The organism is Liberibacter crescens BT-1, assembly GCF_000325745.1.
In the GTDB taxonomy this organism is placed as follows: Bacteria; Pseudomonadota; Alphaproteobacteria; order Rhizobiales; family Rhizobiaceae; genus Liberibacter; species Liberibacter crescens.
In genome coordinates this window covers 1,245,515-1,462,500 of sequence record NC_019907.1, presented here as the reverse complement: position 1 = coordinate 1,462,500, position 216,986 = coordinate 1,245,515, and the positions used below count along the sequence as shown (strand labels likewise).

Sequence of the window (216,986 nt, the reverse complement as noted above, 5' to 3'; positions counted from 1 at the left end):
TCTATATCGCGGGGTGGAGCAGCCCGGTAGCTCGTCAGGCTCATAACCTGAAGGTCGCGGGCTCAAATCCCGCCCCCGCAACCAAGGTCCAAGTATAAAAAACAAAAATCACCCAACATATCAAAATATATAAAATCACTAAAAGCAATTGAATTGATATGAATGATATAAAAAAAGAAAAAATCCTCCAAGTTCTCGAAACTCTTTATATTCCCGAAAGTCAAAAAAATATTGTCGATATGAATCTCGTATCTGAAATTTTTATCGGTCAAAAAAAGGTGTATTTTTCAATAACGGTACCGATGCATCCTGCTAAAAATCTTGAACCTTTGCGTTTAAAGGCTCAAGAACTTGTCATTGCTTTACCAGAAATAAAAGATGCTATTGTTACTCATACATCAGACCAAAAAATAAATAAAAAAACAGTATATAACCCAAAACCTCTTCCAGGAGTTTGTTCAGTTATCGCTGAAGCATCTGGGAAAGGCGGCGTAGGAAAATCTACTACAGCAGCTAATTTGGCATTAGCATTACAAAACCTGGATTTAAAGCTTGCTATTCTTGATGCTGATATTTATGGACCATCTTTACCAAGACTCCTCAATATTCAGGGAAAACCAGAAATATTAGAAACAGCTTTTGATTGTATGAGCATGTGAAATGAAAGATTTAGAAAAATTAAAAAAGGGGATTATTAATTTTCTTTAATCAAAAGTATATAATAATCTTACGGGTGTGCAGATGGAAATCCGTGACGTTCTGAGATTGCATTAAGGATCTTTTCTTTATCTGCAATAAAAGAATGTCCCAAGTGAACATTGGTTGTCCAAGTCGACGATGATCCATCTGCTAACACTAGGATAGGAAGAGATTGATTTTCTTCGCCAACGAGTTCAATAATTGAAAGCCGTGGGTATGTCCATGGTATTCGCTCGACATCAATTTTTAATGCAGCTTCAGGAAAGGAAGCCAGTACTCCTTCTAGAAGTGCGCAATGCCAGCAATAAAAGATTTGGCCTGGATATTTAGGGTCTTCAAAACCTGGCTGAATTAGAAACAATTTATCTCTTTTCATCTTCATTATATTATCTCCGTTTGAAGTGAAATTGTATTCTGGTTTTCTTTGGACCAAGTAAACCTGAGTGAGCGGTTTCGCTAAGGGCAATAAAAAATGCAATTAAAGACGGAAATAAACAAATACTTACAATCATATTAAAGTCTAGAAATTTTGAAAATAATGAAAATAAAATTCCATTTAACGCAATACCGCCGTAGGTACAGCATTGAAAAATCCCTGAGAATTTTCCAGTCAGGTTCTCTCTTACAGATGAGGTCATGTATGCTTGCACAGAAACGGCAAAAACTTGCCCTGTTCCCAACATGAGGCTGCTGCTCGCAACCGCTAGTATAAACCCATAATCTAAGGACATAGCGAATAATGAGAATGTGATAAATCCAGCTGTTAATGTCATCAATTTCAAGGCACCTATACGTTGATAGGCCGGTTTTACGCATAATGCTCCGATCAAGCCAAAAATGCCGTTTATGATAACCATGGTTGAAAGAGTTGATTGATTAACAACATGGTCGGTTGTTGACCGCACAGCAGGATAAATATTAATAATACCTGCACCGAGATTCAAGAAAAAAACAGCAATAAAGGTTCTGTAAAGAGGTTTTAGATCAGAAAAATTTACGCCGGCTTTTGTGGCTTTTTTAGGAAGCTTAGTTCTGAAAGAGATTCTGTTTCGCACGAATATCAATACGGAAGCAGAAACGATAAAGGTAATCGAGTTTAAAACTAGAACGTTAGCGATACTAAGACTGGCCATCAGAAAAGATCCAGTTGCCATACCGATAATGTAAGTCGTCCAATCTATATTACTGATGTTGCGTAGCTCTGTCACCAGTTTTTCTGGCTGAGTGACACTTCTCAGAAAAGAAATTTGAGCTGACATAAAAATAGGTTGGCTCAGGCTCAGCATAGCAATAATTATATAGGTAAGAAGTGAATTGATCGCTCCTACAAAGAGTAGCGGCATCATAGCTATAGCCCGTATCAAATCAATGCTGATCATCAACAATAAGCGATCCGATCGATCAGCAAGAGGTGAAAGGAATAGGCTTCCAAGGATAATCGGTGCGAAGATTACCGCAACGCCAATACCAACGGCGCTGGTGCTATTTTGCAAAAGACTGACGATAATGCCGATGCGAAAGGCCCAATTACCGAGCTGGCTAATGAGGTAGGCAGTATACAGGAGTTTTTTTTCTAGACGATACTCTTTCATTTCAGGAGACATTTTTTTTCTGAATGAAGTTTCGTGTCGTTTCGTAGTCGGGATCTTCACCGATCTCCACTGCGATGTTTGCATGATTTAATGCCTCGGTGATCTGGCCTGTATTGAAGAGCTCAATAGCAAGATTGTTATGTGAAAGAGCATGTTTAGGCTGAAGCGCAATAGCTTGCTGATAATGAGCGATACTGTTAGAGGTCAAACCTAATTCCGAATACACAAACCCGAGATTGTTTTGTAGATCAGAGTTTTTCGGTTCGATCTCTGCTGCTTCTTGATAAACATCAAGAGCGCCTGAAAAATCACCTAGCGATATGAGAACATTTCCTGTTTCAAAAAGTGCACGCGACTCCTGTGGTTTTATTTCCAATGCACGTGTAAAATCTCCTAATGCCTTATCGTTTTCACCAAAGCGTGCCAAGAGAACACCTCGATTAATGTAAGCCTCATAGTAAGGGGGGCAAAGATCAATGGCGCGAGTATACTCCTCCAGGGCTTCTGCTTCACGGCCTTCTATTTTGGCAAGCAGGTTTCCCAGATCGTTGTAATACTCACCGTAATAAGGATCATATGAAATTGCTAGCCGAAGCTGCTTTTCTGCAAGATTATAATCTTTGACAATTTCGTAGACTTGACTGGTGTTATAGATTAAGATTGACTGATGTAATTTGAATCTGCTGTCTCCATAGATCTCAAGCATTTTCTGGTTACCCTCTGTGCAGAGATTTAGAGCTTGCGTATATTCCCCTTGTCTGGCCTTGATGTAGGCATAAGCATTTTCAGCAAAAACTTTGATGTAATGGTATTTTTCATATTCTTTAAAATCAGTTTCTATAGTTTTCAGATTTCTAAGCGCATATTGTTCTGCCCGCGGCAGATTGACTGGCATTTGATATCTGCCATAGGTCATTGACTGCGCGTAGAGAACAGTGGGTGTGTACCGGCTCTTGGGGAATTTTTGATAGAACTCGTCAAGATAAGGCACTGACACCTTTCCACATCCGAGCGAATAAAGTACAAATGCAGCGTTAATAAAAGCTGTATTTTCAGGGTCATTGCCTGTACCATGCTCCCGCAAATCGAGATCGGCAAAGATTGAAGAAAAATAGCTAAACCAGGTATCATACAATCCGATGTTTTTGAGAATTTCACCCGGTTCGGCCAACGCCTCAAGACGCTTGCGCTTGTTGCAGATATATTGGCCGTGGAGACTTATAAGCGGCGCCGTTCCAGAGTAATAATTAGCTAGGCATATCGCATGGAGACGCAGATGCTCTCTATCTTTTTCATCTGAGTTATACGTCTGATAATTCCGTATAGAAATTAAATTCTCGCTTTTACAGTTTCCGCCGATAAAATCGAGAAGCAGCGTTCGACGCTCATCTGCGGATTTTGTTGAAAGATAGAGGTCAATTAACGCTGTTGGATTAAAGTAGCCGACAACCGGGATGCCAGCCTTATCGCATTCGCTAATAGCTTGCGCACGTAAAAGATTACCTCGACTGGCAATGTAGATACGATGCCTTTTTTCAGGAGGATACGTGGTATCTAATGTTAACGCTGCGATAATCTCCTGCTCACTATATCGCCCAAAGTGTAATTCCTTTGCACCGTTGAAAAATAATGATTGCCTATAGTCCAACAACAGGAATTTAAAAGTTTCTGATCCACCGGAGAGTCGGTTTAGAACTCTAATCAAATTTTGTGCTGTAGGGGAAAGACCATCGGCACGATCAATAATTAAAATCGTACGCAAATGCCGTTCTTTGCTTACCTTAATCAAAAATTCTGACAAACCAACAAGTAGTTTGTTTTGATATTCATGATGATAAAAACGAGTTCGTTCTTCTTTGGTTGATGTGTTGGTCAGATCTTTCGGAACAGTGAATTGCGGAAGATCAATCAAAGGGTAGAGGCGCTTCAGTGTTTGCTGGTATTCTATGATAAGAGCAGGTAAGTTGTCGCTTGACCAAGCGATAGCTTGATCTATAACCTCTTGAAATCCTCCCAGATATCCTCCAGAAAACCAGTCTCCATCTGACTGAACGACTTGCCATCCAATGTTTGAGAGAGCGGAAACAGCCGTTTGTCTTTGACCTAGCCCTCGTTCTCCATAGATCACGGTGATTGTATTTTTTAATACAGCTTCATATATTTCGGGGATGATTTTTTTTTTTGAACTTGTATATCCATGGATAACTCCTCGCATGGAATAAAATTTAAGGAGGGTTATAATGTAACCCTCCTATATTTTTTAGACAGTACCACAGTAAGGTGTTGTGGTGCGAATTGAGTGTTTTAGAGATGCAATCTTCTTTTTCATAGTTCTGTCCTTTTTGAAACAATTAAACAATTTATGAAAGTTAACTTACAAGGTAAACATATACTATAAGTATAATATATATCAATATGTATTTGAAAATACATAGAAAATAATAATAAAAATTTAGGTAATACATGATATCTGAGCAAGTTATATTTAATAGATATTTATTTATTGGGTGCTTTTTATTTTCGCACGAAGGAAGTCTATAAATAAAGTGGCCTATAACTGTGCAAGGCTTCTGAATGATAATAATTCTCCTTAGGAGATCATTTGATCTAAGCTCTTGGATGAATATCTAGATTTTCTGGCTATAAATTATTATAATATTATTACTTGAAAGAGAACAAAACATGAATAAAAGGAAAGAAAAATGCCTATAAAATCTTTCGCATATGCAGTACAGAGTGCACAAGAGACGCTTATTTCGTATGATGTGTAACTTATGGCTGTGCATGCTGGTAGCTTCGATTTCATCTTGAACACTATTCCAGTTGCTCATGATGCCGATTCTTATATGAAGTTGCTAAAGCGTGATGGCACAATGGTGATTCTTGGTGCTATTGAAGCAATGAAAGCTGTTAATGGTATGACAATGATTTTGCTTCGTCGTAGTCTTGTAGGATTATTAATTGGAGGTATTCCTGAAACACAATAAATGCTTGATTTCTGCGGTAAGCATAATATCACTTGTGATATTGAAAAGATTGGTATAAAAGGTATTGATATGGCTTATGATCGTACAGTCAAAGGTCAGGTAAAATACCGATTTCTACACGCTATCAGACACAACTTAAACTAAGAATCATAAAGGGTTACTATCGCATAACTTAGATTTTTTATAATCCTCATGTCGTCAAAATCCTTCCTAATTGATCTTCTTAGAAACAATTTTAATAAAGAAGTTGTACTTGAATAAGCTGTTTTTAGCCCAGTATTTTTCGTTATAAGTGTTTCAATTGTTTGTTTTTCTAGCTTATTAAATGGGGGGTATATCTTTTTTCTTGTAATTAACATTTTTTAATGTTGTTGTCTTTTTAGAAAATTCTAATTTAAGTTATATAAAAAATATCAATAATTTATTATTATATGTTTGATTGATCAAAGTGAAACAATTTTTTTAATAAAGTGCGTACGAAGGAAGAACATGTTAAATCTTTCGCAATTTATTGATCATAAAAAAATATTGATAAAGCTATTGGTTTATATATTTATAGCTTCTTCTTTTGGTTGTGACAACAAAGAACAGAATATAAAAAAGGATGATTATTTAGTTTATGTGCAAAAGGTTAAAAGTGAATCGTATAGCCAGAAAATATCGTTAACCGGAGAAATTCGTGCACGCGTTCAAAGTCAACTGTCTTTTTCTGTTACTGGGAGGATTATTGAACGGTTAGTTGATATAGGTTCTCATGTTAACGTTGGAGATGTATTGGCAAGATTAAATTCTGTGCAACAGGTTTCTGAGGTAGCTTCTGCTGAAGCCGGTGTAAAAGCTTCTGAGGCTCAGCTTTTAAAAGAAAGTTTGCTGTTTAAACGACAACAGCAATTATTAGTTAATGGGTCAATCACGCGCAGTGAATATGATCAATCGGAAGCTCAATTTGAAAGTGCAAAAAGCAATAACAAGATAGCTATTGCTAACCTTGAGGAAGCAAGAAAAAATGTTTCTGATACTGTATTGCGCGCTATAAATAATGGATTAATTACTGCTCGAAATGCAGAAGTAGGGGAAGTCGTTCAACCTGCCCAATCAATTTTTACATTAGCTCATGATGGTCCTCGGGATGTTGTATTTCAATTGCAGGAATCACTGATTGGCACCTATAGATATAGAGTAAACGAAAAAGTCCAAATTTCTTTAATAGAAAATCCTCAATTAAAAGTAGATGGATATATCAGAGAAGTTTCACCAATAGTAGAAATAAAAACAGGTGGAGTCAGGATAAAAGTAGCTATAGATAAGTTTCCTTTTTATGTAAAGCTTGGTGATCCAGTAATTGTAACTGTAAATCTGTCTCCGATAAAAGTCATTAAGATACCTTGGAAAGCAATAGATTATGTTAATGAGAAACCAGCAGTATGGATTGTTGATCCTAAAACGAGAGCTATAAGTTTAATGCCTATAGTTGTATCATCGTATGATAATAATGATGTTCTTGTTTCAGGTAATCTAAAAGAGGGACAGCTCGTTGTTGTTGAAGGAGTGCAATTTCTGCAATCAGGACAGGTTGTATCTTTTACGGAGAAGAAATCGTGACTCGTTACACCTTTCTTATGATTTATTTTTTAATTGCTTTTATATCTTCGTGTTCTAATGAAGAAGGTAATGAAAAGCCTAAACCTAGAAAGGTTATGACTGTTGTTGCAGGAGCTTATTCTGAGAGAAGTATTGATTTTTCAGGTATTGTTGAACCTAATATAAAGTCACGTCTCAGTTTTCCTTTGGAAGGGCGATTGATTAGTCGTAAAGTTGATGTAGGAGACAGAGTAACATTAGGGGAAGAGTTAGCTTCTATTGAAGCCTTAGAGATGGAATTAAAGCTGAGATCAGCAAAAGAAAGTCTTATCAAAGCTAAAGCAAACGCTAATAATGCTTTTAATATGGCTCTTAGAATAGAGAAGTTATTCAAAATAGGAGTTGTATCCCAATCAGTTTTTGATAAATCTCAACAAGATAAAGTGACTATGCAATCTGAAGTTATGAAAGCTGAAGCAGCTTTAACTAACATCAGAGAACAACTTTCGTTTACTAAACTTTTTTCTCCTTTTGATGGAGTTGTTATTAATGTTTCTGCTGAAGTTGATCAAAATGTTATGCCTGGGCAAGAAATTGTAACTGTTGCAAAACAGCAATTTCGGGATGCTGTTGTTGATGTTCCCATAACGTTAAGTGATATAGCCATTGGTACCGAATTCAGTGTTAGTTTGCAAACCAATCCTTCTTTTTCCATTAAAGGTCAATTAAGAAAAATTGCACCAGAAGTTGATTCCCTTACAAGGAATATTCGTTTCTATATTGCAATTGATAACGCACCTTTGGATTTTAAGATTGGAACTTTAATTATAGCTAAGGTTTTTTCTGATTCTTCTTTGCAGGGCATTCAGCTTCCAATTTCTGCACTTTTAAAGAAGGATGATAAAAATTTTGTTTGGATTATTAAAGACTCGATTGTCAAAGCACTTCCTGTGGAAATCAGTTCATATCAAGGCAGCAGTTTTATTGTTAATTCTGGAATTTCATACGGAACTAAGGTGGTAGTTGCTGGTGTTAATTCCTTGATTGAAGGACAGAAAGTTAATGTAGATCAGGAGATACGAGAATGAAAAAATTTAATATTTCTTCTTGGGTGCTCGAACATCGTTCTCTCTTTATCTACTTTATGATTATTTTTTTTATTACAGGAGCTAAGTCTTATAATAATCTCGGACGTGAGGAAGATCCATCATTTACTATAAAAATAATGGCAATTTCTGCACAATGGCCAGGTGCATCTATTGAAGATACCTTGAAACAGGTTACAGAAAGGATTGAGCGTAAATTAGAAGAATTAGATGTTTTAAAAAATACCCGTTCTTTGACAAAAGCAGGAGGAACTGTTGTTTTTGTAGAACTTAAGCCTAATGTAAAACCATCTAATGTACAAAATTATTGGTTTAAAATACGTAATATGATAGGGGATATTCGACATGAATTTCCTCCAGGGGTTCTTGATCCTGTTTTTAATGATCAATATGGTGATGTTTTTGGCAATATTTATGCTTTTACAGGAGATGGGTTAAGTGAAAGGCAGTTGCGTGATTACGTTGAGGTTGTACGTAATGATATTTTGCGTATAAAAGATATTGGTAAGGTAGAAATAATAGGTGCACGTGACGAGGTAATCTTTCTAGAATTTTCTTCTCGTAAGCTTGCTTTACTTGGGCTTGATAAGCAAATATTGATATCAACGATTCAAAAACAGAATGCTGTAACTCCGTTATCTTTCATGGAAATAGGCCCAGAACGTATTGCAATACGTGTATCTGGGAAGTTTTCTTCTGAAGAAAGCTTACGTAATATTAATTTAAATATTAATAATCAATTTTTCCGATTAACGGATATTGCTCAAATTTCTCGTGGATATACGGATCCTCCTTCTTCTCTTTTTCGATTTGGTGGCCGTCCAGCTATTGCATTGGCTATTAGTGCAAAGGCAGGAGCTAACCAGATTGTTTTAGGTAAAATTATTAAAGACTCTATGAGAAAAATTGAAGAATCAAAGCTACCCATTGGGGTTAACTTCCATCTTATTGCTAATCAATCTCAAGTTATAGAAGATGCAGATGCTAAATTTACCAGATCATTATTTGAAGCGGTAATAATTGTGCTCATAATTTCTTTTTTTAGTCTTGGTTTAAGAGCCGGTTTGGTTGTAGCATTTTCTATACCCTTAACACTTTCTATTACATTTGTAATAATGGATTATTTTGGCATTACACTACAACGCATCTCATTAGGGGCATTAATTATTGCATTGGGTTTACTTGTAGATGATGCCATGATTGCAGTTGAAATGATGATAGCTCGAATGGAAGCAGGTGATAAATTACATAAAGCAGTTGCGCATATGTATAATTCTACAGCTTTTTCTATGTTAACTGGTACGTTGGTGACTGTAGCAGGTTTTATCCCTATCAGTTTTAATGACTCTGCGGCTGGAGAATTTACGTTTAGTCTCTTTTTTGTTTTAGCGGTGTCATTATTGTTGTCATGGGCGGTTGCGGTGGTATTTACTCCATTATTAGGAGTGATATTCCTTCCTGAAACCATAAAAAATCACCATCGCAATAAAACATTTTTTCATATAATTTTTTCCCGTATTGTTGAATTATCCATTCGTCATTGTTACCTGACTATAGGTGTTACGATAGTTATTTTTTTAGGGTCATTGTTTTGTTTTCAGTTTGTCCAGAATCAGTTTTTTCCTGCTACAGAAAGAAAGGAATTAATTATTGACTGGACTTTGCCACAAAATTCTTCAATATCTGAGACAGAAAAACAAATTTCTCGTCTAGAGCATGAAAAGCTTGAAGGAAATCCAGACATAGAGATCTATTATAGTTATATTGGTCGTGGTGGAGTACGGTTTGTATTGTCTTTCGATACAAAATTTAACAGTTCTTATGTTGGACAAACAATTATAATTCCTAAAACCTTAGAAGCGCGTGATCGTTTAAAACGAGAATTAGATAATTACTTGAAGAAAGATTTTTTTTCTAGTGATGTATTTGTGAAATTATTAGATGTAGGGCCTCCTTCTGGCCGGCCTATAGTGTATAGAATTTCTGGAGAAAATGTTGATTTATTGCGTAAATTAGCGAGAAACTTATCAAATATAATATCAAGGAATCCTCATATTGGTAAAGTGGTTTATGATTGGATGGAGCCTGAGCGTGTTGTCGAAGTAGATATCTTACAGGATAAGGCACGATTGTTAAATATTACTTCTTCGGATGTCTCTGATGCTATAAATAATATTACAACTGGTAAAATCATTACAAAAGTTAGTGATGATATTTATTTAATTGATGTCAATGTGCGTTCTGTAAAAAGTGAACGTATTACCCTTGATACTTTAAAAGACCTTCAATTATCTACTCCAACAGGTGAGCCTGTGGCATTAGGATCTATTGCTAATATTAAATATGGAGTTGAGCCAATATCTATATGGCGTCGTAACCGTATTCCCACTATATCCATTTCAGCCGGAGTTATAGATTCAACATTGCCAGATACTATCTTAAAGCAGATAGGAGAAGAAGTAAAAACTTTTCAGAACAAATTACCTTCAGGCTTTACCTTAGAGGTTGGTGGAGTAGGTGAATCTAGTAAAGAAAGCCAAGAACCTATAATAAGAGTTGTTCCATGGATGTTAATTATTATGGTAACGATTCTGATGATTCAATTAGAGAGCTTCTCACAGTTATTTTTAGTTTTTTCGGTAGCTCCTTTAGCTATTATAGGTGTTGTTATTGCATTGTTGCTTTTTGGAAAGCCTCTCGGTTTTGTAGCTATTTTAGGAATTTTGGCACTTATAGGTATTTTAATTCGTAATTCAGTCATTCTTGTAGTTCAGATTGAAAAACTTCGTTCTCAGGGAGTAAATCCCTGGGTAGCTGTACGTGAAGCTGTAGAACACCGTGTGAGGCCAATTTTTCTAACTGCTGCTGCTGCTAGTTTAGGTTTGCTACCTATTACGCGTGATATTTTTTGGATGCCTATGGCTTACGCTATGATAGGTGGAATAATATCAGGAACATTGTTAACATTAACATTTTTCCCTGCTTTGTATGTGGTGTTGTTTCGTATTAAACCGTTTGATCAGAATGATGAATTAACAAAATAAATATCTTTAATATTATTATATCCTCATTCGAAGGAGCTTAATGGATAAGGTTTAGAATGATCTTTGTGTCTATCTTTATTAAAGAGTAAGAATAATTTTACCGATATGGTTAGAAGTCTCAAGAATTCTGTGTGCATCAACAACTTGCTCTATAGGCAGAACAGTAGATATGATGGGTTTAATGTATTCATAATCTAAAAGAGGCCAAACATTTTTTAACAATTCATCACGGATATTTTTTTTCTCAAGAGCAGATCGACGACGCATAGTAGAACCTGTTATGGTAAGTTGTTTAAGCATAATAGGCATTAAATCTAAATTATTGATCATTCTACCCCCTAAAAAAGAGATAAATATAAGATATCCATTCTTAGAAAGCAAACTTACATGTCTGCTTAAATATTCAGCGCCTATCATATCAAGAATAATATTGACACCTCGCTGATTAGTTTCTTTGGATACAACATCATAGAAATCTTCGATACGATAGTTAATAGCACGTTTTGCACCAAGTTCTATACATGCAGAACATTTCTCTTCTGATCCTGCGGTAGCATAGATTTCAGCTCCAAAAGCTGAGGCTAATTGAATTGCAGATACTCCTATTCCACTTGTTCCTCCATGAATGAGAATATTTTGTCCTGGTTTCAATTTTGCAATTTGGAAAAGATTTGCCCACACAGTAAAAAAAGTTTCAGGTAAACTTGCTGCTTTAACTGAATCATGTCCAATCGGGAAACGTAGAATTTGGCTTTCTGGAACCGCACAATATTCAGCGTAACCACCACCATTGGTGAGAGCACATACTTTATCTCCGATTTTATAGTCATAGACGTCACTTCCTATACTTACAATTTCACCAGCCACTTCAAGTCCTAATATAGGACTAGAGTTTTTAGGAGCAGGATATTCTCCTTTTCGCTGGAAAATATCTGGTCTATTAATTCCTGCAGCATGAACTTTGATAAGGACTTCTTCTTGATTTGGTTGAGGTAAAGGACCGGTGGTAATAAACATGACTTCTGGTGGTCCAGATTCTGAAAGGTTAACGTAACGCATTTTTTTAGGAAGATGCATGTTTGAATCTCCTCAGAGATGATAGATTAAGGTTAATATTAAATAACATGATAGCAATCAGTATAGAGTTTTTTGTGAGAGTATTTACTCTATTATAATTAACGTAAGAAAAGGAGCTATATAGCTGAATTTTTTGATAAAAAAGCATCTTCTCTTTTAGAGAATAACTCTTGTTATATTAATAGGAATTCTTAGATATACTTTTAGACCGTGAGTATGTTTTTGAAAGTAAAACTTTTAAAGATTTATTGTTTGAGCTTGTTTTGTTTGAAATATTTTATTCAGGGTTTATTTTAGTGATTGTATCATGATAGTTGTGTAAGGTTTACATGAATATTGATTGAGATTGAGTTTTTAATAGCCTGAACCAACTTAGATCTTGAAAAAGTACCAAGGGAAATAGAAAAATCAATGGCAACAAATATAAAAGGTAATGAAGCAACTGAAATTGACAACGAAGTCGATACAGAGAATCCGATTCTTGATTTTTCTGATGATGCCGTAAAAAAAATGATTAAACTCGCAAAACAGCGTGGTTATGTAACAATAGATGAGTTAAATGCCGTTCTTCCTTCTGATGAAGTAAACTCTGAGCAAATTGAAGATACAATGGTGATATTATCTGAGATGGGTATCAGTGTTATTGAGGATGAAGATGCAGAAGAAACGTCAGGGGAAGATGCATTAGAAGTAAGTGGTAATGGTTCTGTTTTAGCAATTCAGAAGCGAAAGGATTCTTCTGATCGTATTGATGATCCTGTTCGGATGTATTTGCGAGAGATGGGAGCTGTAGAGCTATTATCACGTGAAGGCGAAATTGCAATAGCTAAGCGTATTGAAGCAGGTCGTGAAACAATGATCGCTGGTTTATGTGAAAGTCCTCTTACATTTCAGGCACTCATTATCTGGAGAGATGAATTAAACGAAGGTTCTACTTTATTAAGAGAAGTTATAGATCTTGAGGCAACTTATGCTGGCCCGGAAGCCAAAGTGGCTCCACAATTTCAAAACATAGATGATATTGAAAATGATCGCCGTGTTGTTGGAGAGAAAGAAAATATTCTTAAAAATCGTGCAAATGATGATGACGATATAACCAATGTCGGTGGTGAGGGAATAATCTTGGATGATGATGAGGAGGAGGAGGAAGATACCAATCTTTCTCTTTCTGCTATAGAAGCTGAATTGCGTCCACAGATTATGATTACTCTTGATCAAATTGCTGATACTTATAGGTATTTATGTGAACTTCAAGACGAGCAATCTAAGGATAAAAATAGTGAAGTTTCATTTTTACAAAAACATAAAGAATTGAAAAATGAATTAATAAGAGCAGTCAAATCACTTTCTCTTCATCAAAATCGTATTGATATATTAGTTGAACAACTTTACGATATCTCAAAAAGGCTTATGTATAATGAAGGTAATCTCTTAAGATTAGCTGAGTCTTATGGTATTGTCCGGGAAGTTTTTTTAAAAAATTATCAAGGTTTTGAACTCGATAAAGACTGGATAGATTACATAGAAAAATTTTCTGATAATAAATGGAAATATTTTGTTAATAGTGAAAGAGAATCTATAAAGAGAATAAGAAATGAAATTCAAGGATTGGCCTCTGAGACGGGTATATCAATATCTGAGTTTCGTTGTATCGTTTCTATGGTTAAGAAGGGTGAACGTGAGGCAAATATTGCCAAAAAAGAAATGGTTGAGGCCAATTTACGTCTTGTTATATGTGTTGCTAAAAAATATTCAAATCGAGGATTGCAATTTCTTGACCTCATTCAAGAAGGTAATATTGGTCTCATGAAGGCTGTTGATAAGTTTGAATATAAGCGTGGATATAAATTTTCAACTTATGCAATGTGGTGGATCAGGCAAGCTGTTACCCGTGCTATAGCAGATCATTCTCGTACAATCAGAATTCCTGTGCATATGATTGAAACCATAAATAAAATTGTTCGAACTTCTCGTCAAATGTTAAATGAAATTGGTCGTGAACCAACACCTGATGAATTGGCAGAAAAGCTTATAATGCCATTGGAAAAAGTTCGTAAGGTTCTTAAAATTGCCAAGGAGCCAATTTCTTTAGAAACACCTGTAGGTGATGAAGAGGATTCGCATCTTGGTGATTTTATAGAAGATAAAAATGCCATTTCTCCAATAGATGCAGCTATTCAATCTAATTTACGAGAAACCACTACTTTAGTTCTTGCTTCTTTGACACCAAGAGAAGAGAGGGTGTTGCGTATGCGTTTTGGTATTGGAATGAATACTGATCATACTCTTGAAGAGGTTGGACAGCAGTTTTCTGTTACGCGTGAACGGATTCGTCAAATTGAAGCAAAAGCACTTCGTAAGCTTAAGCATCCTAGTCGTTCAAAGAAGTTGAGGAGCTTTTTAGATAGTTAATATAATAAATATTAAGTCTTAATAGCTCAAGGTTTTTTATAGAAAATCTCTTTTAAAAAGAATAACTTGAGCTTGGCTAATAATAAGACTTCTAGTCAATATCAAAAGTGATTTGTATTGTTTTACTATAAGTAGATTGTCCAGAGCTAATTTTCATAGGTTCTCTGTCCTGAGAGGCACTGAGAGTTCTCAAGTTATAAATAGGGGGAATAGATTCATTGACCTCATGTATTTCTCGTACCTTGATAAGATGAGCTCCTGCTGCTTCTGTAAGAAGTTTTGCCTTGTTAACGGCAGCAGTTACTGCTTTTTTGTAGGTTTCATTTAAAATATCTGACATATTTTTATTGGTAAATTCTATGTCATAGGAAGAATTAAATCCAAGAGATATGCCAAGGTCAAGTATTTCGCCAATAGCATTCATATCATACACATTAACTTTTAGACTATGCTTTACATTATACCCCGTTATTATCCCCTTGTCATTATAAAGGGGATCAATAGAAAAATCCGTGCTTGTAATTTCTTTTTTATCAATACCTTTATTTTTTAACATTTCCAAAAATGAATTTGTGGTTTTTGTAACATGATTACTTGCTTTTATGACAGATTTTTCTTGACGGATTACTGTTAAATGTAAAATGGCAATATCAGGGCTCACGGAGCTTTCTCCTGTTCCTATAACAGTAATTGTTCGAATATTATCGGAAGTATTTTTTGAGAAAGCAGGTTCTATTTTTACAATAACAAGAAATATTAAAAGAGCTGTGATAAGTGATAATTTATTATTTAATCGCATATAAACTTGTCCTTATCAAAAAGTAAGTAGTATTAACTTCATAAATTAAAATATAAGCATTAAAAATCTTGAAACAAGTGACTTGCTCTCAAACAGGAATTAAGTTATTAATTAATGATAATGTTAGATCTAGATGTATTTATTTTAGAGCTTTTAGTGGGCCTGTAGCTCAAAGGTTAGAGCCGGCGGCTCATAACCGCTTGGTTGGGGGTTCGAGTCCCTCCGGGCCCACCATTTTACGATAACTTATAAGATAAACATGTGATGTCTATGTAAAAAATAAGGCATTTGTGACTTTGTATCGTAGAGAAATTATCTTCTCTAAGTGAGTATAGAGCCTTTAAAGAATTTTTATTAACTTAAGGGTTAGTATCTTTATGAGGTTGGTTATCTGTAGACAATTCTATTGATTCAATTTTTGAAGCACGTTTTATTAATTTTTCTGAAGAAGTTAATATCAGGCTGATATCTTTTTGAAGATGCACAAAATGTTCTTGTAGTTTATGTGTTTGCTTATCCATAAGCAAGATATCTTCAATAAGGTTGGTCACTTCGATTTGAATAAGACTTGCCTGTTCACGCATTCGATAGTCACGTAGAAGAATTTGGATCACTTGAATTGATAGCATCAATATCGAGGGTGATACGATAATAACTCTTGCGCGATAGGCTGTTTGAATTAGTTTTTCAAAATTTTCATGGATTTCAGCAAATATTGATTCTGACGGTACGAACATAAATGCTATGTCTTGGGTTTCTCCTGGTATTAAATATTTTTTAGAAATATCCCGGATATGGGTTTCAATATCTCGACGAAATTTTGTTTTTGATATATTTTCACCTGTTTCACGCATGGCATTCCATGCCTCTAATGGGAATTTTGCATCAATTACCAAAGTTGGTGCATTATTTGGCATTTTTACTGTACAATCTGGGCGTGATCCGTTAGAAAGAGTAGGCTGAAATGTGTAAGTTCCTATAGGTAAAGCATCAATGATGATGTTTTCCATGCGGGATTGTCCAAATGCACCTCTTGTTTGTTTGTTTGAGAGAATTGTTTGTAAGCTGACAATGTCTTTTGCTAAATTTTGAATATTATTTTGTGCTACATCAATGATTGCTAAACGCTCTTGAAGTCTACGAAGGTTTTCATTTGTTGTTTTTGTTTGTTCTACCAAAGTACTTCCCACTCGTTGTGAAAGTCCTTCGAGGTGTTGGCTGAAAGTTTGTGTAAACTCTGAATCTCTTTTTCCAAATACTTCTATTATTGTGGAAAGACGTCCTTGCATTTCGGCTTGGAATTGAGCGATGAGTTCTAATATTCTAGTTTCAGAGTCTTTTTCTTGTATGCTTTCTTTGTTCTGTTCCTTCCGAACGAAATGCATTACTTTAATAAAAGATAGAGATAAAATTAATAAAAATATTCCAATAAGTATAAATATTTCAAAGGATACTGTCACAAATTTAATTCCTAGATTTTTAAAATTTATAGAAGTTTTGGAGAGTTTGGGTTATTTAAGACATTGATTTTGTAAATTGATATATGCTCTTAATAAGAGTTGTTATTAATAGAGAGTAAATTATATTTTTTAACTTCGAGTGTACAGTAAATAGGAAACCATGACAATTAAACCACTTGTGATTTTTCCGGATTCCCTTTTGCGTCAGGTTTCTAAGCCAGTAGAAAAAATTGATGCTGAATTTAGGAAACTAGTTGATGATATGTTGGAAACCATGTATGCCGCTCCTGGTATTGGATTGGCGGCTGTTCAAGTAGGAGTTCTATATAGGTTTTTTGTTATGGATATAGAAAAAGGAAATAAATTAAAAAATCCGATGGTGTTTATAAATCCAGAGATAATCTCTTTGTCAGATAAACGTTCTGTTTATGAGGAAGGATGCCTTTCAATTCCTGAGTATTCTGCTAATGTAGAACGTCCTGCATATTTAACTATTAAATATTTTAATTATGCTGCTCAGCAGCAGATAATATATGCTGATGGATTGATGGCGACTTGCATACAACACGAAATGGATCATTTAAATGGTGTATTGTTTATAGATCATATATCTCGCTTAAAACGAGAAATGGTGATGCGAAGGTTTGCTAAATTGGCTAAACATAAAACTTGAATTTTTAAATTTAAGGGCAAGTGGCTATCATGTCTTTACGGGTTATTTTTATGGGAACGTCAGGCTTTTCTATTGCTACATTAAAGGCCTTTCTATCTTCTCGTCACGAAGTTGTGGCTATATATAGTCAACCACCGCGTCCAGGTGGTCGGCGTGGTCTTAATTTGGCTGCATCTGCGGTAAATCTTTTTGCGGATGGGATTGGCTTTAAAACATTGACACCTGCTCGTTTTGATCAGTTAGAGTGTCAACGTTTCTTGTCTTTTAACGCTGATGTTGCTATTGTCGTGTCATATGGATTGATACTACCTGAAATTGTTTTAACAGGAACTAAGTTTGGTTGTTATAATGGACATGCTTCAATATTACCGCGTTGGCGTGGTGCTGCACCTATACAACGTGCTATTATGGCTGGCGATAAAGAAACCGGAATAGCGATTATGAAGATGGATAAGAAATTGGATACTGGTCCAGTAGTATTAGTAAAAAAGATTCCTATAGGCATTGATACGACTTCTGGTATGTTAAAAGATTCATTGGGTCTTCTTTGTGCTGAGGCTATGTTAGAAGTAATGACGATGCTTGAAGAGAATAAATTGGATTTTGTTTCTCAAAAAAATGAAGGCGTTATTTATGCTCCTAAAATTTCTAAAGATGAAACGCGTGTAGATTTTTCAAAATCTGCTTATGATGTTCATAATCATATTAGAGGTCTTTCTCCTTCCCCTGGTGCATGGTTGGAAATGTTGATAGGAAATAAAATGTGTCGTATTAAAGTTCTTGCTTCTAGATTGGGGAAAGGTAAAGGTAGCCCTGGTCAAGTTATTAATTATCCTCTTGAAGTAGCATGTGGGCAAGGTTCATTATCCTTAATTCGTTTGCAGAGAGCAGGAGGCACTCCTCTTGAAGTTAATGATTTTCTTCGAGGGATATCTGTTGATATTGGTACAATAATTGGTTGATGTTTCGTTATTGTTTTACAATTGAATATGATGGTAGTTATTATGTCGGCTGGCAAAGGCAGAAAAACGGTATATCAGTTCAAGGTGTTATTGAAGATGCACTTTTTGCATTAACAAAAGAAACTGTGACGGTATATGGAGCAGGTCGTACAGATTCTGGAGTACATGCTCTAGGACAAGTCGCTCATGTTGATTTGATTCGAGAATGGTGTTCAGAGCGACTGTGTAGTGCTATGAATGCTCATTTAAGATTTATGAATGCAGCAGTTTCTATTATTGATGTTAAATCTGTAAATAGAAATTTTGATGCACGATTTTCAGCATTACGTCGTCATTATCTTTATCGTATTATTATACGTCGTTCTCCTCTATGTCTTGAAAAAGGTCGGGCATGGTGGGTTCCAAAGAATTTAGATTATGAAGCTATGCATGAAGCTGCGCAGTTATTAGTAGGACAACATGATTTCACAACTTTTAGATCTGTTCATTGTCAGGCTATTACTCCTGTTCGTACACTTGATAGCCTTACTATAACAAGTATTGGAAATATTGTTGAGATTAAAGCTGTTGCACGAAGTTTCCTTCATCATCAAATACGTTCTTTTGTTGGTAGTTTGAAATTGGTAGGAGAAGGTAAGTGGACATCTGATAATTTGAAGAGAGCTTTAGATGCTTGTGATCGGAAAGCGTGCGGACCTGTAGCTCCTGCAGAAGGACTGTATTTTCTTCATGTTGAATATCCTGGATCAGGATAATAATTTTTCCGAGAACAATATGTAAATTTTTTGAAAGTATTAACATTTTTTAAAGATGTAAAATAGTAATAAACACTATTTTGCCAAATATTCCAGATATAAATGTGAGTAGCACAAGGAGAATAAAATGAAAGTTGAGAAAATTATTTATAAAACTTCTGCTGTTGTTACCGGTGGTCGTGATGGTCGAGGTATAAGCGATGATGGTCATTTAGATGTGTATCTTTCTACTCCTAAGGAATTAGGAGGAGAAGGTGGTTCAGGGACGAATCCAGAGCAACTTTTTGCTGTAGGGTATAGCGCTTGTTTTTTGGGAGCAATGAAATTTGTTTCTAAACGTGACAAGCTTCCACTTCCTACTGATGTGAGTGTAAGAGGTAGTGTTGGTATAGGTGAAATTCCCAATGGTTTTGGGATCGAAGTAGAGCTGCAAATTAGTTTACCTGGACTTGATCGCAATATCGCTCATAAAATAGTAGATCGTGCTCATATTGTTTGTCCGTACTCAAATGCAACGCGTGGAAATATTAACGTTCATCTGGTAATTCTTTAAACCGATGCTAATTTCAAAAAATACTTCTATAATCAATTTGTGAATGGTTATTTTAAGAACTCAAACCTCGTTTAAAAGGATAATAAGTCGTAATATCATGATTTCTGGTAATGAACATACGATTTAATTCAGTTAATAACAAAAATGACAGCTCCACTTATCATTCCTGCTCCTGATGCAGCCAAGAGTAAGCGTTCTCCTGGAATAAATGGACGTTGTTTGTTAGATAATGAAAGAGAAAGAGGAATTGTTGCCGCTGAAGAATTTCCAAACTCTCGGATTGTCTGTACAGTCTTATCATTTGGAATATCCAGATGTTTACAGACTGTATTAATAATACGGGCATTAGCTTGATGTGGAATAAAACGGTCAATGTTATTTGAGTTGAGACCAGCTTGTTGCATAGCTTTTTTAGATGATTCAACCATCATTTCTACAGCTTTGGAAAATATCATTTGTCCATTATGTACAGTCATAAGTGATTCGTAAGGTTGCATATCCTTGCTAAATGGTCGGGTACTTCCGCCTGCAGGAATTTTTATTAAGTCATACTGACTACCATCTGAAGATAATTCGATACCAAGAACTCCAACCTTTGGTTTAGATGATGGTGCTAGAATAATGGCACCGGCGGCATCTCCAAAAATAATTGCAGTATCTTTGTCGTTCATATTAATGCGTCGACTTAAGATATTCGCGGCAACTACAAGAGCTGCTGAGTTATGTGTTTTTACATAACTATCAGCTAGTACTAGCCCATATAGAAATCCTGAGCAAGCTCCTGATAAATCAATAGCTCCTGATTTTACAAGTCCAAGTTTGTGTGCAAGAAAAGGAGCTGATGGTGGTAAAAGTTGATCAGGGGTTGAGGTCGCAAGGATTGTCAGCGTAATCTCATCACTATGAATATTCGCCTCATTAAGAGCTTCTTCTGCAGCTCTTGCTGCAAGATCAGTGAGTGTATCATTGGGGGATGCCCACCATCGTGTCTGAATGCCAGTTCTGCGTTCTATCCAACCAGAATTTAGTCCTAATTGTAATTCGATATCGGAATTGTTAATACATTTTTCAGGGACAGAATGACCAAATCCGAGAATACGACTAGAAGGTTTCATCATTTAATAGTCTCTACGATATCAGCTGCTTCATTAATTGCTTCATAAGTTTGAATAAGCTCGGCTAATGTAGTACAATAAGGAGGCATTAAATAGATTATGTTCCCAAGAGGACGAATAAGAAGATTTTTTTTTCGAAAGAAAGTGCGGAGTTTTAATCCGACATCTGAAAAATAACCTTTTTTTTCGGTATTAAGATCAAGTGCAGCGATTGTTCCCATTTGTCGAACATTAATAAAACGTTGATCTGACTGGAATCGCGGCAATATTTTAGAATGCATTTTCTCTAATTCTGCAATACGCTGTATGACAGGTTCATTTTCCCAAATATTAAGATTAGCTACAGCTGCTGCACAAGCAATTGGATTGGCTGTATAGGAGCTAGAATGAAAAAACATCCGGCTCTGGTCAGGAGATACATGCGCATCGAAAATTTCAGTAGAACATAAAGTTGCAGCTAAAGGAAGCGCTCCGCCTGTAATACCTTTAGAGATACATAAGATATCTGGTGTTACATTAACATGATTACAAGCAAATATGGTTCCAGTTCTTCCCCAACCAGTCATTACTTCATCAGCAATCAAAAGCGTTCCATAATGTTGTGTAATTTTTCTAAACTCTTTTAATAAGTAAGGTGGATACATTTTCATACCACCAGCACCAAGCACTAATGGTTCAATTAAAAAAGCTGCAGCTGTGCCATTACAACAAAACTTCTCAAGCGCATCAAGAGAATCTTGTTCGTGTCCTGCAGAGGGAAAGGGTATAGTATTAACATTGAAGAGTAAAGGTTCGTAGGGTGTATTAAAAACTCCATGTGCTCCAGCTGACATTGTGCCAATTGTATCACCATGATAACCATGTTCCATAACTATAATCTGTGTACGTTTTGTACCATTATTATAAAAAAAGCCCAGGGCCATTTTTAGAGCTACCTCTACTGAAGTTGAGCCGCTATCAGAAAAGAAGACATATGAAAGGCCTGGGGGAGCAATTCTAATCAGCCCTTGAGCAAGATTTTCTGCTGGTTCGTGTGTATATTCAGAAAAGATGATCTGATCGAAGTATGTAGAAGCATTTTGAATGGCATTCATAATAGTTGGATGACGATGTCCATGTGTAATAACCCACCACGAGGAGATTGCATCGAAAATTAAAAAACCATCTTCGTCAATAAGATAGGCATCTTTTGTACTGATAATTCTCTTCCATGTTGGATGTAGGAAGTGTTGTGTAAATGGATGCCATATTGGTGACCGCTGTGGATGAAAGGATATCATGTGCTATCTTTTGTAAAAGAGGAAACATCAAAATGTTTGTGAAAGTTCTTATGAAGTGTATCAGGTGTTAGAGGAGAAATTTTTGGCAATCTTCCAAGATGGTGTACAGAGCCTATTTCAGAGATCGTTTTTTCTGTTTCTGGCTGTTCATCTCCAATAAATACAACTCCAAGTATTTTAATCTTGCGGGTACGCATCGCTTCTATTGACAATAAAGTATGATTAATAGTTCCAAGGCTTGTACGTGTACATAAAATAACAGGACATTGCCATTGAGAAAAAACATCAATAAAAAGCTTATGTCGTGTGATAGGTACAAGAAGACCGCCTGCACCCTCAATAATGAGAGGAAACTTTCCTTCAGGTGGTTGGAGAGTTTGAGGATTAATCGTTAATCCATCAATTATTGCAGATATATAAGGTGCGGCAGGGGTTTTTAGTCGCCAGGCTTCAGGTAGGATTCGTTTTAATGGGATTTTACCAAGACGATGAACAGTTTCGCTGTCAGTTTCGCTATCAAGGCCTGCCTGGATTGGTTTCCAATAGTAAGAATCCAATGCATTAGCGAGAGCAGCTGAGAAAACTGTTTTTCCGACATCTGTATCTGTTCCGGTAATAACAAGGCGTAAACTCATGAGATTATTTCTGACATTATCTGCTTCAGCTGATCAACAAAAAATTGAATTATTTCGGTATTGACGTTTAAGGTGATAGATATACGCAAGCGTGAAGTTCCAATTGGTACTGTAGGTGGACGAATAGCACGAACATCGAAACCCTCTTTTTGCATACGTTGAGCAATCTGTATTGTATAATCATTTTTACCAATAATGATAGGCTGAATTTGAGAACCACTTGAGAATCCGAAAATATTGTTAAAAAGCCTATCTGTGAAAGAAATGAGATCATGAAGTTTTTCTCGTCTCTCTGGTTCTTCTTTTACAATTTTTAATGCTTCACGAACAATTCTTGCTTCTAGTGGAGAAGGAGCTGTTGTGTAAATAAAAGGTTTGGCATAATTAATGATATAGTTACATAGTAATTTGTTGGCGCCTAGAAGAGCGCCTGATACACCAAGGGCTTTTCCACAAGTGTGAAGTACAAGAACATTCTCATGTCTGTGAAGATCTTCTGTAAAGCCATAACCATTCGCACCATAAATACCAGTAGCGTGAGCTTCATCAATGAAAAGGAAGCCATTATACTGATTGGCCAGTTTTAACAGATCATGCAAAGGCGCCTTGTCACCATCCATGGAATAGAGACTTTCTACAACAATCCAAGGAGTTCCTTTACCTCCGCGTTTGCGCCATTGGCTAATGGCGTCTTCAAAAGCATTGACGTTATTATGAGGTATAGGAATAGTTTTTGCTTTTCCTGATTGCATTCCTGCATATGCACTTGCATGGACTAAAATATCATGGAAAATAATGTCTTGTGGTTGTGGAAGTGTTGAAAGAACTGCTATATTTGCTACATATCCGCTACTGAAGTACAGTACTTTTTCTGATCCGAAAAATACAGAAGCTTCATGTTCTAACGTTTCATGTTCATGATGATTACCACGTAAGAGGCGAGAACCTCCAGCACCAATAGGAACATCTCTGTTGAGTGCATCTATTATACAGTCATTTAACCGTTTTGAGCTTGCAAGAGAAAGATAGTCATTTGAAGTAAAATCAATCCCTTTTGTTTTGGTTAATATACGTAGACGTTCTTTCTTCTCGAGCTGTTGCAGTTTTTTGTTATAAAGAACAAGTTGATTGAGTGTCATTTATGGATTCTGGAGTTATTCCAAGACGATGAAGAAGATTCATGTCTTTGTCTTCATCAGGATTTTCGGTGGTCAAAAGTTTATCTCCAACAAAAATTGAATTAGTTCCTGCAAAAAAACATAATGCTTGCATTTCATCTGACATTGCAATACGTCCTGCCGCTAAGCGTACATAGGATTTTGGCATTAAAATGCGAGTAAGAGCTATCATTCGAACGAACTCAAGATTATCAATGGGTATCGCGTTCTCTAGTTTTGAGCCTGGAATTGGAATAAGCATGTTAATAGGTACGCTTTCAGGTGGACTTTTTAAGTTAGAAAGGGTTACTAACATATCAACGCGGTCATCAACAGTTTCTCCCAGTCCAAAGATACCGCCGCAACAGATTTTAATACCTGCCTTGTTGACATTTTCAAGGGTTTCTAGCCGATCTTGAAAAGTATGTGTTGTTACAATTTCTGAATAAAATCGTTCAGAGGTATCAATATTATGATTATAGTAATCAAGCCCAGCTTCAGCTAAAATTTGCGCTTGTTCTAATGATAACATACCAAGAGTCATACATGTTTCAAGACCAAGAGCTTTTACCCCTCGTATCATAGAAACAAGTTCATCCATATCTCTTTGTTTAGGACTACGCCAAGCAGCGCCCATACAATAACGGGTAGCACCACTTTTTTTAGATAATCGTGCTTTTTCGACAGCCTGTTCAGTTTTAATGAGTTTTGAGGCTTTTATGTTCGTATTATGATATGCAGACTGGCTACAGTAGCCACAATCTTCAGGACATCCTCCATTTTTAATATTAAGTAATGTGCTAAGTTGTACGCGGTTTGAATCAAAGTTGGCCCGATAGATAGTATGAGATTGAAATAACAGATCATTAAATGGTCTTTTATAAAGAGCCCGTGCTTCTTCAGTCGTCCAAGATTTTTTTTGAGGAATATCTATAGATTGTGTTGTACTCATTGGTATTGACATTAAAGCTCCCTGTCTTAGAAAGAGATAACATGTAGAAGGTTATTTCATATAGTAAATTAAAAAATAAATAAAAAGATGTTCTTTTAATCATTTAACTTTAAGACTTTTATAAATTTAATTATCATGAATACATTTTAAATATCTCAGATATAAGGCTCTTTTTTCTGAGATTACATCAATAAGTAATAAATTGTAAACGTTTCTTAAATTTTTTCAATAATATTTTAAGCTTGATAGAAGAAAATCTTATTTAAGATAAAAAATATAAGAATGAGATCAAAACTCATTCTGTTTATTGGATTTTCGTATAAAAAAGAAATCATAAAAACGTGAAAAATAATTCAAGGTACCAAGAGGGTTCCTGCTCCGTTTTCAGTAAAAATTTCTAAGAGTATGGAGTGAGCTGTTTTGCCATTTAAAATAACGACTCCTTCTACACCAGCCTTAATAGCTTTAATAGATGTTTCAACTTTTGGAATCATTCCTTCAGAAATAGTTCCATCTTCTATAAGCAAACGAGCCTTGGATATTGATAATTTCTTGATAAGGTTTCCATCTTTATCAAGAACACCCGGAACATTAGTTAAGAATAAAAGGCGTGAAGCATTAAGTGCTCCAGCAATAGCGCCGGCAAATGTGTCAGCATTTATATTGTAAGTGTTACCATCACGTCCAGGAGCGATAGGCGCTATTACAGGAATCATTTCTGATTTCGCAAGTAAATCTAGAAGAGTTCTATCAACTTCAACAACTTCACCTACGAAACCTAAATCAACGACTTTTTGATGATTTGAAGAAGAATCTATAATATTTTTTTTAACTTTTTCTGCAAAAACCATATTACCATCTTTGCCACATAAACCGATCGCCCACTCACCAGTTCTATTAATAAGAGCTACTATTTCTTTGTTGATTGAACCAGCGAGTACCATTTCAACAATTTCTACAGTTTTTTGATCTGTAACACGTAGTCCAGATTCAAATTTTGATTCAATTCCCATTTTCTGAAGAACTGCACCTATTTGTGGTCCGCCTCCGTGGACAACAATAGGATTAACTCCTGATTGTTTTAAAAGAGCTATATCGCTGGCAAAAGCTTTTCTAAGTTCTCCTTGCTCCATGGCATGTCCGCCATATTTTACAATAATAGTTTTGTTTTCATAAAGTTGCATAAAAGGCAGCGCTTGTGCTAGCAAACGTGCTTGAATCTGACTTTCATGTTCTTCCATTTGAAACCACACTTCTCAAAACGAGTTCATTTTATCTAATAATGGTTGGATTATCATCAAAAAATGAGGAATAATAATTCCAACGGATTTTTATGTATTTACAGTTTCAATAATGGCATTTCGTAATATTTCAAGGCCTTTTCCAGTTCCAGAAGACGTGGCTAATACAAAAGGATATGAAGCTGGATGTTTAAGTATAGCTTTTTGAGTTTTTTCTAATATATCTTGAATGGAAACTTTATCAATTTTATCAATCTTTGTAAGGATAACTTGATAGGATATTGCTGCCTTGTCGAGTAAAAGGAACGTATCTTTATCATTTTTTTTAATTCCATGACGACTGTCAATTAGAAGATAAACACGTTTCAATGTTGATCGAATATAAAAATATTGAAAAATTAATTTTTTCCAAACATTAGCTTTTTCTTTTGGAGCTTCCATATAACCATACCCTGGCATGTCAACAATGGCTAATGGCGGGAATTCATTATTGTTTTCCAAGTATCCGCTTGGTATAAAGTAATTTAATTCTTGGGTACGACCTGGCACGTTTGAAGTTCTTGCTAATCCTTTTTGGTTAATCAATGCATTAATAAGAGAAGATTTTCCAACATTTGAACGACCAATAAAAGCTATCTCAGGAGGTCCTGATTGAGGGAGAAGACTTATTTCAGGAACACCTTTTAAAAAAATCCAATGTTTCTTTAAAAATATATCAGAATCTATAAACATTTTTGTAATTATGTCTTCTTTTATAAGAGAGCAAATAAAACTATTTTTTCTTTAAATATTGAACTAAAGAACTTATGTTTTTAAAAATCTCAACTTTAACGCCATGTTTTTTCATAATTATAGCTTGTTGAATAATTGATAGAGTGTTGTTCCAAGCCCAATAAATTACCAATCCAGCTGGAAAACTTGCTAAAGTAAATATAAATACTACTGGCATCCAATTAAAAATAATTGCTTGAGTCTTGTCAGGAGGAGGAGGATTCATTCGCATTTGTAAGAACATGGAAAGGCCCATTATTAATGGCCAAGCACCAATATGAACTATAGCTGGTGCTTCAAAAGGTAAAAGGCCAAATATATTAATAATATTCGTTGGATCAGGAGCAGAAAGATCATGAATCCATCCTATAAATGGAGCATGTCGCATTTCTATAGTAATATAAATGACTTTATAAATCGCAAAAAATACAGGAATTTGAAGTATCATTGGCCAACATCCTGCTAATGGATTTATATTTTCTTTCTTATATAACTCAATAACTGCTTTTTGCAAACCTAAGCGATCATCTTTAAAAATTTCGCGCAATTCATCTATTTTGGGCTGTATATTTTTCATATTTGCCATAGATGCATATTGTTTATTAGCAAGAGGGAAGAAAATAAGTTTAACAATAATAGTTGTTAGCATGATAGCTAAGCCAAAATTCCCTACCAAACGATAGAGATAATCCATCATCATAAACATGGGTTTGGTAATAAAATAGAACCATCCCCAGTCTATCAATCTATCAAAACGCGGGATAAAAAATTCTTTTTCGTATTGATCAATGACAGGAACTTCTTTAGCACCAGCAAACAAGAGATTTTTAATCTGTTCTGACTTTCCAGATTCTATAGTGATTTCAGGACTTTTAAGATCAGCTTGATAGCGAGGTTGTCCATCAGAAAAGAAGGAGAAATGACTTTCAAAGTTTATATCTTTAGATGGAATAAGAATAGATGCCCAATATTTATCTGTAATTCCTAACCAGCCATTTAAAATATGGTGAGTTTCAATAGTATTAGATTTTTTAATATCAGTATATTTCTTTTCTATAAGTGACATATCATCAAGAACACCTATAAATCCTTCATGTAAGACATAAACAGGATTTTCTGTTTTTCCTTCATAACGTGTTATTCTACCATACAAAGATAATTTTATAGGTTCCGCACTGTTATTTGTTATAGTATCAACTATTGTAAACATGTAGTTTTTATCTATAGATATGATACGCTTAAAGGTAGTTCCTTTAGAATTTTTGAAAACAAGTGTTATAGGGGTTGAGGGTGTCAATTTTTTACCGGAAACAAGCTGCCAAACACTATCTGGTCCTGGAACCAGATCTGGGCTTGTTCTTGATAAGTAGCCTATTTCAGAAAAATAACCATTTACATCGTTAGAAGGATTTAAGAGAGTTATAATTGGACTATCTTTGTTTATTCCTACATGATATTCTTTTAGTCCAATGTCATCAAATCGTGCTCCTTTTAAATTAATTGATCCTTTAATAGCAGATGTATCAATATCAACTCGTTGTGAAGTTGCAATAGCCTGTTCACGGCTTGTTGCAAAAACAGCTGGAGACATTTGAGCATGAGACTCTATATCATTTTTTTTGGAATCTTGATCTACTTTTTGAAAAGATTTTTTGGCCTCTTTCATTGCTTCAATACGAGGGTTAACATATAGAAATTGCCATGCGGATACAATCAATACTGATAACATAATCGCTAAAAAATAATTTCCATTTCTTTCCATTAAAACTTCCTTAGGATAGATTTTATTCTGCTGATTGTTAATTAACACGTTCAATAAAATGAGTACAAAGATCTTCAAAAGAAGCAAAAAGGACATCACGCTTAGCAATTATTACATAATCATGTCCAGGTTTCAGTATTTTCTTTGCACTAAGTCGAACCGCTTCTTTCAATCTACGACGAATACGATTACGTCTAACAGCATCACCTTGTTTCTTTGTTACAGTAAAACCTATACGTGGTATTAAAGTAACATCATTGCGATTTAAGACTTCTAAAAGAAAGAGAGGTCCTTTCCTTCTTTCTCCATTTCTTACAACGAGAAATTGTGATCGACTTTTAAGACGACCAACAGGCTTTTTATTATCTTCTTCGCTCATTGTATAAGAGTAAAATCTAAAGCAAACAAAAATTGATTTGAAAACATATTTAGATAAAATCTTCTAAATAACAAATAATGTCTTTAAGCGGATAAACGCTTGCGTCCACGTGCTCTACGAGCAGAAATTACTTTTCGTCCTCCAACTGTAGCCATTCGAGTGCGGAAGCCGTGACGTCTTTTACGTATAACATTTGAGGGATTAAATGTACGTTTCATTATGCTTTATATACCGCAAAAGCGGCCCTTCTTAAAGGTTTTAAATTTTAAAAATGGTCATTTACATTGAATACCACTAAAATGTAGAAATTCAATGAAGATTCAGTGTAAATAAGAAAATTGTTTTAGTCAATTGATTGTCGGCTATTTAAGATTACAAAGAAACAAAAATCAAGGATTTAATTGCATTTCTTTTAACAAATAGAAGGTTTTTATCTTTTAGCTTTCTAAATAAAGATTGTTTTGATCAAATTGAAGCCAGGATTACTTACTTTCAATATTTATAAGATATTTTAGCTTTAATTGCTTCTCTATTATTGTTATAGTTAGTGAAGAGAAAGCTTTCTGTGTCAATAACGAAATTGGTTTCAATAATTCATTATTCTTGAAAAAAATTAAAGGGCGTTTTCTTTCAAGAAGACATAAAGCTGTGATACACAAATATGTCATGTGGTCTACCATTAAAGATGCTACTGCTCATTAAATTGATCATTGTAATCTCTATTACTTTAGGTAATAATTATTTATTATTTGAATGCTGATTTTAAGAATATTTCATCATTCTATAAATAAAAAATTGAATTACTTATAACAGTTTGTATATATCTGTCTAAATTCTTTAAATATATCTTGTAATGATACTGAAACATTGAGCCATTTTAAAAGATGGTATTAAAAATTTTTGTTTTGTGAACTGAAGTAATAAGAATACAAGAGAGAAGGTGATGATAAAGAAACGAGGAATGTTACCAGATAAGGCTATTTGGGGGTTATTAGAGTCAGGAAAAATATTAACTGAAATACCACTGGAGCCTAATCAGGTACAACCAGCTAGCCTTGATTTGAGACTCTCTTCAAAAGCTTATAGAATACGTGCGAGTTTTTTACCGGGCTCTCATACAGTATATGAAAAATTAGATTTGTTTAAGTTGCATGAAATAGATCTTTCGTATGGCGCTGTATTGGAAACAAATTGTATATATATTATACCTTTAATAGAAAGTTTGAGGCTTGGCAGTGAAATTTCAGCGTCTATAAATCCTAAAAGTTCTACAGGTCGACTCGATATATTTACTCGTGTAATAAGTGATAGAAGTCAAGAATTTGATAGAATTCCTGCAGGGTATCATGGGCCTCTTTATTTGGAAATTTCTCCTAGAACATTTCCAGTAATTGTAAGGTTTGGATCACGGTTATCTCAAATTAGATTTCATCAAGATCATAGAATTCTTGATAAAGATGAGTTATTGAAGCTGCAGGCTGATGAAGTTTTGGTTGAAAGCACAAATGTTAATATATCAGAAGGAGGTATTGCTCTTTCTATCGATCTTGAGGGACACAACAAAGAAAGGCATGTAGGATATCGAGGTAAACATCATACAGAAGTTATTGATGTTGATCTCAAGGAAAGCTATAGAATTCAGGATTTTTGGGATCCTCTTTATGTTCATCCAAGGGGTGAGCTGATACTCGATCCAGATGAGTTTTATATTTTAGTTTCAAGAGAAGCAGTACGCATTCCTCCTTTTTATGCTGCTGAGATGAAACCTTATGATCCTCTGATGGGAGAGTTCAGGATACATTATGCTGGTTTTCTAGATCCTGGTTTTGGGTACTCTTTAACAGAAAGAGTCAGCTCTAGGGTTGTGTTGGAAATGCGCTCACATCAAGTTCCTTTTATCCTCGAACATGGTCAAATTGTAGGGCGGCTTATTTATGAAGCCATGTTGGAATCTCCGCAGCATCTTTACGGTGTAAGTTCAGGTTCTTATTACCAGTCACAAAAATTAAAATTGTCAAAGCATTTCAAAGATTAAGGAAATACTTTAGAGTTTTTAAAGCGATCACAATTATTTAAACATATAAAGAAAAAAGTGTAGCTCAATGGTAAATTAGCAACTTTGCGGAAATTATCTTTTCATTAGATTTAAAGCCTTAATTTAATTCCCCCTGCAATAAGAGCTTTTTTCATCACCATTGGTAATGCTTCTTCATTGAGATTTTCTATCGGGCACCACCAGCTTCCTGAAAGAATAATTTTTTGAGGTATATGGGTTTTCCAGACAGATAATGTGAGCTTAAAGTGAGTAAAAATATGCGTTATATTATTACATAAATGCCATTCTGCAAAGAAAGGTGCAGCTTCAGAACTCGTTTCTCCATCATTTTTAGATGTCCAGTTACTTGTTGGAAGTTCAGTCATTCCAGCCAGAAGAGTTCCTGTTGTTCGTTTTCTAAGAAGGATATCATTGTTAGATGTTACTGCTAAAAAAATGGCGCCGACACGTAAAGGTTTCTTTTTCTTTTCAGATTTTACAGGGAAGAATTCAGGTTTTCCTTGAGAGAAAGCTACACAATCTCTTTTGATAGGACATATTGTACATAATGTTTTCTTTGGCATACAAATGAGGGATCCTATATCCATCAGAGCTTGAGAAAAGTCACCTGGTCTAGATTTTGGGAGTATTGTTTGAAGGTGCTTTTTTACTGATCCCTTAGAAGTAGGAGAAGGCTCATTTATTGCAAAAAATCTTGATATGACGCGCTCAATATTGCCATCTATTACAAGTGCTGGATGACCAAAAGCAATAGCTGCAATAGCTGCAGCAGTATACTCTCCTATACCAGGCAGGCATTTTAAAGATACTTCTGTGTCGGGAAATTTTCCTCTGTACTTATCTATTATGATTTCAGCGCATTTTTTTAAATTTCGTGCCCGTGTGTAATAACCAAGTCCTGCCCAAGCAACTAATATTTCTTCATTTGTTGCAGAAGCAAGGTCATTTATTGTGGGCCATTTTTCAATGAATTTTATGAAATAAGGTTTCGCCGTTGTAACGGTTGTTTGCTGTAGCATTATTTCAGAAAGCCATATTTTATAAGGATCAGGAGTTTTTTCTAAGTTAGTATTGCTAGGAGATATCCTCCATGGTAGCTTACGATGATAAATGTCATACCAATTGAGGATATAATTTTGTATTTCTGTACAATTTGATTGTAGCATATACTTTGAGCCTATTTTTTTATTATATAAAAGATTTTAACTTTGAATATTAAAAGCTGTTTTCCTGCCATAAAAAATACCTTAAAAGGGATATCGTGAATATAGTAGCTTATTATATTAACCTAGAAGATTCAAAGGTACGTCGATGTAATATTGAAGAGAATTCGAAGTTGATATCTCTCGAGATTATAAGGATCCCTGCTTTAAATGGATATAGAGTTTCCAGTGAAGAGCGTTATAATTTCAGTTATTGGATATTCTCTCTTATAAATGGTCGCAAATTAATGCCTGGAGAGTATGGTTGTTATTATAGTCATGTTGCAGCCTTAGAGAAATTTGTTTCTGATGGACATGAAGCCGCTCTTATTCTTGAAGATGATGTATTGCTTCCTAAAGATTTGTTGCAACGTTGCAAGTCTATCTTAAAAGCTGTTCCGTACGCTGATGTTATAAAAATACGCAATCACAGAAAGGTAGGCTTTATCCCGGCAACTAAGACTGATATGGGAGATTATTTGGGCTATTGTCTCCATGGACCACATGGTTCTTCTGCTGCATATTTAGTCACTCGAAATAGTGCCATTAAATTGCTGCGGCGTCTTAAGCCAATGTGTTTGCCCTATGATATGATGCTGGAATTAACTTGGTTTTATAGGACAATAGTTTATGTTGTGTATTCTGATTTTATTTTTCCTAGTGAACAGGCAATACATAGCAGGATTTTTGATATTAGTTCTAAACAGAAGTTTTATCCTTTGAAAAGGATTCCAGCATATATTTTTCGAAGTGTTGATGCATTGGCCCGGGTAATATATGCTCTTTTTTTGCCTATAATCCACATAGTTTTAAAAACTTTTACACGAGATCGTTCGGTATAGCAGATAAGAAATTCCATACATGAAACATCTTTCTGAGGTTGCTAACAGTTTAATTGATCCTTTGTTGACTCGTAAAGGAGGAATAGATACATCGTTTATTAGATCATGGGATAATATTATTGGTTCTGATCTTTCGAACTATTGTAGGCCAGAAAAAATAATTTGGTTACATCGAAATCGTGGCAATGAAAGAGTTAGCTTGAATAAGAAATTGAGTGGTGGTATCCTGACCATTTATTGTGAGAGGTCTCGTGTTCTATTTTTGATGCATTCAAAAAAACAAATTATTGAACGTGTTAATGGTTTTTTTGGTTTTCGTGCTATTGACCAGATACGTGTTATACAAAGATCTATATCATCTAATATGTGTAATGTTAATTTTAATTCTTTAGAACCAGAAGTTCTTAAAAATGTTGATAAAAAAACGCAATGTATTAAAGATATAGCTTTAAGAAAGGCATTAATGCGCCTTGGGTATGGTGTTTTTAGAAGTTAAAACTGTTATTTATAAAGGTCGGTTTTCATTCTTGTTATTGAGGTAAATAGCTATATTAATTCTAAGGCTGTTTGAAACTTCAGCATGATTAAAAAGATTTTGATTTGGGGAAGCAATGTTTATTATTCGTATTTTGAGTAAAAAATATCAATTTTTTGCTGGTATAGCTGTTCTTATGATGCTTTTTGGTTGTGGTGATGAAGGAAAAAAAGATAATTCAACTAAGAAAGCTGTTTCAATAACAGTGCCAGAAGCTGATGGTGAAGTATATATTAAGAAATTGCTTGTACCTGGTCCTATGAAAGAAATTTCTATAGGTAATCAAGATTCTCCGGTTAAGATAGTTGAATATGTGTCAATGACATGTGTGCACTGTGCAGATTTTCATAATAGAACTTTGGATTTAATTAAAAAGAAATATATAGATACGGGCAAAGTACTTTTAATTGTAAGAGAATTTCCTTTAGATGTAGTAGCAACAGCTGCATTTATGTTAGCTAGGTGCTTAGAGGATCAAGGGGAAGGGAAATATTTAGCTTTTATTTCTATGCTTTTTAAACAACAAAAAGTTTGGTTAGCATCTGATAATAATCGGGAAGCTTTGTTTAATGTATCTAAAGTAGCTGGTTTTTCTCAGGAAAGTTTTAAGGTTTGTTTAACGAATCAGAAACTTCTTGATAATTTAAATGCTGTTAAAGAGAATGCTGCTAAAAATTTTGGAGTTAATTCTACGCCTACTTTTTTCATTAATGGAAAAAGATACCTTGGAGATATGTCAGAAGGAACATTCTCAGCTATCATTGATAAAATACTTTGATTTCTTACTTTTTAATGGGTTATAACGCATTATATGAATTTTAAGACATATTTACTCATATGATGGGAGTTTTGTGTTTACAATAAAAGCTTTCTAAAGAAGTTAGCTTTAAAAGTTCATTGTTATAATATAATTTATGTAAGTATGCTATGTAAACTTAAATTATTTTAATGAAGTTTTTATTTTGTATAGCATTTCTAAGGCATCTCGAGGTGTCATTTCATCAAGGTTAAGCTGTTGAATGATCTTAAGAATTTTAGAAGATTCGTCTTCTTTTTGATTTAATTTTTTATATTTAAAGAGATGTATATCATCAATAAAATCAGTTCCAGAATATATTTTAGAATATGTTTCTTTAAGTTTTTCTAAGATATGATATGCTCGATCGATTGTTGAAAGTGGTAATCCTGCTAATTTTGCTACCTGTATTCCATAGGAATGGTTAGCGATACCTGGTCCTATCTCATGAAGAAAGATGATATCTCCATTCGATACTTGAACTTTCAATGTAACATTTTTAATTCTTGAGAGCTGTTCTGATATTGTTGTCAGTTCATGGAAATGAGTGGCTAATAGGCCTCGACAAAAGTTAATTTCATGTAAATGTTCTATGGCTGCCCATGCTATAGAAAGGCCATCAAAAGTAGAGGTACCTCGCCCAATTTCATCAAGGATAACAAAGGATCTATCAGTAGCTTGATTAAGAATAGTTGCGGTTTCAATCATTTCTACCATGAAAGTAGATCGTCCACGTGCTAAATCATCAGCTGCACCAACACGAGAGAACAATCTATCAACAATACCAATATGAGCAGAGGTTGCAGGAACATAAGACCCCATCTGTGCCATTATTATGATAAGAGCATTTTGACGAAGAAAAGTAGACTTTCCTCCCATATTAGGTCCTGTAAGCAACCAAATATTGCTGCTATCTTCTCCTAAAGAAGAAGATAGATCGCAGTCATTAGCAATAAATGGCCTCGAGAGTTGGCAATGTAATTTCTGTTCAATAACTGGGTGACGTCCATCTTTGATAATAAATTTTTTCGAATTATCAATCATAGGACGACAATAGTTTTGTTCTTTTGATAATTGAGCGAGTGCTATTGATACATCAATTACAGAAAGCGCATATGCTGCTTCTGTTAAAATATCTGCATTATCAACTATAGATTGAGACAATGTTTCAAATGTTTCTAGTTCAATTGATAAAGCTCTGTCAGCAGCATTTGCGATTTGGCTTTCTAGGTCAGCAAGTTCAAGAGTAGTAAACCGCATGACATTAGCCATTGTTTGACGGTGGATGAATCTGGCTTTAGCTTCTTTTGTAGCTGTTAATGTTTCAGAATGATTTGATGTTATTTCTATAAAATAACCCAATACATTGTTGTATTTAATTTTAAGAGATTTGATAGCTGTTTCTTCTATATATTGTAATTGTAAAGAAGCAATTATACGGCGAGAGGTATCACGCAATAAACGTGCTTGGTCAAGATCAGGATCTGCGCCATCCCGTATAAATCCTCCATCTCGTTTGAGCAGAGGCAAATCATCTGCCATCATTGTAGATAAGGACATCTCAAGAGAGGAAGGCAGCATTTCAAGTGTATGTATTGCATTTTGCAATTCATTAGGAATTTTTATTCCATTAAGAAGATGAGCCGTTGCTTTTCCAGAGTGTATTCCTGTGCGGATAGTTCCAATATCACGAGGGCCTCCTCGTCCAAGTGCTAAACGAGATAATGCGCGTGCTATATCGGAAGAAGAGCTTAAAATTTCTTGTAATTTTGGAATTATTAATGGGTTGTTTAAAAAAAACTCTATAGAATCAAGGCGAATATCAATTTCTTTTGGATCAGTTAATGGAGATGCAAGTCGTTCAGCTAATAGTCGTGATCCGCTTCCTGTTATACAGAAATTAATGGTTTTAAGAAGAGAACCATCCCGAGAGCCGGACAATGTTCTTGTTAATTCTAGATTTGTACGAGTAGCAGGATCAATAAAGAGTGTTGATGAACTTTTTTGATGTTCAGGCTTTTTGAGTACGGGCCGTCTTGAAATTTGTGTTTTTTCAATATAAGCAATAGCAGCTGCAGCTGCAGTGATTTCAGCAATTGAGAAAACCCCGAAGCTATCTAAAGTTTTTACTCCATAATAACTTGCGATACGATCTTGCGCTAAAGCACTATCAAAAAACACAGCTGGTTGTGGCACTACTATACGTCCTAGCGTATCAAAGATAGGTTTAAGTTCGGCGATAGAAAATAAAGTATCAGAAACAATTATTTCATGTGGATCATTTCTTGAAATATCTGCAAGTAAATTTTCTCTGCTTGTCTCAGAAAGTCTAAAAATTCCAGTAGAAATATCAATCCAAGAAATTGCCCAATTACCTCGCACACGTGCTAAGGCCATTAGATAATTAGAATCTGCAGGAGAAAGAAGTTTTTCTTCTGTTAATGTACCGGGGGTTACAAGACGGACTACATCACGACGTACAACTGATTTTGCACCACGTTTTTTGGCTTCTGCAGGATCTTCTGTTTGTTCGCATACAGCAACACGATAACCCAATGTAATAAGTTTTTGTAGATAATCATCAGCAGTATGTACCGGGACACCGCACATGGGAATATCTTGACCCAGATGTTGACCACGTTTTGTTAAAGCAATTCCAAGAGAACGAGAAGCTTCTAAGGCATCATCAAAAAATAGTTCATAAAACTCACCCATCCGATAAAAGAGAAGGCTATCTGGATTAGCAGATTTTATTTCAATGTATTGTTGTATCATCGGAGTAGCTGATACCCGACTTTCCTCTGAATACAAAGACTTGGTTTTAGAACTGTTTTCTAATAAGGGATGTGTTTCATACAATGTTCTATGTCCTTCTTTTTTATCAGTCAAATATTGATATAAAAAAGTTTTTTATAAAATCTTGCAACCCCATGATTTTAATAATAGATTTTTAATTTAATGATTTTATTATATTTATGTGGTAGGTATGGGCGGTGTAGAGCATTTGGCAGGATCTCTCGTTAGTGACTTGTCTGAGCTTTTTCCCCATATGAACAAGAGTTTGCGAGAGAAGCTGGCTATTATGATCGCAACTCTTATCGACACACGCAGTTGCAACACGATGGAATTGGCTTCTCGCTTGTTGGCCGCCGTGTGTAGGCACGGGCAGACCATCGTTGTTAGCCTTGATCAAACGTCACCGGGAGATGATCGTACTATCGGAATGGTCGCTCTAAGACGGTGGCGAATTACGACGTCTCATCCGATGTGCTCAGTGCGGCCTGAAACCAGCACCTCTAAAAATCGTTGGGTGGTAAGCCGCGACAGATATTTTTAAAGACATTGGCTACGTTGGTGGCCACGCCAATGGACGCGCACCACCAGTTTTCCCGCGGCGAGAGCAGGCCATCGGAAGCGGTGGTATGGCTATGCAGGTCATAAATAACGCGTAAGGCTGTCGTCATCGATTGTGCCGTCAAGGGCATGATAACGGTGAGCTGAATTCAACTAGTGGATTTATTTTCATGAGTTCATTCATTATGGTTGACTTTTTATCTCTTAAGTAGTACTAGAACGATGTTCAACAACGACCTTTGAGACGCGCAAAATGATGACCTTTCCAACCGTAATGCTTCGCCGGTGGCGCACCTCCCTTTAGCAGTTTTTTTATAGGCGACAATCAGGAAAACAGATAATGCCAACCAGTCAGTACCAGATAGAATTGCTGCACGCGCAGGCCCCTTACCGCCCCGACTCGACGGTCATGTTCAATCAGTTATGCGGCCCGCGGCCCGCGACGCTATTGCTGGAATTGGCCGAGATCGATAAGAAGCATGATCTGGAAAGCATGATGGTGGTGGATAGCGCGCTGCGTATCACCGCCCTTGGCCAGACTGTCACGCTACAGGCGCTGAGCGCCAACGGCGCTGCGCTGTTGCTGCTATTGGATGCCGCCTTACCCGAAGAGGTCACGATCGTCGCCCATCCCTACGGCCGTGAATTAACCTTTCCGCCGTCGGTACAAGACGTGGATGAGGATGCCCGCCTGCGCTCGCTGTCGGTATTCGATTGTCTGCGCCTGCTTTTGACACTGGTCGGTCAGCCGCCGGACGCGCCGAAAGCGATGTTTGTCGGCGGACTGTTCGCCTATGATCTTGTTGCAGGCTTTGAATCTCTGCCGCCGCTGCGTCCAGGACAGCACTGCCCCGATTACTGCTTCTATCTGGCGGAAACGCTGTTGATCCTTGATCATCAGCAACAAACCTGCGAACTGCAATGCAGCTTGTTCAGCCACAGTCCGTCGGAGAAGCAGCGGTTGCAGCACCGCCTTGAGCAGTTGCAATATCAGCTCACCCAAGCGCCGGAGCCCATTCCGCATCAGGTTATCGACACCATGACATTGACCTGCAGCCAGAGCGACGAAGAGTACGGCCAGGTCGTGCGCCGGATGCAGCAGGCGATCCGCGAAGGGGAAAGTTTCCAGGTCGTGCCTTCCCGGCGCTTCTCACTCCCCTGTCCTTCGGTGCTCGCCGCCTACCATACGTTGAAGAAAAGCAATCCCAGCCCGTATATGTTTTTTATGCAGGATAATGAGTTCACCCTGTTTGGCGCTTCGCCGGAAAGCTCGCTGAAATACGCCCCTGATACCAGACAGATTGAAATCTACCCCATCGCCGGCACTCGGCCGCGCGGACGGCGCGCCGACGGCACATTGGATGCCGATCTCGACAGCCGCATTGAACTGGAAATGCGCGCCGATCATAAAGAACTGGCCGAACACTTAATGCTGGTGGATTTGGCGCGCAACGATCTAGCGCGTATTTGCGAGCCGGGCACCCGTTATGTAGCCGATCTGACCAAAGTTGATCGTTACTCCTTCGTGATGCATTTAGTATCGCGGGTTGTTGGCCAGCTGCGCGCCGATCTTGACGTACTGCACGCCTACCGCGCTTGTATGAATATGGGCACCTTGAGTGGGGTTCCGAAAGTCCGCGCCATGCAGCTTATCGCCGAGGCAGAAGGCGAACGCCGCGGCAGCTACGGCGGTGCGATTGGCTATTTTACCGCCGCCGGCGCGCTTGATACCTGCATTGTTATCCGTTCCGCCTACGTCGAAGATGGCATCGCCACGGTGCAGGCCGGCGGAGGTGTGGTACTGGATTCCGTTCCACAGGAAGAAGCCGACGAAAGCCGCAACAAAGCGCGTGCCGTTTTGCGCGCCATTGCTACCGCCCACGAAGCAAAGGAGCTGTTCTGATGGCCGACATCCTGTTACTCGATAATATCGACTCGTTTACCTATAACCTGGTGGATCAGCTGCGTGCCAATGGTCACCGGGTAGTGATTTACCGCAACCGGCTACCGGCTGCGCTCATCACGCGGGTGCTGTCCGAAATGGAAAACCCGATCCTGATGCTCTCGCCAGGTCCCGGTGTGCCGGCCCAGGCAGGCTGCATGCCGGCATTGCTCACGACGCTGCGCGGCCGGTTACCCATCATCGGCATTTGCCTGGGCCATCAGGCGATTGTGGAAGCTTACGGCGGCCACGTCGGTCAGGCGGGTGAGATTTTGCACGGTAAGGCCTCGCCCATCCGCCACGATAACCAGGGCATGTTCGCCGGCCTGCCGAACCCGCTGCCGGTGGCGCGCTATCATTCTCTGGTCGGGAGTCAAGTGCCGGCAACGCTCACGGTCAACGCCCACTTTAACGACATGGTGATGGCGGTACGCAATGATGCCGATCGGATCTGCGGCTTTCAGTTCCACCCTGAATCCATTTTAACCACTAAGGGAGCACATTTGTTAAACCAGACGCTCGCCTGGGCACTGGCGTAATCAGAAGGACTTTTTCATGCAAGCGATGCTGGAACATCTCTATCAGGGCGGGCGTATCAGCCGTGAACAAAGCCAGCAGCTGTTCGGGGCCATCATTCAGGGGCAACTGGCTCCAGAACAGCTGGCGGCCGTGCTTATCAGCATGAAGGTGCGCGGCGAATACCCCGAGGAAATCGCCGGTGCTGCCAGCGCGCTATTGGCCGACGCCAGACCGTTTCCGCGTCCTGATTATGCTTTTGCTGATATCGTCGGTATCGGCGGCGACGGCAGCAATAGCATCAACATTTCTACTGCCAACGCTATCGTCGCCGCCGGCTGCAGCGCCCGGGTGGCCAAACACGTCAACCACAACGTTTCAAGCCGCTCAGGCTCTTCGGACCTGCTGTCGGCGTTCGGTGTCCGGCTGGATATGCCGGCTGAACTGTCGCGCCAGGCGTTGGATGAACTGGGCATCTGCTTCCTGTTCGCCCCGCATTACCATTCCGGCTTTCGCCACGCGATGCTGGTGCGGAAACTGTTGAAAACCCGTACCCTGTTTAATGTACTGGGTCCGCTAATCAATCCTGCCCGACCGCCGTTGGCGCTGATTGGCGTCTACAGCCCGAAACTCGTGCTGCCAATTGCCGAGACGATGTGCGTGTTGGGCTATCAACGCGTCGCGGTGGTACACAGCGGCGGCATGGATGAAGTCGCCTTGCATGCGCCGACGCACGTGGCAGAGCTGCGCGAGGGGAAGATTGAGAACTATACCCTGAACGCGGCGGATTTCGGCCTGTCGGCTCAGCCAGCAGAGGCGCTTCGGGGGGGATCGCCGGAAGAAAACCGTGACATTTTGGCGCGTTTGTTACAAGGTAAAGGTGAACACGCGCATAAATCCGTTGTCGCTGCCAACGTGGCTCTGCTGCTCAAATTGTTCGGACAGGAAAATCTCCGTGACAACACCCATCGGGCGCTGGAGGAAATTCACAGCGGTGCTCCCTATGAGCGCGTGATGGCACTGGTAACAAGAGGATAAGAAAGTCATGCAGGACACTGTACTTGCGAAAATCGTCGCAGATAAATATGAATGGGTTTCCGAGTACCAACGGCTGAAGCCGTTGGACAGTTTCCGCCATCAGCTGCAGCCCAGCACACGAAGTTTTTATCATGCGGTGTCCGGTACCCGCACGGCATTTATACTGGAATGCAAAAAGGCATCGCCGTACCAAGGATTTATTCGCGACGATTTCGACCCGGTCGCCATCGCGGGCGTTTACAGGCATTATGCTTCCGCGATTGCGGTACTGACCGACGAGAAATATTTTCAAGGCAGCTTTGATTATCTGCCCGAAGTGAGCCGCTCGGTGAGCCAGCCGGTATTATGCAAAGATTTTATTTTCAACCCCTGGCAGATTTACTTCGCGCGCCTACACCAGGCAGACGCTGTTCTACTGATGTTGTCCATCCTCGACGACGATACCTACCGCGCGTTGGCGGCGGTGGCCCACAGCCTGAATATGGGCGTGTTGACCGAAATCATCAGCGATGAAGAGCGCGAGCGCGCCATTGCGCTGGGCGCGAAAATCGTGGGCATCAACAACCGCGACCTGTGCGATTTGTCGATTGATTTGAACCGCACCCGCACGCTCGGTCCGCGGCTGCCGGCGGACGTGACGGTCATCAGCGAATCCGGTATTAAAAGCTATCGCCAACTGCGCGAGCTCAACCACTACGCCAACGGCTTCCTGATTGGCAGCGCGCTAATGTCTGAACCCGATCTGACGATAGCGGTGCGTCGGGTCCTGCTGGGTGAAAACAAAGTGTGCGGACTTACCCGCGCCGTCGATGCGCGCGCTGCTCTGGAAGCGGGCGCGATTTACGGTGGGCTGATTTTTGTCCCCGGCTCCCCGCGGTGTGTGGATATCGACACCGCCCGCACCGTGATGGCCGGCGCTGCGCTGCTCTATGTTGGCGTGTTTTGCGATGCGCCGGTAGAAGACGTCGCTGCGGCCGCCAGCGTGCTATCGCTGGCGGCAGTCCAACTGCACGGTGACGAAGATCAGAGCTATATCGATGCGCTGCGCCATGCCCTGCCGCTCGAGTGCCGCATCTGGAAGGCGCTGGATATGTGCCAGGCCCTTCTTCCGCGCGATCTGACCCAGGTCGATCGCTACGTTCTGGACAACGGCAGCGGCAGCGGCAAACCTTTCAACTGGTCGCTGTTAAACGGAGCCACGTTGGATAACGTCATACTGGCGGGCGGCCTGGCGGCGGACAACTGCTTAGCGGCAGCCCATATTGGTTGTTCTGGACTGGACTTCAACTCCGGTGTGGAAAGCGCGCCGGGTATTAAAGATCATCATAAACTGGCTACGGTATTTCAGACGCTACGCGCCTATTAACCTTCAGCCTGACACCGTGAGAGATAATCAAGCATGACACGACTTAATCCCTATTTTGGCGAGTTTGGCGGCATGTATGTGCCGCAAATCCTGATGCCTGCGCTGATTCAGCTGGAAGACGCGTTCGTCAGCACCCAGAGCGATCCGGTGTTTCAGGCCGAATTCATAGATTTGCTGACAAACTACGCCGGCCGGCCGACCCCGCTCACGCTGTGCCGCAACCTGACCGCGGGCACTCAGACCAAACTTTATCTCAAACGTGAAGACCTGCTGCACGGCGGTGCCCATAAAACTAATCAAGTGCTGGGGCAGGTGCTGCTGGCCAAACGGATGGGCAAAACTGAAATCATCGCCGAAACCGGTGCCGGTCAGCACGGCGTGGCTTCCGCCCTGTCCTCCACATTGCTGGGGCTGAAATGCCGTATTTATATGGGCGCTAAAGACATCGAACGCCAGTCGCTCAATGTTTTTCGCATGCGGTTGATGGGCGCCGAGGTCATTCCGGTGCACAGTGGCTCCTCAACCTTAAAAGACGCCTGCAACTAAGTGTTACGCGACTGGTCCGATAGTTATGAACACGCTCACTACATGCTCGGCACCGCTGCCGGCCCGCATCCGTTCCCGACCATCGTGCGCGAATTCCAGCGTATGATCGGCGAGGAAACGCGCGCGCAGTTGTACGAGCACGAGCAGCGCCTGCCGGATGCGGTTATCGCCTGCGTCGGCGGCGGCTCCAACGCCATCGGCATGTTCGCCGATTTCATTGATGAACAGGCAGTTCGACTGATAGGCGTAGAGCCGGGCGGCTTGGGTATCGAAACCGGAAAGCATGGGGCGTCGTTGAAACATGGCCGCACCGGCATCTATTTCGGCATGAAGTCGCCGATGATGCAATCCGCCGAAGGGCAAATTGAGGAATCCTACTCCATATCGGCCTGCCTGGATTTCCCCTCGGTGGGTCCGCAGCACGCCTACCTTGATAGCATAGGCCGGGCGGAGTACGTATCGGTTACCGACGAAGAAGCCCTGGATGCCTTCCGTCGCCTTTCCCGTCATGAGGGAATTATTCCGGCGCTGGAATCGTCCCACGCGCTGGCCCACGCGCTGAGAATGATACAAGCGGAACCGGAGAAGGAGCAGATCCTGGTAGTCAACCTGTCCGGCCGCGGCGATAAAGATATTTTCACCGTTCATGATATTCTGAAGGCGCGAGGAGACATTTAATGGAACGCTATCAGCAATTATTCAGCCAGCTGGCGGCGCGCCATGAAGGCGCATTTGTACCTTTTGTGACGCTTGGCGATCCCAAGCCCACCCTCTCGCTACGCATTATCGATACGCTCATTGACGCCGGCGCCGATGCACTGGAGCTGGGCATCCCTTTCTCCGACCCGCTGGCCGACGGCCCCACCATCCAGAACGCCAATCTGCGTGCGTTTTCCTCCGGCGTTACGCCGGCGCACTGTTTTGAAATGCTGGCAACGATTCGCCAAAAGTATCCCGCCATACCGATTGGTCTGTTGATGTATGCCAATCTGGTCTACAACGAGGGGATAGATGCCTTTTATGCCCACTGCGCCGAGGTTGGCGTCGACTCGGTGCTGGTGGCGGATGTGCCGCTGCAAGAAAGTCTGCCGTTTCGCCAGGCCGCCCTGCGCCATAACGTGGCTCCTATTTTCATCTGCCCGCCCAACGCTGATGATGCTTTGCTGCGCGAAATCGCCTCACACGGCCGGGGATATACCTATCTGCTCGCGCGCGCCGGCGTTACTGGTAGCGAGAAACGCGCAAACACCCCGCTCAAGCATCTGATCGATACCCTGAAGGAGTACCATGCCGCACCAACATTACAGGGATTTGGCATCTCCGAACCCGGTCAGGTCCGTACCGCGCTCCAGGCCGGCACGGCCGGCGCTATTTCCGGATCGGCTATTGTGCGTATTATCGAAAAGAATGAGGATAATCCGGCCGTGATGTTGGAACAGCTGGCGCAATTTGTGCGCGAACTCAAGTCCGCGACCCGCAGCTGATTGGCGCAAACGCAATTTATCATTAACACTTTCAATGCCGGTTATCCGCAAGGAGCTTGCAAAGAAAACAGCACTTCTAAAAATCGTGGGGGTGGTAAGTTATAAAATAAAGCGAAATTGATGTGTTTCATACAATTTTCTATTCTAAAGGATAGAGTTCTTCAAAGAAAAATATCTTCTTCTCTAAAATTACAGGCATTTCGTCTAGTATTTTTCTAAGAAGAATTCATTTTATTGTAGATTGCAAGAAACTCATCGAATGCTATGCTGCATGCACCAAGAGTAATATATGCATCGGCAAGGTTGAAAACAGCAAAAGACCATGTTTGAGTATGGATCATTATGTAATCTATAACATGACCGTATAAAAATTGATCTGCTAAATTGCTTATAGCTCCAGTAGATATCAACATATAGCCCACGTTTATTAGTAAGCGATTGCTTTTTGTCTGTTCCCATATCAAAAAAACACCAGAAATAATAATAATACGCATACTTATAATAAACCAAGGTTTCATATCCATAAGCATTGAGAACGCAATGCCAGTATTATATGTACGGTATAGAGAAAAGAACGGCAGAACATAAATAGGTTGATGTAATGGTATAGATGAATCAACTATAATTTTAATAGTTTGATCAATAATAATAAATATCACGCAGAATGTAAGAAATTTTATGTGACGATAATGTGAAATAATCATACGGGAAACTTATTAATGCGTTTCTAAAAAAAGAAGATGACGGCGAATCTCAAATAACATAATTCCTGTAGCAATAGATACATTTAGGGAATCAGCTGTTCCAGCTTGTGGAATACGAACAAGTTTATCAACTATGGATAAAAATGTGTTTGATAATCCAGATTTTTCATTTCCCATGAGTAATATAATGGATTTTCCAGGATATTCTACTGTGCGATAATCAATAGAGGCTTGTAAATGTGTTGCTATTATAAAAGCTTGAGATTTTTTTACCCAAGAAATAAATTCATCAATATTAGAGTATACAATTGGTACTTTAAAAATTGATCCCATCGTAGCACGTACTGTTTCTATTCCGTAAGGGTCAGTTGTCTCACCGATAAGAATAACTCCAGAAGCCCCAGAAGCATCAATAGTACGGATAATAGTCCCAAGATTACCAGGATCACGTATACGATCAAGTGCAACCCAAGTTTCGTCTCCTTTGATTGTAATATTTTGTAAAGGAATCAAGCGTTGAGTAAAAATTCCTAAAACATTTTGAGGGTTATCTCTTCTGCTTAAAGATGACATAATTTTTTCACTAACTTCTATAATTAGCAATTCTGATGTTATTGCTTGTATAGTCGTTTGGAGTAGTTCAGAGTTTTCTTTCATTGATTTTGTGTAGACTAGCATAGTAGCTGACCAACCAAGGTTGATTGCATCAATGATAAGTTTCAATCCTTCAGCTATAAAAACTCCTGCTTTTTTGCGTTCTTTCTTTCGTGTTAACGCTCTTATGTTCTTTATAAGAGGATTAGACACACTATTAATATTTTTAATTTTTACTTTTTTTAGATAAAATTTATTCAAAACATTTCTCAATAGTATTATCTGGTTTAAAAAGATATATAAACTTATAACAAATTAATTGTTTTTATATTCTCTTAAAAGCAATTTTCTTGTTTCAAAAGTGTTTTTATTATAGATCATTCTTGAAGGTATGGGGAGGGGACTCATCACTAAAGAGATAGTGTTTTATCAAGGACTTAAAAATATTAAGTGATGCCATCATTTAAAGTACTTTAATTTCTCTTTAAATAGATTTTTCTTATTTTGTAATATCATTCAACAATTATAGTATTTATTTTATATTAGAATCACTTTGTAGATTAAGTCTTTTACATAACTCTTTACCAACTTTAAAAACAGGCATCCATTTTTCTTCTATAAAGAGTTTTTCACCAGTACGGGGATTTCGAGCTATTCTTGAATGGCAATTTTTAACTGAAAATATACCAAATCCTCTTAATTCGATGCGCTGTCCTAAAGCAAGAGCGCCTGATATTTCGTCTAATACTACATTTACTATATTTTCGATATCAATTTGACGAATATGAGGATTTTTTTCTGCAATTATTTTTACTAATTCAGATTTTATCAAGCTGTCTCCTGTTAAAAAATATAGGCTTATTAAATCATTTATTATTAGGCCAAATAGATAAAACCCCATTCAGAGACAAAGGTGAGTATTGATATGTTTTTAATGTAGATAAAATGATATCATGTGACAGAACAATTAATGAACTCATTACACTTGACATAAATTTTTTATAAATAAGATCAGAATAAGAAGTTGATGGCGACCATTCTACGATTTTCAAATTCTTTTCAACACCTAAAGAATGTAAGGCTTCCAATACTTGCTCTTCTCCTCCTAATCTGTCTACGAGGCCAAGAGCTTTTGCTTGCCGACCAGTAAACACTGCTCCATTGGCTAGATCTAATACTTTATCACGCGGCAAATGTCGCTGTTCACTCACTAGACTTACAAACCATTGGTAGGTATCCTTGACCAAGGATCCAAGCATATCTTTTGATTGTTGACTCGTATTATAGAAAGGAGATGGTTCCCCTTTTATAGGAGAGGATTTTATTGTTTCAAAAGATATTCCAAGCTTATCCAAAAAGGGTTTAATTTGTGGGTATTCAATTATTACACCAATAGAGCCAACAATTGACGTTTCAGCTGAAACAATACTATTTCCAGAACAAGCAATCATATAAGCAGCAGAAGTTGCTAAAGTGCGTATATCAGAAACCACAGGTTTCTTTTTTTTGATTTCCTGGATTGAACGAAATATACTTTCACCTCCGTAGGCTGTTCCTCCTGGTGAAGATATAGATACAACTAATGCTTTGACGTTATTATCTTCAGCAACTTTTTTAAGAACTCTCAATAATTCAGGGTTATCTTCTATGGTTCCAGAGATTGTAACACGTGCTATATGTGGCGGTGTTTTGGCGAAGAATAAAACCCAAGCAATATAACCTACAATTATTAATATTATAGAAATTATAACATGTCGAGTTTTCAACTTTTTACAGCATTTTTTTTCACTCATTGAAGCCATTAGAAATATTACTTTTTGATGTTTATTGTGATAATGTGATATAAAGAAGTTAATATATTACAAATAATTGAACAAGTATAAGCTTAATAATACAGTTAATATATGTATCTATCATGGATAAAATTGTATGTTGAATATACCTAAACTATTTACAAGGGATAACTTTAATTATTGCTATATGCAAGGAAAAAATCATTCAAAACGTGTCAAAAGATTAAGAATTATTTTACCTGTTATGTCTGTAGTATTTTCTATCGGCATATTGTTGCTTTCTATTGAGAATACTCGTTTTTCATTGAGTATACCGTTGGATTTAACAAATATTGATAATAATAAAATTATGATGAAAGGGCCTAAAATATCAGGTTATAATAATGATGGAAGTCATTATACAATGCATGCAGGAAAGGCTTTTTATGATATCAGCAATCCAAATTATGTCATCATGAAGGATATAGAGGCTTCATTGCCAATAAAAAATACTAACAGAGCTCATTTAATCGCAGCTTCAGCAAATTTTGATCGTGTCCAGGATGTTCTTAATATTACAGTTCCATTCACATTAAATCTTGAGAATAACATTCGTATAAATTTTAATTCAGCTACATTTTACATAAAAAAAACTGCTCTAGAAACAAAGAGCCCTCTTTCAGTTTTTTCTTCATATGGTTCAATTTTTGCACAATCTTTTAATACAAAAGATAAAGGGCATGTTATGATTTTTTCTGGTAATGTGAAAATGTTAATTGAACCTCGAGTACTTCAAAAAGAAAAGAATGAAAAAAGGATTCTTAAATGAAAACGAATCGTATATTTTTATGTATGACTATCATAAGTGCAGGGCTCATCATTTTTTCTGAAACTTTTTTTGCTTTAGCAGCACAATCAATGCCTCAGCATATGAAATTCTTAAAACTTGCTGACAATGAAATCATCCAGATTGAAAGTGGCACTTTAGAAGTGCATGATCAAGAAAATAAAGCCTACTTTACTAAAGATGTAAAGGTTGTCCAAGGAACTACTACCTTGCAAGCCGATGAAATGGTTGTTTTATATAGAGATAAAAATTATTTATCAGGGAATGGTATCCGTCGTATAAATATAGCCAGAAACATCTTGATGAAATCAGGTATGCAGCAAGTTACTGCAGAAAAAGGTTTTTTTGACTTCGATACAAAAATATTTGTTCTGACTGGAAAACAAGTAGTTTTAACTCAAGGATCCAATGTATTTATTGGTTGTAAATTTGTTGTGCATACGGACACAGGTGATGCAAAGCTTGACAGTTGCAATAATCGGGTCAAAATTCAGCTTGATCCTAAAAGTTCAAATATGATGTAAATATTTTATAGATTTTAGATAAAGATGTTGTTCCCGTTTTTTAATTCTCCCAAGAGTAATGTTGATTCAAAAACTTATTCTTACAATGTACAACAACCCGAGAACATTTTGGTTGCTGAGTCTCTAAAAAAAACTTACCGCTCTAGGTGTATAGTGAACAATGTTTCTATATCTGTTCGCAAAGGTGAAGTTGTTGGGTTGCTTGGACCTAATGGAGCGGGTAAAACGACTTGTTTTTATATGATAACAGGATTGGTTTCTGTAGATAGTGGTAGAATCACAATTTATGGCAATGATATAACATCAATGCCAATGTATCGGCGGGCGCGTCTTGGTATAGGATATTTACCACAAGAAACTTCGATTTTTCGTGGATTAACTGTAGAGCAAAATATCCTTGCAGTTTTGGAGGTGTATGAAAAAGATAAGAAAAAAAGAGCAGCGAAACTCAATTTACTTTTAGAAGAATTTCATATTATACACCTTCGGTTTTTGCCAGCAATAGCATTATCTGGTGGTGAGCGGCGGCGGTTAGAGATAGCTCGTGCTCTTGCAAATGATCCAACTTTTGTATTGCTTGATGAGCCTTTTGCTGGAGTGGACCCTATTTCTGTTACGGATATACAGAATCTTGTCCATCATCTAACACGACGGGATATAGGTGTGCTTATAACCGATCATAATGTACGTGAGACGTTGAATCTTATTGACAGGGCCTATATTATTTATGAAGGAGCTATATTAGCGCATGGCGCTGTAGATGAGATTATTAATAATAAAGATGTACAGCGTCTTTATCTTGGTCAGGGATTTAACTTCTAAGGATAGAAGTATTATCGTTTTAAAATTGCAAAAAGCGAATATAATCATTTTATTTTTAGTATAAACCATCAGAAATGACTTTAATTCCTTGTATTAAATATTAAAGCAATATATCGTTAAAGTAGTAATAGATATTCAATAACTATATGGATGGTGTTAATAGAGCTTATTGATACAAAGGAGTATAATTTATATAAATAGATATAACAGGATATTATATGTTAAGTTCATTTTTCCCTCAGCCTAAAATTTTTTTTTGGTCTTTATTTTTTTGGAGTGCTTTTTGTGTATTTATTTGGTTTTTATGTTTTAAAGGTATAGAACCAACAGTTATAAATCATATTTTTGGAACACATTTCAATAGCTTAGAGAAAACACCTATTATCGGTGTAAAAGCTTTGTTTACTTTCCCTTTAATATGTTTTTATATTTATTTTTTTGTTGTTGTTGGGATTTTTTATATTTTTTGGGGTATCTATTCTCCGCATTCTTTTCAAGTATGGTCAATATTTGGTTCCTCTTGTATAATATTTAGTACTTTTATTCAGGTTGAGCTTAGTGTTGTTATAAATGCTTGGTATGGGCCATTTTGGGATTTGATACAGAGTGCTGTAAGTAAGCCTGGTTCTGTGAAGTTATCTGAATTTTATTCATCAATGTGGACAATTGTTGAAGTTCTTCTTTTAATGGTTCTTCTTAATACGATTACTTCCTTTTTAGTAAGCCATTATATTTTTCGTTGGCGTAATGCTATGAGTGATTATTACTTGAAAAATTGGTCATTTCTCCGGGAGATTGAAGGGGCTTCTCAACGGATACAAGAAGATACAATGCGTTTTTCTATGATCGTTGAAGGATTGGCTATTGATTTCGTTGAGAATATAATGACATTGATTGCTTTTACGCCTATATTTATCATGTTGTCAAAGCATGTAATGGAGTTACCTATTATTGGTATAATTCCATATCCTCTTTTATTTGTTGCTGTTTTTTGGTCTCTTTTTGGTACTGTCATTTTATTTTTAGTTGGATGGAAATTGCCAGGACTTGGGTTTAAGAACCAAAAGGTTGAGGCAGCATTCCGGAAAGAACTGGTATATGGTGAAGATGATTCAATGCGTGCATCACCAGAAATCACAAGAAAATTATTTAATGATATAAGAAAAAATTATTTAATGATGTATTTTCATTATCTTTATTTTAATGTCGTTAAGTATTTATATCTGCAGTTAGATGTAATAATTCCTTATGTGGTTCTTGGTCCAACAATTATTTCAGGAAAGGTATCCTTGGGAATTATAACACAAATAATGAGTGCGTTTTCTAAAGTTCGATCATCCTTTCAATATCTTGTGTCGTCTTGGTCTACAATTATAGAGCTTATTTCTATCTATAAAAGATTGAGTAGTTTTGAAAAAACATTAGAAAACAAAACAAGTCATTAAACAAGTTTTTGAGAGAAAAAAGCTTTTTATGATGTTTTATATTTCTTACGTTTGTAAGATTATATAAAAATTTCTTTGAATAAAGAAGGTTTTTAGAGAAAAAAAGGGACACACAAAAAGGTGTCCCACGCGTTATAAAAATTTATTTTTAAAATTTATTTTTAAAATTTAGACCTGTTTAGAAATACTAATAAAGTGTATTCCTTACGTTATAAAAATTTATTTTTAAAATTTATTTTTAAAAAATGTACCTTAAGTTAGTGTTCCTAATGAACAAATGATTATTCTTAATATCTATAAAAGAAACTAAAGCCTTCAGAAAACTCTAAAACTGTATGCTTTTAAAGAACAAAAATAACTGAAAGAATATATTAAACATCTAATAAAAATAAACTTAAAATATAAAAATTGCTCCTAGCTTACTTTGTAAATTTAAAAATAAACTACAAGCTTTATATAAAAACCTCCACAATATTAAAAAACAATTTTTAAAATTTAAAACAAACACTAAAATATAAAGAAACGCACATGTAATCCTTTAATGGCAGGAGTATGCCTCAATTTTGGTAAAACAGGAAGACTTTAAACGAAAATCAGCTATGCGAAATTGCATTCCTGGAAATATTATCCATATTCAAGTATTATCAAATGCAGTTTTTAAAATGATGAGATCATGCCAAGCAAGTTTTTTACTGAGAGGAGAGATGAAGAGTTCTTGAGGATGCAATGTAGATAATGTTGGAATTTTTTTTCCTGCTATATAAATTTCAGACCATTTATTGCGATTGGCGTGGAGAAGACAATCTTTTCCAAAAAAGAATTGAGAAGAAGAATTCCCGAGCAAGAGAATAAAGCGTGGAGATACTAGCTCAATTTGACGTTCTATGAATGGACGGCATGCTTCTATTTCTATATTTTCTAGTTTTCTGTTTCCTGTTGGACACCAAGGAATAATCATTGAAACACATATTTTTTGCCGTACAAGCCCAATAGACTTAAGCATTTGATCTAACATATGTCCGGCTTTACCAGAAAAAGCTTTTCCACGTTTTTCATCCTCTCTGCTAGGTGTATAGCCTATGACCATAAGGCCACTTTCTTCTCCTGTTTGATGCGCGCAGATAGTAGAAAGAGTATTATTTTTTAGCACAAGACTATTAAAAGAAGAGATACCCGATTTCAGTTGAATTAACGTCAAAGATTTTTTGGCCACTGATTGTGCTTTTTCGATGATACCAGAATCTAAAAAGGGTAAAGTTGTTGTTTTTGATTCAATATATTTTGGAAGTGAAACATTCTTTGTTGGCATGTAAGCTTCGTGAAGCTTTATAGATTTTTTTAATTTTTCCGGTTCGAATACCCAATTTACACCTGCTTCAGCATAAAAAAGTGCAATAGTTATAAGTTGTTTTTGAGATAGCTTATGTGTAGATAACATGTCTTTAGACTTATCTAGTTAAGAAGAATTTAAACGAATTCTATAACTGTAACAGTTTTCTTTATTTATTTAAATGTTTGCTGTAAAATAGTCGTTTATTGTATAGGAGTATCACTGTTTTTTTCTCGGATAAAACTTTCAAAACCAATTTTATTAAGAGTCTTAAGAAAAGGCTCTGAAGGAAGTTCTTCTATATTTGCCATATGTCCGATATCCCATACTCCTTTAGCTATTAAAATCGCAGCAGCTGTTGCAGGAACTCCAGCAGTGTAAGATATACCTTGACTTCCTACTTCTACATAGGCTGTTTTATGATCAGATATATTATAGAGAAATATTTCTCGCTCAGCATCATTTTTTTTGCCTTTTATAAAAGTGCCTATACATATTTTACCTTCATAGTTTTCTGCCAGGGAAGAAGGGTCAGGCAAAACAGCCTTAACTAGTTTAAGAGGTACAATTTCTAATCCTTCGGCAGTTGTAATTTTTTGTTCAGAAAGCAGACCAAGGTTTTTTAGGACCTGAAAAACATTGATGTAATGCTCACTAAATCCCATCCAGAAACGTACATTAGCTCCATCCATATTCTTAAATAAAGAATGAATCTCATCATGACCGCTTAAATAGACTTTTCGTTTACCAATAACAGGGAGCTCATATTCTTTACTGACTTCAAACATCTTATTGGTGCACCATTGATTATTTTGCCAGCTATAAACTACGCCTGTAAATTCACGAAAATTTATCTCTGGATCAAAATTGGTTGCAAAATACCTATCGTGTTTCCCAGCATTAACATCTACAATATCAATATCTGTTATCGTGTCAAAATATTTGTCTTTTGCAAAACGGGCATATGCATTGACAACACCAGGATCAGCGCCGGCACCAAGAAGAGCTGTAATTTTCTTGGTGCGACATTCATCTGAAAGTTTCCATTCATAGTTATTGTACCAAGGAGGAGTTTCACAAATCTTATAAGGTTCTTCATGAATAGCAGTATCAATATATGCTACGTTCGTATCAATACAAGCACGCAATACTGACATGTTAAGAAAGGCTGAACCGACATTTATAACAATTTGGGATTTTGTTTTCTTGATGAGCTCTTTAGTAGCTTCTATGTTTAAGGCATCTAATGTATGGGTTTTGATTACGTTGTCAATTTTTATAGATTTTTTCTGATAAATGCTTTCAACAATTTTAGAACACTTTTCTAAGGTACGTGAAGCAATATTTATATTCCCGAGAATATCATTATTCTGTGCGCATTTATGTGCTACTACATGTGCTATTCCTCCAGCACCAATAATCAAAACATTTTTTTTCATGTATGTGTAAGCCTTTTTTCCACTATGCGTATGTAAATTAAGAACGGTATACTTCAAGAAATGCTATAAAGATAATCATTGTAAGTAAAATCACGCAATATATGCAAATTACCATCTATTTCCTTGAGAACAATTGCGGGCATCTTTACGCCATTAAACCAATTTTTTTTAACGATGCTATAACCTGCAGCATCTTGAATAGAAAGTCTGTCTCCTATTTGTAAGGGATTTTCAAAGTTGAATGTACCAAAAATATCGCCAGCAAGACATGATTTTCCGCATATCATAGTACGATAAGGTCCAGTGTTTGGTAATACCTTGGCGCTTTGGTTATATATCAGAAGATCCAGCATATGTGCCTCTACAGACGAATTGACAATCGCAAGATTTTGTCCATTAAAAAATGTATCAAGAACTGTAACCTCTAAAGTGGTGGTTTCAGTTATAACTGCTTCTCCAGGTTCAAGATATATTTGTATATCATATTTTTGTGAAAATTCTTTCAAACGATTACAGAAGAGTTCTATTGGGTAATTACTATCTGTGAAATGGATTCCTCCACCTAAACTAACCCAGTCGACACAAGAAATAAAATTCCCAAATGTCTTTTCAATATTATTGAGCATTTTATTGAATATAGGGAAGGATCGATTTTCGCAGTTATTATGAAACATTAAACCATTGACACCATCTATAGCAGTTTTTATTCGCTCAATATCCCATTCCCCTAAACGGCTAAATGGACGATTGGGGTCAGATAGAGTGAAATCGGAATAAGACATAGAAGGATTTATTCGTAAACCAATACTTTTCCCTGAAAGTTGAGCCTTTTCTTTAAATTGATTCAGTTGAGAGATGGTATTGAATATAATCTTGTCGCAATATAGAAGAACTTCGTCAATTTCGGTATTACTATAGGCCACACTATATGCATGGGTTTCTCCTCCAAATTTTTCATACCCTAGTCGTACTTCATATAAAGATGAAGATGTTGTACCGTCTAGATATTTTTTCATAACGTCAAACACGCCCCATGAAGCAAAGCACTTTAACGCAAGAAGTACCTTAACACCGGATTGCTCACGTATATGTAAAATTTTTTCTAAGTTTTTAAGAAGACTTAGTTTATCAATTAGATAATAAGGTGTTGGAATCATGTCATATATTTGTATAATTGTTTTGAAAACATATCTGAAATTTTAGAATTTCAGAGAAAAAGGTCTTAAACCATATTTATATTTTAAACCGTAAACAAGTGTATTTCTAATCATTATTATAATTTCTTTTCATTAAGAGCTACTTTTTTCTGAATTGAGATCTTTATATCCTATAATACATTATAATTAGGTTTTTATTTTTGGGAAGAAAAATTTAAATATGTTGCTTTTATAAGCTATAAGCAAAATTCTCAGGATTTTTTAGGTTTTGGGCTTGTGTTTTGGAGTATGAATACCAAGATCTATTTACAAGAAGTAAGATTTATCCTCCTTTTTTGTGGATAAGGTGGATAAAGAGTAATTTTATGCAGTTTACTAATGTGATATATAAAACCCGTGAGGATCTTCCTAGCGTGATACCGGTGTTTCCTGTTCTAGGCATGTTATTGTTGCCAGGAGGTACTTTGTCGATTAATATCTTCGAAACTTTTTGTGTAACGATGGTTGATTCTGTTCTTGCAGGTAATCGTTTGGTGGGGTTGATACAGCCGGAAATTTGCAATCTTCATGTAAAAGCTCAAGAGCAGTATTTGTCTCAGATTGGTTGTATAGGGCGTATTACTGCTTTTGCTGAAACAGGAGATGGTGGCTATATCATTACTCTCACAGGTATTTGTCGCTTTCGATTATTGGAAGAGGCATATCAATTAAATCCTTGGCGTTGTTTTTATATTGCTCCGTTTGTTGCGGATCTTGAAGCCGAAGAAGATAGCGGTGTAGACCGTGTGGCTTTATTAAAAGTTTTTCGTAACTATCTTTTGGCAAATAATTTAGATGCTGATTGGGAAAGTGTTGAGAAAGCAAGTAATGTAGGTTTAGTAAACTCGCTTTCTATGATGTCAGTATTCAGCGCTGCTGAGAAACAGGCACTGCTGGAAGCCCCTGATTTTAGAACACGTGCACGAATACTAATTGCTATTATGCAGATAACTCTTGCACATAATTCTTATGGTTATAAGAAGTATTTACAATAGAGGTGATGAAGATGGATAACGATATTAGTACAATTGATCCAAAGCTATTAGAGCTTTTAGTATGTCCTGTGACAAGGGCTAATCTTATGTTATCAGCTGACGGTAAAGAGCTTATTTCAGAGAACGCATCCCTTGCATATCCAATTCGCAAAGGTATTCCTATTCTGCTTGCATCAGAAGCTCGTAAAAATTGAAAAATAAAATAGCCTGTTTGAAGAGAAGTTAGTCTATTACGTATTCTTTGCTGTGAAGGCTATGTTTTTATATCTTTTTTATAGAATTGAAATTCCTCTCTTCAAATTTAAGGAGGTAAAGTTATTAAACAAGATGCAATCATAGGGATTTTAAATACAGTTCTCGTAATTAGAGTGCACTAAAAACACGTTAATTTAAGTCATTTTTTGATTACTTAAATTAAGTATTATTATCAATTTAAAGGAAATTTTATTTTACAGTGTTTGGTATTATTTCATTGCTTTCGCAGTTTGGATTGCAGGAAAATACTTCACGTTTTGTTTGGCGGTAAATTCGTACAGTGTTATTCTCGGATACCGTTACAATAACAGTTTTATCTATTACAATATTTCCCTCTTTATCAAGTATTACGAGGTTAGTGCTCCCATAATTTTTAGTTGTGAGTACTATCGTTTGCGGGTCTGTTTCTATGGCATCTAAAACTCTTACATCACCGATAATTACTTTTGAAATAGGCATATCGAATTTAATTATTTTAGATTCACCCATTGGTATATGAATTTGATTTTTGTTTTCAGCTAGAGCAGGGTTTATATAAAAAATAATATACGTAGCAAAAATTATAATGGTCATTATAAATTTCATTGAATTGGACCTCAAAATTTTAGAGTAAATATTTTTATTTATTATAGTATTTGATATATTAAATACTCATTAATAAATTAAAATTTTAAAAAATTACTTGATTATGATAAAAAAAATTTTTGTATGTGTATTGCAAAAAAACACTACCTGCATTGCTTATCTGAAAATTGACAGCAATCCATGTTGACATATACGCTACGTTTATCTAAATTTTTATTTATTATTTTTTTTAAAAGTAAAGGATTTTATATATGTTAGATTTTTTAAAGGTTTTTATAAAGATGAATCTGGAGCCACAGCTATAGAATATGGTTTGATTGCTGCTCTTGTTTCAGTCGCCTTAATTGCTGGTGCAACAGCTCTAGGGAATTCTATAAGCAACACAATCAAGAAACTTGCTAAAAAAATGAATGTTTCAAGTGCTATTAAACCATAAGTCAAAAATATCCATCATAGAACCGCATAAGGGTCTTTAGTGGCGATAATTCAGCAATTTTTTCTTGATATATTGTGACATTAGAGCTGTAGATTTAGGAATAAATCTACAGCTTATTTTTTTGTGTATCTTTGTTGGTATTTGATTATTTTGAAAATTTTTATTGTTTTTGTTCATTAGATTTGAAGTTTTTCATAGTATTATTTTTTATATTGATAGAACAAGTTTATATATCTTCTAATGAATATTCTTTGTTTTATAAAAAACAACTTTTTTTAAAATTTTTTTCTTTAAGAAATACAATATAGGAATTATTTTATGAGTTTTAATCTTTTACAGGTTTTTTTCAGAGATGAATCTGGAGCCACGGCTATAGAATATGGTTTGATTGCTGCTCTTGTTTCAGTTGCCTTAATTGCTGGTGCAACAGCTCTAGGTGGGGCTATAAACAATAACTTTAATCTTCTTGCTGCAAAGATGAATAATGCAAGTTCAAAATATCCATCATAGAACCGCATAAGGGTCTTTAGTTGCGATAATTCAGCAATTTTTTCTTGATATATTGTGACATTAGAGCTGTAGATTTAGGAATAAATCTACAGCTTATTTTTTTGTGTATCTTTGTTGGGATTTGATTATTTTGAAAATTTTTATTGTTTCTGTTCATTAGATTTGAAGTTTTTCATAGTATTATTTTTTATGTTGATAGAACAAGTTTATATATCTTCTAATGAAGATTCTTTGTTTTATAAAAAACAACTTTTTTCTTTAAGAAATACAATGTAGGAAGAATTTTATGAGTTTTAATATTTTACAGGTTTTTTTTAAAGATGAATCTGGAGCCACGGCCATAGAATATGTTTTTCTAACCAGTTTGGTTGCTATGGCAATGATTCTTGTATTAACTAAGACTACACAATCTATCAACAATAATTTTAATGTGATTATTTCAGCTATGAATACTGTAAATTAAACTGGAATAGGGTAAAGTTTTATTGAATGTATGTATATTATGAGAAGTTATAATTTTCTTCTCAAGAGTTATTTTAATTAAAGTATTATATCTTTATTGTATCTTTAATGTTAAGATAATAAATATGTTGGGTAATAGATCAGGAGAACAAGTTGTTATAACTTTAATGTTTAGTGCACAATAAAGGCAACAATTTTGTTGCTCCTGATATAATATATTAGTTCCTTTCTAAGTGTAATATTGGTTGAACTGGATTTTATTTAGCTGGTGATAGGGGTAGCGTTGTTAACTTATTACCGATATTGTTAAACAGTGTACCAATGCTTTGTGCTAGGGTACTTGCTGCAGCAATTAAAGCTAATGAAATAAGGGCAATAAGCATGGCATATTCTATAGCAACAGCTCCAGATTGATCGTGTATAAAACGGTGTATGATATTTTTCATTTCTTGTTTCCTTTAATTTGAACATAACTAATCTATCCTTTTGGCCATAAGAGGATAATTTGGCTGTGTTATCTAAATTGAGATAATTAATTATTCTAGTTACTAGGCAAGAGATGCAAAGATATCTACCAAAGATAGTAGCTTTCTATTACAAAAGCAATTTTTTGTTTTAAAAACTTTTACTTGATAGAAGTAATACTAATACAACCTTGTAATTATCCTATATAAACGTATTAATTTAAATATAATTAATTTACACATTAAAATTGCAATAAGTAAAAAACTATTAAAAGTATTATTAATAATTTGTAAAAAGCTTCTTATTGAGAAGTTTGCTCTTTGAATTTTTTTGAAATGTTATTTTAAAATTTTAATAAATGAAAAACTGCAGACCTATAATTATAGGCCTACAGTTTGTAAAATTATACAATAATCAATATATTTATGGTTTTACTTTAAAAAGTTGATCCTGTGTATTTAGCTTTTTTGGGGAATCAAAGCTTTGATAATTTTGAGAATTTGCTGTATTTACAACTTTCGCAATGGTATTAAAGTTATTGCTGATTGCTACTCCCATTGATTGTGCTGCAGCAATAACTGCAATAGAAATAACAGCTGCAAGTATAGCATATTCTATAGCAGTAGCTCCACAATTGGCAATTTTACAGCGTATAAACATATCAACCATTTTATCCTCCGCATTGATAATGATAGACTATTTATTATTAAAAAAATTAAACTACTAATAATTTGTATTTTTTAGAAAAACATAATAAACAAGCTATAAAAAGCAATTTAAAATAAAAAGTTTTTAAACAATCATTATATTTATAAAAATGGTTTTAGATATTTTTTGTATTTAAAGGAGCTTTCTAATTATTTAGAATTAATTATTAATTCTATAGCAATTTTGTATATCATGCAATACATGCAATATATGAAGCTTATTTTAAATCTGTATAAATTTTAAGGAATATTTTAATCAGATTGTCTGAATTTTGAGGTTAATAATAATTATAATTTAGTATGAATATACAAGTAAAATTATACATAATTTTTTATTTAAAGTGATCAGGACTTTCCTGAATTTTAGAAAATAATTAATTATTAATGTATAAAATATTTTTGAAAATAAATTTTCATTTGTATTATTTAATATTACTAAGTATAAGAGAAAGTATATTTTATTTTATTTTTTTTTGAAATTATTAAGTATTATATATTTATTTTTATATAGATATAATGTCGATTTCTTTATGTTTTAAAATTTTTTAAAGAAAGGTAGAAGAGTGATTCCTGCTATCGTTTTTCTTGTAGTGCCTTTTTGTTTGGCAGTTGCAGCATTTTCTGATCTTTTTTCTACGACGATCCCTAATCGTGTTTCAGTTGTTTTGTTGGGTTCATTTGTTTTGGTTCTCCCATTTATGAATTTTGAGATTTCGTTAATTGGATTGCATTTTTTGGCAGGCTTTATTTTGTTTTCTTTTTGTTTCTTTTTGTTTGCAATGAATATAATGGGCGGTGGAGATGTAAAGCTTTTAACATCTATGGCTGTATGGTTCGGATGGGATTCATCTCTTGTGGAATTTTTAATTTATGTTTCTATTCTTGGAGGAATTTTGTCCTTGATTGTTGTGTTTCTTAGGTCTCAGCGTTTCTGGATTTCAGTAACAGGTATGCCAATTCCTTCAAGCCTTCTGATCTCTGATAAAATACCTTATGGCTTAGCTATTGCTGTTGCCGGTTTTATATCCTATCCGGACAGCGTTATATTTAAAATAGCACTTAATGGATTAATTAATTAGTATTTAATCAAAAAATGTTAACCATAATTATACTAATGAAGAGCATTGTATATATTTATATTTATTAGCCCGCAGGAAATAAAATGAAACTCGTTCGAATTACAATACTTGCCGTATCTGCCGTTGCGGCCGGATTTGCTGGAATTTTGGCAATGCATCTTGCAAGAAATCGCCCTGTTCAAAAAGTTGAGATAGAAAAAAGCTCAACTATAAAGTTTGCTAATGTTTTAGTGTCTAATGAAAATATACCTATAGGCGCAAGAATCAATAAAAATATTTTATCTTGGATTGCATGGCCTGCAGATAATGTTTTTGACGGTTTTATTACTGAAGATAAACGTCCTAAAGCAATTGAAGAATTGGATGGCGCTGTAATACGTTTGCCTATTTTAAAGGGTGAGCCAGTGCGTACTGAAAAGTTGGTAGATTCTTCTAATAGGATCATGTCGTCTATTCTTCCCTCTGGAAAGCGTGCCATTGCCATGGATATTTCTGTTTCAACAGGCGCAGGAGGTTTTATATTGCCCAATGATCGTGTTGATGTGATGATGGTACGTATGCTTGAAGAAGGGAAATCTTCTGCTGAAACTATACTGAGTAACATAAGGGTTCTTGCTATAGATCAAAATATAGAAGATGGAAAAGATGGACAAAAATCATCAATTGGATCAACAGCAACTTTAGAGCTTACTCCTGAGCAAGTAAAAGTTATACTTTCGGCACAGCAAATGGCGAGTAGATTAGCTCTTGTATTGCGTTCTACAGCTGATTCCAAGGAGCCTGATACAGACTATCCACATGGATTTTTGGGTGGTGGTGGCGTAGAAATTATAAAATCAGGAGTTGTTTCTCATCATAATAATATAGAAGGACTGTCGAAATGAATAGCTTACTACGACAAATCTTCAATAGTATTCGCATATTTTTTATAAGTGCTTTCTATATTTTGGGGATATTTTTTGCCCAAGCTGATAATTTTTATAATAATAATTCTGTGATAAGGGTGCGTTTGTCAGAAATAGGAAGAGATAAAAATATTTCTGTTGGGTTGTATAAGGCTTTAGTTATCACTTTTCCTGATGATATTGTCGATGTTCTTGTTTCTGATCCCAAAAAAGCAGATGTAGTAACGCGCTCTTCTAGAATGATATACCTTTTTGGGAAAGAAGTAGGTCAGGCTAGCGTGTTTGTATTTGGAGCTAATGGAAAAGAGCTTCTCAATATGAATGTTAAAATTGAACGTGATATTGGAAATCTTGAGGCTAATTTAAGGCGCTTTATTCCTGACTCGAATATAAGTACTGAAATTGTTTCTGATAATATTGTATTACATGGAACTGTTCGCACTATTCAGGATTCTCAAAAAGCAGTTGATTTGGCTAATGCTTTTATTAAAGGAGGAGAAGCAACTACTCAAACAGCATCAGCGGGTCAATCTTTATCTTTACAAGAAGACAGACGGGTATCAACGGTTGTTAATTTGTTGGATATTGAGGGTGAGGATCAGGTTACTCTTAAGATTACTGTTGCAGAAGTTCGGCGTGAAATACTGAAGCAAATAGGATTTACTAATTCACTTACTCGTTCAGCGAGTTCTCTTGGGCACAAACTCAGCTCCTTCAGTGCTCTAGGATTAACAGAAGGAAGTAGCGGTCAACAAGAAACCCTTATTAATATAGGCGGGGTTGCCGGTCACTATTCATTGGAAAGTGCTTTACGTGCTCTTGAGCAAGCTCGTGTAATTCGTACTCTAGCTGAGCCAACTTTGACTGCTGTTTCAGGTCAAAGTGCTAGTTTTAGGTCTGGTGGTGAGCGTTTATACCCTACTGTAGATAAAAATGGTACAACTAATTTTCAAACTCGTGAATTTGGTGTCCTGTTGAATTTTACTCCAACAGTTTTGGCTCCAGGGCGTATTAGTCTGCGTATTCAAACAGAAGTTTCTGAACCTGTGACACCTAATGCTATTGCCACCGCAAGTACTCCTCCAGAGTTTCGCACACGTAGAACTGAAACTACTGTTGAATTGCCTTCAGGAGGGTCGATTGCGTTAGCAGGGTTGATAAAATCTGAGACTCAGCATGGTACTTTAGGTGTACCGGTTTTGTCTCAGATTCCTATTTTGGGAGCCTTGTTTAGAAATAAAAGTTTGGATAGGAATGAAACGGAAACTGTTATTATTGCGACACCTTACCTTGTGAAACCAGTATCGCGTAATTCTTTGTCTCGCCCAGATGATAATTTTACTCTTGAAAGTGATCCTACTTCTTTTTTCTTAAATCGTGTTCATAAAGTTTATAGAAGTGGTATGGATATTCCAAAGGCACAGCGACCTTATCAAGGTACAATTGGCTTCATATACAAATAAGATAGGACATGTAATGAACAATATACTTAGAAAACTGCATTTTTTAAATCATGTTTTCAGTAAGTACCTTTTCCGAATTGCAATTTTATTGTCAAAAAATTCTTTGGTAATATTATGCTTAATCCAATCTGTAATTTTAATGTCTTCTTGTACCACAACAAGGCAAAGTTCAATTGAAGATGATAGCAGTGATTATCGTAAGAGACATAAAATTGTTCTGAAAGAGACAGAGCATACTCTTGATTTGCCAGTTTATCACAGAAAAAATACATTACCTATAGATATGGTTGATACAATAAGAGGTTTTGCAGAGGATTATAAATCTGATAATGGTTGGGTTGTTGCTATTATGAGGCCAAGCAAAGATCAGAATGTTTCTGATACAATATTTTTTGTTAATCAGATTCGCTCAGTATTAGTATCAAAAGGTATTAATTCTGCAAATATTAGTGAAAGAGTCTATAATTCTGATGGCGATGAGAATGTTAAAGTGGTACGCATGAGCTATTTTTCAATTAGACCTTCTCTACTCCACGAGTGTGGGCAATGGACGGACAACATATTAGATAGTATGTCTAATCGCGATTGGAAAAATTTTGGTTGTGCTTATCAGAAAAATCTAGCAGCGCAGATGGTTAATCCAAGTGATTTGTTAGGTCCACGTATGATGACACCTGCTGATGCTGCTCAGCGTAATAATACTATGCAAACTTATCGTCAGAATACTTCTTCTGGTACGGGAAGTACATCCGGGTCATCAACTTCATCCGGGTCATCAACTTCATCTCAGTAGCTAATGAGATTAGAAGACCAACGAAGAGAGGGTAGGTATGAGTTCTATTGAATATGAAATTCGAAATAAAACTTCTTCTAATTTGAGAGAAAATGCTCAAGTCGAAAATATTGAAAATATGCGTCCATTACCACGGATATCTATTCATGCATTTTGTGAGACTGAGACATTATATAATGTTATAGAAAAATCTAAAGTAGATCGTCGTATGGCTCGGGTTAATGTTAAAGTGACCAGAGGATCTACTGAAGCTGCTATTAATACTTTTGTATCGTCAGCAACACCTAATTTAATTATTCTGCAAACAAATCTACATAGTGAAAAACTTTTGTCTGATTTGGAACGATTGGCAGAAGTTTGTGATTCGTCTACTAAGGTAATCGTTATTGGTAATAGTAATGATGTTTCTCTTTATCGAACTTTAATACGTAACGGTATTTCTGAATATTTAGTAGAGCCTTTATCTGTCCTAGATATAATGAAGGCTATAACGAATATTTTCATGGATTCAGACAAAAAATCATTCGGTCGCTCTTTGGCTTTTATAGGAGCGAAAGGTGGTGTTGGTTCTTCAACTATAGCACATAATTGCGCTTTTGGTATAGCAACTTTATTTTCAATGGAAACAATTCTTGCTGACCTTGATCTTCCATATGGGACTGCTAATATTGATTTTGATCAGGATCCAGCACAAGGAATATCAGATGCTATTTATTCTCCTGATCGACTTGATGAGGTTTTCGTTGATCGTTTGCTTGTTCGTTGTGCCGAAAATCTTTCACTTTTAGCTGCTCCATCAGTTTTAGATCGATCTTATGATTTTGAAGTTGATGCGATTCTCTCTGTGATTGAAATACTTCAAAAGTCTTGTCCAATGGTAATTCTTGATATTCCTCATGCTTGGAATGATTGGATTCGTAAGGTGCTTGTTGCGTCTGATAAGATTATCATTACGACCTCTCTTGACCTTGCTAACTTGCGTAATACTAAAAATCTAATTGATGTGTTACGAAAACTTAGGCCTAATGATAACCCTCCTTATTTAGTGATTAATCAAGAAAATATGCCAAAACGGCCTGAGATTTCTATAGAAGATTTTTGTGAACCACTAGGAGTGAGGCCTTCTGCGGTAATTCCCTTTGATATTGCCCTTTTTGGAGCGGCAGCTAATTCAGGTAAAATGATTAATGAGATAAACGCTGATTCTCTTATTGCGGAAAAATTTTTACAGCTTGTACACATACTTACCGATCGTGTAACGATAGAGAAACCAAAGTCTGGTATTCTAGAAAAAATGATGGGGGTTTTAAAGCGCAAATAATTTTGATTGTTGAGAGTAGGAATAAATATATGTTTGGAAAACGTGAAAAGGGAATTATACAGCAAAAAGATATTACTAATGTTGTAAATGAAGAGTTTGAAGCTAATAATAAATTATCTGATTCTTTCGTGACAGAAACACCATCTTCTAGAGCTTTTAAGGTGGTTTCAGATCGATCAAATGTTCGTGATCCTAATTATCATTTAGTTAAAGCAGAAATATTTGAAACTCTCATTGACATGATTGATGTTTCACAGCTTTCTCAATATGATTTAGAAGAATCGCGTGGAGAAATTAGTAGCATTGTAAGCGACATAATTAACGCTAAAAATATTCTCATGTCGACTGCTGAACAAGCTACTATACTTGAAGACATTTGTAATGATGTCTTAGGGTATGGTCCTCTTCAGCCACTCCTTGCACGTGATGATATTGCTGATATCATGGTTAATGGATCTAATAAAATATTTATTGAAGTTCATGGTAAAACAATTGCAACAGACATCTCATTTCGTGATAATAGCCAACTTCTTTCTGTATGTCAACGAATTGTAAATCAGGTTGGTCGTCGGGTTGATGAATCTAGTCCTATTTGTGATGCGCGTTTACCTGATGGTTCGCGTGTAAATGTTATTGCACCTCCATTATCTCTTGATGGTCCATCCCTTACAATTCGTAAATTCAAGAAAGAAAGCTTAACGCTTGATCAACTTGTACAATTTGGTGCAATCACACCTGAAGGCGCTATGGTATTGAAAATAATAGGTCGTATTAGGTGTAATGTTCTTATTTCTGGTGGTACTGGTTCTGGTAAAACAACCCTTCTTAATTGTTTGACTCGTTATATAGACGCTGATGAGCGTGTTATTACCTGTGAAGATACCGCAGAATTACAACTTCAGCAACCGCATGTGGTGCGGTTAGAAACGCGGCCTCCAAATATTGAGGGTGAGGGTGAGGTTACTATGCGTGATCTCGTTAAAAATTGTTTGCGTATGCGTCCTGAGAGGATTATTTTGGGAGAAGTTAGAGGCCCAGAAGTTTTTGATCTTTTACAGGCAATGAATACAGGTCATGATGGTTCTATGGGTACTATACACGCTAATACTCCGAGAGAGTGTTTGAGTAGGATTGAGGCAATGATCTCTATGGGAGGATTTAGTCTACCTAGTAGAATTTTAAGAGAGATAATATCAACTTCTTTGAATGTTATTGTGCAAACACAACGTTTACGAGATGGTTCTCGACGTATTATAAATATCACTGAGATTATTGGTATGGAAGGTGACGTTATTATTACTCAAGATTTAATACGGTATGAAATTGAGGGTGAAAATTCTTCAGGAAAACTTATAGGACGTCATGTGTCTACAGGAATTTCTCGTCCACGTTTTTGGGATCGGGCTCGTTATTATGGTGAAGAGGTGCGTTTAGCATTGGCACTTGATGCAATGGAAAAATCATTAGACACTTAGGAGATTTGATATGTTCTTTGATGCTAGAATTCTTTTGTTGATAGTTTTGGTTTTTATTGCCATTGGGTCTCTTTGTTATGGACTTTTATATACAAAAATAGAACAGCAAGAAAAATCTTCTGTTCGGTTTAATCGTATAAAGTCAGAAAAAGGATTAAAAACTTCACGAAGTGCTGATTCAGTAAATCGAGAAAAACGTCGTAAAGTTCTTCAAGAAACAATAGAGAAATTAGAAGCAGAAAAAAATAACAAATTTGTTAAAAGTAATAACTTTAAAAGTTTGCTTTTATCTGCTGGCCTTTCAATTGATATTAACTATTTTTACGGTATTATTTTTGGATTAGCTTTTATTATTTTTCTATTCTTATTTATTGCTCAGTTTAACATGCTAGCTTGTCTAAGTGCATCTTTTTTAACTGCTCTTGTTGTGCCGCGGTTTTTATTGAATTACTTAATAAAAAACGTCAAGCTAAATTTTTGGATGAATTGCCAAATGCACTGGATGTTGTTGTTCGTTCAGTCCGTTCAGGTTTGCCATTAATAGATGCGATCAGATTGATTGCCACGCAATCGAAACAGCCTCTCAGAAATGAATTCCGTCGTATTGTTGATTCTCAACAGATTGGTTTAAGCATACCAGAGAGTATTTCTCGTATGGTACGTTATATGCCTATTCAGGAGGTGTCTTTTTTTGCAACAGTTATTAACATTCAAGCTCAATCAGGGGGTAATCTTTCTGAAGCGTTATCCAATTTGTCAAAAGTTTTACGAGATCGTAAAAAAATGAAAGCAAAAGTTAAGGCTCTTGCAATGGAAGCAAAGGCTTCAGCTTGGATTATAGGATCATTGCCTTTTGTTGTGTCCACGCTTGTTTATATTACATCTCCACAATATATTGGTGTTCTTTTCGTTGATCCTAGAGGGCATATGATATTGGGAATTGCTGGTGTATTAATGTTGATTGGTATATTTATAATGCGTATAATGATAAACTTTGATATCTAGGGCAAAAGAAATGTTCAGCAATATGTTTTCTTTTTTTCTGATCCTAGTACGATGATTGCTTTATGTGTTATGGTTTCTGTTTTTTCTGCAATTTATTCGGTTGTTATTCCTTACTTGGACCGTAATCAATTAGAAAGTAGAATGAAGTCTGTAGCTCTTGAAAGAGAGTTTTTGCGTAATCGTCAACGCGCGCAAATGAAAGATGGATCTCCTGGATTAAGAGATCAGGGTAATACCTCTATCAGGAAAATCGTTGAAACCTTTAATTTGCGTGAAGTGCTTGTAGACGAAAATACTGTCAATAAGTTACGTGCGGCTGGTTTTCGATCTGAGTATGCTCTTAATCTTTTGCTTGTTACTCGTTTTCTTCTTCCTTTTTTATTCCTGATATTTGGGTTTTTTTTGATATTTATTTTAGGATTTTTTGCACAAAAGCCTCTAATGGTTCGTGTTTTCATTGTATGTTTTATAGGGTATATAGGTTTTTATGCACCTAATATATTTATTTCAAATCTTACCTCTAAACGTCAAGCTGCTATAAAACGTGTTTGGCCTGATGCTCTTGATTTGATGTTGATATGTGTTGAATCTGGTCTCGCACTAGATCATAGTTTACGCCGTGTTGCAGAAGAGATCGCATCACAATCTGCTCCTCTTGCAGAGGAGATTCTTATTACTACAGCTGAGTTATCATTTTTACCTGAAAGACAAACGGCTTTTGAAAATTTTGCTAATCGCACACAGCTTGATTGTGTAAGAACTCTTGTGCAATCACTGATACAGGCTGATCGCTATGGTACGTCAATAGGTCAATCATTAAGGGTTTTAGCTGAGGAAGGTCGGACTGAACGTATGACTGAAGCAGAAAAAAAAGCAGCAGCTTTACCTCCAAAATTAACTGTACCAATGATAATTTTCTTTCTTCCTGTACTTATGATGATTATCCTTGGGCCAGCAATTTTAAACGTTATGGATTACTATAAAAAACAGTAAAAATTCAATAATGTAGATTTTTATTATGGTTTTTATATAGTTCAATAACCTGAAATGAGCTTCTGAGATTTATATGTTTATAAGAATGCGTCATTTTTCTGTGATACGAAAGAAGATAAAATAAGTTGTAGGCATTGATGTATAAGACTGTCGAAAAACTAAAGAAAACAGTAGTTCAAACCAATTCTTGTGATATTCGGGCATCTTTTGCTGCAGATAAGAAGCGGTTTTTGAAATTTAAAGCTTCTTATGAAGATTTAACAATGGATTATTCAAAGTGTGCTTTGAATGAAGAAATATTAATTTTGCTTGAAACGCTTATGAACGAAGCTCATGTAGTTGAGAAACGTGAGGAAATGTTTTCAGGAAAGCTCATTAATTGGACAGAAAGACGTCCTGCTCTTCACTTTGCTTTGCGAAATAGAATTAATTCTCCAATCATTATTAATGAAAAAGATATAATGCCTGAAATTAATGCCGCACTTATGGCAATGGAAGAATTTTCTGAAAGTTTGCGTAGTGGTAATTTAAAAGGTGCAAAAGGGCATACAATTACAGATGTTGTAAATATAGGTATAGGTGGTTCAGATCTTGGTCCTGCAATGGCAGTTCTTGCATTAAAGCCGTATCATTGTGGATTAAATTTGCATTTCGTTTCAAATGTTGATGGATCTCATATAACAGATGCTTTGAAAAATCTTGTACCAGAAACGACTTTTTTTATTGTTGCATCAAAAACTTTTACAACAACTGAAACTATAATGAATGCACATGTGGCGCGTAGCTTTATTTCAGAAAAATTAGGGGAGAATTCAATAAAACTTCATTTTGCAGCAATCTCGACAGATATTGAGAAAGTAGCTGAATTTGGTATTTCAAATAAATATACATTTAAGTTTTGGGATTGGGTTGGTGGGAGATATTCTATTTGGTCATCTATTGGTTTGCCATTAATGATTGCTATAGGTGCAAATAACTTTTTTGATTTCTTAAAAGGTGCTTATGAAATAGATGTAAATTTTCGAACAGCTTCCTTTAGAGATAATCTGCCTATGTTGTTAGGTTTGATAGGCTATTTCCATCGTGTTGTACTTGAATATCCAACACGAGCTATTCTTCCGTATGATCAGAGACTTTCAAGATTTCCAGCATATATTCAACAACTTGATATGGAATCAAATGGAAAGTCTATAACTATAGAAGGGAAATCTGTTGACAGTTTTTCTGGTCCAGTTATTTGGGGGGAACCTGGAACAAATGGTCAACATGCATTTTATCAACTTCTTCATCAAGGAACAGATATTGTTCCAGTAGAATTTATGATTGCAGCTAATAATCATGAAGATACACTTCGTCATCATCATGATTTTTTAATTGCGAATTGTCTTGCTCAATCAGAGTCTTTAATCCAGGGTCGTACTTTGGAGGCTGCAAAAAATAAATTGGCAGTTAAAGGTTTAGATATTCAGTTTATTGAGAAAATTGCTCCACATCATGTATTTTTAGGAAATAGGCCATCAATTACTTTTGCATATAGTAAGCTAACGCCACGTACTTTAGGTCGTTTAATTGCTCTTTATGAACATCGTGTGTTTGTTGAGGGAATTTTATTTCGTATAAATTCTTTTGATCAATGGGGAGTTGAGTTAGGAAAGGAAGTTGCTAATGAACTTCTTCCGATTGTACAAGGTGAAAAAAATAGCTCACATAAATACACTTCTTCAACGGTTGGTTTGGCAAGTATTCTATATAAATTGTCCAATAAATAAACTCATGATAGTTCGATATTAGATAGCATCATTATATCTTACTTCCATAAAGTTTTTACTATAATATAAGTTGTACATAGTAAATAAATTTACTAATGAGTATTTTTTTATAGATCATTGGAGATTAATTATTATGAATACGATTTTCTGCTCTCCTAAAGCAGTAACTTTGCCAATTATGGATAACGATTCTGTATTTCCTGTCCGTCGAGTTTATTGTGTTGGGCATAATTATGCTGATCATATTATCGAAATGAATACCCCTCAGCATGATAAAAATATAATTTTTTTTCAAAAGAATCCGGACAATCTTCTCTTGGCAGGACATAATTTTCCTTATCCTTCTTTATCTCAAGAAGTCCATTTTGAAGTAGAACTTCTTGTAGCTTTACAAGATGGTACTTCTAACATTCATATTCATGATGCGCTGGATTATGTCTATGGTTATGGTGTTGCAATTGATTTTACAAGAAGAGATTTGCAGAAAACAGCTAAGAGATTAGGTCATCCTTGGGAGGCTGCAAAAGCATTTGAGAAATCTGCTCCAGTATCAGAACTTGTCCCCGCTAGTTGTATTGGTTATGTAGAAAAAGGATCAATATGGTTAGATGTTAATGGTGAGAGGAAGCAAGATAGCGATATTGAGCGCATGATTGTAAAAACTCCAGAAATTATTGCACGCTTATCCGAGCTATTTATCTTAGCCCCCGGAGATGTTATATTAACCGGAACCCCGTCAGGAGTAGGGTCAGTCAAAAGGGGTGATCATATCACTTGTGGTATAGAAGGGGTTGCTACTCTTTCAGTTGAGGTCGTTTGAAATAATAGATACTAGAGTCTTTTTTACAGATAATTGCTGACGACTTCCTCTTTTTAGGAAATCGCCAGCTTCTAATGGTATTATAAGAATATAATTATTCTATTTTTTAGCTTTTTTTCACATCTGCCATTTTCCCAATTGCCTGGTCTATAAGATATCGGGAGTTGGGTCCTTCACCGATAAGATCTATTTCTGCTAATATAGAGCGAAAGAGGCTATTTTCCTCATGTTGTTCATTTATAAACCACTGTAAAAAAGAGAAGGTGGCATTATCTTTTTCAGATAACGTTTGTTCTAAGGCTTTATCATAAGCTTGTGTTACAGAAAATTCCCGCTCAGCTATTAATTGAAATAAGCTTTTAATGTCTTTAACTGGAATTTTTTGTTCTTGTAATGCTGAGAAAGTTACTTTATTACCTTGTTCATTTAGGTAATTAAATACTTTATGCATATGCGAAAGTTCTTCATTTGCCTGTTTGATAAGAAAATTATAACATCCTTGAAGATTATGTGACACTGCCCAAGCTGCTGCTTGAAGGTAAAAGAGATGTGCTTCTAATTCAGTATTTATTAAGTTAATAAGTGTTTTATGAATTTTCTCATTATTCATGATAATGATCTCCTTAATTAAGATATAATTTTAATGGGCTATAAATCAATTTATATTTATTAGGAGTAAATATATAGTAGACATTTATTATTTATTATAGGTATTTTATGGAAAAGGAATATTAATTTTTAGATTAGAAAAACTACCCTATAAGGGAGAGGTTTATTCCAATTCAGTAGATTTTATACTCAAGAGAAGAAGAACTCATTTAATTTATATTTTTAAAACATTTTGAACAATTCCCTAATATCTCAATAGTTGCTTTAGAGAAATAAAAGTTTTTTTCTTGAACCTTAGCAATTAAAAGCTTATCAAGCTCATAATCTTGCAATTCATCGACATGGTTACATGTTTCACAGATAGTAAAAACAATAATTTTATTGTTGTTATGTTTTATCTTTTCATGAGCACATGCTATAAAGGCATTGATAGTTTCTAGCCTATGAATGAAACCATATTCAGTCAGTTTGTCTAAGGCTCGATATACTTGCAAGGGTGCTCTAAAACCGTAGTCACGCAGAATATCTAGAATATTATAAGCAGTCAGAGGTTTCTCAGAACTTCTAAGCGTTTTATAAACAAGTGATTGATTACGTGTTAGAGAGTTTTTCATAGATTATAATATCAACTTTCTTAAGTGGCATCAATCATAAAATTTCAGGTGTTAAATTTGTACATTATAAGGTTCATTAATTAAAAATGAATAGAAGTGTTTCACTGTATAATCTTGCCTAGTCTACTCATTTTCTTTTAAAAAAAGAAGTTTTATTTTTGTTCAACTTATAATTTAATTTAGCTTTTTAGATAAACGCTGCGGAAAAAATTTTGTATCTAAGTTATTAAGCTAATAGATCTTTTAAGAGTAGCAGGAATCAATAACTTTTCATGAAAGGTGAGGGCCAACGTTGGCGACTAGTATGGTGATATAGATGATACTATTAATATGAAAATTGTTAAAACAGCTAAAAATAGTTATAATCAATTTGATCAACTTAACTGATAAAGAAAGATTCAGATAATCTAGAGATTATATGACTGCTTTTACACGCTTAGACTTAAATTGTTTCTAGGATAACACAAAAATAAACCCATATGAACTATCTGACATATCAAGTCTATCTTCCAGCTTCTTCTAATTTTTCTTATAAATCATTCAGAGGTGTGCTTGATCCTGAAGTATCTTTAATAGAGAGTGGTCTAAAGATTTATTCTGAAATGATGAAAAACTTCACCGCTTATTTTATAAATTCTTTTCTTTCTAAAGTAAGGGAATAAACTTAAAATTTTTATTGTCTCCATGGTCCATGTCTCTCCAGAGATCCATCTGTTCTTTCAAATCCATGGTTGCCAAAAAAATCACGCTGGGCTTGAATAAGATTAGCAGTTCCTCGACTTTGCTTATATGAATCAAAGTAAGAGAGAGCAGCTGAAAGAGATGGAATCGGATAGCCAGATTTAACACAAGATGTTACAATACGACGTAATGAAGGTATTGCTTCTTTTATTTTTTTGAAAAGATTGGAGTTTGAAGAAGATTTTTATGATATGAGTCAATATTCATGAAAGCTTCTGATATATCATCAAGAAGTTGCGAACGAATAATACAGCCTGCACGCCAAATGCAAGCTATGCTTTCCATTTTTAATTTCCAGGAGTATGTATCTGATGCTTTTGCAAGCATTGAAAATCCCTGCGTGTAAGCAATAATTTTACTAGCATAAAGAGCTAGTTCTAAATCTTTTATTAAGTCACTAGATTCTTCAAAAGAATCACTGTTTTTTTGACCAAAAAGTGCTTCCATTTGCTCACGGTCAATTTTATAACATGAAATATTACGAGCAGTAACTGCAGCTTCAATAGTTGTTACAGGGACAGCTAATTCCTGACTTTCTATAATGAACCATTTTCCTGTTCCTTTTTGGTTTGCTTTATCAACAATGATGTCAACTATAGGATTACCAGTTAATTGATCTTTAGTTGAAAGTATTTCCGCTGTAACCTCAATTAAGTATGAATTGAGTCGTCCAGATTTCCAACGATAAAATATATCGCTTATTTCAGAGGTGCTTTTTCCAACTTTGTCTCGTAGAATCCCATAAATTTCAGCTATCATCTGCATATCTGCATATTCAATTCCATTGTGGATTGTCTTTACAAAATGTCCTGCTCCATCAGGTCCAAGTAGGGCGCAACAAGGTTCACCATTATAATTTGCAGATATTGATGTCAAAATTTTCTTAATGCAATCGTATGCTTCAGGAGTTGCTCCAACCATAAGTGATGGACCATGTCTGGCACCTTCCTTTCCGCCTGAAACGCCCATACCAATAAAAGAGATACATTTATGAGTGAGTCTTGTACAACGTACTTGTGTATCACGAAAATTAGTATTTCCACCATCTATCAGGATATCTCCTTTAGACAACAACGGTGTCAACTCGTCTATTATCATATCGACAGGTGATCCAGCTGTTATCATGATTAATATTGGACGAGGTGGGCGAATAGATGACACTAAATCTTCTAAAGTTTTTGTTGCAATAATTCTTTCAGAAAGGTTACCTGCTTTTTGCATGAAAGAATCGACCCATTCAGGCTCACGGTTATAAACCGATACGAGATAACCTTTTTCGGCGATATTAAGGGCAATATTTGAGCCCATAACTCCAAGGCCTATTACTCCAATTTCTGCCTGTTTCATCTCAAGCCCTCCAATAAGAGTCTTTAATATGATTTCAAAGATCAAAAACTTCCAGTTATTTTTTGGCGTAACTGGGAAATCTCCTGGATACTAAAAAAATTAATTTCCTTAAGCCTCTTTTCCCTTATGATATTTTTCAAATCCAAAGCTTCATTGAGTAAAAAATAGTATGATTATCTTCATAAGATTAATTCGTCTCTAATTTTTAGCCTTAGAGCTATTTTTAGCAGCATTTTCTTTTCTAACTGCTTCATTCAGACTACGGGCGCGTTTTCCAACATTCTCTACTATTCGTGCAGCTTTTCCACTTAATTTTCTAAGATAATAAAGTTTGGCACGACGAACCTTACCTCGACGTATAACTTCAACATCTTGTATCAATGGAGAATAAAATGGAAAAACACGTTCAACACCTACACCGCCATAGCTAATTTTTCGAACGGTAAAATTTTCATTAAGACCACTGCCAGAACGTCCTATACATATACCTTCATAGGCTTGGAAACGACTTCGGCTTCCTTCTGTAACAAGAACTTTTACAGAGATCGTGTCTCCAGATGAGAATACCGGTAATACTCGCTCAGATTCTATTTTGGCGATTTGTTCAGATTCTAACTGCTTGATAATATTCATCGCTAGCTCCTAATTTTAGAATGATATAACGTTAATGCTCTTCAACCATATAGTATATTATGGGATTTTTTTTCTAATAATGAACAACTTCAATTTTTATCTAAATATATAAATTTTATCTAGGTATTTGAGTTTTTCAAAAAAATTGTGTGATAAAAGTATATAATTTTAAATGTTTCTCATGAGATTTCTCTTTTTTTAACGAGGAGGTCAGGCCGACGCTTTCTTGTTAGGGTTAGTGATTTTTCTTGGCGCCATTTTTCTATTCCTCTATGATGACCAGAACTCAGAATATCAGGTATCTTTAACCCTTCCCATACTCTTGGTTTTGTGTATTGTGGATACTCTAAAAGTCCATTCTCGAAGCTTTCATGAAGAATAGAATTTTTATTCCCTATAACACTAGGGAGCAAACGAACTATAGCATCCAGTAAAACGAGTGCAGCTGCCTCGCCTCCTGATAAAATATAATCACCTATTGAAATTTCTTCAAGAGAACGTGCTTCGATAACACGTTCGTCAACACCTTCAAAACGTCCACATATTATAATAACCCCAGGGCACATAGCAATGTTTTTTATACGTTCTTGTGTTAGAGGTTGTCCACGAGGACTCATTAGCAATTGAGGTATATTAACAAGACCTTTTATGGAATAAGATTCTGATGCATAATCAATAGCACGTGCCAACACATCTGGTTTTAAAATCATACCTGAACCACCGCCAGCGGGTGTGTCATCTACACTGCGGTGAGTATCTAGTGCAAAATCACGTACTTGGATTGGATTTATAGACCATATACCGCTTTTAAGTGCTCTTCCTGCTATTGATAATCCAAGATGACCAGGGAACATTTCTGGGTATAGCGTTATAACAGTAGCATGGAAAGACATAGCGAGACCTTTTAAGTGCTTTTTATGCTAGAAAAGTTCTTTCTAAAGAATCAATTAAACCAGCAGCTATAGGCTCAACTTGTAAACGGTTTTTTTTAATATCAATATTTGGTATAGCTGCTTTAGAAAAGGGTATCAGAACACATTGTTTTTTAGTTTGATCAAGTAATTCAAGAATAGTTCCTGCTCCGAAGTCATACACATGAGTAACCATCCCCCAATAAATTCCTGTAGAATCAAAAGCCTGTAATCCTTCTAAATCTACAGAAAAAAATTCATCTTCTTCTAAAAGATTATTATCCATACTATTACGTTTGATATAGAGATCAAGTTTATTCAATTTTTCTGCATCAACTCGATTTCTTATTCCATCGAACAAGACAATAATTTTATTTTTTTTCTGAAATAGAGTAACAATTTTAAATTTGCGGCCATCCAATGCATATAGAATTCCATAATGACCTAATGCTAAGGGGACATTGGCATAAGAACGTACATGCAACTCACCCTTTAAGCCATGTGGTGTGCCAATAGTACATATTAGCACAAACTTTTCGAGGTTTACCATGATATTAAAATTGCCTTTTTAGAGCTTTCAGAGTTTTTCTTATAAAACATATATTTTCTATGAGTAAAATATATATCTTCAAAAGATCTAGGCTTGTTGAGTTGCATTTGCAACCATTTCATCTCTTTTCTGCTTGGAAGCAAGCCGTTCAAGGGCTTTTTTACCTGGCTTTGCTTTGTTGGGATTATTTTTTGGAGAGCTTTTTATTAATTCAGCTTTACCTAAAAAGAATAATACACGATCTGTTGGTTGCGCTCCTTGTTTCATCCAATGCTGGATACGCTCAAAATTAAGGACGACTCTTGACGCGTTGTCTTTAGGCAGCATTGGGTTCCAAGATCCAACTCGTTCAATGAAAGCTCCATCACGTGGGCTGCGAGCATTTGCGACAACAATATGATAGTATGGGCGTTTTTTAGAACCACAACAGGCCAGGCGAATTTTTACTGCCATTAATTTGTTCCTTAAATATTAGAGTTGTTATTATAATCTTTGATTTATTTAAACTATACTCAGCATTCATGCTATATAAAAACCAAAAATAAATCCTTATGAAATCGATAATTTCATAGGATATATAATTTTTACAATGCTTGAACTATCAATCTTATATGAAAAGACTTGATATTAATAGTGAAAATGTGTTTCTTAGTTGCAAAAACGTTTCATTTATTTTTTACTTTTAAGGCTTTTAATATAATTTTTGTTTTAAAGGATCAGTTAATTTTTTTGTTTAATTTAGAATTCCTATTGAATATGCTTAAAATATCACTTGATTTGAACTGGGTACCTTCTGCTTTGTTACCTAAAAGTTGATCTAAGGTTAAAGAATCAGCTTTTGAGGGAGTTGGTAACTTTTCTATTTTGTCGTCTATTCCACTGCCTATCAGTTTCTGAATAAGCCCACTTTTGTTTTTCCCTCCCATAATTTTCATCATATCTGACATTTGACGATATGTTTTTAAAAGCCTATTGATTTGCGATGAGTCAGAACCTGAGCCTTTAGCGATACGTTTTTTTCGAGAGTTTTTAATAATATCAGGATTAAGACGTTCTTCTTTGGTCATAGAAGATATAATTGCAAGGTTGCGTTTGCAAAAATTATCGTCTATTCCTGCGGAGATTACCTTATCTTTGATATTACTCATACCAGGTATCATGCTTAATATTGAATTCATGCTACCAAGGTTTTGGATTTGACGTAACTGCTCTGCAAAATCATCAAGACCAAACCTTCCTTTAGCTATTTTTTTTGCTATTTCTGCTGTTTTTTCTGCATTAATAGTACTTGCCGCTTTCTCTACTAAAGAAACAATATCACCCATACCGAGAATTCGATCTGCAATTCGTTTTGGATGAAATTCAGCGATATCATCTATTTTTTCGCCTACACCTATCATTTTTATAGGTTTACCTGTAACAGCCCGCATTGAGAGAGCTGCTCCACCGCGGCCATCTCCATCCATACGTGTTAATATAAGACCTGTTATGTTAACATGCTGATCAAAGCTACGGGCAAGATTTACTGCATCCTGTCCTGTTAGTGCATCAGCTACCAATAAAACTTCATGAGGATTATTTTGGTGTTTTATTGTAACAATCTCGTTCATCAGGGTTTCGTCAAGATGGTTGCGTCCAGCAGTATCTAAAATAACAACATCGTAGCCTCCGAGCAATGCAGTATGTGTAGCTCGATTGGCTATTTCTAGAGGGGACTGGTCTTTTATAATAGGAAGAGTATCAACTTGAATTTGTTGTCCAAGCTGCTCTAATTGTTGCTGTGCAGCTGGACGATATGTGTCAAGAGATGCAATAAGGGATTTTTTCTTCTTAAGAGTTTTCAAACGATTTGCAATCTTGGCAGTTGTTGTTGTTTTACCAGATCCTTGAAGACCGATTATCATAATAACAACTGGGGCTGGAGCGTTAAGATCCAATTCTATGTTTTCTTTCCCGAGAATTTCCACAAGCTCATCATGGACAATCTTGATGACCATTTGACCTGGTTTTATGCTTTTCAGCACTTCTTTTCCAAGGGCTTTTTCTTGGACTCTTTCAATAAAAGATCGAACAACTTCAAGGGCTACGTCTGCTTCTAGGAGTGCACGGCGCACTTCACGTAAGGCTTTTGATATATCAGCTTCTGATAAAACACCTCTACCAGTCAGGTCATTAAAAATGAGGCCGATACGTTCTTGAAGATTTTTAAACATCGCTTAGTATCCTTAGCCATAGGAGTTGAATTATTTTCATGTTGCAGTATTTGTTCAAAAGTGAGTGCATGTAGAATATAGTCATGGCCTTTTGATAAAAGATATCGTGGTATGTCTCCAATATCAAGTCGAATGTTCTTGATACTATATTGTGCATAAATTATTTTAAAATCTGATTGAGCTATTGAACTTTTTTGTTTGATGACTGAAGTCAAATTACCATAGCATAACGAATAATTTTGCATTCTTATTGTAATTTGAGAAATAGCAGAAGGTAATCTTCAATGGGTATGGTAAATTTTGTAAAAATGAATGGTATAGGAAACAAAATACTTGTTGTTGATATGCGAGATTGCAATACAACAATAGCTCCTGACGTTGTTTCTTCTTTGTCTTCTGATGAAAGAACGCAGTTTGATCAAATGATGGTTGTTTATCGCTCAAATACACTATCAGCAGATGCTAAAATTTTTATTTTGAATCGTGATGGGTCAGAAGTAGGAGCTTGTGGTAATGGTACTCGTTGTGTTGTTGACTTTCTTGCAAAAGAAACAGGACAAAAAACTTTTACTTTTGAAACTTTGCGTGGCTTATTAAATGCTGAACAGCATATGGATGGATTAATATCTGTTGATATGTGTGTACCTCTTTTAGATTGGAAAGATGTTCCCCTTGCCAGAAAATTTGATGATACCAGTTGTATTGACTTTCAGGTGGGTTCTATTGATTCTGGATTTATATTGGATTCACCGTCGGTTCTTTCTATGGGGAATCCTCATATAATATTCTGGATTGAAAAGAATTTTTCTGATTATGATTTATCAAATATAGGAAAGCATGTTGAAAACGATCCTATGTTTACTGAAGGTATTAATGTTTCTTTGGCAAAAATTACGTCTAAATCTTCTCTTCAATTGTGTACTTGGGAGCGTGGCGTAGGTTTAACACTTGCTTGTGGCTCAGCAGCCTGTGCTGCTGCTGTTTCATCTATTCGTATTGGTCGTACAGATCGCACTGTTCTTGTTGAGATGCCCGGTGGAAAATTAATGATTCATTGGCGCGATGATGGCCATGTTATCATGACCGGACCAGCAGAAAAAGAGTGGGCTGGAAAGCTTGATTCTAAAACAGGAGCATGGATAAAAACTCATTCTTTTATATGAGTAAAACTTTCAGTACGACTAATTATACTAGGAAAGAGCTTTTATTTTTAAAGCTTCGCATGGCTTATTAAATAATCTGAGATCTTTTTATAAAGAAATTTGATTGACTTTAGCTATTTCATAGGCATTTATTTATGTATTTAAAAATAAATTATTTTGAGGTGGCAATGGATTTTTTCACGAAGTTTCTCTCGTTCAAGAAAAATTCAGATTTTTTATCTTCTCAAAAAACATCAGATTGTTCTTCTGAAGTTTGTAATACAACGCAAGAAGATTCTTCATCAAGAGCTGAAGAGATAAAGATTGAAGAATCTTTTCCTGATAAAGTGTCACAAGATGATCACTTTAGCTGGTTTCAAAAACTAACAACCAGTTTGTTTCAGACGTCGTCACAGTTAAAAAAAGATATTGGTAATCTTTTAACTAAAAGTAAACTTGATGAAAGTATTCTTGAAGAACTTGAATCCTTATTAATTCGTTCTGATTTGGGAGTCGATTTAGCAACGCGGATTACAAACGTTTTGTCTACTGAACGTTATAAAAAGGATGTGTCCTCTGCAGAGGTAATACATATTCTGAGTACAGAGATAGAAAAAATATTAGTACCAGTTTCTCAGCCTTTTGAATTGAATGTTTCTAACAAGCCAAATGTTATTCTTGTTGTTGGTGTTAATGGTGTTGGAAAAACGACTACTATTGGGAAATTAGCTGCAAAACTTTCTGATTCGGGGTTAAAGGTTATGCTCGCTGCAGGTGATACATTCCGCGCAGCAGCTGTTGAACAGCTTAAGGTGTGGGCAGATCGGACTTCCTCTGATTTTATAAGTGCTAAAGTTGGAGGTGATGCAGCAGCTCTTGCTTATGAGGCTTTTAAACAAGCAAAGGAAAAGAAAAAGGATGTTCTTATTATTGATACAGCCGGTCGTCTTCAGAACAAGATTGGCTTGATGGAGGAACTGAAAAAAATAGCACGGGTGTTGCGAAAGTTTGATTCAAATGCTCCTCATGCAGTTCTTCAGGTTCTTGATGCTACTGTTGGACAAAATGCCTTGAATCAAGTAGAAATGTTTCGGGATGTTGTTGGGGTTACAGGTCTTGTTATGACAAAACTTGATGGGACAGCGCGTGGTGGTATTCTTGTTGCTATTTCAATGAAATATCAATTGCCTGTTTATTTTATTGGTATTGGTGAAAAGGAAAGTGATCTTGAGCCTTTTGTTGCAAGGGATTTTGCAAAAGCTATTACTGGATTATCTGAGTATGAGAGAGTTGGTGCACATGACAACACAATTTAAAGAACAATCAAAAAAAATAGCATCAAATAGTCAACTGATTAAGTTTTTTTTGGAGATTGGTCCTCTTTTAGTGTTTTTTTTGTCTAATTTTTATGACTACGATGAAAAATGGATAAGCAAATTTGGAATAGTTCATTCTTTTGGAGGAAAGGTTTTTATCGCTACTGGTTTATTTATGATTGCAACGATTATATCATTAATATTATCGTGGTTTATTTTGCGTTCTTTTCCGGTTGTTTTGTTCGTTTCTGGGGGATTCGTGTTATTTTTCGGAGCGCTGACTCTTTGGTTTCACGATGAATCTTTTATAAAGCTCAAACCAACAGTTATTTATATGCTCTTTGCAAGCGTTCTTCTCGGGGGTCTTGTATTAGGTAAGTCATTATTAAGTTTATTCTTTGGTGAGGTTTTTTGCTTAACTGCAGAAGGCTGGCGTAAGCTTACTCTGCGGTGGGGAATATTTTTCATATTTCTGGCAATACTTAATGAAATAATAAGACGGAATTTCTCTACAGAATTTTGGGCTCTATTTAAAATATCCGCAATTATTCCGCTTACTATGTTATTTAGTTTGCTACAATTTAAATTTATTAAAAAGTATTCTGTTGTTCCTTCTGATGAAAGCTAATATGTCTTCTTTATGTATTGTGCAGATTTAATGTAGAATAACAATTATGAGGGGATAAAATCTAAAAGCTATTAATTTCGCATGTTAAATAAAGCATATCAAGGATACTTGAAGTCAAACAATTAATTTTGGTGCCGCTTACGTGATTCGAACACGTGGCCCCATCATTACGAATGATGTGCTCTACCAACTGAGCTAAAGCGGCTTACTTTTTCTTAAGATAACATCTTGTCCATGTATATAAAAGAAGTTACTTTTTAGTGACTAAATTTCTTTAGGATATTTACACATTATTTTTTAAGAAAAACAATAATAGAGCCTGTATGGGTTGTTGCTACGGATTAGATCCTTTAATTACAAGAGATATTTTAAATCCCAAGTACTGATTTTATTTTATAATGGTAATTTTATACATTGACATTCTATATTGATTAGAGTTTATCAGGAAATTAAGTAGGAAACCTATATTAGGTTTTTTTAAACAAATGGGTGGAGTGATTATGGGTGCTTTAAAACCAATCATTATAACTTTGTGTACTGTTTTAATTTCAAGTAAAACTCTATTTGCACGGGATCAAATTAGAGTGTCTGGTTCTTCAACTGTTTTACCTTATGCCAGGATTGTTGCTGAAAATTTTAGTGAATTTTTTACTGATTTCAAAACTCCTCTTATTGAATCTGGTGGTTCTGGGCCTGGAATAAAAGAATTTTGTAGAGGTGTTGGGGAAGATAAAATTGATATTGCTAATGCTTCTCGTAAGAGGAAGAAAGGTGAGTTTGAAGAATGTAAAAAGAATGGTGTATCTGATATTGAAGAAGTGCGTATTGGTTATGATGGAGTTGTATTAGCTGTTGATAATAGCTTGGGTAGCATCTCTATGAAGATTGAAGATCTTTATAAGGCTTTGGCAGCAAAAATTATTGTAAAAGGTCAGCTTATATCAAATCCATTGAAGAAATGGTCAGAGATTAATCCATCTATGCCTAATATTCCAATTTCAATATACATTCCAGGAGAAAAGCATGGTACTCGTGAAGGATTTGAAGAAAAGGTTTTGAAAGAGGGATGTGAAGTTTCTGGTGCTTTAGAAGAAATAAAAAGAATAGTTTTAGATAAAGAAGAAGCAAATAAAACGTGTTTAATGATCCGTAAAGATGGTGTAGCAATTGATATTGATGGTGATTATACAGAAACTTTAACACGTATTAATGCAAATAAAACTGCTTTTGGTGTTTTTGGATTTTCTTTTTATAAAAACAATGCTGATATATTAAAGGTTGTTGCAGTAAATGGAATAACTCCTTCTATGGAAACGATAGCGTCTTCTCAATATCCTATTGCACGTCCACTGTTTTTCTATCTTAAGAAAGCGCATCTTTCTTTAATACCTGGTCTTAAGGAATATGTTGATTATTTTGTATCGGATCAAATGATAGGTCCTGAATCTCCTCTTGTTAAATATGGTTTGGTTCCTATGCCTGATAGCGAAAGAAAAATTATGCAAAACCATGTAAAGGTTGGAGAAATTATGAATGGATTTTAGGGATAAAAATTTTTAGAAAATCACCTTAAATCCAGTTTTTTTCAGGAATAAAGATGTTTTTCTCCATTTTTGGGTTATTCTTCATTGTTATAGGTCTTGTAGCTTACCTTACGGGGTATACTCGTTCTAGAGTTATGTCTTGTAAGGTAAAAGGTCTTCATCCTAGGTGGGGTTATTATGGAGTATATGTTGCTCTTTATTCTGTAATCCCGGCTTTGATTATTGTATCTTTATGGCTATTGTTTTCCCCAAGATTGATTCAATTCCAGGTTAATAGAGCGCTTTCAGATGAGATATCGAAGTTACCTTTAATTGAACAAAAAATTAATTATAATGTAGCAGAAAATATTGCAAAAATTTTACCTCTTCTTAGTTCTCAAGATAAACAATCTCTTAAAGATTATTCTAATGTATTAAATATTTTAAAGTCATATGATTTAATATTGGCAACTAATCCTCAGTCTTGGGTAATAAAAGCTGCTTTTTACATTCAGGCCCTTACATATAAAAGTCGGGTAGCGGTTACGTGTCTTATATTAGCATTAGTTTTGGCTGGAGCATTTTATGCTAATATTCAGATTTCTCCACGATTACGTGTTCAATATAAAATTGAAAAATTTATAGTTTTTCTTTTTATGGCTTCATCATTTTTTTCTGTTTTAGTAGCGATTGGAATCATAATTTCTATGCTTTCCAATGCTATAAGTTTTTTCTGCGTTGTTCCAGCAAAAGCATTTTTTTTTGGCACAGTATGGGATCCACGTTTTTCAGCCGCTGGTTCTCCGAATTCTCCTGGTCAATTTGGTCTTATCCCTTTGCTTTTAGGTACGTTTTATATTGGTTTTATAGCAATGTTATTTGCTGTTCCAATTGGTTTACTTGCAGCTATTTATATGGCAGAATATGCTTCTAAAAAGGTGCGATCTGCTATTAAGCCTGTCATTGAAATTCTTGCAGGAATTCCAACAATTGTTTATGGATTTTTTGCTATATCAGTTGTAGGTCCTTTTTTGCGAGATATGTCCATATTTATAAATGGCTTAATGACAGGAAATTATAAAGATTTTATTCAAGCTCAGAGTGTTCTAACAGCTGGATTGGTAATGGGTATAATGTTAATCCCTTATGTTTCTTCTCTTTCAGAAGATATCATTTCTGCAGTTCCTCGTACATTGAGAGATGGTTCTTTTGGTTTGGGAGCAACACGTTCAGAAACTATAAAATATGTCATTTTTCCTGCCGCATTTCCTGGTATTGCTGGTGCTTTATTAATGACAGCCTCACGAACTATCGGAGAAACAATGATTGTGGTATTAGCTGCGGGTGTAGCTGCACATTTCTATTTCAGCCCTTTTCAGTCTATGACTACTGTTACTGTTAAAATTATGAATCAATTAACAGGGGATCTTGAGTTTACTTCTCCACAGACATTGGTAGCTTTTGCTCTTGGATTGACTTTATTCGTTATTACATTTTTCCTTAACATTTTTGCACTTTATATTGTTCAGAAATATCAGGAAAAGTATGAATGAATGAATTTTCTTCTACTAAAAAATCTTTCTCAGATAATAAAATTAGCCTCAAACGACGTTATGCTGCTGAGAAAAGATTTCGTTTTTATGGTATGGCATCTATAATTATTAGTTTTTCTTTTCTTATAATTTTAGTATATTCTATTATATCAAAGGGAATTGGCGCATTTTGGCAAACAAAAATTTCTTTACCAATAGAGTTTTCAGAAAATGTAATTAATCCTCAAAAAGATGCCTATTCTAATTCTTCAGCGTTGATGTTTGGTAATTATTCTTTAATAGCTCGCCAAGCTCTTGCCCGGAAATTAGGGGTCGATACTAATAATTATTCTAGCATGTCGAAAATTGATGAGATGTTATCGGCTACAGTAAAGGTGCAACTTCGTGATTTGTTAATGAAGAATCCTTCGTTAATAGGCAAAACAGTTGAGGTTTTGGTGTTAGCTAGTGCTAATGTTGATTATGCTTTTAAGGGTGAAATTGACTTATCAGTGCCTGAAAATAGACGCAAAATCTCTAATCAACAGGTGGAATGGATTAAAAAACTTGTACAAGAGGGCTGTTTATCAACTTATTTTAATTATGACTTATTTACTGGTGGTGCTTCTAGCCGTGCAGAAGTAGCAGGAGTTGGTGTAGCAATTGTTGGTTCTTTATATATGATGTTAATTATTATTATATTGACACTTCCAATAGGAATTGCTTCTGCAGTTTATTTGGAAGAATTTGCACAAAAGAATTTTTTAACAACTTTAATCAAAGTTAATATTAATAATCTTGCAGCGGTTCCATCTATTGTTTACGGTCTTCTTGGATTGGCAATATTTATTAACTTATTTGGTATACCACGTTCAAGTCCCCTTGTTGGTGGATTAGTTTTAGCTTTGATAACTTTGCCAAATGTAATTATATCTGCAAGTGTAGCATTACAAGCAGTTCCGGGCTCTATTCGTTCTGCTGCTTTAGGTTTGGGGGCTTCAAAAGTGCAGACAGTTTTCCATCATGTTTTGCCATTGGCTATGCCAGGTATATTAACAGGTTCTATTATTGGGTTGTCTCGTGCATTTGGTGAGACAGCTCCTTTGCTATTGATTGGTATGGTTGCTTTTGTGACAAGTTACCCGAAAAAAATAACAGATCCAGCAACTGCATTGCCAGTACAAATTTATTTATGGACAAATGAGGCAGAGCGAGGTTTTGTTGAACGAGCTTTTGGAGGGATAATTATACTTATTTTTCTGTTAGTTGTTATTAATATTGCTATGGTTTTTTTAAGAAAACGATTTGAGCGGCGCTGGTAATAAGAGGGATTTTTAAGATGCTAATATCTCGAGAAAGTGTTGCAGGGAATCAGAGTAAAAAGAAAACTCAATATAAAATAATAAGCAAAGATGTTTCTGTATATTATGGAGAAAAGCGTGCTTTATTTGACATAACTCTACAAGTTCCAGTGCATTCAGTAACAGCTTTAATAGGGCCTTCAGGTTGTGGGAAGTCTACTTTCTTACGTTGTCTTAATCGTATGAATGAAACAATTGAAGATTGTCGTTTTTCAGGTCATATTACACTGGATGGTAAAGATATTTATGACCCTTCGGTAAATGTTGTAGAGTTGCGTGCTCGTGTTGGTATGGTATTTCAGAAGCCCAATCCATTTCCAAAGTCTATTTATGATAATGTTGCTTATGGGCCACGTATACATGGTTTAGGAAAAAATAAATTAGAAATAGACAATATAGTTGAAACTAGTCTTAAGCAAGCCGGGTTATTTAATGAAGTAAAAGACAGATTGTATGAATATAGTATGAGCCTTTCTGGTGGACAACAGCAACGTCTTTGTATTGCTCGTGCTTTAGCTGTAAGTCCAGAAGTCATTTTGATGGATGAGCCTTGTTCAGCACTTGATCCTATTGCTACAGCTTCTGTTGAAGAGCTAATTCATGAGTTACGTAAAAATTTTACTATTGTAATCGTTACACATTCTATGCAACAAGCTGCTCGTGTATCGCAACGTACAGCTATGTTTCATTTAGGTTATTTAGTAGAGGAAAATGATACAGATAAAATGTTTACTGCTCCTGTAGATCAACGGACTCAAGATTATATTATGGGACGGTTTGGTTAAGCTAAGTTATTTTTCTTAAAGAGGAGAAAATTTTGATGTCATTTCATATTCTTTCTGCTTACGATGAAGAATTAAAATTTCTTGCTCAGCGTATTTCTCAAATGGCTTCTTTTTCTAAAAAAATGTTAGCCTTTTCTGTAAGAGCTCTTGTAGAAGGAGATACTGAGCTGGCACAGAAAGTTATATCTGATGATGTGATTCTAGATCAAGCTGAACGTGAAATTTGTGATAAAGCTATTCTTACAATAGCTAAACGTCAGCCGATGGCAGCGGATTTGCGTGAAATAATTGGCTCTATTAGGATTGCTTCTGATTTGGAGCGTATAGGAGATTTATCAAAAAATACCTCAAAACGTGTCCTCGCTGTACAGATGAGTGGTGTTCCTCGAAAATTAGCTCGCGGTATTGAGCCTTTGTCAGAATTAGCATTAAAGCAGCTTACTGAAATGTTAGATGTTTATACTACTCGTTCTGCTGATGAAGCGCAATTAATACGTAGTCGTGATGGTGAGTTAGATGCTATACATACATCGTTGTTTCGGGAGTTATTAACATATATGATGGAGGATCCACGTAATATTACTCCATGTACGCATTTGTTGTTTTGTGCTAAAAACATTGAACGTATTGGCGATCATGTTACCAACATTGTTGAAACGATATATTATATGGAAACAGGTACTCAGCCTCAAGGAGAACGCCAAAAAGATGATAGTTCTGCAATGATTGTTACAATTTCTAGCCCGTCTTAATTGAATTTTATTGCATCTTATTTTAAAAAATCTCTAATAAGCTTATAATAAAGATTAAATCTATAAGAGCTACGAATAAAACTTTGGCTTTTGTACAAAGCATTAAATGGCTCTAAAGAGAGTTTTTTATTTTAAAATTAACATCCTTCTCCTTAAGAGAGATATTTATAATATCTCTACTTAATAAGAAGTTAGATTATTTTATAATAATTTTTTAAGGAATTTCTGTCTCTGGTGAAGAAGATATGTGTTCGTTTTCAACATAATTTGGAGAATTTTTTTCTAGTTGCGATAACTTGGGTCCACCTTTTGCAACTCCTACCATAGCTGGTCGCAACACACGGTCTCCTATATTGTATCCCTCTTGAACTACTTTTATTACAGTATTGTTTGGTACTGCTTCATTATGTTCTTCGAACATTGCTTGATGAAAATTTGGATCAAATTTCTGTCCTTGTGCTTCTGTTTTACATACACCATGGCTTTCTAATGCTGAAAGCATAGATCGTTTTGTCATTTCTACACCTTCAATCAATGCCTTAAGGCTTGTATCAGATGTTTCTTTTTTATCTACAGGAATAGAATCAAGTGCACGAGAAAGATTATCAGAAACTGTCAACATATCACGAGCAAATGTAGTGATGGCATAAGCTCTAATATCTTTTCTTTCTCTTTCAGTACGACGACGAAAGTTTTCCATTTCTGCAGCAAGCCTCAAGTACTTTTCATGTAACTCTGCAGTTTCGGCTTTAGCTTGTTCTAGTTGATCAACAATACTTATTTCTTCTTGTAAAGAAGCATCAGTAGAAAATTCAGACTCGTTTACGACAGTTTCGTCGTTCATAATAATCTCCAGTTTTTCTTTATCAAACACATAATAAAGATGATATTGATGTTAATAAGTCAAAAATCAAGGGTAAATTAGTGATATATAAAGTGTAGACTCTACATAGAACTTAATTTTATATTAAGCCAATTGCTTTTATTAGGTTACTTGGAGTCAAAGTATTTATTAACATACGTTCATTCAAGATAAATAATTTCCTAAACACAGTAATCTGATTTCAATTTTTAAAGATAACTTCTTCAGAGACGTAGCTTATTTAAAACTATTGTATTATTTATAAGTTGTAATGTCTATAAGGGTTTAGGTGAGCTATACTTTTGTTTTTCAGGAAGTACATATTTTAGTGGCAATTCAGTAGTAAATTTTATTTTTTCTATAGCAAAAAGTGAAGAAATGGAACGAACTTCAACTTTTGAGATAAGTTTCTTATTAAAAGAATCGTAAGCTTCTATATCAGGAATAACCACACGTAATAGGTAATCCACGTCACCGCTCATACGATAAAATTCAACAACTTCAGGAAATTCTATGATTATCTGAGAGAATTTTTTTAACCATTCTATAGAATGGCTTTCTATAGAAATAAAGACAAAAACAGTAACATTTGTATTGATTTTTTCTGGATTTAAAAGAGTTATCCGATTTAGAATAATACCTTCTTCTTCCATTTTTTGAATACGTCGCCAACAAGGTGTAGTAGAGAGACCTACTTTTTTTGCAAGATCGGCGATAGCAAGTGTAGCGTCTGCCTGAATCAGGCGCAAGATTCTAAGGTCAAGACAATCCATTCAAGCGATTCCTTCTGTAAGAGCTGTTTTTTCTATCAGGATACTTTTTTTTATTAAATTCATGATTTTATGAGAATTTCTAATTTTTTAGTATTTCTTGTTCAAGCTTTGAATTTTAATTTAATTGTTGAATATTGCGTCAGATTGGATAAGACAAAAATATATTGATATTTTGGTTTAATTTTTTAACTTTTAAAGTTAATAAGAATGTTTTTGCTAGAATAAAAATTCATAAATGATATATTCGATGTCGAAAGAAGTGTGTCATCTTAAGTATTGCTTTTTTGGGGAGGTCGTGGCTAACTGTGTATGTTAATAAAAGAGAAATAATAATGACAGGGATCTTAATTTTTTGAGCTCTTCTATAAAAAATCTATCTAAAACTTAATCTTTTTATACTAACATCATATATAAATGATGATTTTATTGATGAAAACAATTTTTAGCCTTAAGTTTATTTTAAATATATTGTTTGTAAGGTAATTTTTAAAGATATCACGCTAAGTAAATATTTTTAGACACTAGCATTAAAACTGATAAGATTAGAATAAATTGATTGATCAAAAAGTAATCGTATGACGGCAACTCATCGTGTTATAATGGCTGTTAGAGAGCGATTGAGGACAGGTCGTCCGCATACGATTGATTTTGATCGAGAAGTCATCAATATGCATGTGGAAGCATTATTCCATGTATGTCCAATCCTGCCATTATTTGTTTTACTTGTAGCAAATTTAGGAACATGGTTTACACAGAATCCTATGTTACCGATTTGGTCTCTTGTAACATTAGCCGTATATGCTGTTAATTTATCTGTAGGTCAATGGATTGTTCGAAATGATATTAACCTAGAAAAAGTTGGGATATGGCGTATACGACTTCTCATTGGTCAAGTGGCTATTGGGTTTTGTTGGATGTTTTTGTCTCTTATTGAGCCAGGTTCTTGGACTCCTGAAGATCTTATTTTATATAAAAGTGCTACTCTTTTGATTGCTTTATCAATAAGCGCTTTGTCCAATTTTATGTTGCCATATGCAGTTTTGTTGTCATTTATACCTGTAGTGATTACTTTAAGTATTCAGGCAGCTGTAAGTAGACACATTCTTGATATTAGCTTGGCAGGTATGTTCACAACAGCTTTGGGATTTTTTACATATATCACCTATCAACTTTACAAGTCTAATATTAAAATTCTTTCATATCAATCTGAAAAGGATTATCTAATTGCTGAACTAGAGGTTGCAAAGTCTTTATCTGATGAAACGCGTCGACGTGCTGAGGAGGCAAATTTGGCAAAGTCACGATTCCTTGCTTCAATGTCGCACGAACTTCGAACGCCACTTAATGCTATCTTGGGGTTCTCAGAAGTTATAGAAACAGAGGCAATGGGACCAATTAATCATCCAATTTATAAAGAATATATTGGTGATATTCATCGTTCTGGACAGCATCTTCTTAATTTAATTAATGAGATATTAGATCTTTCACGTATTGAAGCAGGACGGTATGAGTTAAATGAATCAGCTGTATCTCTTGTTGAAATTGTAAGTGATTGTGTTGTTATGTTGCAGCTACGTGCGAAAGGCAAAAATATTAAAATAGTACAACAGGTTGAAAAATCTCTTCCTTTTGTATGGGTTGATGAAAAGGGGATGAGACAAGTGATTCTCAATCTTCTTTCTAATGCAGTAAAATTTACTCCTTCTGGAGGGATTGTTTTTGTAAAAGTAGGTTGGACGACAGGAAAAGGACAATATATCTCTATTAAGGATAATGGTCCTGGAATACCTGAAGAGGAAATACCAGTTGTTTTGTCAGCTTTTGGTCAGGGCTCAATAGCTATTAAAAGTGCTGAGCAAGGTGCTGGTCTTGGATTGCCTATTGTGCAGTCCATTTTGGCTCACCACAATGGACAATTTCGTATTAAATCGAAGTTGCGTGAAGGAGCAGAAGTTATTGCAATTTTGCCTGCAACTCGTGTCTTACAGGCAGTTGCTACCGTCGAAAAACCTGCCAAAGTTAATAGCCGCTATAATTAATAGATTTGAACATGATAATAGTATTGTCTACGTATAGCTCTTAAATTTTTACTGCAACACCAACAAGATAAAGAACATTGGCCAAGATAATTAGGAAACATGCAAAGGATCCTAAGTCCTTGGCGTTTTTCCCTACGATAGATCTCTCAGGAGAGAGATGATCTATTATTTCTTCAATAGCAGTATTAATTGCTTCTACAGCAAAAAGAGCTAATGCTAGAATTGTAAAAAATAGATAATTTTTAAATGTTCCAGAATTAAAAATGATGAATATGATACCAGCAGCATATCCAAGGATTTCGTCTTTAAAAGCCTTTTCCTTTAAAAGTCTTAAAAAACCTTGTTGTGAATGAATTAACGCTGATATAACATGAAAATGATATTTATTCATAATATATAGTTTCCCCATGATTTTGAAAATTCTGTGTTTGATGAATTCTTATAGTAATTAGTTTCGTCTTTTGAAAAAGTAGACATACCTGAATGACAAGCAGCAGCAGCTTTGACTATTCCAGCGGCAAGAGCTGCTCCTGTTCCTTCTCCGAGGCACATTTCTAAACTTAACAGTGGTGTTTTCCCTAGAAATGTCGTTGCTAGCAGATGTCCAGGTTCTTTTGATAAATGCCCCAAAAGGCAATGATCAAGAGCACTAGGATTAATGGCCTTAAGAATTGAAGCTGCAGCAGTAGAAGCATAGCCATCAATAATTACAGGAATTCTTTGTATTCGTGCAGCTAAGATTGCACCAGCCATTGCGGCTATTTCTCTGCCTCCAAGTCGACGCATTAATTCAAAGGGATCAGAAAGATGATTACGGTGGAATGCTACGGCTTTTTTAACAATTTCTAATTTACAATTTAGTATTTCTTTATTTGATTCACTTGAAGCTCCAATCCAATCTTCAACAGAACCTCCATAGAGGGCATAGTTAATTGCTGCAGCAATTGTTGTATTTCCAATACCTACTTCGCCAATACATAAAAGGTCTGTTTGTCCAGCAACAGATTCCATTCCAAAGGCCATGGTTGCAGCGCAATCACGTTCTGATAAAGCTGCATTTTCAGTTATATCATCTGTTGGGTAATCAAGCGCAAGATCAAAAACTTTCAGACCTAAATCATATGCCATGCAGATTTGATTAATAGCCGCTCCTCCAGAGGAAAAATTCTTAACCATTTTTTGTGTAGCTATTGTAGGTAATGGTGTAATCCCATGACGAGAGATACCATGGTTACCAGCAAAGATAGCTACTAGTGGACGATTCACTGCTGGAGGTCGTCCTGTCCAGGCAGCAAGCCACATAGCGATAGTTTCAATGCGACCTAATGATCCTTGAGGTTTTTTCAGGTTTTGATTATTTTTTTGTGCATGTGCAGCTATTTCCTGATTTGGTCCTGGGAGATTCATCATCAGTGTGCGAAAATCATCGAAAGGCAAGCTTTTCATATTCATTATAATGAATCTTCCTTACTTAGCTTTTGGTGAATGACAAGGAGTTTTAATTAAAATTTCACCACATAAGGTTACCACATCAAAGTAGCTTTATTGAGCTACAATCTTGTTTTATTCAATTCATTATAAATTCCTAATTAAGGGTTTTAATATTGCAAGCTTCTTACAATAAGTTTGAAAGTATTAAATATATAAGTATAGGTAAAAAAGAAGGGGAACTTCAACAAGAAAATTTTTTAAAAAAATTTTCAATTTTTATTTTTGTGAGAATAAACTGTTTTTGCAATAAATTCTAATAAAGATTTTTTTGAACAGTGATTCTTTTAATTAGGATTGCTTACAATAACTCAAGGATATTTTTTTAAAGTAAACAATAAATTACAGTAATAGGATTGCGTTTTTATTATAAAGTATAAAATGTATCTTGTTATAAGATGTAATATTTTTCGAATTTTTAAAAATAAGTGAAGAATAAAAGTAGAAAATATAATTTTCTTATAAAATTAAGATACTAATTAGCATCTTTTTTTTGTATGATTTGATTTTAATCATTAACTGTAATAGTAAATTAGAGCTGGAAGTATTTGAAATGTCGTCTTCCTTGAGGGTAACGGCAATAACTTTTTTGGTTTTGGGATTGAGTTCGCATCCTACGGGGGATTTGTTTTTTAAAAATACGTCCATTGATTGTTTTTTTGCTGTTACAAAGCTCTTTCCTGAAAAAGGGCGGCAGCTTTTATCTGCTGAATCTTATGGAGAAACCTGTATAATTACCATGCTTATACAGGATATAGGCAAGAGACCGCGTAAATTAACTATAAAAGTTCCTATTAATAAAGTTAAGAGATAGTATCTATGCGTATCTTAGTCATTGAAGATGATGTTAACCTTAATAGACAGCTGGCAGGTGCCCTTAAAGGGGCTGGTTATGTTGTTGATCAGGCTTTCGATGGTGAAGAAGGACATTTTTTAGGAGAGAATGAACCGTATGATGCTATTGTCTTGGATATTGGATTACCAATGATGGATGGTGTTCATATAATAGAAAAATGGAGAGCAGCTCATAAAACTATGCCTGTTATGATTCTCACAGCTCGAGATCGCTGGAGTGATAAGGTGGCAGGTATAGATGCTGGTGCAGATGATTATATGACAAAGCCTGTCTATATGGAAGAATTCTTGGCACGAATTCGTGCGCTTATAAGGCGTGCTGCTGGACATGCTTCATCAGAAATTATTTGTGGTCCTGTATGTCTGGATACAAAGTCATCCCGTGTATTGGTAAATGGACAGATGTTGAAGTTAACATCACATGAGTTTCGTCTTCTTTCGTATCTTATACATCATATGGGAAAGGTTATATCTCGTACTGAACTTATAAATCACCTTTATGATCAAGATTTTGATCGCGATTCTAATACCATAGAAGTTTTCATAGGTCGATTAAGAAAAAAGATGGGAGTTGATGTAATTGAAACTGTGCGTGGTCTAGGCTATCGTATAAAAGATTTAGGAAATGCGCATTAAATCTTTAACAGTCCGTGTTTTGCTGGCTACTACATTATGGTCTGCTGTTGCTTTAATTGTTATAGGAGTGGTTATATCTGCTATATATCGACAAAGCGTTGAGCGTAGCTTTCAGAACTTATTACGTGCTCTTCTGCATAATGTTATTAATTCAGTTGTTATTGGTGTTGATGGTAAGCTTTCAGGGAGTGCGCAGCTTTCTGATTTACGGTTTTCACAGCCGAGAACAGGTTGGTATTGGATAGTTGACCCTTTGGGGAAGCTGTATACAGATCCTTTGGTATCTCCATCTTTAGGGAGGTCATTTATTCCTATAGTACCACTTTCAGAAGTTCCCTTTGATAGCAATTACGAGAGATTTTATTCTGTAAAAGATGAATTTGGCAATATGATACAGGTTGCTGAAACTGAAATTGTGCTAGATATAGATGGACGCGCTGCACGATTTCGAGTCAGTGGTAATCTGGACACAGTTGAACAAGATGTCAAAGCTTTTTCTCAGAGCTTATATTTATCTCTTGGAGTTTTTGGAGTTGGCAGTTTGTTGGTAAATGCGATGGCTATCCTTTATGGGCTTAAGCCGCTTGATAAAACTCGAACGGCCTTAGAAGATATCAGGGTTGGTGATGCAAAACGTTTGGAAGGAGATTTCCCACGTGAAATCTTGCCTTTGGTGAATAGTGTTAATGCATTAATCGAAAGCAATCAACGTATAGTCGAACGTGCTCGTGTACAGGTTGGAAACCTTGCGCATTCATTAAAAACACCGATTGCTGTATTGCTTAATGAAGCGAATCTATTAGATGGACAGCAGGCTGATTTATTACGAAATCAAGCAGAAGCTATGCAGGCTCAAGTGCAGGTTTATCTTAATCGTGCTCGCATTGCCGCTCGACGTGAATCAATACTTGTACGTACTGATGCTGAAGAAGTGCTACAAAGGTTAGTACGTGTAGTAGGTCGTTTAAACCCTGAGAAAAAAATTCATCTTGATGTTGGTTCCTGTTGTACTATAGCAATGGAGCAGCAGGATTTTGAAGAAGTTATCGGCAATCTTCTTGAAAATGCTGCTCGGCATTCTGAAAATTTTGTGAGGATTCATGTAGAATTGGTTTTGCAAGAAGCATCTGGTTCTGATAACTCAAAGCAAGCCTTGATAAAAGTTGTAATTGATGATGATGGCCAAGGACTGAAAGAAGATCAGATGAAAGAAGCTATAAAGAGAGGAAGTCGTTTAGATGAGAGCAAACCTGGAGCAGGTCTTGGGCTTTCTATTGTAAGCGATATAATTTTAGAATACAAGGGAACTTTTGAATTATCGCGTTCTGACCTTGGTGGTCTTTGCGCATCCGTTGTCCTTCCAGGAAGAGATAGAGATATAGTATAGATTTTAATAAAATTATAGACTTCTTTTAAAAAGATGTCATAATAGATTTATGGTATAACATCTGTTTTATAATCGTTAATGTTATGAAAAAAGCTTGGTATTTGTTTTTTTAAGTTTTGTTTCTTCTATTTTTATAACTTCCTGTGTTTTTAGAGTACCAGAATCTAATATTTCTGAGCAATCAAATAATTATCTCCGGGCTTTGCGTGGCGGTATATTTGGACGTAGCGGCATTGAAGTTAGTGAGCGGGATCGTAAAAAAGCGTTGATTGCTGAGTATAATGCACTTGAATCTTCTCCTAATGGAAAAGTAGTACCTTGGTCAGGGCGTAATATTTCAGGGCAGGTCATAGCTTTTTCTCCATATCAAGTTGGTTCTGAGAATTGTCGGCAATATATACATAAAATATTTCTTTCTGATGCGCAGGTAGATATAAATGGTGCTGCTTGTCGTAGTCGTAATGGTATTTGGACTCCATTATTCTAAGATTTTATAACTGAAACCTATTTATAATTAATAAAAAGTTAGTTTTTTGTAATTTTCGTAGATGCAAATATACATTGCAACAGCAATCAAAATATAGTTTATATTTAACAATGCAAGATTTATGAAAATTATGTGTTTTGGTTTAAAGAAGTGTAATAATTTGAGCATATTTTATATCTACAATTATTATATAGTATGTCAAAATACCGTGTATGATTTAGAGATTCAATTTCCAATTAGATTTTTTAATGAGCAGGTATATAGAAAACCTATTAAAAGTGGAGATGCAAATTCAGAAATTATTTTATGAATAAATATCAGGTTGAAGAAGGTTTATATTGTTAAATACGAGATATGCAATATCTTTTATTGTGTTGTTAGCTTTATGAATTGATGTTTTAATTTTTAAGTTAGAGTGTCACTTTCATGAATTATAAATTGTTAAACTGATATAATCGGAGTCAAGGAAAAAATCGTAATCCTATAGCATGGCAGAAATTTCTTTAAAAAAAGAAGTTTCTATAGTAAGGTGTTTCTTAGATTTATATCTTATGGTTGAAGAAGAGTAATGAATATGTTCAAGATAAAGAACCAATTTATGAGTTCGAAGTTTTTTTTAAATTTTTATCAATAGCTTTGTTGGCTATGGTAGTTTCAGTTTCTGGTTGGCCGATTAAAATAGCTGATTCTTTTGCATTACCAGTAATAAGTGGACCTCAAATTCCAAGCTTTGCGCCTGTTGTTGATGCTGTATACTCTTCTGTTGTTTCTGTACGTGTTCAGTCAAAATTAAGCCCTGTTTCAGATAAAGAAATGGAATTATTCGATTTTTATGGTTTTGATGATTTACCTGATGATCACCCTTTGAGCAGGTTTTTTCGTGATTTTGGGTTAAGAAAAAAAACAGAAAAAAAATCTAAAAACGCTCCTCTACGTCCTATTGCACAAGGCTCAGGATTTTTCGTTTCAGAAGATGGTTATATTGTAACGAATAATCATGTTATAGCTGATGGATCTAGTTTTATTATTGTCCTTAACGATGGAACAGAGCTTCCTGCAAAACTTGTTGGGAAAGATACGCGTACTGATTTAGCTGTCTTAAAAGTGAATGATAAACGAAAGTTTGTTTATGCCGAATTCGGAGATGATAATGTTCGCGTTGGAGATTGGGTATTAGCAGTTGGTAACCCTTTTGGTCTTGGTGGAACAGTTACTGCAGGTATTGTTTCAAATCGTAGTCGCCATATTGGTTCAGGAATTTATGATGATTATATTCAAATTGATGCAGCAGTAAATCGAGGTAATTCTGGTGGTCCTACTTTTAACCTAAAAGGCCAAGTGATAGGTGTTAATACAGCTATAGTAAGTAATTCAGGGGGTACTAATCTTGGTATTGCATTTGCTATTCCAGCCTCTACCGCTAAAGAAGTTGTTTCTGTGCTCATTAAAAAAGGCAAAATTGATCGTGGTTGGCTTGGGGTACATATTCAAAATGTAACGAAAGAAATAGCAGAATCTCTTGGTTTTGCAGAACAAAAGGGTGTATTTATTGCTGGTGTTGAGAAAGATTCTCCGGCAGGTAAGTATGGGATAAAAGAAGGGGATATTATCTCTGCAATTGAAAATGTTCCAGTGAAGGATGTACGTGATCTTGCATTGCGTGTTGCATCTTTACCTCCAGGCAAAAAAGTTGAACTCACTGTTTGGCATGCAGGTCAGGAGAAGAAGTCTGTATTTGTAAAATTAGGAACATTTCCAACAGATCCTGAAAAGGAAATTAAGTCTACAAAAGAAGAAGAAGATAAAGGCGAAGGACGTGAAATATCAGGATTAGGTATAAAAGTTATTTCTGATAATAGTGCTTCAGGCGGTTTATCTATTACTTCTGTAGACGAGAATTCTGAAGCTGCTGAGAAAGGTATTAAGGAGGGTATGAGAATTATCTCTGTTAATAACTCTAAAGTTTCTTCGGTAGAAGATATTGAAAAGATATTGAATTTATCGAGAAAGAAAGGTCGTAAGAATGCTTTATTCCAAATTGAGTTTAAAAATGGAAGTAATTTTATTCCACTGAAGATTATTAAAGAGTAACTTTAAAGCTTTTTAAAACCACACATCTTAAAACCACACATCAAGTTATGGATGTGTGGTTTTTATTTTTTGATATTACTTAATCACTTAATTGATTAAGTATTTTTATATAATCTATATATATTTTTAAAAATTTTCCCTTGGACTGTTTAAAAGCTGATTTATTAACAAATTCGTTACTTCGGTTATTTGTAACGTCTGTTATTTTTTAATGAATATATAGACTGGAATATGATGATTATTAGGGGAGGTGACATGAAGACGCAAGTATGACTTTGGCTGAGATAGTCTCCAACTTCGTGAGCTATGTGCTAACCAAGCGTTTATCAGTTCTCTGGTCAGTAATTTTAATTTCTGTTTTTGTTTCATAACAGAAAGAAATATTATCATTTCCTGAAGAACATGGATAAATGGTTTTAGAAGCTTTGTTTTTTATTTTTTCTATAATCAGCATATTTTGAAATATGTGGTTTAAGAGCCATGTACGATAGTCCCAGTACACAATAAAAAATCGGGGAAATAGGTTTTTTTAGATTACAAAAAGATCATGAAAGGAGAGTAAACAGTAAGTTTTTTATTGTGTATTGCCGCTAACCCAACAGCTTATTTTTCTTTTCTTAAGCGCATTACAAGAATTAAGTGCGGATTTTTGATTTTTAAATCCTTTAAATCGTGCACGATAAATTTCTTTTTTTCCATCAGAAATAGCTGAAGTAAAAGGTATAGCAGAAAGCAATGTTTTCCCTCCCTTGGCTTGAACTGATTGAAGTAAATCCATAGCTTCTTTTTTATTTGAAGCTATTCCAATTTGGATAATCCATTTTGAAGATGATATGTCATAATTTTCATTGATGATGTTACTAATAGTTTTTTCTGCTGAATTATTATAAAGTTCTGGTGCATATGCAGGAATTGGAATATCCGAAATATCAGCTAAAATAGCGTTTTCTGTATTTGTAGGAGCTTCGTACAGTTTTTCTTTAAAATTCTTAGAATCCGCTATTTGTATTGATTTTTCTTTGTTCCTCATTTTAGGGATAGGGACGTTTGTTGGTTGTGCTATGAATTCTTGTTTTGTCAACATTTTTTTTGTATTTGCAGAAGCAACAGATTTAGAGCTTCTCAAGGTATTATTGTCTTCTTTATATGCTTTAGGGAGATATGTGGTAATAAGCTCAAGCATTTTTTGATCTCGTTCTTTACTTGACTTCTTACCCATAACTGCTGCAACAATTGATCGACCGTCTGCTTCAATAGAAGATACTACATTAAAGCCTGAATCTTTAGTATACCCAGTTTTTATTCCGTCTATACCAGGTAATTGTCCGATTAAATGATTATGATTGGGGATCACTTGATTTTTATAGTGGAAATTATGGGTAGAGAAATAACGATAATACTGAGGAAATCGTTTGCGAAGAACTATTCCAAGACGTGTTTGATCGTGAGATGTTGTAACTTGATCTTTATCAGGTAGTCCATTCGCATTTTTATAGACAGTTTTTTTCATTCCAATTTTTCTAGCTTTAGCTGTCATTATTTTAGCGAATTTTTTTTCTGATTTTCCTAAAAATTCTCCAAAAGCTGTAGCAACGTCATTAGCAGAACGTGTAATGAGAGCTAGAATACCTTCCTGTACAGTAAAGGTAGATCCTGCTTTTAATCCTAGTTTTGAAGGTGGCTCTGAGGCTGCTTTTGCAGATACTGGAATCTTTGTATTGAGATTTAAGCGTTTTTCTTCTAAAGCCTCAAAAATTATATAAAGAGTCATCATTTTTGTTAGAGATGCTGGATATCGCAAACTATCTCCCTCAAAACTGTAAAGAACATTCCCATTTTTAGCATCAATAACGATACTAGAATATTGTGGGCTTGCAAAAGATGTTGATGTTAAACTAATTAACAAAAAACTTCCTGAAAAGAAAAAGCTTAAAAATGCATTTATAAAATAGTTTTTTAAGGAAGATCGATATATACAAACTAATCTCGACACTCATTTACTCTTTAAATAAATATGATCTATTTAATGTTCGGTAACTTTACGTTAGAACGACTATTGAATAAAAAGTATACGTATAGAGTTACTAATGCGTTTACATTTTAATAAAAATTTATATATTTTTTTATTACTCACTGTAATATTGAAGATGTTTTTTAATAAAAGCTTCTACGGCCTCATCAATTTTTTCCCATTCTGGAAGTAATTTAATGGAAAAGCGATAGAGTAAGTTTAAATCTCGTCCAACATGGATATCTCTTTGGCAGTTTCCTTTCCCAAATAAAGAATTTTTTGGTTCAATTGTGCAGCGCACAGCATATGTAAGTTTACCATAACGAGGTGCTGTGAATAATACCTCATTTATGTATCCTTCTTTCTGTTTTAAGTGGTTGGTAGTCAGACCATATGGCCCAGCATAAGGAAGCCCCTCTATTAAATTTCGATAAATTGGTTCAATGCGGCCTGACATATCATGTGCTATTGTTCTTTGTGAAAGTTGTAAAATAATAAGATTGTCTGTATAGGTTTTATTAATGCCTTTAATCTCTTGGGTAAGAGGAGCTTTGAGTTCAGGCCAGGTAATCTGAAGATCAATATGTTCAGCTGGGCCATCAATACGTTGATCTGGAAAGCGTATGATATCATAAGGTATGTGGATAAAATCTGGCCCTATTGTTATTGTGATTATTTGTGGGTGATCTTTTTGAAAAGAAAAATATATTTTGTATATTAACCAGCGACCAGAAAAACTTATAGCAAAGGCTAAGAGTACTAAGCATATTATTAGAGCTATTATACGATAAATAAAATTAATAAGAGATATGGGTTCTCCATATGAATCTCCCATGTCTTGGTTCATGGTTATTGCTCTATTTTATTAAGGATAATTAAAATTATAGCTTAAGATTTTGTAATTATATGTTTAATAAGTTATGAAAATATTTAAAAAATAAAAGAGATTTCTTAACAGTCAGTTCTTAAGATAGAGAGTAGTATCTTTAATTAAAAGGAGGAAATTTTGATGATAAATGAATTTAAGGCGTTTATTGCTCGAGGTAATGTTATAGATCTCGCTGTTGGTGTTATTATAGGAGCAGCACTTAATCGGATAGTTCAATCTCTTGTTGAAGATATGATAATGCCAATAGCGGGTGTTATTACAGGTGGAAATATTGATTTTTCTGATTATTTTATTCCTTTAAGTACAGAAATTACAGAGATTTCTCTTATGGCTGCGCGTAAGCAGGGAGCAGTTTTAGCTTATGGAAGTTTTATTAGCAGTGTTATATAGCAGTGTTATAAATTTTTTTATTTTAGCAATAATTGTATTTTTTATAGTAAAACTAGTTAATAAAATACGGATTTTGGAAAATGTTGTCTCAATAAAAAGTGAAGCAGGAGCTGTGCCTGCTGATATACAGCTTCTTTCTGAAATTCGTGATTTACTTAAAGTACATTAAATTATTGAAATAGTTTACTTGTGTTAGTGGGAAAGCGGAGACATTATATTTAATTTGCAATTTCTTTGGATCTCATTTGTGCAGCAGCCAAGGCTTTATCAAAGAGAGCTTGCATACCGTCTTTCCCCAAAAGAACAGATAAAGCTTTTTCTGTGGTGCCGCCTGGGGATGTTACGTTTTCTCGTAGGGTTGAGATTTCATCAGTAGATTGACGTATAAGCTCGCTTGATCCTATGATTGTATCACGTGCTAACCTAACCGATAAATTTTGAGGTAGTCCTAACTTGCAAGCTGCGTTAGCCATGCATTCTATAAGATAAAACAGGTAAGCTGGGCCACTACCGGATAAAGCTGTCACTATATCCATGTCTTCTTCTTTGAGAAGCCATTCTACTGTTCCTAAAATGCTTAATAATTTATTAACTTTCTGATGTGCATTTGAATTAATTTTTTTATTAGCAAACACAGCAGTAACACTACATTTTACTGTAGCAGCTATATTAGGCATAGCACGTATTATGGCAATGTCACCAAGATTTTTTCTAAAATAAGCAAGTGTTTTTCCAGCTGCAATAGAAATGACAATAGTTGTTTCTTCAATAAGAGACTTTATTATAGGAATGACGGTGTCTATGTCATGTGGTTTAACTGCTATCAAAACAATCTCAGCTTTTATATTTTGAGGTGGGATATTTTTATATGCTATATTATATTCTCTGATCTTAGCGGTTGCTTCTATTGATGGTTTGGGATCTATTACCATCATTGATGATGGAGGAATTCCTCCTTCTAACCAACCTGAGAGTATAGCTGTACCCATCTTGCCAGCACCAACCAATGCTATTATTCCCAGGTTATCATTCATAGAATTATACCTCATGGCCTTAACCTATATAGTTCAATATAACCTCAAAAACAGTGTTATTATCTGAAAATTTTTTGAAAAACAAATTCACAGGAGAAAATTAAAAATGGTTATTAACTTTTTAAAAAGAACAAAATATTAAAGCTTTATTGGAGATAAAATATCTACTTTAAAATAAAAGAAATAATCAAATAGCTTCAAAACTATTCAGCATTTTTGGTATTCTTTTTCTTAACAGTGGATTCAACAGACATGTATTTCTCTAATTGCTCGAGACGTTGACGGAGAGAAGCGTTTTCCTCGCACACTTTTAAAAGTGTATTTTTTACAGCTTCAAATTCTTCAGAACGAACAAGGCTCATCTTGTTAATCAAGCTTTGAACTTTAACCTGGATAATGGTTTCTACTTCTCGAGATACACCTTTAAAAACACCATTCGCAGACGATATAAAACGATCAGCTTGATCGAGGATACAGTTATTATCAAAAATCATCGTATTTTCTTTATTAAATTTATAAAACCTCAAATTACCTATATAGACTTTATTATTATTACAATAAAGTAAAAACTGTGATTTTTTTTGTGTATAATATCTTTAAATTTTATGGTTATTTTTCAAAAAGCATCTTGACCATTATGTAACATGAGATAATTTCCTGTTAGTATTAAATTTATTATGTGGTGGTGATGTTATCAACTCTTGATTTATTATCTATTGTTCCATATCCGAAAATTGATCCAATTTTATTTGCAATAGGTTCTTTTTCTGTTCGATGGTATGGGTTAGCTTATTTGGGAGGCCTATTATTTGGCTTACTTTATGCCCGTAAGATATTTGATAATCAGTTTTTGGGGACAGCAGAGCAAAGGCGTCTAAACTCTATATATAGGGAGCGAGCATATCAGGATCATTGTGTATTCTGGATAGCTTGTGGTGTAATAGTAGGAGGTCGTTTAGGGTATGTATTATTTTATGATTTCAGTGCTGCCATACTCGATCCTTTACGTTCTTTAAAAATATGGAATGGTGGAATGTCATTTCATGGGGGATTTATTGGTGTTGTTCTGGTTTTAATATTTATGGCATATAGTAAAAAAATCTCTATTTGGACATTGTCAGATGTTGTAGCAGCTGTGGCACCAATCGGGATATTTTTAGGGCGTTTTGCTAATTTTATAAATGATGAATTGTGGGGAAGGCCTTCGGTTGTTCCTTGGGCGATGGTATTCCCATCAGGGGGAGAAGTCTCCCGTCATCCAAGTCAGTAATACGAGGCAATTCTTGAAGGAATTGTTCTTTTTTTGATTTTATATTATTTAATTTACTTTAAAAAAGCTTTGAAGATTCCAGGTCTTGTATCAAGTACTTTTGTATGTGTTTATGCTTTTTTCAGAATATTTGTAGAATTTTTTCGTGAACCAGATGTCCAACTTGGTTATATATTTGGAGATTGGGTTACAATGGGTATGGTATTATCTTTTCCTATGATGATTATTGGTCTTTTGGGTGTTTTTCAAGCAATATCATCAGCAAAATAGGATGTATGTTGGTTTCCCCTTTAACAAAAAAAATAAAAGGTTTAATTCAGGATAGTGGTCCTATAGCAATTGACAAATTTTTTTCTCTTTGTCTTTCAGACCCAGAGTATGGTTACTACAATATATGTGAGCCATTTGGTCCTACCGGAGACTTTATCACTGCTCCAGAGATAAGTCAGTTATTTGGTGAAATGATAGCAGTTTTTCTCGTTTACTCCTGGCAATCTCATGGTCGCCCAGATTCTGTAAGATTAGTAGAGCTTGGTCCTGGTAGAGGAACTATGATGTCTGATATTTTGCGGGTCATTGTTAAATTGGAACCTGCATTATTTAATCTGTTATCCGTTCATTTGATTGAAATGAGTAAGCGATTAATCGCCATACAAAAAAAGGTTTTGTCTAAGTATTTATCAAAGATACACTGGCATAATAGTGTTGATTATGTTCCTTCAGGTTTTGTGCTTTTAGTTGCTAATGAATTCTTTGATAGTATACCTATTAAACAATTTGTTTTAACAGAAAAAGGCATTTACGAACGTATGGTTGGTCTTAATAATGATAACGGCCTTGCTTTTTGTTTAGATAATCAGGAAGCAAATTGCGCTATTCTCCCTGATAAAAAGAAATGGCCTTTAGGGAAAATATTTGAAACGTCTCTAATTCGTCAAATAGTAATCAAAGCAATTGCTCAGAGATTATTGTGTGGGGGAGGTGTAGCTGTTATAATTGATTATGGGCATATTGTGAGTGGTTTTGGTGATACTTTGCAGGCAGTTAAAGAGCATAGATATGATTCTCCACTCGCGCATCCTGGCGAAGCTGATCTCACAAGCCATGTTGATTTTCAACAGTTAGCAGAAATAGCATCTAATTTTGACATTCAGGTTCATGACTGCATAACGCAGGAGAGATTTCTAAGAGGTCTTGGTATTTGGCAAAGAGCGAATGTGCTTGCAAGGAATACAACAAAAAAAGAACTGTTTTTGAAGAAGTAGAACGTTTGACAGGTATTCAGAATAGAAATATGGGTCAATTATTTAAGGTTTTAATGATTTCTTCTCCTAAAGTAGAACCTATGCCATTAATATAATATCAATGACATAAAGGCATCTTTTCTAGATATTGAGACGATGTTTAAGGTAAATAATGAAGAAAGTCCTATTCTCCGCCAAGCCATTACTCTCTCCTTCTATTTCAAGTATTCAAGGAGTTATCCATGGTTTTTTTAAGCGGCATTCTGGTGTTTCAGAGGGCGTTTATTCCAGTTTGAATGTTAGTTTTTCTGCTGGGGATGATGATAAAAAAGTGATAGAAAATCGTTCTTATATCGCTTCTTGGTTTTCTCTACCTGTAAATAAATTAATTACAGCACAACAGGTTCACTCAGCAACTGTAGCAATTTTAGATGCTGATTATGATAAAAAGATGCCGATTGAAGCTGATGGGCTTGTAACGGATAAGATGAATGTAATCATAGGCGTTATGACTGCTGATTGTGTTCCTGTGCTTTTTGTTGATCCTAACAAGCGTATTATTGGTGCATCGCATGCTGGTTGGCGAGGAGTTTTATCTGGTATACTTGAAAATACTGTAGAAAAGATAGTAAGTCTTGGTGCCATTCAGGAACAGATTATCGCCTGCCTTGGTCCATCCATTACCTCGGCATATTATGAAGTAGGTCCAGAATTTGTAAAACAGTTTTTAGCATATGATATTTCGTATCAAGATTTTTTTTGTCCTTCACTTAAAGAATCCTATTTTATGTTTGATTTACCATCTCTTGTTTTAAGAAAACTTAGTACGTTAGGAGTTCAGGCCACAAGTCTTGAAAGATGTACTTATAAAGAACACTCTAATTTTTTTTCCTATCGGAGATCTTTACATGCAGGAGAAACCGACTATGGAAGACAACTCTCAGCGATACTGCTCACATAGATTTTTTTGTAGTCTACTTTTTATGAATGTCATTTATACATAGAAGGTTTTTAAAATAATACAAGCTTTTTCCTGTTAAAAAAATACCTTGAAAAGCGTATCTAACGTATCTTCGGTCAATGATATATCATCATCATTTTTAAAAATTAAAGATTTGTTATCAAAGAATATAAAAAGTTTTTCTATTTCATGAATTTTTACAATGAGTAGTAAATCTTTAACTAAAAACAACCTATAAGTTCTAAAACATAGAGTGTTCTTATACTTTTATAATAATGCTGATTATGAAATTTAAAAAAATAGTCACACTAAAAGAATGTAAAAATTGGGATCTATTGATTGGATTTTAAGCTGAAATATAAAAAAATAGGTGCGTATCTTTTCTAATCATTTTGTATTCTCAGAGGAAGAAAACAGTAAAACAATGCAGCGTGCTAATAGAAAAAAGATTTTTGTAAAGATATTAAAAATATATTTAGAAAAATCTTTAATAGCATTCCTGTGCTTCTTTATTGTTTCATGTGGCTTTGATAATACAGACAGCTATGTTCCTAGGGGGAATGTAGGTATTTCTTCATCTAAACGGTTGACATCACGCAAAAAATTAAAGCGTCGCATAAAAACATCTCAAGAAGTTCATAAGAATACGATCGAATCCAAGTCTCAGATAAAGGAAGTTAAAAATAATAACCCAAAAATTGATAATATTTCATTGGTAGTGCACAAAAACTCGTTTTTTTAGAAAAAGGGACAACTATTCGATTGCTTCCTATTGTAGGTGTCTCGCAGGGGGAAGCTTTTTTCTTGTCTCAGCAACTTGGCATAACCGCAAAAAAACGGGGATTAATTATTAAAAACGCTAATGATTTGAATAGTAATTATATCCTTAAAGGATATTTTTCTATATCTTCTCTAGAAAAAGGATTGGTAACTATTATTTATGTTTGGGACGTTCTTAGTCAAGGAGGTATTCAGTTGCATCGTTTCCAGGGGCAGGAGTCAATTAAAGGATTGTCTTATGATGTGAGGGATAAGATACCAACTTCTGTTTTTCAAAACATTGTTGTGCATACCGTGTCAGATTTTGTTCTTTGGAAACAAGCTCAAAACTAGAAAAATTTTTTAATGAATAGAATTGATATCGTATCTAGATTTCTTTTAAAGAAGAAGTATAGTTTGAATTTTTGTTCAAGACTATGAAATAGCCTTACAATTATCTTTTTTAATGCAGATGTCATCTGAAGAAGCTTTTTACAAATGTTGCAATCATAAATATAAAATTATAGTAATTAAAACAGAAAATAATAGGTACATTAGGACGATATGAAGATCTTTGCAGGTAATTCTAATAGAAATCTCGCTCAAGCTATTTGTGATCATTTGGATCTACCTCTGGGAAGAGCAAATGTGAAATGTTTCCCTGATCAGGAAGTATTCGTAGAGATTCAGGAAAATGTAAGAGGTGAAGATATTTTTATTATTCAGTCTACGTCATTTCCTGCTAATAATCATTTAATGGAATTGTTGATTATGGTTGATGCTATGCGTCGATCTTCAGCAAAGCGAATTACAGCGGTTTTCCCCTATTTTGGTTATGCTCGTCAGGATCGGAAACCTGGTCCGCGTACTCCTATATCGGCTAAACTTGTAGCAAATTTGATCACCGAAGCTGGAACTGACCGTGTTATGACATTAGATTTACATACTGGTCAGATACAGGGGTTTTTTGATATCCCGACTGATAATCTATACGCCGCGCCTATTTTGGTGCGTGATATAAAACAGCATTATGATATTTCTAATGTGATGATTGTTTCTCCGGATGTTGGAGGTGTGGTGCGTGCACGCGCTCTTGCCAAAAGACTGGATTGTTTATTGTCAATTGTTGATAAAAGACGTGAACGCCCAGGAGAAATTGAAGTTATGAATATAATAGGGAGAGTGGAAGGAAAAGATTGTATTCTTATTGACGATATTGTTGATACTGGATGTACATTATGTAATGCAGCTGAAGCGTTACTGAATCACAAAGCAGCTAGTGTTACTGCATATATTACACATGGGGTTCTTTCTGGTTCTGCAATCGATCTTGTTTCAACCTCTAAATTAAAAGAATTAGTTATTACTGATTCTATACAGCGTAATGAAAATGTGAATTATCCTTCTAATATGCGTGTTATTACGACTGCAGCTTTTTTGGGGGATGCAATTTTGAGAACATCTCAAGAACAATCTGTTTCTAGCTTATTTGATTAATTAAATGTGATATAGGAATATTATATATATTTTGCTTCTTTTTGCAGTATTTTTCAGAATAGAGAAAGTTGTATAGTACTGTGTATGAGTTTTTCGTGGAGTTTTTAAGTTATTTTAATTTTTTAGAGGAATGGCTCAGGGCACTTGATGATGTTGTGATATTTTATGATGCTACGTTTACATAACGATAGCTGTCTTAATAAGAAAAAAGTCATTTGAGAAGAAATGATATGTTTTTGGCTTAGGTAGTTGGGTTATAATTGTTCAGAATACCTTAAAATTTCAAGTAAAAGTGGTATTTGTAACTTTAATCAACATCGTAATAATTTTTATTCAAAATATTTTTTTCTAGAAAGCAACTTATATTTTAAAATCAGAATTTCTTAGAAAATTACGCTAAATTTTCAGTGATCGAATAGTTAAAAATCTATCGCAATACCATTTTTTTCCCAATCACCAAATCTAGATGGATCTAGGCCTCCGCGTCCGCCTATTTCTCGAGGTAATTCTAGAGCTTCTTCCTTAGCTTTACGGTTTCTTGCTTCTTCTAAAGCTTTTAAAGCATGAGATGAAAGTTTCTTCATAAGAGTAGACTGAGACATTAATTCTTGAGGTATAGAAGATGACATTTCAATGCTCCTGTAGATATTAAAAATTTATTATTGCTTAATAATATTAATAAAGATCAGTAAAGAATATTGAAGATTTGATATGATCATATCATTATTTTTTTTAAATTCAAAGATAAAGAATAACATGTGTGTATGAAAATATAAAATAGGATTTCTTATGTTAACTGCTGTTATTGAAAAACATATTTTTTCGAAGTGAATATGAATTTGAAAACAAGAAATGTCTTCGGTTTCTAACTTTTTGATAATGATTTTCTTAAAATCTCAATATTTCTTGGTATTAAAAATATTGTTCCTCTGAGGAAGGGTATTTTTGTGTTGTTCTCAATATATTTATACAATTTTAATCAGGAGCAATGGATTTTGCACGGTTGTATTTTGTTATATGAATTAAAAATCTTTTGTTTGTAGGCCAAAGATATCATTTTGAATTAATATCTCAGTTTAACATAATCTGTATGTTATCATTAAATTCAATGCCGAAGGAGTTTTCCTTTCAGAATTTAGGAGATTTTTTTGAAAGATTTCGCTTTCCAGTATCGGCGTTTCTTGTTTGCATTGATTCAAATACAAAGACGTTTCATGATTGCCTTTGTGTGCATATGGTTTCAAATTATTTGTCGATGGATTAGAGTATCTGAGCAATTGGTTGTTGCGCCAACAGATTTGCGTAGTATTGATCCACTTTTCATAAGAGAGTTACTCGAGGGACGTTTTTCATTAGAAGGAAGAAGCTTGTTTTTAAAAGGAACATCACCTTTTGGCTTAGAAGTTCCAACGCAGGAGTTTGGTAAGGCATTACATGGTTTCTCGTGGCTTCGTCATTTTCAGGCAGAGCCTTCAGGTTCTAATTGTGCTGTTGCGCGTTTGCTTGTTAATGACTGGATAAAAAAACATGGACAAACTTTAAAAGGTATTGCTTGGACAACTGAAGCTGTAACGAATCGTATTATTGCATGGCTATCTCATTCGCCAGTTATTATGAAAGGAGCAGATAATCAATTCTATACATTGTTCATGAAAAGCTTATCACTTCATATACGTTATCTTGATGCTATTGTGCCATATACACCAGATGGTGTAATAAGATTACGAGCATATATTGCATTAGCAATAGCATCTATTTCTATACGAACATCTGCATCAGTAAGAGAGAAAATTATTCGCAACCTTGATAAAGAGATAGAAAGACAAATTCTTCATGATGGAACTCATATATCTCGCAACCCATGTACCATTCTAGAGTTGTTGCTTGATTTCTTGCCATTAAAAGAGGCGTGTATAAGATTTGAACAGAATATACCTCAGAAACTTCTGATAGCAATCAGTCGTATGTATCCAGCTTTACGGTTTTTTCGACATAAAGATGGTGATTTAGCACTTTTTAATGGAGCCACTTCATCGTTGGCTCCAGAACTTGTAACAGTGCTGCATTATGACGAAACAAAAGGCAACTCTTGCAGAGAATTACCTCGTGGTGGTTATCAGAGGCTTTGTGCTGGTTCAGTTGTTATCATTGTTGATACAGGAAGACAGTCTTCAGTAGAGCTTTCTCAAGTAGCTCATTCTGGTTGTCTTTCTTTTGAATTTTCATCAGGGAAGCATCGTTTTATTATTAACTCGGGGACTTCTAGATTTTCAGAAAAACGTTTTCAAAAGATTTCCCGTATTACGGCTGCTCATTCTACAGTTACATTGAATGATAAGTCTTCTAATCATTTTTCTTCGTCACATTTAACTGGACCAATTGTCCTCTCAGGAGTTTCCGAAGTCAATATTCGTCGTAAGGTTATAGAAGGCGATCAAGAAAGTTTAATTGCTACTCATGATGGCTATAGGCATAATTTTGGTTTAATACATGAACGTATGATTAATATTAATGTCAGTGGAACATTAATTAGTGGACGGGATAGATTGATGAGAATAAACTCAAAGCATTCTGAGATGACAATGAATATAAAAGCCACTGCACGCTTTCATGTCCATCCTCTTATTAAATTGATGAGTTATGATAGTGAAAGTGTATTGTTAAAAAGTCCTGATGGTGAAATCTGGCATTTCTCATCTCCTAGTAATCAAGTTCTTATTTCTGAAGATATTTTTTTTGCTGATCTCTCCGGAGTACGAAGAAGTGAACAAATTGAAATTAATTTTTCCCTTCAAGAGAAAAATTCAATTCGATGGTTTTTTTCACGTCGTCCAACGATTTGATGATTCCCGTAATGCTTTCCTTGTGATATTAAGGAAATATTATTTTTCATATTTGATGGATTAATTTCATGCAATCTTTGCCTATAAAAGAGCTTCCTTGTAAAAATGTTCCAATTAAAACAGCTCTTTTATCTGTTTATGATAAAAGAGGTATTGTTGATTTTGCCCGAGCATTACATGAAAGGGGTATTCAGCTTATATCTACGGGTGGAACTTATAATTTGATTATGACAGAAAAGATTCCTGTCATGAATATTTCAGACTTTACTGAGTTTCCAGAAATAATGGACGGTAGAGTAAAAACGTTACATCCAAAAGTATATGGAGGCCTTCTGTGTATACGAGATGATGAAAACCATATTATTACTATGAATGAGCATGATTTACAAGAAATAGATCTTGTTGTCTCAAATCTTTATCCTTTTGAAAAAATTTGCCGTGAACAATCTGATTATCAGTTAATAATAGAAAATATTGATATCGGTGGTCCAACAATGATCAGAGCTGCTGCTAAGAATCATGCCTATGTAACTGTATTGACAGATCCAGAAGATTATCCTCAGTTTCTCTCTGAATTAAATGAAAATAATGGAGGAACCGTTTATAATTTTCGTCAGAAAATGGCCGCTAAAGCGTTTGCAAGAACTGCTTTATACGATACTATGATTTTTAATTGGTTTGAAAATTTTTCCAATATTAATCCTTCACGAGATTATACTATAGGAGGCCATTTACTGCAGGAAATGCGGTATGGAGAAAATCCGCATCAAAAAGCAGCGTTTTATGCAACAGGGGAACATCGTCCTGGTGTTACCACTGCTGTTTCAGTACAAGGAAAGCAGTTATCATATAATAATATTAATGATGCAGATGCTGCGTATGAGCTTGTAGCAGAATTTCATCCAAGTTTAGAACCTGCATGTGTAATTGTTAAACATTCTAATCCATGTGGTGTAGCAGTAGCTTTAACGTGTGTTGAAGCCTATCGTCGTGCATTAGCATGTGATCCTATATCTGCTTTTGGGGGAGTTGTAGCATTTAATTGTGATTTGGATGCAGAAACGGCACGAGAAGTTGTAAAGCTCTTTACAGAAGTGATTATAGCGCCAGTAATTTCTAAGGAAGCTAAAGAAATTTTTGCAGAAAAACCGAATATACGTCTTTTAGAAGTTGGTGGGTTACCAGATCCTCATTCTCTGGGTACTTTGGTCAAGACTGTTGCAGGTGGTTTTTTAATCCAAACGCGGGATAACAGTATATTAGAAGATCAGAAGTTTGAGATAGTTACCAAGAGATTTCCAACCCGGCAGGAAATTGAAGATATGAAAATTGCTTTTAGAGTGGTAAAGCATGTTAAATCAAATGCTATCGTGTATGTCAAAGAGAAATGTACAGTTGGCATAGGAGCGGGACAAATGAGCAGAGTAGATTCAGCGCGTATCGCAGGTATGAAAGCTAAAGAAGCTTCTAGAGTGATGGGATTAAAAGAATCTTTGACATTAGGAGCAGTTGTGGCTTCTGATGCATTCTATCCTTTTGCTGATGGTCTTTTGGAGGCAATTAAGATTGGTGTAACTGCAGTTATTCAACCTGGGGGTTCAATGCGTGACTCTGAAGTAATCGAAATGGCAGATAATCATAATATTGCAATGATTTTTACTGGTATTAGAAATTTTCGCCATTAATTCCTGATAAGTTAAGTTTAATGCATATAATGAATTATATTAAAGTGACAAACAAATAAATTCTTTTGTTTCAGAATCTAATATCCTTAATTTTCCAGATGAAATATCAAACCATACACCATGTAAATGCAGCAGATTTTTCTGTTCTCGTTCGCGTATCCAAGGAAAACTACGTAAATTATTGAGAGAATTTATAATGGATATTTTTTCTACTTTTTCTTGTTTTTCTATGGAATTGTCGATTTTAACTTGTTCAGCTATAGGGCGCAAGATATCCATCCATTGACCAATAAAATCTCCTGGAGAAAGTGGTTTATTCTCTGGATTTAGAAGAGCTCGAATGCCTCCACAACCAGCGTGTCCCATGATAATAATATGTTTGACACAAAGTTCTTGCACTGCGAATTCAATGGCAGCAGAAGTTGAATGATGATAGCTGTCTGGTTGATAAGGAGGAACAATATTAGCAACGTTTCGAACTACAAAAATTTCTCCTGGCTCACAATTAAAGATTGTTTCAGGTGCAACACGAGAATCACAGCAGGAAATAATCATTATTTCGGGGGTTTGTCGATCAGCAAGGGCATGAAACTTTTTATGATCGTAACGTTCTTTAATAAAATCACGATAGCGATGAAGTAATACTTCCGGGAAGTATAGCATAAATTTATACCTTTTTCGTATTCATCAAAGATTTAATTTGTCTATAAAAAAATATGCCTAAACATTATTGATTTTTTGAACAACTTATAAAGATTTGTCAAGATTTTATTCTACAGAATAGTTCTATATTCTTTTTTAGAATATTTATAATTTTTTTTTAATATTAAGTTATTTAGTATAAAGCATGAAGATTTAATGAAAATATTAAATAAAATACTAATATTTTTTAAAGTCTGATAATATATTTTTTAATTAAAGTTCATTGGCTTAAGGATAATAGTAGTGGTTTCACGAGATTTGAAACGAGATAGAATTATTGAAATGACTGAAGGTGAGATAAGTCGTTTGGGGTATTCATCTGTTAGTGCAGATGTTCTTTTGGGTAGGGCAATCCTTGATGACCTTAAAAAATATACACCATCAATGCTTGCATTGGTTTGTGCATCTGCCTATACACATTTAAAAAATTGGGATTTTAATGAACCTTACATAGATATCAGTGAAATTGAAGGAGTTACTCCTTCTGAGAAAGCCGTTAGTATAATAACGATTGTTGCAGCCAATATTCCATATCTTTATCAATCAGTGATGGCAGAAATAACAAGCCGTCGCTGGGATTTAATGCTTGCAGTTCATCCAGTTTTAGTCTGGAAAAATGACTGTGCTCCGCAATTATATTCTCCTTTTGAATCTCAAGAAAACTCAACTCAGATGAGTTTTATACAGATTCATGTTACAAAAATTTCGCATTCAGAGTCATTAGCTCTTAAGGAAAAGTTACCTTTAATTGTCAGAAAAGTACGATTGGTAGCAAAAGATTCAGAAGAAATGTTAGCTCAATTAGATAAAGTAAGTCAATCTTTTATGAGTTTAAAAGCTGTTCGGTATCATGTAGGAATAGATGAAGCATTAGAATTTCTTAATTGGTTGAGAGATGGTAATTTTAAAATCTTTGGTATGAGACATTATACTCTCATACGAGAAAAAAAATCATTGAAACTGAAAAGTAATGAACAAACAGGACTCGGTATTTTAACTGATCCTGAGGTTTTTGTGTTTAGGTTTTGTCAAGAAACACCATTCATGACACCTGAGGTTTGTGATTTTTTAGAAGGTCCTGATTTATTAATTATTGCCAAATCTAATCTTAAATCCATTGTTTCAGGGAAATACGTGGATTACATAGGCATTAAGTGTTTTGATCCCATGGGGAAGGTAATAGGTGAATTACGTATTGTCGGGTTATTTACGTATTCTTCTTATCTACAAAACGCTTCGAGAGTCCCACTACTACGTGCAAAGATTGTTAAAGTAAAAGAACATTTTGGTTTTGATCCTGCAAGTCACTATAGTCGTGTGTTACAAAATACACTGGATTATTATCCACGGGATGACCTTTTTCAAATTGATCCAATTCTCTTGTCATCTTTTTGTGAACAGATTAATGAGCTTTCAGAGCGTCCTCATGTAAGAGTTTTACCTCGTATTGATCGATTCAATCGATTTGTTTCTATTTTGGTTTATGTATTTCGTGAGGACTTTAATTCTGTCGTTTGCGAAAAGATTGGTGATTATTTTTCTGAAGTTTATGAAGGCCACGTGTCAGCTATTTACCCGAGTTTTCTTGAAGAACCACTGACGCGTATTCATTTTATTATAGGTCGTTCAGGAGGTCGTACACCACGTCCTTCTCAGGAAAAGCTTGAGACAGTAGTTGCCTCATTAGTTACGCGTTGGGAAGAGAAATTTAAGAAGCTTGCAGGAGCAGGGGCTCCAAGTTTGTTGGTTAATCAAGCTTTTCGTGATATTTTTTCTCCAGAACAAGCAGTTGACGATTTAAAGTATATTATAACTTGTGCCAGCGGTAAAGAGGAGTTGTGTATTCGCTTTTTAGATAAAAAAGATAATAGCATACAGATAAAAATTTTTCATGCAGATAATCATGTATCTTTATCACGGCGTGTACCACTTCTTGAGAATTTAGGTTTCACTGTAATTAGTGAGGATACTTTTAAAATTGGTGTTGTTGGTAAGGGAGGCCAACGGTTTGTTATATTATATCAAATGGAATTAGAGCCAGCAGCTAATAGTTTACATGTTGATCTTGGACGTTGCAGTAAAGACCTTGTAGAGGCTTTCAAGATTATTTTTCAAGGTCGAGTAGATGATGATTTATTCAATCGTTTGGTGATTTTATCAGGATTAAGAGTCTATGAAGTTAATGTTTTGCGCTCTTATGCTCGTTATTTTCGACAAACATCTATAACATTGTCGCAAGATTTTATCGCATTGGCTTTAAATAAAAACCCTTTAATTAGCAAGCTTATTTTCTTGTTATTTCGAGATCGATTTGATCCAATTTTATCAAATACAACACGAAAAAAACGCACGAATCAACATTTGAAGGAAATTAATAAATGCTTGTTATTAGTTCCTAATCTAGATGAAGATAATGTTTTACGGCGTTATGTTAATTTAATTATGGCTACTGTGCGGACTAATTATTTTCAGAATCTTCAAAATAATGGGTTACTTTCTTTTAAATTAGATCCATCTAAAATTGATACCTTAGTCGAGCCAAGACCATTTCGTGAAATATTCGTGTATGGGCCAGAAGTAGAAGGAGTGCACCTGCGTTTTGGTAGAATAGCTCGAGGAGGATTACGGTGGTCAGATCGAGCAGAAGATTATCGTACTGAAGCGTTAGGTCTGGTAAAGGCACAAAGAGTTAAGAATGCAGTGATTGTTCCTGTGGGAGCAAAAGGATGTTTTTATCCTCGAAAATTGCCCATTGAAGGAAGCCGGAATGAAATTTTTAATGCTGGGCATGAAGCGTATAAGATTTATATTCGTGCATTATTGTCTTTAACGGATAATATTGAAAACCAAAGAATTCTGCCTCCTCCAAATATCATTCGATTGGATGATGATGATCCTTATTTTGTGGTAGCAGCAGATAAAGGAACTGCAACATTTTCAGATACAGCAAATAAATTAGCTAAGGAAATGAATTTTTGGTTAGAGGATGCTTTTGCTTCAGGCGGTTCTAGTGGCTATGATCATAAGAAAATGGGCATCACTGCTCGAGGAGCATGGGAGGCAGTAAAGAGACATTTTCGGGAAATGAATATCGATATCCAATCCATGCCTTTTACAGTTGTTGGAATTGGTGACATGTCAGGTGATGTATTTGGTAATGGTATGCTCTTATCTAAGAAGATTAAACTTATTGCTGCTTTTGATCATCGAGATATTTTTATAGACCCTGATCCTGATATGGAAACTACTTTTTCTGAACGTAATCGTATTTTTAAATTATCCTCTTCTAGCTGGCAAGATTTCAATCTAAAAATCCTCTCTCAGGGAGGGATGATTATTTCAAGGAAAGTGAAATCTGTAAAATTAACTCCTGAAGCAGCTCATGCTATTGGAATGTCGAAGATAATTGTTACTCCTTTTGAAATTATGTCTGCTATTTTGAAAGCGCCAGTTGATCTTTTATGGTTTGGTGGAATTGGAACTTATATTTCTTCACCACAGGAGCTAGATGTTGAGGTTGGTGATCCTGCAAATAATTTAATACGTGTTAGTGCAGATCAAGTGCAAGCAAAAGTTATTGGTGAAGGAGCTAATCTTGGAGTTACGCAACAAGGTCGTATTGTTTATGCATTAAATGGTGGACGTATTAATTCTGATGCGATTGATAATTCGGGAGGAGTAAATTCTTCTGACCTGGAAGTTAATATAAAAATTGCATTAGCCTCTGCTATGCGAGATGGAAAACTTACCTTACAAAAGCGTAATCGATTATTAATATCAATGACTTCCGAAGTAATCGATATTGTTTTGCGTAATAATTATCTTCAATCGTTAGCGATATCTTTAGAGCAACGTAGAGGTATTTCTATGATGCGAGAGTTCTCACAACTTATAAATGTATTTGAAGAAGAAGGAGTTCTTAATCGACAGATTGAAAACTTGCCAGATGCTAATGTTTTTAAGGAAAGATGTCGTTCTCAAAAACCACTAACACGACCAGAAATAGGTGTTTTACTCTCTTATGCAAAGCTAACATTATCAGAACACTTAATGCAGAATGATTTAATAGATGATCCATGGTTTTTAAAGTTACTGTTTAATTATTTCCCACTTAAAATGCATAAGTTATATGCTAATGATATTATAAACCATCAACTAAAAAGGGAAATAATTGCAGCAGTTTTGGCTAACGCTATCATTAATTATGGAGGACCTTGTTTTGCTGTGAGTTTAGCAAAAGCAACAGATTCTTCTCCTGTAAATGTTGTTCGTGCTGCAACTATTGCCTATGAGGGCTATGGGTTAGAGTCTTTATGGATGGAAGTCGATAGTCTTGATAATAAAATTAGTGGAGAGTTCCAAAATAGAATATATGAAGAGATTAGATTTATTTTTAAAAAACTTACATATGTGCTTATTAAGAATAAAGAATTTTTAGGCAGTATAGATACTTCTGTAAAGAAGTTGAGTACAGCATTTCATAAATTGAATAATCTTCTAACAGAAAAAGTTCCAGTAAAGTGGTTAGAAGATTTTAATTCTAAAGTAGATCAAATGATTGCGGATCAAGTTCCACATGATTTGGCTAAAAAAATTGTGCAAATGCAGTTTTTAATAATAGTTCCTGATTTAATAGAAATTTCTGAGAAATGTAAGGCTACTTTATTCAAGGTATTAGAAATGTGGTGTGCTGTTTCAGAAAGTTTTTATATTGATGAATTGCTTTCTAAGGCCAATAAGATTACGGTTGAAGAGCATTATGAAAATCTTGCATTATCCGCAGAAATTGATTGGGTATATTCTATACGACATAAAATAATTTCTAAGGCGCTTATCACAAATAATTCAGTGATCAAAATGTTACAAGAAGAAGAGATTCAGAAAATAAACAACAAGATTGCACAGATTATTGCTTCAGAAAAAATAACACCAGCATGTGTAACTATTATCACTCATTTATTGTCAGATATTTTATTGAAAATTGAGTAATTGTATATGAAATGAAAAATTCATATACCTACCTAGATAAGAGTATAGTGTTATGCTTTTTATGACGGTATTTCCAGGGCTTCTCAAAAGATCCGGACCATATACCAACTTTCAACATTCTGGCTTTAATTTCATCGTTAATGTAGCGGTCTGAATAATGTTGATAGGCTAATGCATATCCATTTATAACCATCCAGCGATTAATTTCTATTTGATCTAAAAAACAAATAACAAGAATTCGTTGATAAGAATCTACATTTTGTTTTGTACAATTAATAGTTTTATTCTTAATAAGATTTTTCAGCGCAATTGTAGATTCTTTCCCACATGAGTATTGCTTACCTTTTTTTGTACAGAGTTGATCGAATTCTGGAGAATCAATTCCAAAAAGTCTGAAACGTTTGCCTCCAATTTCGAGACTATCACCATCAATTATGAAAGGTAAGCCAGTATATTGAATATCTTGATTTGATATTTTTTTTTGCTTTTGAGAAAATGATTTAATGAAAATTTGATTTTGTATTGTCATTAAAAATACAATAATGAATATAATAAGAGATATTGTAGAGAGTAAAAGAAATCTTGTTGATTGCATGTTGTATTTGAAAAAATAACTCGTATTAGATATGATGCTTTCAAGAATTTTTTATCCTTATACAGGATCAATTTTTTTATGACTCTTTAATAAGTTAATCAAAATTTTAGTGTAATTCCGAGTGCTTATGTCTCGCATTATCTAAAATCCTCTTTATCTTTTTACAGCCTATGATTTTTTAATAATACTTAAATTTTTGTTATAGTATTTGGTTTTGGAATTCCTGTAATAGCCTCAAGATCAACAAACGAAGCATCACCGATCTCTTTAATTTCTTTTATGAATTTTTCTAACTGATTGGCTGTAGTATAATGGATATCATGCATTAAAACTAAACACTCATTTAAATTTCTTATTTGTCTCATCCCGAAATCAACCCATCCCTGATGTCTCTTCCAGTCTTCGGTATCAACATTCCAAAATAAAATGTGATATCCCATTGAATGTAATATTCTATCTGTTCTTTTAGAATGTGCTCCATAGGGAGGCCTTAATATACGATCTATTGGAGCAAAGGGCGATAAAGCATTCTCGAACATCTGTATTTGGTTTCTTATACTCCTGTCACTTAATGTTGTCATATCATAATGCTGGAATAGGTGACAACCAATTCTGTGTCCTCCAGAATAGATCATAGCAATAATATCTTTGTTCCTTTTTATTTTTTCGCCAATCACAAAGAATGTGGCATTAATGTTATTCCTCTCAAGTATGTCAAGTATTATCTTCGTATTTCTAGAATGAGGACCGTCGTCAAAAGAAAGATGTATTTTCTTTCCTGAATAAACTCTTTTTATTACGAACATATATTATATCCATGAGTTTTTTAATCAAAATACTAAAATTACCACTAGTTTGTAGTGTATTTTATAATATATTCAAATATTATTTTTTTGTTACCAACTATTAATTTTCAGGAATGTTGTATGTTGGATTTATTGGACTAAAAAATTTCAGGATTGATTCCTGGATAACTATGCTTATTTTTTAAAAAAACGTAATAAAGCCCTTGATTATCTACGTTAATAAATTTATTCACCTTAATTGGAGAGGTGGCCGAGTGGCTGAAGGCGCGCCCCTGCTAAGGGCGTATATGGGGAACCGTATCGAGGGTTCGAATCCCTTCCTCTCCGCCATTTAACTTTTTGAGTCACTTTGTTGGTGTTTGATGCTAGTGAATGAGTAAAATAGGAAATTAAATTTTTCTGATACTTAATATCGAGCTGCGTAATTTATATTACTCTTCCGTTGAGATAATTGGCGGTAACATGGCCAATAGTAACAGAACAGAGGCAGAGAATAACAGAAAGACCAATGTTAACAAGTGCTCTAATTATTAATCCATTCCTGATTAAATCGAGGGTTTGTAGGCTGAATGAAGAGAACGTAGTAAAGCCACCGCATAATCCTACCATTACGAACAGGCGGATATCTTCAGGAACTGGAAATTTACCGCTGGCTAGCGTCAACGTACCGAAAAGGCCAATGATAAACGAGCCTGTGATATTAATGATCATGGTGTTTATCGGGAAATCTTTGCTTATTGGCAATGCTAACATCGACAGACCATAGCGGGCAAGTGTACCTATCCCACCTCCGATAAATAAGAGAGTATTTTTATAGAAATTCATATCTATTTCTTTTCATTCATAATAGTAGTTATCAGCTTAGTTGATTAATTTCAGCAAGATCAACCCCCATCAATACTAAACATACACATAAAATAAAAACTTGTAACTGATTCTTTTAGCAAGAAATTATGCTGATTTTATCAAATTCAGAGACTGTTTTTACTTCCTCTCATTCATGGAAGATAGTTTTGAGAGGTCGAGCAGGGTATTGAGGCTTCTTAGTACAAGGTAAAACTTCAACAACAACATATCCTGAGAAAGAAAGCTATTGGTAACAAGTTCCTGCTTAGTTTTAAATATCATATAAGAGCATTAAGAAGTGAAGCTAATATAATCATAGAAAAATTATACAATAAGTTTTTATATTAAAAGCTGTATAATTATTTGATACTTTATTCGTTTTGTTGTATTATTAATATAATTGAGAGACCAGTAATGGATCTTGATTTTATTACATCTGTTTCATTGGATAAGCTGTACGCGCTAAAAGTTACATCAGTAAATAATTGGCGAAAAAAGTCTCTACCATTATGTTACGTATTACGTTAATCAGTTCACACGGAGAAGATTACAAGAACATAAACATTTTTAAATGTCAGTATCATTCATCTCAGGTATTGAAACATTATTGAGTGAATAGCCATGAAACGTAAGCAGTTTCTTCAATGGATTTCCAAAAGTTTTCTTTTAGCCGTGTTTGTGCCTTACATCAAGGTTTTTGCAGCTGATATGGTAGAAAAAATGACGTTTTCTGATAAAGAGTGGAAAAGCAAACTTACAAAGCAACAATATGCTATTTTACGTCAGGAAGGGACGGAATATCCCTTTACAAGCCCTTTGCTTGATGAACATCGTGATGGGACATTTATATGTGCTGGTTGCGGCTTTCCTTTGTTTCTTTCTACCCAAAAATTCGATTCTGGTACAGGATGGCCAAGTTTTTTTGATGTCATCCCAAAGCATGTTGAAATTAGTATGGACTATAAGATTGGTGTAGCCCGTAAGGAGTATCATTGTGCACGTTGTGGTGGTCATCAAGGTCATGTATTTGAGGATGGGCCCCAGCCTACAGGTTTACGCTATTGCAATAATGGTGCAGTGTTAACTTTTATTCCCAAGAGATCATGAGATGAAGAATGTATCCAGAGCAGAAGCTGTTAAAATTTCTCTGTTGATAGCACTAGCTTTTAGGGTTTGTTTTTGTGTAAAAGCCTATGCAGTAGAATCAGGTATCGAAACCAATCAGATAATCATGCCAGTCACCAAAACCATTGTATTGGGAGGGGGATGCTTTTGGGGTATGGAAGCTGTGTTTAAGCATACAAAAGGTGTGATTGATGTTGTTTCTGGTTATGCAGGTGGAAAGAAACAGGAGGCGTATTACGATATTGTTAGCAGTGGTAAGACAAAACATGTAGAGGTTGTTCAAGTTACTTATAATCCTTCACAAATCTCGTTTTCAAAGTTGTTAGATGTTTATTTCAATGTTGCCCACGATCCGACGCAACTCAACTATCAAGGTCCAGATTATGGCCTGCAATATCGTTCAGTAATTTTTTACAAAACCTCTGAACAAAAGAATGAAGCAGAAGAAAAAATTGCTGTTCTTAATCAACGTCACATTTTTTCAACTCCTGTTGTTACAAATCTCGAGCCGCTTGATACTTTTTATCTTGCCGAGGAGTATCACCAAAATTATGTAAAGCAACACAAAAAACAGCCTTATGTTGTTGTTTATGATACCCCGAAATTAGAAAAGCTGAAATCAGTATATCCTGATCTTTACAGAGAAAGAGAATGAATTTCTTCGAAATTTGGTTATCATTTCTAGAAGGTTTGGCATTAATCTTCAGTGCCTGTATCCTACCCATGTTGCCGATTGTACTAAGCACGTCAGTGGAAGGTGGGAGGAAGCGTCCATTCGGTATTATCCTTGGATTCATTATGGCCTTTTCTTCCTTTGCATTCTTGTCGCGCACTTTAGTGATGGCATTGGGCTTTAATCTTAACATTATCAGATACAGTTCTTTTGTCTTACTGGCACTGTGCGGTTTTGTATTATTGTCCAGTACTATGTCCGACACATTCAGCGTTTATACACAACGTTTCTCTAATGTAGGACATCGATTATTCAGAAATGCTAACGACGGTTTTTTTAGCGGTATTTTAATCGGTTTGTTAATCGGGGTAGTCTGGACTCCCTGTGCAGGGCCTATTCTTTCCGCTGCTCTTGTACAGATAATACAACAAAAATACGATTTTAACGCGATTTTGATGGTAACGTCCTTTGTCGTTGGCGTTAGCTTTCCTATGTTACTGATTTCTCTGATAGGGAAAAGCATGATGGAGAAGTTTGGCTTTTTAATAAAGCATACAGAAAGTGTTCGTAAAGTCTTTGGTGTTATCATCTTGCTCTCTATTGGGTTCATGGTTTTAGAGGGAGATGCGCAATTCTTTTCAGTCTCGAACGATTCATCTTCTACGATGATAGAAAAATCTTTTGGTTCTAAGGTCTCTGGCCTTCAGGGAACGCTTGAAACACCTTATCCTGCACCAAAATTTATAGGTCTGATAACATGGTTGAATAGCAAACCGCTAACCATAGAAGAACTAAAAAACAAGGTTATTTTGATTGACTTTTGGACTTATTCTTGCATAAATTGTATTAGAACTTTGCCCTATATTAAAAGATGGTATCGTGACTACCGTGAAAAGGGATTGATTATTATTGGTATCCATGCGCCGGAGTTCGAGTTTGAGAAAAACGTGGCGAATGTTAATAATGCAATTATCAGATACCATATCGAATATCCTGTAGCACTTGACAATAATCTTGATACGTGGACTTCTTTTAAGAATCTTTATTGGCCTGCACATTACTTGATAGATCAGAAGGGGCGTGTGGTCTATAAGCATTTTGGAGAAGGTAGCTATTTAGAGACAGAAAACAATATTCGTTATCTTCTTGGCTTTGAAAAAAAAATTGATGTTATAGAAGATAAAGCTGCTATTAGCAGAAACCAGTCACCTGAGACTTACCTAGGGTACAAACGTTCTAAAAATTTCTTTAGTGTTGAGAATATGAAACATGATGCTACACAAATTTACACAGCGCCAAAATTCATTCCTTCTAATCATTGGGCGCTCTCTGGTGCGTGGACGGTTGGTTCGGAGCATGTCACTTCCGAAGCAGCTGGTGCAGCCTTACAATATAATTTCATCTCTGGAAAAGTATTTCTGGTATTGGGGACAAAGGGAGGTAAGCCTATCAGAGCTCGTTTGACGCTCAACAGAGAGCCCCTTGGTCAAGCAGCAGGCAGTGATGTTGTGAATGGTGTGTTAGATGTTGAACAATATAAACTCTATGAACTGATTAGCCAGTCTAAGGTCAAGAACGGCCTCTTGAAAATTGAAGCAGATTCGCCTGGGCTGGAAGCTTACGCTTTTACCTTCGGAAAATGACATTGAAAAAATCTAGAAAACGTTGTAACAGATCATAAAATGCTTAATCTATGAAATTATAAGAGCTTTTTCGATCATTTCGTTAGGAACTTCAAGGTTAGAGTAAACATTTTGAATATCTTCGTCTTCTTCTAGAAGATCCATCATTTTCAATAGAGATTTAATTTTTTCTTCCTCCAAGATTGTTATAGGATTTTTAGGCTTCCAGATGATTTTTACGCTATTGGCTTCATTAAAAAGTTCTTCTAGTTTTTTAGAAACATCACTAATAATTTCAAACGGAGAATGTATAATATATTCTTCGTCTTCTAAGAAAAAATTATGAGCTCCTGCTTCAATTGCTGCTTCCATAATTATATCAGGATCGGCAATTGCTGATTTGTAAATGATTTCTCCAAGTTGTTCAAAGCAAAAGGAGACAGAGCCTGTTTCTCCTAAAGAACCGCCTGACTTAGTAAAAATAGAACGCACATTGGAGGCTGTACGATTACGGTTATCGGTAAGAGCTTCAACTATGATTGCAATACCTCCAGGGCCATAGCCCTCATATCGAACATTTATATAGTTTTCTGTATTATTACCAAGTGCTTTTTTAATTGCACGCTCAATATTATCCTTAGGCATTGAATGAACTTTAGCATTTTGAATAGCAAGGCGTAGACGAGAATTTTCTGATGGTTCCGGGCTGCCCAGTTTTGTTGCAACAGTTATCTCACGTGCGATTTTAGAAAATATTTTAGATCGCATAGCATCTTGACGTCCTTTTCGATGCATAATGTTCTTGAATTGTGAATGACCAGCCATAAATATTTTTTTTCCTTTTCAAAAATTTTGAAGATATGAAGTACAAATTCATAATTTGGGATGAATATTCTCTTTTATAAAGAGTCACGCTTCATTTATGTCCAAAAAGTTGGTAAAGTTTCAGAAAGTCGTGCGCCAATACGTAAAGGAGCAATCTTTTCAGTTAATCCTGTGACATCAGAAATTTCAGCACAAATACCACATAAAGTTGCTGGTCCTTCAGCAACCGTAAACTTGTTATGGGGGATTTGAGAAATAAATCGATTAAGAGGTTCTTCCTTATCTAATCCAATAGAAGAATTATAATCTCCACACATTCCTACATCTGAAATATATCCAGTGCCGTTATCAAGAATTTGAAAGTCAGCAGTAGGAACATGAGTATGTGTCCCTACTACGAGACTGACACGTCCATCAACGAAATGAGCAAAACATTGTTTTTCACTTGTAGCTTCTGCATGAAAATCAAAAACTATAACATCTGCTTGTTCTTTTAAAGGACAATCTTTTAATATTGTCTCTGCTGTTTTGAAAGGATCGTCTAATATAGGATTCATAAAAACGCGTCCCATAATATTCGTTACAAGAACCCGCGCTCCGTTTCTGGCAGAATAAAGACCGGAACTGTATCCAGGAGTACCAGAAGGATAATTTGCAGGACGTAAAAATCGATTATGGCGTTGTGAAAATATAATTGCTTCCTTTTGATCCCAAACATGATTCCCAGTGGTCATTACATCAACGCCAGAGTTTATAGTTTCAAGAAAAATCTTTTCAGTGATACCAAAGCCGCCAGCACTATTTTCACCATTAACAATAACAAAATCGAGTTTAAGATTTTGAATAAGACGTGGAACAGTTTTATGTACAATAGATCGTCCTGTTCTTCCGACCATATCACCAAGAAAAAGAAGCCTCATTTGTAGTACTCTTTAATGAAAATATTTAAGACCGCTCTCCGTCAGTACGGCATGGAGACGGATATCAGTGGGTTCAGCTGGAACAAAAGAGACTTCCTGTACATCAAAGGCAATCCCTATTAGATATGGATCTTGACCTTTATAACGTACTTCAGCAACAGTAGTGTCATAATATCCGGCACCGTATCCTATACGGTTCCCTTTAGAATCAAAAGCAGCAAGTGGCATAAGTATAATTTTTGGATTCAGTATTGGGGCATTTGATTTTGGGCCTCGTGTTCCAAAACCAGTACCGATGAGGATTGCTCCTTCGTTGTATTGTCGAAAAATGAGGCTATTTCTATTAATAACAGGTAAGCATAATACAGCACCTTTTTGTCTTAGTTTTTCAACCAGCAGGATTACGTTGACTTCAGAGCGGATCGGATGGAATGCTGCAATAACTTCTCCAGAGTTAAATTTTATGCTTTTTTCCCCATGAACTGCTATAGCAACACTCTTCTCTCGATGTTCTTCAGAAGAAAGTACATCACGGATTATAAGCCTTTCTTTTCGTAATGCAGCCTTATATTCTTTTGGGGTCATTAGCAAATCCTTGTAGCTAGTTAACTCGAAGATGATAAGGGCATACCCATTGTAAACTGTCATAACCCTAAAAATGATTAAATTATAATAATTATTCCAAGAGTTTATTTATTTAAAAAAAGAAAATCTTAATAAATGTTTTATGCAATTACTATTTGTAATATAAGATACTTCAGAAATTAAAATTGCCTATTAAGCAGTGTTTTATAATTAAAACACGTGGGATTAATTTCATAACTTTTTAACCATCTCAATAATATTTAGATTTAAAAAATGTACAACCCGCACCAACCGATGGATAAATTAATCCTGGGCGCCTAAAAAATAGGTGGAAGCCATATATTAAAGCCCACGAGCTTAAACAGGGACAGCCTCCTTAGGATTGTTATAGCCCCAAGGATTTTGGTTTTCCTGTCATGAAGGGCAGGTTGTAACTCTAATTATATAGATGAATTTTTTGAATTCCAGCTATTTATAGTTTATTTTAAAATTAATCTGTGCCTATATATGGATTATTATTCAAAGTTATTGCAATGTTTCGTATACGGGTTGTAATATCTTGTAATGCTATAACAAGGTCTTCTTCTTTCTTCTGGACTCCAGTATAGTTATTACGTAGGGTTTCTAGTTCCAGCTGAGTTTTTTCTAAACGCACAGAGAGCTCTGTCATTTCGTCTATAATCATAACGCCTGCCATTACCATTAAACGCACATCCCCGATGTTACCAAATTTTTTATGTAAGTGGCTAACATATCGGTCAAAATTTGTTGCTAAATCAACAAGACGTTCTTCTTGATCTGTTTCGCAAGTAATTTTGTAGTTTTTCCCATTTATATTAACTGTTACTTGTGCCACGCTGGATACCTTTTTAGCAATTTAGCGATCTAAAACAGCACGAATTGTTTCCATCGCTGTTACTAATCGTCTTGATACCTCACGATTTATTTCTTCAAGACGATTAGCTCGAAACTCAGATTGATCAAGTGCTTGAGCCAGACGTGAACGATCTGCATGGATTCGTCGTACCTCTTTTTCTATTTGACTACGTTCTTCTTTAAACTGGGACTGTACGTCAGTTGCATTCTCTAATAGGCCAAGCGCTTGCTTTAATTCATCAATTGCCTGATTAATATCAATTTTCTTTTCTGTAGGAAACAGGTTCACTGAAATTCTCCATCTCTAAAGGCATTCGAGGATCTAAACAACTCATAATGGGTGACGCATAGAAATATTTTATTTAGGCACCATAAACAAATTTTTGTGATAAGCATAAAAAATTTTTAAAATTAATTCTTTTTTACTTCTACAAAAATGTGACTTGTTAAAAAACAGTGCTAAAAATTACCATAATCTAAAAAAATGGTGTATTACATATAAACTGAGTTGTAGACTTTATTACAGTTAACCTTTTTGTTTGGTTATATACTATTTTAATAATAAAGGTCTCCGTAGCGTTTAGATATTAAAGTTCGTAAGAACTTCTCTAGAAAGAGAATTTACAATGATTTATCTTGAAAAACATAATAATATGGCTAATGCTATACGGTTATTATCAATAGAAGCGATAGAAAGGGTAAATTCTGGGCATCCAGGACTGCCAATGGGCGTAGCAGATATTGCTACTGTTCTTTTTACTCAATTTATGATTTTTGATCCTAAAAAGCCGTTGTGGCCAAATCGTGATCGATTTGTTTTATCAGCCGGTCATGGTTCTATGTTGCTTTATTCGTTGCTTTACCTATTGGGTTATGAAGACATGACGATTGAGGACATAAAGAATTTTCGTACAATCAAATCGAAAGCAGCAGGACATCCTGAGTATGGTCATGCTTCTGGTATTGAAACGACGACTGGTCCTCTGGGTCAAGGTCTTGCAAATGCTGTTGGAATGGCGATTGCTGAACGTAAATTACGAGATGAGTTTGGTAAAGAATTAATACATCACTATACATATGTAATTGCTGGTGATGGTTGTTTGATGGAAGGAATTAGTCATGAAGCTATTTCATTAGCGGGACATCTGCAACTTAATAAATTGATTGTTTTGTGGGATAATAATTCTATTTCTATTGATGGGCCCGTTTCTCTAGCAGATTCTACTGATCAGGGTGCACGATTTTGTGCTGCTGGTTGGAATGTGCTTGCAGTAAATGGACATAATGCTGAAGAGATTATATTGGCTTTAGAGAAAGCTCGTCTTTCTGATAAACCTACAATGATTGATTGTAAAACCATCATTGGTTTTGGTGCACCTTCTAAAGCAGGAACTAATAAGGTTCATGGTTCTCCACTTGGAAAAGAGGAGTTAAGTTCTACTCGTAAAGTATTGCATTGGGATGCAGAGCCCTTTTGTATTCCCGATGATATTCTTGAGGAATGGCGTTTCTCTGGTTCACGCTCTACTCATATACGTGAAGAATGGGAAAAGAATCTTTATTCTGTCAGTTCAGAGATTCGTTCTGAATTTATGCGTCGCTTTGCAGGTGATCTTCCTGATACTTTAGATAGAGAAATTGATAAATATAAAAGGAAGTTATTTGAGATCAGGCCAGAGATTCCTACGCGTAAGGCATCAGAAAACGCATTAGAAATAATAAATGATTGTCTTCCTGAGACCATAGGAGGATCAGCAGATCTCACAGGTTCTAATAATACTAAAACCAGTCAAACAAGATCTATTACAGCATGTGATTTTTCTGGGCGTTATTTGCATTATGGTGTGCGTGAGCATGGTATGTCTGCTGCAATGAATGGAATAACATTGCATGGAGGCTTGATTCCGTATTCAGGGACTTTTTTAGTTTTTTCTGACTATAGTCGACCAGCAATTAGGCTTGCGGCTTTGATGGGGATTAGAGTTATTCATGTGTTAACGCATGATTCTATTGGTCTTGGTGAGGATGGCCCTACACATCAGCCAGTTGAACATATGGCTGCTTTGAGAGCAATTCCAAATCTTTTGATGTTTAGACCAGCTGATTCTGTGGAAACTTTGGAATGTTGGCAAGTTGCAATCAAAGAAAAAAACGTCCTTCAGGGATCGCTTTATCACGGCAAAACCTTCCTTTTGTGCGTCTTCAGTATGAAGAAAAGAATTGTTGTTCTTATGGCGCTTATGAACTTGTTACTGCAGTTGATGCACAGGTCACTATTTTTGCTTCTGGATCTGAAGTAAAGATAGCTCTTGATGCTTGTAAATTATTGACTGCACGTAATATTCTTACACGTGTTGTATCAGTACCTTGTTTTGAACTTTTTTTTGAACAGGAAGATTCCTATAAAAAGGAAATTATCGGTACATCTCCTGTTAAAATTGCTGTTGAGGCAGGATTAAAGCAGGCTTGGGATGTTTTCCTTGGCACTGATGGTGTTTTTGTTGGTATGAAAGGTTTTGGAGCTTCAGGTCCTTGCGAAGAGCTTTACCAATATTTTGGTATTACCTCTGCAGCTGTGGTAGCTGCTGCAGAAAAGATGCTTGCATCATGTGTTTAATGATGATGTAGAGTCTATATAACTTATATATAATAAATTGTTTTAAAAGTTTAGGATAAGGAAATATGGCTGTTAAAGTTGCTATAAATGGGTTTGGTCGTATTGGGAGAGCAATACTTCGTACTTTTGTTGAATCAGGGAATAAAGATATTGAAATTGTTGCGATTAATGATCTTGGTTCGATAGAAGCAAATGGTCATTTAATTCGATATGATTCTGTTCATGGAACATTTCAGAGAAAGGTGAAAGTTTCAGGAGATGTTATTGATGTTGGTTTTGGTCCGATAAAAGTAACGGCTATTCGTGATCCAAAACAGCTTCCGTGGGATGGCATTGATGTTGTTATGGAATGTACAGGCGCCTTTGCAAGTAGAGAAAAAGCATTAGCGCATTTGTCTAATGGCTCTAAACGTGTGTTGGTGTCAGCTCCTTGTGGAGGAGCTGATAAGACGATTGTTTATGGTATAAATCATAATGTTCTTACAAAGGATGATATCGTTATCTCAAATGCATCTTGTACAACTAATTGTTTGGCTCCTGTCGTTTATACACTAAACAAAGAGTTCGGTATTAAAAAGGGATACATGACGACAGTTCATTCCTATACGAGTGATCAACCTGTTTTGGATTCTTCTCATAGAGATCTCTATAGATCGCGGAGCGCCGCATTGTCTATGATACCTACTTCTACAGGTGCAGCTCAAGCTATCGGTTTAGTATTACCAGAACTGAAAGGGAAATTAGCTGGTTCAGCTATTCGAGTTCCTACACCTAATGTTTCCGTGATAGATTTAAAAATTCTTCTTGTTAAGAAAGTAAAAGAAGAGGAGATTAATGAAGTTATCAAAATAGCTTCTGAAGGACAATTAAAGAATATTCTTTCCTATGTCACTGAACCGTTAGTTTCTGTAGATTTCAATCATGATCCGCATTCATCTATATTCGTAGCCGATCAGACAAAAGTTGTTGATGAGGACTTGGTTCGTGTTATGGCTTGGTATGATAATGAATGGGGGTTTTCTAATCGTATGTTAGATACAGCAGCAGCTATAGGGAAGTTTTTAAAAGATATATAATATTGTTGGATATGAGTTTGAATCCAGTTTTTCTATTAAGGTACAGCAGAGTATTCATTACTCATCCAGAGTCATCTGGATTTTTTTATAAGAGGTTTTTATTCTATCTATGCAAGGTAATATGATCAATCATTTTAGAACCCTTGATGATCTTCAGGATATTAAGGGTTATCGTGTTCTTTTACGTGTTGATTGGAATGTTCCTTTTAAAAATGGAGAAGTTATAGATTCTACTCGTATAAGACGATCAGTTTCTACAATACTTGAATTGGCTAACAAGGGTGCTAAGGTTATAATATTATCTCATTTAGGCCGTCCTGAGAATCATGGAGAAAGAGAAGCTTCATTACGGAACATAGTTCCAGTTGCCAAAGAAATATTGGGGCGCGATGTTTTTTTTGTAGAAGATTGTATCGGCCCTCAGGTGGCAGAAGCAATAACAGTTTTGCAAAATGGAGGTATTCTTCTTACAGAAAATATCCGTTTTTATAAAGGTGAAAAAGACAATGATCCATCTTTTATAAAAGCTTTAGCATCTAATGGAGATATTTATGTAAATGATGCATTTTCTGTTTCACATCGAGCTCATGCTTCTGTGGAAGGTTTGGCTCTTATTTTGCCTGCCTATACTGGTCGTTCGCTGCAACTAGAACTTAATATGATTAAAAAATATCTGGATACAGCTCATAGGCCAATTATTGCCATTATTGGTGGTTCTAAAGTGTCTACAAAGATAAATTTACTCATGAATCTGGTAAAAAGATTTGATAAATTAGTAATTGGTGGTGCTATGGCTAATACTTTTCTGATGGCGCAAGGAGTAAGAATAGGTCGGTCATTGTGTGAAGCAGATTTTTCTGATGTTGTGCATCGCATAATGGCTGAAGCAGAGAATGCGTGTTGTGAGCTCATCTTACCACAAGACGCTGTTATTGCTCGAGAATTTAAAAAAGGGATTAAAAGCGATAACGTTCCTATAGAAGCTATTCCAGATGATTGTATGATTTTAGATATTGGTGTGACAACAACAGAAAATATCAAAAATGCTATTTCCAGTTCTAAAACTTTAATATGGAATGGTCCTCTTGGAGCTTTTGAAGTTGAGCCTTTTGATAGAGCAACAATTGATATAGCTTGTGATGTAGCTAGACTTACAAAGGAAGGTAGAGTAATTTCAGTTGCTGGTGGTGGGGATACATTATCAGCTCTTAATTATGCAGGAGTTGTTGATTCTTTTACATATATTTCTACAGCAGGCGGTGCTTTCTTTGAATTTTTGGAAGGAAAGAAATTACCTGGTATAGCTGCATTATCCTGTTCTTGATAAAAAAGTTTTTATTGATATTTATTAGGAGTTATTAAGAGATTATCTTGGGTATAAGTATCTCTTAATGTTTTTCTATAAACCGCACTCATCTCATGGAGTGTTTTTAGGAGGGGAAGATGAGAGAGAAACTTGAAAAAATTGCAGAAATAATGGTCAGTGCAGGAAAGGGTATTCTTGCAGCAGATGAATCTAATCCAACAATACAAAAACGTTTTGATACGATTGGTTTGACCGCTACAGAGATGTTACGTCGTGATTATCGTGAGATGTTATTTAGTTCTAAAGAAGCTATGAAATTTATTTCAGGAGTTATTCTGTATGAAGAAACTCTTTCTCAGAAAGCTTCTGATGGCACTTCCTTTATTGATCTTCTTAATTCATCTGGGGTTCTTTTAGGCATCAAGGTAGATCATGGTACAAAATCTTTCCCTTTTTATCCAGGGGAATTGATTGTAAAGGGTTTAGATGATTTGGATGAAAGATTAAAAAAATATAGAGATAAAGGCATTTGTTTTGCTAAATGGCGTGCTGTAATATTTATTTCAGATAGTTTGCCGAGTAGTGCTGTTGTCAATGCCAATATGCATGCGTTAGCTCGGTATGCAGCTCTTTGTCAGGAGAATGGTATTGTTCCAATCGTTGAACCTGAGGTTCTTATGGACGGAAATCATAGCATAGATCGTTGTAATGAAGTAACAGAATATGTTTTGCGAGTTCTTTTTAATGAATTATCCAGTATGCGAGTTCGTTTTGAAAGTTTGGTTCTTAAGCCAAATATGGTTATGTCAGGTAATAAATCTAAAAACTCTTCAGTTGAAGAAGTTGTGGAGCGTACAATAAAAGTCTTAAAGAATACAGTACCTTCTTCTGTTCCAGGAATAGCATTTCTTTCAGGCGGACAATCAGAAAAAAAGGCTACAGAGCATCTTTCAGCTATGAATGCAATTGGAAATTTTCCTTGGAAATTAACCTTTTCTTATGGACGTGCGTTGCAGGAATCTGTGTTACGTGTATGGCATGGAAAAGAGGAAAATAAGGAATATGCTCAACATGTTTTTGCTCATCGTGCTCGCATGAATAGCTTAGCTACGATGGGTTGTTGGAGAAAAGAACTAGAGGAAAGTTGTTAATTTTTTTATGAATTGTTCACTAGATATATTTTTATCATATTACAATTACACGGATTAATGATGGTTTGATCAAAAGTCCTTTTTGTATATTTTTTGGTTATTTTGTGAACATAAAGCACTCAAAGAACATTTGTTTAAAAATTAACCTTTCATTAAGAAAATGCTTGTGCTTTTCACCTAAAGAAGTCATCCTTAATTCAAGCAGACTACCAAAGTTTTTAAATTTAGTTTTATAATTTTTTGGTTAGTCAATGGATTAAATTTTGCTATCATAAGGATGAAACTTATGTCTGATCATGGTTTTAATGCTATTAGTTTTATGAGTAAGGGAGTAACCTCCATACGATTAAAAGTTCTTTATTCAGAAGGTATGGATCTTGTGGAAGAAACTTCTTCCTATTTTGATGGTGATGGTCGAGAATTAGCAAAAAAATTATCGCATGAGGCATCAGTGTTATATACTTCTGAGTCTATACGGTTGACAACACGTTTAATGCAAATGGCTTCTTGGTTATTATTGCAACGTGCCTTGAACAATAAAGAAATGTCTTTTGAGCAGGTTTTAGCAGAGAAAAAGAAGGTATGTTTTGATCTTTTAAAACCGAATCGTTGTTCTCCTGGCTGGGATGATTTACCACCTATATTTAAGAACCTTCTTGAACGTTCCTTGCGTCTTCAGAAACGTATAATGTTGATTGATAGAGAGATTTATCATAAAAGTGAAATGATTGTGATTGCTAATAAAAAAAATAACGTACGAGAACAAATTAAACTCTTAGAAACTTGTTTTAGTAAGGTCTGATTTAAGTTCTAGAGACACGTAATAATTATTGACCTCTCTGATTGTTTTTTCTTAAAGAAAATTATTAAACAAGTTTCAGTATTTTCAATTATTACCTTATTTAATATTTATCATAGCATGAATATTTTTTGCTCTCTGAAGTGAAAAAAATCGACTTTTCCTTTGTGTTTTTTGTTTTTGATAAATTTTTCAAAACAAGGGCCTTTATTACCTTTTCTTTCATATTAGTAAAGTGTTCTGTGCTTTAAATATGAGGTATATGGAAATTGCCCAATAAAATATAAGCTCTTTTACAAAGACCAGTCATTTCTTTAGTTTTTAGCACTAAACATAGATTTATGTCCATTCTCAGAGAGATAGAAGGCATTTTAGAGTTCTTTTTAAAGCGATTAATGGAACTTCTTTCTTGGAGTTATTTTAAAACAGTCTTTATGCAAGTTGAGAGGTTTTCTCCTTGTTCAAGCATGAAATGACATAGGATTCATACTTTTTATTTTTTTTAGTTGTAGAGAGTAAGGAAACCACTCTTCTATATTAAAGAATTTAATTAATCAAACAACATAGTTTTTACGTTTGGATGCTAGAGTTCAGGTTAATATTATTAAGTAATTATTTTAATAAAACCTTTTAGAGAATTTATTATGCCAACGCCTTTATATAGAAATATTTCATATTTAAGGAAAAATTATGAGAATATAGGTATTACTATAAAATATAGAGATACCTTTGAGAAAATTACAGTATTACTTTCTGTATTAATTTTAATTTTTATTGGAAGTTTTATTGTTTTTGGAAAATATACTAGACGTGTTAAAGTATCTGGACTAGTTACTCCTTCTGAAGGAGTTATCAGGGTATTTGCTCCACGAGAAGGGCGTGTCATTGAGACTTCTGTAGAAGAAGGAAAAATTATTCATAAAGGGCAGCCATTATACACTATTTCTTCTGAGAGTGTTACTAAATTAGGAGAAACCCAAGCTAACATTTCTAGGAATTTGAATTTACAACGCAAAGAAATTGAAGAAGAAATTAAGCGTCGTATTTTTCAGGATAAAATAACAAAGGCTGGTCTATTAGATTTAAAAGAATCTTTATTAAAAGAAACCAATCAGATTTATAGACAAATTTCTATTGCAGAGCGTAAATCGAACATTCTGAAAAGCCTTTCAGAAGAATTTGACCATCTTTTAGACAGAAAATTAGTTCAGCGTACAGAAGCAATACAGCATCTGAGAGATGCTTTACAAGCAAATCAAGAATTAGAATCTTTACAGAAACAGATAATTCAAAACACTAAAAACCTATCAGAAGTTAGCAGTAAGATAGTCAGTTTTGATAGTCAGTCTGAATCCTCAATAAGTACATTACGCAAACAGCTTTTAAATATAGATCGTGAATTAATAGAATCTGAAGTACAGAGACGTATCCAAGTTGTATCGCCAATCGATGGTACAGCAACAGCAATGCTTGTTAAGACAGGTCAGCTTGTTAAGGGTGGAACTTCCCTTGTTTCAATCCTGCCTGCTTCTAGTCGTATGGAAATTCATTTGTTTGGTGGTAGTAATATTATAGGTTTTATACATGAAGGAGCTAAAGTTTTATTACGTTATAAAGCCTTTCCATATCAAAAATTTGGACTTTATCCTGGGACTGTTTCTGGATTTTCTCGAGTAACATTACGTGTTGGGGATGTTTTTGCAACTGGCATGGAACAGATACCTTCAAGCTCAGAAGGGAATGGATTGTATAGGATTACTGTATCTCCTAAAAATGAAAAAATTATGGCTTATGGTTCTGCTGAGCCATTACGTGCAGGTATGGAAGTAGATGCAGATATATTTCTTGATACGCGTTATTTATATGAATGGTTTTTTGAACCTTTATATAGCTTGAAAGTCGATCATTTTGATTCAAGAGATCGCACATGAAAACTATAAGACCTATTCTTTTTGGATTTAGAAAAAAATTGACTTTGATCCTTCAAAATGAAGCATCAGAATGTGGTTTGTCGTGTGTGGCAATGGTAGCAGGTTTTTATGGTCATCGATTTGATTTGAATACGATACGACGTCGTTTTAATGTTTCTCTTAAAGGGATGACATTATCTGATATTATAGATATTTCTTCCAAGCTTTTTATGTGTACACGAGCAGTTCGTCTTGAACTGGAAGAACTTTCTGCTTTAAGGAAACCCTGTATCTTACATTGGGACTTAGGGCATTTTGTAGTATTGGATCGGGTAACGAAGACAGGTGCAATTATTCATGATCCTGCTATCGGTCGTCGTCATGTTACATTAAAAGAATTGGATCGCAGTTTTACGGGTGTGGCATTGGAACTTTGGCCAAGTCCTCAATTCCAACGTAAAACAGAAATTGAAACATTTCCGGTTTCTCAGCTTTTTAAAGGGATTAATGGATTTAAGATTGCACTGTTGAAGATGTTCTCTATGGCTCTTTGTCTTGAAGTTATGGCAATTCTTTCACCCTTGGGTTTACAGATGATTATAGATCAGGCTGTAGTTAGCGCGGATTTAGGACTTATTAATGTAGTAGCAATTGGGCTTTTGTTGACGATATTTATGCAAGCTTTCATTGATATTATGCGTTCAATAGTCAGTTTAGTATTGAGTACACGGTTAGCTATAGATTGGCGTGCAGGCTTGTTTTTACATTTAATGAAACTTCCGATGTGCTTTTTTGAAAAACGTCATGTCGGAGATATCGTATCACGGTTTGGATCTTTGCGGATTATACAAAGTACGTTAACAAGCGATACGATTAACTCGGTTATTGATGGTCTCATGAGTGTTAGCATATTAGTCATGATGCTATTTTATAGCCCTATTTTGTCAGCTCTTTCGATTATAACTGCAATTCTTTTTTCAGGAGTACGGCTTGCATTTCATCATCTTTATCGGAGAGCTACCGAAGATACTTTGGTTTATGACGCACGTGAGCAGTCTCATTTTATGGAAACAATACGAGGGATATCTAGTATCAAGGGGCTTTCTTTAGAAAATCGTCGACTTTCAGCATGGTTGAATACATTCATTGAGTCTATTAATGCGCATTTGAAGACTGAACGTCTCAATATTCTTTTTAAGACTATTAACAGCCTGCTTTTTGGAATTTCTCGAATCATCATGTTATGGTTAGGAGCAAAATTTGTTGTTTCTCAGGAAATAAGCCTGGGAATGTTGATGGCATTTTCTGCTTATCAGGAACAATTTAGTAGTCGGATTAGTCGTTTAATTGATATGAGTTTTCAGCTGAAAATGCTGAGTTTACATAAAGAAAGGCTTTCAGATATTGCTTTATCTGAACCTGAGATAGAATCTTCTTTACCAGAAATTTCTCCAAGCTCTACGTTTATGTCTGGGAATACTTTAAAAGTAGAAAATCTTTCATTGCGCTATGGCGATGGAGAAATAGATGTTTTACGATGTATTAACTTGTCAATTTCTGAAGCAGAAAATATTGTAATTGTTGGTCAATCTGGTTGCGGTAAGACAACTCTTCTGAAATGTATTTCAGGGTTATTGAAGCCAACTGAAGGAAGAATACTGTTTGGTGATCGTGATATAAATGATCTTGGGTTATCGAACTATCGTAAGATGATAAGTTGTGTTTTGCAGGAAGATAGATTATTTGCAGGAACTCTTGCAGATAATATCTCTGGTTTTGATCCTAAAGCAGATCAAGGTTGGATTGAAGAATGTGCGCGTATGGCTTCCATAGAAGATGAAATTCGTCAGATGCCTATGGGATATGAATCCTTTGTAGGAGATATGGGGAGTATTCTCTCAGGAGGGCAAAAACAGAGAGTAGTTTTGGCGCGTGCTTTATATAGACGTCCTCGAATACTTTTTCTTGACGAAGCAACGAGTCATCTTGATGTTGATAATGAAAAAAGAATTAACGAAGTAATTTCTGAAATGCGTATAACGCGTATAGCTGTAGCGCATCGCGCATCAACTATAGCAATGTCTGAACGTATCATATACCTGAGTGGAGGAAATATAACAACAGAAACAATTGGAAAGGAGGTCGATTATACTTAAAACAGATTTAAATACAATATAATAGTAATAATAATAATAATAAAATTTTAATGGAGAATAATAATGCGTGAACTTTCTATGAATGAAATACATATGGTTTCTGGTGGTTTTAACCTTTTTCCAATATCGTTGGGTGATAATGAGAAATCTGATTCCTTTAAATCTTCACTTAAGGACACTATTTCTAAGGGTGGAGAATATCTTGGAAGTACGGTAGGCAATTTCATCGGCAAGTATGTCAATGCTTCAGGTATTGGATCAGAAATTGGTGGAAAGATTGGAAATCTCTTAGGATCTTTTACAGGTAATAAGATTTTTGCTTAATCTTTAAACATTAAATTCCTTGGGGGGAGGGTGTTAACTCCCTCCAGGGTTTTTCATATGATAATTATTCTAGATCCAATAAATGAGCATGAACAAATATATAGAGTATATCGAAAATCTATGCAATTACTTTTTTAAAAAAATATTTAAAAACCAACGGAATTTCATAAATAGTATTGTGATAATAGCATTGCTGCAATGCAAGAACTTTATTTTTAAAAAGTCAAAGAATAGGCTATTATATAAAACTATCGAATAAGTTTCTTTAATGAGACATATTCTCCTTGACTGACGTTTTCAAATCCTCCCTGTCGTCGGTCAAGAGTTAAGCCCGACATACATCCTCCCTTGTCGGGCTTAACTTAGGATATGAAATCGTAAAAATATAAATTTTAGTGTAGGTATTAAGCTTTTAGAGGCCGTCTTATAAGGTTTCTTTTTTACGAAGATACGTTGAACTTATTGATAAATGTTGTTTATGAATAAAGGACCACACGGGAGCTTTTTTTCTGGACAAACTACAACTAAACGATTCATCAATCCTTGCATAATCAAAGGCCTTTGCTAATGGTAGAGACATATGATTTAACAATATACTAGGTCTGTCAATAATTGCAATAGGGATAGTCATAACAATTTTTTTCCACTTATACCAGTAATGAAACTCTTTTAAATTATCTGCCCCCATAAGCCAAATAAAATTGACAGACGTGTAACGACTTTTAATGTGAAGAAGACTGTCTAAAGTATAAGGTCTTCGAAGAAAAGCTTCAAAAGTAGTAATGCAGATACGTGGATCATTCACTATTTTTTGACTCAAAAAAACACGCTCACTAAGCGATGCAAGATTTTTTTTCTCCTTAAACGGATTTTTTGGACTAATCATCCACCAGAGTTGATCTAATTTAAGTTTAGATAGAGCGGTTTTTGCAAGTTCTAGATGTCCTTCATGCGGTGGATTAAAAGAGCCTCCGAATAAGCCAACTGCCATCCCACACTCGACATGAGGCATGCGCTGGATACTGTATTCTAGCTTTTCATTTCTCATAAGCTATAAACGGATTTGTCCATTTCCATGTACACGATATTTAAAAGATGTGAGTTGTTCGACACCAACAGGTCCACGTGCATGCATTTTTCCTGTTGCAATGCCAATCTCAGCTCCCATGCCAAATTCACCTCCATCTGCAAATTGTGTAGAAGCATTATGCAAGAGAATAGCAGAATCAATTTCATTAAAAAAACGTGCAACGACATTTGGATTTTCAGAAATTATAGCTTCTGTATGATTTGACGAATAACGCTTGATATGAGAGATTGCTCCTTCAATACCATCAACAATATTAATAGAAATGATTGCATCAAGATATTCGGTTGACCAGTCATCTTCTGTTATTAATTTGAGGTAAGGGAACCTTTGACATATTTCAGAAACAGCTCGGACTTCACAACCTTGAGAAGTCAAAATTTCAACAATAGGCTTTAGATGAGTCTTTAAGGCTGCTCTATCTATGAGCAATGTTTCAACTGCTCCACAGGCACTTGTTCGGCGCATTTTAGAATTTATAATTATTTTTTTTGCGATTTCTAGTTCAGAAGAAGCATCTACATAAATATGGCATAAACCTTGTAAATGAGCAAAAACAGGAATACGGGATTCTTTGATAACGCGATCTGTGAGATTCTTACCACCACGTGGAACGATTACATCAATACTTCCATCAAGACCTTGCAGCATTTTAGTTATAACGATATGATCTGTAGTAGGTATTAATTGAATGATATTTTCTGGTAAATCTGCAGCCTTTAAGCCTTGGCAAAGACATAGGTGGATAGCACGACAAGAATGAATCGCGTAAGACCCACAACGCAAAATCACAGAATTTCCAGATTTTAAGCATAACGCTCCAGCATCGGATGTAACATTTGGTCTGCTTTCATATATTATACCGATAACACCAAGCGGTGTGCGAACTCGTTCAATTTTAAGACCGTTAGGCCTGTCCCAGACTGCAATGACTTCTCCAACAGGATCAGATAATGCTGCAATCTCACAGAGACTTTTAGAAATTTCAATGATACGGTTTTCATCTAGCCGTAATCTATCAATAAAGGCAGTACTTTGCCCAGATTTTTCAGCGTTTTCTATATCATCATAATTAGCATGCAGAATCTTATCCTTATTGTTTTTTATTGCATCAGCCATTTCAATTAAAGCATGATTTTTTTGTTTGGTAGAAGTGTTATAAAGAATTTTTGCAGCATTTTTTGCTTCTTCTCCTACCTGTCGAAGAAAAGTTGTAATGTTTAGAGCATGTGTATCCGCACTATGACTATGCATGTGAGGTATCCTTTTTTATATTTTCTCCAGAAAATAATACCATATCATCGCGGTGTATCATAGGAACTTGTCGAGCATCACCAATAATGTTCTTTATTTCTATAGATTTGCATCCAGCAATTTTCTTTGCTTCATGAGAATCGTAACCTACTAAGCCACGTGCAATTTCATATCCTGATGGATCCATTATAATGACAATACTTCCACGAGAAAAAGAACCTTCAACTTTTTGTACACCTGCTGATAATAAACTTTTTCCAGAATGTAATGCTACTACTGCTCCACTATCAATATATAATTTTCCTTCGGGGTATATTTTCCCAGAGATCCACCTTTTGCGAGCGGTAAATGGTTTAGAAGATGGTTTAAACCAAGAAAAATGAGATGTTTCTTGAATGTTTTTGAGAGGATATTTTACTGTTCCATTCGCAATGATCATAGCGCATCCTGAAGATGTAGCAATTTTCCCGGCATCAATTTTTGTTTTCATACCACCACATGACATTTCTGAAGCAGCTTCTCTTGCCATAGCCTCTACTTCAGGAGTTATTTCATCTATTCGTGCTATAAAACGTGCTTTTGGGTTAATATTGGGTGGAGCTGTATATAAACCATCGACATCTGATAAAATTATAAGTAGATCAGCGCTGATCATAGTTGCAATGCGTGCAGCGAGCCGATCATTGTCTCCATATCGAATTTCTGTAGTACTTACAGTATCGTTTTCATTAATAATTGGTACAGAATTGAATTTTAAAAGCCGGAAAAGTGTTGTCCGTGCATTGAGATAACGGTATCTTTCTTCAGTATCCGAAAGTGTTACAAGAATTTGTCCAGCTACAATGTTGTGTAAAGAGAGTCTTTCAGACCATGCGTGTGCCAAAGAAATTTGACCAACAGCAGCTGCAGCTTGACGTTCATCAAGATCAAGATTACCTGCTGGTAACTGAAGTACTGAGCGTCCTAGTGCTACAGCTCCAGATGATACAACTAAGACATCAGTAGAAGACGATTTTAATGATTCTATATCAGAACACACTGAATCCATCCATTTCTTTTTCAACCCATGTATAGGATCTATAAGAAGCGAGGAACCAATTTTTACTACAATACGTTTATAATCAGTCAGAGAGAATTTTTCATTCATGATTTATTCTCTCTGGAGAATGACAGACTATGTTCGTGAAGAATATTCAAGATTTCTTTTATTCCATCACCTGTTACTGCTGACAGTGCAAAAGGCATCTTCTTGCATACAGAAGTCAATTCATTTTTTTTCTTTTGAAGAGTACTGCTATCTATAATATCAATTTGTGAGAGAGCTACTATTTCTATCTTATTACTAAGCTGGTGCCCATAAGCAGAAATTTCGTTAGCGATAGTTTCATAGGCTGAGCAGACATCTTCTTCTGCTACTGAAATGAGATGCAGTAATATATTTGTACGTTCTACATGACGTAAAAAACGATCTCCAAGGCCAGCACCTTTATGAGCATCTTTGATAATTCCAGGGATGTCAGCTATGATGAAGTCATGATTATTTACTGTTGTTAGACCAAGATTTGGATATAAGGTTGTAAATTTATAATTTGCAATTTTAGGTCTTGCTCGTGTTGTAGATGCTAGAAACGTAGATTTGCCAGCATTTGGCAATCCAATTAATCCAATATCTGCAATTAATTTTAACTGTAACCAAATTGTTTTTTCTAAGCCAGGCATACCAGGATTCGCATAATCAGGAGCTTGGTTTGTAGATGATTTGAAGGAACTATTCCCGAAACCACCATTTCCTCCAGTAGCTAATAAAAAACGTTGGCCTTCTTTGTTAAGATCGCAAATGAGACTTTCTCGATTTTCTTCGAAAACTTGTGTTCCTACAGGAACTTTAATCGTAACATCAGAACCTTTTGCACCATTACGGTTACGGCCCATCCCAGGTACACCATTTTTTGCTTTAAAGTGTTGTTGGTAACGAAAGTCTATTAGTGTGTTAAGACTGTGAACTGCTTCAATCCATACGTGACCGCCACGACCACCTGAACCCCCATCAGGTCCACCGAATTCAATAAATTTTTCTCGCCTAAAGGAAACACTACCTGCTCCACCATTACCCGACTTTATATAGACCTTAGCCTCGTCGAGGAATTTCATTTTGACCTTGCCGATATTCTAACACCGTCATAATTAACTCTAATTTTAGTTAACGGTAACTTTTTAATAATCAAATAAAATCTTTTAAAAAACACAGACATCAACAATAAAATATATACTTGAAGATATTTTTTATTTGACTGCAAATTTATGTTATCCCACTGCACTTACTAGCGATTAACTTATAATTAATACTTAGTTCACGAATGCGAATTTAATAGGAAAGAATGCTTTTTTAATTTTTCATCAAAGTTAATATCATTCGCATGACAACTTAACTATATAAATTATGTTTTTCGCATATCACATAATTAGAATAGAACACCTACACATAAACCTCAATTTAGATCGCAGTTTCCTTTGGAAGAATAGATACATATGAACGACCTTGTGAGCGCTTGCTAAACTTAACATTGCCATTAACAAGAGCAAACAGAGTATGATCTTTTCCCATTCCAACATTATTTCCAGGATGAAAACGAGTTCCTCTCTGTCGTACAATTATATTACCTGCAATCACAGCTTCGCTACCAAATTTTTTTACGCCAAGCCTTTTTGATTGTGAATCGCGTCCGTTCTGTGAAGAACCACCCGCCTTTTTTTGTGCCATTACAGTTTCCTTTTTTAATTTTTCCTTCATATCGTATAAATCAGGAAGGTATAATATCTGTCACGCGTACAACTGTCATATGTTGGCGATGACCACGAGTTCGTTTAGAATTTTGGCGACGACGTTTTTTAAAAATGATAACTTTCTTACTTCTCATTTGTTTAACAACTTCGGCTTTAACACAAGCGCCATCTACAAAAGGGGAACCTATATGAAAATCTTCATCCATTCCGATAGCTAATACTTCATCAAAGTTAATGGTCTCTCCATCTTTTGCGTTAATTTTTTCAATTTCTATAATGTCATTGGCGGCTACGCGATGTTGCTTTCCTCCGGCCTTTATAACCGCAAACATTTCTTATCCTTTCACTATCAAGAGTTTTTATAATGTTTAGTGTATTTTATATGTCTATATATTAAATACTTGCCAAGAAAGTTTAAATTATTTTCTGGAATATAAGTAATTATGGTTATATCATAATCTATGAAATTCATAAAATAATACCTATATAGATAGCTACTTGAACCTGTATTCTCTGTCAAGATAGGGATGCAAGAAGAATATATATTATTTAAATATTCATCGATGTTTGGTATTGAGAATAAAACATTTGCAATACTGGAGAGATGGCAGAGTGGTTGAATGCACCGCACTCGAAATGCGGCATACTGTAAAAGGTATCGAGGGTTCAAATCCCTCTCTCTCCACCAGACCTTTGAAGAATATATGAGTTATTTATCTCAGGGAAAATGTAAGGCTCTATATTAAGGTGTTATCCATTTTATATAGAAAAATGCTGAATTTATCGTTCATAATAATATATCAATACTTAACTTGTACGACTTCAGTTAAGAAAGTAATAAATGAGGAGTTCTCATTTTTAGAATATTAGTATTATATCCTTATTTACATGTCTTAACTAAAGATCAGTATTAGACTTGGTCGATTTGTTCAGTTGCTAAGTGTTTCAAAAAAATCTTTCATACGTGAAAAGAAACCTACAGACTCAGGATGATTTTCTTTAGATGATAATTTTTCAAACTCTTCCAAGAGTTCACGCTGGCGTTTTGTTAGCTTCTGAGGAGTTTCAATTCGAATTTGTACGTATAGATCTCCTTTTTGACTAGAATTCATTACAGGCATGCCTTTTCCTTTAAGACGAAATTGCTTTCCTGCCTGTGTTCCTTCAGGTACAGTGACGCGTGAGTGTGTAGCGTCAAGAGTTGCAACATCAAAGGTTCCGCCAATTGCTGCTGTTGTCATAGAAATAGGGACAGTACAGTATAAATTAGCGCCATCCCTTTGAAAAAATTGATGTGGCTTTACAGATACAAATATATAAAGATCACCTGGACGTCCACCTTGTAAACCAGCTTCTCCTTCACCAGATAATCTGATGCGTGTTCCATCCTCTATTCCTGATGGTATATTTACTGATAAAAGTTTTTCTTCTGATACACGACCTTGTCCATTACACTTGGAACAAGGATCAGTAATTATTTGTCCATGTCCATGGCAAGCTGGACAAGTACGTTCGATAGAAAAAAAACTTTGAGCGGTTGTGTAAACTCTTCCAGAGCCATTACAAAGTTTACAGACTTGAGGATTTGTACCTGGTTTTGCCCCAGAACCAGAGCAATTGTCACATTTTATAGAAGTAGGAACACGAATTTGTACTGTTTTCCCAGAGAAAGCCTCTTCAAGAGAAACCTCAAGATTATAACGAAGATCTGCGCCAGGCTCTCTTCCATTTGAAGAAGATCGATTTCGTTGACGCCCACCTCCCATTATTTCACCAAAAATATCTTCAAAAATATCAGAGAAAACTCCGCCACTGCCCATATTGGCATGAAAATTTCCATTGCCCATGCCTCCTTGCTCGAAAGCAGCATGGCCATAACGATCATAAGCAGCACGTTTTTGAGGATCTCTAAGAGTTTCGTATGCTGTATTTATTTCTCTAAATTTTTCTTCTGCTTCAGGGTTATTCTGATTTTTGTCTGGATGATATTTCATCGCTAGTTTGCGGAATGCGCTTTTGAGTTCTTTTTCACTGGCTGTCCGTCCTACACCGAGGACTTCATAAAAATCAGCTTTTGCCATCTAATGTATTCTCCAATGATGGAAATCCAGATACTTATGTAACTGGATTCCTTTCAATGTTTTGTTATTTTTTAATAAAGACTAGGCTGTTTTTTTGCCATCCTTAATTTCTTCATAGTGGGCGTCAACAACATCATCTTTTGTATCCTTTGGGATATCATCCGATGTTGGTTTAGCTTTCTGTGTTTCATAAATAGCTTGTCCAAGTTTCATTGAAACTTCTAGAAGTTTTTGTGTCTTGGTTTTAATATCGCTAATATCAGATTCTTGAGCACTAATTGCAGTCCGAAGATCATCCATTGCCGTTTTTATTGCTTTTTGGTCTTCTTCAGAAATCTTATCCCCATGTTCTCCTAGAGATTTTTCTGTGGAATGTATCAAACTTTCAGCTTGATTCTTCGTTTCAACAGCATCACGACGCTTTTTATCTTCTTCAGCATGAGCTTCAGCATCTTTAACCATTTTTTCAATTTCATCATCAGATAGGCCACCAGATGCTTGAATACGAATTTGCTGTTCTTTTCCGGTACCTTTATCTTTTGCAGAAACTTGTACTATTCCATTAGCGTCAATGTCGAAGGTCACTTCTATTTGAGGTATACCTCGAGGAGCAGCTGGAATACCAACCAAATCGAATTGTCCTAATAACTTATTATCAGCTGCCATTTTTCTTTCACCTTGACTGACACGGATTGTAACAGCAGTTTGGTTATCATCGGCAGTAGAAAATACTTGGGATTTTTTTGTAGGAATTGTACTGTTCCGTTCAATCAAAGGAGTAAACACTCCACCCATTGTTTCAATACCCAGAGATAAAGGTGTGACGTCAAGAAGAAGGACATCCTTTACTTCTCCTTGGAGGACACCGGCTTGTATAGCTGCTCCTATCGCCACTACTTCATCCGGATTAACTCCTTTGTTAGGAGCTTTACCAAAGAAGTCTTCAACTACTTTCTGAATCTTCTGTACACGTGTCATGCCGCCCACAAGAATGACTTCGTCAATATCTTCAGCAGATAATCCAGCATCCTTAAGGCAGGCCTTACAAGGATTAATTGTACGCTGAATGAGATCGTCAACGAGACTTTCAAATTTGGAACGGGTTAACTTCATAGTCAGGTGTTTAGGACCTGTGTTATCAGCGGTGATAAAGGGTAAATTGATCTCAGTTTGCTGGGATGAAGATAATTCAATCTTTGCTTTTTCTGATGCCTCTTTCAAACGTTGAAGTGCTAGTTTATCATTCTTGAGATCTATACCAGTTTCTTTTTTAAATTCGTCCCGCAAGTACTCTACAAGACGCATATCAAAGTCTTCACCGCCTAAGAAAGTGTCTCCATTTGTTGCTTTTACTTCAAAAACGCCGTCGCCAATCTCTAGTATTGAGATATCAAAAGTTCCTCCACCAAGATCAAATACAGCAATAGTTTGTCCGTCTTTTTTTTCAAATCCGTAGGCCAATGCAGCTGCTGTTGGCTCATTTATGATGCGAAGTACTTCAAGACCTGCTATGCGCCCTGCGTCTTTGGTTGCTTGTCGTTGAGCATCATTAAAATATGCAGGAACTGTAATAACGGCTTTTTCAACTTTTTCGCCAAGATAACTTTCAGCAGTTTCTTTCATTTTTTGTAGAACCATTGCTGATATTTGCGATGGGGAGTAACCTTTCCCTTGAGCTTCAACCCAAGCGTCTCCAGTTTCTCCTTTAATAATTTTGAAAGGCACCAGTGTTTTGTCTTTTTCTACAGTTTTGTCCTCGTAGCGTCTTCCAATGAGTCGTTTAACTGCAAAAAGTGTATTCTCTGGGTTTGTAACAGCTTGACGTTTTGCAGGTTGTCCAATCAGGCGTTCTTCTTCTTCTGTAAAAGCAACCATAGATGGTGTTGTGCGTGCACCTTCGGCATTTTCAATAACCCTTGCGTTCTTGCCGTCCATAACAGCAACACAAGAATTAGTAGTGCCTAGGTCAATACCAATGACTTTTGCCATATCGTTTTCTCCTTTAAGCAGGCTGTCTGGACCCCACATGGGCATTCCCGCCGACAGCCCCTAATATGAATAATAGTGGGTGAACGCAGCTTAATGCGATTATGCAACAGATATAAGAAGTGTCTTTCATCACTGCAAGGAGCATTTAGTCTATAGAAACGAGCAAAATGAATTTCTATTTATAAAACATGTTTAATGTCCCATAATAATATCAAGAAGGGTGGTTTGTCCTCCTTGCTGTGTACTTTTATCATTATTGGTTCCAATAGAATGTTCTGCTTCTGGAAGAGATTGGGGAAACTGTTTTTCATACGGATGTTCTAAGGAGTCATTTTGCGGGTTTTCAGGAAGAGGTATAGCCTCATTATTGGATCCTTCGGGATCAGCAGATGATGGCGGTGAATACATCTCTTCAGTATCAAGATGAGAAGAAGTTTGATTTTTGACACCTAATGCTTTGTAAAGCATATCAACAAGAGTTTCTTGACTTTTGCTACTTTCTTCATTTTGTTGGAAAATTTTTTCAGTTCCCAGTAGAGGGATTGGAGAAATTCCAGAATGTGCCGCTATCATAAAACTTCTCCAGGCCTTAGCAGGTAATCCTCCGCCTGTCACTCTTTTCATAGCTTTTCCATTATCATTACCGAACCAGACACCGACTGTTAAATTGGCAGTATATCCTAAAAAAAGAGCATCACGAAAAGTTTGTGTTGTTCCAGTTTTACCAGCGGCTTGCCAATCTTTTAAGATAGCCGTTCTCCCTGTTCCTTTGTTAATAACTTGTGCCATCATTGAATTCATTTCTTCAACTACAGACTTAGAAAGTACACGAGGAGGGTTGTTATAATTAACATTATATAAAACTTTGCCAGTCGTCGTCATAATGCGCTGAATAATATGAGGTGTTGCTTTGTAACCACCATTCATAAGAGGAGTATATGCTGCTGTTAGCTCTAGAAGAGATACTTCTGAAGTTCCAAGAGCAATAGAAGCATTAGCTTGTAGATCAGATTCTATACCCATGCGATGAGCGATCTTAACAACTTTATCAGGGCCAATTTCTATTACAAGTTGTGCAGCAATTGAGTTAAGAGAATTCAAGAGTGCTGTTGTCAAGGTTACAGGTCCACGATATTTATGATCATAGTTTTGAGGTGTCCAATTTCCAATACGTACAGGTTCATCATTACGTATAGAATCAGGAGTAAGGCCTGCTTCCAAAGCTGCTTCGTAGAGAAAGGTTTTAAAAGCTGAACCAGGTTGACGTTTGGCTTTTACTGCACGATTAAATTGACTTTCTTTATAATCGCGCCCACCAACCAAAGCTCGGATCGCTCCCGAGGCATCCAAAGCAACAAGAGCTGCCTGAGATACATTAAGTTTAGAACCTTCTTTCTGTAATAACGTAACCAGTGTTTTTTCAGCGACCTTTTCTAATTTCATATTAAGTGAAGTTTCTACGATGAGGTCTTCCTTATTTTGGGGTACTAAACTTTGTATTTGATCAATAACCATATCAACAACATAATGTTCTGCTCCTGACCTTTTTCTTTTTGCCTTTTCTGAGGATTGTAATATCGCGGTATTTTTTTCAGTTTCTGTTATGAAACCCTGTTGAAGCATGGAATTGAGGACAATTTTAGCACGGTCATTGGCTGCTTTAGGATCACGTTCTGGAGAAAGTCTAGAAGGTGCTTTTAGAATACCTGCTAAAATAGCTGCTTCACCAAGTGTAACATCTCGAGCTGATTTTGAAAAATAATGTCGAGCAGCTGCTTCTATACCGTATATATTTGAACCAAAAAAAACGTGTTGAAGATACATTGTTAGGATCTGATCTTTGGTATATTTATGCTCTAGCCATAAAGCTAAAAGTACTTCCTGAACTTTTCTCTCGATTGTTCGATCAGGAGATAAAAAAAGGTTTTTTGCTAATTGTTGAGTGATAGTGGAACCACCTTGCACAGTATGTCTGTTAATAATATTAATTACCAAAGCACGCAAAAGTCCAATAGGATCTATTCCTAGATGCTCATAAAAACGTTTGTCCTCAATAGCGATAATCGCTTCCGGAATATATGGAGAGACATTTTCTAAAGATAATGTTCCACTATTAGTACTACCTCTATTAGCAATTAATGAGCCGTCTTCTGCTAAAATTTTTATGTTTGGAGCACGATCAGGAATTACCCAAGTGGTAGCACTTGGCATACGGGCACCATAATAAAGAGCAATTGCAATGATCCCTATAACTGTCCATATTATTAAAATAACCCCCCAATAAAAGATTGATCGTGTAATTTTCAGAAAATTTTGAGATTGATTTCGATCGATCTTTAGTGTTTCATTAGGGTTATGCTGTAAACGAATATCTCCTGACATAATTTTTATTTATAATTCACCCCTACAAGTAAGCGTAGCGACATTTATTTTTTAGGTCTCCATTTTTTATTAGTTTGCAAAAAGCTTTCTTTTTTGAGAAAAGAACCTTGAAGACGATGTAATACTTTTAGTCAAGAATCCACATAGATAAATTATTTTATAGATTATAGCTAGAAGTATAATGAAAAGGATTTAAGGATTAGAAAAAATTTCTGAGTAACGATTTAAATCTTGTAAAGGTTTAGAAAATGGCTTTTATACGGTAAAAAATCTTTATTTAAAGCTTGCAAAAATTGGTAATAAATATTTTATATAAGACTAATAATTTATTAGTGTTTATTGAAATGCAACTTCAACTTATAAAGCGGTGTTCTTCTGGAAAGATTCCAGACTTTTTCTTAAAAGTTGTTCTATAAATTTTAAAAAATTATCATCATTCGAAGTCTTTTGGAAAAAGTTATGACTACTATTCGTGTACATGAAGGCGATATTTCATTTAGTGCTGCTATGAGCTATACTCAATCTATAGCTGTTGATACGGAAACGCTTGGATTGGTTCCTCATCGGGATCGTCTTTGTATTGTGCAGCTTTCTCCCGGGGATGGAACAGCTGATATTATTAGGATTGCTTCAGGTCAGAAAGAAGCTCCTAATCTTGTAAAGCTATTAGCAGATCCTTCTAGTGAAAAGATTTTTCATTACGGTCGTTTTGATATTGCAGTTTTGTTTTATGCTTTTGGCGTGATGACAGAAAAAATTTTTTGTACAAAAATAGCTTCGCGTTTAACAAGGACCTATACCGACTATCATAGCCTTAAAGATAATGTAAAAGAATTTCTAGGGCGTGATATTTCTAAATTACAACAGTCTTCTGATTGGGGGGCTGATGCCTTATCTTCAGAACAGCTTGAATATGCTGCTTCAGATGTAATTTACTTACATGCTTTACGCGATAAGTTGGTGCTGCGACTCGAGCGTGAGGGGCGTATAGAGTTGGCTAGGTCCTGTTTTCAATTTTTGCCGAGTAGGGCTAGGTTAGACTTATTGGGTTGGGATAAAGTAGATATTTTTGCTCATAGCTAGCTAATAAGGTATATATAAGTTCAGAAAAAGATTGTCTTAATCTATGTGCAATGCCTGATCACATGAAGTTTAGAGCTAGAATTAGATTACTATTTGGTTGCGAGGAAGATTTTTAAGTGTTCTGTTATAACCTCAAAAGCACTCTAGAATTTTGAGCCTTAATGAAGCCTATGGTAGGATGCATACCTTTTCCTGCTTGAATTTTCTACATTTTCGATTTCACAAGACGATAAGGATTAATAAAAGATTATCCTGTTTAGGCTAATCCTTTATTAGTGAAAATCTGGAGCGGGCGAAGGGATTCGAACCCTCGACCCCAACCTTGGCAAGGTTGTGCTCTACCTCTGAGCTACACCCGCACAAGCTTAACAAGCTTGTTATATAACTTTTAAAAATCATATATCGCTTAAATATTATTGTGATGCAATAGTAAAATTAAACGAAGTCTTGCAAGAAGACTTTAAAATTGATTTTTTATAAAGGTGGTAATTATAAACTCCTTTTCGATTTTCCTAAGGTAAAGCAATTTTTTCGTGTACATGTTTGAAAAGCTTATGGATTTAATTTAATAGTACTATGTACATGTTAAGAACAGAAGCAAGACTTATCCATGCTATATAAGGAATAAATAGTATAGAAGAAATTCGATCACGCGTCCATTGGTATACTATATATAGTAAAATAACCAAAAAAGTTATTAAAATAATAGATAAAGCCATCTTTGGATTATGCATACCAAAAAAGATTGGCGACCATGTAAAATTGAGAACCATCTGTAAAATCCACAGCCCAAAAGAAAGAGAAAGCCCACTTTTTTCATATGTTCTTATTCCTGCAATGGCAATAAGAATATAAAGTACAGTCCAAATTGGACCAAAAACCCAATTTGGTGGATTAAAAGGTGCTTTATTCAATGATATATACCACTGATCTGGCATATTTTCTTTTCCTATAAAAAGTCCACAACTTACTATGAAAACTATAAAAAATACCCTCATAAAAGATTTCTGCATATAAATGTCCTTATTTTATTACTCGTCCATTTTTGACATCATAAAACATGCTTTATTAATAAACAACCTTAGGTTATTAAAAATAAATTAAAATTCTTTCATAAGGAGATATAATATTTTTTACTTGATTTCTGGTGTCATAAATAGGAAATAATCACATTTTAAATTACTTAATAATGACGTTTTAACTTACAAAAAAAGAAGCCATCTGTATTCGTGGATGCAGGAGTCATATTTAATCCTCCGTCTTTGAAAAAATGAGGTTGCAGTGCCTTGATATCGAATAATGAATGCCAATCTTTTATAGCTGGAACAATACGAAATTGAGGATGGGTATTCAAAAATTTTTGAATTTGTATAATATTTTCTTGAGGGAGTATAGAACAGGTAACATAAATTAAATGACCATTGATTTTAACAAATTTAGAGGCTTGGTTAATGATTGTTTCTTGTTGAAGGATTCTTTTCTCAAGGCTTTGTTCTGATAATCGCCATTTCATATCTGGATGTCGTCGCCATGTTCCACTTCCAGAGCAGGGAGCATCAATGAGTACGGTGTCGAAATGTTCTTGTAAAGGCAGAAGCGTTGATAATCTGCTATGGACCTGAACATTGTGTATTCCCGCGCGTTTTATTCGCTCGATAATAGGCGCTATTCGGCTTTTGTCTGAATCCCATGCATGAATTTGGCCTTTATTCTTCATGAACATAGATAATGCAAGGGTTTTCCCTCCACCGCCAGCACAAAAATCCAGAACTTGCCTTCCTTTTGTAAATGCTGTTAGTTGTGAAGCTATTTGTGAGCCCTCATCCTGAATTTCAAACCAACCTTTATGAAAAGAGATCTCAGTTGTAATCTTAGGCAAATACGATTCTTTTTGAGTTGCAGGTATGCGTAGTCCAAATTGAGATATGGTTGAATAGCCTATTTTAAAATGTTCAAGAGTTTTGTGAAGTTTTTCACGAGTAATTTTTAGTATATTTGTCCGCAAATCTAAAGGTGGACGTTGTGCTAATTCAGTTGCTTCTTTGAGCCAACTAGATCCAAAATTCAATTGAATTGAAGATTTTATCCATTCTGGAATGTCTGCTTGAATGTGATCAGGTGCATTTTTTAATTGATGTGAATTAAAAGCTGACAGCATAGACTGTGTTGGCAATGGTGGTGCAAAATGATCACTGGAAAGTTTATGGATAAGTTCTTGAGGATTAATTCCCCATTCACGAAATATAATGCCATACACTAATGCTTGAGAGCTGTCATCATTCATAAGATAACAACTTGAAAGGCGTTTTCTTAAGCTGTCATAGACAATATTGCTAATAACAGCACGGTCGCTGCTTCCTGCAAAACGATGAGAAATACCCCAGTCTTTCAAAGTATTTTTGATAGGTCGATTGTGATTTTTTATATTTTCTAGTATTTCAATAGCAGCTGCAAGCCGTCCACCCAGACGCATATCCAGGTTCCTTTCCTTTAAGTGATAATTTAGATTGTAAATACTAATATTTACGCAATAAATTTTTGAAGAGTAAAGGGATAGGATTGAAGAAATAAAAATTCTAAATATTTAAAATGAAAATTTCTGCAAAAGGTATTATTAAATAGATAGAATTTTTCATGAATGTTTTGGTTTAAATAATGCACCCATCTATTAACTTTGAGGATAATCCTATAGATTTGAATCCTGTTGAGAGAGCCAATTGGATTGTTGTTCTGCCTCTTGGTGCATATGAGCAACATGGTCCGCATTTACCGTTTAATACGGATAATGTTATTGTCTCTGGTTTATTAGAAAGGATTAAGATAATTCTACCTTTTGAATTACCGGTTACTTTTATGCCAGTAGAGTCGATTGGTTATTCAATTGAACATATGAATATTCAAGGCACAAAAACTTTTTCTTATGTCGAAGCTATAGAGCGTTGGCTAGGAATTGCTCAACAAGTTCGGAACCTTGGGATACGTAAGTTTGTTATCTTAAATGCACATGGAGGGAACTCAGCAATTATTTCTATTGTTATCACAGAAGCACGAGTTCGATTTTCAATGCTGGCAGCAGCTACAAGTTGGACACGCTTAAATATAGATAATGAAGGTATCTCATCTAAAGAGAGAGAAATTGGAATCCATGGAGGAGAGATGGAGACCAGTTTAATGTTGGCGCTTAAACCTCATCTAGTCAAAATGGATCTGGCTCAAAATTTTTTTTCTAGGCAGGGAGAGCTTCTAGAAAAATTTAAATATCTACGTGCTTACGGCTTACATCCATTCGGTTGGATGATGACGGATTTAAATCCCCAGGGAGTTGTTGGTAATGCTACGACTGCTACGCCTGAAAAAGGCGAGCAACTCATATCTCATATTTCTGAGAGATTTATAGAATATCTTAAAGAGATTCATATTTTTGATTTAAAAATCATAGATTGATTGGTTTAAAATGATGATATTTATTCAATTCTTTATATATGAAAAATAAGTTATGCTAGCTCTTATCAAGTACAGCGCGTGACATGATTTGTGCAGTATAATCTACTATTGGTACAATACGGGCGTAGTTAAGTCGTGTTGGGCCAATAACACCAACAGCTCCGATTATCTGATCTCTTTTGTTAGAATAACCGGCGATCACGAGAGAGGAACCAGATAATGAAAAAAGTTTGTTTTCTGAACCAATGAAAATGCGTACCCCTGGACTGCTTTCAGTCAGATGAAGCATTTCTATGAGAACCTCTTTTTTCTCTAGATCATCAAATAAAAGTCGTAATCGCTCTAGATCTGTTGGTTCAATTCCTTCTAACAGGTTCGCTCGACCTCGTATAATTAAACTTGATGGTTTACCTTCATCTTTTTGTGCTCCTGACCAAACAGCAAGTCCGCGTTCTACTAAGTCATGAGAGAGCGTATCAAGTTCGCGTCGTACTTCATCTTTTAATTTTTCCAATTTAAATCTGAAAGCTGAAAAGGTTTGTCCAACTATTTGTGCATTGAGAAAATTTGCAGCTTCAATAAGTTGTGACGAAGTAATTCCAGTAGGAAGATTAATAATACGATTTTCTATTTGATCACTTTCTCCTACAATCACTGCCAATGCTTTTGTGGAATCAAGTCGGATAAATTCTATATGTTTAAGAACTAAATCGCGTTTTGTAGTGAAAACCAAGCCAGCACCACGTGAAATACCTGAAAGTACTTTGCTTGCTTTACTCATAACTTCTTCCAGAGATTTATTAGATTCGCTATTGCCGATCTGATTCTCTACCTCAAGCTGATCTTCTTCTGATAATTCTCGTGTTTGCATGAATGTATCTAAAAAGAAACGTAAGCCAAGTTGTGTTGGTAAGCGACCAGCACTAACATGTGGTGAATATATTAATCCAAATAGCTCCAGATCACTCATGATATCACGTACAGAGGCTGGTGAGAGCGATACAGATAATAGTCGTGATAGGTTACGTGATCCTAAAGGTTCACCTGTTTCCAAATAACTTTCAACTATTCGACGAAAAACTTCTCGATCACGATCGTCTAATGAAGAAAACATTTCATAGTTTGATGTTTCTTTGTCGTCCATACGAATATCTTTCTTGGAATTGAAGCAGCAATATGGTAATCATTTATAAAATAAATAGCAAGACTTCATTCATTTAGCATGAAATTTTTAAAAGCATCTCTTTACTTCTTGCTTTTTTCTCTTGAAAACAGTTACAAATATTCAAGACTTTACTGAGGAGTAAATTATGCGTTTATCAGGTAGAAGAAAAGATCAAATGCGTGAAGTGTCTTTTATTCGTCAGTATTCCAAACATGCTGAAGGTTCTTGTTTAATCAAATTTGGTCAAACTCATGTATTGATCACTGCTTCACTTGAAGAAAAAGTCCCCCCTTGGTTGCGTCATGGTGGTCGAGGTTGGATAACTGCTGAGTATGGGATGTTACCTCGTGCAACAGAAGAACGTATGAGGCGTGAATCTGTCAGCGGTAAGCAAGGAGGACGTACTCAAGAAATTCAGCGTCTTATCGGTCGCTCATTACGCGCTATTGTTAATCTTGAGATGTTAGGTGAACGACAGATTGTCGTGGATTGTGATGTCATACAAGCAGATGGTGGTACCCGTACGGCAGCAATAACAGGAGCATGGGTTGCTTTGCACGATTGTCTGAAATGGATGGAAGCTCGTGGTATGGTTAAGGTATCGCATGTTCTAAAAGATCATGTCGCTGCTGTTTCTTGCGGTGTATTTTCCAACCAGATAATGATAGATCTTGATTATTCAGAAGATTCTAAAGCTGAAACAGACGCTAATTTTGTTATCACTGGTTCTGGTAAAATAGTTGAAATTCAAGCAACAGCTGAAAGAAATGCATTCTCTCAGGAAGAATTTTCTGATATGATGCTTTTAGCAGAGACTGGAATTTCTCATCTTGTTTCTCTTCAGAAACAGGTGATATCTTTAAGTGATTCTAATGCGTAAGCTTGATGGAAAAGCTATTATTGTTGCTAGTCATAACAAGGATAAGATTAACGAAATTTATAATCTTTTAAGTCCATTAGGGTTTTTGATTAAATCTTCTGCAGAACTAAATTTGATAATACCAGAAGAAACAGGGACAACTTTTGAGGAAAATTCTGTTATAAAGGCATTATCAGCTGCTAAAGCTTTGAAAATTCCAGCTCTTTCTGATGATTCTGGTCTTGTTGTGGATGCTCTTGATGGAAATCCAGGAGTATATAGTGCTAGGTGGGCTGAAACTCTTAATGGAATTCGCAATTTTTCTATGGCCATGGAAAAGATAGAAAGGGACCTTTTTCATAAAGGTGCTAACGATTTTTATTCTCGCTCTGCACAGTTTGTTTCGGTTTTATGTATCGCTTGGCCAGATGGTCATGTAGAAATTTTTTCTGGAATAGTAAAGGGAACAATTGTATGGCCTCCACGTGGAGAAAATGGTTTTGGATATGATCCTATTTTTCAACCAAAAGGGCATAGTCGTACTTTTGGTGAAATGACATTGGAAGAAAAAAATGCCTTTATAGTAGGTCAACGTGAGGAACCGCTTTCACATAGAGCTCGGGCGTTCAAGCTTTTTATTGAAAATTGTTTGTGACATGAAATGAATGAAAAAAACTTTTCTCTTTTCCCTTTGAATTTAGAACGTTCTAATTTAAGTATTTACGTTCATTGGCCTTTTTGTGTTTCAAAGTGTCCTTATTGCGATTTTAATAGCCATGTAAGAACTAAGTTAGTTGATCAGGAGCGTTTTGTTCAAGCTTTTCTTCTTGAAATGACTCGGATGCGACAATTAAGTGGTCCTAGAACAATTACCAGCATTTTTTTTGGCGGAGGTACTCCTTCTCTTATGGAGCCGAAGAGTATCGGGTCTATTCTTGAAGGCATTGCAAGATGTTGGCATGTGCCTAATTTAGATATTGAAATTACCATAGAGGCGAACCCATCCAGTGTAGAATTAGAGCGTTTTCATGAATATAGAGCGGCAGGAGTTAATCGTGTCTCACTTGGGGTCCAAGCCCTTGAAGATGAAGCATTACAATTTCTTGGTCGTACACATAGTGTTGCTGATTCTCTAAAAGCTATTAAATTAGCGCGTGAAGTTTTTCCGCGTATGTCTTTTGATCTTATATATGCTCGGCCCGGTCAAACTATAGATGGATGGGATTTGGAGCTTAGGCAAGCGATCTCTTATGTAGTTGATCATATTTCATTATATCAATTAACAATTGAGGTAGGTACACGTTTTTTTAATTTACATAAAGCAGGTAAACTGATAATGCCTGACGAAGAATTATCTGCTCGTTTTTATGAACTGACTCAGGAAATTACGTTGTCACATGGACTCCCTGCCTATGAAATATCTAATCATGCTCAGTTGGGAGCTGAGAGCACCCACAACCTTACCTATTGGCGATATGGTGATTATGTTGGAATTGGTCCAGGAGCGCATGGTCGTATTAGTATAGATACTTTCAGAATAGCAACAGCTACAGAAAAAAATCCTGAACATTGGGTTTCAATGGTTGAGAGTAAAGGTCATGGTATCATTGAGCAAGAATATTTGAGTCCTGAAGAGCAAAGTGATGAATTATTGTTGATGGGATTAAGATTACATGAAGGCATTGATATAAATCGTTGGCAGCAATTATCTAGACGTAGCTTAAATGCTGAGCGTGAGAAGGAGTTGGTTGATCTTGGATTCATTGAGCGTATAAATTCTTCAAGGTTGAAATGCACACCGTCTGGGATGATGATTCTTGATGCAGTTGTTGCAGATCTAACACGATGATATAAAAGATCATTACAAACTAGTTTATGTACTTGATATATTGATCTTATACTACGAAGAATTGATCCATGAAAATAATAAGATTGAAATTATTCTGCAATTAGTCGTTTTAATAACTCAATTTCCTTTAAAAGTTTTGTGTCTGTTTCTAGCATAGTCTCTACCTTACGAACTGCATGAAGAACAGTTGTATGGTCTCGATCTCCAAAACGACGACCAATTTCTGGAAACGAACGTGTAGTCATAATTTTTGAAAGATACATTGCTATCTGTCGAGGTTTGACTACAACACGGGTACGTCGGCTAGATAGAAGATCTTGACGTGAAACATTATAATGTCGAGAAACTAATCGTTGTATATCTTCAATTCGTATCCGCCTTGGCTCGCTGGATTTTATTAAATGAGTTAAAATTTCATCTACAAGATCTATTGTGAGAAGAGGTTCAAACGAGTGCCGAAATACAAGTTGATTAAAAGCTCCATCTAATTCACGTCCACTTGAAGTAATAGAACGAGCTACATGCACGAGAATTTCTTCAGGGATATTAAGACTTGTATCTCCTATTTGAGAGTTCTTAAGACGATTTTTAAGTATCGCAAGACGTATATCATAGTCATGAGAGCCTAATTCTAGAGAAACCCCTCCTTGCAATCGTGAACGAACTCGTGGATCTAAGGATTCTAGTTCAGAAGGGGGGCGATCTGCAGCTACAACAACTGTTTTGGCGCTATCTAGTAATGCATTTAATAAATGACAAAATTCATGTTGAATTAATTTGCCTTGTAGGAATTGCATATCATCAATCATCAGAAGATCAATATTACGTAAAGAATCTTTTAAATTGAGTGCACAATTATCTCGAATAGCGGTAGCAAAGCGCCACATGAAATATTCAGCAGTTAAATAGACTATTCGAAGACCATCTTTGTTTTCGATAGCTTCATTTGCAATAGCTTGTAAAAGATGTGTTTTCCCAAGGCCAACTGAAGCATGGATAAACAGGGGATTAAATCGAACTGTGCTTTTAGCTCCCATCTCTGCAATTGTACGAGCTGCAGCAAGCGCTACACGATTTGAAGATCCCTCTATGAATGACGAAAATGTAAAACGAGTGTCAAGTGGTGATCCAAATAAGGGGCTAACAGTTTTAGGATTTAAAGTAGAAGTAATGACATTAGAAGATATTGGTTTTAAAGGAGAGTAAGATTGTGAAGACACAGGAAGAGATGGTTTTTCAGATGAAAAACGAGTTGCAGTTCTTACAACAACATCAACTTTTAATATTGTTTTGTCTTCTTCTTGAAAAAGCTTTGTTATAATTTCAAGATAGCGATTTTTGATCCACGCTTTTAGAAAAGTAGTCGGAACGGAGAGATGAATTACATTATTTAGTATTGAATGAAATTTTAGCCTTTGAAACCAACTGGCATACACATCAGAACCAACATGATTCTTTAGGCGTAATGCCACACGCTCAAATAATAAGCTATACCTCATGTCCAATGTTTCCATTACATTATCCTGAGGCCGTGTTTCTTTTATTATTTTTACCTCATTATCTTGAGCATAAGTAGATATTTCTCTTAATTGCATCTCTTTCTGCCTTCCATAGTAAAAATTGCTACTACTTATGTCTCTTTTTACACCACTAGGTACTATGACTTTTATTTTAAAAATATCTAGATATGTTTCTGGTTCAGGCTTAAACAATAATCATAATTTATATCCTATTCTGATATCAGACAATATTTTTTCTCTAAAACAAAAAGTAGCACCATCATATTTTTGGGTATGAAAAAAATACCTCGCTTAAATTAGCTTAGGAAATTCTATCTTAGCTATTAAGTAGCTTTTAATCTTCCCTCAAAGATCTATTTAGGCAGGATCCTATGATAAGATCAATAATGATTTTTGCAGCCAATAAGCTTGTTGGGGATTGACTCTTAGGAGGAATAAGTCTTGATTTTTTTGTTATGATTAAGAATCGCTTTTGAATCAATAAGATTCAATATTTCTATGTTTTCTAAAAGCTAAAAAATAAAAATTAACGTAATTTATTTTTTTGAACATAAAAGACAAAAAATATTAAAAGTTGTAATAATTTTTCCTTTAATTCTACTATAGATTTTTTTAGATGAAAATGAAGCGACTCAGAAAACAATATAAAAGGACTAGAAAGCGTGATCTTTCTAGTCCCTTTAGCGATTCGGAAAGAGTTTAAAAAATCTAGGAAGCCATAGATACGTTCTTTATACGTTTTGCAAGGCGTGACACCGTACGTGAAGCAGTACTTTTATGCAACACACCCTTGCTCTTTGCTTTTTGGATATGGGATTCTGCAACCCTGAAGGCCTCCTTTGCAGCATCAACATTACCAGATTCAAGCGCTTCATGCACACGACGTATAAAAGAACGAACAGATGAACGACGCGATTTATTAATCAAAGTACGGCGAGAAATTTTACGTACCATCTTTCTTGCAGATACTGTATTAGCCATAAGCGCCTCTCTTTAAAAACATGTTCGATGCTTAAAAGTAGGGAGTATTAAACATTATTCAGTCTTAAATATCAATAAAAGACCTACACCCCTTCATAACATAAGGAACATCATAGCTATAGAAATACATGGTCGTCAATATAAAAATTTGTATCCCTTTTAAAAATCAATTTTGACATACTTCACAGTAAAAAGTTGAACGTCCTGCTTGCATAGTACGACGTATTAACGTTCCGCAATTTGATAGACAAGGTTTTCCCTCTCGGTTATAGACATAAAAACAATTTTGAAATGAACCTAGTGAGCCATTGACTTGTATATAGTCACGTAAAGATGATCCTCCAGCTTCGATTGCTTCAGAAATTACATTATGAATTGCTTTTTGCAATATGAACAACTTAGAATCTGGCGTTGTATTGTTATTAACTAATGTCTTCATTGTCCGCATAGGTGATAAACCTGCACGCCATAGAGCTTCGCAAACATAAATGTTGCCTAGTCCAGCGACCAATTTTTGATTGAGTAATGCGGTTTTTAATTTTCCTTTTCGACCTGTAAAATATTTTTCTAAATGGAAAACATTAAAAGAATCCTCGAGTGGTTCTGGTCCTAGATTTACAAAGGAAGGATATTCATTCACTAAGGAGCTAACTACTAGATCCATGAATCCAAAGCGACGTGGATCGTTGTATATAACACGGTACAGCAATGCTTCCTTTTCAAGATACAGTATAACGTGATCATGCTTGGAGTTTTTTGCACGTGTCTGATCAGTTTTTTCTAAGCCATCTTTTTCAACAATAAAAGATCCAGACATACCGAAGTGTATAACGATTGATAGGTTCTGCTCAAGATTAATTAATAAATATTTTGCTCGACGAGAGATATTTATAATTTTCTTATTTTTAACGCGTTCAGAAAAATTAATAGGAAAAGCATACCGTAGATGGGTACAGCGTATTTCTAGGTTAGTTATAGTCATGCCTACCATGAAGGTAAGAAGGCCACGTCTTATTGTTTCAACTTCTGGCAATTCAGGCATTATTTTAACCTTAATTATTAGAGAATGACGATTTTATTGATTACCTTTATAAATATTCTCTTTAATCTAAGCTAAAGAGAATGCTGAACATGAAAAATGTTTGTTTTGTGTTATTGGATATTGCATATGAAAATTCATGGGATTATTGATACATGTTTGTAGGTTGTAGTCTATGATTCAATAAATATAAAAGCTTTATGAAGTGCAATTTTTAAAAAGGAGTACTTTAAGTATTATTTGAAATGTTAATAGCAAATTCTAATTTTTTCTAGAAACAAGATGCTATGATTAATTTTAGAAAACAATATTTGTATAATTTTAAATCGCATATATCATGATATTACCTTTTCCCCTTAAGGAGTTAATCAATATGATCAGAAATCGTTTTGGTAATGATAGTATAAAAGATACTTCTTATCAGTTTCATAAGATACTAGGTGTAGAGAAACAAGATCTTGTTAACGATATTTTTTCTAAAGTTTCGTATCGTTATGACATTATGAATGATCTTATGTCATTTGGGCTACATAGGGTTTGGAAAAATGCAATGGTTGTAGCTCTTAATCCACCAAAATCCGCAAATTATCATGTGCTAGATGTTGCTGGTGGTACAGGAGATATCGCCTTTAGAATCATGGAAGCTTCAGAAAAGGAAGCTCAGACTTTTGTCGTTGATATAAATGATTCGATGTTATCCCTGGGCAAGAAACGAGCACGAAAAAAAGGTTTTTTTAACAATATCCATTTTATTGAAGCTAACGCTGAGGTGCTTCCTTTCAAGTCAAATAGTTTTGATGCTTATACAATCGCTTTTGGTATTCGTAATATGCCTAACATAAATTTAGTTTTACAGGAAGCATATCGAGTTCTTAAATATGGAGGTCGTTTACTCGTTTTGGAATTTTCTGAGGTTGATGTTCCAATTTTGGATCGACTTTATGATTTATGGTCATTTAAAGCGATTCCACGTTTAGGAAAGTTGGTGGCAGGCGATGATCAACCATATCAATACCTTGTAGAATCTATCAGAAATTTTCCTAAACAGGAAGATTTTGCAGAAATGATTTCTAAAGCAAAATTTTCAGATGTAGTATTTACAAATTATACAGGTGGAATTGTTGCCCTACATTCTGGATGGAAATCTTGAGGATGTAATGGGAAGCCTTAGAGGGTATTATGGGTTATTACATGTAAGCTGGATTTTAGTGAGAGAAGGAGTGGTTTCTTCTCTCCCTAGTCAGGGCTTACCCCCTATGTTAGCGTTTATAAAAAAAATTATAGGGTATTTAGCTCGTAGAAATGTAAAAGATTCTGATCAGAAAGATCGTTTGGCACGTGCCGTCGAACGTTTGGGGCCTTCTTATGTTAAAGTTGGACAATTTCTAGCTACACGTCCTGATATTGTAGGTAAAAAAATTGCTGATGATCTTTCTTTTTTGCAAGATAGAATGGATTTTTTTTCTATGGATTCTGCAAAGTCTTTTGTAGAAGCTACATTAGGACATTCAATTGAAGAATTATATTATGATTTTGGAGAACCGATTGCAGCGGCATCTATTGCACAAGTACATCCAGCAACGATTAAGACTTCAGAAGGGCTTAAGAAGGTAGCAGTAAAAATTATACGACCTGGTGTCAGGCAGCGCTTTTTTCAAGATCTGCAAGTTATGTATCTTGTTGCGCATATGCAAGAGAGGTTTATTCCTTCTATTCGGAGGCTGCGTCCAATAGAAGTAACGCGTACTCTAGAAAAATCTACTAAGATAGAGATGGATTTGCGGCTCGAGGCAGCTGCTTTATCAGAAATAGCTGAAAATACTGCACAGGACAAAGGGTTTCGTTTTCCAAAAGTGGATTGGGAAAGAACAGGCCGTGATGTCATTACTATGGAATGGATAGATGGTATTAGAATATCTGATATAGAAGGGTTGCGTATTGCTGGGTATAATTTGGAGCATCTATCGGCTACGCTGATACAATCATTTTTGCGGCATACCTTGCGTGATGGATTTTTTCATGCTGATATGCATCCTGGGAATCTTTTTGTTGATCCACAAGGTGTTATTGTAGCAGTAGATATGGGGATTACTGGAAGACTGAGTGAGAAAGAAAGGCGTTTCCTGGCTGAAATATTGTATGGTTTTATTTCTAGGGATTATCAGAGAGTAGCAAATGTTCATTTTGAAGCCGGTTACGTTCCAAGTCATCATAACCCTGCTTCTTTTGCGCAGGCGATTAGAGCTATCGGTGAACCAATCCATGGACAATCAGCTGAATCTATCTCTATGGGAAAATTACTGACTGTTCTTTTTGAAATAACAGAGTTTTTTGATATGGCTACTCGTCCTGAATTGATTTTGCTACAAAAAACTATGGTTGTTGTAGAGGGTGTTGCACGTATGCTTAATCCAAAATTTAATATGTGGCAGACATCTGAACCTGTAGTAACAGATTGGATTTACAATCATCTTGGTCCAAAGAGTGTAGTTACTGATTTGAAAGGTGGAATCAAGACAGTTCTGAAGTTTGCTCAAATGGCTCCGGAGATTTCTGTAAAAACAGAAAAATTTTCGCAGGCTGTTATAGATATAACAGAAAAGGTTTTGCATTCAGATCTTAAAAAAGAAACCCAATCTAGTGCTATAAGAACTTTCTACCATTTATCCTTACAACTTGCTTTATGGATTATTGCAGTTAGTCTGGCGTGTATGGTTATTTATTCTCAATGAGTTTATTATGTCCATTTTGTTAGGGAAGAAGTTTCTGCTTATCATATCTGGTGGCATTGCTGCTTATAAAAGTTTAGATCTTATTCGGCGGATGCGTGAATATGGAGCTATTGTTATTCCTGTTATGACAGATGCTGCACAAAAGTTTATTACATCATTAGCAGTCCGGGCTGTGTCTGATGCTTCTGTATATACGGATTTATTTTTATGGAAAGAGGAATATGATGTCAGTCATATTAGATTGGCAAGGGATTGTGATGCTGTCCTGGTAGCTCCAGCAACTGCAGATATTATGGCGTGTATGACACATGGGATAGCAGATGATCTTGCTTCAGCTATTTTATTAGCAACAGATCGGCCTGTTTTCCTGGCTCCGGCAATGAATCCGGTGATGTGGAGTAATCCTGCTACACAGCGTAATATAAAAATATTAAAAGATGATGGAGTAATTTTAATTGGTCCTGAATATGGAGAAATGGCTGAGAGCAATGAAATAGGTTTAGGAAGAATGTCTGAGCCTTTAACAATTATTGCGCATTTAGAGCAATTTTTAAAAGATCAAAATTTAAAATTACTCAAAGGGAAAAAAGCTTTGGTTACCTCTGGACCTACCTATGAGCCTATAGATCCTGTGAGATATATTACAAATTATTCTTCAGGTCGTCAGGGGCATGCCATTGCAAAAGAATTAGCCAGTCTTGGTGCAGATGTGACATTAATTTCTGGCCCAGTAACGATTCCTGATCCATCAGGTGTCACAACTATTCATGTCAAACAGGCGGAAGAAATGTTACAGGAAACGCTAGCAGCTCTTCCTGTTGATATTGCTGTAATGGTAGCTGCTGTTGTCGATTGGAAAGTTTCTGAAATAGCAAGTAAAAAAATCAAGAAAAAAGCTTATCAGGATCAATATGTATTAAAAATGCAAGAAAATCCCGATATACTTAAAACGATAGGATGTCATTGTAATCGTCCAGATGTTGTAATTGGTTTTTGTCTTGAAACGCAGGATCTTGAAAGAAATGCAAAAGAAAAATTGATAGATAAGAGAGCAGATCTTATCTTGGCGAATTATGTGCAAAATATAGGTAGAGAGAGTAATCAGGTTATGGTTATTTCTAATGAAGGAGTAGAAATTTGGCCTGAACTCTCAAAGCAGGAGGTAGCTCGACGCTTGGCTCTTTTAACTGCCAGGCGTTTAAATCTTAATCATAGCTTTGATTGAATTTAATAAACGGACGTTTATTTTTTTAGAAATTCTATCTTTTGTAAGCCTCTTGAAACTAAAAAAATATTCACCATCTAAAGTGCTATGGATGCCTTTAAGGGTCCCTAGTTGACTGTCTTGGAAGATTTTTTGAAGGCAGTTTGATGTTAAACGTCGCTTCATAAGGAGGACAAATAATGCAAGTAGATTTTTCACCATTCTATAGTTCTACAGTCGGATATGATCCATTGTTTACAATGTTAGACAGTTTGGCAAGGCCTGATCAGTCTGTTACGTATCCACCATACAACATAGAGCGTACAGATGAAAATCTTTATCGTATAACAATGGCTGTTGCGGGTTTTGATACTTCTGAATTAAACATAGAGCTAAATTCTAATATGTTAACTATCAGGGGAGAAAAGGCAGAAGAAGAAAAAGAAAAAACAACTGAATATCTTCATCGTGGTATAGCAAAGCGTTCTTTTGAGCGTCATTTTCAACTTGCTGATTTTGTTGAAGTAAAGACTGCAACTATTGAAAATGGTTTGTTACATATAGAGCTTTTGCGTAATATTCCTGAAAGGATGAAGCCTCGCAATATTAAAATTTCACAACCTTCTGAAAAATTAAAAACAATTGAAACTCGACAGGTTTCTGCTGCATGATTTCTGTATGAGCTAATATGGGAGGGCTAGCTATAATGTTAGTCCTCTTAATTATTTTTCTTTGATTTAATCATCTTTATAAAGATTTTCTAAAATATATCCATATTTATGCTATTGTTTGATATTAGTTTTAATGCTTTTAGAAAATCAATAATAGTTTTCACCACCTTTTTTATTTCATGCATAGATTAAAGTTCTTCTAAGCAAAGCTTATAAGAATAGTCAGTATGTTATTTATTTTTGTAACCATATTATTAGTATAATAACAATGATTATTATTAGTCATCTTTATGTATTAAGAAAGAGAGGGTATAAAGGTATTAGACTGAAATAATGATTTATTATGAATAAAATTCTTAATAACTTAACAAGATAAGATAAGGAAAGAGGGGAAATGATATGCGTTTAACCAAGCAAACTAATTATGGGCTACGTATTTTAATGTATTGTGCTGTTAATGAAGGGCGTCTGAGTCGTATTGCACAAATTGCTAAAGTTTATGGAGTATCAGAACTTTTTCTTTTTAAGGTTTTACAGCCGCTTACAAAAGCTGGAATCATTGAAACTGTTCGAGGACGTCATGGAGGTATTCGCCTTCGTTGTCCAGCTAGTAAGATTACAGTTTTAGATGTTGTTAAAGTCACTGAAGAATCGTTTTATATGGCATCATGTTTTGAAGAAGGAGTCAAAGATTGTCCGCTTACTGGTAATTGTAGTTTGAGTTCTGTTTTACAGATGGCATTAAATGCGTTTTTCGATGTTTTAATGAAATATTCTATAGAATATCTTGTTAAAACACAACCACAAATTAGATCGTTACTTGATCTTGAGGATTTTGATTCTATTGCATCTAAAATTAAGATTTAGACTTTGTATTGTATTATGCGATAATGGAATTGAATGATTCAAATCAGCAATCTATTCAGTATATAAAAAGACGGGTATTTTTTATAATAAAGGAAACTATTTCCGTATAAAATAAAATTCTATATTATTAAGTGTTAACGTTTATTGTAGTATAAAAATAATTGTAAGTGTTGTATCTTTTTTAAAAAAAAGCTTTAAATGATATATAGTAGTGAACAATAATTTTTTATTTGATAAATAATTATTGTTGTTCTGTATCAGTAAATATTAAATTGCTTGTTCCGTTTTGCATAACTTCAGGAAAAGAGGCATACGCTTGTTTGCGAAGTTTTGTTAATTCGTCATCTGGTGCTATGACAAATGGTACGATTTTTCCCTTACGTAAATTTTCTACAAGAGATACCCGAAGTTCATTTCGCACTTTTGTTCCAGAAAGTATGTTGGCTACATTAACACGTAATTCGAATAAAAAGCTATTTTGTTGAATATCTGAAAAAATAATAATTGGAGGTGGATTACGTAGCACTAAAGGGTTGTTTACGGCGACTTCTTGCATGATTTTCATCACTTTATCGGGGTCTGTTGGTGTAATTGGCGTAGATAATGATATGTCAATTCTCCCTAATGTATTGCGATGTGTCCAGTTTCCAACGGAAATATTAATGAACTGTGAATTTGGTACAATAATAGATTGGTGTTGAAATGTTTCTATTTCTGTAGCGCGTACAGAGATGCGGCGTACAATTCCTTCTGTTGTACCTGAGACAATCCAGTCTCCAACTTTAAAAGGTCTTTCTATAAGAAGAATCAGTCCAGAGACAAAGTTAGAAACTATGGTTTGAAGACCGAAACCAATACCAAGGGATAATGCTGAGGCAACTAAAGCCAAGCTAGAGAGGTTTATTCCTGCAGCTGAAATCCCTATAATCGCTGCTATGGCATAGCCAAGATAGCCGACACCCATTTCTACTGAATTGCGTACTCCAATATCAGTTTGGCTACGTGCCATGATATTTTTATCTAACCAGCGTTGAGCCCATCGAGTAATTAACAATCCGAAGCAAAAAATAGCTATTCCTGCTAGAATACCCAAAAGCGATATTCGTATGTTTCCAATCCGAATTTCAGTAAATAAATGATAAATCCAATTTTGCAAATCATCTGGGCTAAATCCTAATGATAGCAAAATTAAAGGTATACTAATTATTATTGCTAATACGTCTATACCTAAACCTGCTGCAAGCCCAATTTGATCTATACTAACTTGTCCGAGATGAAAATTGTTTATAAGACTACGTCCTATACGGGTTTCAGCGAAATTCCCTTCTTTTGATATAGATTTTCCTGCAAGAACACCAATATACATTATTATTAAGACTGAGCTGGTGATAACAATTTGTTTTGATACAAAATGTGCTAGACCTATGTATCCTGAAAGAGTAGCTATGATTAAGAAAATACTAACAGATCGTATTGCAATTATTATAATATAAGGCCATGCCTTTCCAGGAGTCTCTGGGGCATCTTTTCTATCCGAAATGGGCTTTAAAAATGATATGGCAATTAATGTTAGCCCTGTAATCAATGCAGAGAAACTATTAAGCGCAATAATTGAATTAGATTTTGTACTAATCATCTCAAAGTAGTAATCAAAGCTGCTCACAATAACAAGGATTAGTGCATATATTAATAGCCAATCTGATCCTTTATTAGAGATAGGTACTAGCCTCCATTGCGGTAATGACGGTGAGAGAATAGAAATAATTAGTTTCCAGCAAAAATAGATGAATCCTATTAAACTAAAGGTAATACTTGTAATTGGAATGAGATCACCTGTTATTATATCTAATTCTTGAATGAATAATAAAAAAGATACTAGAAATATTGAGAACGAAGCACTAGAGATAATTGTTGAATGTAACGCAAATATTAAGCGATCAATATATGATGGATCGTTAATCATTTTCTTTTGTTTGGTATGGATACCAAATAGTTTAGAAATTCCTAAAAGAAAAAGAAAGGCTGCTGCTAAAGAGCTTCCAAAAACAATCATAAAATATTTTATTTTTCTTTCCAAACAAATAGGGCCCAAGTTATGAATGTCATAAAAGAAGAAGAAATTTCTTCCCAAAGAGAAGAAACGCTTTCTTCGATAAGACTGAAACTAACATTATTGCGACTAAAAAGTGTTTCTTTGAAAAGTTGGTTTCTTTGTTCAGTTATGTCTTTAGAAATTTGGTCGACAGTATTGTATAATGCATCTGCTTCACTTAAGAAGGCAGTTTTTTGAGCTCGTTGTGATATTAAATTACTTCGTTCAGCTACAACAATTGAAGGTTCCGGTTGTTGAGGATTTTCAGTAGGATTTCCAAGTTCTACAAGACGGTTACGAATTTCATCAAGCCTTGTATGATATTCAGAAATAATATTAGAGATTTTGCGGCTTAAGTCATCCGCTTGTAGTTTTATTTTTGTTAAATCATTATCATCTGATTTGTTTGTTTTTGTGGCTTTAGTAAGCTCTTTTACTTGGGTTTTTATTTCTTGAAGTTCTTGGTCTTGAATATTCACAGAACTATAAGATGGAGTTTTGGTCTTCGTACTTTGAGCTAAAGCGATAGGAAATTGAATTATTATTATAATAAAAATAATGAATAAGGATAAAAAAGACACTCTGTCCGTTTTCATTTACGATCCCTATATATATTACAAAAAAGATATAATCTTTAAGATTTTTTAGTAATAAGATTTTTTAGTATATAGTCAAATGGTGGATTATAATCACTTTGGTAATTTAATAGTGTATTATATTTTTTTAAAATTAAAAGTGTATTTATTTTTAATTTGAAATTTTTTAAGGTTTTTAGTTTTTATAGAGGATATTTAGTTTCTATCCTTATAGAGATGGATATCAATTTCAAATTTGCATTTGATACTAGCATGAAATTTATAGCATCACTTTTATAATTAAAGTTTAGTATAAGTAAGTTATTATCATAGTATAATAATTGAAATAATTTTATGAATAGTAATTTATATTCATTTCTGATAACCAGTCATACCACTTATTTAAAGAACCTGAAAAAACATTTATATCAGTTTTTTTAGTATCTATGCCAGGTACAACCCCAGTGCTAGTATATTGCCAAAAAAGCCATTTGCGATTTGAATATGTAATATCAGGGTGTGCTGCTACTGATCTCACCCAAAAAGGATAATCATGGAAGTGGTTAGATAAAACTTCTCGGTAGAAATCTACTGAGGTATAAATGATTGGACGTTTTTTGTAATATCCCTGTATCCTATTCATGAATCTTTTCATCTCTTGTCGTATTATTTGAGGATCAGGGCGATAGGGACACGTCTTAGACATAGGATTCCACTCTACATCAATTACAGGAGGGAGATATACTGATTCTCTAGGAACATTCCTTATAAACCAATCGGCTTGTTCATCAGCACTGGAACAAAAATGATAGAAATGATATGGTGCGTGGGGTATACCAGAAATATGAGCATTTTGCCAGTTTTTGCTAAAAGAGTTATCTAAAAAGTCTTTACCTTCGGTTGCTTTTATAAAAACGAAGGAAACTCCAGACTTTTTAGTCTTTTCCCATTTGATGTTCCCGTCCCATTTTGAAACATCAATGCCATGAATAGGATTTAAGTCAGGATTTTTTTTGCCAAAATATTGTGGTTTAGAGTCATAAAACCGTGATGGTATAGAGGACGTTGTTACATGGTCATAATTTAATGGAACACATCCACCTACCATGAAAGAAATGAACATAAGATATAGACTTCGGTTCATTTAATGAGCATCCTGCTTACAAAATAATATAAACTTTATTAAAAACTTTTCAAAGTAGTCCCTAACTTAAAAGTCAAAAGTAAATATTAAGTTATTAATTATAAGAATTTCAAAAATTGGATTGTGGTATGATTTTTCTGAATGACACTGTATCGTATCTGTATCCACCTAATTTTTTAGGTTTATAACAGCGTTATATGTTAAAAATTTTTACAAAAGAAGAACCCATTAGTCATTAATGTATTAACATTCGTTTAAATAATAATATTATTTATTTTCTTACAAAAGTAATATTTTGATGAATGAAAGATAATTCCATGGATTCTTCTGAATTTCATATAGAAAAAAAAACTTCTTATAAAGTTCTTGTTTTGCTTCTTTTACCTATTCCTGATTTGTATGTTTATTCTGTTCCTCCTGAAGTTCACGTGCAGGTTGGTTCTATTGTACGGGTTCCTCTACAATCAAGAAGTGTTATTGGCATAGTTTGGTTGGGTAACGTGTATTCTCATATTTCTTCAGAAAAAATGCGTTCTATTGAGCATGTTTTTGATTGTTTGCCTATTTCGCGTAAGATGTGTGAGTTTATCAATTGGGTCTCTGATTATACATTATCAATGCCTGGTCTAATAGCACGTATGGTACTATATACTCCTGCGATACTTAAAAAACAAATAAAAGAAAAAGGATTGCGCTATATTGGAGGTCAGCCACAGATTCTCACTGCAGCTCGCTCTCGTGTTATAGAAAAAATTAAAGAAAAAGATATTTGGTTAAAAAATGAATTAATAAAGACTGCTGGAGTTTCACCGAGTGTTATTGATGGTTTACAGGTTCAGGGAATTATTGAACAGGTCAATATTCCTGTTTCCCCTATGGTTATGCCACCAGATCCCAATTTTTGTAGACCCAAATTAGAAGATCATCAATATGAGGCTGTAAGAAATCTTGTTGCTTTGTGTGAAGGAGGCTTTTCTGTATCATTGGTCGAGGGAGTTACAGGATCTGGAAAGACTGAAGTTTATTTGGAAGCTGTTGCGAAGATTTTGAGTTTGGGTAAGCAGGTGCTGATTCTTTTGCCTGAAATTACCTTGACAGAATCTTGTTTAGAGCGCTTCCAGAGTCGTTTTGGAGCAAAAGCTGCTGAATGGCACTCTGGTCTTTCATCGCGTGTGCGTGAGGATGTTTGGAGACAGACGATGTGTGGTCAGATACGGGTAGTTATTGGCGCTCGTTCTGCATTATTTTTGCCTTTTAAAGAGTTAGGCCTTATTATTGTTGATGAAGAACATGATCCTGCTTATAAGCAAGAAGATAGAATTTTTTATAATGCCCGTGACATGTCTGTTGTGCGCGGACGACTTGAAGGTTTCCCTGTTATACTCGTTTCAGCAACGCCTTCTATAGAAAGTCAGATCAATCGATCCTTTGGCAGATATCATGCGGTTTATTTGGCTCAACGCTATAAGGGCTCTGTTTTACCTGATGTACAGCTTGTTGATATGCGATACGAGTCATTAAAGCATGGGAAATTCCTTTCTTCTAAATTATTAGCTAATATAGAAAATACCTTGAAGAAAGGAGAGCAAACCCTTCTTTTTCTAAATCGGCGTGGTTATGCTCCTTTAACTTTATGCCGGGTATGTGGTTATCGATTCCAATGTCCTGATTGTTCCTCTTGGCTTGTAGAACATCGTTCTTCGAATGACTTGCGCTGTCATCAGTGTGGGTATGTTGAGCCCAAGAGAGAAACCTGTCCTGAATGTGAATCGTGCAATTGTATGATTGCTTGTGGGCCTGGAGTTGAGAGGATTTCTGAGGAAGTTGAGAGCTATTTTCCTCAAGCACATATTGTTATACTGTCTTCCGATATGGAGGGGGGGGCGAAGAGGTTTCGTTCACAATTAAAAGCGATTGCTAAGGGAAATGTTGATATAGTTATTGGTACTCAGCTGATTGCAAAAGGACATAATTTCCCACGTATGTCTTTGGTAGGGGTTGTTGATGGCGATCTTAGTCTTTCTAATGTTGATTTGCGTGCTGCTGAACGTACTTTTCAGTTATTATCGCAAGTTGTTGGCCGTGCTGGACGTTTTGGTCTTACAAGTCTTGGCCTCATTCAAGTTTATGATCCAGAGCATCCAGTGATGCAGGCTCTTGTTTCAGGAGATTCGAAGGCTTTTTATGAGTGTGAAATTTATGAAAGAAAAAAAGCTCTTCTCCCTCCTTTTACCCGTCTCGCTGCTGTAATTGTTTCTTCTAGAGACCGTCAGGAAGCTGAAATATATGCGCAAGAATTGCGTAAGAATTCTCCTAAAGCATCAGGAATCCTTGTGTTCGGTCCAGCAGAAGCTCCATTGGCTTTGTTACGAGGATTATACCGATTTCGACTTTTGATTCATGGAACACGTCAAGCATCCTTGCAGGCTTTTATTAAAGCTATGCTTTTACATTCACCAAAAAAACCCAAATCAGTAAATGTTCAGTTTGATATAGATCCGCAAAGTTTTCTTTAAAAAAAATGATTTAAACATGGAATATGAAGTTGTTGATGATCAAAAAAGTTTATTAATGACTCCTGAGTCAAGAAATACTTTTCCAAAACCTTTGCTTAAAAGTGAATATACAACAACTTTGTGAAGTTAATAATTCCTGGTTTGTCTATGGTTGACAGTATCACTTCCTGGTATAAGGATCATGATCCTTTCTGTGACCACCAGATTATTTGATTTGTTTTAAGTTTTTATAAATGAATATTTATTTAATGTTGTTGCTCAATGATAGATAAACAATGAAAGAAAGTTAATTCTGTTCTTCTTGTGTTTGGCGTATGGATGAGCCGTTATGCTGGATAAGACTTGTGAATAAAAGGAGTATTGTATAAAAAAGGGTTATTTATCTTTTGTAACTCAGATATAAATCTATTGGTTTATGATGTGATGTATGCACAATAAGCATGTTAAAAAGTTGTGATCAGGTTGATCATCGACGTATTATGATTATTTTAAGGAAAAATATCTATAATTAGAACATTAGTTATTAAATCGCATTTTAAAATTTATTCAGTATGTTAATTGATTTTTGTTCATTATAGATTATTGATTAAATTTTAAATATAAATAATGGTGTGTATTGTATTTTTTTCTTAAAACAGTAAAACTAAAAATTTAGGTTATTTGGTGTTATGAAGTCAGGTTGTTGCTAATTTTTTAGTCCTATGCTAATGGCTGTTTTGATATAAACTCTCCTTGATTGTTTTAGGTTTTAATGTTTTAAAATATTTTTTGTCTTTTTAGGTTTGAATTTTTTCTTGGTTTTTTATTTTTAATCAGGAAGTGGGTTTTTGTGATAGATTTATATAGGCTTTTCCCTGGGTTGATTGGACGATATGCTCATTCACTTTTTAGTGTTGCCAGTGAAGAGGGTCTGATTGATTCTGTATCAAATGATGTATTGTATTTTGCGCAAATTTTTTCTGAAAATGCTGATTTTAAGATGTTTCTAGAAAGTCCTGTTTTCTCTGTTAAAGAGAAGATTGACATTGTTGATGCTTTTGTAAAAAAAGCTGGTTTTTGTGAGATTTCGATTAATTTTTTTAAGTTATTAATTAAGAACAATCGTTTGCTTTGTGTCAAACAGGTTATAGAAGCATTTAATATGATTTGTTCTTATTATCGTGGTGAGATTATAGCTGATGTTAAAGTTGCTGATGTTCTTTCTATAGAAGAAAAAAATGAATTTAGGGTTTGTCTTAGAGAAATCTTTGGTCAAGAAGTGCTGTTGAATATTATTGTAGACCCTTCGCTTATCGCTGGGTTTATTGTAAAAGTCAGATCAAGGCAGATTGATGTATCTCTTCGTGCAAAATTTTCTAATATTGGGCTTATATTGAAAGAGGTTGGTTGATGGATATACGTGCTGCAGAGGTTTCTGAGATTCTTAAAGAGAGAATAAGAAATTTTAGCAAAAATGCAGAAGTTTCTGAAGTAGGTCAAGTTCTTTCTGTTGGTGATGGTATCGCGCGTGTTTATGGTCTTGATGAGATCCAAGCCGGTGAGATGGTTTCATTTCCGAACGGTGTGTACGGTATGGCTCTTAGTTTGGAAGCTGATAACGTTGGAGTTGTTATCTTTGGCTCTGATAGAAACATCTCTGAAGGAGATGTTGTAAAGCGTACTGGTCAAATTATGCAAGTTCCTGTTGGTCCAGAGTTATTGGGCCGTGTTGTTGATGCGCTGGGAAATCCAATTGATGGCAAGGGTCTTATAAAATGTAGTGATCGGGCATATGTTGATGTCAAGGCTCCGGGTATTGTGCAGCGTAAATCTGTTCATGAGCCGATGCTTACTGGTATTAAGGCTATAGATGCTATTATTCCTATAGGTCGTGGGCAGCGCGAGTTGATAATAGGAGATAGACAAACAGGAAAGACTGCAATTATTTTGGATTCGTTTTTGAATCAAAAATCCATTCATGATCACGGCGAAGAAAAAGACAAAATATACTGTATTTATGTTGCTATTGGTCAAAAACTTTCTACTGTTGCTCGATTTGTAAAAGTTTTAGAAGACTATGGTGCATTGCATTATTCTATAATTGTTGTTGCTTCTGCTTCTGATCCTGCTCCAATGCAATTTTTGGCACCCTTTTCTGCTTGTTCAATGGGAGAATATTTTCGGGATAGAGGGCAACATGCTTTAATTGCGTATGACGATTTATATAAGCAAGCTGTTGCATATCGTCAGATGTCTCTTCTTTTACGGCGGCCACCTGGTCGAGAAGCCTATCCAGGAGATGTCTTTTATTTGCATTCTCGTTTATTGGAGAGAGCTGCAAAAATGTCGGATGCATCTGGCGCTGGTTCTTTAACAGCCTTGCCTGTTATTGAAACGCAAGCTAATGATGTTTCTGCATATATTCCAACTAACGTAATATCTATAACAGATGGACAAATTTTCCTTGAAACAGATTTGTTCTATCAAGGGATTCGTCCTGCTATTAATGTTGGTTTGTCTGTTTCGCGTGTTGGGTCTGCTGCTCAAGTCAAAGCTATGAAGCAAGTGGCTGGTTCTATTAAAGGTGAGTTAGCTCAGTACCGTGAAATAGCGTCTTTTTCTCAGTTTGGTTCCAATCTTGATGTTGCCACTCAGAGACTTCTCAGCCGTGGGCAGCGTTTAACTGAGCTTTTAAAGCAACCGCAATTTTCTCCGTTTAAGATTGAAGAGCAAGTGGTTGTTATGTTTGCTGGGATTAATGGGTATCTTGATAAGATAGATTTGTCGCAGATTGGTAGATTTGAAACGGAGCTTTTATCTTATTTGAAGATTACGTATGGGGATGTTCTAAAAAGTATAGCTGATGATAAAGTGATTTCTAAAGATTTGGACACTAAGCTAAAAACTATTATTGATGAATTTTTAAAAATTTTTGGCTGAAGGATAGTAAAAGGAACGGAGCTTAGAAATGGCTTCTATGAAAGAGCTAAAAAATCGAATAAATTCTGTAAAAGCGACAAAGAAGATTACAAAAGCTATGCAAATGGTTGCTGTTTCTGAATTGCGGCGTGCTCAAGAAGCTTATAATATAGCGTCTATTTATTATAATCATATAAATAATATGGTTGCACAAGTTATTGATGGCGAAGATGTTAATGATGACGTGCGTCTGTTACTTCAAGGATCTAAACAAGATAAGGTTCATTTGCTTATTATTTGCACAACAGAACGAGGATTATGTGGAGGATTTAATTCACAAATTTTGCGATTTAGTCAATATCATATAGAGCAATTTCTGAAAGAAGGAAAAGAAGTTAAGATTTTAGTTATAGGAAGAAAAGGATATGAGGTATTGAGCCGTCATAAGTTTTCTTCATTAATTATTGATTGCGTGGAATTATCTGGTAAAAAAACGATTGAGTTTTCTCAAGCTAATAATATCGGCAAAAAGGTATTATCTCTTTTTGAGAACGGTGAGTTTGATAGATGCTCTATTATCTATTCACACTTTAAATCAATTATACAACAAGTTCCTGCAATTAAAGATTTAATTCCTTTGGCTCCATCTTTCATCATGGAAAATCAGAAAGATAGGCAAATATCTTTATACGAGTATGAGCCAACATTATATTCCATACTTCGCAGTATTTTACCTCATTATATTTCTGTTGAGATATTTAAAGCTCTTTTGGAAAATTTAAAAGGTGAAATGGCTGCAAAGGTAGCTTCTATGGATAATGCAACACGTAATGCAAGTCGTATGATAGATGATTTAACTTTATCATATAATTATCAACGTCAGGTACGTATTACTACTGAACTGATCGAGATAATTTCTGGTGCCGAAGCAGTATAATAAATTGAGTGAAAGAGGGTATGAATAATGGCTGAAACAGCTGTGCGTAATGTTGGTAAAATACAGCAGGTTCTTGGTGCTGTTGTAGATGTTGTATTTGAAAATTCTTTACCAGCCATTCTTAATGCTCTTGAAACTGATAACAAGGGTTCTAGACTTGTACTTGAAGTAATTCAGCATGTAGGTGAAAAGGTCGTTCGTTGTATTGCAATGGATACAACAGATGGGTTGGTTCGTGGAAACTCTGTGTTTGATAGTGGTATGCAAATCTCTGTTCCTGTAGGTAAGGAGACATTAGGGCGTATTATGAATGTTATCGGCGAACCAGTTGATGAACAAGGTGCTATTAATAGTTCTGTTAGACGTTCGATTCATCAACCTGCTCCAGCATATGTTGATCAATCCATTGAGTCTAGTATTCTTGCTACAGGTATTAAAGTTGTTGATTTGCTCTCGCCGTATCCTAGGGGAGGTAAAATTGGTCTTTTTGGTGGTGCAGGCGTCGGAAAGACTGTTTTAATCATGGAATTAATTAATAATGTTGCGAAGGCTCATGGAGGATATTCAGTATTTTCTGGTGTAGGTGAGCGTACTCGAGAAGGAAATGATTTGTATCATGAAATGATTGAGTCGAAAGTTAATATTGATCCAGTCAAAAACAATGGTTCAACCGATGGTTCAAAATGTGCTTTGGTCTATGGTCAAATGAATGAGCCTCCAGGTGCGCGTGCTCGCGTCGCCTTAACAGGCTTAACTCTTGCTGAATATTTTCGTGATCAGGGTCAAGATGTTCTTTTTTTATTGATAATATTTTCCGGGTTACACAGGCTGGTGCAGAAGTGTCAGCACTTCTTGGAAGGATACCATCAGCGGTGGGATATCAATCAACTCTTGCTACAGAAATGGGGGCTTTGCAAGAAAGGATCACAACAACTTTAACGGGATCGATTACTTCTGTACAAGCCATTTATGTTCCTGCTGATGATTTAACAGATCCTGCTCCTGCTACCTCTTTTGCCCATCTTGATGCAGTTACTGTTTTATCGCGTTCAATTGCAGAAAAAGGTATTTATCCAGCTGTTGACCCCTTGGATTCAACTTCTAGAATGCTAGATCCAGCAGTAGTTGGTGAAGAGCATTATGAAGTAGCTCGTAAGGTACAAGCTGTATTGCAACGCTACAAGTCTCTTCAGGATATTATTGCTATTCTTGGAATGGATGAGTTATCAGAAGAAGATAAAATGGTTGTTATTCGCGCACGAAAAATAGAAAGATTTATGTCGCAGCCATTTCATGTAGCAGAAGTTTTTACTGGGTCTCCAGGTAAATTTGTTTCTTTAGAAGATACTATTAAAGGGTTTAAAGGATTAGTTAATGGTGATTATGATCATCTTCCTGAGCCTGCCTTTTACATGGTTGGCTCAATAGAAGAAGCAATAGTAAAAGCTGAAAAATTGGCAGATGATTCAGTTTGAATACTTTATACAAGATGCAATATTTATTTTTTATTATCCTGAGATAGAATTCTATGACTAATGACTTTCATTTCGAACTCGTTTCTCCAGAATGTCTATTAATTTCTGATAGGGTAAAAGCTATTATTTTGCCTTCTGCATGTGGAAAGATGACAGTTATGGCAAATCATGCTCCTGTTTTGCTAGTTATAAAGCCAGGGCTTCTCAATATAGAGTTTTCATCAGGGAAATCAGTTCGTTATATGGTATTTAAAGGTTTTGCTAATGTTATAGAAAATCGTTGTACGGTATTAACAGAATCCCCTGTTTTATTCGAAGATGTTGCAGTATCTACTTTAGATCAGCGTATTGAATTAGCTCAACGTGAGCTAGATGACGCTGATCACAATCAACATAGGTTGCAAATTGAACAATTTCTTATGGATCTTATTCATTTAAGAAACACGATTTTGTCAGGTTAAGGAATAATAAAAAGATTTAATCTTTTTTGAAGAACTATTTTGTAAACGTCAATTTTATTACCAATTAAGATTCATGAGAGCTCTATATTTAGATCTTACTTATGGTGATTTTGGTTTTTAAGGGAACAGTAATCTCTTAACGCGAAGATAGTTGCAAGCTAAAAACTGTCAAAATAGGTCAAGCTACTTTTTCATTTTTTAAGGAACGGTATATTTATACGATCATTATGAGTAAAGAGCTTTTCTTTATAAAAAACAGCTACTCTACTGGTGCGGGTGGTCGGAGTCGAACCGACACTCTGTTACCAGAAACGGATTTTGAGTCCGTCGCGTCTACCAATTCCACCACACCCGCTTATTTTATTAGACTAAAGATGAATGATAGGGTTAAAGAAAATTAATTTAAAACCTAATATCTGTCTTTGCCAGATGTTATTCTTTATGTCTAGATATTAATTTAATAATTCTTGTTAAATTAACAATTAATCTATATGATTTTTAACAATAATTTAATTATATTTGAACTCTTTATGAATCTGTATAAATAAGTACCAGTTTGATGACTATTTACTTCTATGAGAGTTTATATTTTCAATAACAGAAATTAATTTTATGGTTTGATTTACAGAGATTAGTTGTAATGTAAGCAATTTAGTATATTAGATGCTAATTTTCTTATATAAACTGGACGTTTTTGTATTAGGATGCTTTCGGTAGAATAGAGTTGGTGTTTTTCTTTGTGAGTGTTCGCTATTTAATAATGTATTTAAGAGCAGGAAAGTCTTAATGACAAATGTTGTCGTAGTAGGTTTACAGTGGGGTGATGAAGGTAAAGGAAAGGTAGTTGACTGGCTTTCAGAGCGTGCTGATATTGTTGTACGATTTCAAGGTGGTCATAATGCTGGACATACTTTGGTGGTTAACAATGTTAAATATAAACTATCCCTTCTTCCGTCTGGTGTAGTACGTCCTGAAAAAATTTCTGTGATAGGAAATGGAGTCGTAGTAGATCCATATGCTTTAGTCGCAGAGATCGATAAACTCAAAAGTCAGGGTGTATCTGTCACTCCCAAAAATCTGCGTATTGCGGATAACGCTACATTGATTCTTTCTGTTCATCGTGAACTGGATGAATTACGAGAGGATTCCTCTTCATGTTCAGGAATCCAAATTGGGACAACACGGCGTGGTATTGGAGCAGCTTACGAAGATAAAGTTGGTCGGCGTGCTATACATATGATAGATCTTATGGATCATAAAGTCTTGTTAAATAAAGTGCAGCAATTGCTTGTACACCATAATGCTTTGCGATGTGCTTTTGGTAAAAAAGAGGTCAGTTGTGAAGAGATAATGCAGGAATTGACTTCAGTATCTGCGCAGGTACTTCCTTTTATAGAGAAGGTGTGGTTATTCCTTGATGGTCAATATCGGAAAGGTGCACGTATTTTATTTGAAGGAGCTCAAGGAACTTTACTTGATAATGATCACGGTACCTATCCTTTTGTTACTTCTTCTAATACATTATCTGGACAGGCATCTATTGGTTCTGGTGTTGGACCAAATGTTCTGGGTTATGTTCTTGGGGTGCTCAAAGTTTATATGACGCGTGTTGGTGAAGGGCCTTTCCCTACTGAATTGAAAGATCAAGACGGTCATTTCTTAAGAGAGCGTGGACAAGAAGTTGGTACTGTTACTGGCCGTCAACGTCGATGCGGTTGGTTGGATGCTACATTGGTTCGTCAGGCTATTGCTGTTAATGGTATCAAGGGTATTGCCCTTACTAAGCTTGATGTTTTTGATGGGCTTGATAAATTAAAAATTTGTGTAGGGTATCGTGTTGATGGTCATGAGGTTGAATATTTAACTGTATCTCACATGAATCATGCTCATATTGAACCAATTTATATAATATTAGATGGTTGGAAGAGTTCTATTGTTGGAGTTCGTGAATGGAATGATCTTCCTGATCAAGCGATTGAGTATGTAAGACAAGTAGAAAAAATAATAGGTGTGCCAATAGTTTTGTTGTCTACTGGTCCAGAAAGAAGTGATACCATACTTTTAGCTGATCCATTTAGAAATTAGGATGAATAATCCCATGTAAAATTACCTCTACTAGACAAGAGGGGATAATGGAAATGCATTGAATGGCGGATTTTGTAGCAGTAATTCGAAGGGCTGTAGATAGTTTACCAGAAAATACTCCAGAGATGCGTGCTCGCCTCTACGAGAGAGCACGTGGTGCTGTTGTTCGGCAGTTGGAGGCTATGAAGCCACGTCCTTCGGAAGATATTCTAAGCCGTCAATTTGATAAACTAGAAAAAGCAATCTTTCAAGTTGAACAGCAGCAGCAGTATTTGCAGCAACAGTATTTGCAGCAGCAATATTTGCAGCAACAGTATTTGCAGCAGCAATATCCACCACAGCAGCAGCAATATCCACCACAGCAGCAGCAATATCCACCACAGCAGCAGCAATCTACATGGGAAAAAATTCCAGTAATCCCTGGGACTATGCCACGTAGAAGACCTTTAGAAAATTTGTCAGTCAATCGTGGTGTAGGTAAGAGTAGTATTGACGTAAGTGGATTAGCAGCTCCTTTCCGATTAAATGAATCAAATTCTATTGTGAATTCGCAGCCGCTAACTCAGCAGTTTGAGACTAATAACTTAGTTCCTGAAAATACAACAAATCGTATTTTCTATCGAAACTCTGCTCCTCGGATTAGGAATACTTGGGATAAATTAAAAAGATCAAAAGTTAATACAGCTATACATTTTGCGGATACACGGACTGATTTTCCAAAAGGAGGATTTTTAGAAAGTACAAAGGCTATTTCACGTTCTACATCAGGTTTCTTTTTATCGCTTGGTTCGCGTATTTTAAGATACATTATAATATGTTTTTCAATTTTGTGTTTTTGTGGGATAGGTTACTTACTATGGATGAGTCGTAATAGTATTAGAGAAATCATTGTATGGGTGATAAAAGATAGAAATATTGATGATAAAAAGATTTCTTCTTCAGAGAGTTCAGGAGGTGTTTCTAAAACTAAAATTACAAAACGATTATTGCCAGATGGTTCTGAAATTGATGCAGGAGAGGCAATTATTTTAGATCAAGCGTTATCATCTGAAGGTACTGTTTCTACAGGAATATCTGAAAAGGCTGATGAAAGCCATGGAAACCCTGTACATTCTCGATTAGAGGATAAATCCCTTTCAGGAAATAATGCTAATAAAACAGGTGATAAAATTTTTCTCTATGAAGAAGGAGTGAATGATGGAGGTCAACAGGTTGTTGTTCCAGGGAATGTAGTGTGGTCCATACAGAAAAAAAAAGATGAAAAAGGGTATTCAGATCCTGTGGTAAGGGGTAATATTTCTGTTCCGGAACGTGGGCTTTTTGCAATGCTTACTTTCAAGAGAAATACCGATACATCTTTACCTGCTAGCCATTTAATAGAAATAGTTTTTTCTCTTCCTAAAAGCTTTCAGGGTGGTGGGATTGAATCCATTCAGGAAGTTTCTATGAAAAACAATGAACACGGTGTTTCTAATCATCTCATGGCAGTAGCTGCCAAAATTACAAATGATTTTCATATGATTGCTCTCAATAATTCTTCTGAGGCTCAGAAAGCTAACTTAAATTTTCTTGAGAACTTCCAGTGGATTGAAATAAAAATTACTTACCGCAATGGAAAAAAGATTACATTAGTGATTGATAAGAATAAAGATGGAACAGAAGCCTTTAAAACTGCTATTAAGGAATGGAAAGAATTTGATAAATAGCAGTAATAATATCTTTTTCTATAAAGGTTGTTTTGTCAGTTTAATATTATTGAAGCTTTTTTGTAGGTTCAGGTTTGTTTAGCAGCCCTTTTGTTTGTTTATGCATTGCTTCTTGCACTTTTTCAAAAGCGCGCACTTCTATTTGTCGTACCCGTTCACGACTTACTTCAAATTCGGAAGATAAATCCTCTAATGTTATTGGGTGATCACGTAAACGCCGGGCTTCAAAAATACGTCGTTCACGATCGTTGAGTACAGACATAGACCTTTCTAACATAATACGACGATTTTGAAGTTCTTCTTGTTCAATAAGAACTTGTTCCTGGCTGTCATGCTCATCTATCAGCCAATCCTGCCATTGACCAGAATCAGTTTCTGAGCTTTTTATCAAGCTATTAAGGGATGTATCTCCAGATAGCCGTGAGTTCATAGAGACTATTTCTGATTCTGATACGTTGAGTTTATTGGCAAGCTCAACGATTTGTTCTGGTTTTAGATCGCCATCATTGATAGCTTGAATGCGTCCTTTTAGACGACGTAGATTGAAAAAAAGACGTTTTTGGTTTGCTGTTGTCCCTATTTTAACTAATGACCATGAGCGTAAGATATATTCTTGTATTGCTGCTTTTATCCACCATATAGCATAAGTAGCAAGCCTAAATCCTCGTTCAGGGTCAAATTTTTTGACAGCTTGCATTAAGCCTACATTTCCTTCAGAAATGACTTCTCCAATTGGCAACCCATAACCACGGTATCCCATAGCAATTTTTGCGACTAAACGCAAATGACTTGTTACAAGCTTGTGAGCTGCGTTTAAGTCATTATGTTGATGATATCTTCTAGCCAGCATATATTCTTCTTGTTTTTCTAAAACTGGAAATTTCCTAATCTCATCAACGTAATGATTAAGGCCACTCTCACCAGCTACTATAATTGGCATGTTTTTGCGGGTCATGGAGTTCTCTTGTTTTTATTGGTTAGCTTTTGGTATTTTAAAGTATTAATTATCATATTTTATACTGCTATTCAATTGATACTATAACAGTCCTATTTAGATTACGTGAGAATAACAGCAAAAAGATGGTTTAATTTTTAGAAAACATTTCTATTATGTTTAGCATGTCTTTTTCGATAGGTACTTCAAATTTCATGCGTTTATTATTGCAAGGGTGATTAAAAGCCAGGAAGTGTGCATGTAATGCTTGTCGTGGAAATTCAGAAATCATTTTTTGCTCTTCAACATTGAGTAAGTTTACTTTACTTTTGAAACCATTTCCATATACAGAATCACCAATAATAGGGTGACCGATATAGGCCATGTGGACACGTATTTGGTGAGTCCTTCCTGTTTCTAGACGACATTTTACTAAGGATGCTATAATATTTGATTGTCTTTTATAGTTATAACGGTTTATAACTTGATAATGTGTAATAGCTTTATCTGCTTTTGTGTCATCCTTGTGTTTTATAGTACGGCGTGTCGGATTAGACCTGCAACGCCCTAAGGGTGCGTCAATACTTCCAGATATTGTAGAAAGGTTACCCCAAACAATAGCATAATATGAGCGCTCTAGTCCCATGGTAAGACCGTGGTCAGCAAATTGTTTGGCAAGTCTTTGATGAGCAAGGTCATTTTTTGCAGCAACCATCACGCCCGTTGTATCTTTGTCGAGTCTATGTACAATTCCTGGACGATGTACCCCATTAAAATTGGAGAGATTATTGCCACAATGATAGATAAGAGCATTAACGAGTGTTCCAGTCCAATTTCCAGTAGCAGGATGCACTACAAGTCCTGGCTGTTTATTGATAACAATAATATCTGAATCTTCATAAAGGATATTAAGAGGGATATTTTCTCCACAAAGATTTGTTTCTTCTAACTGCGGTACCGTAATGTCAACGATTTGTCCAGGAATAATCCTGTAATTGGGATCGGATGTTACTATACCGTCTACATAAACACCGTTTTCCTTGATAATGGCTTTGATGCGTGAACGAGAAAATGGTTCGCGTAAATTAACAGATAACCAGTGGTCAATTCTTCCTTTAGCCAAGTTATCAACTTTTAATGATATCTTTATAGAAGATTTCTTTGAATTGATTTGCATAAGCTCTTTTTCTCAAGGCTTAGATAACAACATTAGTTTTAAGAAAATTACACTTTGCCTTTTACAATGAATTTTTTCTTTTTACAATAAATACATCAATGTAGCATGTTTTATATTTTAAAAGCGTTTCTTTTTGTTACTCAGTATAACATACTAAAATATACATTAGAATATTTTATCTTTAAAAGATGTAAAGATTATGTTTTTAAGAAAATGTCAGCACATTCTTTGTAAATACTTACCCCATCTGATTGAAGACTGTGTCTTTCACCTCTAATCTTCCAATTTCCACGATTTCCCTCAATATAGAAAAGATTATAACCCCCTTGAGGCTTTTTGTTTTTTATTCTTTGAGAAGCTGATGCAATTCCAACTACTGGTATAGGTGTTTTTGGTCCTTGCAGCCAATTAATGCTGTTAATATGGGTATGCCCATGCAATATAAGTTCAGTGCCTTCTTTTAAGATGATATCTACAAAACGATGAATACCAAACATACGCTTGTGTATAGGTGTTTCATTGAAAATAGGTGGGTGATGCATCATGATGATTCGAAAAAAGCCGGCTTCATGTGTTGCTCGTAATAATTCAATTGTTTTTTTGTCTGGGTTTGACTGAAGTAACCATTGGCACTAAATGGTGGAGTCTTTATTGCAGTTGAACATCCAATGAGGGCAATATTGCCTCGGACACGTAAATAGGGGAAAAGAGGGTCTTCTTTTTGAGAAATATCCCCAATAATATAAGGGTTCCATGCTTTCATGGCTTTTGCAAAGGCTTTTCTTGTGTATATATCGTGATTTCCAGGTACAACTGAAATATTATGAGGAGATCCAATATTTTCTAGCCAATGTTGTGCATATATAATTTCTTTCTTACTTGTTAAATTCACTAAATCCCCTGTAATAGCAAGGTGATGAGCTTCTTTTAACTTGATGTCATTAAGCAATGCCGCAACAGATTTATTTGAAAGGTATCTTTTTCTATTCAACTTTAAATTTAATAATCCTGTTATCCGTTTTACTGAGAGCTCAGAAAAGGATAGAGAAGGAGATACGTTAAGATGAATGTCAGAGATATGTGCAAGTATAAACATAATAAAGTGTAATGAAAGAACATTGGAAATACTTTAAACACTTAATTACTATAAATTTAATTCTGATGAAAGGTCATGGTAAAAATATTAATAAAGAATTATTTGATAACTAGGTGCTATATGGAGGCATTATAATGCCTTTCATGAGCTGTAGAAGCTTTATTGTGCTTTCTTAAAAAGAACTCAGTAACTGTATTGTTTATCAGGTGAGGGTGCCTCTTTTGTATATTGAGATTTTATGCTGCTGCTGATAAACTCAGCTACAGTTAGGTGTAGTTATAAGGCTTGATGATCGCAGCGTTCTTAAAAGTCTAGCTTCCTGATATTAGAGAAAGCTATTTACAATTGAGAGTTTGGAAAAAATTTTATGGCCGGCATTAAGCATGTAAAAGTTGATCATGATGAATCCGGCATGCGCTTTGATCGTTGGTTCAAAGCACATTATCCATATGTTGCATTTGGTGATCTACAAAAATTATTACGTTCTGGTCAGATAAGATTAGATGGTAAGCGTGTCAAATCAGGAGATCGTGTCAACCTTGATCAGGTAATACGTATTCCTCCCCTTGATTTCCTTTCTAACAACAAGAACACCTCTCAGAGTTTAAGTAAGCTATGCGAGTCTACGGATAAGGATGAATTATTAAACCGCATGTTATTATATGAGGATAGAGAAGTTTATGTGTTCAATAAGCTTGCAGGTCTTGCTGTTCAGGGTGGTTCAGGCATTTCTCTTCATATGGATTATTTATTAGAAGCATGGAGAAATGCTAAAGGAGAAAAGCCGCGTCTTGTGCATCGTCTTGATCGAGAGACTTCAGGTATATTTGTTGTAGCCCGTACGAGAAATGCAGCTCAAAGTTTTTCAGAGGCCTTTCGTAATCGAAATACAGAGAAAACATATTGGTTATTGGTTAAAGGCGTTCCTAAAAAGTATGAAGGTCGTATCTCCAGTTGGTTAATAAAGAAAGAGGGTATAGGCAGTGATTATGTAAAAGTAGCTATGCATGGAGAAAAAGGAGCGGGTCATGCAGTTTCTTATTTCAAAGTGATTCAAACTGTTGCAAAAAAATTCTGTTGGTTAGAAATGAAACCTTATACAGGGCGTACGCATCAATTGCGGGTTCATGCTCTTCATATAGGTCATCCAATTATTGGTGATACAAAGTATTTTATTAATGATCCGAATTGGCATCTCCCTGAAAATATTCCAAAACAATTACATTTGCATGCTCGTTATATTGATATTCCACATCCAAGTGGGGGTAGGTTGCAGGTAACAGCTCCTTTGCCTTCGCATATGGTTCAAACATGGAATCTTTTAGGCTTTGATTATCACGAAAATGTGTAGAAGTTTTCAATGTAAGATAAGTTTCTAGGAGAGAAGGTTATAATTAAGTATTTTAAAAAACGCTTTTATAAAGATGTTTCCATACGTAAAATAGAAGATAAATTTTTTATTGAGTTAGATAATGAAATTTTGAAAACTCCATTAAATAGAGATTTAGCCGTTTTTTCTGAGGATTTAGCCTTCTTTATTGCGGATGAATGGCGATCTCAAAAAGATGAGATTGATCTATTTACTATGCCCATAACCAGAATAGTTAATAGTTTTCTGGATAAGTCGGAGGAAAATTCAAAAGAAATATTTCAAGATCTCTTATCTTTACTGGAAACGGATATGCTTTTTTATCGTGTTGACAGTCCACGAGAACTTGTAGAAAGACAATCCCAGCGTTGGGATCCCTTGATTGATTGGATGGCACGTGTGTTTGGTGCAAACTTTATTTTATCCAGAGGTATTTCCTATAAGAAACAGCCGCTTGAAGCTATTAACGCTTTTTCTGGTGCATTACAGAAATATAATTCACAAATAATGCTTTCTTGTCTACATATGATGGCAACTTTCACAAATTCAGTTTTGGTTTCTCTTGCTGTAGCCGAAAATATTATTTCTATAAATGAGGCATGGGAGATAGCATATCTTGAAGAAGATTGGATGAATGATTATTGGGGATATGATAGTGAAGCTCAAAAACGTCGTGAATTTTATTTCAGAGAAATAAATGCAGTATTTACAGTGCTTTCAGTTGTGAAAATAACCAAAAAAATATAGCAAAGGAATAGCAGTCAAATGTAATACGATGAAGATGATTGTAGTGACATTTGATAGCCTTGCATGTTTCAGAATATAAATTATGAAAATTATAATAAAATACTGCCTTCTTTGGAAGCATTTCATACATAAATTGAATAAGGATTTCTAGATAGAATATTTAAATACAGTCTTTGAATTTTATAGCAAGGATTTCTCTTTTACCTACATGATTTGCTGGGCCAACTAAGCCTTCTTTTTCCATCTTCTCAACAATAAGTGCTGCTCGATTGTATCCAATTTGTAGGCGGCGTTGAATGTAAGAAGTGGAGCATTTCTTTTCTTGTATAACTAATTTAACAGCTTTTATATAGACTTCATTACTTTCATCTGTTCCTTCTGAAGAATTAGCTGTTTTTTCATTGGTAATTATATTTTCAGCGTCTTCTTCTTCCGTAATGCTATCAAGATACTCAGGACTACCTTGTGACTTAATATATTGTACCACTTTTTCTACTTCAGAATCTGAAACGAAAGGGCCATGAACTCGTTGAATACGTCCTCCGCCAGACATGTAAAGCATATCTCCTTGGCCAAGAAGCTGTTCAGCACCGTGTTCACCTAGTATAGTGCGACTGTCAATTTTTGAGGTAACCTGGAAAGAAATACGCGTGGGAAAATTCGCTTTTATTGTTCCGGTAATGACATCTACTGAAGGACGTTGAGTGGCCATGATTAAATGAATTCCTGCTGCACGCGCCATCTGTGCTAATCGTTGAATTGCTCCTTCAATTTCTTTTCCGGACACCATCATCAGATCGGCCATTTCATCAACGATAACAACTATGTAAGGCATAGTTGTTAGATCTGAAAGTGTTTCATTTGTAGAACCTTCTTTTTGTATTTTGAGGATACGTTCATTGTATCCCTGAATATTTCTGACAGAAAATTGTGACATTTTACGATAGCGTTCTTCCATTTCGCGTACTGCCCATTTTAGAACCATAATTGCTTTTTTGGGGTCTGTGACAACAGGCGTCAATAGGTGAGGAATCCCATCATAAATAGAAAGCTCTAACATCTTGGGATCTACCATAATCATACGGCATTCCTTGGGTTGAAGACGATAGAGCAAAGATAAAATCATCGTATTGATGGCAACAGACTTCCCAGAACCAGTAGTTCCAGCTACAAGCAGATGTGGCATTTTTGCTAGATCTGCAATAACGGCTTCTCCGCCGATTGTTTTTCCTAGACATAAGGCTAAATGGGCTTCAGATTTTGAAAAATCTTGTGTATCAATAATCTGACGGAGATAAACTGTTTCACGAAGATCGTTAGGAAGCTCTATACCAATAACGTTACGTCCTGGTATTACTGCAACACGAGCTGATAAGGATGACATAGAACGTGCGATGTCATCTGCTAATCCTATAACTCGTGATGACTTTGTACCTGGTGCAGGTTCGAATTCATACAGGGTTACAACAGGACCTGGACTTACATTAATAATTTCTCCTTTGACTCCAAAATCCTCAAGGATACTTTCTAGTACTCCAGCCTTTTTTTCAAACTGCTCTGCAGTCATGCTTTCAATAGTATTACTATGCTTCTTCTTTAAAAGGTTTACGAGAGGATGGTTATACGTTGTATCTTCATCAGGGTAACTTTTAGGAAAGATAGTTTTAATTTCTTTATTGTGTTTATCGGAAGCTTTTTCCAATTTTTTGCAAGGTTTTTGTATTTCTGTGTTTTTTGTTGTTTCGATAGATTCAGTGGACGTGCGGCTAAAAATAGGTTCTCCGATCTGACGACATTCCATTGTTTTAAAGAGACTTATGATTGAATCCGGTGCTTCCAGGTGTTTTTGAAATGGAACTGGTAAACTTTTTGTAGGAGTATCCATGATAGGAGGTTGAAGAATTATACTTTCAAAGAAAGCGAAATCCGATAGCCATGAAAGTTGTTCAGATGATTTTCTAACTGTTATAGAAGAAGTTGAAGTTTTATGAGTTGATTCATCTGTATTAGAAGAAATTATATCTGTTTTGTTTTGTGATTGAGGAATAATATTTGATAAATTTTTTGGGTTTAAAGGTATATTTAATTCTGTAGAATTACCATTTTCTAAAAAGCTTTGTGATTCTGACTTGGTCAGTGACGTCGTAGCTTTAAGAATTTGTTTTTTTGATTCAATATCGTTTCTTTCTTGAAAATTACTCTTATTGGTTGTTAATGGAGTGTTGCGACGTCGACTTAACTCACTTTCAGGGGTACGTGTAAAGCGGACGTTGGGAGCTAAAAGAAAAGCTGCATGCCATGGAGGTAAAGACAATTTACTCTCAATCGCTTTGCTGTCTGCTTCTGTTGGAAGAAATAAGTTAAGTCTTGGAGATTTCATAGTTTTAATATCACAGGAATGAAATTTTTTCTTGATAAAGAATAAGAAAAATCGGTTAACAATTCCCTTCTAATATGTTTAAAAAATATTTTAATATCTAAATTTTATGAACTGTATAATCATTAAATAAGTAAAATATTGGATACATATTTTGAAAATTGTACATTAATGAATATACAATTTTTGTGTTATTTTTAATAAAGCTTGCTAATAATTACATTGTTCAGAATTTACGCAGGAAGGTTTTTCCATTTTTTAATCAAGATTAATAATAGAGATTAATCTTGATAGATATTCTAGCGATAGTTTTTGGTGATTTTTTAAATTGATGAGGTTGAGAATATGTTCCAGTCTTTTGAAATTAAGTCGATATCTGAGCAAGCCTATGAAAAAGTTCAGGCACTTCGATCTCAATTTGATGTATTAGGAATAGATGGATTTCTTGTCCCGCATTCTGATGAATATAGGGGTGAAAATATATCTCCTTCTTCTGAAAGGCTTTCTTGGTTAACAGGGTTTACAGGTTCAGCAGGTACGGCCCTATTGTTGAAAGGAAGCGCTATAATTTTTATTGATGGCCGGTATAATCTTCAGGTGGAAGAAGAACTTGATATGACATTATTTTCTAAACTGGATCTTGTAACTGAGCCTCCTGCTGTTTGGGTGTCACGGTATGCTCCGTTAGGCTTTCGTCTTGGTATTGATCCTTGGTTGCATACAGTTTCTGAAGCTTTTTATCTCGAAAAAAATCTCTCGAAGATAGATGGGAGTTTGATCTGTTTACCTTATAATCCAATAGATCTTTTATGGTCAGATCGTCCTGAAGTCTCAATGTCTAAGATTGAACTTCAAAAAATCAATTATGTTGGCATCTCTTCAAAAGATAAACTTGTAAAAATTTATACTCAGTTAAGTAAAGAGAAGATTGACGCAGTATTAATATGCGATCCCTCTTCGGTTGCATGGCTTTTTAATATTCGTGCTTCTGATGTTTTGCATACACCGTATCCATTAGCAAGAGCTATATTATATTCTGATGCACGAGCTGAGCTTTTTCTAGACAAAAGAAGAACAGATAAAAATGTAGAAGAATGTTTATCTAAAGTTGCATTGTTGTTAAATCCAGAAAATTTGGAAGTCCGTCTTAGTGAACTTACATCTAGGGGTGCCAGTATCCTCATTGACCCAGATTGGACACCGTATGCTCTTTTTAATTTTATCGATAGAACGGATGTAAATATTGTAAAAGGTCCTGATCCTTCTCGCTTATCACGAGCGGTTAAAAATGAAGTTGAGATTAATGGAATAGCCTCTGCACATATTCAGGATGGCGCTGCTATGGTTTCCTTTCTTGCTTGGCTTCATGTTCAAAAACTGGACAAGATAACTGAAATTGACGTTGTTAATAAATTAGAAGAATGTCGAGTAGAAATGGGAAAGAAATGTCATAATCCTCTCAAGGATATTGCCTTTGATACTATAGCGGCTTCAGGAAATCATGCAGCGATTATTCATTATCGTGTTACCACAAAAAGCAACAGATTCCTTAAGGAAGGAGAATTGTTTCTGTTAGATTCTGGTGGACAGTATTTAAATGGTACAACTGATATTACACGGACAATCACACTTGGCGATGTTGATGATGAAAAGAAACGTTTTTTTACTTTAGTATTAAAAGGGGTTATTGCTATTTCAACGGCAAGATTTCCTCAAGGAACACGAGGTTGTGATCTTGATATTTTAGCACGCTTACCATTATGGAAGGCAGGTGTTGACTTCCCACATAGTGTTGGGCATGGTGTCGGTTGTTATCTCTCTGTTCATGAAGGGCCTCAGGCTATTGCACGGGGGAACCAAGAGCCTCTTCTTCCTGGAATGGTTGTGTCGAATGAGCCAGGGTATTATCGTCCTGGAAGCTTTGGAATACGTATTGAAAATCTTCTTTATGTATCTGAGGCAGAAGAGATTAAAGGGGGAGATCAACCAATGCTTGGTTTCAAAACGCTTACTTTTTGTCCCATAGACTTGAAACTTATCGTTCTTGAGATACTTAGCGAAGAAGAGCTGAAATGGTTAAATAACTATCATAAGCGTACACGTGAAGTTCTTACTCCGCTTTTAGATGATAGGAATACATTAGATTGGTTGTTTTCTGCAACAAATCCAGTTGAAATTTAACAAAGATTATTACATTAATGGCAGATTTTTTAGGAAAAAATTCGTGAAAGCTTATAGTCTGACCAAAGTTTATCAAGGCTGTTAACAAGGTGGTCAATATCTTTTTCAGTATGAAGAGGGGTAGGAGTTATACGTAGTCGTTCTTGGTTTCGAGGAACTGTTGGGTAATTGATTGCCTGTACATAAATACCAAAATCGTTAAGCAGAGAGTCAGATAGCAATTTGCATTTTTCAGCATCGCAGATCATCACTGGTATAATATGGCTTGTATTAGATATATAGGGAATAGATTTTTTCCTGAGTGCAGTTCGTAGCATTTTTACATTTTTTTGGTGCATATCCCGTTCGTAGTTGCTATTTTTCAGATGGATAACTGATGTAAGAGCGGCGTTAGCAAGTGCTGGTGATAAAGATGTTGTAAAAATAAACCCTGAAGAGAATGATCTTATAAAATCACATAAATTTGCTGAAGCTGCAATATAGCCTCCCATAACCCCGAATGCTTTGGCAAGAGTTCCTTCAATAATAGTAAGGCGGTTCATCACTCCTTCTCGTTCAGCTATACCCCCTCCACGCATTCCATATATACCAACGGCATGGACTTCATCTATATAAGTCATAGTATTGTATTTTTGTGCAAGGTCACAAATCTCTTTAATAGGAGCAATATCTCCATCCATAGAATATATTGATTCAAATACAATTATTTTGGGTGCAGCAGGATCTGCTGTAGAAAGTTTCAGTTCCAAGTCTTTTATATCATTATGCTTCCAGATCACCTTTTGACATTTAGAGTGACGGATACCTTCAATAATAGATGCATGATTATGAGCATCTGAAAAGCAAATCATCCCTTCCATTTCTGAACATAGAGTGCTTATAACTGTCCAGTTTGACATATATCCAGAATTAAATAGCAGAGCAGATTGTTTCCCATGCAAATCAGCTAATTCTTTTTCTAAGAGAACGTGATAATGATTTGTTCCTGAAATATTGCGAGTCCCACCTGCTCCAACACCGCAATGATCAACAGCGGTTTTTACTGCTTCAATAACCTTCAGATGATGTCCCATACCAAGATAATTATTTGAACACCATATTGTTATCTGTGATTTTTTTTCATGGTGTATAACATATGGGAAAAGATTGTTTTTGTGCTCAAGGTCTGCAAATACCCGATATCTTTTTCTTTTCGTAAACAATCTAGTTTTTTTCAAAAAATCTTTCAAAATCCATAACGCCCTCTAAGGCATATTTTACACTATGGTATAGATTAATTACAACACCAGCCTTATATTAGAATTTGAAAATTATTTCAAGACGAATGGTTTTACATAGCTTTTCAAGGTAAATTCATTAAATAGAAAATAAACAACTTTATAATATAATCGACATCATTTCGTCATATAATATATTTAAAATTTTAAACCTAAAACTTGGGGAATATATATTTATGCATTGAATGGGAATGAAATAGGAGATTGTAAGGATGAAAAAAGTTATTCCACTTTTTCTGGTTGGAATGTTTGTTGCAAGTTGTACAGAAATGGAAAGGAGTGCATCCTTAGGTGCTGGAGGGGGAGCTATAGTCGGTGGGCTTATGACAAATAGTGTTCAAGGTGCAGCTGTTGGTGCAGCTTTGGGAGGTGCAGGAGGCGCATTATTCAGTAAAATGTCAGAGAAAAATCGTCAGTGTTATGAAAGAGATCGTTATAATCGCCGTTATTTGGTTCCTTGTTAAAGTTTCTTTAAGGATTGAAAAAAGGGCTCCATTTTTTTGGAGCCTTTATTTATTGGTTTTATAATTTATTTTATGATAATAGAGTGGTAGATTAATACTTAATTTTTTTTTGAATATTATATTTTTACATTATTCGATGAAAAACCAATTTTTAAAAATTGAAAAAAAATCTCTGGTACTTAAAATTTCTGATATTTTGGATTTTAAGAACGGGATTACATTTATATTGATTTATGTTGTATATTTTATTATAGGTGGCGGATTTAACTCATTATCGTGGGCTTCAACTCTGTATAATCAAAACTCACATGATTCTCATCAAGAAATAGGGAATAACATAAATGTTGGGTTTTTTTATCAGGTTACGATTAGTGCTGATGCCAGTGCTAAAGAGTTAGATGAGTATAAAGAGATTTCTATTCTTGTTAGAGATCAAAAAAAAAATGTTTCTGATTTTTCTGAGTTGCTTATAAAAGCACGTAATGATCGTAAAAAATTGATTGCTTTTTTATATGAAAAAGCCCGGTATGATGCTGTTGTTAAGATTTACATTAACAACTTTCCTCTTGATAAAGTTTTAGATTATACTTCTGAAGTTCAAGCTTCTGGGCTTCTTTCGGTTGTTATTCAGATAAAATCTGGCTCTATATTTAGCTTAAATAAAGTATATTTAAAAAGTGATGAAATATTGCCTGACTCTGTCAGAAAAAATGTGATGCTTGCTTTAAATCAAAAAGTGGATGCATCCTTGCTTATTAAAGCGGGTCAAAATATAGTCGATGCTCTGAAAAAAATAGGATATCCATTCGCTAAGATTGATCGTCGAGAAGTAATTGCTGATCATATTAATAAAAAGTTTGATGTTGTCTTTTTTGTAAAACGTGGGCCGTCAGCTTTTATAGGGAAGATTCGTGTTGTCGGTCAAAAAGGAATAACTCCTGAGTTTGTTATTTATTTTTCAAGATTAAAAAAAGGACAGAAATATTCTTCTGACAGTTTGAAAAAGGCTGCTACCGTATTGCGTCAATTAGGTGTATTTGCAAGTGTTAGGGTGTATGAGGGGAATACATTAGATGTCGATGGTTCTTTGCCGGTCATCATTGAGGTATCAGAAAGTCCTTATCGATATTTTGGATTAGGTGTGCAGTTTGCAACTGTTGATGGTGTTTCTGGTAATGGTTATTGGGGGCATCGTAATTTATTAGGAAATGCTGAATCATTGCGTGTGGAGACAGCGATATCAAGGATAGGGAAAAGTTTTAATATTTCTGATATCGATTATTCAGCAGCGATAATATTTTCTAAACCTGAACTTTTTATGCCAGGGATTACATTTAATTCAGGTGTTAATATGAAAATTGAGCGTGGAGATTTTTATAAATCAACATCGATTATTGTTGCATCTGGTTATTCATATGAGCTTTCTGATAAGGAAGCTATTTCTGTTAATATGGAGATGTATCGTGTTATTGAAAGATATTCATATGGTGCAGACTCTTATTTAGGAGTTGTTCTGCCTGTAGAGTATGTGCGGGATGCTCGTGTTAACAAATTGAATCCGACAACGGGATATCGGGCATCGTTTTTAATAAGACCTGGATATCAATTAACCAGGCAAGCTTTTTATTCAACAATAAAAGGCTCTTTTTCTATCTATCAAATTTTGGGTGCAGATAGTCCTCTTGTCTTTGCTACAAAAGTTTCTGCTGGGTTGTTGCTAACATCACAAGACTTGTTCTTGCTCCCAATTACACAGCGTTTTTATGCAGGCGGAGGAAGTTCTGTACGTGGCTATAAATACAATGAAATTTCTCCACGTAATGCTTTAGGACAAGCAATTGGAGGGAATTTTTTTATAACTTTGTCATTAGAAGCACGGGTTAGCCTAACAGATAAGATTGGATTTGTAGCATTTATTGATACTGGTACTGTCAGAAGGGGGGCCTCTGTTCATTTTTCAGAATTTCGGAGTGGTTCAGGTATTGGAGCTCGATATAATACTTTTTTAGGTCCTATTCGGTTTGATGTGGCTATTCCATTAAATAGGTACAAGAATTCATCTCGTTATGCAGTATATGCAGGTATTGGGCATGCATTTTAAGGTGTGAACAAATGGGATTTAATTTATGAAAGCACATTTTTTAACATCTGTAATCAAGATTTTTCTTTCAATTTTAACTGGTATAACCGTTTTTTTATTGGGTTTTTTGTATTTGTAGGAACAACTTCTCTTGGCGCAAGGCTCTTTAAAGAGGGGGTTTCTTTTCTGATTTCAACAGAGAACCGTTCTGTTGTGATAGGAGAAATGGAGGGGCTTATAAGTGGAGCTCTTCGTATTGATCGAATAGCATTTAAGGACAAAAATGGTATTTATGGTGAAGTTTATGACTTCAAGCTTGACTGGTCACCTTTGCAATTATTTACATGTGTTTTTAAGGCAGACAATTTTAGTATTCGGGAAATACGTTTCTATAGAATGCCAACAAGAGAGAATGATTCTTCTCGTGGGAAGAATTATCATGATTTTAAACCATTTTTTGATTTTAATATTGACAATATTGACATCCATGAGATTTTTTTAAATAAATCTTTAGTAGGAAATGACGTTAGAATTTCAGCACGTGGTAAGTTGCAATTTTCTAAAAATATTAAGAAAATCAATTTCTTTGTTTTTCGTCCCGATCAGCCAAAATCTCAATTAAAAGTTAATATTGCGCATGATTCACCAAGGAATTTCTTGTCATTAAATATCGAGCTTTTTGAGCCAAAAGAAGGGCTTGTAAGTCGTATCCTTGCATTGTCACCAATGGTATCTCTTCAGTTAAAGCTATCTGGGGAAGGGTATCTTGATGATTTCAAGAGTCAATTTAATGCTGTTTTAGATAATAAAAACATAGCTTTTTTAAAACTACTGCATTCCAATGATTCTCAAGGGAAACATTTTTTTACTGTATCTGGTAAGGGGAATATCGAAAAATTAGTACCTATGAACTTGCATTCAATTTTTTCAGGATGGACATCAATCAATATTCTTATGGCATCGGATATGCATAGTAAAATAGATATTGATTATATGAAAATTGCAACTGATAAATGTAAATTTGATGCTTCTGGTGTTTATGATTCATTGGGTTATAACAGTTTGTCTGCAAGATTTCTGAGTTTTTCTGAGCCAGTGGATTTTTTATGGCCTTCAGCAGTAGGGGATTGGAAATTTAAAATAAAAGATGCTCGGTTTTCTTTAGTTGGTGATGCCAGTTCTGCTAAACTGGATTCTCATTTTTCTGTACCGCTATTAGAACATTCTCGTACTAAACTTGAGGGTGTTATTTTTTCAGCCTATGGTCAAAATTTGGATTTGACACATAATGATGGAGATTTAAACATTGTTATTGTTTCACAAAAAGCAAGTTTTAATTATCAAACATTCAATCAACAGATTGCGACTCCTACTAAGATTACGGTTCCTGTTAATGTGAGTGCAAATCGTATTATATTAGAAACAGTGAGGCTTGAAAATGATGATATAAAAGGTTCTTTGTCTGGAAAATATTATTTTTCTAATCAAAATTTTGTATCTCGATTTCAAATATTTATTCAGCCTTCTTTTTTTTCTACAATTTCAAAGATTAGGTTTAAGGAAATTGCTTCTTTATCTGGAGAGCTGAGTTTTATTGAAAATAATATTCATGTATCTGATGTATCTTTTGTTGTAGAAAAGAGTCTTAAGACTAGAGGCTATCTCCTTTATAAAGAAGGAAATATATCAAGTTCTTTATTCGCAGATATATTAGATTCTTCTTCCTTAATTGAGAAGGCAAAGGGTTCTGCTAAGATAATGCTGACTGTATCAGGTCCTTTTTCTCATCCGGATGTTTTGGCTAATTTTACAAGCAATGAGATAATTTTTGCAGATCATAGATTTTCTGAACTGAAAGCAAATCTTAAAACAAAGATAGATGTTCGATTTCCTGATGCTTTTATAAAATTGGTAGGTCGTATTGATGATGATCAACTTATTGATATAGTTGCGCAACTTATAAAGGTAAATGATCGTGTTCAGTTATCGGTACCAAGAGGTAAATTTGGTTTGAATTCTTTACAAGGGCAGGCCTATTTTGCTTTTCCTTTTAAAGCACAAGGTAAGTTTACCTTTAATTTTCAAAACATTAATTTAATTATGGCATTTTTGGGTCAGAATGTTCATGGGAATTTACAAGGTTCTTTGAATTTTGATCCAGAACAGGGGACAACAGTTAAAGCTTCTGGTGTAGGAGTTGTTAGTAATAGATTCAGCATAAAAAATCCTAAAATTGATTTAAAAATTTTAGATTTTAACAAGTTTTCTATACAAGGAAAAGCAAATATAGAAGAGATTTCTTTTGATAATCAGCGATTAAGCAAGCTTCATTTTTCAGCTATTCAAGAAAAAAAGCGTACAGATATTCATTTTACTGGATATTATCTGGATAGTCCTCTTAATATTATGGGATGGATTGTTCCACAAGATGGTAAAAAAATAGTTGGGATTGATCATTTTTCTATTGATTTGAAGGATTTTCCTATAAATCTTTCTACTCCTGTGCGTTTCAATCTTGATGAAGATAAAAGTTATTTTGATAATTTTTCCTTACAAATAGGTAAAGATTCTTCAATAAGTGCTGTAGGAAAGTTAGGGAGGGAGCTTGATTTACAAATACAAGGTAAAAAATTACCAGCGCATCTTGTAAAAATGTTTGTTCCTACACTTGCTGTTGCTGGTAAGGTATCAGGTCTAGTAATTGTCAAGGGACAAATATCAGATCCTTTGATACGGTTTAAGAATGTTTGGGAAGAAGCATCCGCACAGCAGATATCTTTATATACTTCAAAACCAATTTCTGTAGAAATGCAGGGAGAATTTTTTAGAGATGTTCTTACTGTAAATCTCTATTTTTCTAATAAAGCAGGACTTTCTGTTAGAATGAATGGAGATATCAATTTTAAATTAAATTTATATAAAGACTTTTCTATCAAAGGAAATTTTCCCTTAGAGCTTTTTAACAAGCAATTGATAGAAAGAGGTTTTTACTCCTATGGGATAGTAAATTTGAACTTGTCTGTAAAGGGGTTAATGAATGCTCCTGGCATTTTTGGTTCTCTTACAATAAATAAAGCACTTTTAAAGGGTGTTATAAATAATTACACGCTTTATGATTTAAAAGCATCAGTGAATTTTGATGGGAAGAACGCTAATGTTAAAAAATTGACAGCAAAACTAGGGAATGGTGGTTCTATGACAGCTGAAGGTGTCATTGATCTCAGATTTGAGAGAAACTATCATGCCAATCTGGTTATAAATCTTAATCAAGCCATTTATCTGGATGAAAATATTCTAAAAGCTACCTTTGATTCTAGTTTGCGGTTAGTCGGTCCGCTGATAAAGTCTCCTGTGCTTTCTGGCCATGTAAAATTTAAAGAATTTGTGATTACAATTCCTGATAAAATGCCTTTTATGTTCTCTGAATTTGATATTTCTCATAAGAATGCTTCTAAGGAAGTTCGAGGTCAAACGTTGGCTTTGAAGAATACTCAAAGTAATAATAAGCATAATAAATCATTCAAGTTAGGTCTCGATTTAATACTCGAAGCACCTTCTCAGATTTTTGTACGTGGCAGGGGGCTTAATGTTGAATTGAATGGTGACTTAAATATTCGTAATACTACTACCAAACCAATAGTGTTGGGTTTATTAACTCTACGGAGGGGGCAAATTACAATCCTTAATAGAAGGCTTAATATTGTATTTGCAAATGTAAGATTCAATGGCGAATTGATGCCATATTTAAATATACAAGCAAAATCAAATGTATCATCAACATCAATTAGAGTTGATGTTGTAGGATTAGCATCGTCTCCTTCTATCAGTTTTTCTTCTTCTCCAGCGTTACCTCAAGATGAGATTTTAGCACAATTAATTTTTGGTAAGTCGCTTGCGAATCTATCGGTATCACAGCTTGTTCAGCTTGCTAATGCTGTTAATCAATTAGTAGGAGGACCGTCGATACTGGCTTTTGATGAACTGCGCTCTAGGTTAGGGATTGATAATTTCGAAGTGTATACAAATTCTGAAGGGCAGTCTACAATTGCTGCGGGTAAGTACATTAATAACAATACGTATATAGAACTTCGAAAAAATATAGAGGGGGCTTCGAAAGCTATTGTTAACTTTGATATAGGTTCTGGTTTAAAATTAAATGCTGGTGCTTCAGATGATGGGGAAGGCAGTGTTGGAGTAACCTATGAAAAAAAGTATTAAATTCAAGATATTAGCAAGAAAATTTTGTAAGAATTTTTAATTTTTTTAATATGATAAAACATATCATGTTGTTCAATTGAATGATGTTTACTCTTATCATAATTTTATGATATAGTTTTCATATGATTAGTAGGTTGTTCTAGTTTTGTGGTGGTTTTTTTGATTAAGAAAGATAAAATTTGTAAAGATACTTCTCGTGTTATTGTGGTTGAAGTAGTATTAAAAAGCATTTCTTCTTCTGCCGATGATATCAGCAATATCTCTTTTTCAGAGAGTCGTTTACACGAGGCTGTAGGTTTGGCGCAGGCAATAGATTTACAAGTAGTGCGTTCTTTTGTGGTTGCTGTTTCAAGACCTAGCCCTGCAACTCTTATAAGAAAAGGAAAAATTAAAGAGATTAACACAATTATTCATGATCTTGATGTTGGTTTGATTATTATTGATCAATCTTTGACACCTGTGCAGCAGCGTAATTTAGAAAAAATATGGAACATTAAAGTAATTGACCGTATTGGTTTGATTTTAGAAATTTTTGGGCGACGTGCTTTGACTAAAGAAGGAGCTCTACAGGTAGAATTAGCTCATCTTAATTATCAAAAAGGTCGTCTTGTTCGTAGTTGGACGCATCTTGAGCGGCAACGAGGAGGTACTGGTTTCCTGGGTGGTCCAGGAGAGACCCAGATCGAAGCTGATAGACGAATGCTACAGCAAAAAATTTGCTATTTAGAACAACAGCTCGAAAAAGTTGTACGTACTCGTCAACTGCATAGGGCTAAAAGAAAGAAAGTTCCTTATCCAATTATTGCACTGGTTGGTTATACTAATGCTGGTAAGTCAACGTTATTTAATCGTATAACGGGTTCAAGTGTTTTTGTTGAAAATATGCTTTTTTCTACACTCGATCCCACATTGCGGAGAATAATTTTGCCACATGGCCCTGTGGCATTCCTTGCAGATACAGTTGGATTTATCTCTGATTTACCGACACATCTCGTCGCAGCATTTCGTGCTACTTTAGAAGAAGTAAGGCAGGCAGATGTTATTTTGCATGTGAGAGATATATCAAATCGTAATAATGCAGCTCAAGCACGTGATGTATATACTATACTATCAGATCTTGATATTGATGTTATGGAAGATTGTGGTCGTATTCTTGAGGTTTGGAATAAAGTAGATTGTTTAGAACCTCATTTTCGAAAGGAAATATTTCAAGAGGCTGCTTCTCAGGGTGCAATTCCTGTTTCTAGTATAACGGGTGATGGATTCAATGTTTTAGCATCTGAAATCACACGTCGCTTGTCTGGAAAAACTGTAACAGAAAATATAGTCCTTTCTGTTAATCAGCTTTCTTTTCTTCCTTGGATATATCAGCATGCTCAAGTAAAGCGTCGCAATGATATGGAGAATGGATCGATTCATCTCAATATTAGCATTGCACATGCGGAACTTATTGGATTAGAAAAACTTTTGAGTTCTCATGTTGTAGATTAATTCAACAATAAGTTTCATAGAAGAATTATTTTGTCATGTTCTTTTGAGGTTCTAATTAAAGAATTTATGGGCTGTGTAAAGAGCAATAGCTGTTGCGTTTGATACATTTAGGGATTTAATTGCGCCTGGTACATTAAGTCGAGCCATTGCGATCACTTTTTTCTGAATTTTTTGGCGGAGGCCTTTTCCTTCAGAGCCAATCACAAAAGCAATTTTGTCTCCTAAAAATACGGATTCGATAGATTGAGGGCTTTCTGAATCAAGACCAATTGTTTGAAAACCTAATTTATGGAGTTCTTCCAAACTTTCAGATAGGTTGGTTACCTGAATATAAGGGATAAGTTCTAATGCGCCAGAAGCAGATTTTGCCAGAGTACCTGATTCAGAAGGACTATAGCGTCTTGTAGTAATAACAGCACCGCATTCAAAAGCAACAGCAGAACGTAAAATAGCTCCTACATTATGAGGATCATTAATCTGATCCAATACAATTAACAGTTTGCAGTTTTTGATTGAATCAATATCTCTTGATGGCAAAGGATGTGTTTCTAGCATGACTCCCTGATGAGTAGTGTCTCGACCAAGTTGTTCATCTATTGCTTTTGAAGAAATTATTTTAACAGGGAAATGATTGTCATCACTTGGGGTCCATTTTAAACGTAACATAGCATTTTGAGTTGCTGAAAGTTGAATGATTTTTCTTTCTGGATTGTTGAGGGCTGCAGATACTGTATGAAGCCCATACATAAATACGGTATTTTTTATGTGAGTTTTCCCTTTGGGTATTTGAAAAGAATTTTTTGTTTGAAACTTCTTTTTATTCTGGTAAGGTCTATTATGTTTAACATAATTTACATCTTTAGCAGAAAAAGTTGGATCATTTTTTTTAGACATCATTTCATAACTAGGGTATATTGTTAAAATTTTTGGTATCGCTAATGAGGTATATTAAGGATTTAATATTTTATTATAAGTGATATTTTGTTAATCTAAAAGGAAATAATTATTTTTTCAAATTCTATGTTGACAGTAATAAATTTCGAATACATATACCTTGTTTATTAAATGAGTGAAACCGTTTATTTTATAATAGAATGAGATTGGAGGGGTGCCCGAGTGGTTAAAGGGGGCGGACTGTAAATCCGCTGGTTTATCCTACGTTGGTTCAAATCCAACTCCCTCCACCAATAATTTGATCCATATGCGGGTATAGCTCAGTGGTAGAGCAGCAGCCTTCCAAGCTGAATATGCGGGTTCGATTCCCGCTACCCGCTCCACAGACATATCACTGTTTTTAATATGTGGATCACCAGATAACGGGTGCATTGAAAACAACGGCAACAAAATAAATTTCAAATTAAAATGTCAGGTATGTTTAAGTATAATTGTAATTTGCCTTCCTGTATTGCTTGTTTTTATAAGTATGGTTTTAGTTTTAGGGATCTTGTAGAAGCGCGATATCTTGCAAATGATTTATAAGCCCTTACTTATGCAAATACCATTCAAATTGGAGACGAGCGCAATAACTTAAATTCACTTGTAGGAGCATTATGTATGCTTGATGGTGTCGCAAATATATCAAGTATTGTTGAGCCTAATCTTGTCATTGCGGCAGTATTAGAACTGTCCAAACAACAGAAAACCTTCATATCCATCCCTGTATGTGGTCTTTCTGAGATTACAGGAGTTAAATTCAAAACAGGATCACAATTAGACTAGCTTCTTAGTGATAAGTATATTGTAATTATTGGGATCAGATCAAATAACAGAATTATTCGCGTGACAGCATTATATTAAGGTTTTGTATTGCGGCTCCTGATGCACCCTTTCCAAGATTGTCTAGAGTAGCATACAACCCTATAATGCCCATTGATTCATCACCATAGACAGAAATACCCATATTATCTGTACCGACAAGATGCTCTGCATATATTTTATCATTTTGAACGGTGCTATCATACGAAGATACAATTATGCAATCACTGTTTTGATAATAATCATTATATACATCACGGATAATATCTATTGTTGTGCCTTTCTTAAGGATACGATGATGCAAAGGCACATGTACCAACATTCCCTTTGGAAAACGTGCTACTGTAGGTATAAAATTAGGTGTTTTATCCAACAGGCCATGGATTTTAATCTCAGGTATGTGCTTATGTTTAAAATTAAGCGCATAAGAAAAACAATTTTCTGTAATATAATTAGGGTTAGTAGGATCAGTCATTTTTGCTATTAGATCTTTTCCACCGCCAGTATAACCTGAAATAGCATTAATTGTTAATGGATAATCAGAAGGCAAAATCCCAAGCTCGCGCAATGGGCGAATTAAAGCAAGAGCTCCTGTTGGATAACAGCCAGGATTTGAAACAAATTGCGCATTACGTATATAGTCCTTTTGTTTTTTTGTCATTTCGGCAAAACCATACACCCAATTATTATTAGTACGATGCGCAGTAGAACAATCAATTATACGTGTTTTAGATGATGCTGGAAGAGACTCTAATATATCAATTGCCGCAGAATCTGGTAAACATAAAATAGCAAGATCGGCAAAACCCATGCATTGTAAGCGTAATTTTTTATTATGTCTATCCTCTTTTGAGAGCGAAATCAACTCAATGTCACTTTTGACACTCAACCTTTTATAAATCTCAAGACCAGTTGTTCCATGTTCGCCATCAATGAATACTTTATTCATAAATCCAAACTTTCTTAAATAAATAGAAACATGTACCATAGAATTTTTTTTGAGACAAATTAATTGCTGGTGAATTTTAAGAGATGAAAAGTTTGATTTGCTTTGTATATGACTTGATCGTTTTAATAATCTTCTGCCTGCTACTTCCTGTTTATAAAGTTTCTGATCAAAAAAGGAAGGAGTTTAAAACTAACATAAAGCTTTTTTAGGATTAGAAAGTTATTGTATATAATGATGAGATAAGATAATTATTTTAGTTTATTTGAAATGATATGTTTAAAGTTAAATTTTTTTTGATTGAATTTTACTTTCTGATATTAATAAAATATGTGATCTAGTTTTGAAGGATGTTTATCATGAGTTTTCTTTCTATAGCTCTTTCTCGGATGAAACCTTCTGCTACTATTGTTGCAGCTCAGAAAGCTCATGTTTTAAGGTCTAAAGGTGTTGATGTATTGAACTTGAGTGCTGGGGAGCCAGATTTTGATACTCCATATAATATTAAAAAAGCTGCTATTGATGCTATAGAGCGTGGAGAGACAAAATATACGCCTGTATCAGGGATACCTGCATTACGAGAAGCAATTGTTAAAAAATTTCAGCGTGAAAATAATCTTAAGTATACATATGATCAAACTATAGTAAGCACTGGAGGTAAGCAGGTTATCTTTAATGCTTTAATTTCTACGGTTAATCCTGGTGATGAGGTTTTAATTCCTAGTCCTTATTGGGTGTCATATCCAGAAATTGTAGCGTTTTGTGGTGGTAAATCTGTTTTTATTAATACGAAGCAAGAAAATAATTTCAAGATTACTGCTGAGGATCTTGAACGTGCAATTACTCCTAAAACAAAATGGTTGATTTTGAATTCTCCTTCTAACCCCTCAGGAGCAGTTTATTCTTTAAATGAACTTAGAGAATTAGCTGATGTATTAATAAAACATCCTCATGTTTGGGTTCTTTCAGACGATATTTATGAACATCTTGTTTACGATGATTTGAAGTTTAGGACGCTGGTAGAAGTTGAGCCTTCCCTTTATAATCGTACTCTTGTTATGAATGGTGTTTCTAAGGCTTATGCCATGACTGGTTGGCGTATAGGTTATGCTGCTGGCCCTTTATCTCTGATTAAAGCTATGGATGTTATACAAGGTCAGCAGACTTCAGGGGCTTGTTCTATAGCACAATGGGCTGCTGTTGAAGCACTGAATGGTCCTCAAGATTTTATTTCAAAAAATAGGCAGACTTTTAAAAATCGTCGTGATAACTGTATATTTTTTCTTAATAAAATTAAGAAAATAAAAACCACGATTCCTGAAGGTGCTTTCTATATTTATCCATCTTGTAAAGATTTAATTGGTATGACTTCTCCTTCTGGAAAGGTTATAGCAACAGATTTAGATTTTATAAGTCAGCTTTTAGAGATAGAACATGTTGCGATTGTTCAGGGGTCAGCTTTTGGTCTTGGTCCGGGCTTTCGTATTTCTTATGCAACTTCAGAAATAGTTTTAGAAGAAGCATGTAAGAGAATTCAGCGTTTCTGCGAAGCGTGTCATTAGGTTAATCTTAAGGTACTTAGGAGATTATAAAAGTTTTTTATTGTTACAACTCAAAAATTTTGAGTATGATAGAAAAAATCAATTAATAATGTATTATTGTAGTAAGTTGAGGTCTTTTATTGAAAGAATGTTATCCTGTTACTTAATAGTAATAGAGTTGACAAGTTGAATATCTCAAAGCATAATTAAATCGAAGATGTTAGTTATTGATTGCTCTCGTTTTTTGTTAGTTCAGATGAAACTGCTATACAGGATATTTTAGAGTAATCTTGTGGAAAGCTCAAATATATCATGAAAGAAACGCAGAGCAAACTTAAATGAGTTGTGTTATAATATCAAATTGTTATAAATTTATAGTTATACTACTATTTTTTAGTATTTTGGAGATTTCAGCATGAGCTGATGAAGTTCTCCCGCTAGTTTTCAATACAAACATTTGTATTTTCTTTCATATGACATTTTAAATAATGTATTTGGTTTTAGAAGATGTAAGGACTGTTATTTAATAGATATTTATTGTCGCTTTTTAGTCCAATTTTGAAATCTCTCTCTTTAGAGACATTAAGGGCTTTTAATTTTTTAGTCTCATGTGACTTAGACAAGTATAGAATAGGATTATTTTTTTATGGATACTTTTAAGAATGTACCGCAGGTTATTGTACAGGCATTATCTGATCGTGGTTACCTTGAACTAACGCCTGTTCAAAAAGCTATGTTAGATCCTGATTTAAACAATAAGGACATTCTGGTTTCTGCACAGACAGGTTCTGGTAAAACTGTAGCTTTTGGATTGGCTTTGGCATCTGATTTTCTCGCGGGTAAAAAACATTTGGATCCTGCTGGTAAGCCACTTGCTCTTGTGATTGCACCTACGAGAGAGTTGGCATTGCAAGTCGGTCGTGAGTTGGAATGGCTGTATGCAAATGCTGGTGTCGTCGTCTCTGTTTGTATTGGTGGTATGGATTTACATCGTGAACGGCGTATGTTGCAACGTGGTGCACATATTGTCGTTGGAACACCAGGAAGATTATGTGATCATATTCGGGGGCATGCTCTTGTTATGTCAGGCCTTAACACTATTATTCTTGATGAAGCTGATGAGATGCTTGATTTGGGATTTCGTGAAGATATTGAGTTTATACTTGATTCTTCCCCATCAGATCGACGTATGTTGATGTTCTCGGCTACTGTATCGTCTGCTATTGCAAAACTGGCTAAAAGTTATCAAAAGAATGCTGTTCGTATTAATATAAGCTCTGAGAATCGTCAGCATAGCGATATTGATTACCGTGCACTTATGGTAGCGCCAGGTGATCGGGATACTGCCATTATTAATGTTTTACGTTATTATGAAGCAAAAAATGCGATAGTGTTTTGTGGAACACGTTTATCGGTTGCAAATCTTACTAAGACTCTAGGAGATCGTGGTTTTCAAGTTGTTGCTCTCTCAGGGGAATTAAGTCAGAAGGAACGTAGTAATGCTTTACAAACAATGCGTAGTGGAAGAGCACGTGTTTGTATAGCAACGGATGTTGCAGCACGTGGAATTGATTTACCAGATCTTGAACTTGTTATCCATGCAGAATTGCCTTCTAATGCTGAGACATTACTGCATCGAAGTGGTCGTACAGGTAGAGCTGGGCGTAAGGGAACAAGTGTTGTTATTATACCACAAAATTCTCGACGTCGTACTGAAAGTCTTTTGCACACTGCTGGTATTAAAGCTACTTGGGCAGCTGCACCTTCAGTAAAAGAAATAATTTCTTATGATAACAAGAGGATTCTTTCTAATCCTTTACTAGATAAACCTCTTCAGGAAGACGAGAAAGAATTGGTTGAAGCTCTACTGGGAAAACATGGTCCTGAGCAATTAGCAGCTGGCTTTTTGCGTCTTTCTCGCTCTGGATATTGTTCTCCAGGAGAATTAAAAGATGTTAATTTAAAAGTTAATGAAAGCCGTAATCGCGAAGAATTTAGGGCAGGGGGATTTGCCAAGACACGAGAGGGATTTAATGGATCGCATTGGTTTTCTTTGTCAATTGGTAGTAAGCAAAATGCTGAAGCACGATGGCTGATTCCTATGTTGTGTCGTAGTAGCGGTATTAGTCGGCATGAAATTGGTGCAATTAGAGTACAACCTGAAAAAACCTTTATAGAAATTTCAGAAGGAGGTGTAGAGCCTCTTCTTCGTACTAAAAAATTGGATAAAGGCATACAGATTACATCTTTAAATGGAGAACAACCTGAGTTCAAGAAGCGAAAGTCATTTAATTTTAAGTCGCAGTATCAGCAAGAGAGTATATATCATAAAAAACGTAATGGCGGGTCACGAAGTATAGTATAAGTGTATTAGAATTTTTGTTCTGTTTTTGAATATGATTAAGTATTTTTAAAGTACATCCTTCCCGTGGTTTATTTTTTTATTATAAAAATTAATTGATTATTGAGGCTGTAAACGAGCATGTTATTATTTATATTTGAAGATCTCAATAAATTCATGTCTACAGATAAGAATATGGTATTTTAAAATCAAATGAAAATGCTTTATTATTGTAGTACTTGTCTTAATAAGTACTACAATTTTTTTAGTTGAAAGAAGGAGAGATAAATCCTGGCAGCTTGATCATGAAAAGAAAAACTTGAAAGCATAGATTATTCAATAATGAATTCATTATATGTTTTAAGGTGTCATGGCTTTATAGATGTTTTCCTATTCATGAGATTAAGTAAAGATACAAAATATTTTATTATAAGTATTTTACGTATAGGAGTTTTCTATAGTCCATCTAATCATATAGAACGCTTCATTATAGATAGGCTATATTAAAGAAATACTAGTCATTGTCTATTTCTATATGTTTGAGTCCTACACGAAAATAATCATAGCCTGTATAGATGGTGAGTAAAGCGGCAATCCAAAGCATAATAATACCGACTTCTGTGAGGTGTTCTAGGAAATCTTTGCAAGCAGGACCAGCTAATAAAAAGCCAATAGAAATCATTTGAATAAGTGTTTTAAATTTTGCAATACGTGTAACAGGTACACTTACTTTCAGTTCTGCCAAGTATTCTCTTAAACCTGATACTAGAATTTCACGGCATAGTATCGTGATTGCTGCCCAAGTTGACCATTTTCCGATAGTACCATCAGCTGTCATAAGAAGTATTATAGATGCTATGAGAAGTTTGTCTGCAATGGGGTCTAGCATACGGCCAATATTGGATGTTTGATTCCAGATTCTAGCAAGATATCCATCAAGAAAATCTGTTACGGAAGCGATAATAAACAAAGAAAGAGCAATCAAACGTATAAAATTTGGGTTTGGTAATTTATGGATATGTTCAACTAAAAAACATAAAACAATCAGTGGAATAGTTAAAATTCGTCCATAGGTAAGTATATTAGGAATGTTGTAAAAGTAACGAGGCATTCAATTTCTTTCAGAAAGCTTACAATTTTATAATTAATAGTTAATAGTATGAATATTTTTTTTATGTAAATTATTGTTTTAATAATTATCGCTTTTATGGAAATAACTATGAATTTTATGAGCTATTTTTTTAGATATTCCATTGACAGCTGCAAGATCATCTGGAGTAGCATTAGATATCTCTTTAATTGTCCCAAAGTATTGCAATAATGCATGTTTACGAGAAGGGCCAATATTCGGTATATCATTAAGGGGGCTATGTATTAATCCTTTTTTGCGATTTGTGCGGTGTGTTGTGATTGCAAAGCGATGTGCTTCATCACGAAGACGTTGGATAAAATAGAGGACAGCACTACGGGGAGCTAACACAAAATATTTCTTTTGTTGTGTAAAAAATCGATCAAAACCAGCATTGCGATTCGGTCCTTTAGCAATACCAATAACAGTTAGGTAATCTTGAATGCCTAAATCCTTGAGAGTAGAATATACAGCATTTACTTGTCCTTGCCCACCATCAATAATGAGTACATCAGGCCATTTTGGGAATGATATATTATTATTTGATTGGGCAGAAGAGTTAAATTTAGGAGTTTCTTTCATAAGCCGTTGAAAACGTCTTTTTATAACTTCACGCATCATACCACAGTCATCTCCTGGATTGATATCATTTAAACATATATTAAACTTTCGATATTGATTTTTTATGAAACCTTCTACTCCTGCTACGACGACAACACCTACAGCATTAGAGCCCATGATATGAGAATTGTCATATATTTCAATACGTTTTGGAATATATGTTAGAGAAAATGTTTTGGAAAAATTCTCTAACAGCTGCTTTTGTAATGTTTCTTCTGCGAATTTTTGTTTATGGGCTTCACGAGAATTCATAAGAGCTTGCTCAACGAGCTCTCTTTTTTTCCCTTGATGTGGCACAATAATTTTTACTTTATGCCCAGATTTATAGTAAAATGCTGCTTTTAATAAATCAATATCCTCTATATTATCTGATAACAAGATGTTTTGAGGGCAAGTTTTATCATCATAGAATTGTGTAAGAAAACTACTAAGCACTTGCGCTTTAGAAAGCTGTGTATCTCCTTTCAGGAAGTAAGTACGATTTCCCCAATTTTGCTTGAATCGAAAGAAAAAGACCTGGATACAGGAAATTCCTCCTTCATGGTAGAGAGCAAAAACATCTGTTGTTTCATGAGTATCAATACTGATATCATGGTGATTTTGAATATAAGAAAGAGCTGCAAGCCTATCACGATACATGGCGGCGCTTTCAAAGTTTTCTTGGTTTGCTGCTTTGTTCATGGCACAAGCGATTTCTTTTTTTATATTTTTGCTATGACCTGATAGAAATGATTTAGCTTCATTCACAAGCTTTTCATATTCTTCATTGCTTATTTCTTGTGTGCATGGCCCAGAACAACGTTTGATTTGAAAAAGGAGACAAGGACGGGTTCTGCAATTAAATACACTGTCAGAGCAAGTACGTAATAGGAAAGCGCGTTGTAGTGAATTTATTGTACGTTCTACTGCACTGGTGGATGCAAAAGGACCAAAATAGTCGCCTTTCTTCAAATGTGCTCCACGATGTTTATAAAGAGCAGATGCTGTTTTTCCCCCTTCGGTAATAAGGATATATGGGAATGATTTGTCATCACGCATAAGGACATTAAAGCGAGGCCTTAATTGTTTTATAAGATTGGCTTCCAAAAGAAGGGCTTCTACTTCTGTATGGGTTGTTATGAACTCCATGTTTGCTGTTTGGTTTATCATATTTTTAATTCGGATGCTATGACCTTTATTTTGGGTATAGCTTGCAACCCGTTTTTGAAGATTACGCGCTTTTCCTACATAAAGAACATGTCCGTCTTTATCGAGCATTCGATAAACTCCAGGAGAATTCGTGAGGTTTTTAACAAACTTTGAAATGATCCCGTTATTATTTATGATTGGGTTATTTTGATCATATATATGTACGTCTGCTTTCATAATTTTATCCTATGGAGCAACGATGTTCTTGTCTTTTGTGGATTCAGAGTTTTTCAAGGGAGCTTTTTCTTTATAATTTTTACTTCTAGATATCGCTTTATTGAATTTCAATTCAACTTTATATTTGTGCATAATTCAATTGCTTTCATATATAAACAAATGATAGAAAAGCTATATTGTAAACATTATTGTATCATAATTTGTCTTCTGAATTCTTTATTTGTATTTTTTTAAAAAGGTTTGGATATCTGAATAAGGGAGAAGGCTATTAATAAATATTTCTCAATTTAAATAGATTATTTCTTTATAAAGATCTTTCATATTCATATCTGTTTCGTATTAATATTTATTGCGTTTTTACTTATTTTTTAAGATTATTTTTTATAAAATACTTATAATATAATATGGTATTTGTTTAATATTCTTGTCCTGTAAAAGTGTGTTGCTTTTAGGTAACTTGTTGGTCTCGAATATTTTTAACACAAAAAAGACATTATTTTGCTTTTTTATTGCCACATTTAAAAGTCATTTTAGCTGACAGCTTCTATACATGAAGAAAACGAAGTGTAGAGGCGATTACTGGAGTCCTGAGCTAATTAAAGGATTTTTAAGGTGTTGTGCGTTTATTGTGAGCGTGTGATTCATTGATCAAGGAGAATATAGAATGCGTAATGTTTTTTTAACTTTGGGAGCGTCAACAATTGTTCTCGCTTCATTTTTTTCTGCTAATGCTGCAGATGCGGTACATGATATACAATCTGCACCCTCTGCTCCAAGTATCCCATCTACCCCAAGTTCTTCTGGCTTAGATTGGAGTGGAGCTTATATAGGAGGTCAAGGTTTTTTTACTAATGGGCGTCTTACAAATCCTAGAACACGTAGTAAAAATGCTTTTGGTGGCGGTGTCTACGGGGGATATAATTTACAGTACGATCATATAGTTTATGGTGTTGAGGGTGATTTAGGATATTCTAGAATCCGTATTAATGATACTAATGTGGTAGCTAAAACAGGGTTTCAATCTTCTTTACGTGGTCGTGTAGGTTATGCATTTGATCCTGTTCTTCTTTATGCAACTGGCGGTCTTGCTCTCGGACGTAATAAATTTAGTGCTATTGATAACAGCGTGTCAGTTAATAAGGTAGGAATTGGTTATACAGTCGGTGCTGGTGTTGAGACTTTTCTTACTGATAATGTAACAGCTCGTCTTGAGTATCGCTATACACGATTGGGAAAAAAGGACTTTACTCTTAGGGATGCTGCTTTCTCCAGAGGTTATAGTGCAAATAATATTTCAGTCGGTATTGGTGTAAAATTCTAAATATTTGAATTAACTGTAAGTTGAGTGTTAAAACCGGGCTTAAAGCCCGGTTTTTTATTGCATGATTATTGAAATAATATTGTCTGTATGGCATTTCTTTTATTTGAGTATATCGTTGTTCTTATTTTAAATTTTTGGAGTATTTTAAGAATTTTAAAAATAGCTATTTGAATCCCGTAAGTTAATATATAATTGAAGATTAATTTACAGTATTAAATTTTTATCTTAAATAAAGAGAAATTTATTGAAAAATTATAATACTTTTATTTCACAGACAGTTAAAATTCGTTAGAAAAGAATAATTAAAAATTGTAATAATATGTAAATATTATTATCCCGCTCACTTTATTATGAAGATTTCTATTTGAATCAATTATGGTATATGCTTAATTTGCTATTTTTTAGCTATAAATTTTTATCTCAATTAGTAATTTTGTATTAAATGTGAGGCTATCACGGCAATCATATAAGATAACACCTGAGGATATAATACAATGACTTTATACAATGCTTCTCCTTTGGTTGTAAATCGTAGTCTTATACCAAATATTTTTGATGTATTGGCACTTGGATTAGTGATAGGAGGAATAATTCTACTGGTTTATGGTATTCATGAGACAACACTTCCAAAAACTTTAGTTGATCTTACTCCTGTTTCTCTTGATTGGTGGCGTTTACCGGAATATGCATTGCGTACCACTTTGCGTATGTTAGCTGCTGTTATTTTTTCTTTACTTTTTACGTTTATTTACGCGACTCTCGCTGCTAAGAATCGTTATGCTAAAATAGTCCTTATTCCTATTCTTGATATTTTGCAATCAGTTCCAATTCTTGGTTTTTTAACATTTACTGTTATTTTCTTTATGAATTTGTATCCAGGTCGAGTATTAGGCGCTGAATTGGCTGCCATTTTTGCAATTTTTACTAGTCAGACTTGGAATATGACGTTTAGTTTTTATCAATCACTTTGTAATATCCCAAAGGATTTAGAAGAAGTTTCTCACAGTTTTCGTCTTTCAAATTGGCAGCGCTTTTGGAAGCTTGATGTTCCTTTTAGTATGCCAGGGCTTGTTTGGAATACGATGATGTCCATGTCTGGAAGTTGGTTTTTGTTGTTGCTTCTGAAACAATTACAGTCAATGATTCTGTAATAACTCTTCCAGGGATTGGTTCATATGTTGGTCTAGCAATTAAAGATCAGAATTTGCCAGCTGTAGGGTATGCTTTGTTAACAATGTTGTTAGTAATTATTTTTTATGATCAGTTGTTATTTCGACCTATTGTTGCTTGGGCAGATAAGTTTCGTTTTGAACAAACAGTATCAGCGTCTTCTCCTAATTCCTGGGTACTAGATCTTTTTCGCAGAACTAAGGCATTGCGTATTGTTATTGATAGTTTTGAAAAGATATTTTCTGTGATTGGCGATTTTTTCCAAAAAATATCTTTTTTACCGAATAAAGTTTATTATCATTCTCCAGAATTTTTAAAGGTTTCACGATATAATCAGCAGATATATCGTGTTATGGGAATTCTTTGGATTTCTTTTGTTTTTTTTATAGCACTATATATATCTTGGAAAGCATTTGAATATCTTCATACAACTTTAAGGTATAATGATGTTTTAAATGCAATAAATCTTGGCTTGATTACTCTGCTAAGAGTAGCATTTCTTGTAGTTATTGCAACTTTAATCTGGGTTCCCATAGGAACATGGATTGGCCTTCGTCCAAAAATTTCTGCAAAAATTCAACCATTAGCACAATTTCTTGCAGCATTTCCGGCCAATATTGCTTTTCCACCTTTCGTTGCATTTATTGTTTATTATAAACTTAATCCTAATATTTGGCTATCATCATTGATGATATTGGGTACTCAATGGTATATTCTTTTTAATGTTATTGCAGGTGCCAGTGCATTTCCAAATGATTTAAGAGAGGTAGCAAAAAGTTTTCATGTTAAAGGATGGCGTTGGTGGAAAAATGTTATTATTCCAGGTATTTTCCCTTATTATATCACTGGAGCCATTACAGCTTTTGGTGGGGCTTGGAATGCCAGTATTGTTTCTGAAGTAGTAAGTTGGGGAGATATGAAGCTCAGTGCAAAAGGACTGGGAGCATATATTGCCAAAGCAACTGAGGAAGGGAATATTCCGGAAACTGTTCTTGGGATTGTTGTGATGTGTCTTTTTGTTCTTCTTTTTAATCGTTTTTTATGGAGACCTCTCTATATATATAGTGAGCGTCATTTTCGTTTTGATTAAATTAGTTTTTTATGTATATTTTAAAAGGTGTTTCTATGGTAGAAGCAATGTTTGAAGCTGGCCATCTTGTAAATATTTCTGAACTATGCTGCAGTTTTCCTAAAGGAAGTGGGGGTAATCTTCTTGTTCTGGATAAGGTGAATCTCAATATTCGTTCTGGAGAAATTATTGGATTATTAGGTCGTTCTGGTTCAGGAAAATCAACCTTGCTGCGTATTATTGCAGGATTAATTTCTCCATCTTCAGGACAGGTTATTTTTAAAGGAGAAGTCATA

Annotated in this window: 173 protein-coding genes, 9 tRNA genes, 1 other RNA gene and 14 pseudogenes (1 of these 197 cut by a window edge); 112 read left to right on the top strand and 85 right to left on the bottom strand. The window is 35.1% G+C overall.

Annotation, left to right across the window (positions count from 1 at the left end; translation table 11 throughout):
• Positions 1-7: 7 nt before the first annotated feature.
• A tRNA-Met gene (locus B488_RS06560) sits at positions 8-84 on the top strand.
• Between the two features lie 74 nt (positions 85-158).
• Entirely contained in the window at positions 159-659 is a 501-nt protein-coding gene (locus B488_RS06555; RefSeq protein WP_015273762.1) for a P-loop NTPase, read from the top strand.
• Between the two features lie 68 nt (positions 660-727).
• On the opposite strand, the gene B488_RS06550 is transcribed toward B488_RS06555, so the two are convergent.
• The 3 genes from B488_RS06550 to B488_RS06540 are packed head-to-tail and all read right to left on the bottom strand — an operon-like array spanning position 728 to position 4,506.
• Positions 728-1,075: a DUF3088 domain-containing protein gene (locus B488_RS06550; RefSeq protein WP_041771203.1), complete on the bottom strand. Its 348-nt coding sequence runs from the start codon at positions 1,073-1,075 to the stop codon at positions 728-730.
• 10 nt (positions 1,076-1,085) lie between these two features.
• Entirely contained in the window at positions 1,086-2,303 is a 1,218-nt protein-coding gene (locus B488_RS06545; RefSeq protein WP_041770824.1) for an MFS transporter, read from the bottom strand.
• Positions 2,293-4,506, bottom strand: a complete 2,214-nt coding sequence (locus B488_RS06540) for a tetratricopeptide repeat protein (RefSeq protein WP_015273759.1) — start codon at positions 4,504-4,506, stop codon at positions 2,293-2,295. Before B488_RS06540 ends, B488_RS06545 begins: the two co-directional genes overlap by 11 nt.
• 559 nt (positions 4,507-5,065) lie before the next feature.
• Between B488_RS06540 and B488_RS06535 the strand changes: the two genes are divergently transcribed.
• The 5 genes from B488_RS06535 (at position 5,066) to B488_RS06515 (ending at position 11,009) form a co-directional block, all read left to right on the top strand.
• Positions 5,066-5,278, top strand: coding sequence for an MDR/zinc-dependent alcohol dehydrogenase-like family protein (locus B488_RS06535; RefSeq protein WP_015273758.1), 213 nt, complete (start codon positions 5,066-5,068; stop codon positions 5,276-5,278).
• Complete coding sequence (locus B488_RS07235; protein ID WP_015273757.1) at positions 5,279-5,422, top strand: hypothetical protein; 144 nt, start codon at positions 5,279-5,281, stop codon at positions 5,420-5,422.
• Between the two features lie 345 nt (positions 5,423-5,767).
• Entirely contained in the window at positions 5,768-6,880 is a 1,113-nt protein-coding gene (locus tag B488_RS06525) for an efflux RND transporter periplasmic adaptor subunit (RefSeq protein WP_015273756.1), read from the top strand.
• Positions 6,877-7,947, top strand: a complete 1,071-nt coding sequence (locus tag B488_RS06520) for an efflux RND transporter periplasmic adaptor subunit (protein WP_051012139.1) — start codon at positions 6,877-6,879, stop codon at positions 7,945-7,947. Before B488_RS06525 ends, B488_RS06520 begins: the two co-directional genes overlap by 4 nt.
• Complete coding sequence (locus B488_RS06515) at positions 7,944-11,009, top strand: efflux RND transporter permease subunit (RefSeq protein ID WP_015273754.1); 3,066 nt, start codon at positions 7,944-7,946, stop codon at positions 11,007-11,009. Before B488_RS06520 ends, B488_RS06515 begins: the two co-directional genes overlap by 4 nt.
• 78 nt (positions 11,010-11,087) lie before the next feature.
• Here B488_RS06515 and B488_RS06510 read toward each other — a convergent pair whose 3' ends face one another.
• The gene (locus B488_RS06510; protein ID WP_015273753.1) at positions 11,088-12,086 is read right to left on the bottom strand and encodes an NAD(P)H-quinone oxidoreductase; all 999 of its coding nucleotides are present in this window, start codon (positions 12,084-12,086) and stop codon (positions 11,088-11,090) included.
• 411 nt (positions 12,087-12,497) lie between these two features.
• On the opposite strand from B488_RS06510, the gene rpoD reads away from it, so the two are divergent.
• On the top strand, positions 12,498-14,498 hold the full coding sequence (gene rpoD / locus B488_RS06505) for an RNA polymerase sigma factor RpoD (protein ID WP_015273752.1): 2,001 nt from the start codon (positions 12,498-12,500) through the stop codon (positions 14,496-14,498).
• 91 nt (positions 14,499-14,589) lie between these two features.
• On the opposite strand, the gene B488_RS06500 is transcribed toward rpoD, so the two are convergent.
• Complete coding sequence (locus B488_RS06500) at positions 14,590-15,297, bottom strand: SIMPL domain-containing protein (RefSeq protein WP_015273751.1); 708 nt, start codon at positions 15,295-15,297, stop codon at positions 14,590-14,592.
• 158 nt (positions 15,298-15,455) lie between these two features.
• Between B488_RS06500 and B488_RS06495 the strand changes: the two genes are divergently transcribed.
• Positions 15,456-15,531: transfer RNA gene (locus B488_RS06495), tRNA-Ile, on the top strand.
• A 125-nt stretch (positions 15,532-15,656) separates the two neighbouring features.
• Here the strand turns inward: B488_RS06495 and B488_RS06490 are convergent.
• On the bottom strand, positions 15,657-16,757 hold the full coding sequence (locus B488_RS06490) for a DNA recombination protein RmuC (RefSeq protein WP_015273750.1): 1,101 nt from the start codon (positions 16,755-16,757) through the stop codon (positions 15,657-15,659).
• Between the two features lie 160 nt (positions 16,758-16,917).
• On the opposite strand from B488_RS06490, the gene def reads away from it, so the two are divergent.
• The 4 genes from def to B488_RS06470 all read left to right on the top strand — a co-directional run bounded on the left by def (position 16,918) and on the right by B488_RS06470 (position 19,700).
• A complete protein-coding gene (gene def, locus B488_RS06485) occupies positions 16,918-17,430 on the top strand; it encodes a peptide deformylase (protein WP_015273749.1) in 513 nt (170 codons plus the stop codon).
• A gap of 29 nt (positions 17,431-17,459) precedes the next feature.
• Positions 17,460-18,392 carry a methionyl-tRNA formyltransferase gene (gene fmt / locus B488_RS06480; RefSeq protein WP_015273748.1) on the top strand — a complete coding sequence of 311 codons (933 nt, stop codon included), beginning with the start codon at positions 17,460-17,462 and terminating at the stop codon, positions 18,390-18,392.
• Positions 18,392-19,147: a tRNA pseudouridine(38-40) synthase TruA gene (gene truA / locus B488_RS06475; protein WP_015273747.1), complete on the top strand. Its 756-nt coding sequence runs from the start codon at positions 18,392-18,394 to the stop codon at positions 19,145-19,147. Before fmt ends, truA begins: the two co-directional genes overlap by 1 nt.
• 127 nt (positions 19,148-19,274) lie before the next feature.
• Positions 19,275-19,700 carry an organic hydroperoxide resistance protein gene (locus B488_RS06470; RefSeq protein ID WP_015273746.1) on the top strand — a complete coding sequence of 142 codons (426 nt, stop codon included), beginning with the start codon at positions 19,275-19,277 and terminating at the stop codon, positions 19,698-19,700.
• A gap of 128 nt (positions 19,701-19,828) precedes the next feature.
• Here B488_RS06470 and B488_RS06465 read toward each other — a convergent pair whose 3' ends face one another.
• The 10 genes from B488_RS06465 to rpmH form a co-directional block, all read right to left on the bottom strand.
• Entirely contained in the window at positions 19,829-20,818 is a 990-nt protein-coding gene (locus tag B488_RS06465; protein ID WP_015273745.1) for a beta-ketoacyl-ACP synthase III, read from the bottom strand.
• Positions 20,815-22,095 carry an adenosylmethionine--8-amino-7-oxononanoate transaminase gene (locus B488_RS06460; protein ID WP_015273744.1) on the bottom strand — a complete coding sequence of 427 codons (1,281 nt, stop codon included), beginning with the start codon at positions 22,093-22,095 and terminating at the stop codon, positions 20,815-20,817. Before B488_RS06460 ends, B488_RS06465 begins: the two co-directional genes overlap by 4 nt.
• Complete coding sequence (bioD, locus tag B488_RS06455; protein ID WP_015273743.1) at positions 22,092-22,730, bottom strand: dethiobiotin synthase; 639 nt, start codon at positions 22,728-22,730, stop codon at positions 22,092-22,094. The genes B488_RS06460 and bioD overlap by 4 nt, the downstream gene beginning before the upstream one ends.
• Positions 22,727-23,869: an 8-amino-7-oxononanoate synthase gene (locus B488_RS06450; protein WP_015273742.1), complete on the bottom strand. Its 1,143-nt coding sequence runs from the start codon at positions 23,867-23,869 to the stop codon at positions 22,727-22,729. The genes bioD and B488_RS06450 overlap by 4 nt, the downstream gene beginning before the upstream one ends.
• Positions 23,841-24,851, bottom strand: a complete 1,011-nt coding sequence (gene bioB / locus B488_RS06445; protein ID WP_015273741.1) for a biotin synthase BioB — start codon at positions 24,849-24,851, stop codon at positions 23,841-23,843. The genes B488_RS06450 and bioB overlap by 29 nt, the downstream gene beginning before the upstream one ends.
• A gap of 341 nt (positions 24,852-25,192) precedes the next feature.
• Positions 25,193-26,080 carry an acetylglutamate kinase gene (gene argB, locus B488_RS06440; RefSeq protein ID WP_015273740.1) on the bottom strand — a complete coding sequence of 296 codons (888 nt, stop codon included), beginning with the start codon at positions 26,078-26,080 and terminating at the stop codon, positions 25,193-25,195.
• Positions 26,081-26,170: 90 nt separating this feature from the next.
• Positions 26,171-26,812, bottom strand: coding sequence for a ribosome biogenesis GTP-binding protein YihA/YsxC (yihA, locus tag B488_RS06435; RefSeq protein WP_015273739.1), 642 nt, complete (start codon positions 26,810-26,812; stop codon positions 26,171-26,173).
• A 40-nt stretch (positions 26,813-26,852) separates the two neighbouring features.
• Positions 26,853-28,613, bottom strand: a complete 1,761-nt coding sequence (gene yidC, locus B488_RS06430) for a membrane protein insertase YidC (protein ID WP_015273738.1) — start codon at positions 28,611-28,613, stop codon at positions 26,853-26,855.
• Between the two features lie 37 nt (positions 28,614-28,650).
• The gene (rnpA, locus tag B488_RS06425; protein ID WP_015273737.1) at positions 28,651-28,992 is read right to left on the bottom strand and encodes a ribonuclease P protein component; all 342 of its coding nucleotides are present in this window, start codon (positions 28,990-28,992) and stop codon (positions 28,651-28,653) included.
• Between the two features lie 83 nt (positions 28,993-29,075).
• The gene (gene rpmH, locus B488_RS06420) at positions 29,076-29,210 is read right to left on the bottom strand and encodes a 50S ribosomal protein L34 (protein WP_015273736.1); all 135 of its coding nucleotides are present in this window, start codon (positions 29,208-29,210) and stop codon (positions 29,076-29,078) included.
• A 725-nt stretch (positions 29,211-29,935) separates the two neighbouring features.
• On the opposite strand from rpmH, the gene B488_RS06415 reads away from it, so the two are divergent.
• Positions 29,936-31,027, top strand: coding sequence for a 2'-deoxycytidine 5'-triphosphate deaminase (locus B488_RS06415; protein WP_041770815.1), 1,092 nt, complete (start codon positions 29,936-29,938; stop codon positions 31,025-31,027).
• Positions 31,028-31,137: 110 nt separating this feature from the next.
• Here the strand turns inward: B488_RS06415 and mutY are convergent, their stop codons facing one another.
• Complete coding sequence (mutY, locus tag B488_RS06410; protein WP_015273734.1) at positions 31,138-32,214, bottom strand: A/G-specific adenine glycosylase; 1,077 nt, start codon at positions 32,212-32,214, stop codon at positions 31,138-31,140.
• 95 nt (positions 32,215-32,309) lie between these two features.
• Here mutY and B488_RS06405 point away from each other — a divergent pair, with 95 nt between their 5' ends.
• From B488_RS06405 to B488_RS06395, 3 genes are all read left to right on the top strand, one after another.
• Positions 32,310-33,092, top strand: coding sequence for a glycosyltransferase family 25 protein (locus tag B488_RS06405; RefSeq protein WP_015273733.1), 783 nt, complete (start codon positions 32,310-32,312; stop codon positions 33,090-33,092).
• A 19-nt stretch (positions 33,093-33,111) separates the two neighbouring features.
• Positions 33,112-33,588: a DUF721 domain-containing protein gene (locus B488_RS06400; protein ID WP_015273732.1), complete on the top strand. Its 477-nt coding sequence runs from the start codon at positions 33,112-33,114 to the stop codon at positions 33,586-33,588.
• 115 nt (positions 33,589-33,703) lie between these two features.
• The gene (locus B488_RS06395) at positions 33,704-34,405 is read left to right on the top strand and encodes a DsbA family protein (RefSeq protein WP_015273731.1); all 702 of its coding nucleotides are present in this window, start codon (positions 33,704-33,706) and stop codon (positions 34,403-34,405) included.
• 162 nt (positions 34,406-34,567) lie between these two features.
• On the opposite strand, the gene mutS is transcribed toward B488_RS06395, so the two are convergent.
• Entirely contained in the window at positions 34,568-37,282 is a 2,715-nt protein-coding gene (mutS, locus tag B488_RS06390) for a DNA mismatch repair protein MutS (protein WP_015273730.1), read from the bottom strand.
• 835 nt (positions 37,283-38,117) lie between these two features.
• On the opposite strand from mutS, the gene B488_RS06385 reads away from it, so the two are divergent.
• From B488_RS06385 to trpA, 6 genes and pseudogenes are all read left to right on the top strand, one after another.
• Positions 38,118-39,680, top strand: a complete 1,563-nt coding sequence (locus tag B488_RS06385) for an anthranilate synthase component 1 (protein WP_015273729.1) — start codon at positions 38,118-38,120, stop codon at positions 39,678-39,680.
• Positions 39,680-40,258 carry a glutamine amidotransferase-related protein gene (locus B488_RS06380; protein ID WP_015273728.1) on the top strand — a complete coding sequence of 193 codons (579 nt, stop codon included), beginning with the start codon at positions 39,680-39,682 and terminating at the stop codon, positions 40,256-40,258. Before B488_RS06385 ends, B488_RS06380 begins: the two co-directional genes overlap by 1 nt.
• Positions 40,259-40,274: 16 nt before the next feature.
• Complete coding sequence (gene trpD / locus B488_RS06375) at positions 40,275-41,273, top strand: anthranilate phosphoribosyltransferase (protein WP_015273727.1); 999 nt, start codon at positions 40,275-40,277, stop codon at positions 41,271-41,273.
• A 7-nt stretch (positions 41,274-41,280) separates the two neighbouring features.
• On the top strand, positions 41,281-42,639 hold the full coding sequence (trpCF, locus tag B488_RS06370) for a bifunctional indole-3-glycerol-phosphate synthase TrpC/phosphoribosylanthranilate isomerase TrpF (protein WP_015273726.1): 1,359 nt from the start codon (positions 41,281-41,283) through the stop codon (positions 42,637-42,639).
• A 33-nt stretch (positions 42,640-42,672) separates the two neighbouring features.
• A pseudogene (trpB, locus tag B488_RS06365) lies at positions 42,673-43,863 on the top strand (tryptophan synthase subunit beta).
• A complete protein-coding gene (gene trpA / locus B488_RS06360; RefSeq protein WP_015273724.1) occupies positions 43,863-44,669 on the top strand; it encodes a tryptophan synthase subunit alpha in 807 nt (268 codons plus the stop codon). The pseudogene trpB and the gene trpA overlap by 1 nt, the downstream one beginning before the upstream one ends.
• A gap of 215 nt (positions 44,670-44,884) precedes the next feature.
• Here the strand turns inward: trpA and lspA are convergent, their stop codons facing one another.
• From lspA to sppA, 4 genes are all read right to left on the bottom strand, one after another.
• Positions 44,885-45,373, bottom strand: coding sequence for a signal peptidase II (lspA, locus tag B488_RS06355; protein ID WP_041770812.1), 489 nt, complete (start codon positions 45,371-45,373; stop codon positions 44,885-44,887).
• Positions 45,374-45,385: 12 nt separating this feature from the next.
• Positions 45,386-46,228 (bottom strand): TrmH family RNA methyltransferase, encoded by an 843-nt coding sequence (locus B488_RS06350; protein WP_015273722.1) that lies wholly within the window; start codon positions 46,226-46,228, stop codon positions 45,386-45,388.
• 271 nt (positions 46,229-46,499) lie between these two features.
• On the bottom strand, positions 46,500-46,799 hold the full coding sequence (locus B488_RS06345; RefSeq protein WP_015273721.1) for an integration host factor subunit beta: 300 nt from the start codon (positions 46,797-46,799) through the stop codon (positions 46,500-46,502).
• A gap of 34 nt (positions 46,800-46,833) precedes the next feature.
• Entirely contained in the window at positions 46,834-47,769 is a 936-nt protein-coding gene (gene sppA / locus B488_RS06340) for a signal peptide peptidase SppA (protein WP_015273720.1), read from the bottom strand.
• A 127-nt stretch (positions 47,770-47,896) separates the two neighbouring features.
• On the opposite strand from sppA, the gene B488_RS06335 reads away from it, so the two are divergent.
• The 4 genes from B488_RS06335 (at position 47,897) to sbmA (ending at position 51,377) form a co-directional block, all read left to right on the top strand.
• A complete protein-coding gene (locus B488_RS06335; protein ID WP_144049218.1) occupies positions 47,897-48,568 on the top strand; it encodes a hypothetical protein in 672 nt (223 codons plus the stop codon).
• On the top strand, positions 48,565-49,110 hold the full coding sequence (locus tag B488_RS06330) for an LptA/OstA family protein (protein WP_015273718.1): 546 nt from the start codon (positions 48,565-48,567) through the stop codon (positions 49,108-49,110). Before B488_RS06335 ends, B488_RS06330 begins: the two co-directional genes overlap by 4 nt.
• A gap of 24 nt (positions 49,111-49,134) precedes the next feature.
• Positions 49,135-49,932, top strand: coding sequence for an LPS export ABC transporter ATP-binding protein (gene lptB / locus B488_RS06325; RefSeq protein ID WP_041770810.1), 798 nt, complete (start codon positions 49,135-49,137; stop codon positions 49,930-49,932).
• A 218-nt stretch (positions 49,933-50,150) separates the two neighbouring features.
• Positions 50,151-51,377 carry a peptide antibiotic transporter SbmA gene (gene sbmA, locus B488_RS06320; RefSeq protein WP_015273716.1) on the top strand — a complete coding sequence of 409 codons (1,227 nt, stop codon included), beginning with the start codon at positions 50,151-50,153 and terminating at the stop codon, positions 51,375-51,377.
• Between the two features lie 634 nt (positions 51,378-52,011).
• Here sbmA and B488_RS06315 read toward each other — a convergent pair.
• From B488_RS06315 to nspC, 3 genes are all read right to left on the bottom strand, one after another.
• Positions 52,012-52,815, bottom strand: a complete 804-nt coding sequence (locus B488_RS06315) for a uracil-DNA glycosylase (RefSeq protein ID WP_015273715.1) — start codon at positions 52,813-52,815, stop codon at positions 52,012-52,014.
• Between the two features lie 95 nt (positions 52,816-52,910).
• Positions 52,911-54,146, bottom strand: a complete 1,236-nt coding sequence (locus B488_RS06310) for a saccharopine dehydrogenase family protein (protein ID WP_015273714.1) — start codon at positions 54,144-54,146, stop codon at positions 52,911-52,913.
• Between the two features lie 53 nt (positions 54,147-54,199).
• A complete protein-coding gene (nspC, locus tag B488_RS06305) occupies positions 54,200-55,303 on the bottom strand; it encodes a carboxynorspermidine decarboxylase (RefSeq protein WP_015273713.1) in 1,104 nt (367 codons plus the stop codon).
• Between the two features lie 365 nt (positions 55,304-55,668).
• Here nspC and B488_RS06300 point away from each other — a divergent pair, with 365 nt between their 5' ends.
• On the top strand, positions 55,669-56,337 hold the full coding sequence (locus B488_RS06300) for an LON peptidase substrate-binding domain-containing protein (RefSeq protein ID WP_015273712.1): 669 nt from the start codon (positions 55,669-55,671) through the stop codon (positions 56,335-56,337).
• An 11-nt stretch (positions 56,338-56,348) separates the two neighbouring features.
• Positions 56,349-56,531: a Trm112 family protein gene (locus B488_RS06295; RefSeq protein WP_015273711.1), complete on the top strand. Its 183-nt coding sequence runs from the start codon at positions 56,349-56,351 to the stop codon at positions 56,529-56,531.
• Between the two features lie 250 nt (positions 56,532-56,781).
• On the opposite strand, the gene B488_RS06290 is transcribed toward B488_RS06295, so the two are convergent.
• Complete coding sequence (locus B488_RS06290) at positions 56,782-57,165, bottom strand: pilus assembly protein N-terminal domain-containing protein (RefSeq protein ID WP_041771196.1); 384 nt, start codon at positions 57,163-57,165, stop codon at positions 56,782-56,784.
• A 259-nt stretch (positions 57,166-57,424) separates the two neighbouring features.
• On the opposite strand from B488_RS06290, the gene B488_RS07055 reads away from it, so the two are divergent.
• The 3 genes from B488_RS07055 (at position 57,425) to B488_RS06280 (ending at position 58,586) form a co-directional block, all read left to right on the top strand.
• Positions 57,425-57,613 carry a Flp family type IVb pilin gene (locus B488_RS07055; RefSeq protein ID WP_081583182.1) on the top strand — a complete coding sequence of 63 codons (189 nt, stop codon included), beginning with the start codon at positions 57,425-57,427 and terminating at the stop codon, positions 57,611-57,613.
• A 318-nt stretch (positions 57,614-57,931) separates the two neighbouring features.
• On the top strand, positions 57,932-58,123 hold the full coding sequence (locus B488_RS06285) for a Flp family type IVb pilin (protein WP_015273709.1): 192 nt from the start codon (positions 57,932-57,934) through the stop codon (positions 58,121-58,123).
• A 286-nt stretch (positions 58,124-58,409) separates the two neighbouring features.
• Complete coding sequence (locus tag B488_RS06280) at positions 58,410-58,586, top strand: Flp family type IVb pilin (protein WP_015273707.1); 177 nt, start codon at positions 58,410-58,412, stop codon at positions 58,584-58,586.
• Positions 58,587-58,842: 256 nt separating this feature from the next.
• On the opposite strand, the gene B488_RS06275 is transcribed toward B488_RS06280, so the two are convergent.
• Both B488_RS06275 and B488_RS06270 read right to left on the bottom strand, forming a co-directional pair.
• On the bottom strand, positions 58,843-59,031 hold the full coding sequence (locus B488_RS06275) for a Flp family type IVb pilin (protein WP_015273706.1): 189 nt from the start codon (positions 59,029-59,031) through the stop codon (positions 58,843-58,845).
• 442 nt (positions 59,032-59,473) lie between these two features.
• Positions 59,474-59,719 (bottom strand): Flp family type IVb pilin, encoded by a 246-nt coding sequence (locus B488_RS06270; RefSeq protein ID WP_015273705.1) that lies wholly within the window; start codon positions 59,717-59,719, stop codon positions 59,474-59,476.
• A gap of 601 nt (positions 59,720-60,320) precedes the next feature.
• On the opposite strand from B488_RS06270, the gene B488_RS06265 reads away from it, so the two are divergent.
• The 10 genes and pseudogenes from B488_RS06265 (at position 60,321) to B488_RS06220 (ending at position 71,380) form a co-directional block, all read left to right on the top strand.
• Positions 60,321-60,836 (top strand): A24 family peptidase, encoded by a 516-nt coding sequence (locus B488_RS06265; protein WP_015273703.1) that lies wholly within the window; start codon positions 60,321-60,323, stop codon positions 60,834-60,836.
• Between the two features lie 83 nt (positions 60,837-60,919).
• Positions 60,920-61,720, top strand: coding sequence for a Flp pilus assembly protein CpaB (cpaB, locus tag B488_RS06260; protein WP_015273702.1), 801 nt, complete (start codon positions 60,920-60,922; stop codon positions 61,718-61,720).
• Positions 61,717-63,204 carry a type II and III secretion system protein family protein gene (locus B488_RS06255; RefSeq protein WP_081583181.1) on the top strand — a complete coding sequence of 496 codons (1,488 nt, stop codon included), beginning with the start codon at positions 61,717-61,719 and terminating at the stop codon, positions 63,202-63,204. Before cpaB ends, B488_RS06255 begins: the two co-directional genes overlap by 4 nt.
• A 13-nt stretch (positions 63,205-63,217) precedes the next feature.
• Complete coding sequence (locus B488_RS06250) at positions 63,218-63,997, top strand: CpaD family pilus assembly protein (RefSeq protein WP_015273700.1); 780 nt, start codon at positions 63,218-63,220, stop codon at positions 63,995-63,997.
• Positions 63,998-64,034: 37 nt separating this feature from the next.
• Positions 64,035-65,318, top strand: coding sequence for a CpaE/TadZ family protein (locus B488_RS06245; RefSeq protein WP_015273699.1), 1,284 nt, complete (start codon positions 64,035-64,037; stop codon positions 65,316-65,318).
• A gap of 29 nt (positions 65,319-65,347) precedes the next feature.
• On the top strand, positions 65,348-66,793 hold the full coding sequence (locus tag B488_RS06240; RefSeq protein WP_015273698.1) for a TadA family conjugal transfer-associated ATPase: 1,446 nt from the start codon (positions 65,348-65,350) through the stop codon (positions 66,791-66,793).
• Between the two features lie 10 nt (positions 66,794-66,803).
• Positions 66,804-67,798, top strand: a pseudogene (locus tag B488_RS06235) (type II secretion system F family protein).
• 51 nt (positions 67,799-67,849) lie between these two features.
• Positions 67,850-68,791, top strand: a complete 942-nt coding sequence (locus tag B488_RS06230) for a type II secretion system F family protein (RefSeq protein ID WP_015273696.1) — start codon at positions 67,850-67,852, stop codon at positions 68,789-68,791.
• 137 nt (positions 68,792-68,928) lie between these two features.
• Positions 68,929-70,560 carry a glucose-6-phosphate isomerase gene (gene pgi, locus B488_RS06225; protein WP_015273695.1) on the top strand — a complete coding sequence of 544 codons (1,632 nt, stop codon included), beginning with the start codon at positions 68,929-68,931 and terminating at the stop codon, positions 70,558-70,560.
• 133 nt (positions 70,561-70,693) lie between these two features.
• A complete protein-coding gene (locus B488_RS06220; protein WP_015273694.1) occupies positions 70,694-71,380 on the top strand; it encodes a fumarylacetoacetate hydrolase family protein in 687 nt (228 codons plus the stop codon).
• A gap of 106 nt (positions 71,381-71,486) precedes the next feature.
• Here B488_RS06220 and B488_RS06215 read toward each other — a convergent pair whose 3' ends face one another.
• The 8 genes and pseudogenes from B488_RS06215 to ffh form a co-directional block, all read right to left on the bottom strand.
• A complete protein-coding gene (locus B488_RS06215; RefSeq protein WP_015273693.1) occupies positions 71,487-71,990 on the bottom strand; it encodes a ferritin in 504 nt (167 codons plus the stop codon).
• Positions 71,991-72,198: 208 nt separating this feature from the next.
• Entirely contained in the window at positions 72,199-72,603 is a 405-nt protein-coding gene (locus B488_RS06210) for a Fur family transcriptional regulator (RefSeq protein ID WP_015273692.1), read from the bottom strand.
• 673 nt (positions 72,604-73,276) lie between these two features.
• Positions 73,277-74,691: pseudogene (gndA, locus tag B488_RS06200) on the bottom strand (NADP-dependent phosphogluconate dehydrogenase).
• Between the two features lie 216 nt (positions 74,692-74,907).
• Positions 74,908-75,324 (bottom strand): annotated as a pseudogene (gene rplS, locus B488_RS06195) (50S ribosomal protein L19); the annotation flags it as partial.
• Between the two features lie 179 nt (positions 75,325-75,503).
• On the bottom strand, positions 75,504-76,217 hold the full coding sequence (trmD, locus tag B488_RS06190; protein WP_015273688.1) for a tRNA (guanosine(37)-N1)-methyltransferase TrmD: 714 nt from the start codon (positions 76,215-76,217) through the stop codon (positions 75,504-75,506).
• Between the two features lie 22 nt (positions 76,218-76,239).
• The gene (gene rimM, locus B488_RS06185; RefSeq protein ID WP_015273687.1) at positions 76,240-76,785 is read right to left on the bottom strand and encodes a ribosome maturation factor RimM; all 546 of its coding nucleotides are present in this window, start codon (positions 76,783-76,785) and stop codon (positions 76,240-76,242) included.
• Positions 76,786-76,872: 87 nt separating this feature from the next.
• Positions 76,873-77,238, bottom strand: a complete 366-nt coding sequence (rpsP, locus tag B488_RS06180) for a 30S ribosomal protein S16 (protein ID WP_015273686.1) — start codon at positions 77,236-77,238, stop codon at positions 76,873-76,875.
• Positions 77,239-77,501: 263 nt separating this feature from the next.
• Positions 77,502-78,998, bottom strand: coding sequence for a signal recognition particle protein (gene ffh / locus B488_RS06175; protein ID WP_015273685.1), 1,497 nt, complete (start codon positions 78,996-78,998; stop codon positions 77,502-77,504).
• Between the two features lie 284 nt (positions 78,999-79,282).
• Here ffh and dapF point away from each other — a divergent pair, with 284 nt between their 5' ends.
• The 3 genes from dapF (at position 79,283) to B488_RS06160 (ending at position 82,084) form a co-directional block, all read left to right on the top strand.
• Positions 79,283-80,161, top strand: coding sequence for a diaminopimelate epimerase (gene dapF / locus B488_RS06170; protein ID WP_015273684.1), 879 nt, complete (start codon positions 79,283-79,285; stop codon positions 80,159-80,161).
• 134 nt (positions 80,162-80,295) lie between these two features.
• Complete coding sequence (gene ftsY, locus B488_RS06165) at positions 80,296-81,456, top strand: signal recognition particle-docking protein FtsY (RefSeq protein ID WP_051012134.1); 1,161 nt, start codon at positions 80,296-80,298, stop codon at positions 81,454-81,456.
• Positions 81,440-82,084: a septation protein A gene (locus B488_RS06160; protein ID WP_015273682.1), complete on the top strand. Its 645-nt coding sequence runs from the start codon at positions 81,440-81,442 to the stop codon at positions 82,082-82,084. Before ftsY ends, B488_RS06160 begins: the two co-directional genes overlap by 17 nt.
• Before the next feature lie 129 nt (positions 82,085-82,213).
• Here B488_RS06160 and B488_RS06155 read toward each other — a convergent pair.
• Positions 82,214-82,289, bottom strand: a tRNA-Thr gene (locus tag B488_RS06155).
• A gap of 295 nt (positions 82,290-82,584) precedes the next feature.
• Here B488_RS06155 and B488_RS06150 point away from each other — a divergent pair.
• Genes B488_RS06150 through phoU form a run of 5 tightly spaced genes read left to right on the top strand, consistent with a single transcriptional unit; the run spans position 82,585 to position 88,037 of the window.
• Positions 82,585-83,628: a substrate-binding domain-containing protein gene (locus B488_RS06150; RefSeq protein ID WP_041771189.1), complete on the top strand. Its 1,044-nt coding sequence runs from the start codon at positions 82,585-82,587 to the stop codon at positions 83,626-83,628.
• A gap of 53 nt (positions 83,629-83,681) precedes the next feature.
• A complete protein-coding gene (pstC, locus tag B488_RS06145) occupies positions 83,682-85,160 on the top strand; it encodes a phosphate ABC transporter permease subunit PstC (protein ID WP_015273680.1) in 1,479 nt (492 codons plus the stop codon).
• Positions 85,157-86,461, top strand: coding sequence for a phosphate ABC transporter permease PstA (pstA, locus tag B488_RS06140; RefSeq protein ID WP_015273679.1), 1,305 nt, complete (start codon positions 85,157-85,159; stop codon positions 86,459-86,461). Before pstC ends, pstA begins: the two co-directional genes overlap by 4 nt.
• 17 nt (positions 86,462-86,478) lie before the next feature.
• Positions 86,479-87,285 (top strand): phosphate ABC transporter ATP-binding protein PstB, encoded by an 807-nt coding sequence (gene pstB / locus B488_RS06135; protein ID WP_015273678.1) that lies wholly within the window; start codon positions 86,479-86,481, stop codon positions 87,283-87,285.
• Between the two features lie 32 nt (positions 87,286-87,317).
• Positions 87,318-88,037, top strand: a complete 720-nt coding sequence (gene phoU / locus B488_RS06130; RefSeq protein ID WP_041770807.1) for a phosphate signaling complex protein PhoU — start codon at positions 87,318-87,320, stop codon at positions 88,035-88,037.
• Between the two features lie 214 nt (positions 88,038-88,251).
• Here the strand turns inward: phoU and grpE are convergent, their stop codons facing one another.
• Both grpE and B488_RS06120 read right to left on the bottom strand, forming a co-directional pair.
• Positions 88,252-88,881: a nucleotide exchange factor GrpE gene (grpE, locus tag B488_RS06125; RefSeq protein ID WP_015273676.1), complete on the bottom strand. Its 630-nt coding sequence runs from the start codon at positions 88,879-88,881 to the stop codon at positions 88,252-88,254.
• Positions 88,882-89,174: 293 nt separating this feature from the next.
• Positions 89,175-89,672, bottom strand: a complete 498-nt coding sequence (locus B488_RS06120) for an Lrp/AsnC family transcriptional regulator (protein ID WP_015273675.1) — start codon at positions 89,670-89,672, stop codon at positions 89,175-89,177.
• A gap of 575 nt (positions 89,673-90,247) precedes the next feature.
• On the opposite strand from B488_RS06120, the gene B488_RS06115 reads away from it, so the two are divergent.
• On the top strand, positions 90,248-91,711 hold the full coding sequence (locus tag B488_RS06115; protein WP_015273674.1) for a sensor histidine kinase: 1,464 nt from the start codon (positions 90,248-90,250) through the stop codon (positions 91,709-91,711).
• 40 nt (positions 91,712-91,751) lie between these two features.
• Here the strand turns inward: B488_RS06115 and B488_RS06110 are convergent, their stop codons facing one another.
• Positions 91,752-92,102 (bottom strand): diacylglycerol kinase, encoded by a 351-nt coding sequence (locus tag B488_RS06110; RefSeq protein ID WP_015273673.1) that lies wholly within the window; start codon positions 92,100-92,102, stop codon positions 91,752-91,754.
• Positions 92,099-93,163, bottom strand: a complete 1,065-nt coding sequence (cobT, locus tag B488_RS06105) for a nicotinate-nucleotide--dimethylbenzimidazole phosphoribosyltransferase (RefSeq protein ID WP_015273672.1) — start codon at positions 93,161-93,163, stop codon at positions 92,099-92,101. Before cobT ends, B488_RS06110 begins: the two co-directional genes overlap by 4 nt.
• Positions 93,164-93,692: 529 nt before the next feature.
• Between cobT and B488_RS06100 the strand changes: the two genes are divergently transcribed.
• The 5 genes from B488_RS06100 to B488_RS06080 all read left to right on the top strand — a co-directional run bounded on the left by B488_RS06100 (position 93,693) and on the right by B488_RS06080 (position 98,655).
• Positions 93,693-94,013: a hypothetical protein gene (locus tag B488_RS06100; protein WP_144049217.1), complete on the top strand. Its 321-nt coding sequence runs from the start codon at positions 93,693-93,695 to the stop codon at positions 94,011-94,013.
• Positions 94,014-94,018: 5 nt separating this feature from the next.
• Positions 94,019-94,690: a winged helix-turn-helix domain-containing protein gene (locus B488_RS06095; RefSeq protein ID WP_015273669.1), complete on the top strand. Its 672-nt coding sequence runs from the start codon at positions 94,019-94,021 to the stop codon at positions 94,688-94,690.
• Positions 94,680-96,077 (top strand): ATP-binding protein, encoded by a 1,398-nt coding sequence (locus B488_RS06090; RefSeq protein ID WP_015273668.1) that lies wholly within the window; start codon positions 94,680-94,682, stop codon positions 96,075-96,077. Before B488_RS06095 ends, B488_RS06090 begins: the two co-directional genes overlap by 11 nt.
• Positions 96,078-96,171: 94 nt before the next feature.
• Positions 96,172-96,564 (top strand): hypothetical protein, encoded by a 393-nt coding sequence (locus B488_RS06085; RefSeq protein ID WP_015273667.1) that lies wholly within the window; start codon positions 96,172-96,174, stop codon positions 96,562-96,564.
• Between the two features lie 645 nt (positions 96,565-97,209).
• A complete protein-coding gene (locus B488_RS06080; protein WP_081583189.1) occupies positions 97,210-98,655 on the top strand; it encodes a Do family serine endopeptidase in 1,446 nt (481 codons plus the stop codon).
• A gap of 574 nt (positions 98,656-99,229) precedes the next feature.
• Here the strand turns inward: B488_RS06080 and B488_RS06075 are convergent.
• Positions 99,230-100,561, bottom strand: a complete 1,332-nt coding sequence (locus B488_RS06075; RefSeq protein WP_051012132.1) for a D-alanyl-D-alanine carboxypeptidase — start codon at positions 100,559-100,561, stop codon at positions 99,230-99,232.
• A 220-nt stretch (positions 100,562-100,781) separates the two neighbouring features.
• A complete protein-coding gene (locus B488_RS06070) occupies positions 100,782-101,513 on the bottom strand; it encodes an anchored protein (RefSeq protein WP_015273663.1) in 732 nt (243 codons plus the stop codon).
• Between the two features lie 162 nt (positions 101,514-101,675).
• On the opposite strand from B488_RS06070, the pseudogene mscL reads away from it, so the two are divergent.
• Positions 101,676-102,114 (top strand): annotated as a pseudogene (gene mscL / locus B488_RS07465) (large conductance mechanosensitive channel protein MscL).
• Positions 102,115-102,163: 49 nt separating this feature from the next.
• On the opposite strand, the gene proC reads toward mscL, so the two are convergent.
• Positions 102,164-102,979, bottom strand: coding sequence for a pyrroline-5-carboxylate reductase (gene proC / locus B488_RS06060; RefSeq protein ID WP_015273661.1), 816 nt, complete (start codon positions 102,977-102,979; stop codon positions 102,164-102,166).
• Between the two features lie 203 nt (positions 102,980-103,182).
• Complete coding sequence (locus B488_RS06055; RefSeq protein ID WP_015273660.1) at positions 103,183-103,473, bottom strand: accessory factor UbiK family protein; 291 nt, start codon at positions 103,471-103,473, stop codon at positions 103,183-103,185.
• Positions 103,474-103,667: 194 nt separating this feature from the next.
• Between B488_RS06055 and lgt the strand changes: the two are divergent.
• The 6 genes and pseudogenes from lgt (at position 103,668) to B488_RS06025 (ending at position 108,710) form a co-directional block, all read left to right on the top strand.
• Positions 103,668-104,519 (top strand): annotated as a pseudogene (gene lgt / locus B488_RS06050) (prolipoprotein diacylglyceryl transferase).
• 8 nt (positions 104,520-104,527) lie between these two features.
• A pseudogene (locus B488_RS06045) lies at positions 104,528-105,609 on the top strand (class I SAM-dependent methyltransferase).
• A 56-nt stretch (positions 105,610-105,665) separates the two neighbouring features.
• Positions 105,666-106,454: a peptidoglycan editing factor PgeF gene (pgeF, locus tag B488_RS06040; RefSeq protein ID WP_015273657.1), complete on the top strand. Its 789-nt coding sequence runs from the start codon at positions 105,666-105,668 to the stop codon at positions 106,452-106,454.
• 370 nt (positions 106,455-106,824) lie between these two features.
• Complete coding sequence (locus B488_RS06035; RefSeq protein WP_144049214.1) at positions 106,825-107,196, top strand: hypothetical protein; 372 nt, start codon at positions 106,825-106,827, stop codon at positions 107,194-107,196.
• Positions 107,197-107,216: 20 nt separating this feature from the next.
• The gene (locus B488_RS06030; RefSeq protein WP_015273654.1) at positions 107,217-107,567 is read left to right on the top strand and encodes a hypothetical protein; all 351 of its coding nucleotides are present in this window, start codon (positions 107,217-107,219) and stop codon (positions 107,565-107,567) included.
• 210 nt (positions 107,568-107,777) lie between these two features.
• A complete protein-coding gene (locus B488_RS06025; RefSeq protein ID WP_015273653.1) occupies positions 107,778-108,710 on the top strand; it encodes a ribose-phosphate pyrophosphokinase in 933 nt (310 codons plus the stop codon).
• A 419-nt stretch (positions 108,711-109,129) separates the two neighbouring features.
• On the opposite strand, the gene B488_RS06020 is transcribed toward B488_RS06025, so the two are convergent.
• Positions 109,130-109,339: a DUF1674 domain-containing protein gene (locus tag B488_RS06020; protein WP_015273652.1), complete on the bottom strand. Its 210-nt coding sequence runs from the start codon at positions 109,337-109,339 to the stop codon at positions 109,130-109,132.
• 519 nt (positions 109,340-109,858) lie between these two features.
• Here B488_RS06020 and B488_RS06015 point away from each other — a divergent pair.
• Together B488_RS06015 and purH are read left to right on the top strand one after the other, a co-directional pair.
• Complete coding sequence (locus B488_RS06015) at positions 109,859-111,553, top strand: heparinase II/III family protein (protein WP_244422692.1); 1,695 nt, start codon at positions 109,859-109,861, stop codon at positions 111,551-111,553.
• A 68-nt stretch (positions 111,554-111,621) separates the two neighbouring features.
• Positions 111,622-113,238, top strand: a complete 1,617-nt coding sequence (gene purH / locus B488_RS06010) for a bifunctional phosphoribosylaminoimidazolecarboxamide formyltransferase/IMP cyclohydrolase (protein WP_015273649.1) — start codon at positions 111,622-111,624, stop codon at positions 113,236-113,238.
• Between the two features lie 39 nt (positions 113,239-113,277).
• Here purH and B488_RS06005 read toward each other — a convergent pair whose 3' ends face one another.
• The gene (locus tag B488_RS06005; RefSeq protein WP_015273648.1) at positions 113,278-113,901 is read right to left on the bottom strand and encodes a carbonic anhydrase; all 624 of its coding nucleotides are present in this window, start codon (positions 113,899-113,901) and stop codon (positions 113,278-113,280) included.
• A 282-nt stretch (positions 113,902-114,183) separates the two neighbouring features.
• Between B488_RS06005 and B488_RS06000 the strand changes: the two genes are divergently transcribed.
• On the top strand, positions 114,184-118,929 hold the full coding sequence (locus B488_RS06000; protein ID WP_015273647.1) for an NAD-glutamate dehydrogenase: 4,746 nt from the start codon (positions 114,184-114,186) through the stop codon (positions 118,927-118,929).
• Between the two features lie 28 nt (positions 118,930-118,957).
• Here the strand turns inward: B488_RS06000 and B488_RS05995 are convergent, their stop codons facing one another.
• Positions 118,958-119,458 (bottom strand): thermonuclease family protein, encoded by a 501-nt coding sequence (locus tag B488_RS05995; RefSeq protein ID WP_172792751.1) that lies wholly within the window; start codon positions 119,456-119,458, stop codon positions 118,958-118,960.
• A 254-nt stretch (positions 119,459-119,712) separates the two neighbouring features.
• Positions 119,713-120,330, bottom strand: a complete 618-nt coding sequence (locus B488_RS05990; RefSeq protein ID WP_015273645.1) for a polysaccharide deacetylase family protein — start codon at positions 120,328-120,330, stop codon at positions 119,713-119,715.
• Positions 120,331-120,570: 240 nt separating this feature from the next.
• On the opposite strand from B488_RS05990, the gene B488_RS05985 reads away from it, so the two are divergent.
• A tRNA-Ser gene (locus B488_RS05985) sits at positions 120,571-120,660 on the top strand.
• A gap of 96 nt (positions 120,661-120,756) precedes the next feature.
• Here B488_RS05985 and crcB read toward each other — a convergent pair.
• Entirely contained in the window at positions 120,757-121,155 is a 399-nt protein-coding gene (crcB, locus tag B488_RS05980) for a fluoride efflux transporter CrcB (RefSeq protein WP_041770799.1), read from the bottom strand.
• A gap of 642 nt (positions 121,156-121,797) precedes the next feature.
• Here crcB and msrB point away from each other — a divergent pair.
• Genes msrB through B488_RS05965 form a run of 3 tightly spaced genes read left to right on the top strand, consistent with a single transcriptional unit; the run spans position 121,798 to position 124,617 of the window.
• The gene (msrB, locus tag B488_RS05975) at positions 121,798-122,283 is read left to right on the top strand and encodes a peptide-methionine (R)-S-oxide reductase MsrB (RefSeq protein WP_015273644.1); all 486 of its coding nucleotides are present in this window, start codon (positions 121,798-121,800) and stop codon (positions 122,281-122,283) included.
• Between the two features lies 1 nt (position 122,284).
• The gene (gene msrA, locus B488_RS05970; RefSeq protein ID WP_015273643.1) at positions 122,285-122,956 is read left to right on the top strand and encodes a peptide-methionine (S)-S-oxide reductase MsrA; all 672 of its coding nucleotides are present in this window, start codon (positions 122,285-122,287) and stop codon (positions 122,954-122,956) included.
• Positions 122,953-124,617, top strand: a complete 1,665-nt coding sequence (locus B488_RS05965) for a cytochrome c biogenesis protein DipZ (protein WP_015273642.1) — start codon at positions 122,953-122,955, stop codon at positions 124,615-124,617. The genes msrA and B488_RS05965 overlap by 4 nt, the downstream gene beginning before the upstream one ends.
• A 48-nt stretch (positions 124,618-124,665) precedes the next feature.
• Here B488_RS05965 and B488_RS05960 read toward each other — a convergent pair whose 3' ends face one another.
• The 6 genes from B488_RS05960 to B488_RS05940 all read right to left on the bottom strand — a co-directional run bounded on the left by B488_RS05960 (position 124,666) and on the right by B488_RS05940 (position 128,085).
• Entirely contained in the window at positions 124,666-125,421 is a 756-nt protein-coding gene (locus B488_RS05960) for a YebC/PmpR family DNA-binding transcriptional regulator (RefSeq protein ID WP_015273641.1), read from the bottom strand.
• A 95-nt stretch (positions 125,422-125,516) separates the two neighbouring features.
• The gene (locus tag B488_RS05955) at positions 125,517-126,341 is read right to left on the bottom strand and encodes a TIGR00282 family metallophosphoesterase (RefSeq protein ID WP_015273640.1); all 825 of its coding nucleotides are present in this window, start codon (positions 126,339-126,341) and stop codon (positions 125,517-125,519) included.
• A gap of 12 nt (positions 126,342-126,353) precedes the next feature.
• Positions 126,354-126,926 carry a 5-formyltetrahydrofolate cyclo-ligase gene (locus B488_RS05950; RefSeq protein WP_015273639.1) on the bottom strand — a complete coding sequence of 191 codons (573 nt, stop codon included), beginning with the start codon at positions 126,924-126,926 and terminating at the stop codon, positions 126,354-126,356.
• 275 nt (positions 126,927-127,201) lie between these two features.
• Positions 127,202-127,359: non-coding RNA, 6S RNA (gene ssrS, locus B488_RS07050), on the bottom strand.
• Between the two features lie 57 nt (positions 127,360-127,416).
• Positions 127,417-127,782, bottom strand: coding sequence for a cell division protein ZapA (locus B488_RS05945; protein WP_015273638.1), 366 nt, complete (start codon positions 127,780-127,782; stop codon positions 127,417-127,419).
• A gap of 21 nt (positions 127,783-127,803) precedes the next feature.
• Complete coding sequence (locus tag B488_RS05940; RefSeq protein ID WP_041771179.1) at positions 127,804-128,085, bottom strand: DUF4164 domain-containing protein; 282 nt, start codon at positions 128,083-128,085, stop codon at positions 127,804-127,806.
• A gap of 343 nt (positions 128,086-128,428) precedes the next feature.
• On the opposite strand from B488_RS05940, the pseudogene tkt reads away from it, so the two are divergent.
• The 8 genes and pseudogenes from tkt (at position 128,429) to B488_RS05900 (ending at position 139,141) form a co-directional block, all read left to right on the top strand.
• Positions 128,429-130,419, top strand: a pseudogene (gene tkt, locus B488_RS05935) (transketolase).
• Positions 130,420-130,484: 65 nt separating this feature from the next.
• The gene (gene gap, locus B488_RS05930; RefSeq protein ID WP_015273635.1) at positions 130,485-131,495 is read left to right on the top strand and encodes a type I glyceraldehyde-3-phosphate dehydrogenase; all 1,011 of its coding nucleotides are present in this window, start codon (positions 130,485-130,487) and stop codon (positions 131,493-131,495) included.
• 124 nt (positions 131,496-131,619) lie between these two features.
• Positions 131,620-132,819 (top strand): phosphoglycerate kinase, encoded by a 1,200-nt coding sequence (locus B488_RS05925; protein ID WP_144049243.1) that lies wholly within the window; start codon positions 131,620-131,622, stop codon positions 132,817-132,819.
• A gap of 119 nt (positions 132,820-132,938) precedes the next feature.
• Positions 132,939-133,952 carry a class I fructose-bisphosphate aldolase gene (locus B488_RS05920; protein ID WP_015273633.1) on the top strand — a complete coding sequence of 338 codons (1,014 nt, stop codon included), beginning with the start codon at positions 132,939-132,941 and terminating at the stop codon, positions 133,950-133,952.
• Between the two features lie 286 nt (positions 133,953-134,238).
• Positions 134,239-134,754 (top strand): DUF1465 family protein, encoded by a 516-nt coding sequence (locus B488_RS05915; protein ID WP_015273632.1) that lies wholly within the window; start codon positions 134,239-134,241, stop codon positions 134,752-134,754.
• A 641-nt stretch (positions 134,755-135,395) separates the two neighbouring features.
• Positions 135,396-136,682 (top strand): HlyD family secretion protein, encoded by a 1,287-nt coding sequence (locus B488_RS05910; protein WP_015273630.1) that lies wholly within the window; start codon positions 135,396-135,398, stop codon positions 136,680-136,682.
• The gene (locus B488_RS05905; protein WP_015273629.1) at positions 136,679-138,817 is read left to right on the top strand and encodes a peptidase domain-containing ABC transporter; all 2,139 of its coding nucleotides are present in this window, start codon (positions 136,679-136,681) and stop codon (positions 138,815-138,817) included. The genes B488_RS05910 and B488_RS05905 overlap by 4 nt, the downstream gene beginning before the upstream one ends.
• A gap of 63 nt (positions 138,818-138,880) precedes the next feature.
• Positions 138,881-139,141: a hypothetical protein gene (locus B488_RS05900; protein WP_015273628.1), complete on the top strand. Its 261-nt coding sequence runs from the start codon at positions 138,881-138,883 to the stop codon at positions 139,139-139,141.
• 424 nt (positions 139,142-139,565) lie between these two features.
• Here B488_RS05900 and B488_RS05895 read toward each other — a convergent pair whose 3' ends face one another.
• From B488_RS05895 to rplU, 6 genes and pseudogenes are all read right to left on the bottom strand, one after another.
• On the bottom strand, positions 139,566-140,153 hold the full coding sequence (locus B488_RS05895; protein ID WP_144049213.1) for a nicotinate-nucleotide adenylyltransferase: 588 nt from the start codon (positions 140,151-140,153) through the stop codon (positions 139,566-139,568).
• A 39-nt stretch (positions 140,154-140,192) separates the two neighbouring features.
• On the bottom strand, positions 140,193-141,482 hold the full coding sequence (locus B488_RS05890; protein WP_015273626.1) for a glutamate-5-semialdehyde dehydrogenase: 1,290 nt from the start codon (positions 141,480-141,482) through the stop codon (positions 140,193-140,195).
• The gene (gene proB / locus B488_RS05885; RefSeq protein ID WP_041770796.1) at positions 141,475-142,629 is read right to left on the bottom strand and encodes a glutamate 5-kinase; all 1,155 of its coding nucleotides are present in this window, start codon (positions 142,627-142,629) and stop codon (positions 141,475-141,477) included. The genes B488_RS05890 and proB overlap by 8 nt, the downstream gene beginning before the upstream one ends.
• 32 nt (positions 142,630-142,661) lie before the next feature.
• Positions 142,662-143,633 (bottom strand): annotated as a pseudogene (gene obgE / locus B488_RS05880) (GTPase ObgE); the annotation flags it as partial.
• A 343-nt stretch (positions 143,634-143,976) separates the two neighbouring features.
• A complete protein-coding gene (gene rpmA / locus B488_RS05875; RefSeq protein WP_015273623.1) occupies positions 143,977-144,243 on the bottom strand; it encodes a 50S ribosomal protein L27 in 267 nt (88 codons plus the stop codon).
• 40 nt (positions 144,244-144,283) lie between these two features.
• Positions 144,284-144,598: a 50S ribosomal protein L21 gene (gene rplU, locus B488_RS05870; RefSeq protein ID WP_015273622.1), complete on the bottom strand. Its 315-nt coding sequence runs from the start codon at positions 144,596-144,598 to the stop codon at positions 144,284-144,286.
• Between the two features lie 266 nt (positions 144,599-144,864).
• Here rplU and B488_RS05865 point away from each other — a divergent pair.
• A tRNA-Ser gene (locus B488_RS05865) sits at positions 144,865-144,954 on the top strand.
• 241 nt (positions 144,955-145,195) lie between these two features.
• On the opposite strand, the gene dnaJ is transcribed toward B488_RS05865, so the two are convergent.
• The 3 genes from dnaJ to B488_RS05850 form a co-directional block, all read right to left on the bottom strand.
• Complete coding sequence (gene dnaJ / locus B488_RS05860) at positions 145,196-146,347, bottom strand: molecular chaperone DnaJ (RefSeq protein ID WP_015273621.1); 1,152 nt, start codon at positions 146,345-146,347, stop codon at positions 145,196-145,198.
• An 81-nt stretch (positions 146,348-146,428) separates the two neighbouring features.
• Positions 146,429-148,336, bottom strand: coding sequence for a molecular chaperone DnaK (gene dnaK / locus B488_RS05855; protein WP_041771176.1), 1,908 nt, complete (start codon positions 148,334-148,336; stop codon positions 146,429-146,431).
• Positions 148,337-148,528: 192 nt separating this feature from the next.
• Entirely contained in the window at positions 148,529-150,718 is a 2,190-nt protein-coding gene (locus B488_RS05850; protein WP_015273619.1) for a transglycosylase domain-containing protein, read from the bottom strand.
• A 459-nt stretch (positions 150,719-151,177) separates the two neighbouring features.
• On the opposite strand from B488_RS05850, the gene B488_RS05845 reads away from it, so the two are divergent.
• Positions 151,178-151,801 (top strand): ribonuclease D, encoded by a 624-nt coding sequence (locus tag B488_RS05845; RefSeq protein WP_041770793.1) that lies wholly within the window; start codon positions 151,178-151,180, stop codon positions 151,799-151,801.
• Positions 151,802-152,085: 284 nt separating this feature from the next.
• On the opposite strand, the gene B488_RS05840 is transcribed toward B488_RS05845, so the two are convergent.
• The 3 genes from B488_RS05840 to B488_RS05830 form a co-directional block, all read right to left on the bottom strand.
• Positions 152,086-152,160 (bottom strand) — tRNA-Gly (locus B488_RS05840).
• A 201-nt stretch (positions 152,161-152,361) separates the two neighbouring features.
• Positions 152,362-152,814, bottom strand: coding sequence for a TspO/MBR family protein (locus tag B488_RS05835; RefSeq protein WP_015273617.1), 453 nt, complete (start codon positions 152,812-152,814; stop codon positions 152,362-152,364).
• 170 nt (positions 152,815-152,984) lie between these two features.
• Entirely contained in the window at positions 152,985-154,274 is a 1,290-nt protein-coding gene (locus tag B488_RS05830; RefSeq protein ID WP_015273616.1) for an RsmB/NOP family class I SAM-dependent RNA methyltransferase, read from the bottom strand.
• 179 nt (positions 154,275-154,453) lie between these two features.
• Between B488_RS05830 and B488_RS05825 the strand changes: the two genes are divergently transcribed.
• Positions 154,454-155,245: a creatininase family protein gene (locus B488_RS05825; RefSeq protein ID WP_425277623.1), complete on the top strand. Its 792-nt coding sequence runs from the start codon at positions 154,454-154,456 to the stop codon at positions 155,243-155,245.
• Between the two features lie 55 nt (positions 155,246-155,300).
• Here B488_RS05825 and hrcA read toward each other — a convergent pair whose 3' ends face one another.
• Positions 155,301-156,389 (bottom strand): heat-inducible transcriptional repressor HrcA, encoded by a 1,089-nt coding sequence (hrcA, locus tag B488_RS05820; protein WP_015273614.1) that lies wholly within the window; start codon positions 156,387-156,389, stop codon positions 155,301-155,303.
• A gap of 166 nt (positions 156,390-156,555) precedes the next feature.
• Between hrcA and rph the strand changes: the two genes are divergently transcribed.
• From rph to hemW, 3 genes are read left to right on the top strand one after another with little or no spacing between them, the layout of a single operon-like run.
• On the top strand, positions 156,556-157,290 hold the full coding sequence (rph, locus tag B488_RS05815) for a ribonuclease PH (RefSeq protein WP_015273613.1): 735 nt from the start codon (positions 156,556-156,558) through the stop codon (positions 157,288-157,290).
• The gene (gene rdgB, locus B488_RS05810; RefSeq protein ID WP_015273612.1) at positions 157,283-157,924 is read left to right on the top strand and encodes an RdgB/HAM1 family non-canonical purine NTP pyrophosphatase; all 642 of its coding nucleotides are present in this window, start codon (positions 157,283-157,285) and stop codon (positions 157,922-157,924) included. Before rph ends, rdgB begins: the two co-directional genes overlap by 8 nt.
• Before the next feature lie 6 nt (positions 157,925-157,930).
• Positions 157,931-159,118, top strand: coding sequence for a radical SAM family heme chaperone HemW (hemW, locus tag B488_RS05805; protein WP_015273611.1), 1,188 nt, complete (start codon positions 157,931-157,933; stop codon positions 159,116-159,118).
• 89 nt (positions 159,119-159,207) lie between these two features.
• Here the strand turns inward: hemW and dnaA are convergent, their stop codons facing one another.
• The 3 genes from dnaA to mutM all read right to left on the bottom strand — a co-directional run bounded on the left by dnaA (position 159,208) and on the right by mutM (position 162,661).
• A complete protein-coding gene (gene dnaA / locus B488_RS05800; RefSeq protein WP_015273610.1) occupies positions 159,208-160,713 on the bottom strand; it encodes a chromosomal replication initiator protein DnaA in 1,506 nt (501 codons plus the stop codon).
• Between the two features lie 633 nt (positions 160,714-161,346).
• Positions 161,347-161,619 carry a 30S ribosomal protein S20 gene (gene rpsT / locus B488_RS05795; protein ID WP_015273608.1) on the bottom strand — a complete coding sequence of 91 codons (273 nt, stop codon included), beginning with the start codon at positions 161,617-161,619 and terminating at the stop codon, positions 161,347-161,349.
• Positions 161,620-161,785: 166 nt separating this feature from the next.
• The gene (gene mutM, locus B488_RS05790; protein WP_015273607.1) at positions 161,786-162,661 is read right to left on the bottom strand and encodes a bifunctional DNA-formamidopyrimidine glycosylase/DNA-(apurinic or apyrimidinic site) lyase; all 876 of its coding nucleotides are present in this window, start codon (positions 162,659-162,661) and stop codon (positions 161,786-161,788) included.
• Positions 162,662-163,031: 370 nt separating this feature from the next.
• Between mutM and ubiE the strand changes: the two genes are divergently transcribed.
• From ubiE to rirA, 5 genes are all read left to right on the top strand, one after another.
• Positions 163,032-163,808, top strand: coding sequence for a bifunctional demethylmenaquinone methyltransferase/2-methoxy-6-polyprenyl-1,4-benzoquinol methylase UbiE (gene ubiE, locus B488_RS05785; RefSeq protein ID WP_015273606.1), 777 nt, complete (start codon positions 163,032-163,034; stop codon positions 163,806-163,808).
• Positions 163,809-163,815: 7 nt separating this feature from the next.
• Complete coding sequence (ubiB, locus tag B488_RS05780; protein WP_015273605.1) at positions 163,816-165,390, top strand: 2-polyprenylphenol 6-hydroxylase; 1,575 nt, start codon at positions 163,816-163,818, stop codon at positions 165,388-165,390.
• A 7-nt stretch (positions 165,391-165,397) separates the two neighbouring features.
• Positions 165,398-166,615 carry a bifunctional phosphopantothenoylcysteine decarboxylase/phosphopantothenate--cysteine ligase CoaBC gene (gene coaBC, locus B488_RS05775; protein ID WP_015273604.1) on the top strand — a complete coding sequence of 406 codons (1,218 nt, stop codon included), beginning with the start codon at positions 165,398-165,400 and terminating at the stop codon, positions 166,613-166,615.
• Positions 166,616-166,791: 176 nt separating this feature from the next.
• Entirely contained in the window at positions 166,792-167,265 is a 474-nt protein-coding gene (locus B488_RS05765) for an Hsp20 family protein (RefSeq protein WP_144049212.1), read from the top strand.
• 399 nt (positions 167,266-167,664) lie between these two features.
• Positions 167,665-168,132, top strand: coding sequence for an iron-responsive transcriptional regulator RirA (gene rirA / locus B488_RS05760; protein ID WP_041770788.1), 468 nt, complete (start codon positions 167,665-167,667; stop codon positions 168,130-168,132).
• 241 nt (positions 168,133-168,373) lie between these two features.
• Here the strand turns inward: rirA and B488_RS05755 are convergent, their stop codons facing one another.
• The 3 genes from B488_RS05755 to B488_RS05750 all read right to left on the bottom strand — a co-directional run bounded on the left by B488_RS05755 (position 168,374) and on the right by B488_RS05750 (position 171,943).
• Positions 168,374-170,185, bottom strand: coding sequence for a mechanosensitive ion channel family protein (locus B488_RS05755; RefSeq protein ID WP_015273601.1), 1,812 nt, complete (start codon positions 170,183-170,185; stop codon positions 168,374-168,376).
• Between the two features lie 8 nt (positions 170,186-170,193).
• On the bottom strand, positions 170,194-170,820 hold the full coding sequence (locus B488_RS06950; RefSeq protein ID WP_015273600.1) for a hypothetical protein: 627 nt from the start codon (positions 170,818-170,820) through the stop codon (positions 170,194-170,196).
• Positions 170,821-171,151: 331 nt separating this feature from the next.
• Positions 171,152-171,943 (bottom strand): glycoside hydrolase family 25 protein, encoded by a 792-nt coding sequence (locus tag B488_RS05750; RefSeq protein ID WP_015273599.1) that lies wholly within the window; start codon positions 171,941-171,943, stop codon positions 171,152-171,154.
• A 317-nt stretch (positions 171,944-172,260) separates the two neighbouring features.
• On the opposite strand from B488_RS05750, the gene B488_RS05745 reads away from it, so the two are divergent.
• The 6 genes and pseudogenes from B488_RS05745 (at position 172,261) to B488_RS05720 (ending at position 180,230) form a co-directional block, all read left to right on the top strand.
• Positions 172,261-174,459 carry a primosomal protein N' gene (locus B488_RS05745; protein WP_015273598.1) on the top strand — a complete coding sequence of 733 codons (2,199 nt, stop codon included), beginning with the start codon at positions 172,261-172,263 and terminating at the stop codon, positions 174,457-174,459.
• An 829-nt stretch (positions 174,460-175,288) separates the two neighbouring features.
• Positions 175,289-175,849 (top strand): ATP synthase F1 subunit delta, encoded by a 561-nt coding sequence (atpH, locus tag B488_RS05740; RefSeq protein ID WP_015273597.1) that lies wholly within the window; start codon positions 175,289-175,291, stop codon positions 175,847-175,849.
• Positions 175,849-177,378 (top strand): F0F1 ATP synthase subunit alpha, encoded by a 1,530-nt coding sequence (atpA, locus tag B488_RS05735; protein ID WP_015273596.1) that lies wholly within the window; start codon positions 175,849-175,851, stop codon positions 177,376-177,378. The genes atpH and atpA overlap by 1 nt, the downstream gene beginning before the upstream one ends.
• A 28-nt stretch (positions 177,379-177,406) precedes the next feature.
• Positions 177,407-178,294, top strand: a complete 888-nt coding sequence (locus B488_RS05730; protein WP_015273595.1) for a F0F1 ATP synthase subunit gamma — start codon at positions 177,407-177,409, stop codon at positions 178,292-178,294.
• A gap of 27 nt (positions 178,295-178,321) precedes the next feature.
• Positions 178,322-179,769 (top strand): annotated as a pseudogene (atpD, locus tag B488_RS05725) (F0F1 ATP synthase subunit beta).
• A 53-nt stretch (positions 179,770-179,822) separates the two neighbouring features.
• Entirely contained in the window at positions 179,823-180,230 is a 408-nt protein-coding gene (locus B488_RS05720) for a F0F1 ATP synthase subunit epsilon (protein ID WP_015273593.1), read from the top strand.
• A gap of 268 nt (positions 180,231-180,498) precedes the next feature.
• On the opposite strand, the gene B488_RS05715 is transcribed toward B488_RS05720, so the two are convergent.
• Positions 180,499-180,585 (bottom strand) — tRNA-Leu (locus B488_RS05715).
• Between the two features lie 431 nt (positions 180,586-181,016).
• Here B488_RS05715 and B488_RS05710 point away from each other — a divergent pair.
• On the top strand, positions 181,017-182,315 hold the full coding sequence (locus tag B488_RS05710) for an adenylosuccinate synthase (RefSeq protein WP_015273592.1): 1,299 nt from the start codon (positions 181,017-181,019) through the stop codon (positions 182,313-182,315).
• A gap of 62 nt (positions 182,316-182,377) precedes the next feature.
• Positions 182,378-182,573, top strand: a pseudogene (locus B488_RS07110) (hypothetical protein); the annotation flags it as partial.
• 1,494 nt (positions 182,574-184,067) lie between these two features.
• Here B488_RS07110 and rpoH read toward each other — a convergent pair.
• The 3 genes and pseudogenes from rpoH to B488_RS05690 form a co-directional block, all read right to left on the bottom strand.
• Positions 184,068-184,976, bottom strand: coding sequence for an RNA polymerase sigma factor RpoH (rpoH, locus tag B488_RS05700; protein ID WP_015273588.1), 909 nt, complete (start codon positions 184,974-184,976; stop codon positions 184,068-184,070).
• 130 nt (positions 184,977-185,106) lie between these two features.
• Entirely contained in the window at positions 185,107-186,132 is a 1,026-nt protein-coding gene (locus B488_RS05695) for an RluA family pseudouridine synthase (RefSeq protein ID WP_015273587.1), read from the bottom strand.
• A 197-nt stretch (positions 186,133-186,329) separates the two neighbouring features.
• Positions 186,330-187,228: pseudogene (locus B488_RS05690) on the bottom strand (metallophosphoesterase family protein).
• 367 nt (positions 187,229-187,595) lie between these two features.
• Between B488_RS05690 and B488_RS05685 the strand changes: the two are divergent.
• Both B488_RS05685 and B488_RS05680 read left to right on the top strand, forming a co-directional pair.
• Positions 187,596-188,579, top strand: a complete 984-nt coding sequence (locus tag B488_RS05685; RefSeq protein WP_015273585.1) for an RluA family pseudouridine synthase — start codon at positions 187,596-187,598, stop codon at positions 188,577-188,579.
• A 39-nt stretch (positions 188,580-188,618) separates the two neighbouring features.
• On the top strand, positions 188,619-189,344 hold the full coding sequence (locus B488_RS05680) for an ATP12 family protein (protein WP_081583179.1): 726 nt from the start codon (positions 188,619-188,621) through the stop codon (positions 189,342-189,344).
• A gap of 160 nt (positions 189,345-189,504) precedes the next feature.
• On the opposite strand, the gene B488_RS05675 is transcribed toward B488_RS05680, so the two are convergent.
• Positions 189,505-191,724 carry a DNA translocase FtsK gene (locus B488_RS05675; RefSeq protein WP_015273583.1) on the bottom strand — a complete coding sequence of 740 codons (2,220 nt, stop codon included), beginning with the start codon at positions 191,722-191,724 and terminating at the stop codon, positions 189,505-189,507.
• A 342-nt stretch (positions 191,725-192,066) separates the two neighbouring features.
• Here B488_RS05675 and B488_RS05670 point away from each other — a divergent pair, with 342 nt between their 5' ends.
• Positions 192,067-193,902, top strand: coding sequence for an aminopeptidase P family protein (locus B488_RS05670; RefSeq protein WP_015273582.1), 1,836 nt, complete (start codon positions 192,067-192,069; stop codon positions 193,900-193,902).
• A 29-nt stretch (positions 193,903-193,931) separates the two neighbouring features.
• On the opposite strand, the pseudogene hemA reads toward B488_RS05670, so the two are convergent.
• Positions 193,932-195,138: pseudogene (gene hemA / locus B488_RS05665) on the bottom strand (5-aminolevulinate synthase).
• Between the two features lie 253 nt (positions 195,139-195,391).
• Here hemA and B488_RS05660 point away from each other — a divergent pair.
• The 4 genes from B488_RS05660 to hflX all read left to right on the top strand — a co-directional run bounded on the left by B488_RS05660 (position 195,392) and on the right by hflX (position 203,432).
• Entirely contained in the window at positions 195,392-195,643 is a 252-nt protein-coding gene (locus tag B488_RS05660; protein WP_015273580.1) for a glycine zipper domain-containing protein, read from the top strand.
• A 226-nt stretch (positions 195,644-195,869) separates the two neighbouring features.
• On the top strand, positions 195,870-197,744 hold the full coding sequence (locus tag B488_RS05655; protein ID WP_172792750.1) for an autotransporter assembly complex protein TamA: 1,875 nt from the start codon (positions 195,870-195,872) through the stop codon (positions 197,742-197,744).
• 3 nt (positions 197,745-197,747) lie between these two features.
• A complete protein-coding gene (locus B488_RS05650; protein WP_041770784.1) occupies positions 197,748-201,941 on the top strand; it encodes a translocation/assembly module TamB domain-containing protein in 4,194 nt (1,397 codons plus the stop codon).
• Positions 201,942-202,100: 159 nt separating this feature from the next.
• Complete coding sequence (gene hflX / locus B488_RS05645) at positions 202,101-203,432, top strand: GTPase HflX (protein ID WP_425277612.1); 1,332 nt, start codon at positions 202,101-202,103, stop codon at positions 203,430-203,432.
• A 51-nt stretch (positions 203,433-203,483) separates the two neighbouring features.
• On the opposite strand, the gene rlmB is transcribed toward hflX, so the two are convergent.
• Entirely contained in the window at positions 203,484-204,326 is an 843-nt protein-coding gene (gene rlmB / locus B488_RS05640; protein WP_015273576.1) for a 23S rRNA (guanosine(2251)-2'-O)-methyltransferase RlmB, read from the bottom strand.
• A 208-nt stretch (positions 204,327-204,534) separates the two neighbouring features.
• Here rlmB and B488_RS05635 point away from each other — a divergent pair.
• From B488_RS05635 to B488_RS07230, 3 genes are all read left to right on the top strand, one after another.
• Positions 204,535-204,619: transfer RNA gene (locus B488_RS05635), tRNA-Tyr, on the top strand.
• A gap of 16 nt (positions 204,620-204,635) precedes the next feature.
• Positions 204,636-204,709: transfer RNA gene (locus tag B488_RS05630), tRNA-Gly, on the top strand.
• Positions 204,710-204,986: 277 nt separating this feature from the next.
• Positions 204,987-205,151, top strand: coding sequence for a hypothetical protein (locus tag B488_RS07230; RefSeq protein ID WP_015273574.1), 165 nt, complete (start codon positions 204,987-204,989; stop codon positions 205,149-205,151).
• A 52-nt stretch (positions 205,152-205,203) separates the two neighbouring features.
• Here the strand turns inward: B488_RS07230 and argC are convergent, their stop codons facing one another.
• Complete coding sequence (argC, locus tag B488_RS05625) at positions 205,204-206,136, bottom strand: N-acetyl-gamma-glutamyl-phosphate reductase (protein ID WP_015273573.1); 933 nt, start codon at positions 206,134-206,136, stop codon at positions 205,204-205,206.
• A gap of 356 nt (positions 206,137-206,492) precedes the next feature.
• Here argC and B488_RS05620 point away from each other — a divergent pair, with 356 nt between their 5' ends.
• Both B488_RS05620 and B488_RS05615 read left to right on the top strand, forming a co-directional pair.
• Complete coding sequence (locus B488_RS05620) at positions 206,493-207,695, top strand: pyridoxal phosphate-dependent aminotransferase (RefSeq protein ID WP_015273572.1); 1,203 nt, start codon at positions 206,493-206,495, stop codon at positions 207,693-207,695.
• A 625-nt stretch (positions 207,696-208,320) separates the two neighbouring features.
• Positions 208,321-210,039, top strand: a complete 1,719-nt coding sequence (locus B488_RS05615; RefSeq protein WP_015273571.1) for a DEAD/DEAH box helicase — start codon at positions 208,321-208,323, stop codon at positions 210,037-210,039.
• A gap of 490 nt (positions 210,040-210,529) precedes the next feature.
• On the opposite strand, the gene pgsA is transcribed toward B488_RS05615, so the two are convergent.
• Complete coding sequence (pgsA, locus tag B488_RS05610; protein WP_015273570.1) at positions 210,530-211,126, bottom strand: CDP-diacylglycerol--glycerol-3-phosphate 3-phosphatidyltransferase; 597 nt, start codon at positions 211,124-211,126, stop codon at positions 210,530-210,532.
• Positions 211,127-211,204: 78 nt separating this feature from the next.
• The gene (gene uvrC / locus B488_RS05605; RefSeq protein ID WP_015273569.1) at positions 211,205-213,130 is read right to left on the bottom strand and encodes an excinuclease ABC subunit UvrC; all 1,926 of its coding nucleotides are present in this window, start codon (positions 213,128-213,130) and stop codon (positions 211,205-211,207) included.
• 664 nt (positions 213,131-213,794) lie between these two features.
• Between uvrC and B488_RS05600 the strand changes: the two genes are divergently transcribed.
• From B488_RS05600 to B488_RS05590, 3 genes and pseudogenes are all read left to right on the top strand, one after another.
• Complete coding sequence (locus B488_RS05600; RefSeq protein ID WP_015273568.1) at positions 213,795-214,451, top strand: outer membrane protein; 657 nt, start codon at positions 213,795-213,797, stop codon at positions 214,449-214,451.
• 494 nt (positions 214,452-214,945) lie between these two features.
• Positions 214,946-216,711, top strand: a pseudogene (locus B488_RS05595) (ABC transporter permease).
• A 35-nt stretch (positions 216,712-216,746) separates the two neighbouring features.
• Positions 216,747-216,986: the 5' portion of an ABC transporter ATP-binding protein gene (locus tag B488_RS05590; RefSeq protein ID WP_015273565.1), read on the top strand. 1,074 nt of this gene lie beyond the right edge of the window; the window shows 240 of its 1,314 coding nt (coding positions 1-240); the start codon lies at positions 216,747-216,749; the stop codon falls past the right edge of the window.

Coding starts and splice junctions, on each gene's coding strand:
- B488_RS05720 (WP_015273593.1), top strand. CDS start 179,823: ATGACTAATGACTTTCATTTCGAACTCGTTTCTCCAGAATGTCTATTA.
- B488_RS06315 (WP_015273715.1), bottom strand. CDS start 52,815: ATGTTATCTACACATAAGCTATCTCAAAAACAACTTATAACTATTGCA.
- fmt (WP_015273748.1), top strand. CDS start 17,460: ATGTCTTTACGGGTTATTTTTATGGGAACGTCAGGCTTTTCTATTGCT.
- B488_RS06210 (WP_015273692.1), bottom strand. CDS start 72,603: ATGAAAAACTCTCTAACACGTAATCAATCACTTGTTTATAAAACGCTT.
- B488_RS06380 (WP_015273728.1), top strand. CDS start 39,680: ATGGCCGACATCCTGTTACTCGATAATATCGACTCGTTTACCTATAAC.
- rpsT (WP_015273608.1), bottom strand. CDS start 161,619: ATGGCTAATACAGTATCTGCAAGAAAGATGGTACGTAAAATTTCTCGC.
- B488_RS05600 (WP_015273568.1), top strand. CDS start 213,795: ATGCGTAATGTTTTTTTAACTTTGGGAGCGTCAACAATTGTTCTCGCT.
- B488_RS06250 (WP_015273700.1), top strand. CDS start 63,218: ATGAACAATATACTTAGAAAACTGCATTTTTTAAATCATGTTTTCAGT.
- B488_RS05955 (WP_015273640.1), bottom strand. CDS start 126,341: ATGAGGCTTCTTTTTCTTGGTGATATGGTCGGAAGAACAGGACGATCT.
- proC (WP_015273661.1), bottom strand. CDS start 102,979: ATGAATGATAACCTGGGAATAATAGCATTGGTTGGTGCTGGCAAGATG.
- B488_RS05960 (WP_015273641.1), bottom strand. CDS start 125,421: ATGGCTGGTCATTCACAATTCAAGAACATTATGCATCGAAAAGGACGT.
- trpA (WP_015273724.1), top strand. CDS start 43,863: ATGGAACGCTATCAGCAATTATTCAGCCAGCTGGCGGCGCGCCATGAA.
- B488_RS07235 (WP_015273757.1), top strand. CDS start 5,279: ATGCTTGATTTCTGCGGTAAGCATAATATCACTTGTGATATTGAAAAG.
- B488_RS06215 (WP_015273693.1), bottom strand. CDS start 71,990: ATGAATAATGAGAAAATTCATAAAACACTTATTAACTTAATAAATACT.
- B488_RS06400 (WP_015273732.1), top strand. CDS start 33,112: ATGAAACATCTTTCTGAGGTTGCTAACAGTTTAATTGATCCTTTGTTG.
- B488_RS06080 (WP_081583189.1), top strand. CDS start 97,210: ATGGTAGTTTCAGTTTCTGGTTGGCCGATTAAAATAGCTGATTCTTTT.
- B488_RS06525 (WP_015273756.1), top strand. CDS start 5,768: ATGTTAAATCTTTCGCAATTTATTGATCATAAAAAAATATTGATAAAG.
- pgi (WP_015273695.1), top strand. CDS start 68,929: ATGTATAAGACTGTCGAAAAACTAAAGAAAACAGTAGTTCAAACCAAT.
- B488_RS06115 (WP_015273674.1), top strand. CDS start 90,248: ATGACGGCAACTCATCGTGTTATAATGGCTGTTAGAGAGCGATTGAGG.
- B488_RS06515 (WP_015273754.1), top strand. CDS start 7,944: ATGAAAAAATTTAATATTTCTTCTTGGGTGCTCGAACATCGTTCTCTC.
- truA (WP_015273747.1), top strand. CDS start 18,392: ATGTTTCGTTATTGTTTTACAATTGAATATGATGGTAGTTATTATGTC.
- dapF (WP_015273684.1), top strand. CDS start 79,283: ATGGGTATGGTAAATTTTGTAAAAATGAATGGTATAGGAAACAAAATA.
- rpoH (WP_015273588.1), bottom strand. CDS start 184,976: ATGACCCGCAAAAACATGCCAATTATAGTAGCTGGTGAGAGTGGCCTT.
- B488_RS05900 (WP_015273628.1), top strand. CDS start 138,881: ATGCGTGAACTTTCTATGAATGAAATACATATGGTTTCTGGTGGTTTT.
- B488_RS06295 (WP_015273711.1), top strand. CDS start 56,349: ATGGATAACGATATTAGTACAATTGATCCAAAGCTATTAGAGCTTTTA.
- hemW (WP_015273611.1), top strand. CDS start 157,931: ATGAATGAAAAAAACTTTTCTCTTTTCCCTTTGAATTTAGAACGTTCT.
- argC (WP_015273573.1), bottom strand. CDS start 206,136: ATGAATAAAGTATTCATTGATGGCGAACATGGAACAACTGGTCTTGAG.
- B488_RS05990 (WP_015273645.1), bottom strand. CDS start 120,330: ATGTTCGTAATAAAAAGAGTTTATTCAGGAAAGAAAATACATCTTTCT.
- B488_RS05905 (WP_015273629.1), top strand. CDS start 136,679: ATGAAAACTATAAGACCTATTCTTTTTGGATTTAGAAAAAAATTGACT.
- B488_RS05660 (WP_015273580.1), top strand. CDS start 195,392: ATGAAAAAAGTTATTCCACTTTTTCTGGTTGGAATGTTTGTTGCAAGT.
- msrB (WP_015273644.1), top strand. CDS start 121,798: ATGAAACGTAAGCAGTTTCTTCAATGGATTTCCAAAAGTTTTCTTTTA.
- B488_RS06465 (WP_015273745.1), bottom strand. CDS start 20,818: ATGATGAAACCTTCTAGTCGTATTCTCGGATTTGGTCATTCTGTCCCT.
- B488_RS06095 (WP_015273669.1), top strand. CDS start 94,019: ATGCGTATCTTAGTCATTGAAGATGATGTTAACCTTAATAGACAGCTG.
- B488_RS06090 (WP_015273668.1), top strand. CDS start 94,680: ATGCGCATTAAATCTTTAACAGTCCGTGTTTTGCTGGCTACTACATTA.
- B488_RS06275 (WP_015273706.1), bottom strand. CDS start 59,031: ATGAAAAATATCATACACCGTTTTATACACGATCAATCTGGAGCTGTT.
- B488_RS06020 (WP_015273652.1), bottom strand. CDS start 109,339: ATGTCATCTTCTATACCTCAAGAATTAATGTCTCAGTCTACTCTTATG.
- B488_RS06310 (WP_015273714.1), bottom strand. CDS start 54,146: ATGAAAAAAAATGTTTTGATTATTGGTGCTGGAGGAATAGCACATGTA.
- B488_RS06070 (WP_015273663.1), bottom strand. CDS start 101,513: ATGAACCAAGACATGGGAGATTCATATGGAGAACCCATATCTCTTATT.
- lptB (WP_041770810.1), top strand. CDS start 49,135: ATGTTGTTCCCGTTTTTTAATTCTCCCAAGAGTAATGTTGATTCAAAA.
- B488_RS06240 (WP_015273698.1), top strand. CDS start 65,348: ATGTTTGGAAAACGTGAAAAGGGAATTATACAGCAAAAAGATATTACT.
- grpE (WP_015273676.1), bottom strand. CDS start 88,881: ATGAACGACGAAACTGTCGTAAACGAGTCTGAATTTTCTACTGATGCT.
- rpmA (WP_015273623.1), bottom strand. CDS start 144,243: ATGGCACAAAAAAAGGCGGGTGGTTCTTCACAGAACGGACGCGATTCA.
- mutY (WP_015273734.1), bottom strand. CDS start 32,214: ATGCTACAATCAAATTGTACAGAAATACAAAATTATATCCTCAATTGG.
- B488_RS05730 (WP_015273595.1), top strand. CDS start 177,407: ATGGCTTCTATGAAAGAGCTAAAAAATCGAATAAATTCTGTAAAAGCG.
- pgeF (WP_015273657.1), top strand. CDS start 105,666: ATGAAGAAAGTCCTATTCTCCGCCAAGCCATTACTCTCTCCTTCTATT.
- B488_RS05695 (WP_015273587.1), bottom strand. CDS start 186,132: ATGCAAATCAATTCAAAGAAATCTTCTATAAAGATATCATTAAAAGTT.
- B488_RS06025 (WP_015273653.1), top strand. CDS start 107,778: ATGAAGATCTTTGCAGGTAATTCTAATAGAAATCTCGCTCAAGCTATT.
- dnaJ (WP_015273621.1), bottom strand. CDS start 146,347: ATGGCAAAAGCTGATTTTTATGAAGTCCTCGGTGTAGGACGGACAGCC.
- sbmA (WP_015273716.1), top strand. CDS start 50,151: ATGTTAAGTTCATTTTTCCCTCAGCCTAAAATTTTTTTTTGGTCTTTA.
- B488_RS06255 (WP_081583181.1), top strand. CDS start 61,717: ATGAATAGCTTACTACGACAAATCTTCAATAGTATTCGCATATTTTTT.
- msrA (WP_015273643.1), top strand. CDS start 122,285: ATGAAGAATGTATCCAGAGCAGAAGCTGTTAAAATTTCTCTGTTGATA.
- B488_RS06160 (WP_015273682.1), top strand. CDS start 81,440: ATGACAACACAATTTAAAGAACAATCAAAAAAAATAGCATCAAATAGT.
- B488_RS05895 (WP_144049213.1), bottom strand. CDS start 140,153: ATGCCTCATGTCGAGTGTGGGATGGCAGTTGGCTTATTCGGAGGCTCT.
- B488_RS05920 (WP_015273633.1), top strand. CDS start 132,939: ATGAGAGAGAAACTTGAAAAAATTGCAGAAATAATGGTCAGTGCAGGA.
- B488_RS05845 (WP_041770793.1), top strand. CDS start 151,178: ATGACTACTATTCGTGTACATGAAGGCGATATTTCATTTAGTGCTGCT.
- B488_RS05995 (WP_172792751.1), bottom strand. CDS start 119,458: ATGACAATACAAAATCAAATTTTCATTAAATCATTTTCTCAAAAGCAA.
- B488_RS05685 (WP_015273585.1), top strand. CDS start 187,596: ATGGCCGGCATTAAGCATGTAAAAGTTGATCATGATGAATCCGGCATG.
- rlmB (WP_015273576.1), bottom strand. CDS start 204,326: ATGTCTAAAAAAAATGATCCAACTTTTTCTGCTAAAGATGTAAATTAT.
- B488_RS06470 (WP_015273746.1), top strand. CDS start 19,275: ATGAAAGTTGAGAAAATTATTTATAAAACTTCTGCTGTTGTTACCGGT.
- B488_RS05950 (WP_015273639.1), bottom strand. CDS start 126,926: ATGACCCCAAAAGAATATAAGGCTGCATTACGAAAAGAAAGGCTTATA.
- B488_RS06555 (WP_015273762.1), top strand. CDS start 159: ATGAATGATATAAAAAAAGAAAAAATCCTCCAAGTTCTCGAAACTCTT.
- cobT (WP_015273672.1), bottom strand. CDS start 93,163: ATGAATATGAAAAGCTTGCCTTTCGATGATTTTCGCACACTGATGATG.
- B488_RS06385 (WP_015273729.1), top strand. CDS start 38,118: ATGCCAACCAGTCAGTACCAGATAGAATTGCTGCACGCGCAGGCCCCT.
- coaBC (WP_015273604.1), top strand. CDS start 165,398: ATGTCCATTTTGTTAGGGAAGAAGTTTCTGCTTATCATATCTGGTGGC.
- rplU (WP_015273622.1), bottom strand. CDS start 144,598: ATGTTTGCGGTTATAAAGGCCGGAGGAAAGCAACATCGCGTAGCCGCC.
- rdgB (WP_015273612.1), top strand. CDS start 157,283: ATGCGTAAGCTTGATGGAAAAGCTATTATTGTTGCTAGTCATAACAAG.
- B488_RS06540 (WP_015273759.1), bottom strand. CDS start 4,506: ATGCGAGGAGTTATCCATGGATATACAAGTTCAAAAAAAAAAATCATC.
- B488_RS06005 (WP_015273648.1), bottom strand. CDS start 113,901: ATGCTATACTTCCCGGAAGTATTACTTCATCGCTATCGTGATTTTATT.
- yidC (WP_015273738.1), bottom strand. CDS start 28,613: ATGGAAAGAAATGGAAATTATTTTTTAGCGATTATGTTATCAGTATTG.
- cpaB (WP_015273702.1), top strand. CDS start 60,920: ATGAAACTCGTTCGAATTACAATACTTGCCGTATCTGCCGTTGCGGCC.
- B488_RS07230 (WP_015273574.1), top strand. CDS start 204,987: ATGCTTGATGGTGTCGCAAATATATCAAGTATTGTTGAGCCTAATCTT.
- pstA (WP_015273679.1), top strand. CDS start 85,157: ATGAATGAATTTTCTTCTACTAAAAAATCTTTCTCAGATAATAAAATT.
- trpD (WP_015273727.1), top strand. CDS start 40,275: ATGCAAGCGATGCTGGAACATCTCTATCAGGGCGGGCGTATCAGCCGT.
- B488_RS06395 (WP_015273731.1), top strand. CDS start 33,704: ATGTTTATTATTCGTATTTTGAGTAAAAAATATCAATTTTTTGCTGGT.
- hrcA (WP_015273614.1), bottom strand. CDS start 156,389: ATGGACGACAAAGAAACATCAAACTATGAAATGTTTTCTTCATTAGAC.
- sppA (WP_015273720.1), bottom strand. CDS start 47,769: ATGGCTTCAATGAGTGAAAAAAAATGCTGTAAAAAGTTGAAAACTCGA.
- proB (WP_041770796.1), bottom strand. CDS start 142,629: ATGAATGAAAAATTCTCTCTGACTGATTATAAACGTATTGTAGTAAAA.
- B488_RS05755 (WP_015273601.1), bottom strand. CDS start 170,185: ATGATTGTTTTTGGAAGCTCTTTAGCAGCAGCCTTTCTTTTTCTTTTA.
- B488_RS06270 (WP_015273705.1), bottom strand. CDS start 59,719: ATGGTTGATATGTTTATACGCTGTAAAATTGCCAATTGTGGAGCTACT.
- B488_RS05965 (WP_015273642.1), top strand. CDS start 122,953: ATGAATTTCTTCGAAATTTGGTTATCATTTCTAGAAGGTTTGGCATTA.
- ubiB (WP_015273605.1), top strand. CDS start 163,816: ATGGGAAGCCTTAGAGGGTATTATGGGTTATTACATGTAAGCTGGATT.
- rph (WP_015273613.1), top strand. CDS start 156,556: ATGCGTTTATCAGGTAGAAGAAAAGATCAAATGCGTGAAGTGTCTTTT.
- B488_RS06550 (WP_041771203.1), bottom strand. CDS start 1,075: ATGAAAAGAGATAAATTGTTTCTAATTCAGCCAGGTTTTGAAGACCCT.
- atpA (WP_015273596.1), top strand. CDS start 175,849: ATGGATATACGTGCTGCAGAGGTTTCTGAGATTCTTAAAGAGAGAATA.
- rnpA (WP_015273737.1), bottom strand. CDS start 28,992: ATGAGCGAAGAAGATAATAAAAAGCCTGTTGGTCGTCTTAAAAGTCGA.
- ubiE (WP_015273606.1), top strand. CDS start 163,032: ATGATCAGAAATCGTTTTGGTAATGATAGTATAAAAGATACTTCTTAT.
- rpmH (WP_015273736.1), bottom strand. CDS start 29,210: ATGAAACGTACATTTAATCCCTCAAATGTTATACGTAAAAGACGTCAC.
- B488_RS05620 (WP_015273572.1), top strand. CDS start 206,493: ATGAGTTTTCTTTCTATAGCTCTTTCTCGGATGAAACCTTCTGCTACT.
- B488_RS05850 (WP_015273619.1), bottom strand. CDS start 150,718: ATGTCAGGAGATATTCGTTTACAGCATAACCCTAATGAAACACTAAAG.
- B488_RS05745 (WP_015273598.1), top strand. CDS start 172,261: ATGGATTCTTCTGAATTTCATATAGAAAAAAAAACTTCTTATAAAGTT.
- B488_RS06290 (WP_041771196.1), bottom strand. CDS start 57,165: ATGACCATTATAATTTTTGCTACGTATATTATTTTTTATATAAACCCT.
- B488_RS06415 (WP_041770815.1), top strand. CDS start 29,936: ATGATAAAGAAACGAGGAATGTTACCAGATAAGGCTATTTGGGGGTTA.
- trpCF (WP_015273726.1), top strand. CDS start 41,281: ATGCAGGACACTGTACTTGCGAAAATCGTCGCAGATAAATATGAATGG.
- B488_RS06335 (WP_144049218.1), top strand. CDS start 47,897: ATGTTGAATATACCTAAACTATTTACAAGGGATAACTTTAATTATTGC.
- B488_RS06280 (WP_015273707.1), top strand. CDS start 58,410: ATGAGTTTTAATATTTTACAGGTTTTTTTTAAAGATGAATCTGGAGCC.
- B488_RS05670 (WP_015273582.1), top strand. CDS start 192,067: ATGTTCCAGTCTTTTGAAATTAAGTCGATATCTGAGCAAGCCTATGAA.
- bioB (WP_015273741.1), bottom strand. CDS start 24,851: ATGTCAATACCAATGAGTACAACACAATCTATAGATATTCCTCAAAAA.
- B488_RS05890 (WP_015273626.1), bottom strand. CDS start 141,482: ATGCATAGTCATAGTGCGGATACACATGCTCTAAACATTACAACTTTT.
- trmD (WP_015273688.1), bottom strand. CDS start 76,217: ATGTCTTTCCATGCTACTGTTATAACGCTATACCCAGAAATGTTCCCT.
- B488_RS06285 (WP_015273709.1), top strand. CDS start 57,932: ATGAGTTTTAATCTTTTACAGGTTTTTTTCAGAGATGAATCTGGAGCC.
- B488_RS06120 (WP_015273675.1), bottom strand. CDS start 89,672: ATGGATTGTCTTGACCTTAGAATCTTGCGCCTGATTCAGGCAGACGCT.
- rirA (WP_041770788.1), top strand. CDS start 167,665: ATGCGTTTAACCAAGCAAACTAATTATGGGCTACGTATTTTAATGTAT.
- purH (WP_015273649.1), top strand. CDS start 111,622: ATGCAATCTTTGCCTATAAAAGAGCTTCCTTGTAAAAATGTTCCAATT.
- B488_RS06110 (WP_015273673.1), bottom strand. CDS start 92,102: ATGAATAAATATCATTTTCATGTTATATCAGCGTTAATTCATTCACAA.
- B488_RS06545 (WP_041770824.1), bottom strand. CDS start 2,303: ATGTCTCCTGAAATGAAAGAGTATCGTCTAGAAAAAAAACTCCTGTAT.
- B488_RS05915 (WP_015273632.1), top strand. CDS start 134,239: ATGTCTGATCATGGTTTTAATGCTATTAGTTTTATGAGTAAGGGAGTA.
- B488_RS06500 (WP_015273751.1), bottom strand. CDS start 15,297: ATGCGATTAAATAATAAATTATCACTTATCACAGCTCTTTTAATATTT.
- B488_RS06245 (WP_015273699.1), top strand. CDS start 64,035: ATGAGTTCTATTGAATATGAAATTCGAAATAAAACTTCTTCTAATTTG.
- B488_RS06220 (WP_015273694.1), top strand. CDS start 70,694: ATGAATACGATTTTCTGCTCTCCTAAAGCAGTAACTTTGCCAATTATG.
- B488_RS05615 (WP_015273571.1), top strand. CDS start 208,321: ATGGATACTTTTAAGAATGTACCGCAGGTTATTGTACAGGCATTATCT.
- B488_RS05830 (WP_015273616.1), bottom strand. CDS start 154,274: ATGCGTCTGGGTGGACGGCTTGCAGCTGCTATTGAAATACTAGAAAAT.
- B488_RS05750 (WP_015273599.1), bottom strand. CDS start 171,943: ATGAACCGAAGTCTATATCTTATGTTCATTTCTTTCATGGTAGGTGGA.
- dnaA (WP_015273610.1), bottom strand. CDS start 160,713: ATGCAATTAAGAGAAATATCTACTTATGCTCAAGATAATGAGGTAAAA.
- rimM (WP_015273687.1), bottom strand. CDS start 76,785: ATGGTAAACCTCGAAAAGTTTGTGCTAATATGTACTATTGGCACACCA.
- rpoD (WP_015273752.1), top strand. CDS start 12,498: ATGGCAACAAATATAAAAGGTAATGAAGCAACTGAAATTGACAACGAA.
- gap (WP_015273635.1), top strand. CDS start 130,485: ATGGCTGTTAAAGTTGCTATAAATGGGTTTGGTCGTATTGGGAGAGCA.
- B488_RS06535 (WP_015273758.1), top strand. CDS start 5,066: ATGGCTGTGCATGCTGGTAGCTTCGATTTCATCTTGAACACTATTCCA.
- ftsY (WP_051012134.1), top strand. CDS start 80,296: ATGTATTTAAAAATAAATTATTTTGAGGTGGCAATGGATTTTTTCACG.
- pstC (WP_015273680.1), top strand. CDS start 83,682: ATGTTTTTCTCCATTTTTGGGTTATTCTTCATTGTTATAGGTCTTGTA.
- B488_RS05910 (WP_015273630.1), top strand. CDS start 135,396: ATGCCAACGCCTTTATATAGAAATATTTCATATTTAAGGAAAAATTAT.
- ffh (WP_015273685.1), bottom strand. CDS start 78,998: ATGTTTAAAAATCTTCAAGAACGTATCGGCCTCATTTTTAATGACCTG.
- uvrC (WP_015273569.1), bottom strand. CDS start 213,130: ATGAAAGCAGACGTACATATATATGATCAAAATAACCCAATCATAAAT.
- B488_RS06055 (WP_015273660.1), bottom strand. CDS start 103,473: ATGATTTTTGATAATAACTGTATCCTCGATCAAGCTGATCGTTTTATA.
- argB (WP_015273740.1), bottom strand. CDS start 26,080: ATGGAAGAACATGAAAGTCAGATTCAAGCACGTTTGCTAGCACAAGCG.
- bioD (WP_015273743.1), bottom strand. CDS start 22,730: ATGAGTTTACGCCTTGTTATTACCGGAACAGATACAGATGTCGGAAAA.
- pstB (WP_015273678.1), top strand. CDS start 86,479: ATGCTAATATCTCGAGAAAGTGTTGCAGGGAATCAGAGTAAAAAGAAA.
- yihA (WP_015273739.1), bottom strand. CDS start 26,812: ATGTTTATAGATTCTGATATATTTTTAAAGAAACATTGGATTTTTTTA.
- B488_RS05675 (WP_015273583.1), bottom strand. CDS start 191,724: ATGAAATCTCCAAGACTTAACTTATTTCTTCCAACAGAAGCAGACAGC.
- B488_RS06300 (WP_015273712.1), top strand. CDS start 55,669: ATGCAGTTTACTAATGTGATATATAAAACCCGTGAGGATCTTCCTAGC.
- B488_RS06450 (WP_015273742.1), bottom strand. CDS start 23,869: ATGACACTCAATCAACTTGTTCTTTATAACAAAAAACTGCAACAGCTC.
- rpsP (WP_015273686.1), bottom strand. CDS start 77,238: ATGGCAGTAAAAATTCGCCTGGCCTGTTGTGGTTCTAAAAAACGCCCA.
- def (WP_015273749.1), top strand. CDS start 16,918: ATGACAATTAAACCACTTGTGATTTTTCCGGATTCCCTTTTGCGTCAG.
- pgsA (WP_015273570.1), bottom strand. CDS start 211,126: ATGCCTCGTTACTTTTACAACATTCCTAATATACTTACCTATGGACGA.
- B488_RS06510 (WP_015273753.1), bottom strand. CDS start 12,086: ATGCATCTTCCTAAAAAAATGCGTTACGTTAACCTTTCAGAATCTGGA.
- mutM (WP_015273607.1), bottom strand. CDS start 162,661: ATGCCTGAATTGCCAGAAGTTGAAACAATAAGACGTGGCCTTCTTACC.
- dnaK (WP_041771176.1), bottom strand. CDS start 148,336: ATGGCAAAAGTCATTGGTATTGACCTAGGCACTACTAATTCTTGTGTT.
- B488_RS06950 (WP_015273600.1), bottom strand. CDS start 170,820: ATGAAAACGGACAGAGTGTCTTTTTTATCCTTATTCATTATTTTTATT.
- B488_RS06460 (WP_015273744.1), bottom strand. CDS start 22,095: ATGATATCCTTTCATCCACAGCGGTCACCAATATGGCATCCATTTACA.
- B488_RS05710 (WP_015273592.1), top strand. CDS start 181,017: ATGACAAATGTTGTCGTAGTAGGTTTACAGTGGGGTGATGAAGGTAAA.
- B488_RS06330 (WP_015273718.1), top strand. CDS start 48,565: ATGAAAACGAATCGTATATTTTTATGTATGACTATCATAAGTGCAGGG.
- nspC (WP_015273713.1), bottom strand. CDS start 55,303: ATGATTCCAACACCTTATTATCTAATTGATAAACTAAGTCTTCTTAAA.
- B488_RS06230 (WP_015273696.1), top strand. CDS start 67,850: ATGATTGCTTTATGTGTTATGGTTTCTGTTTTTTCTGCAATTTATTCG.
- B488_RS05835 (WP_015273617.1), bottom strand. CDS start 152,814: ATGCAGAAATCTTTTATGAGGGTATTTTTTATAGTTTTCATAGTAAGT.
- lspA (WP_041770812.1), bottom strand. CDS start 45,373: ATGATTATTTCACATTATCGTCACATAAAATTTCTTACATTCTGCGTG.
- B488_RS06150 (WP_041771189.1), top strand. CDS start 82,585: ATGGGTGCTTTAAAACCAATCATTATAACTTTGTGTACTGTTTTAATT.
- crcB (WP_041770799.1), bottom strand. CDS start 121,155: ATGAATTTCTATAAAAATACTCTCTTATTTATCGGAGGTGGGATAGGT.